The organism is Pseudoalteromonas sp. OF7H-1 (assembly GCF_022347825.1).
Lineage (GTDB): Bacteria > Pseudomonadota > Gammaproteobacteria > Enterobacterales > Alteromonadaceae > Pseudoalteromonas > Pseudoalteromonas maricaloris.
Genome location: NZ_JAKRFX010000004.1, coordinates 57,672 through 288,357 on the forward strand (window position 1 = coordinate 57,672; position 230,686 = coordinate 288,357).

The following is a 230,686-nucleotide window of genomic DNA, read 5'->3' on the forward strand; positions in this document are numbered from 1 at the left end:
ATAGGTAGAAGTGTAATGACGATAGAACATATAGTGGCGGCATCACCAAAATACCTTGCGACCCACTCAATTCCTACTCACCCTAGAGAACTAGTACAACACAGCTGCATTGCTTTGGGGGAAACGGATGCCGATGCTAAGTGGCGATTCAGAAAAGGCACACAAAAACACACAACCCCAGTTAACGGGCGCTATAAGGCAAATCACACTAGAGTAAGGTTAGATGCTGCGCTGCAAGGGCTTGGGATCACAAGCTTACCTATGTTTGTAGCTAAAGATGCGTTAGCGTCAGGGGAGTTGATACAGGTATTACCTGAATGGCAATTTGATACTCACTATTCAGGCGAGCTGTGGATGCTATATCCTGCAACTCGCCATATCCCCGCAAAGGTGAGTATTTTTGCTGACTTTATTGTACAGCGACTTACAAAGACTTGTTGATCTTTGCAGTGTCTAGGGCCTGTTGACCTTTGATTTTTGTTTCCCCTGAGTGGGGTTTGGTCGCGGCGCTCGACTTGCCGCTTAGTAATCTAAGCAAAAGTTGAGCAACAATGAACAAAGCACACTCAGGGAAACCCAAGGGCAGCGCTTGATTGGCATTTCTACTGCGTTATCGCCTGACTCACATAGAATAACTATGCTACGCAGGCTCTGCCTTGTATAAATACCATTCAAACTGCTGCAAAAACAAACTTGAAAGATAAACAGGCCCTAGTTCTAACTATTAGAGCGAAAAGCGATAACTTAATGTTGCGCTCGCTTGATATTGGCTCATTATTTCGTCGTCGAAGTGCCAGCTACAGGTATTTTGGGTTTCTGGATCGACATCGCAAGTGACTTTAGAGTTGTTGTTGAGGATAGTTGCAATCCATCGTGCTTCAGCACCAAGATGAAAACCTGCGCCAAGGTTATATTCAAAACCTGTGTATAACCCTGATGCAAAGAAAGTGTCAGAGTCGATAAAATTAGGGTCAACAAAGGTCGCACCAATTTGTAAGCCTAGATAAACATCTAAGTTGTCTGTGAGAGGGCGTACCACTGCACTTTGAAATAATAGATATTCCATTTCCACTTTATTTAGCGGATAAGCGGTAAGTTGGGTCTCAGTTTTTCCGTAGTAGAAGCCATAACGGCCTTCAGGTACATATTTATCGATACTTAATCCAAAGTGCGAATCGTCTTCTAATTCATACTTTTGGTGACGAGAAGTTTCGATATCACTGCTGTACGTTTTGCCACCATAAATAGAGACACCAAAGTCTCCAAAATCTGCAGCACTGGTTTTGCACGATGCTGCTAAAGCTAAAATAGTAGCCACTGTAACTAATTTCATATAGTTCATTTCCTTGAGTTGGAAGAGTTTTTTGATTTGGGCTCTAGTATATCAATGATGAAAGAAAATAATAATGAGGTGGGCCTATTTACTTGCATTTCTTTGGTTAGGTTTTTATTATTACTTCGCTTATTTTATTTGGAAAAGTACCTTGCAAGTATTCTTACGTTTACTTATCACAATGTTCGTGGTGGCTACACTAAGTGGTCAAAACGCGGCTGCCTCTATGGCAGCATGTGAAATGCATGGCGCTACCAGTCATGAAACAAGTCATCAAATGCTTCAAAGTAACGTGCAATCGGCAGAGCCTCATCATCATGAAATGATGGTTGAGATGGATTGCTGTGACCCTCAAAACACAACACAATGCAGCGATTGTACTTGTCCCACACATATGTGCTCCACAAATCTTGCAGCGTTTTCGCCAAGAGAGTGGGTAGCGCCTATTGTACTGAAAAACGATAAATTAAGTTTCACAAGTGGCCAGCTTAGCGACTATCCTCGCTCTCTTTATAAACCCCCGATACTTGCCTAACCGCAGGGCAGATCTGCCTTAATTTCAAAGTTTTGTACGATTAATCGTCTTTTTTGGCGTAATTTTCAACGAATTGATTGATACCTGTTGCACTAACGTAATTGGTATTGCATGCGAGGTTAGCATGAAAAAGTTTTATTTAGTGATGTCGCTATGGCTTATGAGCGCCATGGCATATGGTAAATCCAATATAGAATTGGAAGTCTTTAAATCCCCAACCTGCGGCTGTTGTGAGCTGTGGTTAAACCACTTAACTGCGCAAGGTATCGCGCACAAAGCCACCGATTTAAATTATCTTGGCTCACTTAAGAGTAAGTTTGGTATTAAGCAAAACTTTCAATCTTGTCACACCGGGGTTTCTAAAAATGGTTTTATTTTTGAAGGGCATGTTCCTGCCAAGTTTATTAAACAGTTTTTGCAAAACGAAATGTTAACTCAAGACATACAAAATATCGGCTTGAGTGTGCCGGCTATGCCACTTGGATCGCCTGGTATGGAAGTTGGCGAGCGTTTTATGCCCTATCAAGTATTGCTACTTAAAAAAGATGGGAGCTATGAGATTTTTGCTGAAATCGACAGCTATGAGGAGCAGTTCTAATGACAATTAAAGTTTCCCTGTTTATCACAACACTGATACTGCCACAGATAGCACAGGCCAATATTGCAACGTTAGAGCAAGCGATAGATGCCGCTATCAGTAACGATCCTTGGCTTAAATCTAGCCAATACAAGCGTTCTGCGATGCAATCTATGAGCCGCGAAGCGCTAAGCTATCCTGATCCTCAGGTGTCCATCGGTATGATGAATCTGCCTGTTGATAGTTGGGAGTTTAATCAAGAAGGGATGACTCAGCTTAAAGTTGGCGTGATGCAGATGTTACCGCGAGGAGATAGCCTCGAAATTAAGAGCCAGCAATTGGCACTTGACGCTAAAAAGCAACCGATTTTACAAGCGGATAGAAAAGCGCAAGTGCGCCGCGATGTTTCTCAGGTGTGGCTTGATATTGTGCAAGCCAAAAAGACGTTAGAACTGATTGAACGCGATAGTGTGTTGTTTGACCAAATGGTAGAAATAGCCAATGCTAGCTACTCCAATGCGCTGGGGGTAACACGCCAGCAAGATGTGATCCGTGCTCAACTTGAGGTGATGCAATTAGACGACAAGCGTTCCGCGGCTTATCAGCAGCTTAACACCGCTAAAGCAAAGCTTTCGCAATGGCTATTAAATGATGCATTCACTAATTCAAATGCACTGAGTGTCCTTGAACAAAACGAAGTGACACTGCCGTTGATCCGCTCAATTGCGCCAAAGTTGATGCAGCAACGTCCAGTTGATAGCCAAGCTGTAGTACAACATTTGACTCATCACCCGTTGGTTGTTGCAGCCGACGTTGATACATACCGCGCCAATCAAGGGGTAAAGTTAGCTGAGCAGGCATATAAACCACAGTTTTCCGTCAATGCGAGTTACGCATATCGGGATGATGCGCCGGATCAGATGTCTCGCACTGACTTTTTCAGCGTTGGTGTGTCATTCGACGTTCCGTTATTCACAGATGGAAAACAAGACCAACAAAAAGCGGCAGCGACCGCACAAGTTGAGGCGAGTAAAACCGATCGGTTGCTGGTGCTAAAGCAGCTGTTTTCAAACTTAAATGGAGAAATTCAAACTATCCAACGATTGCAAGAAAGGCAATCGCTATACGCAAAATCAATTGTGGCACAAAGCGCTGAACAAGCCGAAGCTGCATTGACCGCTTATACCAATGACGATGGCGACTTTTCCGAGGTAGTGAGGGCGCGCATCGCGAAACTGAATGCGCAGTTATCAGCGCTTTCCATTGATATTGCATTGTTAAAAGCGGTGGTACGCAGTAACTATTATTTGGCTCAAATTGAAGAGGGTGCAAGCCATGAATAACAACTTAAAAATGACGCTAGTTGCCGTCACGACATTAACGGCCGGCGTGCTAGTTGGGATTAACCTCTCTTCAAGTAACGAGTCTGCGGTGCCGAAAAACGCTGAGAAAGCGCCACTTTATTGGGTCGCGCCTATGGATCCGAACTATCGTCGTGATAAGCCAGGTAAGTCTCCGATGGGAATGGATCTTGTGCCTGTGTACGAAGAAGAGTCTGCGAACGAAAAATTTGGTGAGGGGGTTGTGGAGATAGCGCCTCACGTTGAAAACAACTTGGGCGTTCGCATTGCGTTGGCCATGCGTCAAGCGATGTCTCACCAAATCCGGACTGTTGGGTATGTTCAGTACAACGAAGATAGCTTAGTTCATATTCACCCCCGAGTTGAGGGTTGGGTTGAAAAGCTCTACGTGAAAGCAGCAGGAGATCCGGTGAAGCAAGGCGAACCTCTGTACACCTTGTATTCGCCGCAATTGGTCAATGCGCAAGAAGAATATCTTATTGCTAGAAAGCGTAATAATCAGGCGCTGATAAACGCAGCGCACGAAAGGCTCAAAGCATTGCACCTGAGTGATGACTTTATCAATACGCTTAAAAAAACGGGTGAAGTGCATCAAAGCATTACCTTTTATGCGCGTCAATCTGGGGTGTTGGATGGACTCCAGATCCGAGAAGGGTTTTACGTAAAGCCAGGCACAACGCTAATGAGTATCGCCAAACTAGACGAAATTTGGGTTGAAGCTGACGTATTTGAACGTGATGCTATGTTGGTCGCTCAGGGGCAAGCCGTTTCCATGAGGTTAGACTTTTTACCCGGCAGAACGTGGCGAGGGCAAGTCGATTACGTCTACCCCTCACTCAATGAAAAAACACGAACACTTAGAGTAAGGCTCAGGTTTGACAACAGTGATGCGCTGTTAAAGCCGAATATGTTTGCGCAAGTGAACATTCATGCCGACTCTCGTGACGACGTATTGCAAGTGCCGAGTGAATCTGTGATCCGCACCGCCAAACAAAACCGTGTTGTCGTTGAAGTTGCACCCGGTAGCTTTAAATCGGTTGCCGTTGAACTGGGTCAAATTGGTGATGAAAACATTGAAATCCTCAATGGCCTTAACGAAGGAGACAAGATAGTTACGTCAGCCCAATTCCTGATTGATTCTCAATCGAGCATTACTTCTGACTTTATGCGTATGGCGCCAGTTGCAGAGGCTAAGTCAGTTTGGATTGAAGGAGAAATTCAAAGCGTGAACTATGAAAGTCGAGTGGTGAATATCGATCATCAGCCCGTACCCGAGTGGGAATGGCCTGAAATGGTGATGGATTTTTCAGTGGCTGACAGTGTCGATGTTGAAGAATTAAACGCTGGACAGACTTTGCATTTTGAAGCCACTAAACAAGATGATGGCAGCGTATTACTGACAGGTATTCACATTATGTCTGAAGGCAGTATGACCGAAAATACACTGCCTACAGCAACAGTGGGTGGCGTGATAAACGCCATCAACCCTGACACCCGAGTGCTTAATATTTCTCGCGACGCCATTGAGAAATGGGACCGTCCCGCAACAACGATGGACTTTGTTGCAGCTGAGCACATTGATTTAAGCCAGCTTATGACAGGAATGAAGGTGACTTTCACCTTTGAAGTGGGTGACGAATTTGTGGTGACTGATATCAAACCTGCAGGTGAGATGTCGATGAATATGCATTCAGGCCACTAAGGAGCGTTCGCAATGATCCAAGCAATAATTCGCTGGTCAGTATACAACCGCTTTTTTGTGGTATTGCTGACACTTATGCTGATGGGGGCTGGGCTATTTACCCTTAAAAACACGCCTGTCGATGCCATTCCGGATTTGTCTGATGTACAAGTCATTGTCAAAACACCTTATCCAGGACAGGCACCACAAGTGGTGCAAGATCAGGTGACATTTCCGCTGACCACGGCAATGCTCTCCGTCCCGGGCGCAAAAACCGTACGTGGTTATTCTTTCTTTGGGGATTCCTATGTTTACGTTATTTTTGACGATAAAACGGATCTTTACTGGGCGCGCAGTCGTGTGCTCGAGTATCTAAGTCAAGTCGCACCACAATTACCTGATGCGGCAAAACCGCAGTTGGGCCCTGATGCCACTGGGGTGGGTTGGGTGTATCTTTATGCATTAGTCGATAAAACCGGCAAACACGATATTAGCCAACTACGCAGCCTACAAGATTGGTTTTTAAAGTTTGAGTTGCAATCGGTTGCCGGTGTGTCAGAAGTAGCGCCGATTGGCGGTATGGTGAAACAGTATCAAGTACAGGTTGATCCCAATAAACTGCGCGCTTACGGTATTCCGCTTACGCATGTGCAGCAGGCGTTGCAACGCGGTAACCAAGAATCTGGTGCTTCTGTGATTGAGATGGCTGAAGCCGAATATATGGTGACAAGTACGGGATATATTCAAAGCGTTAATGATATTGAAGCTATCCCACTTGGGCAAGCTGTCAAAGGCACGCCATTAACGATAGCAGATGTTGCGTCTGTCAATATTGGACCGCAAATGCGTCGTGGCATTGCCGAGCTTAACGGCGAAGGAGAAGTTGTTGGCGGTGTTGTAGTCATGCGCTTTGGAGAAAACGCGCAAAAAACCATCGACGGCGTAAAACAAAAGCTCGCGGAGCTACAACACGGCTTACCTGAAGGGGTGGAAGTGGTGACGGTTTACGATCGCTCCGAGCTTATCACCAAAGCCATTGATAATCTTTGGTCTAAACTGCTCGAAGAGCTGGTGGTTGTGGCCTTAGTGTGTGTAGTGTTCTTATTTCATATTCGCTCTTCCGTGGTTGCCGTGATCACTTTGCCACTTGGCATTCTGGTTGCTTTTATCGTGATGTATTTTCAAGGGGTGAACGCAAATATCATGTCCCTTGGTGGCATAGCCATAGCTATTGGGGCGATGACCGACGGTGCAATCGTGATGATTGAAAACATGCACAAACACATGGAAAAAACGCCACTCAATGATGAAAACCGCTGGGAAATCGTTGCTAAGTCGGCTTCTGAGGTGGGTCCTGCACTGTTCTTTAGTTTGTTGATTATTACCGTAAGCTTCTTACCTGTGTTTATTCTTGAGGCGCAGGAAGGACGTATGTTTGCACCACTGGCATACACTAAAACGTATGCGATGGCCGCATCGGCAGGGCTTGCCATTACGCTTATTCCTGTGCTGATGGGGTACTTTATTCGCGGTAAAGTTGTGCCCGAGCATAAAAACCCAATCAATCGAATGTTGGTTGGTGCGTATATACCCTTGTTGAAACAAGTATTACGCTTTCCCAAGCTGACGTTGTTAGCCGCTGCAGCTATTACTGTCGTTGGCTTTTATCCAATGGATAAAATCGGCAGTGAGTTTATTCCGCCTTTGGATGAAGGGGATTTAATGTACATGCCGACTACATATCCAAGTATTTCGATTGGTAAAGCCAGAGAGATCTTACAGCAAACCGACAAGTTGATAGCGACGGTGCCCGAGGTAAAAAATGTCTTTGGTAAAATCGGTCGCGCGGAAACCGCAACCGATCCTGCACCGTTGACGATGATTGAGACCTTTATTCAATTAAAACCTAAAGATCAGTGGCGTGAGGGAATGACCACTGAAAAGCTCAAAGCAGAGCTCGATAAGCTAGTGCAGTTTCCGGGCTTAACCAATGCTTGGGTGATGCCCATCAAAACGCGTATTGATATGCTCGCGACGGGGATTAAAACGCCTGTTGGGATTAAAGTCGCAGGTCCAGATTTAGATACTATCCAAAAGATTGGTCAAGATCTTGAACGTATTCTGAGTAAGGTAGAGGGTACAGCTTCGGTCTATTCAGAGCGGGTCGCTGGGGGGCGCTATATTAAGGTCGATATTCAACGTGATAAAGCCGCGCGATTTGGGCTCAATATTGCTGATGTCCAGCAAGTGGTCGCAACTGCAATTGGTGGAATGGATGTCACGCAAACCATTGAAGGACAAGAGCGCTATCCGGTTAGTTTGCGCTATCCGCAAGACTTACGCGATTCTCCCGAAACGCTGCGGAAGCTTCCTATAGTCACCGCCGAGGGATTAAATATTGCCCTAGGTGATGTGGCAACTATCTATATTGAAAACGGGCCACCGGGCATTAAAAGCGAGAACGCTCGCATTAATGGTTGGACGTTTATTGATTTAGATGGTGTCGATGTTGGCCGCTATGTGGCAGCAGCTAAACAAGTACTGAGCGAGCAGCTGGAGTTACCTGCAGGTTACTCCATCAGTTGGGCTGGTCAATACGAGTATATGGAGCGTGCTAAAGCTAAATTGACTTATGTGGTGCCGCTCACGCTTGGGATCATTATCGTTTTACTCTATTTGAACTTTAGAAGCTTTAGCGAAGTGGCAATCATCATGGCGACGTTACCTATGGCGATGATTGGTGGGCTGTGGTTACTATACCTTGAGGGGTTTAACTTTTCGGTCGCGGTAGGCGTTGGTTTTATAGCGCTTGCAGGTGTTGCGGTTGAAATAGGCGTGATCATGCTCGTGTATCTCAACCAAGCCATTAGGGAGCTTAAAGATAAACCGCAAGCATTAACAGTTGAGGCCATTAACAATGCCATTTTAGAAGGCGCGGGCAAGCGTATTCGTCCAGTCATGATGACGGTGGCAACGATTATTATAGGGTTATTGCCAATCCTTTACGGTTCGGGCACAGGTTCTGAGGTAATGAGCCGCATCGCCGCGCCTATGGTGGGCGGCATGGCAAGCGCGCTATTACTTACCTTAGTGGTGTTACCCGTAGTATATATGTTGATGATCCGTTGGCGTGAGAAAGTTAATTAATCGATAGCGGAAAAAGTTTGCCTCAAGCGCAGTAATATTAAGCGCTTGAATGGCAAACTTTGGTTTGGCAAAACCCGATTACATCGAAAAAAGTGGTTAAAAGACTCTTAGGACCCTAACTAACCCGAGATCAGGTTAATAACGCTTCCTTGGCGCACTTATTGCTGTACTAGAACAGTCAATGTAACAAGGAGCGAGTATGTACATTCAAAATTCACCCTATTCACAAATGTATGGTTCGAACGATCTTTATAGTCGAAAGAATAATAATGTTGTGAGTGATCAAGACATTTCTAATTCGGCGGCAAAAAACTCGGGAACACCTTCGTTTATGGAAGCCGCAAAGGCTGTACAAGAAAAAGCGTCGAACAACACCCAATCGACTTACCTTACCAAACATTTTGAGCAAGCTGAAAAGCTAGCCCATGAATCTTTGGTGAGTTCAAATCACAAAATAGGTAGCCGTGAATATAACATCGAGATGTATCGTGAAATGATGACGAACATTGTAGAGATGCCGATTGAAGTAGAAATTGCACCAGAAGAGATGAATCAAGCGCTGTTATTTAATCATCTGGGATTAGACTTTAAAGAGTATAAAACCGTTTCAGTGCGTTCAGAGTTGTTAACTATGCTTGAGCAAAAAGTTGAGCAAGACAGTACGCTAATTAGATCAGATAAAGCAAAATTAACTGCAATTATTACCGATACGCAAGATAGGCTAGAAGCTGCGCAAGCCGCGTTACTTGAAGGTGAAGATATTACTCAGCGACTGCAAGATAGCAAAAAAGCTATTTATCATGCTTACGAGCAGCTTAAGCTTGGTAAGGTAAGTCAACGAGATTTGCTTTCGGTTTTATAGTTGACATGAATGTTAATTAAGGCTTGTTGATTGTGCAGTAAAGCGCTGCATAACGACTGAGTCCAGCAAAAAGTTGGAATAAATATTTGTATAAATCTTAACTTGTAACAATAATGTGTTAATTGTTACGTAAAGTAGATTTTGAGTGTTTATATGGATATTACTGAATTAGATGAAAAGGCATTTGTTGACGTATTTAACCTGCCAGAAAAAATTACCATTAAGACTGCTAGCACCGCAGATATAGAGGAAATGGCGTTAGTGACCAAAGTGAGTTGGCAAGCGGCTTTCAGTGGTTTTTTACCAGAGCAAGTGCTAGCGGGGGGAACCGTCGAATTTTTCGCAACGATTTGGTCTGAGATCATTAAGAATTCTGCAAGCCAAACGGCTTTGCTCGTGACTGATGGTCGGAAAATATTAGGCTGCGGTGCGGCGGGTAATTACCGTCGAATGTATAATCCAGTTAGTCAAAAAGTATCGAGAATAAATGCGGGTGAACTATATCGCGGTTATATTTTGCCAAACCATCAAAATCGTGGATTGGGTCAAGCGCTGTTGAAGGCGCGTTTACTAAAACTTTACGAGCAAGGCTGCCAAAGCGCGTATACCTGGATTTATGAGCAGAACAAACAAGCGAGACGCTTTTACGAAAAGCATGGTGCGGTAAATCTAGACCAAGCTCAAGGGGTAACAATGAATCGCTTTATGTTCGAAGAGGTGTGTTATGGCATAGAAGTAAACCGTGTTTTTGATTTTAGCTAAGATTGAGTGAAAGAAAATTCTAAACACGATCCGGTCAAAAGCAATTACCACCAAAAAGTAGTGATCATTGCCTTCATCAATATCAACGCAAATCTGCAGGTGTAGGGTAGTCCGGATGCTCAACGTTTTTGGAGGCCCAAACTGCTGGGATTGCAGGCTCTCGCTTTTGTTTTATAAGCTCAACGAGTGTCTTTAAATCATAGGTGGGGTCACCATAAACGGCTAGCCAATTTTCAGGTATGTCTTCAGGAGCTGCGGCTTTAATAATATGCGCCATCCATTGTTTTCTAAGTTCAGCCCATTCTTTACTTTGATATTGGCTTTCTTCGATCCCTTCAAGCGGCCTAAGTTCCACGTAGATTGTTCTTCTTGGACCGTCGCTACGTTTAGGCTCAGAGCTATGTAAAATCATCATGTCTTGAACGAGAATATCTCCGGCCTTAGCCGGTTGTTGCACGACTCCCGGAATATTCCAGCCATACTTGCTAGAAAGCGAATAGATATCTACAAGTTCGTGTTGAGAATTTGGTACATAGCGTAAACAACCATCATCTACTTTTGCATCATCAAGATAGATCCCAACATTTAAGTATGCGAAGTTACGTGGGTGAGGTGCACCTTGATGCCAAGCAATGTGCGGGTGAGGATGTGGATATTTGTAGACTAAATCGCACTGCATAGGTACACAACCTATGCCGCAAAATTGATTGCTGATTGCCATCATCGTGGGGATCGCGAGTAGTTCAATTATCAACTCGGGAGCGTCAAACAGCAAATCGTTGTAACGGAATAATTTTGGTTCGGAAGACTCGCTTGATAAGTAGTATTGGCTACTTATTTTATCTTCACTAAGTTCTTGTTTTGCTGAAAGCTCTAGCGCTTCTGACAGCGCAACGAGACGTTTGAGCATCGAATCTGATAGGGCATTTGGTAATAAAACGAAACCATTATCTTTGTAAAAATCGAGATCACACTCGTCTATTTTTCTCATCTGTGCACTTCCTAGTTTTCAAATTTAGTTTGAACGTCGAATAACGAAGTTAGCGAACTTATTGAAAGTTGGGAGCAGAAGTCTCGCTAACAGATCCTGTTCTCGCTTAGTGTTTGTCTTAGTACAGGGTCACGTACTGAAAAACAAATTAGATCACTTGCAATTATTTTGGAGCTAAAGCAAAGTGTAGAGCAATTACAGGAAGTTACATCACATTGAACCCAGTTTATTTATTCTAAGTCAAAAAGTTGAAAGAGAAACTTCCATTGGCGTGGTCACCCATCCTCAAGTACAATTAGCGTTTTCGTTTGCAACACACCGGAACCTTCCAATGGAAATCAAAGTAAATTACCTCGACAATCTCAGAATTGATGCCAGATTTGACGACTTTTCTGTCATTGCGGATCAGCCAATTCGCTATAAAGGCGATGGTTCAGCACCAAGTCCATTTGACTACTTTTTAGCTTCTTCAGCGCTTTGTGCTGCTTACTTTGTGAAGGTGTATTGTAATGCGCGTGACATTCCAACGGATGGAATTCGTGTGGCGCAAAACAACATCGTTGATCCTGAAAACCGTTATAACCAAATTTTTAAAATACAGGTGGAGCTCCCAGAAAGTATTTCTGAAAAAGATCGCCAAGGTATTCTGCGCTCAATTGACCGCTGTACCGTTAAAAAAGTGATCCAAACAGGACCGGAATTCCAAGTGGAAGCGGTTGAAAGCCTTGAAGATGATTCTCAGGCTATGCTGATGGTTGATACCAGCGAAAGCGACAGCACTTTTATCCTAGGTAAAGATCTTCCGCTGGAACAGACTATCGCAAATATGACCAAGATCCTGTCGGATTTAGGCATGAAGATTGAAGTTGCGTCATGGCGTAATATCGTGCCACACGTCTGGTCTTTGCATATTCGTGATGCTGCTTCACCAATGTGTTTCACCAATGGTAAAGGCGCAACCAAAGAAAGCGCGCTATGCTCAGCACTTGGTGAGTTTATTGAGCGTTTAAACTGCAACTTCTTTTATAATGATCAGTTTTTTGGTGAAGAAATCGCAAATGCTGAATTTGTTCACTACCCGAACGAAAAGTGGTTTAAGCCTGAAGCTGGTGATGCGCTTCCTACTGAGATTTTAGACGACTACACTCGTGAAATTTACGACCCTGAAGGTGAACTACGCGGTTCACATCTAATCGACACAAATTCAGGTAATGTAGCGCGCGGTATTTGTTCTATTCCGTATACTCGCCATTCTGATGGTGAAACTGTGTATTTTCCGTCAAATCTAATAGAAAACTTATTCCTAAGTAACGGTATGAGTGCCGGTAATAACCTGTTTGAAGCGAAGGTACAGTGTTTATCTGAGATCTTTGAACGCGCGGTGAAAAAGCAAATCATCGAGCAGGAAATCGTGCTCCCTGACGTGCCAGAGTCTGTACTTGCTAAATATCCAGGTATTGTTGAAGGGATCAAAGGGCTTGAAGAGCAGGGGTTTCCTGTGGTGGTGAAAGATGCATCTCTTGGCGGTCAATTCCCAGTAATGTGCGTAACCCTGATGAATCCTAAAACAGGCGGTGTGTTTGCTTCTTTTGGAGCGCATCCAAGCTTCGAAGTGGCACTTGAGCGCAGTTTAACTGAGTTGTTACAAGGTCGTAGTTTTGAAGGCTTAAACGATGTACCAAAACCTACGTTTAACAGCATGGCGGTATCTGAGCCGGAGAACTTTGTTGAGCACTTTATCGATTCAACGGGAGTGATCTCTTGGCGCTTCTTTAGTGCGAAGCATGACTACGATTTTGTTGAGTGGGATTTTACAGGCACGAATGAAGAAGAGTGCGATAAGTTATTTGGCATTTTGGAAGGGTTAGGTAAAGAAGCCTATATTGCGGAATTTACAGACTTAGGGATCGCTTGTCGTATTTTGGTACCAGGTTTTTCTGAAGTTTATCCTGTTGAAGACCTGATTTGGGACAACACCAATAAAGCATTGCAATATCGCGAAGATATTCTCAACATCCATTCTCTAGATGACGAAGCATTAGCTAACTTGGTTGAGCGCTTAGAAGACAGCCAGCTTGATAACTATATCGATATTATCACCCTAATTGGTGTTGAGTTTGACGAAAATACGGTGTGGGGTCAGCTTACAATTCTTGAGCTTAAGATTTTAATCTATCTAGCGCTTGGCGATATCGAAGCGGCCATTGAACTAGTTGAAACCTTCTTGCAGTTTAATGACAACACGGTTGAGCGTGGCTTATTCTACCAAGCAATGCATGCCACGCTTGAAATTGCGTTGGATGAAGAGCTAGAAATAGAAGATTACATTCATAACTTTACCCGCATGTTCTCTAAAGACGTGATGGATGCGGTTATTGGCTCAATTAATGGTGATGTGAAATTCTATGGTTTAACGCCAACTAACATGAAGTTAGAAGGTCTAGACAAGCACCTGCGTCTTATTGAAAGCTATAAGAAGCTTCATGCAGCAAGAGGGAAATTCGCTTTATAATTGAATGTTGTAAATTAGGGCGCAAAGCGCGCTCTAATTTACACATGATTGCAGGCCTAAGTAAGCTTTTGAGTAAACAGCTCTATTCGGTTCTTTAACCAGCTTAAAATCTACCCAAGTCCAAGCTAATTCAAATTTTGACGATGACCATTGTTGTATCAGTGACGACTTCTGTTGAGTAATTAGTCCCGATGAAGCGAGTTTCTTACATAGTTTATTTGATAATTCGGCCTTATTCTCAAGGAATGAAAACTTGTTGTTGAGCTCATCAAAATATACGGGGGAGCTGACCAATGCGAAATGGTCAAACAGTGTATCTCCAACAGCTAAGTCAAAAAATAAGTAGGGGCTATCATTTATATCACGCCAAAACAGTAGCATCTTCTCGACTTCCTCTACATCTCCAGGAAAATGCACTTTTTCCAAGTATTTTATAACCTCATCCTGATGCATAGAAATATATAGTTTTGTTGTGGCTGGCTTACGTTGCTGCATAAATGAGATATGTATGATGTGACCCGAAAGCGGTAAGTGTTTGAATAGTCTAGATAGCGTCAAACTTGCTTCTGAGTGATACTGTTGGCACAGACCCATAGAAAATACATATGGTTTATAGTGGCTAAGCTGTGCATTTTTCTCTGCGAGTTGTTCCGGATAACCAGGCTCTAAACAGTAATGTACACCGGGAGCTGTGACGGTTTCTGGTTTGTTTACCAGAATATTATCAAATTCAAGCCATAAAAATGGAGTAAATGAGTCAAGAGATTTCAATTTAGCATAGGTGCTTCGTAAATTTTCTATTAAAGGAAGCCAACGATTATCGATAAAGTTTGTACGTTTTTTAGGGGATTGGTGATCGATAGCGCAGAGTAAATCCAATCGACTTAATTCATGGCTAGCTAGATCTCTTATTTCTAAATAGTAGGATGAAAACAGCTGAGGAAAAAGGCTTGCAATTTCTTGCAAGCCTTCAGTTGTTCTTTTACCTAACAATTCGTGGAGAGATTCATCTAACACTCTGTTAAGTATAGTATTCACCGTATTACCAAATAATATTTGCGTTATCAGCTAAATTTTGCGAGATAATGTTAAGAGAGAATAATTCACGTACAAATTTCTCCTCATTACCTTTTATATCTCCAAACTGAGAGATCAACGAAAGTAGTTCATCTTTAACGTCTGCAGAAAGCTCCGCTTTGGTGTTGTTATACTCTACGCTGAAGTTTGATATATAGTCACTTGGAGATTGAATAAATTCACTGTGAGACGTTTCTTCATATGCTATCGAACGTAAGAAATTAAGTAATGCTACGACTTCAACTCCCTCGGTGATAGAAGCTTTACTGCTTGTTTTCTCACCCTCGAAGTGAGAAAGGTAGTCACTGATAAAATCTTCGTTGTTTAGTGCAGCAGAAAAGTTGCTTTTGATAAGTTGATTTTCTTCAGGTTGTTTGCAAAGTTTACTATTACCGCCAATAGTCAAGCATTCTTCGGTGATATCTTTGTTGTCAACATAACCATTCAATGATTTTATAGGGTTGTCCTGACTATTTAATCTGAAGTCTAAATCAATATTTAATCTGTTTAGATAGTCTATGAATGCATTGTTAGCCATTTTACTTTTCCTTAGGGTTTAATGTTATTTCTTTCATTGGTATACCAGGTATTCCACTGTTTATTAAAGTGAAATCTTTGAATCTTTCTGTCCATTTTATTTTATTTTCATTGTAATAATAATTTAGATTGTTATGGCAGCTCGCGCAATCAGACCCTTTATTTCTGATACTTTCAGAGACGGTCCACTGTGACTTGGGAATTTCACATTTGCTATTCACCTGAGCTAGAAAAGGCTCAAAAACCACACTTCTAACATTTTTGTCAAAGCGCTGGTATGACCCCGCGTTATCAATATGTGGATATTGTGAGCCAATCAGTTGGTAATGTTGTAATACAGAGTTTTGTTTTTTTAGTTTAGAGCGATACTGATCATTATATGTTGCAGCTAGAGTGGGGATCGGTTCATCTCGAATAAGAGGTGTCGGTCTATTGGCTGTATATATATTGGAACAGCTATATTCGTCCTGAGCAATGAAGCTATATTGAATCGTTTTTGGGGTTTCACTTTCAAGCGTATCAACCTGCTCAAATGTCAACCAAGTCCAAGTCGGTTTATCACCTACTAATAGGTTTGAACTGGTACCGACACCGATGTGCATGGCAACGAGACCGAGTGTTTGTTTTACTGCAAAACCATGTAACTTAATGTTTTCCATGGTGATGTATCTCAGTTTATCATCTTTGTTTGTGAGTATGCGCCAACCCAGTTTTAACGCAATCTGAGGTTGTTTAGCGGATGTGTTACCTTGCCCACAACTGCCCCACCTAAATGCGAAACCCGCAAGGTCTTTGAGAGCAGGGTTGTTATCAATTTCGTTCAGGTTTTCTTTGGTATCCCATAGTGCTTCCATCCATTTATCATTTACACGCTTTTCAAAAAATACAGGGTTGTTATTTTTATCTCTCAGGCCTAGCATTTTGATTTCGTCGCCATCTAGCTTTAACGACATATCTAAGTCTAAACAACCAGAGTCACATTGCCAGCTATCTGCTGTGGTAATATTTTTTAGAGTATCTTTACTTTCAACAGAAACGGGCGTGTTGAATTCCTTTAAATAGCCATTTGTGTAGTTGACTTCAGCAAGTGTTGCGGTATTAATCCAGTCAGCCCAAGCGGGTAGTGAAAGCTTGCCGAATTGTTTTTGTTGGTTAATCGCAATAAAAGTTTGCCATGAGTATTCGTATAAATGCTCAGGTGTAAGCGTAAAATTGGCAATCGCATTGTTCGTGGCCAAATCACATGAAACGTCCGCAGGAAGCAAAGTTGTTGATGCACTCGCAGCCCCTGAACAACCCAATGCTAACAGTAAGCATGTTCTAGTTATCATTCTTAATTTCCTATTTTAAATACTTGTTGATATATCCAAGTGCCCCTTGCAATTCAGCGACTTCTTTAGCACTTTGTAATTGTTCTTTACGAGCGGATTCTGTAGTACACAGCATACTTTTAAGTCGATAAGCTTCAGGTAAGTAAAACGTATCAAGTTTTTCATTTGCAATATTGATAGCAATATCTAACTGTTCTAAAGCCTCTTGAGTATCTTCTGCAAGCAGTAAGCATTCACCATACATTGTTCGTAGCCAAGCAACATGACCGATAGAGTCCGTTAACAGGTATGCATCTAAACCAGAACGAACGAGGGGAAGACCTTCAGATACATTGTGATCAAGACACATCAGCCAGCCTTTTATTACATTACCAATGGATAACCAAAGCGCGAATCCATGCTTCTCAGAAAGTGAAAGGACCTTTTCAGCGTAATACTCGGCTAGGTCGAGTCTTCTGGATATTACTCCAATGTAGGCATGACGGGCGTAAACGTGAACTTGATATGCGGGAATATCATCTAATTCTGTCAGTCTATCAGCTTTAATTCGCTGTTGATCAGAACGTTCGTAATCACCCATGAGCCAAGAAACACCGGCATGAATTGGCAGTGAGGATATTGCACAGTCAAATGGAAATGGGTAGCTTTTGAAGTATTCGTGGTGTTCTTCATAGTTATAAAGTGCCAATGCCTGAGTAAAGGTCTTGTCAGCCAATAGCAGATCACCTTTAGCCCATTCGATCCCGCCTTTTAAATGAAGAGCTGCTATTTCCAATGCTGCAGAATTTTGCTGCTTAGCCATTTCAAGTAGTTGCTGTATCGTGTTCAATCCTTCGATATGCTCGGCTTTAACGACTTGAATTAATGCAATACTCCAAAAAGCTGAATACAGCTCTGGGGGGTTGTTGAGCTCGCTACACAGTGCTCGGGAACGGTCAATATGTGGTGTGATACTGCTGTTTGCATATCCCAATGTGGTAGCCAAGTGCAGTGCTAGCGCATTTCTTATTAGAATTTCTGTGAGCTTGTTTTCGTAACTGCCTGTACATTGCGTGAGAGTATTAAGTGCGCAGGTATAATGTTGTATTGCAGAATTTATATCTGCCAACTGTGTACTTTTTTCTGCAGCGAGTTTCCAAAGCACTGTTGCATCAGTGTATTCAAGCGCCTTTTCATGATGAGTTGCTCTTAATGTATAATCTTCACTTTTGTATGAGTTTAGTGTTTGAGCAACCACTGAATGTAACAAACGTATGCTGGTTTGATTAACACTTTCATAAGCCGCATCCCTCACCAGCGCATGCTTAAAAATATAGCTATCGTTATCAACGCGGCGTTGGTGCACGATAAGATCGTTTGCTATCAGCTCATTTAAGTCGTTTTGTATCTGGTTTTCGCTTAAAGAAGATGCCGCAACGAGTAAATCATATTCAAACTCTCGGCCAATTGTGGCTGCTAGTTGGGCTGTTTCTTTGGCGTGACTAAGGCTATCTAGTTTTTGTTGTAATGACTCTCTTAAACTCGTAGGTACTTGGTCAAGTTTATCTGGTGCGAGGAAGTCAATCTCTCCGCCTTTATCTCCAACTAATGCCTTTTGTTTAAGCATGTTGACGAGTTCTTCAATAAATAGCGGGATCCCGTCTGTGCGACTGGTAAGTAATTTGAGAACTCGCTCTGACACTCGGCGGCCATCAAACAAGTTAATGATAAAATCTTCAGTGGCCTTCTCGGTTAGTTTTTTCAGGCAAACATCCACTAAGGTAAGGTCTTTCAACTGAGTTGGCACCGCTTGTCTTGAAGTGCTTAGTAAAACATCACCTGAAGCTAGCGCACCGACAAAGTGATGTAAAAACTCTAAGGTGGTGCTATCTGCCCAATGAATGTCTTCAATAATGTAAAGTTTAAACTTACTGAGCCCGTGACGGTTTGACAGTAACAATGCGCAAAGCCCTTTAAACAACACTTGCTTCTGCTCATCGGGAGAAAGTGTAGAAGGCGTAATTTCATCATCAAGTGAGATATTGAGCCAAACTAGCAACACAGGGATAGCTTGCACTAAATCGAGCTTACTATCCACGTTTGATAATACATAACTAAACACGGTATTGGCTGAATGAGCGTCAAGCTGTTCGGTGTTAAAGAGGTACTTGACCAACGTTAAAATTGGATACAAAGCATTATTTTGATGCTCTGGTAAACACTGGGCGACTAAATGCTGATATTGCGGTGCATTAGCACGAATTTCTTGCAGCAGCCGAGATTTACCTATGCCAGCTTCACCATGAATATGGGCGATGCGTGTTGCACCTTCGACTTCGTTATTAATGAGTGAAAGTGTCTGTTCAAGCTCAAGGTGACGACCTACAAGTTCATGATGGTTCTTTGTACCACGCATAAAGCCAAATGCTTCGATGCGACGTTCTCCTTGCAAGTTATAAACCGGCGTTAGTTCAAATAACGGGCCTATTTGTACTTGACCGTACAGATTAAATTCTGAAAAAGCATCAAGGAGTGAGCGTGACTCTGCACTACATAAGACTTGGCGCTCGCCAGCTTCACGGGAGAGTGCTGCTGCAATGTTTGCGTGATGACCTTCAGGTACGGCATTGGCGTAGGTAATAAATACACCAGTATGAATACCAATGTGAGCGTTAAGGGCGACTCTGTGGGCTTCTTGCATTAGTGCGTTACGTTTGCCAAGTTCGCTTATCATTTCAAGTGCGGTACGGGCAGACAATCGCGCGTCGTTATCGCTGCTAACAGGGTAGCCAAAATAAAACAAGCTGGTATCGGCGAGGTTACCCACGTGATAAGCGCCGTAACGAGTCGCGATATCAATAAAGTGATTGCGTTGAGATTTATAAACGGTGTCGATGACATCGAAGTCTTTATCTTGATTGTCGAGTGCTTTAACACTTAACCTTACCGCAAGAACGGTGAGCTGTTTGCGCTCAGTAAGCGCCGTATATTCTTGAATGGCACGATGGTTAGGATCGTCATCACGGATCATTACTGTGGTTTCGTCGTAACCATGTTGAGCTTTAACATCATTTAGCACACCAACAAGGTTCGATACGTTCATTCGTGCCAGTTCAGAGAATGCCTCGGTTGCGGTGATCACGCGCTCCAACGCGCTTTTATTGAGTACGCGTCTGAGAAGCCCAGCAAGAGGGTGGCCAAGTAGTGCGCTTGGAATTGGAATATGTACATCGCTTAATTGCTTGTGATAAATCGAGGCGACACTTGTGCCAGTTACCGCAGGCACGCCGGTTAAACATTCTAAAAATACCAAACCCCAGACATAGAGATCCGATTTGGCCGAGGCTGGCTCACCACGTAATTGTTCTGGTGCGCTGTAAGAAGGTGTGCCTAATGTTTCTTGCGTAAGTGTGATCGTTTCAAAGTCATGCTGGCGAGTTTCTTGTGCCAGCGTACCAATACCAAAATCAAGTATTTTGGCATAAGTCTTTGCACCAGACTGGCTAAGCATAATATTGGTTGGCTTTATGTCTCTGTGGATAATGCCTTGTTGATGAGCGTGAATGAGCGCGTCTAACACTTGCAACATGATGTCGGTTGCATACACTGAATCAATTGCACCATTTTGACTTAGATAGTCCCGTAGTGTTTGCCCTTCCACATACTCGAATACCCCGAACATTAAATTTTCATTTAATTGTCCTTTATCTAATAATCGTACGATATTTGGGTGATTTAATTGACTACAAAGCAAGGTTTCGCGATTGAAACGTTCCGCATATCTGTGTTTTTTCGTCGCTTCCAGTTGTGGTTCTAACGCCAAAAATTTTAGTGCAACGATTTGCCCAGTGTTTATTTGGCGTGCTTTGAAAACTTTACCGAATCCACCTTCTCCAATTTTTTCAAGTAGTTGGTATTTGTCAGACTGGAAAACATCGACAATATGGCTATCCGAAAATTGTGTCAGAGACATATGATTACTAATTCTTATTTTTTGTTAATGGTATAGGGTAATTGGAATGTAAATACATGTCTACCATCAAGATTTCAATTATTTAAAAAAATCAAATAGGTATGCGTTTTTTTGAACAATGTAACAGATTTGAGCAAATCTATGGTTTTCAGAAGCAAGAATTTTTTGTGAAAACGCTATTACATCTTGCTGTAATGTTGTGTAATTCTTTATTCTTCATGTTTTTGGCATAATCAGTGTGTAGTAACAGAAGTGTTATGGTAACTACTTAATATTTCAGATTTTTAATTGTCTTTGGTTTTATTAAATGAGATGTGCAACGTACCGTTTTTTGTGTTCAACAGATCTTACTTCATTACTACTAAATCGAAGTGATGACCTATTTTTTACGATTTTTACATCGACATATCTTTGTAAGCCGAAGTTTTATCAAAAAATTAGCAGATTATTTGTGCTTGACTACACTCATTAGAGAAACAGTTAGGAGACACCGGCTGAGCGCTTAAAAAGCCTCAGTCAAGCCGACGTTTAAGGATCTGTGGAGCTAATAATATCTATGGAAAAGCAGCAGTTAGCAAACAATACAAAGGTAGATTTCATTGACCCTCAGGTTGATGATTTATTAAAGCACTCAATTAGAACTCAGCTTCAATCACTTTTAAAAGCAAAACTTACCGTATGTGAACGTCAAAAGCTGTTGCAAAAGAGCTTTGTTGACGCAATAACATTGGTGTTAACAGATCTTAATACTGTTACACACCAAGAGTTGGTCAGTGCTTTTGAGACAATGTACGATAACGCAGTGCAATCTATGGCGATGGCAGAATTAAGCCAAGAGGTGCTCACTCATCAGTATATTTCCGCGACAGGGTTGATTATGTCACCCTATAACTGTAAGCATACAATAAAGGATGTTTACCGGATCAAGGGATATGCTCGCGGACTCGACAAAGCGATTCAAGGTCAGTTAAAAAATAAACCCTCAATTAATGTACTGTACCCTGCCTGTGGTCCTTTCGCACCTTTGTTACTACCTTTACTTAGCTACTACAAAGAGACTCAAACCATCAAACCGAGCCAAATTCAAGTGGCGCTTGTTGATATTCAACCCGGTGCAATTTTAACACTTAAACAGCTCGTCAGTGACTTGCAGCTTGAAGAGTACGTATCGCTCATTGAAGAGGCTGATGCGACCGTATTTGAGCCCCAAAATGCCATTGATCTTTTAGTGTTAGAAGCGATGCAACATGGCTTTACCAAAGAGGGCCAATTAAGTATTGCCAAACATTTAGTGAAATACTTATCCCTAGACGGTTGGATGATCCCGCAAAATGTGTCGGTAAAAGGCATGATGGTTGTTGGGGAAACTGAGTTTAACCAACAATGGAAAACTCAAGAATATAGTCATTCAAGCAATGTAGGTAATGAGGCGCAACAAGATCGAGTGGAATTAGGCGAAATCCTTAAGATCAATAAGTCTACTTTGTTAGAGATGCAAGAGCTTGAACTTGAAGATGGCATTAAAGTGATCCCTGCGAATCAAATTGTACTACCTACGGGCATTGAAGATATGGGCAAACGTATTTTTGCGGTATATGCCCACATAGAGACATTCGCGCAAGAAGAGGTTGGCCAATATGATTCTGGGATCACACACCCAAGGCCGGATACGAGCGTTTATATAGACCTCAAACCCAAAGACATTGAGCACACTCACTTTGTTGCTAGTAGCGGGGATACGGTTCAGTTCTACTATCAATTGACTGGGTTACCGGGTTTTGTGCCGGTAAAAGTACAGGGGATTGTATAATGCAAAAGTATGCGGTGTTTACGGGGAGTTGTCAGAGTTTATCGGCGATCCAATACCTCCAACAAACCAATAAATTAGCATGTGTAGTTTTAGTGGACGCTGAGCCAAATCCGGATTTAATGCAATTGCAGCAGCTATTGCATCAAGCGCAGATCCCCACTTTAAAGTATAACCAGTATGACGATACGACCCTTCTCGCGGATTTAGACAGACTAGGCGTTAACCGCGGTGTAATTTACCTATTTAGACATATTATAAAACAAAAGTTGATCAGCTATTTTGATGGCAGCCTAGTCAATATTCATCCTAGTCCTCTACCTGAATATCGAGGGCCTTTTCCCCTTTATTGGCAAATTAGAAACGGTGAACAAGCCACTAAGCTTACGTTGCACCGTGTTACATCAGAAGTAGATAGCGGAGATATCGCTATCGATATTGACCTTGCTATTCATCCTTTCGATACGATTAGCATAGTAAATCAAAAAGTATCGCAAACTTTACCTCATTTACTCGACACATTTTGTCAATTGGTAGAGCAAGAAGCTATTACTTGGCGTGAGCAAGACACATGCTTTGAGCATTTTGCACCTATGATCGAACCGCAGCAGCTGACTATTAACTGGTGTAAACAGCCTACTTTAGAAGTAGTGAACATGTGCCGAGCTGGCAATGTAGATGTTGGCTGTGCCACCTTTCGTCTAAGAGAAGAGATGTTTCAAGTGTTACAAGCGAGTGAGGTTGAGTGTGATATCAAGGGTGTGCAAGCAGGTACTGTTATTCAACTAAGCCGAAGAGAAGGCTTAGTTATTAAAACGCTGGATGGTGCTGTGTGTTTGGACGTTATTGGTACACAGCAAGGACTCTTTAATGGTTATAGATTTGCTGTGCTTTTTGGGCTAGATGCAGGCTTTTCTTTGATCTAGCTAAGTTGGCTTCACAGTCAACAAGTTAATGATAAAAATAATATTAAAAATGGTGAGCAAAGTCGCATGAAAGGAAATAGAAGTTGGGCTGTTATCGTAATTCCATGTGTGCGGTGCTCTGGATAACACTTCAGATGCGAGATAACAAATGAAGATAAAGATAGAACTTACCAATAATTATGGCTATGACCTAGCTACATATCCATATAACGATGGCGCCTTGCCTAGCCCTGAATCGGCCCAAACCATCGGCAAGCTTGAAGGGAAAGGAGAGTTAATAGTAGAGCGTGGACAGTCAGCAATCTTAACAGTTCCAGGAATGGGGAGTCTGTTGGTGCAGTTTTTAGGTGAGCAGCGATTGTCTGAATACCACGATAAATTTTGCGAGCACCCAGATGAATTCGATCAGTGCGAACAAATGGTATTGGTTCGTTATAAAACTTCAGAATTATACTGGCGTTTTTCGTCCGATGTCGAAGAAGCCTTTGTCCAGCTTGGTGTAAATGATGTTGGAACTGTTTGTCTTGGCAAAACCTCTGTAGGTCATGTACGACAAATTGCTTTACCAGAATTGTTTATCCCACCTTCCTTTTCTGCTAACCCCTTGAGTACAGGAGAAGAAGAAACTGAGTGAGGAATGTAGTATTTATAACGTTACAAAAACCACAGAGAATTAGAGAAAAGTAATAAGTGGCACCTGAGTGTATTTATAGAAGTCCGACCGTCACGAATTAGTAAGTAAAAACTTAATAAGGACCAATAACATGTCTGCAGATTCATATATCGGAACCATGAAACCGTTTGGTGGCAGTTTTGCCATTCGTAACTGGGCAATTTGTTTGGGGCAATTAATGGCAGTTAGTCAAAACACAGCATTATTTTCCCTTCTCGGCGATTTATATGGTGGTGACGCTCGCACTACCTTTGGTATACCTGACTTAAGAGGTCGTAGCCCTGTAGGTATGGGGGTTATGCCAGGAGGTAGAGACTATAGACTAGGTCTGCGCTTTGGTTTAGAAAACATTGCGTTGAACTCGTTACAGTTGCCAAAACATACGCATGCTGCCGCGTTTGTGCCTACTGGTGGCGGTTCGTCAGTAACAGGCTCTTTACAGGCGGCAACCGACGAGGCCAATACATCAGCACCAGACCAAACAAGTTATTTGGCTAAAAGTACCGCGAACCCAATGTACTACAAGAAAACGGGTTTTGCACCAGACCCCACTTTAGTGGATATAGCGGGATTAAGTATTGATGGTGGCGGTTCTAGTGGAGGCTCTGTCGTAGTTAGTGATACTGGCGCTTCAGAGAGCTTTAGCATCATTAACCCGTTGCAAGTTGTGAACTGGCAGATTGTATTAGATGGTATCTACCCATCTCGTAGTTAGTTACTTAACTACACGGCAGGTTTGGCTATTAAATTGGCCGAATCTGCGCTTTGATTAATTACTAAAAGAGCGATTTGATTTGTTGGAAGTTAATCATCTCAGAAACACCAGAAAAACTTGGCGAGTTACAACAGAACAAATCAAAGAGTTTTTTGATTTACCACTGCTAAACGTACCGACGTATGTCAATTGGAGTGAAACATGAAGTTGAATAAAATTACCTGCATGTTGCAAGGTTTGGGTCTTGTTACCGCGGCATGCTCTAGTTTTGCTGTATACGCAGACGCCATAGATTATGTTAATCAATCAAGCTCATCGGGTTTGAGTGAAGTGAGCCTTACGGTTAACGCTATAGAGTATTTGTTTGATGCAGGGGTTCCTAATGCATATACTGCAGATAGCGGCATGGGGATTAGTAACGGTTTAGGCGCCTATTCAAGCAACCTAGTCAATGCTTCTCCAACCGCGACAGAGACTGGTTATGTTGTTTACAGCAGCAGTAACAGTAATAATTTTAGCCTAGACTCCTTTGTTATTTTGCGTAATACCTCGACGGGAGATAGTAGCACAATAACTCATCAGGTAACGATTGAAGGGTATGATGACAGTACTTCAAGCGCTTCTGTTACGGCCACAATTGATGTACCCGGAGGTGCGCTTAATACCACGTTTACAATGACTAAAGGCTCTGAGTATAGTGGCTCTGGGTGGGATTCAATCGACAGAGTGGTATTTAAGTTTCAAAATAAATCTTCGAGCAATTATGATACGAGATTTGCTTTTAATACGGTCAATGTTACCCCTATTACTAACTCTGCACCTACCGATATTTCACTCACTGCAACATCAATAGCGCAATCTGCAACTGGGGTGTCTGCAACAGTTGGGACAGCATCAACCACTGACGCAGATGGTGGAGATAGCCACACTTATAGCCTAGTAACTAACGGCGCCAGTGCTAACGGCAGCTGTACGTCAACGGGTGATGACGATAATGCCAGTTTTCAGTTTTCTAGCAGTACCTTACAGACTCAATCTTCGCTGTCAGCGGGGTCTTATAACATTTGTATCCAAACAAATGATGGTACGACAACCTTTCAAAAAACACAGAGCATTACAGTTACCGACGATGTGGCACCTAGCGCACCTTCCACACCAGATCTAGATGCAGCATCTGATACGGGTTCATCAAATACAGATAATACAACGAGTGATACCACCCCCACATTTAGTGGTACGGCTGAAAGTGGGTCAACAGTCACATTGTATAGCGATCAGGTAGACAGTGGAACTACTGCGATAGGTTCAGGCACTGCAACTGGTGGTAATTGGCAAATAACTACCAGTACACTGAGTGCGGGAACGCATGCTATCAGTGCAAAAGCAACCGACAGCAGTAACAATATCAGTAGTAGCTCTAGTTCCTTGAGTGTAAGCATTGACTCGACTGCGCCAGTTGTTAGCGAAGTAACCGCTGTGACTACGCCAGGTAACGATACAACGCCAAACTATACGTTTACCACCAATGAAACTGGCACACTTGCTGTTGGTGGAAGCTGTGGCACGTCTACATCAACAACAATTAGCAGTACAGGCAACAATACGATTACGTTAACGCAAACCGATAACAGCACGCCGCTTGTTGCTGGTACATACAGTAATTGTACGGTTACTGTAACGGATACTGCAGGTAATGCAAATACACCGTTGGCGATAAGCGCCTTTACAATTGATAACACAGCGCCTTCGTTTGATAGCGCAAATTCGACGCCAAATGATGACGCTACCGGTGTAGTAAGTAGCAATGACATTGTGATCGATTTTAGTGAAACTATCGTGTTGGGAACCGGTAGTATTACGATTCGTGACGTCAGCGGTAGTAGTGATTTTGAAGTTTTTGATGTAGCAACAGAAAGTGATGGTACCACCACCAGTCCTGGTGCGGGCCGCATCGGTATTACAAACGATAAAATTTATATAAATCCAACCAGTGATCTGACGGGCAACCGTAATTATTCAATTCGAGTTGATTCAACGGCGGTTGATGACACCGCAGGTAACAGTTTTGCGGGGATCAGTGACGATACGACATTTAATTTCTCAACGGCCAACACCGCTCCTGCAGTTGATTTAGATTCAACGAGTGGTAGTGACGATAGCAGTGTATCATTCTCTGAAGGTGGTGGTGCGGTAAACATTGCAGCGAATGCTGCTGTGACAGAAACTGATGGCGACACGATAACAACCATTACCGTAAGTCTCACGAACGATCAAGATGGTGCATCCGAAGGTTTGAATATTAGTGCATCTGCCCAAGATGCATTGACGGGAGTTTCGGGCTCTTCAGATATTACGTTACAAGATACAATTTCTATAACTGGTGCAACGGCCTCAGCGTCAGAAGTGCAAACCTTCCTACAGGCAATCACTTACAACAATACTTCCAGTACGCCCAACGAAACCGCAAGAACTGTCACTGTCGTGATAAATGATGGCACAGATAATAGTACCTCTCGCACAGCTACTATTTCCGTGAGTAATGTCACTGCAGCAAGCAGTACCGCAGCTAGTTTTGATACTACGAGCGGAACGAATTTATCTCCAGCAATTACCTTCACTAGTGACGATGAAACACTGTCTATTGCTGATACTAGCCACATTGCTGGTTCAACTGCGGATGGGGGCGCGGGAACTGATACCTTATTTGTAGTGACTGGCTCTAATTTAGCTAACTTTACGTCATTAACTAATTTCGAGACATTAACCCCTGATAATGACGGTTCTTTAACGCTTACTGAAACACAGCATGACGCATTTACTACCATTAATGGTTCAGGTACAAACCAGTTTACAATATCTAGTGCTGATGGAGATCAAACCCTAACCGGTGATAGCGATATTGAAACCTATGTGTTAGGTGCTGCAATGAACTTCACCATGGCAGTAGCATCACAGAATGTCACTGGTAGTAGTGACGACGATACAGTTAATGTTGCTGGGTTTACTGCTACAGGTACGCTTTCTGGTGGATCCGGCACCGATACGTTACAGGCTGACTCAGGCGCTAATATTAGCGGGGCATCACTAAGCGGCTTTGAATCATTAACTCTAAGCGATAATGCATCAGTCACTATGACTGAAGCACAACATGATAGTTTTACAACGGTGACCGCTGCGGGAACTGAGAGCGTCACTATCAGCGATAGTGCCGATGGTTTAACTGGTAATAGTGCGATTGAAACTTATATACTTTCAGCGGCTAACACCTTTACGCTCGGGGCTGCGGGGCAAAGCGTAACAGGAAGCAGTGGTAATGACACAATAAATGTCGGTACATATACTGCTACAGGTACTCTAGCTGGAGGCAGTGGTACAGATACGCTTTCAATCAGTAATGGCGGAAGTATCGCAGGGGCGACAGTGAGTGGTTTTGAGAACCTTTCTGTAGCCACTGATGGATCTGCCACGATATCAGTATCTCAGTTGTCGTCGTTTACAGGCACGGTGTCAGGCGATGGCACTAATTCTCTAACTATTTCTGGCGATGGTGATATTACAACGGTTTCTGCGCTTGAAAATTATACCTTATCCGATGATTCAACCAATTCAAGAACGGTGACCATTAGCAGTGCAAGTCATTCTGTTACTGGTACTTCAACTTCAGACGCAATTACCTTCGATTTAGGTTCACTTACCTACACAGGTACTATTACGGGCGAAAATACGACTGCAGATACGCTATCTTTGAGTTCTGGCGCAGATATAACAGGTGCAAGTATTAATGCAGTTAGTAATCTGACACTGGCTTCTGGCGCATCTGTTTCCATGACTGCAACTCAACATGAAAGCTTTACTGGTAATATTTCAGCGGCTGGAACAGAAACTATCAATATTTCTGGTGACGGGGATATCACGACTTTCTCTTCGGTTGAAGTTTATAGTGTTGGCGACGATTCTAGCAATACTAGGACTATTACCATCAGTAACGGTACCACAGATGTTTCAGCAACGTCGAACGATGATGCTGTAACGTTTAACATTGGTGGTAGTACCTATACTGGTGATTTAACAGGCGACTCTGACGTGGCCGACTTGGTTTTAGCATCAGATGGTGCGGACGTTACTGGAGGCGGGTTCTTTAATATAGGGAATCTCAGTCTATCAAGTGGTGCAACTGTCGCGATTGATGCTGCCAACCTGAGCGATTTTGCGACCGCTATTTCTGGCGCTGCGGGCAGTGAGACATTAAAACTCATGGATGGTGGAACATTTGATTTCTCAACCACCTCGGTTTCTGCCGTTGAAGGCATTGCAATTGGTACAAATAACGCAGCAACGATCACACTTACTGATAACTTTAATGCCGACGGTCAAACTGTGTCGGTTACAAATGCCAGCGGCAGTGCAATCACGTCAGACTTAGTCATAGACGCTTCTGCTTTTTCTAGTGATGTGCTAGAAATAACGGCAACAGATTTGAATGGTTCAGACACCATGACTGGTGGTAGTGGTGCGGATACTCTGCGTCCAGGTGGTGGTACAGATACCATGACGGGTAATGATGGCAATGACAATTTTGAGGGCGCAGCAAGCGATCTCAATGGTGATACGATTGCCGATCTTGCAGTCGGTGACACGATAACAATAACAGGGGTTACGGGGCTATCTACCAGCAACGTGCGGTTTAACGGTTCGAGTACACTAGAAGTTGATACTGATGCAACCGATTTTTCAGGCGTAGAAGTATCACTATCGCTTACAAACTCCCCTAGTAGTGATCTCGCATATACCGTAGCTGACTCTGGTAGTGACACATTGATCACATTTGAAGCTGCTAATGAAGAGCCAGTATTTACAAGCCTCAATGGTGGTAATACCTTTACTGAAAATGGCACTTCGATTGCTATAGATAGTGATGTAACCATTGCAGATACTGAACTTGACGCACTTAATAGTGGGAACGGTAACTATGATGGTGCGTCGCTAACAATCTCACGTTCAGGTGGTGCTAATAGTGAAGATGTCTTTAGTAACACAGGGCTACTAGGTACACTGACTCAGGGAGGCGCGCTGAGTTACAATAGTACAGAAGTCGGTACAGTTACCACTAACTCTGCAGGCACACTCGTACTCACTTTCAACAGCAGTGCTACTTCCGCGCTAGTTGATAATGTGTTGCAATCAATTGGCTACAGTAACAGCTCTGAGGATCCAAGCTCGTCAGTAACACTCAACTATACTTTTAATGATGGAACAGTAGACAGTACTGGTACAAATCAGGCCGCAGTTACTATTACTCCCGTAAATGATGCTCCTACCGATATTACATTGACAGCTACAAGCATAGATCAATCGAATACCGGCACTGCTGCGACCGTGGCGACAGCCAGTACCACAGATGTGGAAAGTGGCGATAGTCATACCTATAGCTTGGTTACGGCTGGCAGTAGCGATGGTGGTACATGTAGCGCAAATACGGGTAACGGCAGTTTCCAATTTTCAGGAGCTACGTTACAAACGCAAGCATCAACATCTCCGGGTGACTATGTTATTTGTATTCAAACGAGTGATGGAACCGCAAGTTATCAAGAGTCATTCACGATAACAGTCAACGATGACGTGGCCCCAAATGCGCCATCGACACCAGACTTGGATGCGGCTTCAGACTCTGGGGCTTCAAGCTCAGACAATATTACCAATGACACCACACCAACCTTCAGTGGTACTGCTGAGAGCGGGGCGACGGTTAAATTATATAGTGATCAGGTAGGCGGAGGTACCACGGTCATTGGTACTGGCACAGCAACGGGTGGTAATTGGCAAATTACAACGGATCCGTTGACTGCTGGGTTATCACATGCGATTTTTGCGACCGCTACGGATGCGAGCACGAACGTAAGTAGTAGCTCTAGTTCTTTAAGCGTAACGATCGATAATACAGCCCCTACCGCGCCAAGCACGCCAGATCTGACCGCTGGGAGTGATACCGGCTCCTCAAATGCAGATAACATTACTAATGATACAACGCCCACATTCACAGGAAGTGCATCTACGGGCGACACAGTGACACTCATTTCTGATCTTGATGGCGTTGTTGGTTCAGCCACAGCTGCGGGAGGTGCATGGACTATTACTCCTAGTTCGGCGATGACCAGTGGTACGCACGCAATCACAGCGCGATCAACGGACACCGCCGGTAATATTGCCAATAGCAATAGCTTATCAATGGTCATTGATACGAGTGTTTCAGTGCCTAGTATTACAACTCCAATTGAGGGAGATGGTCAAATTAATGCCGCTGAAGACAATGATGTCTTGATTGCTGGCTCTGGTGCCGATGCTAACGTGACTGTTAGCGTGAGTATTACTGACGGTTCAGCAACGCTGAGTCAAAATGTGACTTCCGATGGTAGCGGAAACTGGACTATCAGTGGCAGTGAGTTCAATGTTAGTGGATTTAGTAATGGCGAATTAACTGTATCGGCGACGCAAACAGATTCAGCAGGAAATATATCTGGTGCAGCAAGTACGACTGTTACACTCGATAATACAGCACCTTCTGCACCGACAATTACGACACCAATTGAAGGTGATGGCCGAGTAAATGCGGCGGAAGATAATGATGTGTTGATTGTAGGAACGGGCGCCGAGGCGGGTAATAGTGTAACTGTTACTATTCATGACGGTGCAAATAGTTTTAATCGAACGGTCACTGCGAACAGCTCAGGGGATTGGACTATAAGTGGCTCGGAATTTGATGTCAGTACGTTTAACAATGGCACATTGACGGTCTCAGCTACTCAAAGTGACGCAGCAGGTAATACCTCAAGTGCAGCTAGCACCACGATCACTTTGGATAACTCAGCACCTTCAGCACCTGCGATCACAACGCCTATAGAAGGCGATGATTTAATAAATGCGTCAGAAGATGATGATGTTTTGATAGTAGGAACGGGAGCGGAAGCTGGAAATAGCGTAGTTGTCACTATCAATGATGGTGCGAATAGTTTGGATCGTACTGTCACTGCTGATAGTTCCGGCGAATGGACAATAAGTGGCTCAGAATTTGATGTTAGCACGTTTAACAATGGCACGTTGACGGTAACGGCATCGCAAAGTGATGCTGCAGGCAATACCTCAAGCGCAGCGAGCACGACAGTCACGCTAGACAACTCCGCACCAAGTGGGATTTCAGCTGCGATTGACCAAGATTTAATCAATGCAGGTAATGAAACTGCATTTAGCTTCACATTAACGGGCTTGGAATCAGCGGGTAGTTTTACTTATGAAATCTCAGACGGTAGCAGTTCAGTAACTAGCTCAAGTGCAGTATCTATAACGGGTACTACCCACCAAGAGACTGGAATTAATGTCACCTCATTAAACGAAGGAACATTGACGTTATCTGTTACTGTAACTGATAACGCTGGGAATGAATCGAGTGCAGTAACTGACACAGTCACTAAAAAGTATAACGTTGCGCCGGTGCTTTCTGGTACACCGGCAACGAGCGTCAATGAAGATAGTGAATATGACTTCACGCCGACCTTGACTGACTCTGACACTGGCGATACTCATACCTTTAGCATTACGAATAAGCCAAGTTGGGCAACGTTTGATACGCAAACTGGTAAACTTTCAGGTACTCCAGATGACTCTCATGTTGGCACGACTTCTAATATTGAAATTTCGGTGAGCGATGGTACGGATAGCGATACACTCACCGCATTTAATATTGAAGTTGTTAATACCAATGATGCACCAACTGGGCAAAGTACTAGCTTCACTATAGATGAAGGCGCAACACTAACGCGGGACTTTAATAATGGTCTACTGTCGCTTGCGAGTGACGATGATCTTGATTCCAACGACAGTCTAACGATAGTGAAAGACACAGATCCGCAATACGGTACGTTAACTCTCAACACCGACGGTAGTTTTAGCTATGTTCATGGGGGGAGTGAAAATCATACCGATAGCTTCACCTATCATGTTGAAGACAGCGCTAATGCCAGCTCGCCGGTGTACACCGTAACAATCAATATGAATGCAATTGAAGATGCACCAACCGCTGTAAACGATACGCTGACTACGCTTGAAGATGCTTCTAACTCGGTGAATGTGCTTACCAATGATAGTGACCCTGAAAACAATATGGTTGCTTCATCGGTTACGATTAAAACTCAGCCGACTAAGGGGCAGTTAAGCGTTAATAATGGAGTAGTGACCTTTACACCAACTGCCAATGCCAATGGTTCGGATTCATTTACTTATACGGTTAAAGATTCGACTCAGGCTGAATCAAATGAGGCAACGGTTAGTATTACTATAACGCCGGTAAATGACTTACCAGTCGCGGCTAACTTTACACCGAATATCGATGAAGACACGCCAACATCTGCATTGGCGATTAGGACAAATGCAACGGATGTCGAAGATACCAACCCAACAGGGGCTATTGCACTTGAGTCTCAGCCAAGTAAAGGTCAAGCGGCAATAGACTTGAATAATGGCACCATTACTTATACGCCAAATGCCAATGAGACGGGGAGTGATAGCTTTACTTACTCGATTCTTGACAGTGAAGGTGGTAAGTCAAATATTGCCACGATTTCCGTTAATATTGGTGCTGTAAACGACCGACCTGTGGCAGGAAATGACACGGTAACAACAAACGAAGATACTGCAACGACATTGGCAATTCTTGCAAATGACTCTGATGTTGAGGATCAAGGTTTTGATGGTTCGGATGTTGCGCTTGAAGATAAAGGCGATGGTGCAGGCAACTACGATCTCGCTACCGTTACGGTTGGTTCTGATGGTGTGCTCGCTATCACACCAAAACAAGATCAAAATGGTACATTGACCTTCACTTACACCATCGAAGATAGTGAAGGGCTGCGTTCTGACCCTGCAACGGTTACCGTTAATATCACAGCCGTTAATGATGCGCCAGTTGCTGTTAACAACACGGCTCAATTACTTGAGGATGGCAACATAGAAATCAACGTATTGGGTAATGACACGGACGTAGATAGTCAGCTCAATGCCGCAAGTGTTGCAATTGTTAGCCAGCCTCAAGGCGGTTCGCTGCAAATACTAACGACAGGTAATATTGTTTATACGCCGAATGCTAATTTCTTCGGAAATGACAGCTTTACTTATACGGTACAAGATGCCGAAGGTTTAGTGTCGAATGCAGCGACAGTCAATATTACAGTGACATCAGTAAATGATGCGCCGGTTATTTCTGGAGTTCCAGCGACGTCTGTCAATGAAGATGTTGCATACAACTTTACTCCTTCGGCATCGGATACCGACGGTGATAGCTTAACATTCAGTGTGGCGAACCTGCCAGTATGGGCAAGTTTCAACGATACAACAGGCGCGATCACTGGCACGCCAAGTGAAGGACAAGACGGTACATATAGCGGCATCGTAATTACGGTGTCGGATGGCCAAGCTGAAGCATCTTTGCCTGCGTTTAGCATAGTGGTGAATGCTGTGAATGACGCACCAATTATCTCAGGTACACCATCAACTACTGTCAAACAAGACGAAGCATACAGCTTTACGCCGACAGCATCCGATGTGGATTCTCAAGCATTGACGTTCTCTGTGACCAACCTACCAGCTTGGGCAAGCTTCGATACTTCCTCAGGTAATTTAGCAGGTACGCCGACTAGAGATGATGTGGGCACTTACAGTAATATCATCGTCAGTGTCAGTGATGGTGCATTACAAGCAAGCTTACCGGCATTTGAGATTGACGTTGAGCCGGTTAACGCCGCGCCTGTAGCAAACAACATGCAAAGAACGGTACTTGAAGATGGCACGACAAGCTTCTCAGCAGAGGTGAACGATCCAGACGGTGATGCATTGACCATGGAGTTAGTGTCGCAGCCACAAAATGGGGTAGTTCAAATTCAAGGTACTGTGTTTAGCTATACACCATTGCCGAACTTTAATGGCTCTGATGTATTTACTTACACCGTGTCAGACGGTGAATTTAAGTCAAATACGGCTTCTGTTGCGATGACGGTAACGTCCGTAAATGATGCACCTATTGCTGTTGATGACAGCTTTGCCTTTGATGCTGTGGCTTCTAATCAGTATGTGCTTCCTGTATTAAGCAATGACAGTGACCCAGATGGCGGAACGCTCAGAATTATCGGCGCTAAAGCCTCAATTGGCTCTGCGTTCATAGCCAATAACACCTTGACTTACCAAGCTGTGCAAAACGCACAAGTACCAATAGTCGTTACTTATTTGATTGAAGATGATAGTAAAGCGAGGGCAAAGGCAAATGCTAGTATCACGATTAATGGTACGGGCACGGGCAATGCGCCATCCATTACTGCACCGAGTGACTTAACCGTGAACGCAACAGGCTTATTCACCAAAGTGGATCTTGGTACTGCGGTCGCATCAGATAGCTCAGGGAACCCACTACCGGTATCTTTAGTCAGAGGAATTCCTATCTTTGCGCCTGGTAAACACATCGTTTATTGGCAGGCAACGGATAGTCAAGGACAACAAGCCACTGCGAGTCAGAGTCTTAACGTCAACCCTCTGGTGTCACTGCAAAAAGATAGTCGAGTTGCAGAAGATCGCAGTCACTCCGTTAAGGTGTATCTAAATGGCCCTGCACCAAGTTACCCAGTAACCGTACCTTATACCGTTTCGGGCTCAGCGGATAGCAGTGATCATGACTTACAGTCGGGTGAAGTAGTAATAAACTCGGGCACGAGTGCTAACATCAGCTTTAATATATTTGCTGATGGTATAAGCGAAGATAACGAAACCATTGTGATCTCCCTGAGTGACTCAGTAAACAGAGGCGCGAAATCTACTTCAACAGTAACAATTGTTGAGCAGAATGTGGCACCAAGTTTATCGGCAGTTGTGCAGCAAAGTGGTGAAGAGCGTAGCTTAATTACCGCCTCTAATGAAGTGGTTACCATAGAAGCTTTAGTCGCTGATCCTAACCCGAATGATCTTGTGAGTGTGAGCTGGCAGCCGGATGCGGCGTTAGTCAATACATCGAATGATCCATTTATCTTTGAATTTAACCCTGCCAATGTCCCGGCGGGTATTTATAAAGTAAGGGTTACGGCTGAAGATAATGCGATACCAAGTCTGTCAACATCTCGCAATGTCTTTATAGAAGTTGTTGACTCTTTAGCACCGTTGACCGGAGAGGATAGTGACGGTGATTTAATTCCGGATGATCAAGAAGGCTATGCCGATGAGGATGAAGATGGTATTCCTGATTTCATGGATGCGATCACTGATTGTAATGTGGTGCAAGAACAAGCGTTAGAATCTAGCCAGTTCTTGGTTGAAGGTGACCCAGGTGTATGTTTGCGTAAAGGCGCCACTGTGCCACAAAATAATACGGGTGGTCTACAGCTGTTGGAAACAGAGCTGCCTTCAGATCCAAATGCCAATAATGCAGGTGGTTTGTTCGACTTTATTGCGACGGGGTTACCACAACCCGGTGATGTATATAGTATCGTTTTACCACAACGCAAACCTATTCCACTTAATGCGGTTTATCGCAAATTAATTGGCGGTGAGTGGCAAGACTTTGTGATTGGAGAAGGTAACGAGTTGCTCTCAACTCAAGGTGAGCCAGGTTTCTGTCCTCCTCCAGGAGCCAACGAATGGACCGCAGGCCTTAGCGATGGTGATTGGTGTGTGCAACTACGTATTGTTGATGGGGGTCCAAATGATGATGATGGTATTGCCAATGGCAGTATTGTCGACCCTGGTGGAATCGCAGTACCAATCTCAAATAACGCACAACCTGTCGCTAACGCTGATAGTGTGACAATTGTCTCTGGTCAAACAATTATAATTGATGTGCTCGAAAACGATACGGACAGTGACAATGATACACTTACCATAACGGGTGCGAGTGTCGATTTCGGTGTTGTTAGTATCGAAAATAATCAATTGAACTATACGCCACCAGCTGCATATATAGGCAATGCGACTATTCAATATAGTGTGACTGATGGACAGGGCGGATCAAGCAATAGTACTGCGACAGTTTCTATTATCGCCAATCAACCACCGCAAGTGTCGAATGACACCGCAACCTCAAATGGTGCGCAAATCATTATCGATGTACTTGCAAATGATAGTGACCCTGAAGGTGGAATGTTAAGCATTGTTTCTGCAACTGCAAGCCAAGGTACAGTGGCCATTAATATTGATGGTACGCTGAGTTACACACCAAAAGTTGGGTTTGAAGGTGTTGATACAATTAACTATGTTGTTAAAGATGAGTTTGGCGCTATGGCTGAGGGCCAGGTAAGCGTCACGGTATCAGTTAAACAAGTTACATCCATAACTAATAAGTCCTCAGGGACTATGGGAGGCATGTTGTTACTATTAATCAGCGCGCTGGTACTGCGCCGTAAAAAATCACTTTTACCCGCTTTTGCATTGGTGAGTACGAGTTGTTTATTAAGCACACAAGCACAGGCGAGCAATTGGCAAGTGGAGGCAACGCTCGGACAATCTACAGCAGATAGTGAAATTAACGCTTCAGACTTAAACATCGTCAACTTAGATGAAGACAGCAGTAGTTGGTCAATAGGGGCGTTTTATGAATTAGTCCCTAATTGGCAAGTAGGACTTCGCTACATTGACCTTGGTCAGGGAAGCGTAGAGTTTACAGGCTTGAGTACAGATCCTGAGCAAAGCCAAATGGCTTTGGCGCGAGTTGCCCCGGTTTTGCCTGAAGGTCCTGCATTACAATTCAACTACTCAAAATCATTTGCAGATAAGTTTGTTGGTAAAATGTTCTTGGGTGCGTTTAATTGGGATTACAAGATTAACAGCGTTCGGGATGGTCGATTTTCCACTCGTTACGAAGACAGCGGTACTAGCGGTTACATAGGCGGTGGTGTTCATTATCAACTCAGTGAAGCTTTGACATTAGGAGTAGATTTTAGCCACTATTTCATTTCTGCAAATGATGTAAACGACTTAGCACTGAATTTGAGCTATCGTTTTTAAGTTTAACTACAAGTTTTAGCATTAAAAAGGCCTCAACTACATGTTGAGGCCTTTTTATATTGGACGCCACCCGGTGCCAGTGTGTTTTATGATGGAGACATTTTGATGCGAGGCAAGCTTCTTCAATAACTTATTGGAAATCTTCATCTGCTTTTAATCGGAAAGTACAATTGGAAAGTACATATGAGGGATGGGATAAACATTAAAGAAAAAGCTCTCTTGCGAGAGCTTTGGGCTATGTTTACTCTTAATTAGTTTTTTAAAATAACTTTTAGAAGAGGGGGGAAAGTTATTGAAATTAACTAGTTAAGAGTAATTTGGAACTTTTCAGATTGTTTTTCCTGAATGGCATTTATTCGACTGCCGGATTTAAATTTGGTATCGATAGCGCCTTTTCGGGTACGGAACAATGTTACAGTCGTGTCGCATGGCTTTGTTTTATCCAGTGCGTCATCATCAAAGCCTGTTAATTCACTCAATAGAATTTTATATTGCCCACCAGACTCTAATATTTCAGATTCGAAGCTTATAAGGCTTGAGTCGCCAGTCGTCTTTGTACAAAACGATTTAAATTCGAGAAAAAGCTTGGTATTGATGTCGCTTTCCTCTCTCCACTCGACCAAAATGTCATCATTACGGTTAAATTGTTCAGAAACTGGAGCGTAAAGTTTTATTGGTGCAGGAAGTTTCACTCTAGAGGTTAATTTTTCATTCTCTTTATCACGAATGAACTCAAGTGTTAGCTCAGAATTTTTTGCAGTTGCTGTAAAGTAACCTTGATAATCGACATCGAATAGGTCGTGATCTTTTACCAATATCTTCCTTTCATTACCGAGTGTTGCTCTAACACTATCACCATCAGAAAGGATGACGTTCGCACCAGAACTACTATTTAAATTGAACTCAGTAACAACTCGGGAGCCTTCACCATTTGAAGTAACACGAATATCCGCCCAAATCCCTTCTGTTTTTACTACATCTGATTGTGTTGATTCAGTTGAACAACCAATTAGTGATGCTAAAGCAATGCAGCTCGATAAAACGCTGGCTCGTTTCACGAATATTTCCTTTTCTTCAATATGTGCAAAAAGAGTGTAGCGCTATTTTAATGTTTCTAGAATAGGGTTTAACAATTTATAACAATTTATAACAATTTGCTTTTTAAATGCATGAAGCACTACGTAAGTGGATATCTAAAAGAAATTATGTAAAGGAGACGTCCATGTCTCTAGTAAACGCCGATATACTATGTCGCAATTGTGTACGTAAAAAGGATGAGGCTGCAAATGATACGACTTAAATCAAATGAGTTGGCTTAATTCAGTATCGGGATGTAAAACAGCTCAGTTGCGTTAATAGTAACGACATAAACACATCATTTCTCTGTTACATTATTTGTACATATTATGGGTTCATTCAACTCATAATAAGGAAAGTGAACGTGAAAGACACCTGTAAACTTGTTGGTTTGATTTTGATTGGTATTACCACACTAAGTGTTAATGCCGGAGAGACAACACTTAAGTTATCAAAACCAAGCGGCCTGCCCTCACCGGTGGAGTCTGCTCGCTCAATAAATATTGGCTCAGTAGCCGACAATTTGTTTTCTGATCTGAGGAGCTTTGAGCTAGAAACTGAATCGGGTATGCGTCGTGATATTGCAGGCATGAGTAAAGTGAAAAGTATTTATGCGATAGACGTTGATGCCAAGCGAGTGTCAGTAACCTTTTCGGGAACAACTAACTACAAAGTAAAGTTGACGCTCAAGAATATAAACTTATATGCCAAGGTCAAATTTTCCGGCATTGATATCCTTTGCCCCAGCGTAACTGTGACGGCACGTTTAAATAACTTAGCTCCTACCGCAACATATAATTACTATACAGGGGCTTTGGAAGACCTTGCGATTAACTACAATCGAAAGGTTGATGCAAGTTGCTCAACGGGATTATTTTCCATACCAGGCGTAAGTATATTTGTTGATTACTTTGCAAGTGATTACGCAAAAGCGAAAGTTGATGATTTGATCAAAAGTAATTTAAGAAAGTTCAGTGAGCTAGAGCAGCCAGGGGCATTGTTTGGAATGCAGAAAGTTTTAGCGGATAGGCGCGTATCTGCAAATATCAGCAGTGCTGAACGAGCGTTAAATATCGATATTGAAGAGACTATCGCTAACTTGGTTACAGGTATGAATATTTATATTGATTTAAAGCGTGATGCAAATGGCTATGGCAAACATTTTGCTCAAATTGGAGTGTACCAGAGTACTCCGACTATAAATTCTTCTTGGGGAGGTAACTTCAGTGTTGCTGCCAACGGTGCGAATCGTATAAATAAATACGCGCTAACAAGCGGTAGCTGGCATAGCAGTGATTGGACTCCAGGTATTTTATATGATGGGCAGTTTATCGGCGCGATTGCGTTTAATCGAGTATATGGCGTTGCGAGCTATATGGGCCAGAAACAAGTCACAATAAGTAACTGCGGTAAGGCGTGTGAGTAGTTTATATATGTAGTAGCTAATGATAGAGCTAGGAAAGCTCTATCATTTTATAGACTTTCTACGAGAATTGTTTTTTGGTTTGCTACATAAATAAATCCAGTATTGTTGTCCAGAAACAGCAGTTGCTGAAATACGTTGATAGTCATCCACTTCGTACTCATCTGCATGAGCTAATTCAGCTTCAGTGATTAAAAATACAGTGCCCTCGACTTCATCCTCTACATTACCTGTCGCGATTAGAATGGGGTGAATATCTTTTTGGCTACTGATAATAACAGCAGGATCCGTTATTTTTACTTGGCCAACTTTAAATCCACAAAGTACCGCTTTTTCGCCTTCTAATCTTCTGCCGAACGTATCTAGTTGCACTTGCTCCTGTTGCAATGTGCCGTACGAAAATAATGCTTGCATCACTTAATTCTAATCCGTTTTTCTCCTGCGAGGTCTAAGTCTGAGCTGCGACATTTTCATGGTCAATCAAGATCTTGCGGTCTACCCATATCGGACTGACTATAATCGCATACGCCTTGTGGATAAATTTGTTTAAGTGTGGTGAGTTGTGTTGAGATATCTACATCCCCGTAAACCCCTTTGGCAAGCGCCTCTTCAATCGATATTTTATGACACTTAAAGATATCACCAGCCCAGTTTGCACCGGCTTGAATTCTGCTGGTAGAAAACATCGGATATCTGGCAGTACAGGTTCCTTGCTGATGATTATTCCAGATACCATTAAACACCGCTTTGCCGCTGTCGATGACTTGACCTTGTTCGTCGAAACACGTATCAGCAAGTGTCTTCGGTTTTGCGTCTGCAACGGATAAATTTGGCTGTGCTTTGAGGTTGAGTAACCACTCATCCATTTTTTCAAATGCGAGCTGAGTTGGATTAAACGCTTGATGTGCGACCCAAATCACTTGATTCTCTGGGTTTGAATCTGCGGCGGACATTCGCAATCGAGTATAAAATGAAGCCGACATATGATGCATATCTAGCTCATTCTCAAGATAATGTCTGGCGTCAATGATGGGAATATCAACTTTGCCAATAAATACCTGTCCAGAGCGATACGCTTTTTCCATCGCCGCAAGGCTGCCGCTGTGCCTTGGTGCTATACCATTATCATCTGGCGTGGTGATATTATGATTGCCCCAAAGAGTGAGCCAAATAGGTACTTTGTGGCCAAACGGTAATACAATTTCTTCTTGTTGCATTTGGTTTTGGGGCTTCCATCCGCCTATTTTTTTGTTGAGATCAATAAATTCAGCCATTGTGATCTGCTGAGCCTTTAATGCTTCGAGCCCGTATTGAACGCCTTCGTTATCCCAAGTGCTTAACCCTAAGCCTGATTGGTCTGTGCCAAATACGTTGGCCATGTCCTGCCAGTAACTCCAGTTTGTTCTCTCTACTACCTCATCCTCAAAAAAGGCTCTTAAAAACCCTTGCCTCGGGTTATTAATAAAAGTAGATAATCCAAAGTAGCCATTAATACATTCACTATTGCCATCAGGAAAGGAGGGCACAAATCCTGACATTAATTGGTTGAGTGGTTGCAAAAAACCAGCTCTTTGCGGAAAGTCGTTAATTGCATTCATGCCTTCAATATGACGGCGGCGGGTCCAATCACGCCATGCTTTTCTGTCATTAGCTCTAAAAGTAAAGTAGTTATTTAGTAAATCACAATCTAACGCGTAAGTGGTTTGGGTGATCATATCAGGGTAACTATAAAGTGGAATAAGGCCATCTAAGATCCCTTGGCTATTTTGTGCAATCAAATATTGTGCGAGTCCACCGCCGGAGCCGCCAATTCCGACCGTATAGAGCGGCTCTCCGTACAAACTCGTGAATTGCTTTTTCACCCGCCTTGCGGTGTCTTCGGCTAGTAACATGTTGTAGGTGTAGCTGGTTTTATTGCCACTAGAGCTTATGACTGCGTAGCCAAGCTTTAACTGCTCAAGCTGTCTATCTATCACACGCTCCGGTTTTTGCCTGCCTTGTCTAAAGCCAATCCCAGAACCACCATTAAATTGGTAGATAAGTCGGTTATTCCATTGAGACTTTGCCTGTCTATCACCCATTTCGTCAACTGTGATTGGCATTACTATGGTGTAAATGAAGCGATTAATGGTGCCTTGCTCTACGCGCAACAGTAAGTTTGTGTCTATCGTTTTATTTCCCTTGTCTAACGGCTTGATTTGATTGTCAGAGGTTATTTCAAAGTAGCGTAACCGCGTTTTTGCCATGCAATCTTTACTAAAACCAAGTACTTGGTTTGATTGCTCATCCATCACCGGCACGCCGAGTCCCGAGTGGTTGTCTATCTCTGGCTGACCAAGGCCTGAGTCCAGGGTCATACAGTAAAAAGGATATTGGTTAGGGCCAGAGTATAGGTTAGTGTCAGGACCAATACCTCCTATTGCAATCGGAAATACGAAGGTATCAACGGGTCTTGTAACTTTTGAAATATGCGGATAAAACTCAAGAATAGGGTTACTTTCGCTGCTTGCTATTTTTTCTACACTGTGTATTTCTTCTTGCTCACTTGTTAGCCAAAACAAATAACCACAAGCGCCAAGAACAATCAAAGATAAGAATGCGGTGAGCCAAGAAAATAAGGATTTCATATGAGCTCCTTCGAGTGCCAGGCAAATGGATAAACGGATATTATAAGTGTAGGACTAGATAATCACAGTGTAGTTATTTGTTTGTTATTTGAACATGAAATTATTGCATTAGAAGTTAAAGATCATCGCCTAAGTATTTAATCTCAATAGCTTTAATTGTTTTATCCGGAACTTTTTCTAAGAGCGCCTCAATACGCTTCGCCATCGCTTGGTTAGCGATGTTGTATCCCATAAATTGCTGCTCAGCATGAAAGGGACGTGGTAGAAAAGTGACTTCAAGTTGATGGCGGCGGATCATCTCTAAAGCCCACACTTTATCGACTAAAATGGCATCAACTCTGTTGTTGTTGAGTACGCTAAAAAACTTTTTGCCGTCGTCATGGTTTTGCTCATAAAACGAACGTCTGACAATGGCGGCGTTGATTTTTTTCAGCCCTTGTACGGCCGCTTCCGGGTAGCTGTAATCCTCTGAGATCATGACTCTTGGGGCGGTAAGTTGATAAAAGTCATCAGGGTTGCTGAAGCGGCCTTGTTTTACCGCAAGAGAGAGCAGCCAGGTGGTGAATGACACATCAATAATTGGAAAACCATCGGCCTCATCTACATGTAAGGTAAAATCAAATGTACCATCGGCAACGCCTGCTAAACAGCGACGATAAGGAAGTTCATGAAATGTCACTCGATAGGGAGTGCCAATAAGTGCTGATTTAATTATATCAACCTCTATGCCTCGAACTTGTTTTTGCTCATTAACAAAGCTATAAGGCCACCACCGTTCAAAGCAAATATGTACCGCACGACTATCCGTTTTTGCCAGCGCGTTGGTACCAAGTAGGGCGAGTAGCAATAAGAGAACAATGTGCATCGGTGCGTTTATCCTAAATTACCTTCTCTAAGCGTAATGATAGATTGGAAAAAGCGCAACAAAAGAACATATTATGGGCGTTTCATGTTTATACAAAAATCAATTCAATGTGGCTGCTATTAACATGCCTTTGCACACAGAAGTATCAGGATATTCACTATAATTTTTTATGTAATAAAAATGATTATCATATCAATTGTATTTTGTGTTGCTGAAAATAAAACATTCGCTATAATCTTAACCTCACCTTAATCCTCAATCTAATTGTAAAACGGAGTTTTACCTTGTTAAGTGTGTTTTTTGTCGCTCTTCTGAGCCTTGCAATTACGTTAATTTACTGCACAAACAAGCATCAGCGCTTGTTAAAGCGACCTCTGCCAAACAATGCCAGATCTGCTGGCTACATTCTTCTGGCAATTACATTCATTTTTACAATACAAATTTTTTCAGGTGCAGCGGTCGTATTTAGTTGGCTTATCGGTGTCATGGTGCTTACTGCGCTTATTCCCCTCACCATTTTAATACTTTTTAGGAAATCACAATGAGCCGGTTGTCACAAGCTGAAAAGGTTCAATCCGATTGGCTAGGTAAATCGCTGGCAGGCATTATTTTAGGCCTAGCGCTGAGTTTTGGTCTAGTTGGCCTTTTCGCTTGGCTTGGTAGCGACGGCCTAACCCAAACTATAAGTGTCGAGAAGCAGAGTTGGCGCACCCAGTTCAATATGTGGATGGTTTCACCGATTTGGCTGTTAATTTTAAGCTTTGTATTTATGTTTAAAAATTATAAGCAAGCAGTACTTTGGTTAGGTGGGGCGAATATCGTTGTGTATGTATTATTGTATTTTGTAAGAGGGATGGCATGAAGATCCGCGCTGATATTTTAAGGATTTACCAGAGCGTTCATACTTGGACGGGGATCACCACAGGATTGCTGCTGTTTATCGGATTCTTTGCCGGTGCTATTACGATGTTTGCGAGCAGTATCGATAAATGGGCGACTCCCCCATCTCATCAATTGTCGCAAGTAGAAACCACCCAGTACGATGAGTTGCTCCGACGTGCTTTTGTGCAATATCCAGAGTCACAAAATGGGATTAGAGTCAGTTTTGAGGAAGGACAATCTCCCATTACGTGGTACCAGCAAGGTAATGCGAGAGGGTTAAGCTTAGATAAGCAGCTATGGCATGGTACCTTGAATGAGTCCGGTGAGCTTGAAGCCCATACCAGCTATATCAATGAGCTGTCGTCATTGGTTGATTACCTTCACCGCAGCGCAGGTATTGCGGGTGAAATCGGTCACGACCAAGCTGGAGTTTATGTACTTGGAATAGCTGCAATCTTGTATTTCGTAGCATTGGTATCAGGGGTGATCTTCTTATTGCCAACCCTAGTGAAGAGCTTCTTTGCATTAAGAGACAAAAAAGGGGCTAGCCGTTTTTGGTTAGACACGCATAACTTAATTGGGATCACCAGCCTACCGTTTCACATTATTATCGCGATTACGGTGATTGTATTCGCATTTCATGATTTCTTATACGATGGTCTAGGTAAACTTTACGGTGATAAACCACTATTTGGGCGTGAAGCGCCGTCAGCGGTTGAGTTTAAAGTTGAGAACTTACCTAGCATTGAAGAAGTCATGGAAAAGGCACGTGCTTATGCACCTGAACATCAAATTAAAGAAATTACCCTCAGTCGCTTAAATAGCAAAGGACCTTCAGCTTCTATACAACTCGTAAGCGATGAGCACTTAATGCGCGGACCTAAAACTGACTTCGTGTTTATGAATCCTTATACGTTTGAGATTTCTACAAGCAGCGTCATGAACGGCGATCAAGGTATCTGGGGTGCAGTGGTTACCACGTTATTCGGTCTTCACTTTGGGAGTTACGGTGGTGAATTTGGACGCTGGGCTTATTTTATTATGGGGATTTTAGGTGCAGTGCTGTTTTATACCGGTAACTTATTGTGGCTTGAGAAGCGCCGTAAGCAAAAACAGCCAGAGCAATCAAAATCAAGCCGAGTGATGGGTAAATTGACTATTGGCGTGGCAATGGGCTCATTATTGGGGGTAGCCGCGGCGTTTGCCCTAACAAAATGGACTGCGTTGACCACAATGAACATCAATGTTGTGTATATGTGGGTCTATTATCTGTGTTTTGGGTTTACCTTGATTGCGGCATTTGTTATCGGTATGAGTAAAACGGCAATTTGGTCACAAAGGGCGATTGCCATTTTGTGTTTCTCGTTGCCACTGACTTCAGTCATTGCGTTTGTAATCCCAAGTCTTGGTATCTGGCCAGCGACAGCTTGGTCTTCTATTAGTTTGGAGTTAACCGCTATGATCCTAGGTGTTATTTTTTGGCGAATGGCAGATAAGACAAAGCATAGGGCTTACAATGGCGAAGCCAATAGCATTTGGTTTATTGGTCAGCATAAAACAGAATGTGAATTACAAACGCAGTCCGTATAAAAAACACGTAGAAAGGGGCTGGTAGCTCCTTTTTACTTACAAAGTGTCATCTATTTTTTCAAATCTGTTATCCTACTCGTTTTGCAATTCTCTACGGAAAAATTATGGAGCTTACAGCCTGGTTAAGTCTTGCTGCTATTTGTGCTTTTGGTGCGATGTCGCCAGGCCCAAGTTTAGCGGTTGTCTTGCGTTATAGCCTATTTCATAGTGCCAAACACGGCATTGTCGCAAGCCTTGCGCATGGTTTGGGAGTTGGAATTTATGCCAGCCTAGCAATCTTAGGGTTGTCAGGGCTTATTCATCAATTTCCGATTGTATACCAATTTTTGGTTTACGGTGGTGCAGCCTACTTGGCATGGATGGGGATAAAAATCTTAATGAGTAAGAGCCAAGGGTTAGCGGTATCACAGTCTCAAGCAGCAACGTCGTATGCCAAAGCTGCGCAGGATGGTTTTGCAATTGCGTTTTTGAATCCAAAGTTAGCTATTTTCTTCGTTGCGCTCTTTTCGCAGTTTATCGACCCAGAAAAGATGACTTTAACAGTAGGTTTTATCATGTGTATCACCGTGCTAACGATAGATGCGTTATGGTATTTTATTGTCTCAATTTTGAGTGCTTCAGCAAGAGATAAATTCGATTTAACGGCCAAGCGTGCTGTGATTGATAAAATACTGGGCTGTGCCTTTTTACTGCTCGCCATGCGAGTGATTTACCAATCCTTGTAGCTTGTTGCTCAACTTTTGCTTAGATTGCTAGGCGGCAAGTAGAGCACCGCGACCAAAATCCACTCAGAGGAACAAAAGTCAAACAGCAAAGGTCAACAGGCGCTAATCTAACCCCTTGCGCTGTATGTAGTTATGAAGAATAAATGCTTTGAGTTTTTCGTTATCGGTTTTATTCATTGCAAAGGATACGGCGAGCTCCAATGGGCTTGCCACTTTTATTGAGTGGACGTTTGCAAACAGTGGAATAGGGTCAGCGAGATATAATTTAGCGATCCGACTGATCACATTAATTTGGATTGCATTTGCTTGGTAGGGAAAAGTATTAATCAGTCCACCGGATTGGGATATGGAGACCATGTTAAACGGCATCATTTGAGGGGACAATCTAAATCTGACCGGCGTTGATGGGCAGGTACGCCAGCTTCGCGGTGCACTAGAGTTAGCGGCTTCCACGATATTAGGTGCTTCTAAGTTGTTGTCTAAAATCTCCATCAATGCCGATAGGTCGCTAAGTGGAAACTCGACCTGCTCGTTGGCATTTTTGGCAACGAGACTAAACTGAGAACTATTTGAAATACTCGCAAGTAACTTTTTAATCTCACTGTGAGTTTGCTGTTTTTGATCCCTAGCTTCCGGCAATAGCGAGCCTGCAACGCGATTATCGGCTAGGGTTCGGTTAATGAATTGTAATTCTTCCTTCGTCAATTTCATGATTAAGCACATCCATTGGGTGGTTGATATTTGTACAGCAAGGTTTATACCAAATTCCGCTTTCGTTGCTAATGCGGTGTTTCTTTTTTAAGTACGGGCTTTGCAATTTGTTCAGCAGTAGGCTTGTTGCCATTTAGCCTTCAAATAGGGCAACCTAACGTACCTAAGCGGCAATGAATTGCCCATGAAGCTGTATGAGTTATTAAAGAAAATGAAATATTTCCGTGTTCAGTGGCTATTGATATCAATTCATCGGCTGATTGTTGAAAATATTTATTTGGAATAATGCTTGCAAAGGTCTAGCACCGAGATTGTTTTTTAGACTTGCCTAATGCCAACGTTTTTAACTGGACATCAAGTATCGCTGATTGAGCCTACTTCACTGAACTTTTCACCTGTAGAGCGAGAGAAATTAGTTATCCCGAGCGCTCATAATCAGCTTACAGCAAATGACAACCACCATACTGCAGGTGGGGGTCGTGCTCACACCTTTAAACAAAACTTTATGAATGCCATGAGCAGTGGCTCGTCTAGCGAAACGTCGCAACATGACAAAAGTAAAGCGTTACTGCAGTTCCAATTTGCGGATCATGAAGTACTATTCGACCTTACAAGCATCGCCTCTCATGATGAGGCTGCTTACGAAAAGCTCCGAGCGTTGTTGGCTGATATGATGACAGGGCCTGTAAAGGTTGATATCAGTAGTAAAGAGCAAGCGCAGCAATTACTGTTTAAAAATTTAGAGTTAGATTTTTTAGCGTACAAGGAGCTCTCCGAGCGGCTGGAAATGTTAGCAAAGCTTGACCATGAAACTGAAAGTCAAAAAGCATTGGCGCAGCAAGATAGAGATCGCATTCGTGCGGTAATTGCAAGTTTACATGCACGCCTAGAGAAGGGCCAAGAGGCGTTACTTGGTGGAACAACATTAAAAGCGTTGGATGTAAATCGCAAAGATTTTGAGCTTGAATTAGATAGCCTATTTACCAGTGTTGGCTTTGATTCGGATATGCCTGTAACTGGCACGACTTGATTACCGTGATCATTATTGTTTGCTGGGATTTGCACTTTTTACCAGGTATAAAATGTAGTAGCCCATACCCGAATCCCACCGTTTAAAAAGAACGGGGCTAGACTTTACCTGACATGCGCTTTGTGGAACAAAAGATGGTCGTCAACGTTACTTTTGTTCCACAAAGCGCACGTTCCACTAACTCGTTTATGCCCCAAAACAAGCTAGAAAATTTTGCTCAAAGGGCTTACAACACCGTTTGCGCCTTGCTGTAAAACATGGGTATAAATCTGAGTGGTTTTAACGTCTGAATGGCCTAACTGAGCTTGTACTGTTCTAATACCTGCCTCACTTTGTAACAGGTGTGTAGCAAAAGAGTGGCGAAAAGTGTGGGGCGTTATAGGTTTTGTTATTTGTGCTTTTTTGGCTGCCTCTTTAACCGCTTTACGTACTCCTGTTTGATGAAAATGATGTCGGCGGATCTCCCCAGTTTCAGGATCAGCACTTAACTTATATGAGGGAAATAGATACTGCCAAGCAATTGACTTATTGGCGCTAGGATATTTTCTTGCTAGTGCGTTTGGCACCCAAACACCTGCATATCGTTCATTCTGGGAATCTAATTTTAAGTATTCATCAGCCTGAGCAATTTGATTTCTTAGCAAAGGTATAAGTTCTGTGGCGAGAGTAACCACCCGATGTTTATTCCCTTTTCCATTCCAGATCCGAATGCACTTGTAGTCAAAGTCAATGTCCTGAACTCGTAGTTGAACAGCTTCCATTACACGTAAGCCGCTACCATACATTAAGCCTGAAATTAAATAATATCGTTTACTTAAAAACGACATGAGACGTTTAACCTCCTCGGGGGTCATAACAATTGGCAACTTAGATTGGCGCTTGCTTCTGATAAACGTTAGATTGGGGCACAAATCCTGTTTAATTATTTGCTTATACAGAAAAGATAATGCATTTAACGCTGTCGCTTGTGTTTTAGGCGACACATTACGTTTAAGCACAAGGTAGTCGAGATATTCGACAACCTCGTTATCGCCCATTGAAGCTGGGTGACGCTTATCATGAAAATGAATATAGGAAGAAATCCACTTAAGATATGTATCAACTGTTCTGAGCGAATATTGCTTAGTCAGCATAAACTCTGCGATGTGGTTTAGAAATGGTGAACGAGTTCTCATTGAATTAGCTCTAAAAATAAACTGTATTTATATACAGTGTTGGCGTACTTCTCCTATAGTCAAGAAAACGACCCACTGGGTCGTTTTCATCCTTTTCATAATGATGAAAAATATATCTGTAGCAACAAGTTAGTTATTGTGATAAAACTGGTACAATGAGAAAAATGACCCATGACTCGGTAGATAAACGACCCATTGGGTCGATATTAAATTGTTATGGGGCTTTAGCTGCATTCAAAAAATTTAGGTGTTTATGGAAAAACAAGAAGTAGTAAACTTTATTTTAGAAAATAGTGAACTTGACATTTATTACCAATATTTAATTGGGCAAAACGTTTGGTATTTTCAAAATTTTAGTGATAACTCTGAAACTAGCTATGATGAATTTAAGAAGTTCATTTCAAGAAAGCTAGATGTTCCTTTCAACAACATTTCTATTGTAGGAAGTGCTAAAACAAAATTCAGTTTTTCACCAACAAAAAATTTTAAAGTATTCGGTGATGACTCTGATTTTGATTTAATCATAGTATCAAACAAAATGTTCCATAATATATGGAATGCATATCGTGAAGTCGCTTTAGAGCGCCATTTAGCTGGCTACCAATATAAATGCTCAAACGTTTTTAATGGGTTTGTCAGTTTAAAAGATACTGATCCTACTTACGGTAAAAGCGTTTTAGAGGAATGGCAAAGAAAAGTTTTGACTTTTAAAGCTGAATTGCAATTGAAGTTTAAAATTCAGCATGAAGTTAACTATAGAATTTACTCTGATTGGGAATCAGTTCAAGATTACCACATGAGAGGGATATCAAAATTGAAAGGTGGTTTAAATGAAACTAATTGAATCTATAGACATACAGCCTCAAACGGCTAAGTGGTTGTCTGATCTTGATCAAAAAGGGTTACTTGAGGTAGATAATTCATTCCAAAGAAATTATGTATGGACATTAAATAATCAAATAAAATTAATAGAATCTATTCTCATAGGCTACCCAGTTCCTGAAATATACCTATGGAATACTGGAACAGATGAAAATACCGGTGATACCAAATACTCAATAATTGATGGGCAGCAACGGTGTGGAGCAATATTTCAATATATATCTAATACTTATAAACTTAAAGCTAGTTCATTAGATAGCCAAGGAAGTAAATTTTCTGATATCCAAGACAGATTTTTTAAAGATTTAGATGTTGAAGATAAGAAGGCTATTTGGTCATACGTCTTCTCTGTACGTATTGTAAGAAACAACGTTCATAGAAATGACATTGTTAATATGTTCTTACGACTAAATAGCAATAACATGACCCTAAATCCCCAAGAGCTTCGAAATGCTGAATTTGAGGGGGAATTTATGAATGTCTCATCTCAACTAGCTGAGTTACCTTTCTGGGATCAAAATTTAATATTTGGTATTGCTGATAGAAGAAGAATGAGAGATGTTGCTTTCATTAGTACATTACTTGTATTCATGAAAGAAGGTATTCAAGAAGATATCGGCAATACAAATTTAAATAAAATATATGATTTATATAACAATGAATATCCATCAAAAGATGAAGATATTTCAAAGTTTCAATTGATAATATCTAATGTAGATAATCTTATTGATGGCAATAGTGAAAGAAGAAAAATACTCAAACGGCAAGTTCACTTTTATACCCTTTTTACAACTATTTTTGAGCTTACACTTGATGGTGGAACTTTAACGGTTGAACAAATGAATAATTATCGTAGCTTTATCGATAATTACGAAAATGATGAACTTTTAGAGCGTTATTTCTCTAACATACTTAGTGAAATATATAAATATAAATCACTTTCTAAAGAAGGTACTCGCCAGAAAAGTAATCGAATGGAACGCCATAACTGCCTTAAAAAAGTTTTTAATTATTCAGCCCCATAACAAGTTGCTTAAACGGACAAAAAACAGCTGGCTTTTGCTCGTTCCTCGTTAATTTTAGCCAGCTATTTTATTGCCGCTTAGCAAAGCGTTATGTGTGATGGGGCGGCGTAAATTGATTATGGAGGATTATAGTGATTAACTTTCTTATTGGTGTGATTCGGTTTCCACTCACACTGTTTTTTTCTAGCATTTATTTGGTGGCTGTTGTTGTGGGTTTGGTCGTCGAATCTGTTTCCGTCATTTTGGCTTTTCTGTTCTTAGCAATTTTTGCAGGGAAAAAGTACATCAAAAGTACATGGCTAGCGGAGTACCCTCACTCTACAAGAAATTTCTTTTCAATACTTAGGGATATTTTGAGGTGGGGGTTGTTATTGAAAAAAGAAGAAAGTGTGTCGTGTTCTGGAAATGAGGGCTTGTCTCAACCTGCGGAGGGAAAATCAAAGGGTTCTACTGGGGGAGGCAATTTATTTCTAACTTTTACGTCTATTTTTGTCGCCGTGCTCATAGCTTTCCTTGAAAGGGATAGTAAACGTAAGCCCGGGATTCAGACCTTTTTCTTAGTTGCAGGGCCAATTGAGGCATTAGCAATATACTTGTTTGTGTACGGTAATAACTCGATGTTTAACACTTTTCTTCCTTTTATTATTCCCTTTTTAGTTGTTCAGTATAAGGTTGGTAACTTGGGCTTGAAAAATAGTCAGTCTAATCAAGAAAATGATGTCTCAAAGTGAATCGGTTTCAAACACATAACAAAGCCATCCAACCGACTCCACAACGTCGCCCTTTTTTTGCTAAAAACACAGCAAAAACGGGCCACATTGCTCCGCAGTTGATGGCGGCGTTATGTGCAAGTATGAGTCTGTAGCATCGTCTAAATTAAGGATATCTCTAATGAAAGCACATGAAAGGGCCGCACAAATTTGGCCAGTATTGAGTTTTGCAGCAACGAACAGACAAGTGTTGACTTATGATATTGTCGGCAATCTAATTGGTGTACCAAGGTTTGCTCTTGCGCAATTATTAGAGCCAATTCAGTCATACTGTTTAATGCATAATCTACCTGCTTTGACTGTTCTCGTTGTTAACAAAAGTGGAGAGCCTGGTACTGGTTTTATAGCTGCCGCTGATGTTTCTAAAGAGCAACAAAAGGTGTTTAACTTTGATTGGCTTAAAGCCAAAACTCCTTCACCTGAAGAGTTAGGCGAAGCAGTTAAAGAACTACCTTCTTGTGGTATTCCTGAGGCTGCTAAGTATAGTGAAAGTTGCACATAACAAAGCAAATTAAAAGTGCGGACAAAAAACAGTTGGCTTTGCTCGTGCCTCACAAATTTTAGCCAACTATTTTTTGCCGTTTTTTTGCGGCGTTACATGGAGTAAGTCATGGCTTGGTTGCCAATGTATTTAGTAGAAGAAGATTTAAAGAGCTTGTCTGACTTCCTTCGTTACGAGAAAGATATTTCACTCATTAAGTCTGTTGGAGAGGGGCATTGGCAGGCATTTAGTGATTTTGAAATAAACGAACCGGGTCGTTACTGCCTTTTTCATTCGGAAGCAGGGCCGCTTCCCTTGCTAGCAAAAAATCACGACGAGGCTGATGGCGAGATAGCTAATCCATTTGAAGGGTGGCAAGAAGAGCGCGCAGGGGCGAACCCAAGACAGCCATATTTTGGTGCTGGTCATCCTGCAATATTTTGGCTCAATGCTCGACTTAAGGTTGAAGGCAAAGTAGGAATGTCCTCGTTCGAATGGATTGGAAATCATTACGCAAAAATAGGTCGTCCTGCACCAGACGCTGCAAAAAAGTGGTGGGGGCGACTGGGGCGATGGGTAAGAAAACAGTCTTTCAAAGTCCCGCGGTCTGGAGCTTTAGATGGTAATGGCAAGGAAATTTGGGCATTTAGTAGCGCAATGTTGGAGTTTGAATCGGGAGTAGACCGTGCAAACAATCCGTAAAATCCATGTAATAAACGGCTGCACCGGACAAATTTCCGCTGTCACCCTTTTTGCTTTGCAAAAAAGTCGCCATCAAAAATTTGCTCGGTGAGCCGGGCGTTAGAGAGCATTAAGAAAGGATATTTATGAGTCAAAATGAAAGTGTTAATTTCTTTATGCGTGTAGTTAAGGAAAGACATAAAGATTTAATCACTAATATTGATAAACTTTATATTTCATTAGTTTCAGAAAATAAAGAAGAAAAAGTAACAGCTAATGAAGTCGCATTAGATTCTGCAAACACGCTCTCTTCATTTTTATCTGAAAGTGATACTCCACATTGGTTAATAGATTTAAAGAGCAGATTAAATTGGTATGTAGCCAACCACGCAAAGCATAACAATGGTAATAAAGTTCTAATAGATAAATTGATTGAATTGAATCATCAAATTCATAACCATAAATGGACATTAGATCATGAACCAACAAATGATTCGTATAACTTCGATGAAATTTATGAGCGATTCAAGAGCGCTAGTAAACTTCCTGAACTCTTTGATATTTTAATTGATACCCTTGAAAAAATGATAGCTAGCGGTGAAATTGATAGCATTAAGACAGTAACAGGCTTACAATAATTATTAGCATTATTAAAACAGAATAAGTCTGGTTCATATTTTTCTGTTATGGCTAGCTGGGAGTTTTTAGGTGGTTTCATCAAAAATACAATGTGGGCAACGTTAGACTCTCTTCCCGTCGTCAAACAAATGAAAAAAGGATTTGAAAAAACAGTAGAAGATATGGACATTGAGTTAGATGAAGTACACAAGTCTATAGCTGAAGAAATGAGAGCAAAATACAATACAACTGTAAACTCACTTACGTATAAAAGGCAAAGTGAAAACTTGCTAGAAAATAAAAAAGAAAAGGTGTAGAACTCTCTAACAAGGTAATTATGGATGGGACGCTTAAAGCTTGGCTGGCGCTCATTCTTCGCTTAGTTTAGCCAGCTATTTTCCGCCGTTTATTAAGGTGTTAGCCGCTATTGCATTCTGCAGGTTTTCAATGAAAGTTGATTTAAGAAAGTCTCCGTTACAAATGTTTAGCCGCCAGTTAGTGAGGTTAAAGTACGTACAGCATATTCAAAATGATTTGAACATCGAAACAACACGCAAGTTTGACAGCAAAATTAGATATCTAAACCAAACTTACGTGTTTCATTTGGTTGCGTATTGGCAAGATTTTGTTGAGTCTCTCGTGCGTCGAAAATTTACGGACATCAAGTCCTATAGCGGGCCTTATCCTTTAGACGATTTACTTGCTCAGAATGTTGAAAATAAACTGAAAAGGTTTAACACTCCCAATACAAAAAATATTGACCAATTACTTAAAGATACTTTCGGATTAACGAAAGTTACGACTTGTTGGGATACTGAAGATTTTTCACGTGTTCAAGCAAAGGAAAGGCTTGATGGAATCTTATTATCTCGGCATCAAATTGCGCATAGAGGACTTACTTCAAGAGAATTAAGCTATGAATCGAACTTTGAAGACATGGAGTTCATTTTTGAGTTAGCTACTCTTCTTCAAAAAGCAGTTGATGATCATGCAGTTTAATAGTGTCGGCTAACAAATAGCTTGAAGGCGGATAAAATTGGAAACAATACAGACACCCAAAATTATCTATTCACCATAGTTACGGCAGTTTCGACTTAGAATTACAAAAAAGTGTTCATCACTCATATCAAAAGTGTTTCTAAAATAAGCGAGTTATTGGCGTTTACGTATTTCTCGACGTCAAAATCAGCTTATCGCGCACGGCATGGGAGAGGCTAGGTTAGCGCAGCTTGAGGCATTATTGCTAAAGCCTTTATTTGGTCCAGCCAGCAAACGTTCACAATTGCTAGGTTTGTGCGCCGTCGTTTTTTGAGTGTTTTACAATAAGTGGTCAGTACTCGCTCTCGGCCATTCTTCAATGAATTTCTAAGTTATCCAGTTGCTTTTGAACAGCTTGTGCCAGCGTATCACAATGGCTTTATCAGATATGCGCTTAGCCTTTTTATCATCAACATGCAAAAACAAACTTGATAGATAAACAGGCTCTTGTGCTAAATAGCCTAAAGCTAAGTAAATTTTACGCAAATTATACGGCAACGGAATTTCGACAAGGATAGAATAAAGACATAGCGCAAGTTGGAGTCACTATGTTTTCCGAGAATGGATTTATTGCCAAGAACGAGTATCTCGTTAGTTTTCTGGTTTTGCTGTTAACCAGCGCCTTTGCTGTTGCCTTAGACTCGCTGTTGCATTCGGCGATCAGTGTATTGTTGGTATTGCAGTTGGGGGTTGTTGTTGTTTCGCTCATCGCAAAACGTTGGATGGCGCTGGGAGTGGCGATTGTTAGCAGTCTAGTGTTCAACTTTTTTATCACGGAGCCCAGATACACGCTTCATATGAATAACACCGAGGACGTGGTCAATTTAGTGGTATTTATCGCGGTGGCATTAGCTACCAGCTATTTATCGAGCTATATCAAAGAGCAAAAGCAGCAGCTTTTAGTTGCGAATGTGCGCTCCAATATCTTGTTGTCGGTTTCTCATGATCTACGCACACCGCTCGCTGCGGTGATGGGCGCGCTCGAAACGTTAGAAACCTATCGTGATAAGTTAGACCAAGACGAGCAAAATGAGCTGTTGGGATCGGCACGGTCAGAAAGCCACCGTTTGTTTCGCTATATCGAAAATATTCTGCAAGCCACCAAGTTACAGCATCAAGGGGATGAGCTTTCGCTGTTGAAGCAACCTACGTCTATTGATGTCTTGATCGATAACGTGATTTTGCGGCTAGGCGCGCCATGCGTCTCGAGAATGCCACAGAATATGAGTCCAATTCTCACGATACAAGCTGCACTCATTGAACAAGCCCTGTTTAACTTAATTGAAAATGCAGTCACCTTTAGTCCCGATGGAGAGCGGGTTGAGATTTCCTTTGGAGAAACGCAGCAAGCGTTGTTGATATTTATTCAGGATAACGGCCCTGGGATCCCCGTTGCTCGGCAAAAAGAAGTCTTTACCGCCTTTAGTTCGTTTCGACAAAGCGCCAGCAAAGACGGTGGCAGTGGCTTAGGGTTGAGTGTGGCGAGAGGTATTATTCGTGCGCATGGCGGTGATATTCGCATTTTGCCCACGACGCAAGGCTGCACAATGGAAGTTAGTTTGCCAAAAGAGGAGGCGCATTGATGACTCACACCATTTTATTGATTGACGATGAAGAAGAGATCCGTCGTTTTATCCGCTTAGCATTAAAAGCTGAAGGGCTGAATTATGTGGAAGCCAGCACTGGAAAGGAAGCCATGTCGGTGTTAAAAGGTGAGCTGCCAGACTTAGTTATCTTAGATCTTGGGCTACCAGATTTTGATGGGTATAGCATTTTGAAGAAGATCCGAGAAACCAGCAAGCTACCTGTATTGATCTTAACTGCACGAGATCAAGAGGCCGAGAAGATTAAACTGCTGGAGGGCGGCGCAAACGACTACCTGACGAAGCCTTTTAGCATCAAAGAGCTGGTGGTGCGCGTCAAAGTGCTATTACGAGATTTAGTACCGAACAAACGCTTGCTTGCCATTGACTACGGCAAATTGATGATAGATTTACAAAAGCATCAAGTCATTATGGATAACGCACCATTAGCACTGTCGAAAAAGGAATTTGCACTACTTAGTATGCTTGCACAAAGAGCACAAGAGTTAGTCAGTCAGCAAACCTTATTAAAGCAAATTTGGGGCGAAAGCCATGTGGAAGATAGTCACTATTTACGGATTGTGGTCAGCCAGTTACGTAAGAAACTCAGTGACGATGCTGCTACACCAAAAATCATAGAAACTGAGCCCGGGGTTGGTTATCGGTTTTTACTTTTACCGCTCAATAAGCATTTCTCATAACGGGGTATATAGAGGTTGTTATGGCACAATTTGTAGTTATTGGTTTAGGTCGATTTGGTTTTGCGGCTTGTTTGGAATTAAAGCGGCTTGGAAACAAAGTGATAGGAGTAGATAGTCGCGAACGTGTGGTGAACCAAGTTGTTGAGCATATTGATTATGCCACCTCTTTGGATGCGACCGATGAAACGGCATTACGCCAACTAGATATTACGAGAAGCAAAGCGGTATTGGTCGCCATAGGTGAAAACCTAGAAGCGAGCATTTTATGTGTACTGTCGCTAAAGAACTTGGGCGTCGAGCAAATTTGGGTTAAGGCCAGCTCAGAAGCGCATCATACAATTTTATCTCGTTTAGGCGTAACACGTGTGATCCACCCTGAAGAAGAAATGGGGATCAAGGTTGCACAAACACTGAATTACCCTATGGTGAATCAATATATGCAGTTGGGGCATGGCTTTTATATGGTGGAAGTCATCGTGAATAAATTAAGCTGCGGACAGTCTTTGGCGACGCTATTAAAGCGTGCAAAGGGCGAAATCAAGGCTGTGTTAGTGCAGCGCGGCAAAGCGTGTTATACCAATCCGGCTGAGTCATTTTTGATCAACGAAGATGATAAAGTGATCCTCAACGGTCAGTTAAAAGCGTTAAATTCTATCGCGTTAAAACTGGGGGCGTAATGAAAACATGGAGTCCCCACTATTACCCCTATCCAAATAGCAAGCCCAAAGCCCACAAAAAGCCGCTGAGGTTAAGCCCCCCTGCAGTTCTGTTTATTGGGTTTTGCGGGCTGATAGCTTTAGGTACTATTTTGTTGTTGCTACCGATAGCACACACCCAAGACATCAAAGTGATGCAAGCGTTATTTACTGCAACTTCCGCGGTAACGGTGACAGGACTTGCGGTATTGAGTACGCCAAATGATTTTACGACCTTTGGCCATCTCGTTATTGCCAGTCTTATTCAAATCGGTGGACTGGGGTTTATGACCATTACGGTTGTGGTGCTGCGGGGGATGGGGCAGCAAATGGACATTAGCAAACAACTGATCGCAAAAGAAAGCTTTGGCATAGCTCGATTTGATCAGTTGGTTGATACAGCCAAATGCGTGTTAGTTTATGCACTGATCATCGAATCGATAGGGTTTACCATTTTGCTTGCCCATTGGTATCAAACGCTACCGCTTGGTGATGCGATAATGCAAAGCTTCTTCTACACTATTTCGGCTTTTAACAATGCCGGATTTGCATTGCATGATGACAGCCTAACCAGTTTTCGTGGTGATTGGGTCGTTAATCTTGTGATATCAGGGTTATTTGTGATTGGCGGACTTGGATTTGTGGTGTTGATGGATATAGTAAAAAGACGCCGTTGGAGCCGGTTTGGATCTGCCACTAAGTTAGTCTTGATAGCAACAGCGGTGTTAAATGTGCTGGCATTTAGCTTATTTTGGCTTTTTGAAGCAAATAACCCAGAGACCCTTGGAAATTTGCCGTTATCTGAGCAAGTGATCACTGCCTGGATGCAAGCGGTAACGCCACGGACAGCGGGCTTTAACAGTATCGACTTTGCGCTGGTGAATGACGAAAGTACCGTGCTGACCATTTGGTTAATGATAATAGGGGGCGGCTCTATGAGTACCGCCAGTGGTCTTAAAATAACCACGGTTGTGGTGCTATTAATGGCAACCTACGCTTATTTGAGACGCAGAGATCAAGTCGCTATCGGACACAGACAGATCTCGCCTGAAACGGTATTTAAGGCGCTTAGTCTCACCGTGGTGTACTTTTTTACCGTGATGCTCGCAACCCTTATTTTAACGATCACCGAGCAGGCAAATTTAACGGATATCACATTTGAAGCGGTGTCTGCATTAGGCACGGTTGGCTTATCTCGAGGGATCACTGGCTCATTGTCTGAACCCGGTGAAGCGGTAATCATCTTTTTAATGCTGATTGGACGCTTGGGGCCGTTAACCTTTCTATACTTGATCGCTCGCCCGAAACGGGAGAATTTAAAGTATGCAAAAGCGGAAATTCAGGTAGGATAAGCAAAAAAATAACGGAAATCATGATGAAGTATCCCAAACCGTTGAAAGCGGGCAGTAAAATTGCGATCACGGCATTCTCAGCGGGCGTACCTGCTACTATGCACGAGAGATTAGACAACGCTTTGGGTTATCTCGCGCAACAAGGTTTTGAACTCGTGGTTGGTGAATGCCTGCGAGATAACCACAACTACGTTAGCGCGGATGTCAAAACCCGTGCGAATGAGCTTATGGGATACTTACTCGATGACACAATAGACGCGATTATGCCGCCATGGGGCGGTGCAATTGCAATGGATTTACTGACATTGCTTGATTGGGAAAAGTTGGCGCATGCTCCGCCAAAATGGCTCATCGGTTTCTCTGATGTCAGCACTTTGCTGAGCGCAGTGACTTGCAAACTAGGCTGGGCAAGTGTGCATGCAACTAACCTTATGCAATTAAATGTCCATCAACAAGACGCATTAACGGTTGGACTTTTTAACCATTTGAGGCGCGCGCCTAATGACTCTTTTACGCAGTTTCCCTCGACACATTTTGAAGCTGAGCCACTCAATTTTGTTGATTTTCCCGATGCTGGATTTAACTTATCCGCGAGGACTCAATGGCGTATTTTGGCCAATGGCAATCATCGTCAGCAGTTTGCTGGTCGATTATTAGGCGGCTGTTTGGATATTCATATGTTATTGGCTGGTACGGAATATTTTGATCTGGACGCTTTTTTACAGGTATATCCCAATGAATCAATAATTTTATACTTTGAAAACGGCGAAATGCCGCCAGCGGCATACTATCGTGCGCTGCAAAGTATTAAATTACGAGGTTGGTTCTCGAAAGTCGCTGGAGTTTTGATTGGTCGAAATCCAGAGCCGCTGGCAAAAGATAGCGACTGGACGCACCTAGATGCATTGCAAAACGCCTTTACTGGTTGCGATTTCCCCGTGCTATACGATGTGGATATAGGCCATCAAGCGCCGAATTTAACGCTGATTAACGGCGCATATGCCGAAGTGACTGTTGGCGATACCTTTTCAATTACACAGACATTAATATGAATCTAGAATATAAAGTCGGCTCGATAGATGACCTCCTTGCGATAGAAAACCAAATTCCGGAGTTTGCCACGCCAAGAAAGGGTGAGGAAGTCGTAGACAAACTGCGAGATAAGCAACATTTATTGCTGGTGGTGTACGCGCAAGGCAAACCCGTTGGGTATAAGCTAGGTCACGAACTGCCAAACAACGAATTTTATAGCTGGTTAGGCGCGGTCATCCCCGAATATCGCGGCAAAGGTATTGCCAAGCAGTTGTTGGTGATGCAAGAAACTTGGTGTAAAGCGCAAGGCTATAGCGCCATTAGAGTAAAGTCGAGAAACCTATTCAAAAACATGCTATTGATGTTAATAAGCCGCGATTACCAGATTGTAAAATGTGAACAAATCAACGGCTCATCGGATTGCAAAATTCACTTTTATAAGCAATTACAAAAAGCCTAACCTTTGATATTAGGCTTTATTGTTATCAGATGAGCTGGTGGCGCTTTGTCTCCATATTCCTGCTAATATTGAGCCGCTGACATTATGCCAAATAGAAAATAGGGTACCTGCTACGGCCGCTGTAGGAGTAAAAAACTTCATGGCAAGCGCAACAGCAAGCCCCGAGTTTTGCATACCCACCTCAAAGGCCATGGTGCGACATACTTTTTCGTCAAAACCCAGCCGTTTCGGAATGAAATAGCCCAAAAGTAGCCCTGTAGTATTGTGCAGGATCACTGCAACCAGCATAACGAGCCCGATGCTTTCAAGTTTAGGTTGATTAAGAGCAACGATCACCGCAATGATAAAAACGATTGAAAGCATTGAAAGTAAAGGCAGTATCGGAGTTGTTTTGAAAATAGAGTGCGCTAGTGGTTTGGCAAACAAGGTATTGAAAGCAACGCCCACAGCCACTGGAAGTAGCACAATTTTTAGCAGGCTCGTCAACATATCAGAAAACTGAATATCAACCACCTGGCCTATCATCAATGTGGTTAGTAGTGGCGTTAAGAATACGCCGAGTAAAGTACTAATCGCGGTCATAGAAATCGATAACGCGACATCTCCTTTGGCGAGATAACACAAAACGTTACTTGCCGTGCCGCCAGCAACCGTGCCAACTAAAATCATACCAATTAATAGGTCAGTTTCTAAGCTCATTGTGGTTGCAATCAAGTAAGCAACACTCGGCATCACAGTAAATTGAAGTAGCACACTAACGCAAATGGCTTTTTTGTTGTCGAGCACGCGTAAAAAGTCTTTTGTAGTGAGGGTTAAGCCCATTGTCAGCATGATCAACATTAATAACGGAATAATACTGCCTTTAAACGCGCTAAATAGAGTCGGAAAAAGATAAGCGGTTACTGAGCAAATAATGGCCCAAAGAGGGAATAGTTGTACGATTCTTGTCATCATATTTTTACTTTATTTTTCTTTAGATATTAACGAAATTTTCGTCAAACACCTAACTCCAGAGATCTGGCTCATGGGCGTTAATGGTTATCTTAGGCAAAACAGCTTGTTACATTTTACTAATTTTATAGTTGGGCCCGTTTGAGGGAATTAGGTATAGTCGTTACTACGAAAATGATAAGTGGGAAATAGGAATAAAAAATGAAGGAAAGTATGCTCAGTACCAAAATGGTTAAAGGTTGGAGGTGTTAATCTTATTCCATGGAAACAAAACTGCTAAAGATAAAATTAAATTTGAATACTCGTCCTCAAGTGGATGAATTACTTGCTTATATGCAGGATAATATCGCGTTTCCGAGAGAAGAAATGCGACAGAAAGGCTACTTTTGGGATTCCGTATTTTTTGCCGAAGAAGGCGGAAGAGAGTATCTCTATATTGTAATAAAGTCTGAAGACTTTAGCTGTATTATGATGGATGAATCTGAGCTAATTTGTACACCTTTTCGTGAAGTGTATGAGCGCTTTAGGAAAGCATGTTGGTCAACAGAGCCATATCAAGATATCGAAGCGTTGGCGTGTTTCAATTCACAAATGGAGTTTGACTCTGTCGAACCCGGTAAATAAGTTAAAAAGGGTTATACTTTTGCACCGCTTTTACTATAGAGCAATGCCGCAAAAATAATGACACTGCCAATACCAAGGCGAACGAGGTCAGCTTCTCGGTTCCAAATCAGCAAATTGACAATGATCCCAGCTGGGATCAACACATTGTTCATTACCGCGAGTTCACCCACCGAGACGCGGGTCAGTCCCAAGTTCCAGACATAATACCCGACGCCTGAAGCAATCAAGCCTAAATAAATCAGTATTCCCCATTGTAGATTGGTACTTGGGAGTTGTTGGGGATTACCGAATAACATAAATCCAATGGCGAGCACGAGGGACGCACCAATAAAGAAAAAACCGAAACTTTGATGGTGTATCAGTTGGTAGTGGTTACTTAAGCGTTTGTAACTTACTTGGCCTATTGCAAAGCAAAGGTTTGCCCCTTGCACTAGTAGCAAGCCAAAAAGGTAGTCGCTAGTAAGCTCAGTAAATCTAATGGTGATTGCACCAATGATAGCTATGAGCGCAGACAGCAAAAAAGTGGCATTGAATGAGCGGTTTAGTAAGTCATTGAGTGCAGTAATATAGATGGGTGTCATCACTGTGAATAGCAACACTTCAGGTACGCTTAGGTATAAAAAAGAGTGATAGTAAAAGCCATACATCAGACCAATCTGTACTGCACCGATTGCCATCAGCTTGATTATCAACTCTTTATTCACTGAACTCAATCTCAAAAATGGAATAAACACAATTGCTGCTAGCAAGGTTCTAGATAAAGCGCTAAACCAAGCATCGACTTGGCCTGCCAAATAGACTCCAATCAAAGAGAACGAGAACGCCCAAAGTAAAGTAACAATCCAAAGTAATGGCATAGACAATTTGTTGTAGTTTTTAATCTCGCGATTGTATCACGAGCGTAGCAGAAATAGACCATTCGATAAAAGCGATGATAACAATCATTATAATGTGATTTTAATTTATGATTATTCACATAGAATGACCCGTGTATTCACACTTACATCCCTTCATTGTTTTACCCATGATGTGTTTGGCCGCCGCTGCGGCCTTTTTTTATTTAGTCTATTATTTCGATACTCGCTATAGCTTGTCCCTTCACCGTTTATATCAATTTCCATGAACTTGCTAGATTTAGTGCATTCTGAACCTCTTGTGAATTTTATGTTTTTTATGGGTTAAAACAATTGAATTTTTTATTTTTATTGTGTAGCTTTATTTTTAACCAAGGTTTCTTGGTTGTTAATATAACAAATATAAGGATAGCAAGATGAAACAAAAAATAACTAAGATACTTGCAGCTATTGCATTAGTTGGTACCTGCAGCGCTGGCGCAACTGAGTTGAATTGCGACCTACAAGTGAAAAGAGGTGGTAACGTCATTGGTAACGGACAAACCTGCTTTGGTATGGACTTCTCATTTGGCAACTCGACAACTGGTAAGTTTTACTTAACGAATATCAGCAAACCGATTAATAAAGTGATTTGGAATGGTGATGCTAGCTGTTCTGGTGGTGTTGAATGTGCACTCACGGTTTATGCGTATCAAACACATACAGCAACGGCGACTATCTTATACAAAGATGGCACATACGAAGAAACGAATGTATCACGTATCTCGTATGAAACTGGTCACTAAAAATTACTTAACTCATTCTTAATTAAAGGAAATAATAATGAAATCAACATTAATTGCTTCGGTATTGGTTGTACTAGGTGGTCTGTCTTTTAGTTCGCAAGCGGCAGATTTAAAATGCTCTTTGAACGTGAAATCAGGCGGTAATGTGTGGGGTAACAATACTAGCTTTTGTTCAGGAATTGATTTTTCTTTCGGTAATTCAACTTCTGGTAAATTCTATATCGCAAATGCCACTAAAGCGATTAGTAAAGTAATTTGGAATGGTGATGCGAGCTGCAGCGGTGGTACTACGTGTAACATGACCATTCGTGCTTATCGTCAGTACAATGCGACTGCAACTATTCTTTATACTGATGGTACATACGAGACGACAAACTCTGCTCATATTGACTATGAAACAGGGTTTTAAGCCTCGACTTTTATAATAAAATAGCGGGAAAGCCTTTTCCCGCTTTAGGTATTAACCTAACAAAGCCTCAGGGTTGAAGGAAGAAAACCGTTCAGACACATCTATACGCGTTGGCATAAAGGGCATGACACCTTTGTGTTCACAAGTAAACGCACCGCATTTCACAGCAAAGCTAAGTGCCTTTTTTACGGTTGGGAAGTTTTGCACTAGTGTATCTTTTGAGATCCCGTGTTGGCTGAGTTGAAATAGAAACCCTGCCATTAAGCTATCCCCAGCGCCGGTTGTATCAACCGCATCAATAGTAGGAGAGGCGACGGAATAAAAGTCTTTAGCTGTTAATACACTGCAAGGATTTGGCCCATCGCTTGAGATCACCGCTTGTACGCCGACACTAAGTAACCAATCTAAATAGCTAGCTTCTCTCATGTTCTTTTCTTCAGCGAGATATCTCAGCTCATCTTTACTCATTTTTAATATGTCGACATAGGGGTAGCAAGCCTCTATACGTTCGGATAAGCAAGATAAGTCCTGCCATAGATTCAAGCGCAGGTTAACATCAAATGAAATTAATTGATTATGAGCCGCAGCAGACTTTAATAACACCATGGTGGTACTTGTAACTTCTGCATCGGTAAGCGTGTTTGAGCAAAAATGAAATATCCCGTGATCTGGCCATTGCAAATGCTCAAAGTCTTTTGGGCGGATTGCGATATCAGCGGTATTGTCGCGGTAAAACGAAAAGCTTCGTTCTCCTTGAGCGTCTAGGTGGACGATGGCCAAGGCGGTTTGCGCTCCACTTATGGATACACAATATTCTGTTCCAACAGCATATAACGCCAAGGTTGATTTTAATTGCAGCGAAAAGGGATCTTCAGCGAAGCCTCCCACAAACCGAGCACTGCCACCAAGTTTAGCAAAGCCTACCGCCACATTCGCTGGAGCACCGCCAGCAATAGGGTTAAGGCTACCGTCGCCGGTAGGTAACAAATCGATAAGCATCTCGCCAAAACATGTTAATTGCATAACTACTACCCCCAATTAGAAACGGTACTTTAAAGTGACAGACGTAGTTCTGCCGTTAATACTGCGAGCGCGAATAATATTGTTAGTTGGAATTACGCCTTCCTCGGCTTCTGTTAATCCAGTGGTATCAAAGAGATTGTTTACGTTTAACGCGATATTGAAGCGTTCAGTCAGATCATAACTTGCAAACGCGTTGACCTGAGTGTAACCGTCAAATTTTAACTCGTTGTTGTCTTGTGCGTACGCGTCAGTGGTGCCGATTAGGCTTAAACCGATAGCACCTTGATCGAAGTTATATTTACCCAATAAGGAATAAACAAAGTCAGCTTGCCGTCTTGGCGTGTTACCCTCGACTTCGGGAGTGAGTGCATCTTTTGCGATTTCAGCATCGGTCCAAGTTAAGCTACCTCGTAAGTCGAAGGAGCCAATAAAATAGACACCTTCAAGTTCAATACCTTGTGCTTCGTATTGCCTGTCAAAGAACTTTTGGCTGGTTGCCTCAAAGTTTTGCTCTTCTGTTTCGGCGTAAAATAAAGTTGCAAATAGACGGCCTTGTTCAAACTTTTGTTTGATACCAAATTCATATTGTGTCACTTCATCCACAGCATCTTCATCAGCAACACTGCCATCAATATTCACTTTACCGAACAATAGTCTGTCTGCATTTGCACGACCGCCCTCACTGAATCTGCCGAATATGGCGCTGCTTGAGGTCATTTGGTAGTTTGCGCCGACAGAGTAGCTTGTGTAGCTCCAATCGTAATTAACTACATTGGGGTTAGCGAGATCGATGGCTGCAACTTGCTCCTCCGGCTTTGATATAGTGCCATCACGGTTGATATCTACACGAGATGTTACAGCACCTGCAAATGTACCTGTCGCTTTACCTGAATCATGACGCACACTCGCATCAACTGAAATATCGCCGAGCTTTGTTGAAAAGGCGATATATGGGGCACGAGTATCGTATTCAGTATCGTAGTTGCGCTGACAGCAATTTCCCCAATAGGGCGTACCATAGGCATATAATCCGTTTTCAGAATATGCTGTGCCATCCGCAGCGGCCACGTTGACAAGCGCTGCGTTATCTCCTTTAACCTCGAGCAAGTATGAATTCCATAACCAAGACATATTGATATTTTGCGATGACATGAAATAACCGAAGGTGAGTGACGTGTCAGTACCAAATGATTTGGTGAGCTTTAGGTCATTCATGATGTTGTCGAAATCATTCATTTCCACTTCGAAGGTATGAACGCGCATTAGTAGTGCTTGATTGAACGCTTGATCCGCTTTTGGTCCGTTGGCAAAGGTGAGTGTTGCACCGGTACCGGCTATGCTCTCTGCAATTGCTTGGCTATTAGCGACCTCAGCAGGGAAAGGCGACATAAATGAGCCTGAGATACTCGACTTTCTGGACCTGTTTTCGATTTGCCAGTCATTACCTAGTTTGAAATTTGCTTCAAAGCCGATACTATCAACAACAGGGTGCATTCCGTCTCGCATATCCCCTCGACGAATTTGATTGTTATCACCTAAGCCTTGCGTGGCGGTGAAATAAACAGAGTGGGGTGTATCTGACAGTACATCAAAGCCGCTGATGGAGTCGCCATTAGAATACATAGGCATAGGAAGGTAGCCTGCTGTCTTATCATCAAGGTGTTTTACATACAAACGAACGTAGCCACTTTCAAATTCCTTGGTGATATTGGCTTTGAGTTGGCCGCCTTTATTTGCGGTATAGCCGGTGTCACGTGGGCCTTCACCTTGGCGCACAAAGCCACCAATATGAAATTTTATGTCGTCAGTTAAATAACTCCCATACTCAAAATCAGTTCTAAACTCGTCATAATCTAAACCAAACGTGGTGGCAACACTGCCTGACTCATTTTCACCCGTTTTTGAAATCAAGTTAATAATGCCTCCGGGAGCGTCGCTGGCGGCAGTCGAAGCCGAGCCACCACGAATAGACTCGATTGACTCCACGGTATTATCAAGGCGCATAAAAATATCGGCGTTACCAAAAGCAATGTCACCAAACTGCAAAATAGGCAAGCCATCTTCTTGTAGCTGCAAAAATTTAGCACCACCGGATGCGACAGGAAGACCACGTACAGCGATATTTGCATTACCTTCACCACCGGTTGATTCTGACCTTACACCAGGAATTAGTTTGAATGCTTCAGCGGTAGTTCTGGGGGTTGCAACAGAGATTTGCTCCAGCCCTATGCTGCTAACAGAAACACTCGATTCCATAATGGTTGTTCGCTTTGGAACACCCGTTACGACTATTTTCTCGAAGCCTTCGGCAGGTTTTGTGTGTGCTTTTCCTTCAGCGGCCGCCGAGTGAGAGATTGCAAGCGTGAGTGCGCTGAGTGTAAATAGGGTGGTTTTGATTGTTGTCATCATTTGCCTCTTGTTATCGTTGTCAAACTCGTGCGGTCTATTAAAAATGAACTTAATCGATTAAGTTCATTTTTAGCACAATTTAATTTGGTTGCAATTAAAAATTAATCAATAATTCAAACAAAATTTTAATGCTTTGGTTTTTATGAATTTTAACCCGTGAAAAATTTGTGGTTGGAGGGGTTACACTCGCTGCAACTTAGCGTTTTTGCTCAATGGTAAGCGGGCAGGGTCCTTTAACCAGTTGTACAACATGGCCGCAAAGAGTAAAAATGCAAACCCAGTCGCAAGTACAAAGCCATAGCTAACATGGCCAAAGTAATCGCTCACCATGCCCATCAGAAGTGGTGCTAGCGCAGCAGAAAGCGCGGTGAAGAACAACATCACACCAGCAACAGAGCCATGCTGAGCTTTGTCAAAACAAGAGATCCCTTTTGAGTTTAATGTTGGGTAAATCATAGACATAAATAAACCACTTAGCGGGAGCGTATAGATAGCGGCATTAACACCATAAAGATAAGTTAAAAAATAGCATACAAATATAGCAAAGCTCAGCGTTAGCATTACGCTTTGCCAACGATACTTAGCGAGTAACCATACAGCCATAAAGCGACCTATTGCACGCAAAATAAAAAAGATGGTGAGCGCATAAGTTGCAAGCCAAGTTAAATCACCTTGGTAATCCTGTAATAAAGTGGGCATCCAGACATAAATTGCGACTTCAGTTGCAACGTAGAGTGCTATGGCGAGGGAAAAGCCAAGTGCATATTTGTTCTTGAGCATGGCTGCTGTATGAGATAGGCCTGCATTGTTTTGTGCATGAGCGGTATTAAACTTGGGAAACTCAGTGCTTAAAGTCACGATACTGAGTATTAAGCACAGCCCACCAGCAAGCACATAAAGATAGGTCCAACTCACCCCCTGTATCAATAGATAACTGACAATTGCAGGGCCAATTATCGCGCCGATGGCAAAGAAGCCTTCGACTTTATTCATGGTTTGAGTATGTTCTTGTGCGCCGTCAGAAATGTCACCTAGAAGGGCGAGGGCACCTGTTTTAAATAGGCCAATGGCTAATCCAATAACACATAAAAGCATTAAAAACATGGTGAAAGTTTCACCCAGTGCGAACAGAAAACATGCGGATGAAAATAGTATGAGGCCGATTAACACCGTGAGCTTACGGCCTATTTTATCTGCCAAAAACCCTAAACATAAGCCGCTAAAGGCAATTAAAATCATTGGCGCATAGTGAAAGGCGCTGGCCTGGGTCATGCTAAGTTGATATTCGCTGATCAGTGTTGGAATGATCACGCCAACGGCGTCTGATGTCATCGCAAACATCAAAAACATCATATAAGTTAACCAGCGCAACGTGTTGAGCTGAGTGTGATTCGACTTGCTGCTCATTGTTCACCTCTTGAAGGGCTTTGTTATGTAGCTGGTCTACTTCTTTACATAAGACTGAGTGTAATACTAATCTGCATTAAGCGAATTATTTTTAGTAGAACGCTACGATAAAACTTGATTATTGTTTGTTCATGATTAAAGATATAACTTAATCGATTAAGTCTCAACTTTTTTAATGAGTAAATTATGAAAAACCAAGTTCAGTTGATCACGTATGCTGATCGCCTGTCTGGCGGCGGCCTTGCACAATTAAATACGTTACTAACGGGCCCGTTAGCTGGACTATTTGGTGGTGTCCACATTTTGCCTTTTTACTATCCAATTGATGGTAGTGACGCAGGTTTTGACCCGATTGATCATGCCAAGGTCGACGAACGATTGGGTGATTGGCAACATATTAAGTTGATTGCCGAGCACTGTGAGGTAATGGCAGATCTTATCGTTAACCATGTATCAGGAGAGTCAGCAGAATTTGCAGATGTGTTGGCTCATGGACAAGAGTCACAGTTTTGGTCGATGTTTTTAAAAGAAGAAGATGTCTTTCCTAATGGCATCACGCAAGCACAAGCGCAAGCAATTTATCGTCCGAGGCCGGGAAGTTGCTTTTCTAAAAAGGCGTTAGCGAGTGGCGAAGTTGTGGATTTTTGGACCACTTTTACTGATAACCAAATTGATATTAATGTTGAGTCAGAAGCGGGGCGCGCTTATTTAGAAAAAGTCTTAACATTGTTTGCAGACAGTGGAGTGAAAATTATTCGACTAGATGCCGCAGGATATGCAATCAAACGCGCAAATACCAGCTGTTTTATGACTGATGAGGCCTTTGCTTTTATCAATCAATTATCTAAGCGCGCCAATGAGCTTGGTATGGAAACCATTGCCGAAATTCACAGTTATTACAAAACTCAAGTAGAGGTTGCCAGCAAAGTCGACCGTGTTTATGACTTTGCGCTCCCTCCGCTTATTTTACACAGTTTATTCAATAAAGATTTCTCGGCTTTAGCCAAGTGGTTGGACATTGCGCCACGTAATTGTCTAACCGTGCTGGATACTCATGACGGAATCGGCATTATTGACGCGGGGCCTGAAGGGGATAAACCAGGGTTACTCGATGCCAATCAAATTGATGCTTTGGTTGAGCAGATCCATAGCAACAGTAAAGGCCAAAGTCGCAAGGCAACCGGCGCTGCAGCGAGCAATGTCGACTTGTATCAAGTCAATTGCAGTTATTATGAAGCCTTAGGGAAGCATGATTTTTATTATTTGGTAGCAAGAGCAATTCAGTTCTTTTGCCCTGGAGTACCACAAGTTTATTACGGTGGTCTATTGGCGATGGAAAATGACATAGCACTCCTAGAAAAAAGTAATGTTGGACGCGATATCAACCGCCCTTATTTGGATGTCGCGATGGTGGAAGCCGCACTCGATAAACCTGTGGTGAAGGGTCTGCAAACACTAATTAAACTGCGTAATACTTGCTGCGCATTTGATGGCAATTTTGCATTAACATGCCAAGGCTCAAATCTGGTTATAACTTGGGAGGGCTATAATGCAAAAGCGGAGTTGCGAGTTGATCTCGCAAAAGATGAAGCCATGATTAAAACTTCTGAAAACGCCACAGAGCAGAGCTATAACATTCAATCGCTGCTTTCCTAACCATAGCTAGGAGCCAAAGTTGCGCGTAGAAAGCGCGCTTTAAGTACCTCAACATCGATTATCCTTGGTAGCGGCTCGCAATCTTAGGTGAGCTGCTATGTATAGATAAATACCAACAAAGCGTAATTGACATAGCGGGTTAACTATATAACAATAAAGTTATATAATTAATTTGTTATGCGATGATGAAGATACTTTTTCTTTGTTCTGGAAACTCAACGCGGTCAATTTTAGCACAGGCGCTAGCTAACTTTCATGGCGGTTCGGATGTTCATGCCTATAGTGCAGGCACTAAGCCAAGCACGGTGAATGCGACTACGCTTTCAATGCTACGCCGTTTAGGGATTAATACGGACAATCTGTACAGTAAACACCTCAATGAGTATAAGGACGAACACTTTGATGTGGTGGTAACTTTATGCTCTGAAGTGCAATCTGAATGCGAAGGTAAACTGCAAGGAGAACATGTCCTTGCGTGGGATATTGCGAGTCCAGCTGAGCGAAGTTGCAGTAGCGCTTATGAGCAAACCTTGTTTGACATCAATGAACAAGTTATTTCCCTACTACGCGAAGGTAAGTCACAACATACGCTACTTACACCCTTGCAATTTTATAAATCCCTAGCGGATGAGATCCGCTTAAAAACGCTTGCCATGTTGACGGTGGAAGGTGAGCTATGTGTTTGCGAGCTAATGGCGGCGCTTGAACAAGATAGCCAACCCAAGGTGTCACGGCATTTAGCGCAGCTGAAGAAGGCTGGAATTCTATGTGATCGCAAGCAAAAACAATGGGTATTTTATTCTATAAACCCAACGCTACCGCTATGGATGAAGGCGGTGATAAACGCCACGGTTATGCATCAACCAGATTATATAAAAGCTGAGTTAGTGAGGCTAAATGCGATGGGCGAACGGCCAACACGCATGGCAACTTGCTGTAACTAATAATTAGATTTGGAGTTCTTATGACGATTAAAGTAGGGATCAATGGTTTTGGTCGAATGGGGCGTTTGGCGCTTCGCGCTAGCTTTGACTGGCCTGAAATCGAGTTTGTACAAATTAACGATCCTGCGGGCAATGCAGAAACCCTAGCGCACTTGCTAGAGTTTGATTCTGTCCATGGTAAATGGCATCACAGTGTGTCTTTTCAAGGTGAACAGATCCAAGTAGGTGAAACTGTGTTGTCGGTGACTCAAAACAAAGAGATTGCGCAAACTGACTGGTCTCAATGTGACGTCGTGATCGAAGCATCCGGCAAAATGAAAACCAAAGCTTTACTGCAACAGTATTTAGATCAAGGCGTTAAGCGCGTTGTTGTTACGGCACCGGTAAAAGAAGAAGGGGTATTAAATATTGTGATGGGAGTGAATGACCATCTATACGACGACATTCCCCACCAAATCGTTACGGCCGCTTCTTGTACCACAAATTGCTTAGCGCCAGTCGTAAAAGTATTGCAACAAAACATTGGCATAAAGCACGGTTCGATGACGACTATTCATGACATCACCAACACGCAAACCATTTTGGATGCGCCACATAAGGATTTACGCCGCGCGCGGGCCTGTGGCATGAGTTTAATTCCGACAACAACAGGTTCAGCGACTGCTATTACCCATATCTTTCCAGAATTAAAAGGCAAGCTAAATGGTCACGCTGTTCGTGTTCCGTTGGCGAATGCTTCATTAACAGACTGCGTGTTCGAGGTCGAGCGGCCAACTACAGTGGAAGAGATTAACCACTGGATGGCGCAAGCTGCTGCTACTGAGCTTAACGGAATTTTAGGTTATGAATCAAGACCACTAGTTTCTATTGACTATAAAACGGATCCTCGCTCTAGTATCGTCGATGCGTTATCTACAATGGTAGTTAATGGTACTCAGGTTAAGTTGTACGTGTGGTATGACAACGAGTGGGGCTATGCAAATCGTACCGCGGAATTAGTACGTAAAGTGGGATTGTCGTTAGGCGAATAAGATATCATGCAGCTGCGTAATATACCTCAAGATATCAAGCAGTACCTCATTGTGACAGGCAACTATTGGGCGTTTACCTTAACGGATGGTGCGCTCAGAATGTTGGTGGTGCTTTACTTTCACCAATTGGGTTATAACCCGCTTGAAATTGCCATGCTATTTCTCTTCTATGAAATTTTTGGTGTTGTCACCAATTTAATTGGAGGGTGGCTTGGCGCACGCATTGGCTTAAACCGCACCATGAATATTGGGTTAGGCATACAAATAGTAGCATTATTGATGTTAGTAGTACCAACGCACTGGCTTACCGTGCCTTATGTTATGGCAGCACAGGCGCTCTCAGGTATTGCCAAAGATCTCAATAAAATGAGTGCCAAAAGTGCAATAAAGGCCATCGTAAAATCGGGTGAAGAAGGGACCTTGTTTAAGTGGGTGGCAATACTTACCGGCTCAAAGAATGCGCTAAAAGGCGTCGGATTTTTTCTTGGCGGGTTGTTGCTTACCTTACTTGGCTTTACCGGCGCGATGTGGTCGATGGCAATCATGTTGCTATTAGTGTGGTTGTTTAGCGTTATCAGCTTAAAAAGCGATTTAGGCAAGGCTAAAAGCAAACCCAAATTTAGCGATGTATTTTCAAAAAGCCGAGCAATTAATATGCTATCTGCCGCGCGATTGTTTTTATTTGCCGCACGGGATGTTTGGTTTGTGGTTGCGCTTCCTGTCTTTTTATCGCAGCAGTTCGGTTGGGATCATTGGTGGGTTGGTGGCTTTATGGCTACTTGGGTCATCGGTTATGGCATCGTGCAATCAACAACTCCTAGATTTATTAGTCGTGATACGTTTGCATCAACACCAAGTAAAGTCAGCGGATGGGCGTTGTATTTGGCAGCTATTCCGCTGTTGATTGCTATCTCACTTCAAGCGCAGCTCTGGACAAGCTTAGCCGTAGTAGGTGGACTTTTGCTCTTTGGTTTTGTGTTTGCTATCAATTCATCTCTTCACAGCTATCTTATTGTGAGTTTGGCCGATAGTGATGGAGTGTCACTTGATGTGGGCTTCTATTATATGGCGAACGCTATCGGGCGATTACTCGGTACTGTGCTATCAGGTTGGATCTTTTTGGAGTATGGTTTGGTGGCTTGTTTAGTGGTATCAAGTGTGATGTTGTTGTTGGCAGGGATCATTTCCTGCAGATTACCCAGGCGAGTCTAATTGATAGGGGGCAATTAACAGCTCTGCCCCATTTTTAAGGTATAGCCAAGCATAACTTTATCATCACTTTTATCTAAGAAGAGTTTGGCTGCTTCTCGGCCTTTTTCTTCACTATTTTGATGAATGGTAGTTAGGCTAGGGCTAAAGCGTAGCGCTTCATCAACGCCATCAAAACCAACGACTTTAAGCTCCTGTGGTATCTTTACACCAAGTTTTTTGGCTTCTCTTAACAGCGGTAGTGCAATTAAATCACTCATACACAGTACGGTATTAGGCCTTGGTGAGAGGTTAAGTAGTTCTTTTGCGGCGATATTTGCAAACCTTTCGCTGCTTTCAGGAATATTCCACACTCTGTCTTCACCAAGTGTTAATCCACGCTCTCCAATAGCTTTGAGATATCCGCTATAACGCTGATGTGCAATAGAGGTCTGTATGTCTGTTAGGTTTTGCTCGTATACACGGCATAGCAAATCAGTGTCTAATAATCTCAAACCAAAAATAGCAACATCACTATCGTCGTTCAGTGCTTTACTCGCTACATCAAAGGCGGCTTGTTGGTTGTCGATATTAATACTGGCATGCGCGGGCAAATCAAAGTCAACCGTCACAACCTGTTTGCTAACATTCGCAAGATGCTCAATTAACTTGGGATTACGCGGGCGGCCATAACAAATTAAGCCGTCGACGAAATCGACAATGTCTCCGACATTATCTGCGGTGCCTGAGAACAAGAGTAGGTTAATATGCTGAGCTTCTAAAACGCTTGCAACTCCTCGCATAAAGCTACTCGCAACGGGATCTGATACCATATATTCAACGCTATCGGGTAGTACCAGCGCGACAATGTTAAACGAGCCCTTACGCAGCGATTGGGCTGCCTTGTTAGGCCCAAAATAACCCAATTCATTACAGGCTTTTAAAATTTCTTCTCGTTTGGATTTAGAGAGTTGATCTGGTCTGTTAAAAGCATTCGATACCGTTGCATTTGACACGCCTAATTCCGCCGCAATGCTTTTGAGCGTCCATTTTTTTTTGTCGTTACTCATTGGCAGGACCCCTTAATACAGTCAGGCATATGGCAATGGTTTAGTCCATCTTAACTAGTAAACACCTTAAATAACAAGCAATAATAGATTATTGTCGCAATCTAGTTTAAAGAAAATAGTCAATGAGGTATGATGCGCCATACTTTTATTGCAAATTGTTCTCATAATCAATGACATTAGATAAACTTTCCAAAAATAACGCAGCGACCATCACTTCTCTTACCCATCCAGATACTGCGTTACTGAGTCGAATAATGGCACTTGGAATTATTCCTGGTGAGCAAATAGAAGTCATTAACGTCGCCCCACTTGGATGCCCGATGCAAGTGAAAATTGGTGACACCTTTGTGAGTGTGCGTAAGGCCGACGCACAGTTCGTTGAAATTGAAGTTTTATAAGTTATTAAGGGCTCACGTATGAAAATTGCGTTAGTGGGCAACCCGAACTGCGGGAAAACCACATTATTTAACCGCCTGACCGGCTCTAAACAAAAAGTAGGGAATTGGCCAGGGGTAACTGTCGAGAAAAAATTCGGCTATTTTGCTTTAGAAAACACAAACGTAGAATTGGTAGATTTGCCCGGGCTCTATAGCATGGAACAAATTGAGCCAAGCCAAGATGAGCAAATCGCGTGTGACTTCCTAAAGCAAAATGAAGCCGATGTCATCATTAACATCGTGGATGCCGCTAACTTACAGCGAAACCTCGTATTAACTTCCCAGCTGAAAGAATTAGGCAAGCCTATTCTTGTTGTTGCAAATATGGTTGATGTCGCAACACAGCGTGGGAGAACGTTAGATTTAAAAAGACTCTCTGAACAGTTAGGGTTACCTGTAGTGCCATTCCACGGTGCTAAAGGTACAGGGCAAGAAGCGTTGTTGGAACAACTCGCACAGATCACGCGTTTTCCAAAAGCACCTGTGACGGCAAACACCGAAAGTGCCGGCAGCGATCCCCTCGAAAAAGCGGTTGCTCGTCACCAAGTAGTGAAAAAATTGGCTGATGGCGTAAGTATCATTACGCCAAAACGTGCAGATACAACAGAAACGCTTGATAAAATCGTGCTCAACCGCTGGCTTGGCGTGCCTATTTTCTTAGCCATGATGTATTTAATGTTTACCATTGCGGTGAATGTTGGTGCTGTATTTATCGACTTTTTTGACATCGCCGTGGGCGCCTTACTCATCGATGGTGTAAAAATCTTGCTAGCAGATATTGGCGCACCTCAATGGCTGGGTGTGTTATTGGCTGATGGTTTTGGTGCGGGTATTCAATTAGTGGCGACCTTCATCCCTGTTATTGCGGTGCTGTATCTGTGCTTATCCATTTTGGAAGATAGTGGTTATCTTTCTCGGGCCGCGTTTGTTATTGACCGTTTGATGTCATCCATTGGTCTACCTGGCAATGCTTTTGTCCCTTTGATCGTTGGATTCGGCTGTAATGTGCCTGCGGTTATGGCGTCAAGAACGATGGGTCGAGAGTCCGATCGATTACTGACGATTATTATGGCGCCATTTATGTCCTGCGGCGCACGTTTGACGGTATATGCGTTATTTGCAGCGGCTTTCTTTCCAACGAACGGAGCCAATGTTGTTTTTGGTCTGTATTTGCTTGGCATATTGGTTGCGGTAGGTTCTGGCTTTTTATTTAGAAAGCAAGTATTCAAAACGCAAAAATTACCCTCATTTACCGAGATGCCAGCGTATCATATGCCAATTTGGCGCAATATATTCATTACCACTTGGCAGCGTCTGAGCGGCTTTATCAAACGTGCTGGCAAAACAATTGTTATGGTAGTTATTTTACTCAGTGCATTAAACTCGATTGGTACCGACGGTTCGTTTGGCAATGAGAATACAGATAAGTCACTTTTGGCGAAGGCTGCACAAGTGGTCACGCCAATCTTTGAGCCAATAGGGTTAAAAGAGGAAAACTGGCCTGCTACGGTTGGTGTTGTGACTGGTATGTTTGCCAAAGAAGCCATCGTCGGTACTTTAGATGCGCTTTATACCGGTGCCGAAGAAGAAGGTGGAGAGTTTTCATTGTTGGCTTCGTTAAAAGAAGCGTTGATGACCATAGTAGACAATAGTAAAGATCTTATCGCAAACCTTGGTGATCCATTAGGACTTAACGAATTAGAGTCAGGCGCTGAAAGTGGCACTGCGCTACTTACTGCAATGGCCGCGAAATTTAATGGTCAAATCGGTGCATTTAGTTATCTTGTCTTTATCTTACTTTACACCCCTTGTGTAGCGGTATTAGGTGCAATTAAACGTGAATCTGGCGGTAAGTGGATGTGGCTTGTTATTGGCTGGACGACCTCAATTGCTTATATCATGGCGACTTTAGTTTACCAAGCTAGTCAGTTAAGCACCTCGCCAACGAGTGCTTCGCTTTGGATTATAGCGATGTTGTTGTTTGGATTTGCGTGGTGGAAAGGGTTATCCAGACTGGGTAATAAACTTAACCAACCACCAACCTATCAAATAAACTTAGGTTAGTTATTCAAAAGCTTGGTTAATTACGGCGCTTAGAGCGCCGTTTTTTATGTTTTGATATCAAGCAAAAAAAAGCAGTGTTAACTGAGTCAACACTGCCAACAACTCTAAATCAATCAAGGGGAGTCTTCGTAAAAAGAGGTTACACCGCTTTATTGACGGAAGGGTGACGCAATAATGAAAGATTTATGACTGTGAAAATTTCACTTTGCTTCTTGCTAAAAATCGCTTAATTTTTAGCTCTATTCTTGCCGTTAACTGGGACAATAATGATAACCACTGATACTCCTCTAATTTTACGCCATCTTGATACTATCCATGCGCTGATCTCTAATTCTTATTGGGCAAAACAAATGCCTAAAGTATTGCTGGAAAAGGCCATTCAAAATAGCCTGAGCTTCATGTATTTGGACGATGAAGGTGAGTTTCAGGGTTTTTGTCGCGTGATAACTGACTATGCCACCTTTGCCTATCTTGCCGACGTGATAGTTGAGGAAAGTGCCAGAGGTAAAGGGGTAGGCAAAGCGATTGTTCAAGCCGTGGTTGAACATCCAGAGCTACAAGGCTTAAGGCGCTTTATGCTGGCAACTTTTGATGCGCATACTCTATATGAAAAATTCGGCTTTGCAGCGGTGCCAGATCCAAGTATTTTGATGCAGATCTGCCATCCTACAATATATTCGGATTTACAAGATTAATTGCTGGATTTTAGTCACTTATATTTTGTTTTTTAGAACGAAGACTGGATAAATGCACTTACCCTGAACATAATAAAGACGATAACAACAACAGGTGTCTTTATTATGTTACTGCTTGCGACTATCTATTTGGCTGCTGCGATATTGGCGGTGCCAATCGCTAAACGGCTAGGGCTTGGCTCTGTGCTTGGATATTTATTGGCAGGGATCCTAATTGGTCCTCATCTTCTTCATCTTGTGGGGGAGCAAACTGACGTCATGCACTTTGCCGAGTTTGGTGTGGTGATGATGCTATTCTTAGTCGGGCTTGAGTTACAACCCAAAAGGCTCTGGACGATGCGCCGCTCTATAGTTGGTCTCGGTGGCTTACAAGTGGTTATAACAACGGCTGTACTCTATTTCGCGATTGATTTAGCGCTTGGCTTTTTGTGGCAGCAATCATTAGCCATTGCGTTAATGTTGGCACTGTCTTCTACCGCCATTGCACTGCAAACCTTAAATGAAAAAGGCTTGATTAAACAATCTGGCGGTCAAAATGCGTTTTCAGTGTTGTTATTTCAAGATATAGCCGTGATCCCCATTCTCGCGATTATGCCGTTGTTAGCATTTAGTGATTTGGCTGTGAGTGATGGTCACGGCAATTTGTTACATGCTTTTCCGACTTATCTCCAAGTGATTATCTCTGTTTTTGTGATTTTGGCTATTATCGCTGCTGGGCATTATGTCGCCGCGCCGTTATTTAGGTATATTGCCAGCACTCGAATGCGCGAGCTATTTACCGTGGTGGCGCTATTTATCGTTATCGCAACCGCGTTATTGATGCAAAGCATTGGTTTATCCCCAGCGCTTGGAACATTTCTCGCGGGTGTTGTTCTCGCGGAAAGTGAATTTCGCCATGAATTAGAAGCCGATATTGAACCGTTTAAAGGGTTACTTCTTGGCCTCTTTTTCATGACAGTCGGCGCATCAATCGACTTTTCCTTATTGGCACAAAAATGGTTATTTATTTTAGCGTCAGTGGTGCTGTTAATGGGGTTAAAGGCGGTTATTTTATATTTGTTGGCAACGGCGTTTTCACTGCATAAGCGAGCGACATGGTTATTTACTGCAGCCCTGTGTCAAGGCGGAGAGTTCGCGTTTGTACTACTTTCTGTTACTGGCAGTTTAGCAATCTTAACTCCAGATCAAGTTGCGTTAGTCACACTGGTTGTTGCGGTATCTATGCTCGGATCGCCCCTTATTTTTATTCTTTACGACAAAATAGTTGAACGTCAGGCCAATACTACTCAAGAACAAGATAGCTTAGAGACGATGGAAGCGACACAAAACGTTATTGTGGTCGGCTACGGGCGTTTTGGCCAAGTGATAGGGCGCTTGCTCCATGCGCAGGGCTATCATTTATCGATCTTGGATCACAGCCCAAGCCAAATTGAATTACTCCGTCGCTTTGGCAATCAAGTATTTTATGGCGATGGTGCACGATTAGATTTGCTCGAAGCCGCAGGGGCTCACGAAGCGCAAATGCTGGTCGTAGCGATTGATGAACCAGATAAAACCCTCGAAATCGTCAGGTTGGCGCAGCAACACTTCCCTGATCTAAAGCTTGTAGTTCGTGCAACCGACCGTCGCCATGCCTACCAACTGATAAAATTGGGTGTCACTGCGTTTGAGCGAGAAACTTTTGTCTCTGCTGTGAAGCTAGGTGAGCAGGCGCTTAAGTTATTGGGCCATAGCGAAGAAGATGTCGCACGAGCGGGCTACCTCTTTACCAAACACGATGTTGAATCTATGCATATGCTTGCCGATGTGTGGGGAGACGATGAAAGCTATGGTATTGCGATTCGTCAGCGTATGGCTGACCTTAAACAGGTACTTCAGGCGGACGAAAAAGCGCAAGAAGATCTTAATACCTGCCATGGTGAAAATTGTGAAGATAAACCACCAGCCATTGAACAATAACGTATAAATATTAGGTTAAATCAGTATGTTGAGAGTGACACTAGAGCAATGGCGAATGTTTAGAGCCGTTGTTGAATATGGTGGCTTTAATCAAGCTGCTAAAGAAGTACATAAAAGCCAGTCAAGTATCCACACTGCGGTCCATAAAATTGAGGAAGGCCTTGGTGTTAAGCTTTTTAGAGTCGAAGGGCGAAGAACTCTGTTAACCGAAGCGGGTGAAATGATGCTGCGCCGTGCCAATTATCTCTTGGAAGAAGCGGCAAAAGTGGAAGCGGTAGGGCAGACGCTGGGTGAGGGAGTTGAGAGTCAACTGCGCATAGCGGTCGATGAAATTTTCCCACAGCAGTTACTCTATAAGGTGCTAGAAAATACATCTGCACAATATCCTTTATTGCGTGTCGAGTTGGTTGAGTCAGTATTGACTGGTGCATCTGAACTTTTACAAAATACTGACGTAGATATCGCTATTTCTCCGGTTACTTTACAAGGCGGGTTCAGTGAAGAGTTGTGCCAAATCGAGTTTGTTGCAGTGGCAAATCCCAATCACGCATTACATCAATTTGGTCGCGCGCTTACATTCGAAGACTTAAAATCCCATCGCCAAATCGTAGTGAGAGACTCTGCAATCTCACGTAAAAAAGATGAAGGTTGGTTGGGGGCGCATCAACGTTGGACAGTGAGCCATATGACAACCTCGATAGATATGATAGCGCAAGGCTTAGGATTTGCTTGGTTACCTATTCCGGCTATCAAAACGCAACTAGACTCTGGCGTCTTGAAACCACTACCACTAGCGCAACATAGTCAGCGTAAAGCACAGCTTCATCTTATTTTTAAAGATGGTGACAGGCTTGGACCCGCCGCGCGCGCTTTTATTGGTGAGTTAAGATATCAGTGTATGCAGCTAGAACATTCTATGGAATAGAATGATTGATGTTAAATTATCAAATTTTATTCGTTTCAAACAGGTAATAGACTAAGGTCATCAACATGCGTTTGGAGCGAAACATGCGATATATTCGAAAAGCACAAGATAGAGGTAAAGCAGATTTTGGCTGGTTGCAAAGCCAACATAGTTTCTCATTTGGTCGATATTATGATCCCGCCCACATGGGATTTGGTAATCTTAGGGTGATCAATGATGACACAGTACTTGGTGGTCATGGCTTTGATACTCATGGTCACCGAGATATGGAAATTATTTCCTATGTCATTGACGGTGAATTAGCACATCAAGATAGTATGGGTAATCAGTTTACCGTGGTGGCAGGTGAAGTTCAGAGAATGAGCGCAGGCAGTGGCATTCTTCATTCAGAATACAATGCTTCAAAGGCAGCGCCTGCACATTTTTTACAAATTTGGATAGAGCCAAAGCTTAAAGGCATAACGCCGAGTTATGAACAAATTCAAATTAAACAAAGTAGTGCACTTACGCCGATTGTTACGCCTACAGGCGCACAGGGTACTCTGAGTATCAATGCTGAAGCTGAAATACACCGCTTGCAGCTACATCAAGGTCAACAGATTGAGCTGAATGCGCACGCGCAAAAAGCCTATTTGCACATTGTTGGCGGTGAAGCGACGCTTGATGGTGAGGCATTTCAGCAAGGAGATGGTATCGGTCTGATTGCTGGTGACAACATGCAGGTTAAGGCAGTAACAGATGTTGAAGCGCTGTGGTTTTTATTACTTAACTAAGCAAATTGGTATTAAATTCAGCGCCTAGAATTAAAGGAATTTAAGAATGACTGAACCAATTCAACTTGCAGTAATTGCCCTGGTCGTTCTGCTAAGTGGTATTTCAAAGTCTGGCTTTGCAGGCGCCTTAGGGGCGTTTTCTGTTCCAATTTTGATGATGGTGTTGAACCCAAGGGATGCCATTGCGTTGATGCTTCCGCTACTTATCGTCGCGGATGTTTTTAGCCTGAAGAGCTATTGGCGCTTATGGAATGTGTCGGAATTAAAGCGGCTATTGCCAGGTACACTAGTCGGGATAGCCTTAGCAACGCTTTTTCTTCAAGGTGTCAGTGAGTTTTGGCTGACGGTTGTGATTGCAGCGATGAGTATAGTATTTGCGCTTAAAAGCTTACTGATTAAAAATACACCTGAAAGTGTTGGGCACTTAAGGTTACTGGCCGCGAGCACCTCTACCGCAGCTGGTATCTCCACGACCTTAATTCATGCTGGCGGCCCACCACTCATGGTGTATTTTAACGCTCGAAAATTGGAGCCAACGGCTTATATCGCGACGGTTGCGGTACTATTTGCGCTGATGAATGTGATTAAGTTGGCGACCTTCTCTGCAACTGGGTTGTTACAGTGGCAACATGTGCTGCTTGCTATTTGTTTTACACCTTTAGCGTTGCTAGGTAATAGACTCGGTGTGCACCTTGCGAAACGCTTACCTAAAAAGCAATTTTTGCTGATGATGAATGGACTATTGCTCATGCTTGGACTGGTCTTAATTGGTAAATTGTTGTGATGGTATAGGGTTACCAACATCCAGCAAAGTAAATGCCCACAACATGGTGTGGGCATAGGAAACTATAACTGCTCTTCCATCTCTTTTTGATACTCATCTGCAAGTTTCGACTTTTCACTTTTATCAAGTACCTTACCCGCACGCTGGAAAAACGCTTGCTCTTCGTCGGCCAAGTGATGCTCAACTTTGTCTTTGAGCTTTTTCAATTTAGTTAGCCAACTAGGGTCGGAAAACTCCGTATTATCCAGTGCCTCAATTAGCTCATCAATCTCATGATGCTCCGCGATACCATGGCGAGAGTCTTCGATCGTCATATCGCTGTCCATTAATGGGGCATAAAAGTACCTTTCTTCTGCGATGGCATGCGCCTCTAGCGCGTCCTTCAACTCTTTATAGTACTTTTCGCGGACCTTTGAATCACCAGACGTTTCTGCCAACATATTCAATAGGGCGCGTTGATGATCATGATCTTGCTTTATTGCATTAAAAATTTCCATGTAGATTACCTCTTATCTAGCTTAAAACGTCTGCTTTGGTGCTGTTTTTAAAAAACGACATGAGTTTGCTACGATGCGCCTCATTATTCGTTTTAATGATAAGCAGCCACTTGCCCTCTGCGATTTTATTCATCACCGCCTGATTAAACGCATCTTTGTCTGGACGCAAAGAAATAAGGCCTGAGGCAAATAGCCCTAAAAATAAGCCGGGGCTTAATAAAGCGATAAACGTTAAATAAGGATTAGCTTGAGTGAAAGCCGGTCCATAACTTACCAATAGCCCCGCGACGAGAAAGCCTAATATCACCCCCATGCTGCCAAGGTACAAATGCCAATTAAGCATGTTCTTGGCAAGGCGACTTTCGCTTTTAGGCTCAAGTTTTTTGTCAGCACCTTTGTCATACGGATTAACCAGTTGTAGATGCTCATGTTGAACAAGGTGGCTATTTAACAATTCATTTTGCAATTCTTCTGCGGCTGCTTTCCCTGTTAGAACGGCCCCAACTCTATGATCTGCGTAGGATAATATTTCAAAAGTATCCATTACTCCTCCTAATTTCGTTGCAGCTTGTAATTATTCAAACTGCAAGTGTTATACCGAGAGAGTAAGATTTCTAATATATTGAATTTTATTAATAATTTTAAACTCTAGATGTTGTGGAGTTGAACAAATGAAGCACAAACAAGAAAGAATTACCGAGTAGTTACTACATGTTTTGATACAACATAATGATTGTAAAGTTAGTTTAGGGAAGAAATTGGCATATTTACTCATATCGTATCAAAAAATTTACAAAGATGTGTTTTGTTACTTAATTCAAGATATTAAGCTTGAGTCTATTTTTTAAACAAGCGCATGAAAGCATTGCATAAATATTTAAAGTAAATTAAATATTATTAAAATGTTAACTTTGGGGTTTATTTATTTGATTTGCTGCCTAGTCTAATAAGGCGTGGCAAGTGCTAATAGGCTTGCCATGTCTTCTGCAGTTGAAGGAGAAAACAGTCACATTTCATCCAATGCTTCTTGTGAGGCAATGATGAAAAGGACAATAAAACAACAATACTAGGAGTGTAATTCGTGAAATTATCTACAGTAACTATGGCTACGGCGTGTGCGATTGCGTTTACTTCGCTCAGTGCTCAAGCTGCAACAAAACAATACCTAAACCAGCAAGCTGACATTAATACTATGCTTAAATCAGCTTCTCAAACTGTGTTGAGTACACAGCCAGAAGTGCTGATTGGCTTAGAAAATGCGAGCCAACTAAAGGAGCTTAAAAGCTTCAATAGTAAAAAAGGTGAAGTAACTAAGCGTTTTCAACAAATGTACCAAGGATTACCAGTGATTGGTGATTCGGTCATTTTAACGTTTGACGATGCCGGTGCGCTTAAAAAAGCTCACGGTGCGGCGGTTTATAACATCGCGGCTGACATCGGTTCGGTAAAACCCAAGCTAAATGCCAAAATGGCATTGAGTCAGTTTGAAAAACAGTCGCTTAGTGCAGACAAAAAGCTTAAAAAACATAATGAAAAATCTCGCCTAGCGATCTGGCTTGATGGCAATTCAACGGCACGTTTAGTGTATGAAGTCACTTTCGTTACTTATGGTGATGAGCCTAAGCGTCCATATTTGATCATTGATGCAAACACAGGCGAAGTGTTAGAAAGCTTCAACAACTTGCAGCATGCAAATGCGACAGGCCCAGGTGGTAACCAAAAGACCGGTCGTTACCAGTATGGTACTGATTATGGTCATCTAGACGTAGCGCAGTCGGGCAGTAATTGTACCATGACGAATGCGAACGTTAAGACAATTAACTTAAATCACGGTAGCAGCGGCTCGACTGCACATAGCTTTACGTGCCCAGAAAATACCGTTAAAGAAATTAACGGTGCATACTCACCGCTGAACGACGCCCATTATTTTGGCAATGTAGTATTTAATATGTACAACGATTGGCTTGGTGCGGCACCTTTGTCTTTCCAATTACAAATGCGTGTTCACTACAGCAGCAATTATGAAAATGCGTTTTGGGATGGCAGCGCGATGACGTTCGGTGATGGTGCGAATACATTCTATCCGTTGGTAAGTCTTGATGTATCTGCTCACGAAGTAAGTCATGGCTTCACTGAGCAAAACTCAGGTCTAGTATACCGTTATAAATCAGGTGGCTTGAACGAAGCGTTTTCTGATATGGCTGGTGAGGCTGCTGAATTTTATATGAAAGGCAGCAATGATTGGCTAGTTGGCCAAGACATCTTCAAAGGCAGTGGCGCATTGCGTTATATGAATGATCCAACACAAGACGGTCGCTCAATCGATCATCAGTCTAACTATACGTCTAGCATGGACGTTCACCACACTTCAGGGGTGTTCAACAAAGCCTTCTACAATCTGGCCACTACGGCAGGTTGGGATACAAAAAAAGCCTTTATCGTAATGGCAAAAGCTAACCAAATGTACTGGACTGCGAACACCGACTGGGATACTGCAGGTAACGGTGTAATGGATGCGGCATGTGACCTAGGTTATGAACCTGGTGATGTACAAGCAGCGTTAGCAGCGGTTGGCGTTAACTCTAACTTAAGCACGGGTAGTAGCTGTGATACTAATCCACCACCACCTCCTGGTGGCGATGAAGAGTTAACGAGCGGTCAGCCTCGTACTGGGATCAGTGGCGTGGCAAAAGAGCAAATGTTTTTTACCCTTGATGTGCCAGCTGATGCGACTAGCCTAAACTTCAGCACTTCTGGTGGTAGTGGTGATGCGGACCTTTATGTCAAGTATGGCTCTCGTCCGACGCTAAACACTTATGACTGCAATAGCACAACGTCTACAAGCAACGAAAGCTGCGATATTAATAACATTCAAGCTGGTAAGTACTACGTGATGGTCGAAGCGTGGAATCAGATTTCGGGCGTAACTTTGACTGGTACATATAGCTCAACAGGTGGAACTCAACCAATCGATCGCACTGAGTCTAATATCAATGTTGCATCTGGCAGTTGGACACGCTTCACACAAGATCTAAATGCTAGCTACAGCAACCTTGAAGTGAGCATTTCAGGTGGTTCAGGTGATGCGGATCTATATGTAAACTTTGGTTCTCAATCAACAACGTCGAGCTATCAGTGTCGTCCTTATAAAAACGGTAACAACGAGACTTGTACGATTGCAAACCCACAACAAGGTACTTGGTATATTGATTTACGTGGCTATAGCGCAGCAAGCGGTGTAACACTGAATATCAAAGCGAACTAAGTAACAGTTTATAGGGAGCGCAAGCTCCCTTTCTTTATTAATAAAAAAGTCATAAATTTACCTCATTTGAATAATCTTTTTATTTTGCTCAGCGCTTAAATCATGTTGTTATTCAAATGAGTTGAGGATACAACAATGAAATTAACTACACCTATGCTACTGAGCGTTGCCTGTTTGAGTGGCTTTTCTGAAGCGTCTGAAGAGGTTTGGGTGACGATGGATGCGAAGTCTAGTCAGCATTTCCAAGTCCATAATTCTATTCGCGGTACTCACTTCGAACAGCTTTCTTTACCAAACAGCGAAGTTAAAGCGTTAAAAGTACCTGCAAACTTACATTCACACCTGAGTGCATTTATGCACGACGAATATCATCGCTGTGGTGGTTTTGTCGCCCACGACTCTTTAGAGCAGGCGCAAAGCTATCTTGCACAGTTAGAAAGCATAAACCCAAGTGCGGCGCTGGTTAACTACAGCATTGATAACCCCACACGGGTTAACAGCTTAATCTCAAAAGTCAGTACAGTGAACTTGGACAGCAGCGTCAACTCACTAACCAATTTTTATAACCGCTATTATACCTCGCAAACGGGTGTTGATGCCGCTGCATGGGTCAAGCAAACATGGAGCGATATTGCAGCAAGTCGCTCAGATATTAGTGTTGAATATTTTAGCCACTCTTGGGCTCAGTCTTCAGTGATTGTCACCATTCCAGGTAGCGAACTGAGCGATGAAATCGTTATTATCGGCGGGCACCTTGATTCAATTAACCAATCTAACTCGAGTGGGCTTGCGCCGGGTGCGGATGATAATGCCTCTGGGATCGCTGTGCTTACTGAAGCGCTAAGCGCTATTGTTGAAGATGGTTATCAGCCTCAGCGGACAATCCAAATCATGGGCTTTGCGGCAGAAGAAGTTGGGCTTCGAGGTTCTAAAGCTATCGCGCAGTCGTACAGCTCTCAGGGAAAAAACGTAGTCGGTATGACACAATTTGATATGACTGGCCGCAATGGCAGTAGTGCGGATATTGTGATGATGACAGACTATACAAACAGCGCACAGAATCAGTTCTTAGGCCAATTAATTGAAACTTATTTGCCAAACCTAAGCTATGCCTATGACCAATGCGGTTATGGTTGTTCTGACCATGCATCTTGGTATCAGCAAGGGTTCCCAGCTTCTATGCCATTTGAATCAAGAATGTCTGAGATCAACAGAAAAATTCATACCACCAACGATACTGAATTTGATTCAACACATGCACAAAAATTTGCAAAACTCGCGCTGGCGTTTGTTGCTGAGCTTGGTAAAAATGCGGGTGATACACCTCCGCCACCGCCAAACAATGAGCTTGAAAATGGCGTGGCTAAAACGGGCATTTCTGGCGCTTCTAAAAGCCAACAGTTTTTCACCATGGAAGTCCCACAAGGTGCAACTAATTTAAGTTTTACCACCTCAGGTGGCACTGGTGACGCCGATCTCTACGTTCGCTATGGCTCCAAACCTACTTTGGATACTCATGACTGCAAGAGCACTAACTCGTCTAGTAACGAGCAATGCAATATTTCCGCTGTGCAAACTGGCACGTATTACGTGATGGTAGAGGCATGGAACGCGATTTCGGGGGTCAGTTTGGTAGGACAATACGATACCTCAAGTGGCAATACGCCTATTGACGAAACTATCAATAATATTTCTGTCGCCAGCGGACAGTGGCAGTATTTTAGTCAAGCACTAACCGCGGGATATCAAACCCTGACAATTACGACGTCGGGAGGCACGGGAGATGCGGATCTTTATGTTAATTTTGGCACGCAACCAAATACCAGCACCTACCAATGTCGGCCATACAAAAATGGCAATAATGAGGTATGTACAATCTCCAATCCTCAAGCAGGCACTTGGCATATCGGCCTGCAAGGTTACCAAGCCGCGAGCAATGTAACGCTAAATATTAGCGCGAATTAATACGCGTTTAAAATCAAGATCGGAGATAAAACCTTGTTTATCTCTGGTCTTAGCGCTTAGTGATACATTGATTTAAAGAGATTTGATTTAATTGATATTCTGCTTCTGATAGACTCAATGAGTTCAATTAGGAGTTGCGTGTGTCACATAAGTTCTCAGTTAAGATATTAATTTATCTTTTATTATTATTTTGTGGGCTGTGGGCAAGCTACTTGTTCAATGTGGCACAGGATGAGGAAAGTGTCCTTGGTCAGACTAAAACCAATCTAGAAAAGCTCAATAGTTATATCCAGACTGAATTTACTCGTTATCAAGCTATCCAAACGCAATTGAGCTTAAGCAATTTGGTGCAATCAGGCTTACAGCAAGCAACCGCTATAAACTCCAATGAACTGGACAGATATCTACAGGACATTCAAATATCCAGTGGTGCGTCAGACGTTTACCTGCTAGACCTCAGTGGAACTGTGATTGCAAGTAGCAACTGGTATTTGCCGCATAGCTATAAAGGCAGCAATTTTGCCTTTCGCCCCTATTTTTACGAAACAATCGAGGGCAATGAGCATGTCTCTTTTGCGCTCGGTTTACGTTCCAAAACCCGTGGCTTCTATTTTGCTAAATCTGTCTACAAAGATGGATCGCTCGTGGGCGTGGTGGTGATGAAGGTTAACGCCAGTAAATTTGAATCAGATAAAGCCCAGCTTGATACGGGAACTGATAGCCATTTCTTAATTGTGGATGACAATCATATTGTACTGGCATCTGATGTTGAGCAGTGGCGGTTAGCCTCGTTAGGGGAATTGTCCCCAACAAAGCGCAAAGAAATTGAATCCTCAAGGCAGTTTGAAAACGAATCTCTATTCCCTATTGATTGGCGCGTGCTTTCACCAACCAAAGTGAAAACTTCATCTCATGGTAGCGACGCGCTGATGCAAAAGAGGCCGCTTAACAAGCAATACACACTTTATTTGCTACATGAAGTTGCGCCTATCAAAGCGGCACAGTGGCCGCGGCTTGGGGTAACCGCACTGGTATTGATTTTACTCTTTGTTGTTGTCGAGTACACGTTGAGTAAACTGACAGGATACAGACAACTGCTTTTCAGTCAGCGGAGTTTAGAGGCTGAGGTTGCCAGCCGCAAGCAAGCGCTCGAGCAGGCGCAAGATGCACTTATTCGCGCTGCCAAGTTGGCAACCATAGGGCAGCTCAGTGCCAGTATTAACCATGAAATCAATCAACCACTTAGTGCCATGAGTGCGTATGTTGCCAGCGCCAAACGGTTGGCTCAAAAGGGAGAAGTGAGCAAAGTAGTCGAAAACATGGTCCTGATCCAATCTTTGATCACTCGAGTGCATAAAATTGTGGCTCAGCTAAAGTCATTTAGTCAGCATCATGATAATAAGATGCTGGTGGCCAACCTTAAACACTCAGTAGATAACGCCTTAGTTATAGTTGGGCCTGAACTCAAACGCTACGGTGTAGCAATTCAAAGTGAGGGGCTTGCGTGCAATATCTGGGTCGATCCATTTAAGTTTGAGCAAGTACTGGTGAATATTATTAGCAATGCCTGCCAAGCCATTGTTGAGCAAGATAATAAATGTATTTATATTCGCGCCGTGGAGCATGAAGGCAAGATCCAGCTGTCGATTATTGACTCGGGCGAAGGGATAAAACAGCACGCTTTATCTAACATATTTGAACCGTTTTACACCACTAAGTCAGGTAATGGCTTGGGCTTAGGGTTATCCATTTCAAAGCAGATCATTGAATCGTTTCATGGCAAACTCAGTGCCCATAATCATCCGCAAGGTGGTGCCGAGTTTTTAATTAGTTTACACACAAAGAATCCGCAACATGACTGAAGAGAAAACACTATTAATCATTGATGATGAACAAAGTATACGAGATGCACTAAAGCAACTATTTGAAATAGAAGGGTACTCTGTGCAGTGTTTCTCCAGTGCAACGCCTGCATTAAAAAAGCTTTCTCGTCAGTTTGGCGGTGTTGTGCTTTGTGACATCAATATGCCCGAGGTCAATGGTATTCAATTTTTAGAGCAGGTGATGCAGTTTGATTCTGAGTTACCTGTGGTATTTCTAACCGGCTTTGCGGATGTTGAAGTGGCGGTAAAAGCTATCCAAAAAGGGGCTTACGACTTTTTTGAAAAGCCTGTGTCAGAGCCGCTACTTGACTGCATAGAAAGGGCGCTTGATAAACGCCGGTTGGTGATGGAAAACCGAGAGCTAAAAGCGCAAGTTAAGAAAAAGTCTGCGCCGGGCGTGCGGATCTTAGGTGAGACAAAACAAATGCAGCAAATGCTGCATTTGCTTGATGCTGTGATTGATACCCCAGCTGACGTATTGATTGAAGGTGAAACCGGTACAGGAAAGGAATTGGTGGCACGATACTTACACGACCATAGCGAGCGCTCAAACCATAACTTCGTTGCTATCAATTGCGGTGCAATTCCTGAAGAGCTGATTGAAAGTGAATTATTTGGTGCCAAAAGTGGTGCATTTACGGGGGCTAAAGAGTCTCGCGAGGGAAAATTTTCTTTTGCCCAAGGTGGTACGGTTTTTTTGGATGAAATCGAAGCCATGTCTGCGGCTTTACAAGTGAAGCTGCTGCGCGTTTTAGAAGAAAGAAGTGTGACGCCTGTTGGCAGCAACACTGCGATAGCACTGGACATTAGAGTGGTTGCAGCGACCAAAGTGGATTTACAAACCTTAGTCGCACAAGGTAAATTCCGTTCGGATTTATTTTATCGACTTAACCTCGTCAAAGTGAAGATCCCATCACTTCGTTCCAGAAAAGCTGATATTCCGCTGTTATATAAACACTTTAGCTCCATTGCTGCTACTCGCTTCCATAAACCTATGCAGCCAATTAGCCCTGAATTAGAGGCACAGCTACTGGCGCAAGATTGGCCTGGAAACGTGCGAGAGCTGAGAAACCACGCCGAGCGCCATATTTTACTCGGTGGTGCGATGACTGCGAGTAACAACATGCAAAGCAATTTGTCTGATGAAACGTTGAGTTTGGCTGAGAAGGTGAGCTACTACGAACAATCGTTAATTGAAGAAGCGCTGGCACAAAGCCAAGGTAGTATAAAAGATGCGATGAATTTATTAAAAGTGCCGAGAAAAACCTTGTACGACAAGATGAGTAAGTATGGTTTAAATCGCACTATGTTCACCAACGACGATGGGTGAATTTAGTGACACAATATAGATTTAAGTGTGTGGAAATCCGCACATTTTAGCTGGTGTTAATCTTAGATTTTTATTTATCCATCTGATTTATATTAAAAAATAAACTCTGGTCTCAGAATTGCGTTGTCTTAAGCGACAATAATCAAAAAATGAGACAAGTTATGACAGCAAGTAAATCTTTAGTGGCCTTGGCAGTTGCCAGTGCAACGCTATCAGCCTCTGCGTTAGCCGCAGACTACAGCATTTATGGTAAAGCAGAAGTTCAAATTGCCAACACAGACAAAGGTGTGATGCGTTATACCAAAGAGGGCACACAAATTGACGCACCATTTTCAAGAATTGGTGTAAAAGGCACTCACGGCTTATCAAGCGATCTAAAACTCGTCTACAAATATGAAGTACAAGTTAAAGGTTTTGAACACGACGATACCACCGAGCCATTTTCAGCAAGAAACACCTATGTTGGCCTTGAAGGTAAATTTGGTACGGTTTTAGTGGGCAGAAACGACACGCGTTTTAAATTCAGTGAAGGTAAAATCGATCAATTTAACGAAACCCAAAGTGATATTGCCCAAGTGCTAGCAGGCCAAGACAGAGTTGGTGATTCAATTACCTATTCTTCACCTAAATGGAACGACTTTTCTTTTTCTCTGACCTACACACCTAAAGACGACGCGAGCAACGACGAAACTGGGTTTGCAGCTACCGCAATTTATGGTGACCGAGCATTAAAAAATAAAGATTACTATGTTGCTCTGAGTCATACCGACAGTATTGGTAATTTGGTTGCTACGCGTATCGCGTTGGCTTACAAGTGGCAAAAGCTACAACTTGGTGCCATCATCCAAGACAGTGAAAATCTAGCGAAAGACAAATCAGGTAATGGTTATGTGCTAAGCGCAAGTTACCAACTCGATGATAATTGGCGTCCGAAGCTACAGTTTGCCAAAGACTCAAGCGGATTACGCCACAGTGAAGATGCGACTCAGTGGACGCTAGGTACAGACTATATTTTTGATAAACAAACTAACTTGTATGTGATGGCAACGCAGCTCGACCTTGAAACACAAGACGATACTAGCATCGCTGTTGGCTTAAAATATAAGTTTTAAAGGTTCAAGATAATGACAGAAGAGAATAAAAAAACGATAAAAACGCAGCTGTTTCTGTGGCTTGGTCCCTTGGTAATGTTACTGATCTGTTTGGTTGAACCTCCATCGGGCATGTCGGTTGAGGCTTGGAGAACCGCAGGCTTAGCGTTTTGGCTAGCTTCTTGGTGGATAACCGAAGCTGTGCCTATTCCGGCGGCTTCGTTATTACCCTTGGTTATTTCGCCTCTAGTCGGGATTGCATCTATTAAAGCCGTCGCTGCACCGTTTGCGCATCCTTTGATTTATCTATTTCTGGGTGGATTTTTGCTCTCAATCGCCATGGAAAGGTGGGGGCTGCATAAACGCATCGCGCTGAATACCATGTTGTTCGCAGGCAATAAACCGAGTATACAGATCTTAGCGATGATGGGCGTGACAGCATTTTTATCTATGTGGATGTCAAACACGGCAACGGCGGTCATGATGTTACCGATTGCACTTTCGGTTATTCACTTGGTAAAAGAGCAGGGTGGAGATAGCCAAAGCTTTGCTAAAGCGCTATTACTTTCTATCGCTTATGGAGCCAGTATTGGAGGCATTGCAACTTTAATTGGTACGCCACCAAATGCGTTAATGGCTGCATACTTATCCGACAGTTATCAAATTGAGATTGGTTTTGCCACTTGGATGATGATTGGTGTGCCTTTGTCTTTGGTAATGCTGACATTTGCTTGGTTCTGGTTGACCAAAGTGACTTACAAGGTCGATAAAGAAGAAATTAATGTTGATACTAAGTCGTTATTTACTTCCCAATTAAAAGCACTCGGTGAAATGTCTCGTGCGGAGAAAGGGGTTTTTGCGGTATTTATTTTAGCGGCAGTATGCTGGATCTTTAGACCGCTAATTGGCGATGTTACGGGTCTTAAATTGTCAGATACTGGCATTGCAATTGCCGCTGCACTGTTACTATTTGTTCTTCCAGCCAAGTCGGGAAGTGACGAACGTATTTTAGATTGGGAAAGCGCAGCTAAGGTGCCTTGGGGTATTTTGCTATTATTTGGCGGTGGTTTATCACTAGCGGCACAGATCAAATCTTCAGGACTTGCCGATTACATCGCTAACTTACTTGCGGGCGCGGATGCCATGGGCTTAGTGCTTGGAGTACTAGTTGTTGCAGCACTTATTACGTTCTTAACGGAAATTACCAGCAATACCGCAACGGCTGCAGGCTTTTTACCTTTACTTGGTCCTGTCGCTGAATCAATCACGGGTTCACCTTTAGCTTGGGTTATTCCTGCTGCAATCGCGGCCAGTTGCGCCTTTATGATGCCTGTTGCAACACCACCAAATGCCATCGTATTTGGCTCGGGTGAGATCAAAATTAAAGACATGATCCGAGCAGGGTTTGTTTTGAATATAGTCGCGATAGGGTTAATTACAATTGTAACCTTGACTTTGGCAAGGAGCATACTAGGGTTTTAAAGTTGCCATTCTCCACAGGCTGTGTCCATCGAAAGGCAACTCGGTCATACGCAGCCTGCCTCTATAGTAAAACCTAGTTTTTTGAAGATAGACCCGTTGTTTTTTCCTTGCTATATTCAAATTAGACATTAGCAGGACCTGATAATGATTGAAGATAATACCAGCACCCTAATAGCCACATTTACCCAGTTAAAAAGTCGCTTTAACCAAGATCCTTACCCCGCGCTTGAAAAGCGTTTACGTCTATTAACTGAAATAAAATCACGTATGTTGCAGCGGCAAGATCAATTAGTCGAGGCGGCAGATCAGGATTTTGGTACTCGGAGTCGATTCGATACCGTGATTGCAGACATCATGCCTTGCATCAATTCGATTGATTATATCGCGAAGCACCTGCGCAAATGGAGCAAAGTGCAGCATCGTTCACCTGGTGCGCAGTGGCTACCATCTAAGGCAAAAATTGAGATTGTGCCAAAAGGAGTCGTGGGCGTGATAGCCCCATGGAATTATCCTATTCAGCTAGCGATTGTTCCCGTTATTACTGCCCTCGCTGCTGGAAACAAAGTCATGCTCAAGTTGAGCGAGTTCACTCCCAAGGTGAATGCGGTGATAAGAGCCATTTTTAAAGGATTGAACAATGAAGTGTGCGTCATTGAAGGTGGACCTGATATTGCCGCGACTTTTACTGAGCAGCCTTTTGATCACTTGCTATTTACAGGTTCAACAGCAGTTGGCAAAAAGGTGATGGCGGCTGCGGCTAAAAATCTCACACCGGTCACCTTAGAGTTAGGGGGGAAATCACCTGTTATAGTGCTTGATGACGCTGATATCAGCGCCGCTGCGATGAGTGTGTTAATGGGTAAGCTCTCTAATTCAGGTCAAATCTGTGTTGCACCAGATTATGTGTTAGTGCACGAAGAAAAATACGACGCATTTATTGCTGAGCTGAAACAGCACTACGAAAAAACATATAAAACAAAAGTAGGTGTAAAAAACCAAACTTCAATTATTAACGACAGACAATTTCAGCGCTTAAACGACATTATTATTGATGCCAAAAGTAAAGGCGCGGATGTGTGGCAAGCTGAGCCAGCACGCGACAATCGTCAGCTTCCTCTGCATATCATCACCCAGGTCAACAAAAGCATGAGGGTGATGCAAGAGGAGTTATTCGGAACGATTTTGCCTATCCTAAAAATTTCCAACTTAAATGATGCGATTAGCTATATTAGGGAGGACACCACACCGCTTGCGAGTTATTTGTTTACACAGTCTCAAGTTTCCATGAATAAAGTGTCAAAGGAGCTCGCAACGGGGACTTTAGCGATCAATGAAACCATAGTGCACGTGGTTGTTGAGTCTTTACCCTTTGGTGGCCTAGGTCACTCTGGTATGGGTCAATATCATGGGGAAGAGGGCTTTTATACCTTTAGCCATAAAAAGCCCATTCTCCAATCCAATAATACTAAATGGCGTAATAAGATGCTGCTTAGCCATTCGAAGCTGCTTACAAAGCCTTTAGAGTGGCTCTTTTTGAGGAAAAAGTAGCGTTAATGTGTTGAGCAAAGCGCCATTACATATAGAGATCCAATATACTTAAAGATAAGACTTAGCTTGAAATATCAGTGGTTATTTTTATGGGACTTCACTATATCAACAGATAAAAAAGCTGATGCTAGAGAGAGTGCTGGCTCAGCCCAATATTCAGGCTAACACGATACAGGATTACAGTTTCAGTCAGGAAGGAGTTCACATGAATACTAAGGTTAAGTTCACAGCTGGTCGTAATATCGCCATGAAGCTGCCGCCTCATCAGTACGACGCAACACTTCAGTTCTACAGAGATGTCATCGGCCTCAAAGAAATAACAGAGCATGCTCCATCCGTTGGTTTTGAGTTTGGCTCCAATAATCTCTGGCTCGACAGCGTACCTGGTATCAGCCAAGCCGAAACATGGCTCGAGATTGTTACCAATGATATTGCGGCAGCGTCAGAGCACCTCAAAGCTGCTGGCGTCGTACGCTGCGATGAAATCGAACCGTTACCTGAAGGATTTCAGGCATTCTGGGTGTCAAGCCCTGCATCGATTATCCACCTTGTTTGCAAAGACTCAGAGTCATGGGAGTAGTGACATCTAACACGTGTGAATTTTCACTGTGCAAACCAGCAAATCAATTTTAATTTGATAGCAGAGATCCTCATCTAACGTTGGAAGATTGATTGAGGTAGGCAAGAATGCAGAATCATAGTTAAAAAGTGATTGAAATTAAAGCAGTTAATGACGAGCTGACACAAAACTCGGGCAATTAATGTTCATTGTTTTCGCTATTTAACTCCTCACTGTTTTGCTGTGCTGCGATTTTTTCACGCTCTGCTTTTGAGATGTAGCGCGGTTTGTTGCTTTTGTGGAGTTTAGCATTAGCACGCTTGTCTTTTTTCTTTAAGGTTTCGTAAATTTTCTTTTTGCGATTCATTTTCACAGCTCATTATGGATGAAGTGCTAGTTTACCTTAGTGTTAGCGGGTTCAACAATGTAAAAAGATTGCCGCAGTTAACAATGAGCATGACTGTTACCTAGGTGTGACGATACTGACCCAATCTTAATAAGGAAAAATAACAAAGGCCTCGCAGGAGACCTCTATTGTTTAACACTTTTCTTAATCTAAGCTTAGATTATTTAGTACGTGTTTCTGCTACGTATTTACCGGCTTGAATTCGCTCGTAAATACTATTAGCGAGTTCTTTTGCTTGTTCGATTTGTGAAGGAGAAAGCTGTTTCTCGTCGAGCACTCGGCTCTTTGTCGCTTCAGCATAACCATTAAACTCCGCTAACGTATTCCATACGTACGAGCGTTCAATACTTTTCTCGACTCCTAAGCCCTGAAAATACATGAGTGCTAAATTAAACATGGCTAAGGTGTAGTTGTTTGCGGCGGCTTTTTCATACCAGTTAAGTGCGTGGCGGTAACTTTGCGGTACACCGTCACCGTTTGCATACATCAGCGCTACGTTAAATTGCGCAGCTGGCATGTTTTTGTTTGCCGCTCTGGTCATTAGCTCAACATATTTTGAGCGGTCCTTTTTAACGCCGCGACCTTCGTCATACATGACTGCTAGCGCAAACATTGCGTCGGCTTCACCAAGTTTAACGGCTTGTTGAAATAACTCTGCCGCTTTACGTGGATTTTTGACGACACCGTAGCCGCCTTCATACATTACACCGAGTTGATAAATGCCCGGGGCGTAGTTCATTTCAGCTAAATAATTGAATTCTTGTAGTGCTTCTTCGAACCTGCCAGCATTGAGTGCATCTATGCCTTCTTCCAATCCAGCTGTTGCCAAAGGTGCTTGGCTTAATAGTGCAATGGCGATACATGCTTTTGAAATCCTGCCTAACATCATAGACCTCCTTAAGGTAGCTATGCTAACTATGTTGTTAGTTATTCTAATGCCAGAAACACAGATTTACAAAATACAAATCTAAAATGGCAGATACTGCGTTAATATAAGGTCATAAAAACAAAAATTGAGGCAATGGGATGAAGAAATTAATAGCACTGGCGCTATGTTTACTGTGTTTGGCTGGATGTAGTCAAAGATTGGCCTATAACAACTTAGGATGGTTAGCGAGTTATTATATTTCCGATTATGTTGAGCTGACGGATGAGCAAGAGGAAAAGCTGGAGGCTGATGTAGAATCTTTGGTTGCTTGGCATCGACAGTCAGAGCTACCAAAATACAAATCTCATATCCAATCATTGTTGAAGCACTGGCAAACCATGACCGAGAGTGACGTGGTGCATATGGTGTATACCACAAGAAACTATTGGTATTCCGTCGTTGAAGCCGTATATTCCAAGTTAGAAACACACCTAAATTCGCTTAACCGTGAACAGCGAGAAATGCTGATAGCCAACATAGAAAAAGAAATGTTGGACGATGACTGGGAGGAAGGAGACCAATTTAACCGCTATGAGCGTTGGCTTGGTGATTTGAGTGATAAACAAAAGGAGCTTATTAACGAATATTATGAGCAAGGCGAGTTTGCGCGTCAGGTTTGGCGTGCACATGAACAAAGACGATTTAGCCAGTTTAAACAAGCCATGTTACTAAGCGGCACTGAGCAAGTTTCACTTGAGCTGTTGCAGCAAGCGATAGTTACTACGCCCACAGCACTGCCTGAGCGCATCCTAGATATTCAAGCAAGGCGAATAAAAGAGTATGCAAATCTTGCTGTTAAACTCAAAGACACCATGAGCGACAAACAAAAGAAGCACTTCAAAGAAGAGCTCGAAGAGTTACTTGAGCTCTTGGAATCCTTGTAGAGGGGCTCAGCCAAGTAGCTTAATTCTGGTTGGCTTGTTTGGTTTTGCATACTCCAAACGATTAATACGTTTGGTACTGTGGTAACCATCTAAACTGGAAATAGCAATACTATCGAGTGCCTCGATATCAATATAGCCGTCTTCGAGCAAAGCGCTTTCTTCAACGTGAAGCGACTCAATTTCGCCTATTACCAGCTCGGTGTCGTTGAGCTTGATGGTTTGATGATCTTTGAGTGTAAGCCCGTATTTTAGTCTGCTTTCCTTGACGAAAGGAGCTGGAAAAGCATTTAAATACTCGGCGGTTAATCCTGTTTGTTCAAATTCTGATTGGTGCTTTTCATATCTGGCTGAGGTTTGATGGGCTGCCATATAAATTTGAACATTGACTTGATTAATGGTGTATTTTTCAGTCGCTAAGATGTTTTCCAGTGTGTGCCTAGGTACGCTATGAGGCCTAAAAATCACACCTACGAGTGCCGGGTTGGCACCGAGGTGGAAAACGGAGCTGACGATAGACAAGTTTTCTTGACCTGTTTCATCAACTGTTCCAATTAAGTTAGCGCTTTTGAAACCCGACAGTGAATTTATCATCAATGCGCGATAACGCTCGTCTAAGGTTTTAATATCGTCACTTGAGAAGTATTTCATGATGTGTTCACCATTCTATTAATTTATTTTGCCAGTCAACATAGCTCACCGTGCCATCTGGGTGGCTATTTGCGATGATGCCGCTAAGTTGATGTGCCACAAATTCCGGCGTAAAGAGTTTTTCATCCGGGACATTGGCTTGAAAGGGTTTTGAAAGTGGCGTGTCAGTCGTGCCTGGATGGAACAAAATGAGCTTAATATTTTTTGCCCGACGCGCAAGCTCGACAGCCGCGGATTTAAACATCATATTAAGTGCAGCCTTTGAACTGCGATAGCTGTACCAGCCGCCCATCCGGTTGTCACTGATACTTCCAATCCGGGCAGAGAGTGCCGTAACTACGCATGGCTGCTTACCTTTTAAGGCTGGCAGTAAAGCTTGCAACCAAAGCATGGGGATCATGGTATTGATATTAAACAGCGCCATGCTGTATTCAAGATCAATGTCTTCAAGCTTTTTCTCTGGGAATGTATCAAACTCGTCATGGAGTAAGCCATTAAAAATGGTGACGCTTATAATCGTTAACTCTTGCTCGAGAATACGGCTCACAACTTGTTGAATTTGTGCTTTAGAATAATCACACTGAAAATGCAGGTTATTGGCATGTAGAGCCGTTTTAGCTTGCCTAGACACCGTGATCATTTTTACGTCGGGACTTTGTTCGGTTTGCGCTTGTATAAAGGCATCAGCGATCGCTGAACTTGCACCAATCACTATGATGGCGACGTTAGTCACGATTGCAATCTCCACTATTTTGTATACAGCACTGATTTGGGGCCAGAAGTTTAGAAATTTTCATTCTGTGCCTTGCAAAAAACAAGTAAACGCCGTCTGCAATTGTTCGGATGATGGGTAATCTCAGTAATTTTATCCAGCGATGTTTGCCAACTTGACCCCAAGCCGCTGCGGTAACATCTAGTCCTAAAATTAGCTTGCCTTGGCTATCATAACCGTGGAGTTTAGCCATAGCCGCTTCATGCTCTATCTCAGGAAACTCGGTAGAGAAGCGATTATCGTGAATGTTCACTAAGTCAATTTTATTGTGTTGGTCGAAACGTTTAAGTTCATTCATTTCCCCTACACACAGCGGACAGTTACCATCGTAAAATACAATCATTCGCTCACTCGAATAATACTTATCTTTGTCATGTTATTACGTTAACGTCTTGAAAATAGATCGTTCGCAAATCAATTTATTCTCGGTATAGTGGAGTTCGAGTATCTTTTCATCAAGGAGATTGTATGACTGAGCAATACGCAAGCCTACGTAGTAATGTGAGCCTTTTGGGGCAGATGTTAGGGCAAATTATTCAACAAGCGCAGGGTCAAGAGACGCTAGACAAAGTTGAAGAAATTAGGCACCTAGCAAAATCCTCGCGGAGCGGTAATGATTCAGATAGGCAAGCGCTGATTGACACCTTACGTAGCCTAAGCGATGAAGCGCTACTTCCTGTTGCTCGCTCATTTAATCATTTCTTAAACCTTGCGAATGTCGCAGAACAATTCCACACCATTTCAAAATCAGGCTCTCCAGACGGCGTGATGATCGAAGTCGATAAGGCGCTTGATGAATTGCAAAGTAAAGTCGATGCTGGCGCGCTGACACTCAATGAAGTAGCAGATGTAATAAGCAAACTAAAAATCGATTTGGTGCTAACCGCTCACCCAACGGAAGTAACACGCAGAACCATCATCAATAAACACGTTGAGTTGAGCGAATGTTTAAAAGTGCTTGAGGTGACCTCAGGTGAGGATCCTGTTTACGATGAGGTCATTGACCGCATTGAGCAGTTGATCTCACAAGCGTGGCACACAAGCGATATTAGAGAAAAGCGACCTACGCCATTGGATGAAGCAAAGTGGGGGTTCGCGGTTATCGAAAATAGTCTTTGGGAAGCCGTGCCTAAGTTTGTTCGGTATTTCAACGCCCAAGTGAAAACGCGATTAAACTTACAACTACCCGCCAATTTTAGTCCTATCCAGCTGACTTCTTGGATGGGGGGGGATAGAGACGGCAACCCGTTTGTTACTTCTCATGTAACGCAATCTGTGCTTGATCACGGCCGCTGGATGGCGCTTGACTTATATCGTCGTGATCTAGAAATCTTGGGGGCAGAACTTTCGATGAGTAATGCATCCGCAAGCTTTATAGCGCGAGCGGACGGCAGTAATGAACCTTATCGGCATGTGCTAAAGCAAGTACGCGCTGAGGTAGAAGAAACCATTGCAGCATTGGAATATAAAATCAAAGGCACGCCTTCTCATTATCAGGACAAGATTAAACAGGTCTCACAGATAAGAGAGCCACTAGAGGCGTGTTATCGCTCGTTGGTTGATTGTCGCATGGCTAATATTGCCGATGGTTTATTGTTGGATGTATTAAGACGAATTGACTGCTTTGGCGTGTCTTTATGTAAGTTAGATATTCGTCAAGATTCCGCCAGACATACCGAAGTGTTTTCTGAATTAACGCGCTATTTGGGTCTTGGCGATTATGCCCAGTGGCAAGAAGCAGACAAGCAAGCTTTCTTATTAACCGAACTAAGCTCGAGACGACCGTTACTGCCGCGTCATTGGCAACCTTCTTCCAATGTTCAAGAGGTGCTAGAGACATTTGCAACGATTGCGGATCAAGACCAAAATGCACTTGGCATTTACATTATCTCAATGGCGCAAAGTGCCTCAGATATTCTCGCCGTACATTTATTACTCCAAGAAAGCGGATGTAAATTCAACTTACCGGTAGCCCCGCTATTTGAAACGCTGGATGATTTAAATAACGCACAATCAGTGATCAGCGGGTTATTTGAGAACACTTGGTATAAAGGCACGATTGGTGCCAAGCAATATGTCATGATCGGCTATTCCGACTCTGCAAAAGACGCAGGAATGATGGCGGCAGGATGGGCGCAGTATGATGCAATGGAAAAGCTGGTTAACCTTGCTGAAGCGAAGGGCATCGAGCTGGTGCTTTTCCATGGCCGCGGAGGCACGATTGGTCGTGGAGGTGCGCCTGCAGCACAAGCGCTGAGATCTCAGCCTCCTGGGTCGCTAAAAAGTGGTTTGCGAGTAACCGAGCAAGGCGAAATGATCCGCTTTAAATTTGGTTTACCCAAAGTCGCGATGCAAAGTCTATCTATTTATACCAGTGCGATTTTACAAAGTAATTTGTTGCCGCCCCCAAGGCCCGAACCGAAATGGGTAGAGGTAATGGAGACGATTAGTGAAGCTTCCTGTAAAAAGTATCGCAGTATTGTTCGAGAGAATCCTGAGTTTGTTCCTTACTTTAGAATGGCAACGCCAGAACAAGAGTTGTCTAAATTACCGCTAGGCTCGAGGCCTTCTAAACGTAATCCAAACGGCGGAGTAGAGAGTTTGAGAGCTATTCCTTGGATTTTCGCATGGAGTCAAAATCGCTTGATGTTGCCTGCTTGGCTGGGGGCAAAAGAAGGTCTTGAAGCTGCCGTAGAAACGTTTGGTAAAGACATGCTGCAAGAAATGAGCGCAAAGTGGCCATTTTTTAGAACCCGTTTAGAAATGCTCGAAATGGTATTCTGTAAAGCTGATCTCTGGCTCAGCGAGATGTATGATGCAAGTTTAGTTAGTGATGACTATATAGGCCTAGGGGATGAATTAAGAGACAACTTGCAGCAAGCCATCGAGCTTATTCGCGGCCTTGCGCCAGAGTCATCGTTGTTGTCACAGCAACCTTGGATCAAAGAATCAATCGGGCTGAGAAATCCGTATACCGATCCTCTAAACTTGTTACAAATAGAACTGTTAAAGCGTGTGCGCGAAGAAACCAATCACGATTTGGAACTGGCACTTATGATCACGATGACAGGGATTGCGGCGGGAATGCGCAACACAGGTTAGTGCAACAATTTGAATAATCTATTTTTGTAAAATTTTACATTTATAAGCATAACAGCTACAAAACCAATCCCAATGGATTGGTTTTTTTATTTTGGTTGGTTTTTTATTAGTATATTTATTGACAGTAATTCTCATTGATTTAAAATGCGCGGCTGGTTTAACCAGTCGTTTTATTTGTTTTATTCAAGAATTGTCGGTTGATGGGTCTACGATACATGCACAAAATTTCTACTAGCGTCACATTTGATGAGTGTAATGATCTGATTATGATGAAGGTCAGAGGCATTGCGAATGCAAACGATGTGGTCTCGGCATACGAGAAAGCCAATCTATATGCAAAAAAGCATAATAGTAGCAAAGTATTAGTGGATGTGAGTGAACTTGAACACCGCTTTGCTGCGATTGATATTGTGAACATAATGCCAAAAGTTGCGCACAATATCGGTAATTTACACATCGCGCGCGTCGTTGGTTTTGAAGGTTATATGCATGACCTTTTTCTACAAAAAATTAAGCGTTTTAATATCAGCGCTGAAAACTTTGAGTGTTTTAAATCTGCAAGAGAATGGTTGAGTCGACTGTAACTCTTGCGTAAACTATCCTGCCATAGATAAACATGACAACAATATGGCAAAGATAGAACCATCAATAAAAAGTGCGTTAACGCAATACGCCATTGCCCATCGTGGAATATTTAGTTATTCCCAGCTAGCACAATATCAAAACCGTTTTCACTTATCTGGATCTGAGCTTGAGGCTGCTTTACTTGAAGTTGCAGCTGAGTTTGCTACGCCTCCTATTTCACAATTTTATGTTGGTGCCATTGCTTGGGATGATAAATCTCAACAAGCGTTTTTAGGCGCAAATTTAGAGTTCTCGCATCAGGCGCTTTCTTTGGTTGTTCATGCTGAGCAAGCGGCAATTAACAATGCGTGGTTAAATGGCGCAACTGAAATCTCTAAAATGACGATCAATGCCGCGCCCTGCGGATTTTGTCGCCAATTTATGAATGAGCTAAGCACCGCAAAGGAGCTTGAAATTTTATTGCCGACAGGGAAAACCTCGTTGTGTGATTTGCTGCCGACTTCGTTTGGTCCGGACGATCTGGGCAACAGTGAAAAACTCTTTTCTCAAGCGCAACATCTTGCTGCGAATGAAACATCGCCTGCATCAATCAGTGCGGAGCTTTATCGGCATTATCTGCGCGCTTATTGTCCTTACACACACAACCAAAGTGCAGTGGAAATTAAACTAGGCACTGGCGAGTGCTTTTATGGACGTTATGCTGAAAATGCGGCTTATAACCCAAGCTTATCGCCATTACAAAGTGCACTAAGTCAATTAGCGATGTCGGGTAAAGTATTATCTGAGGTCAATGTAGTAGGGATCACTCTGCTAGAAAAACAGGGCTGTGCTAACCAGTTGCAAGTAAGCTTAGCAGTTTTAAAAGCATACAATGCTGAGCATTTGCTTACACATATAGAGATTGAGTAATCACTCAATCTCTACGCTTAGCGCTATTATTTCGAAAGTAATAGTTCAGCAGCTTTTAATACTGCAGTGACGGCTTTCTTTTCAACGGCTTGATGGTCGACATTGGGGATTTCTTGGCGTGTTCTGTTTACCAAGACGCCCGCAAGACAAGCTGCCTTCAATCCAAGTGCTGCACACATGGTAAATAATGTCGCAGATTCCATCTCATAGTTCATCACATTAAGCTTTTGCCATTCTGCACACGAACCTTGATACGCCTTTCTGACGTAGCCTGAGTATGTGTCGTAACGTTCTTGCCCAGGGTAGAAAGTATCGCTAGAGGCAGTGATCCCAACGTGATGAGTAATGCCCAACGATTCACAGGCTTGTACCATCGCTGAAGTGGTGTGGAAATCAGAAACCGCAGGAAACTCGATAGGCGCAAAATGCTGGCTAGCGCCATCTAAACGCACTGATGCCGTGCTCACCAAAATATCACCTTCATTGATATGTGGTTGAATAGCGCCAGTCGTACCTATGCGTAAAAAGGTAGTGATACCAAGCTGTGCTAATTCTTCAACTGCGATTGACGTTGATGGGCCGCCTATACCTGTTGAACAAATTACCACAGGACTTTTATTTAAAAAGCCAAGGTAAATATGAAATTCGCGAGTTTGTGCTAAGCAGACTGGAGAATCGAGATATTCGGAAATGCGTTTTGAGCGCTCGGGATCACCCGGAACAATTGCCAGTGAAGCGCCTTGTAGGTCGGCTTTCGTAAGACCTAAGTGAAATACCTTTTCCATAGTAAACCTTAGTTATAATTAAAGCGTAATGTTTATAGTTAATGCCTATCAAGTACAGGACAGATGTCCTATTTAAGCGTGACGTGTTTAAATTATAGCAACCGAAGTAAGTAAATTATTTTTAAGTGGGGAAGTCGTATTAGTAGTACCGTTCTTGCGTGCTGCTACCGCTAATGAATCACTACATAAGGTACCTAAATCCATATAGGCAAGGCAAAAATTTTGCTATTTAGTTGTTCTTAATGAGAAATTTTTAACGAAGCTTATATTATATTTTGCCCTTCAAATTGGTTAGAGAATTAATACAGCTGGTATTATAGCTCGGGATAGCTTGCAGGATTGTCGATGTTCCACTAAACCTTAACATGAGAGCAACAATGAGGAATGGTTATGCCTGCTACACATTCTATAAATAAAGATAACGAATTTGCGCGTTGCTTTGAGTGCAACAAAGTCCCAACCATGGCGCCGTTTCACTGGCTCGCATTAGCGTTTAAAGATATTGCAAATGCGCCATTACTTAGCCTAGTGTATGGACTTATTTTTACCCTTATACCTGCTTTTATCATGTGGTTAGTGTACCAATCAGGTACTCACTTGGTAATTCTGCCTGCCGCTGTCGCCTTTGCGCTTATCGGGCCTGCTTTCGCTGCTGGCTTGTATGATGTAGCGTGGGAGTTGGAAAAGGGCCATAAACCAACATTATCACACAGCCTTAAGTCAATGTTCCGTAATCCGGCTGGCGAGTGGGGGTTTGCGGTGTTACTGATGGTCATTATGATTGTTTGGATGCGCCTAGCTGCACTTATCCATGCATTATATCCAAATGTTCCGAATCCAACGTTTGAACAACTTTCGGCATTTTTAGCACTCGGCTCTATAGTGGGAGGCATTTTATTGGTGTGTGTATTTGCGATCTCAGCGTTTACCCCGCAAATAATGATGGAGCGCCGAGTGGATATTATGACTGCTGTAATAAGCTCAATGCATGCGGTGAAGGAAAATGTCGGCGCTATGGTGGTGTGGTGTGGGATCTTAGTGCTTCTGGTGATGCTTGGGTTTGCAACTGGAACGGCTGGCTTTATCGTTATTATGCCACTACTTGCGTACGCGAGTTGGCATGGCTATATCGCTGTAATTAAAACAAAAGTGCCGCGTCACTACGAATAACTAAACACCCTCTATGAATAAACAACCGCAGCCTCAACGCGCATAGTTGGTACTGCGGTTGACTTCCTATTTGAACCTGTTATATGTGCTGCAACAACGACCTAACGAACAGTCAATGTCTTCCGAAAACGAAGTTAGAAATCGAGAAAACCTTTTGATTTATAAGTTTTTTTATTTTTAATTTATCGTTTTTACTCATTTCAAGCCAATCGTATTTTGTGTGTGAAGCAAAATATAAAGCGCAATAGGGAAGAATTTTCTGGGTCGCATGATTATGCATATAAGAGGGGATAGCGATGTCTGAGAGCAAAAAACAATTCCATAAAAAACTTGAGCACTGTTTATGCCCACCGGGTGATGGTGTGTTTACAGTAAACACAGCGAAAGAAAGAAAAGACGCGCTAAGACAAAAGCTATATGGACAAACAGAAGGTGTTGATACTTTATGGAAAGCGTCACTGGAAAAATTGGGCGAAAGTGAACATAAAGCGGCAATTCTTGGGATCAGTTCGGATTGTGGCGGTGGTATTTTACGCGGCGCTAACTGGGGTCCACTATTTTTGCGTTCGACATTAATTGAGCAACAGCCGCAAACGAGCGCGTTTGACCTTGGCGATGTGCGTGTTATTCCACATTTACTACACGACAAATATTTAAACGAGAGCACGATCAGTAATTGTCAAAAGGCACTTTATGCTGACCCAGAGAGTGAGTATTACGTCTCACCATTATCTATTACAGAAGATGTGTGTGATGGCTTTTACGAAAATTACCCAGATAAAGGCGTGTTTGGCATTGGTGGTGATCACTCAATCAGCTACCCGTTAACAAAAGCGTATCTTAAAGCAAAGCGTGCTCGTGGTGTAAAAACAGCGATTATCCATTTTGATGCTCACACGGATTTACTTGTTGAGCGCTTAGGTATCGATTTATGCTTTGGCTCTTGGTGTACGCATATCCTAGAGTTTTTACCTGCACCCCATCACTTAGTACAATTTGGGATCCGCTCGAGTGGCAAACCTAAGTCTCATTGGGAGTCTACATTCGGTGTTAAGCAGCATTGGGCTCATGAGATCAGAGAGCGTGGTGCACAAGCGATTGTAGATGAAGTTATTGCACAGCTAAAGGCTGACGGTGTTGAAGAGCTTTATGTTAGCTTTGACATTGACGCACTTGATGAAGAGTTTGCTTCTGCAACGGGTACTCCAGAGGCAGGCGGTATGACTCCAGACGAAGCGATGTTAATTCTACAAGCGCTGCGTGGTGAGTTTAAAATCACAGGTGCAGACATGATGGAAATTGCCCCATTTACCGATAGCTCTCTTGTTGGACAAACGAGCTCAGAAACCACGCTTAAAGAAGGTGCTAAGCTGAGTGCATTTTTGATTGATGCTATCAACAATAGCTAAAGTAATTATGTAGCTCTGTGATAGGCAGGGGCATCCTTGCCTATCACTCATTCACTTCGATAAGTTACCCATAACTCCCATCTACAAGAAGCCATTCTATCTCTTTAAAAATTGCTCAACCTTTAAGTTAAGACTATATTATTCAAGTAGCTATGGGGAGAGTTTCATGAAGGGTGCACGCTCTTTTGGTCTTTGTATTTTGCTGATGAGTTTCAGTGCGCTTGCCTACACGCTAAATATAGTCACTGAGAACTTTCCTGACTTCCAATACCTTAATGAAAAAGGAGAACTAATTGGGCGTTCAGCGGATAAAGTCAGGGCGGTGCTTGATGACTCTGGCATTGATTACACCATCAACGTACTTTCATGGCCTGCAGCCTATAATGCTGCATTAAGAAAAGAAGATACCTGTGTGTTTTCAACAGCCAGAAATACCATCCGCGAAAATGAGTTTACTTGGGTATTTCCCATTGACACTTTTACCACCTCTTTTTATGCGCTACGTGAAAGCAAAATCAAGCTGAATAAACTAGAAGATGCGCAAGCTTATCGAACAGCGGTGATCCGAGACAATTTTAGCCACCAATTTTTAATGGAACATGGTTTTCAAGAAGGGAAGCAGCTGATCCTGATTAATTCTTTTGATAAGGTTTTTGAGCTACTCAAGACGCGCAAAGACTTTGTTGATTTGGTGGTATTAAGTGATGCCCAGTTTAGGTTTCGAAGTGCAAAAGAGCAAACGGCTCAATTACTTGAGCCGGTATATACATTAGATCAGTTTAATACGTCTCTTTATCTAGCCTGTAATAAAAATGTTCCCAAGCACATTCTTGATAAGCTTCAGGAAACTTACAACGTGCTTTATGTAGCCAAATAAACTTAGAGAAAACGGGTTATTTTTTTATATCTGGCCACTGAAAGCCGTGGAAGGTATCTAGATACAGTTGCTCCACTTTGGTTCTTGCCCAAGGTGTGCGACGCAAAAACTTGAGACTAGATTTAACGCTTGGATTATCTTTGAAGCAGTTGATATCTACGGCGGCTGCCATTTCTTTCCAGCCTAGCTGCTGTTCAAGTTTTACAATAATTTCTTCTAACTTGATACCGTGAAGGGGGTTATTTGCTTGGGTTGTCATCTTCTACTTCTATATAACTTTAGATATTACGCCTAGTTTACCCTAATTTTATCCGAAATTTCAGGTCTAATTGGTGCACCAGACGCATCAGCCTTTACCCACACAAGTTTGCCATTGTCTTCGTTATACTTTTTCGTTGCACAGACAAACAGCATGTCAAACTGTAGCAATAGTGCGCCTTCGCTATATGACTTTCCTTCATACCAACAGACTTGCTTTGGTATTTCTCCATATAACCTCAAATCAGCGGGCGTTGTCGCCAAAACAGGCAGTGAGATCAAATTAACAGTGATTAAACAAATTAAAAACTTCATCAAATTTGGTTTTTTGAACTAGAGTGTTAGATGACTATAGAAGAATAAGGAAAAATGACAATGGCATTAGACCAAAAATTGTTGGATGAGTTGACCTTACTAGCTAGATTTCCAAGACATAGTTTGCATCAGGGGATAAAAATTCATAGCAGCGCGCCTGAAGGTATACAAGGTGCCGCGATGCGGCTATTTGAAAAAGGGGTCATTGACAGCCCCGATGGGGGTTATTTGACTGATCTTGGTCACGACCTTATTGGCCATTTTGATCATGTCTATAGCGCGTTGAAATAACAAACGTTCGTTTGATTGAAAGAGTGATATGCTTAGCATGTCACTCTTTTTAGTTGGCTTATCGTTTACTAGCCTTATTGTGCGTCTAATTGATTTTCAGGCGCCGCATCAGAAAACGCATCAAGCGTATTACAATATTCGTACACTCGACTGATCTTAGGAAATGCAGTCATATCAACTTTAAAACGCAGGGCATTAAACACTTGTGGTACTAAACAAACATCTGCGAGTGTGGGCTCCGTGCCAAAGCAAAATTGACCGTCACCTATCATAGGTTCGATCTTTTTAAAGCCTTCGATAACCCAATGGCGATACCACTCATTTTTTTGCTCATCAGATGCACCTAGCTCACTTGAGAGATATTTAAGCACACGCAGGTTATCGATAGGGTGGATATCACAGGCTATGGCGTAGCAAAAGTTTCTTACCTGCGCTTTTTGCCAAGGATCTTGTGGTAGCAATGCTTGGCCTGTTTGGGTTTCTTCTAGCCACTCCAATATTGCTAAAGATTGTGCAAGAACGCCATGCTCAGTTTCAAGAGCCGGTAGTAACCCTTGACCGTTTTTACTTAAATATGCCTCGCCGCTTTGCTCCGATTTAAGCAGGTTTACTGGGACTAACTCGTGGTCTAATCCTTTAAGATTTAAAGCAATACGCACACGATAGGCTGCAGATGAGCGAAAATAAGTATAGAGTTTCAACATAATCTTTATGCTCCTTTAAAGTACTTTTTAATGCCTTTCCAGCAATCAGCATAGTTAGGCTGACGCGCTTTGCCTTCTAAAGCATACTTAGTTGGAGAGATAATGTAACGTGACTCAAACATAAACGCGAGTGTGTTTTCATAGCGCTGTGGTGCAAGCTCTGCATTACTCGCCTTTTCAAATACATCCGCTTCTGGTCCATGTGGAGACATACAGTTGTGTAGACTCATGCCACCGGGCACAAAACCATGTTCTTTGGCGTCGTATACCCCTTCAATTAAGCCCATAAACTCACTCATGATATTACGGTGATAATAAGGCGGACGGAATGTATTTTCTGCCACCATCCAGCGCGGTGGGAAGATCACAAAGTCTACGTTTGCAACACCTGGTGTGCCTGATGGAGAAGTCAGTACAGTAAAGATTGACGGATCTGGATGATCAAAGCTTACGGTGTTCATTACGTTAAATCGTGCTAAATCATATTTGTATGGGGCGCTATTACCTGTCCATGCAACCACATCAAGCGGTGAGTGGCCAATCTCACAGCGGAACAAATTACCATTAAACTTTGCAACGAGTTCAAAATCACCTTCTTTGTCTTCAAAGGCGGCAACGGGGTATTGAAAGTCACGTTCGTTGGTATAGCCATTCGCACCAACGGGGCCTCGTTCAGGCAATATGTAAGGGTGTCCGTAGTTTTCACAAATATAACCACGCACCGTATCGCTTAAAAGCTCTACACTGAATTTGATACCTCGAGGGATAACGGCAATCTCACCTGGTTTAATTGCGAGTTTTCCACACTCAGTGTGTAAAATGAGTTCACCTTGCTGCGGGACGAATAACAACTCGCCATCCGCATTATAGAAATAACGACCTTCCATTGATGCGTTAGCAACGTAAACATGAATACCAATCCCGCTTTGGCCATTGGCACTGCCGTTAGCTGCCATCGTCACTAAGCCATCGATAAAATCTGTTTTTTCTTGTGGTATATCGATAGGGTTCCAGCGCAACATGGAAGGGGGGGTAATGGCTTCAGTTATTGGTGCCGTGCGCAATAGGCCATTATCCATCGCTTCATATTCACCTTGTAAAACAGAAGGGCGAATACGGTAGAACCAATTTCGACGATTATCAGCACGAGGTGCTGTAAAAGCGGTGGTGTTATATTGCTCTGCATAAAGATCGTATTTTACTTTTTGCGGTGAAAATTGACCAATAGGTAAAGCGCCCGGCAGTGCTTCACTTTCAAATTGATTACCAAATCCAGTTAAATATTGAAGTTCTTGGCTCATGTGTCTCGACTCCTTTGTGTTTTATAGTAAGATACTCTCATGTGAGAGTATTTTCAATATTTGTCAACTAGTCGCTCTGTAAAGTTATAGTGACAGTTGGGAGTGTGAAATAATGTCTAAAAATAATGAAAAACTGCTGAATATAAACGAATTTTTGCCGTATCAACTGGTTTCACTGTCAACAAAAGTGAGCAACGACTTTGCGCACGTCTATGAACAAAAGGGAGAATTAACGCAGCCACAATGGCGTGTGTTATCTCATGCAATACAGAAGAAGGGGAGTACCGCAAAGCATATTTGTGAACTGGCAAGCATGGATAAATCAACCGTTTCAAGAGCAATTAAGCAGTTACAAGACCGAGAGTTGATTGAGATGTTAGTGAGTCCAAGTGATAAACGTGCAAAAACTATTGCAGTGACAGAGCAAGGAAGAGTGCTTTATCAAACGTTAACGCCGCTTGCATTGGCATGGGAAACTGAGCTACTTAGTTGTTTTAGCGATGAGCAGAAAGAAAAGTTCGTACAACTACTGAAATTGTTACAGTCCGCAGTAGATGAAAAAGAGCTTGATCACTCGCTTAGAACAAGCTCTATATAGTAAAGTACCGCCGAATGTTATCTCGTACGGTTTTCTGTACATGATATTATAGTCATATAGATCATGTAGAGCATGGATATTTCAAATGCGCTGCTTTTTAGTGAATGATTGGATAGAGAGATGATTAAAAAATCAATAGCTATGCCTAACATCGTGACTACAAAGCCGATAAAAGCTTTACGTTTTAACATAATTTATCCCTTATCATATTGATAATCCCTTCATTTTAACATTTAGTATGGTTGCTTCTTCAGAAGCAATGACTTGTCCTGTATCTATTATATTTACTATCAGGAATTTATAAAGGTTAATTAATTGGAAAATAATCTTAAGCTGGATTAAATATAAAAAAGGCCAACTTTCGCTGGCCTTTGGGAGATTATCTAATTACGTGTTAGATATTAGAAGTTGTAGCGTACGCCAATCTTGATGCGGTAAGTTGAGTCTTCTGCTTCAAACTTATAGTCGCTAGTAATCGGTGCGCCGATGATGTACTTACCAGTCGCAGGGTCGATATCCATATTTAGCGTATTACGAGTGCCAAAGTCTTGCGTATAAACTTTACCAGCTGAAGAATCAATCAGGTTTAGTAAGTTGTTCACTACGAAGTAAACTTCACCTTTATGATCTTTGGTGAAACCTGGAAGTTCCTGAGAAACATACAGATCCATAGTCGTTGTCCAAGGCGATGTAGCTGCGCTACGGTCAACGAAGCCACCCGCATAGCCAGACAGACCTAAGCTCTCATAATGAGCAAGCACTTCTGCCTCAGTTGTACCTTCGTAACGAAGTACGTTTGCATCGTTTGCCGTTGGAACATAAGCTAGGTAGTTACCGCCGAACGTAGAGCCAAAGCCTGAAGGCTGAATTAGATCTTGATCGAAGAAGCGACCACCAGTTAGGTTTTGCCATCTTGTTAGGTGGCTGTATGCTGAACCTGAACGGCGTTCAAAGAATAGATTGAAATTCGTTTTATAGTTTTCAATGAACTCTGTTGAATAGCCAAGGTTTAGAACAAAACGGTGCTCAGTTTCATAAGAAGAAGTACCGATTTGTGTCTCTTGGTGATCCAAGAAGTGACCGTAGCGGTAGTTACTACGACCAGTCGATGAACTACCTGGGTTACCTTCAGTGATATCTTGGTGAGTATAAGACATATCAAACTTGAAGCCATTATCCCACGTTTTAGAAAGACCAGTACTTAGGATAATTGAACGACCGTTTTTATCTGCGTTCGTTAGCATAATCTCAAGTTCACTGGTATCGTAGAATGGTAATGCACCATCAGCAGTAGAACCTACTACATCGCCTTCTTGAAGAAGTGCAGCATTTACCCATTCAGCGGTATTTTCTTTATCTGTGAAGATTGCAGTCGTAGTCCACGCGAATCCGTCACCAAGGCCTGGGATGTCAAGTGTTACATCCGCATTTAGCATATAAGTCCACTGTGATGGAATGTCGAAGTTAGGATCGATAAAGTTCGAAACTGAACCACGATTCGCATTGTTAATACCTTCGATAGCTTCTGGCGGAATAGTATTTAGGATATTTGCTGGAGCAGTAACATCACTAGCAGAGAAGTTTTGACGACTGAAGCCATCGTTTGAGTAAGAGTTTGAGATCCAAACGTTAGGGTTACCACCTGCATAACGACCTACGCTACCACGGATAGTTACGTCTTCGTTCATGTAGTAAGTGAAACCTGCACGAGGCAACCAAATGTCAGCGCCATCTAGGTTATAAGTGTTATCAAAACCCGTTCTGTCCAATACGTCTTGGTTGAACGCTGGTTTGTCGTCAGAGCCTAAACGCTCGTAACGAAGACCAAAGCTAAACGCTAGTTCATCGCTGAAGTCCCAACGGTCGTTCACGTATAGTGCAAGGTCTTTACGTTTGAATGCCGCTGCAACTGCATCAGGGTTATTGCCGATACCGTTGCTATATGTGTATCTTGAAATTTGGCGTGCAGCAAAGTCTTCTAGGCTGTTAAATGTGATAACACCCTTAGAACCATCTAGATAAAGGTTTTCAACGTCTAGAATGTCATACTTGATACCGAACTCTAGTGTATGTTCGTCAAGTAGGTAAGTACCGTCAAACTTGAATGTTGTTAGGTCGTTTTCTAGTGAGTTTGAGTGGCGGCTAGCATCTGAACCAAAGCTGATGTCACCTGTAACACCATCACCATCTACGTCGATGTTGCTGATGCTGATATCACCTAAACCAAGTGCGCTATCAAGTGAAATCTGACCAGTTTCAACAGATTTGCTTGTGATACTGATTTGCGTTGAGAAATCATCTGTCCAGTCAGAGTATAGTGTTGAGCTGAAGTTATTTAGTTTTTCAGATTTATTGTACCAATAAGTGCTTAGGTGTAGATCATCAGCATCATCAGTCATGTTGTTTGTGCGGTTACCTTCATTGAACATGTAGATAAAGTTTGCACGATGATAGTCGTTGATGTTCCAATCTAGTTTGATGATGTATTTTTCATCTTCTAGTTGTGGTTGAGTGTCTGCACCACCGATGTTATCAACACCATATACTTCAGAAGCAATTTTGCGTACTTCTGCTAAGTCGTTTTGTGTGATTTTTGTCTCGTTAGCGCCAATACCAGAACCTGCAGGGCCCCACTCAATTGACTGAGGAGATTCATACTTTTCGTAAGCACCGAAGAAGAATAGTTTGTTTTCGATAAGAGGCGCACCGATTGAGAAGCCATAGTTCTCTTCTTCAAACTCTAGTGGAACTTCTTTACCATTGTTTTTTGGAGTACCTGCCCAGCTGTCAGTCATTTTCTCATAGAAAACGCTACCAGTGATTTCGTTAGTACCAGACTTAAATACCGCGTCAACGTTACCACCAGTAAAGCCGCTTGATTTAGCATTTGTTGGTGCTACTTGAACGGTTACTTGGTCAAGTGCGTCTAGAGGGAATGGGTTACGTTGTGTTGGGTAACCACCAGAGTTAAGACCGAAGTCATCGTTTAGTGGAATACCATCAACAGTAATAGAGTTTGTACGCGGGTTTGAGCCTGCGATTGTCATTGAGCTGTCGCTACCAGGTTGGATAACAACTAGCGGGTTATTTCTTACTACGTCTTTAATATCACGGTTGATACTAGGCGTGCTCTTGATTGCATCTGCACCGTAATAAGTGTCGTTTGCAGAGGAGTTAAATAGTACTGGAGTACCAGTAACTACGATAGACTCCATTTGCAATTCGCTTAGCTGCTGGTCGATCTTTTGTGCTTCGCCTAGTGATAGGTAAACGTTACGCAGCTCAGCGTCACGGAATTTGTTTGAGTCGATAGTGATGGTATATGGACCACCAACGCGAAGACCTGATGCGTTGTACGTACCAGTGTCATTCGTTGTAACAACGCGGCGTGTACCTGTCGGTTCGTGAACGATGATAATCTTAGTGTCTGCAGCTGGATTACCTTGAGGTCCTACAATCTGTCCTTTGATAGACGAAGATGTATCTGCCGCAACCGCCATGCCACTCATGCCTAAACTTGCAGCGATAGCAAGCGTAAGTGCATTTTTGCGAAGTTGGATTTTCATTATGTTGTTTCCCGTGTTAGTAGGTTATTTTAAACTAATGGTTAACTGTTATTTTATTTGCTGATTTCAATGATGAAACCAGCGGTTTAGAATTAGGATCATAAATTTGGTTTAATAGGCCAGCTAATCTAATGCCACCTTGTTGCAGCCTAAATTTAATTGTTGGCATATATTTATAAATGTAACCGTAACTTATTTCAGTTTCATTGCTGTTATAAACTTTTTCAGCAATATTATTTGACTCAAGCAACCAATCCGCTGGCGAGCTGTCTAAGTATTCAGCAATTATTTCATTATTTGTGGTTTGAATAAAACGTGTAAACTCGGTAAATGAAAGATTCTCATTTTCGATTAATTTGGTGTCCCAAGTGCTGTGTAAGTTTGAATCACTGCCAAAAAATTTTACTTTAATCATGTTACCGCCACGGTCTTTGCCGCGACCTGCGTGAAACGGTTGATGACTGTCACCTACAAGGTGAACCAGGAAACGGAATGCAAAACGCTTTTCATCAATTGATTTGGATTCTGATTTTAGCGTATTGATGGAATAGTAGATGCCATCTAGGATGTGTTTTACTTTTTCTTTGTCATTCAAATCGGCATGAACGTGCTCATGCATTGCTTTTGGGTTGTCGATGTTGATGTAATGCCACTTCGAAGATTGTTTACGCCAAAACGTGCCTGGATCCGAACGCATCTCATCAGCCCAAGTTGAAATTTCAGCCAGAGAGTCACCTTCTAATAAAGGTTGAATCGCAACGCGAGTCTGCTCGGTTAAATGTGCCTCAGCCAATTCGCCAATGATCCTATGACCATTTTGACCCCAGGCGTGTGCACTTGACGTCGTTATAGTCATCCCTACAGCGAAAAGTAATGACAAGCTTTTACGTAACATTTGTATCTCTTGTAGAAAAGGGAACAATCTTCCCAACCGAAAAGTGAGGCCAATTGTCCGTATTTTTCAACAAAATAAAAGGACTCAATAAGATTCATAATTTCTTGTCAATAAAGTAATAAATTCATCTGGTTACGAGTTATTGGTAAAATTACCTATTGCAATGAGTAAAGAAAATTGATCTAATAGCGGTCAAGAAAGGATAGGTTATTCCAATTAGTGATATATAGTAACATTTTGACTAGTAAATCAACAATTGTATCTTTGTTGTTTATAAGCGCATTATTGTGCTGGATTTTAGGGGCTCGGTTAATATCGGCAAAGCCTCTAACTCTTGATCCCGTCGTCCAGTATTCAAATACCTGCAAAACACGTTCAGTGTCTAATATCAACACGTTAAAAATACATGTTCCGATTAAAAGTCTCGCGTTAGACGTATTAGTTAGAGCGTGTGAAGATGAAGTGGTCACTAGGCAATATGGGCAAGTGAAAGTGTATTGGGGCGGAAGTCTCGCTGAGCAAATAGAGTTTCTTGCAAAGGGGATCGCTGATCTTATTTTAACGAAAGACAACATCATGTCGGCTTTGATGGCCGAATCAACGCATAGTTATAAGCCTGTTATCGGTTATCCGGCTTATTCCGCCTTTTTTATCTCAAACACAGAAAAACCTAAACTATCTAAATCGTATTTCTTAGATAAAAAAATAGGTTTGCTTGACTATCCAACAAGTCGCTCTGGTCACATATTACCAAAAAGTGCGTTTAAAGAGTTAGATATCGATATCAATGCGCTCGATATTACCTATTTAAGCTCGCATCAAGCGCTCCGCGATCGGTTGGCTGCTGGCGAAGTTGATATTATAGCTTCTTATTGGTCCGAAGAAGATGAGCAGCGGTTTTCGAAGAATTACATTACGCCAATTGCGAATAATGTTAGTGGCAGTAAATGGTATTTAAAAATGAACAACAATAACACTGACTTAGCTTGTGCAATGCAGGGAATTATTAACCAGGTGGCTCAATTAAGAACATCTAGTTACTTTGATAAGGTAGATAGATACTGGCAATGTGAAGCCTTACCTTATGGCTTTATCGGAGAAGAAGATGGAAGTTAGCCAGCGTAATATATCCGTTTTTATTGCTTTGGCACTGTTATTTAGCGGCATTTTCTACATTTCTCAAAGTATTGAAACTAAGCGGGTTTTGAAGCAACAAAAAGAAGCGGTTGCGCTTCGTGTTGCTATTGATATGAATCGTTTACCTGTCGCAGATCCTTTTTTACATTATGCAGGTAATGAAACTGAGTTAAGAGAATATATAAACTCACTCAATACAGTGTTAGACGCCCAAGATGCCCGTTTAACTGTTCTTGACATTAATACATCTGGAGCAGGACAGGGTGAAAAAAGCGAAGTACTAACATTATCAGCGCCACACAGAAACTTCTATGTCGCGGTCTCATTAGATGATACTAAACCTAAATCAGCCTATATTTTTCCACTGATTATGGCGTTTATCGGCGTTGCAGTGTTTAACTGGGTGAGAAGAAAAGGTATTGAGGCGAAGGTAAGCTCAAACCAAGCGCTAGAAAAGTTACCGGAATTTAAGCTTGTTATTGATTTGTATTCAAAAACAGTAACGACGAATAGAGACAAACTAGTAAGTGTCCAGCTTGCCAACAAACCATTATGCTTCTATTTAGCGCTTGTTGAGTTTTGCGATGTAAATCCCGATACTGTTCTCAATCAAAACAAAGAGATGCCGAAGGAGTTGTTGGATCTCGCTGATAAATACTTTTACCGTTTAGTTGAGCTTGGACATACCATTAGAAAACGGCCCAACTTTACTAATAGTTTAGAAAAAACATTAAGTGAAATTAGAGCTGCGCTAGATGAGGTATTAGACGCTTGTCCAGAAAAAAAGGTGTTGTTTTATCCGCCGAAAGCACATGGCGAAGGGTCTCGTTCTAAATTACATAGTTACGGACTGAGTGGAGTGAAAAAGTCAGATATTGATATTATTGGTAAATAGAATGAATGCATATAAAGCGGTGCATCACACCGCTTTATATGAGGTACCTTTTTATAAATCCACGGCCTTTATAGGGCTCTTCTTTTGGAAGTAATCTTTGAGGACCTGTGCATCAGTTAGGTCGGTAGCGGTATATTCTGGAAGATGATTAATCTTTGGATAACCGTCACCACCAGAAGCATTATAACTATTCACACTCATGCGGTAGGTCTTGCCGTCAGTCAATGGCTCGCCCGCTATGTGAACATTGGTTACCTTATCGTTCTTGATATCAAACGTAATATGGTGGAACTGTAAGTAAGCACCAGAGTCAGGTGGGAATTTGGCGACAATGTTTAAGTAGTTAATTAGGTCGTTGGCCTTCCAGTCTATATAAGTAATACGATTTTTAAATGGATGAACTTTCAGCACATCTTTGTAGCTGACATCACCTTGCTCTATGCTATCTCGGATCCCGCCGCCGCTGATAATGCCAAAGTCTGCTTCGACAGCTGCCATTTGCGCGTTAATGATAAGATCTGCGAGGTTGCTTTGCTTGAATCTCACTGTACTGCGACGGCCATCTAAGAAACTATCAACGTATCCCACAGCACCAGCTATTTGCGCTTGCCCCTTTTCTTGAAAAGGTGTTAAAAAAGCGAGCATTTGAGGATCTTCTTGAATAGTTTCACCAATCACATAGCCAGCTTTATTTTTTAAGTTTACTGGGATTAAGTTATAGCTAATCAAGGTTTTTGTATCACCATCAATCCTAAATACGGCTTTACCCACATACTTACCCCACTCATGTGCTTGCATAATCCAAACACCATTTTGATTATCAGGCTTACATGTTTTGCCAGGAGCAAAAGCTATGTCCTCGTTACCATTGTCGTCAACACAGACAGGTTCTTGAGAATGTCCACCGACTATCAAATCAAGCATACCTTTAGGAAGTCGGCGCGCAAGCGTTACATCACCGGGTGCATTGATACCATGATTGGCACCGTGATAGTGGCCCATATGTGTAACAGCAATCATTACATCTGGGTGGTATTTGGCTTTGATCTTAGGAACCCAGTTTTCTGTGGCTGCTAAAGGCTCAATAAAAGTAAGGCCATGAACATGTTTTGGATTGGCAATTTTAACAGTATCAATTGTCGTAAGTCCAAGGACAGCAATGGTCAATCCTGCACGCTCAATAATTGTGTAAGGCTCGTATGCTGGCATCTGATTTGTATTATCAAGAATATTTGCTGACAGTACTGGGAAGCTTGCCCACTCAATTTGTTTGGCTAGCACATCTCGAGTGTTATCAAATTCATGGTTACCAATTGCCATGGCATCGTAACCGAGTTTATTCATTCCTTTAAAATCAGGTTCGGCAAACTGTAAATCAGATTCTGGTACACCCGTGTTTATATCGCCTCCAGAAAGCAATATAACGGCATGTCCAGCTTTTTCGGCATCACTTTTTAATTGGTCAATTAAGGTTTTTCTGGCAGCCATACCATATTCACCTTTTTCATTTTGCCAAAAACGACCATGATTATCGTTGGTGTGTAATACGGTTAGGTATTCTGCTTGTTGCGACCGCTTAGGAGAAGAAAAATGGCATGCTGATAATAGCAAAGCCGTTGAAAGAATAAGTAAGTTGCGCATAATTTAGAAGCTATTTGATAAATTATGCGCGTATTCTAGATCATTATAATTATTTTAATAGTGCTAACACTCAAAATTGCTATATTTTCTGGTGTTTTGTGCCACCGCAGATACTCTTCTGTCCAGTTCAAACTTAGCTAACTCACATTTTGCATGGTCTGTTTCTATCATCCAGTTTAAAAAGCTCGCTGGCAGCGTGGAGTATGGCTCTCCAGCATGAAGTCCAAAATCGCAGATATCATTATCCTGTTTCATCTATGTGCCCCTGTTGTTCTTTTTGCCATCGCCATGCTAACAAATTGGCTCAGAGATTAAAGAACAATTAGCTAAAACGGATGGCATTTTTATTATTTTTAGTTATATAAGTGTTAAAAGTAATGTGATCCACTGCAACACAATGAAGGCACATCCTGCAAGGTAGAGGCGAAAACGCGTTCGAATATGATTACTACCGATATGAACATAGGCATGCGCAATACGACTAATTACAAACAGTAGGGCGAAGATGCTGAACCACAACGTAACAAGTTTCATTGCGAGTGCGGCAAGAGAAACCACAAAAAACAACACGGGAATTTCGAACTGATTAGTAAAATTTCTGGATGCCAGAATGACTTCTTCGGGCGCGTTGTCGAGCGCCATGGTTTTGAATTGATCAAACTGGATCTGTTTTTCTCGTGCAGCTTTAAATCGACGTTTACCCATAATGACCATGATGACTAAGGTCAGTAGAGTTTGTAAAAATAGCGCGGCGAGCAGTAAATAAATGGATGTCGGCATAGATTCCTCAGTTTACGAAGTGTTACAAAACAAAAAATTTCTATATTGCAAAAGCTTAGTCGAATGACGATGATAGTCTGGTTCCAAAAAGTAATTATCACAATAATGGATTGTTTTATGAAAAAGCTATTCGCAATTAGCACACTTACCTTAGCAGTTTTGACTGGATGTGGTACAACTTCTTCACTCAATCATTCAGACACGACTGAGAACCTTCTTTCAGAGCAACTGGTTGTAAGTCCTAATGATGATAGACAATATCAAACGTTAACCTTGGAAAATGGCATTGAAGTCATTTTGGTATCAGATCCTTCTGTATCGAAGTCAGCGGCAGCGCTGAGTGTTGGCGTTGGTCTACTACACGATCCTATGTCTCAGCAAGGGATGGCGCACTATCTTGAACATATGCTATTCCTTGGTACAGAAAAGTATCCAGATAGCAAAGGTTATTCTGAGTTCATGACCAAAAACGGTGGGGCACACAATGCTTACACTTGGTTGGATATTACTAATTATATGTTCAAAGTAAACAACGATGCCTATGATGAGGCGTTAGACAGATTCTCCGACTTCTTTAAATCTCCAAAGCTTTACCCTGAGTACACAGAAAAAGAAAAAAATGCAGTAAACGCAGAGTGGTCTATGCGTCGTGAAATGGACTTTTTTGGTCAATTTAAACTTGCACGAAACATGATGGGAGAGCATCCAGCTAATCGCTTTCTTATTGGTAACCTAGAAACGTTAGGTGATAAAGAAGGTAGCAAACTACATCAAGAGACCGTTGCTTTTTATGATAAGTACTACTCTGCGAATATCATGAAGTTAGCCATGATTTCTAACGAGCCGATTGAGCAGATGGTGGCCAAAGCGAAAAAGCATTTCACGACAATCATGAATAAAAACATCGAGAAGCCAGAGGTTAAGCAATCGCTTAACTTCGATAACGTTGGGCAGAAGTTGGTCCACTACAAACCAAATGAAGACGTAAAGACGCTACAGCTTGATTTCACTATCAAAAACAACGCAAGCGCGTTTGCGGTTAAACCGAACTATTTCATTACATACCTTCTAAGTAATGAAATGGCGGGTAGCCCAGCTCAAGTACTAAAAGATAAAGGCTTAATCTCATCGTTAAGTGCATTCGCGACACCAAATAGTTACGGCAACTATGGAACATTGCAGATTGATATTCAGTTAACCGATGAGGGCTTAAAGCAACGCGAGTTAATTACAGGTACGGTACTTGATTATATCGATATGATCCGTGATAAAGGCGTCGATAGCCGTTACTTCAAGGAAATCCAAACGTCGCTAAATAATCAATTTAGGTTTTTAGAAAAAGGCGATGAGTTTGGTTACGTCAGTAACCTTGCGGATAGCATGCAGCATTACCCAATGAACCACGCTATCAATGCGAGCTACTACTATGCGCAGTTTGATGCTGATGCTGTTAATGCCGTCTTGAAGCAATTAACACCTGAGCAAATGCGGGTATGGTATATTAGTAAAGATGAACCTACTGATGCAAAACTACACTTCTATGATGGTGAATATCAGATTGTAGACTTAAAGCGTAGCGATTTTGATAAATGGAAAGAAGAGGCAAATTTCGATTTAGCACTTCCTAGTGTAAATACCTTGCTACCTGAAAACTTCGCACTGAAAACATCTGCGGATGATGCGAAAAAGGGCGTTCAGAAGGTTATTGATGCTGATGGCGTAACGGTTTGGCATGCTGCGAGTGAGCGTTTCTACCAACAGCCTAAAGGTAGTCTGAAAATCTACGTTAATAACCCAAGTGCATTAAAAGACATCAAAACTGAGGTTGCACTGTCGATTTGGGCTGATTTATACCGCTTGGATAAAGCAAAGTTAATGACGGAAGCGAGCATAGCGGGTATGCATCTTGGGCTGACTCCTGCAAATGGGATAATGCTAGATATTTCAGGTTTTACAGATAAGCAAGCTTTATTAATAAAGGATGCGCTCTCTGGTGTTCGTGTAGAAACGAATAAACGGGCATTTGACCAAGCCATTGATCGTTACGTACGTGGCATTAAAAATCAAGAGAAAGAATTCCCATTCAGACAAGCTTTCGGTGTTTATCAAAAACTTATCCGTTCAGGAAGTTATGATGATTCTGCATTGATATCAGCAGCTAAATCTTTGACTCTGGCCGACTTAGATAAAGTGCAAAATCAAATTCTGACGAATAATCAAGTTCGTGTTTTTGCCTATGGCAACTACGATAAAACCGATTTGCAAACAGTAAAAGAGACACTCGACAATGCGCTGCCTAAACGCCAAAAAGTGACCAAGTACGCACGTGCTAAATATTGGCAACCAGAGCAAAAGCAGACACTTGTATGGCAGCAAGACATTGATGTTGCTGATGTTGCTGTAATCGATTTTGCAGTGCACCCAATCAAAGGCTATGCGCAAAAGGCGGCGGCGATGGTGCTTCAAGGGCACTTAAGGACGGCGGCGTTTGAACGTCTGAGAACCGAAGAGCAGTTAGCGTATGCGGTTGGCGCAACGAGTGTTGCTATTGACGAATATTCAGCGCTAGGCTTTTATATTCAAACACCAGTAAAAGATGCTAAAAGCATGCAAGCTCGTTTTGACGCGTATAAAGATGAATACGCTAAAGACTTAGCCGCGTTAGATGGGGCAACGTTTGAACAGTTAAAAAATGCAGTGTTAGTCTCATTAACCGAAGAGCCAAAAAACCTTTCTGAAGAACTACAACCATTAATAGGCGATTGGTTCAAAGAAAATATGGCGTTTGACTCCGAAGCTAAGTTAATCGCTGCAGTTAAAGCGGTCACATTAGAAGATATTAAAGCGTACTATCAGCAAACTGTAATGAACACCAATGCTGCTAGACTAAATATTCAATTACGCGGTGCTAAGTTCCAAGCTGAGCCGTTTGCAGATTTACCGAAGCAAACTAAGCTAGACTCAGTTGAGCAAATGTATAAAAACGTGAAATTCCAACAGTAACCAGTCGGTATTTCAGTAGTAATGAAAAGCTGGGCAAATTCGTTTCCCAGCTTTTTTATTCGCTTATGTAAATGCTAAAGTTCCTATGGAAGTTAATTATGATATTTTTGGAGGCAGAATGACGATAGCGACGGGAGAACGGATCTTTTTAAGGAAAGCAACTTTAAATGATGCCGGCTTCTTACTCAGGCTTTTGAATCAAAAAAGCTTTATCGATAACATCCGTGATAAAGGCATAAAAACGCAACAACAAGCTGAGGAGCATATCGAGCAAGCTTACCTTATTCCCTATCAAATTGGTAAGCCTGCAGCTTACATCGTTGTAGAAGCAAGCAGCAATACTAGTATTGGGTTGTGTGGCTTATATCAAAGGCCTTTTTTTAATATTCCAGACTTAGGTTATGCGCTTTTAGATGAGTTTACCAGAAAAGGCTATGCGTCTGAGGCCGTTAGGTTACTTATGGAATATGCTAAATTAGAACAAAGCTACATCAAGTTAGGTGCAATTACATTAGAAAGTAACCGCAACAGCATTAACCTACTTAGCAAAGTGGGATTTAGTCGTATTGGTAAAATAATAATTGATAATGACTTAACACCTGTAGTGGTGTTTGAGTGCCAACTATAAATGCAGGCTTATTTGTGCAGTTAGTTGGTTAAAGTTTTTTTGATGTGCAGATACAAGAGCACTAAAGCCATCCTGCTCAAGCGTTGCTTCAAATTGGAATGGTTGCACTTGAGTTAGTTGATAGCTCCCTTCTTTGTATTGGTAAAGATACCAAGTCCCACCCATCACAGCACCTTTTTCAAAGTGCCCTGCAAACTCGTTAATTTCTACAACGAGGCGTTGATGTTCTTGCGTGTTGCGATAAAACTTATCGCTTTTAATTGCAGTGGTTTTATTGGTTGCATTTAACGCGTTTACTAAATTCCAAGTCAGCATATCGGAAGGTGGCTGAGCCCAAAAATGAAAATTAGCGATATTTACTTTGTTCTCTGGTTGATATTGCACTAAAGCTTGCTGATCAAACAATTCAATCAACTGCACTTTATCAACCAAGAGAACATGATTGAGCTCAACTTGCTTTTCGTCAGCGACACTCTTTGCTTCTAACTGATAATAACTAACCGGCTGCGATGGATTCGTTATGCAGCCCGTTAAACAAAATAAAAGCAAAAATGTCGCTAAGCCAGTCTTCATTTATTTTTTCCTTGGGAGTGGATCTGTACCGCTCTCTTTATTGAAAATAAGCATATTCGGTTGCTCATTCAACCCTTTAGAAATAGGCTTTAAGCGATTTGACAAACTTTCAAGTTCTTCAAGGGTATCACTAAGTTGATCCATAACACCTGAACCTTTTTGGTACTGAGTCATGGTTTGCTCAAATTGCTTCAAGCTTGATGTGAGCTGGCTTAACGTATCTTTTAAGCTCGTTAAATTACCGCCAACCTTGTCTGTTATATTGTTATTATTGATAGACTCTACGAGTTGATTCATTTCCATTGCTAGTAACCTGTGTTGCTGAAGGGCACCTTCTAGTTCCTTAACAGTTGTTTCAAGAGGTAACCCATTTAACTTGTTCAGTAAGCTTGTGACCTGTTCAGAAAGTGCTGTAATACCGCTCGGAACGCTAGGTAATACTGGATAAATAGTCGTTTTGTTTGAACTAACGACTTCTGCACTTGGATAAAAGTCTAACTCTATATATACCGCACCTGTTAACAAATTGCCACTTTTTAGTGATGCTCTAAGGCCGCTGCTAATCCATTTGTCTATATTTTCTGACCAATATGTTTGTGCAAGCTGTGCATCTTCGTAAATGCGGCCGTACTCAATTTTAACCAATACAGGCACAGAAGTGTTATTTTGTTGAAAGTATAAAGGTCTATCGTCGCTAACACCAGTCGCAGGAACTTGTTCTATCGTGCCAATTCGCATACCTCTATATTCAATTGGTGCGCCAGCTCGAAGTCCTCGAATTGATTGCTCAAACTCAATGAGATAGTAATCAAAGTGATCAAAACGTTGCTCTAAAGCCATTGCAAAGTTTTTGTGTAAGGCGTAGGTTTTGTTTTCGAGCGCCGCAGTGCCGCTTGGCATAGTTGGTGGATAGTCAACAGAAATCCCGCCCTTGATCATCTTTGCTAGCGATCCTGTCGACACTTCAACGCCTTCCGTTGATAGTTTAAAATCAATGCCGGAACTAATCCAGAAAATAGCGTTGTCGGTGATAAGGGTATCGTATGGCGAATAGATAAAAATGCCGTACTCCATTTTTAAGCTTTCGACACTAAAATGTGCTGACTCAATTTGACCCACTTTGTAATTGCGGAAAAAAATACTGGAGCCAACGTCTAACACTTCAGCATCTGAAGCCACGAGTTGATAGCGTTTTCCTTGTACCTCTGAGCCGATTAGTGCAGGTTCATCCATTAAGGTGAAGATGCTCGAACGTGCTTTTGCTTCACCGGGAGAGAGCTCTATATATACGCCAGAGAGTAGCGTATTCATGCCCGAGATGCCGGATTCGTCAATTCGAGGTTTAACTACCCAAAACGATGAGTCTTCGGCCAATAAGTCACGGTAGGGCTGTAAAATCCGAACTTTTGCTACCACTGCATTTTGCGCTAATTCAAGCTTTAATGACTCGACTAATCCGACCTTAACACTTTTTACTCTCACTTCAGTTTTGCCGGCAATAATGCCATCTGCGTCAGTCATTTTTATAAAAATAGTGTGGCCTTTATTTGCCTGATGTTGATATAACATCCAGCCTGTGATGAGCAACGCGATAATTGGAATAATCCAAATCACTGAAAATTTTGGTTTGTCTTCTATATCAGCTTGAGTAGTCATTGATTATTTTTATCCCACAATAATCTTGGATCAAAACTATTAACGGCTGCGATTTGGCAAAGCACCATCAAAGTAAAAAATACGATACCAATTTCCGGTTCGACATTTAGCACCGTACCAAGTTGCACCAAAGACACTAAGATAATCACCACAAACACATCTATCATCGACCAGCGGCCAATGAATTCGAGCAAGCGATACACTTTTGTTGCTGTGATTGGGTCTTTGGGCTTTTTAACTCGTATTAGTAAGTAACTCAATAGTAACGCTTTTGCGATAGGAATACATATACTTGCGAGAAAAATAAGTGTTGCTACGGGATAAGAACCGGCTTCCCAAAGCACTTGAACACCTGAAAAAATCGTTGCAGGAGTATGGAGCCCAAGACTAATGGTATCCATGATGGGCAGAAAATTAGCAGGTACAAGTAGCACGACGCTGGTGAGCATCCAAGCTAAGCTTTTTTGCGTAGATTGAGACTTTCGGTATTTTAGTTTGGCGTAGCAACGCTGACACTTTTCACCTTCACCCAAAAAGCCACAAACCTTGCAACGTTTTAGCGTGGAAGATAAATTCTGTGGCTCCATAAGGTGACGATTACATTGAGTCTGATTACGCCACATGTACTCGTGATCGAAAAGTGAGAGTGCTTCAATAAAACACAAAACGAACAGAATATAGGCCCAAAACCCAAGGCCCATTTCCAATTCAGCGAAAGACATTAATTTAAAAGCGCTCACAAGCACGGCGACTAAAAATATATCTGTGAGATTAAGCGGTTTCAGTGCTGAAAGTAATTTGGCTAAATGGCGGGCATTGTGCGCATTGATGATTTGCCAATACTCGGTGTGTGCAAGTAGTAGCAACGAGCATACGGCAACAGGCATAACTAAAATAGTGAAGGCAAATAATCCAGCTAGAAAATAGCTGTAATGTTCAGCTAACAATATGAGCGCTTGCCAGAGGCTTACAACTTGAGTGATACCGTGTTGCGTATAGGAAATAAAGTTTGGAAATAAGCTTGCGAACAAAAATAGTAACGCAGAAAAGCTGAAGGCTTGTACTAATTGGTTTTGGTGTCCTTGTACATGACACAACACGCATCGACAGTTTGGGCACACCGCACGCTTTTGGGACTCGATAGAGTCTATTTCAACAAGCGTATCGCATTCAGGGCAAGCTGTAATCACACAAAAATCCGTTGATTTCCTTTTATGCTAGTTTGCTTGATGCGCCCAAATTTATCAATGTTAATCAAATACTGCGACGGTTTGGCGGCTTAGGGCTAGCAGCTTGCCATCTTGTGACCAAATTTTAGCATCTTCAATACCATAACCATTTTGGCTATGGTGGGTAACGGCTTCAAAGCCCAGCCAAGACTCTGAGTCGAGTGAAATATCACACAAAAACTCTATGTACCAAGACATACTGCTGGCGGGGCTTGGCGCTTTACACATCTGGAGTAAGGTTGGCGGCCATGAATCAGCAAGAGCCAGTGTATGTAGTTCATTTACCGATGTAGTTTGTGCTTTAAATCGCATCCAACCACCTAGATTTGAAGATGGTGCACCTGAAAATGGTAAAGCCCCTTGCAGGGCATTGAGCGCGACATGCTGGAAAAATGCAGGCATCACACCTTCTTGGTATGGAAGAACTGCCTTTGGATTAACATCTGAAAGAGTAGGGCTATCGACATTTGTAACTTGGATAGCGGATGCTCTATCCTTGCCAAAGCACCCGATAGCAATAAGACAGACTTCACCAGACTGGATCAGTTGAGTTTGCATTTGGGTTGCATTTTTGCCGCTACGCAAAATCGTTGTTGCAACGGTAAATGGTGCGCCTTCTAGCAGTGGTCCGACAAAATTTACGCTCACAGAGAGAAGTCGACGAGGCTCTGTCAGTTGGTGCTTCATGCTTTGCACCGCTATTGCTGCAGACAATCCGCCAAACGCAGTGCGGCCTTGACACCAACTTGCAGGAAACGTCATTTGTGTTTGCGCTTGCTGTAAATGCTCCGACTGAATAATTTCATCAAATGTCATGTTGTCATTTCTCATTATTTATTATGTTGCACTTAGCATAACTGGTCTAACCAGGTAATCAAGCGTCAAATACATCGTATTTTCGTCTTCACTTGTTTCAAAATAAGCAATTAAGGCTGCTTTTTTGACCGAAACGTTCGAAAAGTAAAAAAATTTCAATTTTTTTCATTTTTTTTTAGTTGTGACGCTTGAATTACAAATCGGTGACCTTATTTATCAAATCAACTAACTGAACAACGAATTTTGAAGTCGGAGATGATTCATGGGTAAAATTATTGGAATCGATTTAGGTACTACTAACTCTTGCGTAGCGGTACTTGATGGTGACAAGCCGCGCGTTATTGAAAATGCTGAGGGCGACCGCACAACTCCTTCTGTTATTGCATTTACAGATGATGGTGAAACACTAGTCGGTCAGCCAGCAAAACGCCAGGCAGTGACTAACCCTAAAAACACACTATACGCGATCAAGCGTCTAATTGGTCGTCGTTTTGAAGATGAAGAAGTACAGCGTGACCTTAGCATCATGCCTTTTAACATCGTAAAAGCGGACAACGGCGACGCTTGGGTTGAAGTACGCGGTGAGAAAAGAGCTGCACCTCAGATCTCAGCTGAAGTTCTTAAGAAAATGAAGAAAACAGCGGAAGACTTTCTTGGTGAGCCAGTAACAGAAGCTGTTATCACAGTTCCTGCATATTTCAACGATTCACAGCGTCAAGCAACTAAAGATGCTGGTCGTATCGCAGGTCTTGAAGTTAAGCGTATTATCAATGAGCCAACAGCAGCAGCACTTGCTTACGGTATGGATAAGAAGCAAGGCGACAACGTCGTTGCAGTATACGACTTAGGTGGTGGTACATTCGATATCTCAATCATCGAGATTGATGAAGTTGAAGGCGAGCACACGTTTGAAGTACTAGCAACTAACGGTGATACTCACCTAGGTGGTGAAGACTTTGATAACCGCGTTATCAACTACCTAGTTGCAGAATTTAAGAAAGACCAAGGCATCGACCTAAAAACTGACCCGCTAGCGATGCAGCGTGTTAAGGAAGCGGCTGAGAAAGCGAAGATTGAGCTGTCTTCAGCACAGCAAACTGAGGTAAATCTACCTTACGTTACTGCTGATGCAACAGGTCCTAAGCACATGAACGTTAAGCTAACTCGTGCAAAACTTGAGTCACTAGTTGAAGACTTAGTTGCGCAATCAATCGAGCCGCTAAAACGTGCACTTGCTGATGCAGACCTTTCTGTAAGCGACGTAAATGACATTATCCTAGTTGGTGGTCAAACACGTATGCCACTGGTACAGAAAACAGTAGCTGAATTCTTTGGCAAAGAGCCTCGTAAAGACGTAAACCCTGATGAAGCGGTAGCAGTTGGTGCTGCGGTTCAAGGTGGTGTACTTGCGGGTGACGTGAAAGACGTTCTACTACTTGACGTTTGTCCTCTGTCTCTAGGTATTGAGACTATGGGTCAAGTAATGACTGCGTTAATCGAGAAAAACACGACTATCCCTACTAAGAAGTCGCAAACGTTCTCAACAGCAGAAGACAATCAGTCTGCAGTAACAATTCACGTACTACAGGGTGAGCGTAAGCGTTCAAGTGATAACAAGTCTCTAGGTCAATTCAACCTAGAAGGTATTCGTCCAGCGCAGCGCGGTGTGCCACAAATTGAAGTTACTTTTGATGTGGATGCTGATGGTATCTTACATGTGTCTGCGAAAGACAAAGACACAGGTAAAGAGCAGAAGATCACAATCCAGGCTTCTTCAGGTCTAAGCGATGAAGAAGTAGAAAAAATGGTACGTGATGCGGAAGCAAACGCAGAAGAAGATAAAAAGTTTGAAGAGCTAGTTGGCGCTCGTAACCAAGCTGATGCACTTGTTCATGCTACACGCAAGCAAGTTGAAGAAGCAGGTGACGACCTTCCAGCTGATGACAAGACTGCAATTGAAGCTGCACTTGGCGAGCTAGAAACAGCAATCAAGGGCGATAGCAAAGACGAAATCGATGCTAAGACACAAGCACTAGCAGAGAAATCTCAGAAGCTTATGGAAATCGCTCAAGCAAAAGCGCAAGCTCAACAAGCAGGCGGTGATGCAGGTGCCCAACAAGGTTCAGCGAAAAAAGACGACGATGTAGTTGACGCTGAATTTGAAGAAGTTAAAGACGACAAGTAATTGTAGGTCTTGAGTGAGGGCGCGCTGGCTGTATGGCTTGTCGCGCCCTACGTGTTTATAAATTAGACTGTTGTCTGGCATTAATTTGCGAGCGACAGAACTCAGCAGAGTTTGCAACGACATAAGTTGCCAAGAAAGAGTAGTGTGATAAAAATGTCTAAACCTGACTATTATGAAGTATTAGGTGTTGCAAGAGACGCCAGTGAACGTGACATTAAAAAGGCGTATAAACGTCTTGCAATGAAATATCACCCAGATCGTACTGCAGGTAACACCGAACTCGAAGCAAAATTCAAAGAAGTAAAAGAAGCTTACGAGGTATTGACTGATAGTCAAAAACGCCAGATGTATGATCAATACGGCCATGCAGCTTTCGAACAAGGTGGTGGTGCTGGTCATGGTGGATTTGGCGGCGCTGGCGACTTCGGCGATATTTTTGGGGACGTATTCGGTGATATCTTTGGTGGCGGTGGTGGCCGTCGTCAATCAAGACAACAGCGTGGCGCGGATTTAAGATATAACTTAGAGTTAAGTCTTGAAGAAGCGGTACGTGGTAAGCAGGTTGATATCCAAGTACCAACTTGGGTGAGCTGTAAACCATGTGATGGTAGTGGTGCGAAAGCAGGTTCTAAGCCTAAAACTTGTACAACCTGTCATGGTGCAGGTCAAGTACAAATGCGCCAAGGCTTCTTTGCGGTACAGCAAACTTGTCCAACTTGTCAGGGCACAGGTCAGATCATTTCAGACCCGTGTAACAGCTGTCACGGACAAGGCCGTGTGGAGAAAACGAAGACACTTAACGTTAAGATCCCAGCAGGGGTTGATACGGGTGATAGAGTACGTTTGTCTGGCGAAGGTGAAGCGGGGGCACATGGTGCTCCAGCCGGCGACTTGTACGTACAAGTGAGTGTAAAAGAGCACCCAATCTTCGTACGTGACGGCAACAATTTGTACTGTGAAGTGCCAATTAGCTTCACAACGGCAGCACTCGGTGGTGAGATTGAAGTGCCGACGCTAGATGGCCGCGCAAAACTGAAGATCCCATCGGAAAGTCAAACAGGCAAAATGTTCCGTATGCGTGGTAAAGGCGTGAAATCTGTGCGTAGCGGTGCGGTAGGCGACTTAATTTGTAAAGTTGTCCTTGAGACGCCAGTAAACTTAAACGAGCGCCAAAAAGAGCTTCTGCAAGAGTTTGAAGAGTCTATGGGTGAAAACAACGGTAAGAACCGTCCTAAGGCACAAGGCTTTTTTGACGGCGTTAAGAAGTTCTTTGATGACTTAACTAAGTAACTTAAGCTTATTGAAAATGCCCGCTGCGATAGCGGGCATTTTTGTTTTGACGGATGATGGAGCTCATCGTAAGGCGATAGCATAAGCGTTTGTTTCTTGGTATAACAGAAATCAACATCTGCTTAAAAGGAGTTTGTAATGACACCGGCAATTAACCTACTTAAAAAGGCGAAAGTGGCGTTCCAAGTGCTGCAATTTGAGCATGACCCTAATGATCATGACTTTGCTAATGAAGCAGCGAAAAAGCTCAACCTAGACCGAGAAAAAGTATTTAAAACCCTGCTGATTGACGTTGATGGTAAATTGTATGTAGCTGTTTCTCCCGCCACGCAACAAGTGGATTTAAAAGCCTTTGCTAAAGCGTGTAAGGGGAAAAAAGCACAGCTTGCAGATCAACAAAACGCGCAAAAGGTAACTGGTTATTTAATTGGTGGTATAAGCCCGTTTGCGCAGAAAAAGCAGCTGCCCACGTTACTTCACGAGAGTGCTTTAGCATTTGAGCAAATTTATGTTAGTGCGGGTAAGCGGGGAGTTGAAGTCGTTGTTTCACCTGCTACGGTAGAGCAGCTATGCAAAGCAAAAATTGCACTGTTTTAATGGCAGTGCTCAGCGTAAAAACCATCTTGATTACAGATAAAATGCCAGTCTAGAACTGCTCAGGCTGTCAAAGCTTCTCGTTCACTCCTATTTTTCCCCTAAGAACAGTAATTTACTTTTCTCAACTTACAGCTGTAAGCCATTAATTTAGCAGTCATTTATATTAATCACTCGATAACTCAGTAAAAAAGCCGTTAAAAAATTAAGTAGAGTAATTGATCTAAACGAATTTTTATGCCGTAATGTAGGTATATCTATCTGGTCGGATGAGTTAATTATGAGCCTAAGAACGAATTTAAGAAAGATCCTCCCAAGCATTTCAATCACAGAACAAGAAGCATTAGATGCCGGTGATGTTTGGTTAGAAGGGTCAATTTATCAAGGTAAGCCTGACTTTTCGGCGCTTCGTGCTGTACCTGAAGCTAAGCTAAGTGCAGAAGAGCAAGCTTTTTTAGAAGGTCCAGTTAAAGAATTAATGGGTATGATCGATGACTCGGAAATTCAAAATGGCAAACACCTGCCAGAGCACGTGCTTGAATTTTTGAAAAGAGAGAGATTTTTCTCTTTGATCATTCCAAAAGAATACGGTGGTCTAGAGTTTAGTCCTTACGCAAACTCAACGATTGTAGGTACGATTGCGACTAAATCCTCTGCGGTAGCGGTAACGGTGATGGTTCCTAATTCACTAGGTCCGGGTGAGTTATTGCTTCATTATGGTACTAAAGAGCAGCAAGCGCACTACCTTCCTCGCCTAGCAAACGGTCGTGATATTCCGTGTTTCGCGCTAACAAGCCCTGAAGCTGGTTCCGATGCCGGTGGCATTCCGGACCAAGGTATTGTTAAAAAAGGCATGCATAACGGTGAAGAAGTACTCGGTCTTGAAGTAACATGGGACAAACGCTATATCACACTTGCGCCGATTGCGACGGTACTCGGTTTAGCCTTTAAAGTATTGGATCCAGAGGGATTACTAGGCGGTAAAAAAGAACTAGGGATCACCTGTGCGTTAATTCCACATGACCATCCAGGTGTGCAACTTGGTAACCGTCATGACCCGATGGGGATACGCTTCTATAACGGTACGACACGTGGTGAAAAAGTATTTATTCCAATGGACTTTATTATCGGTGGCCAGAAGAATATCGGTCGCGGTTGGCAGATGTTGGTAAGTTGCTTAGGTGCTGGACGTGGTATTTCTTTACCAGCGCTAGGTGTTTCAACTAGTCAAGTCGCATTGAAATCGGCATCAGAATATGCAGCGGTACGTGAGCAGTTTGGTCTTTCGATCGGCCAGTTTGAAGGTATTCAAGAAAAGCTTGCTGATATTGCAGGCAAAGCATACATGCAAGAGGCAATGCGGGTATTAACAACAGAAGGTTTAGGTATGGGTCTTAAGCCATCTGTAGTAACAGCAATTGCAAAATACCACATGACTGAAACTGGTCGTGACGTATTGGACTCTGCAATGGATATTCTTGCAGGTAAGGCTATTCAAAACGGTCCTCAGAATACCCTTGCAAGCGGTTATGTTGCCCAGCCAATAGCGATTACCGTAGAAGGTGCAAACATTCTAACGCGTAACTTGATGATCTTTGGTCAAGGTGTAATGCGCTGTCACCCATATTTGCAGTCGATGGTTGAATCTATTCACAGCGAAGAGAAAGACGCCGACAGTAAATTCCGTGGTATTTTGACAAAAACAGTTAGCTATAGTGTTGCCAACAGCTTACGTGCTTTCAAATACGGCCTTATGCCATTCACTGCTGATGCAAAATCACCATTACCTGAAGTGCGTGCGTATGAAAAAGCCGCGCATAGATTAGCAGCTAAGCTTGCGGTATACGCAGACTTTTCATTGCTCGTATTAGGTGGAAAACTGAAACAAGCAGAAATGCTGTCAGCACGCCTTGGTGATGTAATGAGTCACTTGTATGCAGCGATGGCTTCAATCAAATACTATGAGCAAAAAGTAGCGGTAGCAGAGCGTGAGCAAGCAGCACCTTATTTCCATTATGCTACAAGGCATGCACTTATCAGTGCTGAAGAAGCGCTACATAAATTCTTAGATAACTTCCCGGCAAGTGGTACTCGTAAATTTATGCGTGTGATCACGATGCAGTTTAGTGGCAAACAAATGCCTAAAATTAATGATGATATGATCAGAGAGTTGGCCGCCGCGGCGCAAATGGATACGCCAATCAAAGCGCAGCTTACTCATCTTGTGAAGCCTACCGCAGGTGATGGTCATGATATCAATGAGCAAGCATATAAAGCTAAGATGGGTTGCCTTGACCTGCTTGCCAAAGTTAAAAAGGCAGTTCGCAAGCGCGAGATCCAACCAGGTGTTCGTTTCGAGCAAACATTAGATAATGCACTCGTTAGTAACCTTATCAACGAAGAAGAGTACGCAAAACTGGTTGATTACAATCGCAAGCGTGAAAAAGCAATCCGAGTGGATGAGTTTGACTTCGATTTAAACTTGTTAGATGAACAAAGTGCGAAAGAAACAGTCAAGCAAGCTGTGAATGAGTAAGTTAAACAAATAACTTTTTTGTAAAAGTAAAAGCCCTTAATCAATTGGTTAAGGGCTTTTTCATGTTGGGTAAAGATAATAACACCAGCTATAATTATCAAGCACTGTAAAACGGTTTGCTTATTTATACCAATTTGTCTTAATACTAGCTCAATTTGAAGGAGCATATCTGACGTTAACAGCGTTAAAAATTTTTTATTTAGAATAACTAAATAGCAAAATTTTTGCCTTGTCTATATGGATGTAGGTACCTTGGCGGGAGCAGGATGCGGAAGCGGTGTTATCAACAAGATTTCTTCGTCTCAAAATAGATCACTTAATTAAGCAAATTGGTATTCGTAACAGTAAGTAAAGGGTTGTACTGTGTTTAAGTAACCTGAGTTATACAATAAAAAAGTTTGGCTATTTATTGAACTGCTTTCAGGTTAAATAACAAAAAGGTGTAACACAGTGAAAATAAGTATTCCGAACGATGTAATTTCTGCGCCTATGTCAACACAGCAAGAGCAACAATTATGGAGCGGTTGTGGTGATATGTTATTTATCAATCATGATGCTGGGAAGCTTGCAATTAAGCGCACTAAAGTGCCTAGTGACATTGCACATCGGCGAATTGCACAATCTTCAGTAGCGCTTGCGCGTAAAGCTAAGTCTTATCAAGTAGAACGTCACTTTTACAAGCATCATGCATGCGAGTTACTCTCACCCTGCAATACGCCTAGTTATTTAGGTGAAGGGGTAAGTGAAGGGATGGACTACATCGTCTTTAGAGACTTCTCAACTCAAGGTTTTTCGCAAACCGCTAATCCATCCGAGTCACAAATATTAGCAGTGATAGGGTGGTTAGCTAAATTCCATGCTCACTTTTTACAAAGCCCAGCAGAGCATGTGTGGGAACAAGGAAACTATTGGCACCTAGATACACGACCGGATGAGCTTGAGCGAATGCAGCACAGTAGCATTAAACAAGCGGCGCCACGATTACGAGATCGTATCAAAAATAGCCATTGGCATACTTGGATCCATGGCGACGCCAAGCTTGCTAACTTTGCCTTTAATGGCGACCAAGCGCTAGGATTCGATTTTCAGTATGTCGGAAAGGGTATTGGTGTGTCAGACTTAATGCTGTTTATTACATCGGTATTAGACGAAAAGGAACAGCTCCTGCATGCTGATGAGTATCTCAAGTTGTATTTAGATATGTTGAGAATAGAATTATTAGGCAAAGCAGCCTCTATTGATATCGCTCAGATCCTTTCTGAGTGGGAGTCGTTGTGGCCTGTGGTGTGGGCTGACTTTTATCGCTTTCTATTGGGTTGGAAACCGGACCATGTAAAAATCAATGATTACATGAAATTTCAAACGGAAATTGCATTACAACAGGGATAATAAATGGTCATAGCCTTATTCAGTGCGTTAAATTGGGCTGTATTTGATTTTTTACGAAAAAGGCTAGCGAGCCATTATTCAGCCGCGCAAATGTCGGTGATATTTAGTCTGCTAGTCTTACCTGCATACATTGGCTATTGGTTGGTTGTTGACAAACAGCTCCCAAGCTCTGCTTATATAGCGCCTGCGATAGCTAGCGGAATTTTGGCGGCAATTGGTAGCGTAAACTTTATTCAGGCGCTTTCGCTTGGGCGAATGGCGGTTATCCTGCCTCTGTTATCCATCACTCCAGCACTTGCAGGTGTATTTGCTTGGTTGCTACTAGGAGAACCTTTAACCACACTGCAGTCAATACTAATCGCTGCGATTGTTCTTGCTTCGTTTTTATTGCAAGGAGGCAGATTCTCTTTTCAAGAGCCTGGTGCAAAACAAGTTGCGATCACCTCTTTTTGCTGGGGGCTTTGCATCGTGTTCGATAAACAGGCTTTGCAATACAGCTCGCTCTCTTTTCATGCTGGGTTTCTAACCTTTATGGTATTTTTTGTTAATCTAATCTTGTTACGACCACAGTTTAAAAATCAAAATTTCCGCGCACATTGGTTGCTCTGGAGTATTTCTTCAGTGGTATTCGCTGTCGCTGTTATCTTTCAAATGCAGGCGTTAACCGAAATTCAGCCGGGGCTTGTTGAAGGATTGAAAAGAGCCATTGGTATAGTCAGCGCGAGTATGCTTGGAATGTGGTTTTTTAAAGAGGCAATTTCAACAAAAGAATGGCTTATGATCTCTGTTATTCTGTGTTGTAGTGCAATGTTAGCATTAAACAGTGGCGCTTAAGCGCCACTTAAAATTACTAATTGGTATTACTTACACTGCGCGACTTTAGTCCAAACGTTTGAGTAGATCTCTGGGCTTGCGCCTTGTGACCAGTACGTAGCACGGTATTCAAAGCCTTTGAATGAAACTCGGTCGCCGATGTAATAGAGTTTAGTTGCATTCCACTCTTGAATACCATTACATCCAGCTGGTGCATCGCTAACGGTAACTGCCAGTGTTTTAGAGGCTGTTTTGTTATTGGAAGCTGTCACAGTGAGTGTCACTTGATATGTGCCAGCACTCGCGTAGGTGTGTGATGGATTGGTTTGTGAGCTTGTTGCACCGTCACCAAATTCCCACTGATAACTACCTGCTGTTGATTGGTTGTTAAATGTCGCAGTGAGGCCGGATACGGTGAAGTTAAAGTTTGCATCGACCGCACCTGACGTATCACAACCATTATTTGTTAGATAATCAACCGCCGCTTTTGCTTGCACAATACCATAGCCGTAAGAAGTATCACGACCTGGCTGTCCTTTGTCTTTTGCTGTTGTATTCAACACTTGGCGAATTTGCTGAGCAGTACATTGTGGGAAGTGGCTCCACACTAGCGCTGCAACACCAGAAACATGCGGCGTTGCCATTGAAGTACCACTAATACTGCGATACGCGCCATTATTCCATGTTGAGTTTACACCAACGCCCGGGCCTGCAATTTCTACTTGGCTGTTGTATTGGGAGAAAGCGGCTTTTGACTCAGAGCTATCGACCGCTGCCACAGCTACAACTGCATTATACGATGCTGGATAGCTCAACGAGCTATTACCCGCGTTGCCAGCGGCTGCGATATGTAGCATGCCACGCTGATAACTTTGTTCAAACGCATTACGCTCTGCTGTAGAGCTGCCGCTACCACCTAAACTCATGCTGGTTACATTGGCGCCAGCCTGCTCACACTGTTCAATTGCTTTAATTAGATCGGAACCATATGCCCAGCGGCCTTGGTCATTAAACACTTTAACAATATGAAGACCTAGTTGGCCTGATGGATTTACCCCGACCACACCTGTACCATTACCACCTAAAGCGGCGATTGTGCCGGCAACGTGTGTTCCGTGGCCGTTACCATCGTTACTCCACACACCTGTGTCGTAGTTACCATAGCCGTCATTACCAGTAACGCCTGTACTAGGTAAGTCTTGATGACCTAGCGTATAACCTGTATCCATAATACAGACTTTACGGTTGCCGCTGTAGCCGTCAGATACTTGGTTAGCTTGCACCATGTTAATACCGTAAGGTGTGGTTTCAGCAAGTAAATCAATTGCTGAAGTTTCTACGCTTGGCAAATAGCGTTTAGGGTCAATTTCTACTTGCGCAACATTGCCGCTTGCTTGTAGTTGTTGCATTTGCGCAGAAGAAACTTCGGCAACATACGCATTAATGCTTGGCAATGTGTTGACTGCCGCTGTACCTAAGGTTGAGTAAGCAACTTCAGACAACGCCTGCGCTTTAAACTGTGCCGTTTCTGCTTGATTTAAGCGCACTGGCAGAACATTTGGTGTTGCACTGTCTTTTAACGTGACGATCACGCGCTGTGTATCTGCGTGAGCAACTGAAAGGCTTGCACAAACGCAGGCGCTAAGGGTCGAAAGCTTAAGAAGATTTACTACTGTATTACTGTTTTTCATATTTCACCTGTTTTACATGTTGTTTACGTTTGTTACTAAAACAGGTGTTGACATCGCTGTCAATGCGTAAAGATTAGACAGGTGTAAATTGCATTATCTTTCTGGGTTTTGTTTAATGAATTAATTAATTTTTCTTAAATTCTCAGTTTTTTATATTATTATTGTGATTGTTTTTATTAAGTGAGTGAGTTAGTTCCGTAATGGTAAATTGCGTTGGATCGTTAATGTAACGTAAAAAGTCCAGGTGTTCAGGAAAGTTTCCATGTATGGCATGATACAAAGGTAGGGAATCGTCATCCAACGATTCAAAAATAGACAAGGTCACGCTGTCTATCGGTGTGAAGTCTCTATGATATTGTGCTAGTCGAGCTAAGGTATAGGCCCCAAGTAACACATGTCCTCCAATCGACACGTTTAACTTAGGTGCAATATCTTCATCCCAATTAATCCCACCTATGACGATCTTACGGTTTAACTCTTGAGCTGCAAGTAATGCGCCATAAGCAATAGGATCATTGGCTGCCCAAACGGTTGTAATTGCGGAGTCTCGCTGTAACCACGCTTTAGTGAGGCGATAAGCTTCATTCTGAGACCATTGACAATTTGCCTCTGCGATTAATTCCAGCTCTTTATGCTGCTCAAGATAAGCGCGCATGCCTTTTTGTCGGTCTAATGCTGCAGTCGTCGCCACGTCACCTAGCAAAGCTAATACATGTTGCGAAGGATTGGAGGACCTAAGCGCTTTTCGCGCAAGTTGACGCATTAATTTAAAACCAGCTTGGAAATTGTCTGGCTCAATGGTGCCAATGATTTGGTACCCTGCCTTTAACAAAGCTACTTCCTCGGTTTTGGTCGGTCCATTGAGCAAGAAAATAATCTTAATGTTGGTGGCTTTGGTGTTTAACAAATAGGGAACGACACTCGACTTTTCGTTAACCAGCACAAGGTAATCAGCATCACTTTTCAAGGCTTGATCTACGAGCGATTTCATCAAAATATGGTTGCGCTGCGCATAACTAATTTTGAGGGAAATATTCATGTTATTAGCGGCCGCAGTCATCACGTTGCTGACGTTATACCAAAAGTCCCCTGTAGGATTCTTTGTTGCAAAGCCGGGGTTTACAAATTGAACGTTGAATCGTTGTGCAGATAGCACAGCCATCGGCGATAAGAGTAAAAAGATGAACAACAATTTTCGGATCATAAGTCTCTACATTTTTGATATTCAAAAAGTGTGCTGCTAAATACGCGACATCGTTAATTATGAGTATAGTTTACGCTAGAATCGTTGCGCTATCTGCCTGTTTTTTGCATGCTATTCGGAACCAGCTTTTTTTCATAGCATTGAATTTAGCTCATACGTTAATTGCTTTATACTAGCGCGCAAAGAGTAAGGGGACTTTGATGAGAAAAATCGTATTTATATTCGTGTTGTTGTTTTCGATATCTGGAGTTGCGCATGAGTCAAGCGAACTGAATAAAACCATGAAGGAAATGGGTCATATTTATAAGCAGGCTATGAAAGCGCAATCTGCTCAAGAAATGCAGGCGCACTTAACCGAGCTGACTACACTCGTAAATGAAAGTAAGCAATTTCAGTTTAAGCAAGCGGTGTCTGCCGAGTCAGTTGAGGGTTTGAATAAAGTACTCGAAACCATTACTAAAGCGAGCCGTGAAATAGACTCGGGAAGAGTTGAGAAAGCCCGTGAAATGCTTTTAAAAATTGATGAGCTGAGAAAGCAATACCACAAACTACACGAGCCGCCGAGCTTTTGGGAATTACTGTTTGGTAGTTAAGCTGAGATTCGAACAGTTAACTTATCTAAGCGCTGTGGTTATTTCTTGTTTTATCGCAGCGGCTTTGCTCATCTGTCTTGGCTTTAGTTGAGCATGACAAAATACTAGCGAGCCGTGGCTTGATCTTTCAGGCTCGCTCGTTAGTTCTCTATAAAATCCAAAAAGCGGTGAAATAGCGTTATCCTTTTCTGCACTTATTAAAAATTACGTAAAGATCTACTCAAAATAAGTTGCATTATTAATTGGAACGATCCAGTATGTTTGTTTTTAATCTGGGAAATTTCAATGAAAACCTCCTCATTAGCCAGTCTAATTTTACTTTCATTTTGTGGCTCCTCATTAGCAAGTGCCAATGCGCTCTACGACATCACCGAACGCGATGCATTCTCTGTAACGAGTGACGTAAAGGAGCAAATCCAAGGTGAGGGGATAGAGCAATTAGTTGATAGGTCGCTAAAAAGCAAATTCTTATCTAAGCAATCCAGCGCTGAGATTGTATTTGATCTGAAAGACGTAAAAGCGCTCAGACAATATAGTCTCACCTCAGCCCAAGATGCCCCCGCTCGAGACCCAAAGCATTGGACTGTAGCTGTATCTAGAGATGGTAAGGCATGGCAAGAGGCTGATAAGCGCAACAATATGGTATTTTCAAGGCGAGGTGAAACACTCGCTTTCGACCTACCCAAAACAACGGATGCGAGGTACGTGCGCTTTACTGTAGCACAAGAAGGCAAAACGCAGTGGGGCGACCGCTTTTTGCAAATCGCTGATCTGGCGCTCTATGTACAAACAAGTTTACCACTGGCAAATTTTACTGCAGATAAAACCGTCGCCAAGCTTAATGAGCCAATTTCTCTGCAGTCGATATCTGCAAACTCACCTACAGAGCTGAGTTGGAAGGTTGAGGGAAAAACGATGCTGCCAACCACAAAAAGTGTTGAAGTAGTTTATGACAAGCCAGGTAACTATGATGTTACTCTAATGACTAAAAATGCGCATGGCTCCGATCTTAAAACCCGTGCGAACTATTTAAAAATATACGATCCAAATCAACCATGGAAAGGCTTTGAGCCGCCAAAGGTCAAAGTGGTTATCGAAGATACTGAGTCGGCAGGGTCGAAACGCCTGCAAGCGCTATTTCCTGATATAGCCAGTACGGTAGATGACGTAACTCGCCAACTGGCCCCTAGGTTGTACAAACACTTTGCAGAGCTGCCAGAGTTTGAGCAAGTTACATTTAGGCTAAAGTGGATGGACACAATAGCGTATCGCTCTGGAGACGAAACAAACATGGAAATCGTGTTTAGTTCAAAGTACATCACCGAAAAACTCGCTGGGCAGCCAGATGAGCAAGTGGAATACGAACTCCTTGGTGTGCTCTGGCACGAACTTACCCATGGATATCAACTATTTCCAAAAGAGAGAAGTTATTCTGAGCCTGATGTACATGCATTTATTGAAGGAATGGCGGATCTCATTCGCATTCAAGCGGGATACCATAAAACCCGTTCGCCTAAGCCGTCAGATTCTTGGGTTGGTGGATACACAAACACTGGGTTCTTTCTCGCATGGCTCGCTGAGTCTCATCCTGATTTTGCCTATCGTTTTAATCAAACTGCGGTAGAAATAGAAAATTGGTCATTTGAAGATGCAATAAAATCAGTTACTGGAGAGTCCCTTGATAAGCTTTGGTCTCGTTATCAAAGTGGGCTAAATACCAAGAAATTGCAATGAACTAGCAAGAACTAGGTGATTACAATTTGTCGGTGTTGTGCTGTAAATGTACATAATTTGTTGACAGGTTTGTTTTATTGCTCATAATTGGAACGTTCCCTTTTTGATTTCTGCCTGATGCTTTGTTGGTTTTGCTAATGGTGAAATAAAATTTTTATAATAAATTGGAACGTTCCTTTTGAATTGTGGGGGTCTTATGACAACAATAATGTATAAACATAGCCTGATCGCCGCTGCTGTTCTTGCAGCGGTAGCAACTAACTCAGTAACAGCCGCAACAGATGAACAAGCAGAAGAAATAGAACGTGTTGAGGTGACAGGATCTCGTATTAAACGTATCGCCATTGAGGGTGTGACCAATGTCCAAAGTCTCTCTTCCGCTGATATGGTCAGAAGTGGTTTTAACACAGTTTATGACGCACTGAGTAGTATTTCCGCTGCTAGTGGTGCCGTTCTCGGTGAAGTAGAAACTGGCTCCTATACGCCTGGCGCCAAGGAGTTAAACCTGTTAGGTGTTGGACCTGAGTACACACTTATTCTAGTTAATGGCAAGCGCTTGGCCTATTACCCAATGCCTTACGGTGGCCAAACCAATTTTGTTAATCTCGATATGTTGCCAACGGCGATGGTTGAGCGCATCGATATTCAATCCGGCGGTGGCTCTGCAATCTACGGTTCAGACGCAATGGCTGGGGTAGTCAATATTATCACCAAAAAAGGTATGGACGAGCACGTCGTCGAAGCATTCTACGGCCAGGATACCTATGGTACGGGTGATAAAAAAGGCTTGTCGTTTGTTGGTGGTTTTGAGCAAGACGATTTTACGTTTGACTACTCACTGGAGTACAAGACGGAAGAGGCGCTAACTGGTGCCGACAGACCTTTTCATGACAGCGTTTGGGATAATCCAGACCCAACAAACAAGCGAGAGCTTAATCGTTCAATTACTGTATGGGCTGAGAATACCGAGTTCAAAAATCAATATTCAGCGCAGTACTGCAACACAGATGACAATCCACACCCAACTGCAGTTCAGCACTTTATTAGCCGCAATGATTACGGCCTAAGCTGTGGGTGGGATGAAACCGGTAACAATTTGCTCCGTAACCAAGTTGAAACCATGAGTTTGTATATCAACTCGGTGTACAGTATCAACGACGAACACAGTTTTTTTGTTAACGGATTTTATATCGATCAAGAAAAGAAAGGGGCACGAAATCCATTCTTCTTTGCTCATGCAGAGTCAATTCACGGATCCATGTTTTGGGATCCTGATATCAAAAATAAAGCTGGTGGCTATGGCGCTCCAGTTAAGTATATGTGGCGGATAGTGAATGATTCAGAATATACAAATGATGGCTTAGGTCGAGTATACGATGATAAATCTTATTCATTTAGTTTTGGTCTTGAAGGGGAGATAGCAGATTACTATTACTCCGTTGGCTTCAGCCGTTCACAATACGATTTCTCTGATAGGTACTTGCACCACACGGTTGAAGGAAATAACTGGCTAAAAGGACCAAAGTTGGGAGAGGTTGATGGCATGCCAATCTACCGTCCAAATTACCAAGCTTTTTTTGCGCCTCTGACCCAAGACAATATGTATAACATGGCTGATTGGGCAACCTACGATGGCTTATCGTTCAATGAAACCCTAACCGCAGATCTGTCCGGGGATTTATTTGAATTGCCAGCAGGATTTGTGTCTTTTGCGGCATATATTGAGCTGATGAAAGAAGGGACGAGAGCGACGCCCGATAGCAGAATACTAAATAAAGAGTTTGTTGGTCTGACTGGTGTTATCACCGATGGTGAACGTAACCGTTATGCTGCGGCGACAGAATTTATGATCCCTATTACTGAACAGATCTCTAGTGAAATAGCGCTGCGTTATGACCACTATGATGATATTTCTGATGTTGGTGGGGCATTCACTTATCAAGTCGGTTTTAAGTATTCTCCTACTGACGCGCTGATGCTAAGAAGTGCGTATGGCACAACGTTCCGTGGTCCTAGCATGAGCTCGGTATATCAAGGGTTTGCTGGTAACTTTGGACGAGGCTCGGACAGAGTGATTGCAGATGCTTGTCTACGTTTTCAAACCACAGGGGATCCCGCTCAATATAATGCTGATGCATTAACTATCAGCTGTGCAAACTTAGACACAACAAATAGCAATGAGCCAAAGCTAGATGCTGATTTTGAGACAATCTCGGCAGGGGATCCAACTTTAAAAGAAGAGTCTGGTCATTCATTAACCTTTGGTCTGGTGTATGAGTATTCCCCTGAGCTGTCATTCAATGTTGATGTTTATGACATTGTCTTAAAAGACAAAATTACTCGACTTGGGTCTGGCGAAATTCTTGATAATGTCTGGAAGTGTGAAAACGGCCTAATTGATCCGTCTTCTGCTAAATGCGCCAATATGCAAGACAGAGTACAGCGTTTTGATCAAGATGGTCTGGCAACCGACTGGTTAGGGAACACGAAAAAAGGGTTACCGTACACCGCAGCAATTATCAGAGAAGGTTATATAAACGCCGCGGAAAGGCAGCATGGCGGCGTCAACTTTGGTGTGAAGGGCACGTTTGAGTCAGAGCTTGGCGAGTTTATTTATAAGCTTGATTACAGCCATGTTTTAAAGAAAAAAGAAAAGCTCCGTCCCGAAGATCCGCTTGAAGATGTGCTAGACAGTCAAGATAACTATAACTTCAAAGATATGGCATCGTTTAACCTGACTTGGCAGTTGGAAAAGACCGCAATTTCATGGCAGGTAAATTATAAAGGAAAAAATTGGAACGGTGCTGATTTTGGTCAAAGAGAAAAGTTACCTGCATGGATAAAGCATAACCTAACCATTGGCCATTACATCAATGACAACACGCGAGTGATGTTTACGGTTCAAAACTTATTAAATGCGATGCCGCCTCAGGACGACTCGTTTAGAAGTTACCCATTCTATAAAGCGGGTAATTATGACACGAACGGGCGCGAGTTCTTACTAAAAGTTAACTACCAATTTTAATAATAAAGGGTAACGAAATGAGAAAATTAATGCTATCAGCGGTGGCAATGGCCGTCGCTGCAACACTAATAGGCTGTAATGATGGGTCTGAATTTGTTGAACGTGATAAGTCTGAACAAACTCAATCATCCGGGCTGCCAGACTCTGGCGCATTGCGTAATATCACCTTAGATACTGGGGTTGAGATAGAGGCTATTTTAGCGGATGGTGTACAAGCCTCGCCCGCAGGTGAAAGTGTCGACAAACTTATCGACGCTAACACGAGTACAAAATTCCTGGCTTTTGCGTCAAACGTCACTGTAGTGTTTAAAGCCGCGACAGAGATTGAACTTAGAGAATATAGCTTTACGTCAGCAAACGATGAAGCAAACCGAGATCCAAAACAGTGGGTCGTATATGGCTCAAATGATAAAGCTGAGTGGATTGAGCTGGACTCAAGAGCGGGAGAAGTATTCTCTGCTCGAGGACTGACTCGCAATTTTGAATTGGCCGAAAGCGGCGAAAAGTATCGCTACTTCAAATTTGATTTAGTACATGGTGGTACAGATAGCTATGGTGCTGATATTACGCAACTAGCGGAACTCGAAATCAAAACGGTATCGGATATTCCTATCGTCGCATTTAATGCGACAAACACGACTCCTGAAGTCTCTGAGTATATTGTTTTTAGAGATGAGTCGTTAGTTAATCCGACTCACTGGCAGTGGACGTTTGAAGGTGGTATTCCTGCGACAAGTACAGAGCAAAGCCCATTGGTTAAGTTTGAAGCTTTAGGGCCAAAAACCATTACACTAGTTGCGAGTAATGACAAAGGGGAAGCGACATTAGTTCAGCAAGATTTTATCCGTGTGTGGGATCCAGTCTCGCCATGGGCAGGGTTTCCAGAGCCTGCAATTGAAGTGAAAAAGGAACTACCAGAGCACCCAGGACAGCTGGCGCTTGAACGTGCGGTACCAGATCTAAATGCCCTTATTCATGAGATCTCTTTGAAGATTGCCAAACGCTTATTTAATAATGTAACCGAAATAAACGTTTTTGAGCACGTTACTTTTATCACTGGAGACTTTGACGCGCCTGCTTCAAAGGCTGGTGAAGGCAAATTTATGGAGCTTAGGTTTGATGTTAAGCACATCGCCAATCTAGAGGGTCTTGGAGATGAGGCTATCCGTAACGAAGTCATTGGCGTGCTGTGGCATGAGTTGACTCATGGCTACAATAATGTTCCGGCTGAAGGTGAATATCGTCCGGGCACGGATTATCATACCTACTTAGAAGCGCTGGCTAACTTTATTCGAATAGATGCTGGTTACTTAGAGCATAGACGCGGTGGAGTTCGCTGGATGGAACACTACAATGTTGATGCTTACGATCAAACAGCATTCTTCTTTGAATGGGTAGAAAACAGTCATCGTAATACAGATTTTATCCGCAAGTTTAATGCGGCTGCAAAAACGCTTGATGCGTGGAGTTTAGACACCGCTTTTAAATCCATATTTGGTGAACAACGTGGGATTGATGCGGTATTTGAAGAGTATCAAGTCTACCTTGCAAGCGTCGGTAAGTTACCACCAGTACCACTTGGCTATCAGAACTTTGCACCCACTAGCACTCAGGTAACAACAAACGGAACTGCACTTGTGCCTTTTAATGAGGGGGCAGATAAGCTTAATGATAGAAATATTACCTCTAAATTTAATGTGGTATTGGAAGCGCCTGCTTGGCTTGCACAATATGCGCCTGACTTGTTGCCGATAAAACAGGTTGATAAGGCCCAGGTTAACTATGTGTTTGACAGCGCTAAAACAGCAAAATACTACTCATTAGCGACAGCGGGAGACAACCCTCATCGCTTTCCTAATGCGTGGCAGCTACAGGGCTCAAATGACGGTACGAATTGGATTACGCTAGATACTCAACAGTTCAACAAACTACCTAATACGATGGAATACTATAGCTTTGCTATCGAGAGTCCAAATGCGTATACCCAGTATCGTTTGGAACTTGAGCATACCCGTGAAGGCGTTGGAATTGGCGGCGCTAGCGGACGCCTAATTCAACTAGGCGAATTCTCATTGTGGGAAGCAAAAGAATAGCTTTTTAGTTAAAAGGTGGGCAATGCCCACCTTTAAAACGTACTTAACCTGAGGTTTGGATAAGGAATGTTCCAACTCATTGTTGCTAAAGCACAACTTAGTTTTCTCCTTGTCTAGCCAGAGAGTTTTAGGGAAAACACCGCTTCCGCGTCCTGCTCTCACTAAGGTACCTACATCCTGTAGGCAAGGCGAATGTACGCACCAATAGCTGGCTATTGGAAGTGAATTCAACACAGTTAGCGCTAAAACTGGCTGCTAGAAAGGCATTAATTATCCGCAGCTCAGGTTACTTATTTTGACCTTTAACGTTTCTTCTTCTTTTTACCTTGAACCGCTTTAAATCGCGGATTAGATTTACAAATTACGTAAACCCGACCGCGTCTTTTTACGACTTGGCACCCCGGTCTATTTTTAGCGCTTTTGAGTGAGCTCAGTACTTTCATCTGGTTTATCCTTTTTTAGTCGCAAGGTTTTTAAAGCGACGGTTAAATTGTGCAACTCGACCATCACTTGCCACCAACTTCTGTTTACCTGTGTAGAAAGGGTGAGACGCACTAGAGACGTCAATTGGGAAGTAAGGGTAAGTCTTACCATCTAGTTCAACGGTTCTGTCGGATTTTATGGTTGAACCGACAATAAAGTACTTATCAACCGATGTATCATGGAAGGCAACAAGTTGATAATCAGGGTGGATATTGGGTTTCACGACAACGACTCCTAAATAATGTGTTGTTATATTGTATCAATATAAATCAAATAAAAACTATTCTCAACAACTAATTTGTCGTTGCCGCTATTTAGTGCGATACGCTTAATTTGTCGACGCATGCGGAACTAAACTGAATGCATCTTGAGCAGTTGATTCAAAGGGGCTTACTTTCCTTAAAATTGCCTGATATAACTAGTTCTAGATAGTTTCTCAAGTAGTCATATTGGTGTTGACACCTAACCGGAATAGTAGCGAATAGACTTTTTTGGAATATAGCTATCGATATAAGCCTGTTGGTTTGATAGATATGAGATAAAAGAGTGAGATCCAATTGAGGCTGGCTTAACGGTTAATAACCTTCACTAAATGAGAGAGGCCTAGCAAATAATTAAAACCTAGTACGTTCGCGAAGGTACTTTGTTCGCCAACGCAATACAGATATAGAGCATTTATTATGGATAAACATGCTGAGTTAGATAACTCAATTTTAGCTAAGCTTCACAGCAGCGATGACAGCGCGTTACAGCAAGAATTAGATACACTTTCTTGTACACATAGTGACATAGTGACACTACTGGCACAGTATCAAACGCTCAGTGAGCAAGATGATGAACTGTTCGATGCTTGGTACGACAGCTTATGTAAAGATCAGTTAAAGGTCTTAAAAGCATTTGAGATAATTCGTGCGCACATAGAACAGCAAATATAAATACGCATAGATTGTCTGGCGAAACGGTTGTGCGCCAGACGGCAAATTATTTGATTGATAAGTCGTACTTACTAATCAATTGGTCAATGTATCGAGTGCGTAGCGACTCTGTTTGCTCAGCTTGAGTATTGGCCGCTAGTGCTTTGTTCAGTAGCTTCATGGCGCTGTGTACTTGACTACGTTGCTCTGGGGCAATGCTGCTGGCGGTTCTTGCTTCTGTGATGTCGTCGATAATCGCGCGGCCTAGGTCAATATAAAGCGCTTCCTCTACGAGACCATTTTGGCTGATCACTCCATACTTGCCACATAAAAACTGTTGCCAAACTTGTTGTACATGCTCTGTAAGGTCATCACTAAAGCTTGGATCTTCGGTGTAAAAGCCTTTTTCAATACATTTCGCAAGTGCTTCACAGTAACGCTGTTGAAATAACTCAAATGCACTACTTGATTGATCTACTTTATGTTTAAGTAAAAGTTGCCCCCAATTGAGTAGGCCTCTGGCATAAAAATCAGTATATTCTTCACATTCGTACAGGCCAAAGTACGAACTGCACTTAATTTGATTTTGAATACTATAACTCGGATTTGGGAATAGGCTCATTTGTTGCCATTCTAAGAGCTGTTCTTCAGGTATCTTTAAGCTGCTGCTCAGCTCCAAAGTGGTATAAAAGTGCGTATTTAGAAAATGTGTCAGTCCCATAAAATTAAACTGGATAAATATACAGTGCTTTTGATTTTGCTGGATCTTTACGCAAATAACAAGCACTAAAGTTAAATTTCATTAGATTTAACCGATTTACTCAGGTTTATGGGTCGGATCTCAGTCAGATTTATGGTAAAAATGGCTGTCAACTGGAAGAGTAATAGAAAGACCATGCATCAGATCCAATCAATAAAAAAAGCAAGCTTAATTACCGCTATTAAAACCCCTTACACAATGGCGGGTGAAATTGACTTAGATACTTACGACAAGCTAGTCGAAGCGCAAATTGCAGGCGGTGTCGATGGTATTGTTGTCGGTGGCACTACAGGTGAAGGCCAACTGATGAATTGGGAAGAGCACTTAATGCTCATTGCCCATTCTGCGAATAAGTTTGGCGATAAATTGCTCATTGTTGGTAATACCGGCAGCAATAACACCAGAGAAGCAAAAAAAGCGACTGAATATGGGTTTGCATCAGGTATGCACTGTGCACTACAAATAAACCCGTATTATGGTAAAACCTCAATTGCGGGTGTGAAGGCTCACCTGAAAGAAGTATTAGAAATCGGCCCTGGTTTTATTTACAACGTGCCTGGCAGAACGGGACAAGACATTACGCCTGATATCATTGAGCCGTTGGCCAGCCACAAGCATTTTGTTGGTATGAAAGAATGTGCGGGTGATGAACGTATCGCGCACTATGAAGCGAAAGGCATTGCGTGTTGGTCAGGTAACGATGATCAAGCCCACGATAGCCGCCATAACAGCCAATCTCACGGCGTTATTTCTGTTGCTTCAAACATCATTCCGGGCTTATTCAGACAGTTGATGGATACGCCTAACCAAGCGCTTAATCAGTCATTGCAACCGTTAATGAACTGGCTCTTCTGCGAACCAAATCCAATTGCTATCAATTCGGCTTTGATTATGACTGGCGCAGTCAAACCGGTATTTAGATTACCTTATGTGCCACTGTCGCAAGCACAGCAAAAAGAGGGGATTGAACTCCTTTCGCAGTTAAAAGAAAGTGACTTTGTTGGCTCGACACCAAAATTAATTGACGAAACCTTGCTTAAGTTTTGTTAAAAGTCGGTTTGTCATTTATAATCTGCGACCGTTTTTGACTCGGTCGTAGGTTATTATGGCAACGTTTTCTTCATTTAGTTTCGCACAGCCTCTTTTAGATGCGCTGCAAGACATCAATTTTCATACATTAACGCCAATTCAACAGGCGGCTATCCCAGCTGTCCGTCAAGGTAGTGATGTGCTCGCAACAGCGCAAACTGGAACAGGGAAAACCGCAGCTTTTGCATTGCCTATCATCCAAAAACTGCTTGAGGCTAAAGCGCAGTCGACGCCAAGAGCGTTGATTTTGGCGCCAACGCGTGAGCTTGCCGAGCAGATCGCCAACAACTGTGCGACATTTGCAAAGTACACAGACTTAAAAGTGCAGGCACTGTTTGGCGGGGTTAACGCCAATGGCCAAGCTGAGCGCTTAAAGCAGGGCGTGGATATTTTAGTGGCAACCCCTGGACGCTTGTTAGATCACATCCGCTTAGGTAATGTCACGTTAAGTAACGTTAAACACTTAGTGTTAGATGAAGCTGACCGCATGTTAGATATGGGTTTTATCACCGACATGCAAAAAATCATTGAGCTGGTGGATAAGCAAAAGCAGCTATTGTTGTTTTCTGCAACTTTCCCGTCGGCAATGAAGCAGTTCGCGAAACAAGTGTTAGATAACCCTAAGTTAATCCAAGCGACGCCAGAAAATAGTACAGCCGACACGGTTCGCCACGTTGTTTATCCAGTTAAAGAAGAACGTAAGCGCGAGTTACTATCTGAGCTGATCGGGACCAAAAATTGGCAACAAGTGCTAGTGTTCGTCAATATGAAAGAAACCGCAGACAAGCTAGTTGAAGAGCTAAAGCTTGATGGTATAGATGCAAACGTATGTCATGGCGACAAAACTCAAGGTGCTCGTCGTCGCGCTTTAAGAGAGTTCACTGAAGGCAAAGTACGCGTTATGGTTGCAACCGAAGTCGCAGCTCGCGGATTGGATATCGTTGGCCTGCCACGCGTGGTTAACTACGATGTGCCTTATCTTGCCGAAGATTATGTTCACCGTATCGGAAGAACTGGTCGTGCAGGTCAGTTTGGTTATGCGATCACCTTTGTAAGCCGTGAAGAAGAGTCAGATCTAATTCATATTGAACAGTTAATCGAGCAGCAAATTTCACGCTATTATCTGCCTGGCTACGAAGTGGCAAATCGTGAAAGACTGGTTGAAACTATCCAGAAGAAACCAGCGCATCAACGTCGTAAGGCGCGGGTGAATAAGCCTTCGAATCAAGCAAGTGCAGAAGCAAGATTAAAAAACCGCTCTCGTATTGCAAATGTACGTAAGCAGCAAAAGAAGAAGTAAAATTGTTTTTTGCTATATTTACAACGCCAGCTAGCACGCTGGCGTTGTTGTTTTTAGCCAATGTGGCGTACAATAGCGAAAAATAATTATAAAAATACGGCTTGTGCTTCAGTCATTTCACATTGTTCCAGTTAATCTAATCCAACTCGTCTCTCTTGGGGCTTATCTCCTTGCAATGTTAATTTTTGCCAATCAACCACGCGCACGAATGCTCGTCATTTATTTGTTATTTCAATGTGTGCTGATGGCAACCAACTTTGCTGAAGAAGCGTTAGGAGTTAGAAGTTATTTACTTATCACGCCTGTATTTACCCTAGCTACTGGGCCTTTAGTCTATTTTCTGTTTAAAAATTTACTGCATGCCAATCAACATAAGCAAGAGCGAAGGTTAGTCCATTTCTTACCTGTTTTGCTGGCGCTTCCATTTACTGAATACACCCAGCTCGTGATTGCGCTTGGTACTGTAAGTCAGTTGATTTATTTTGCTTTTACGGTGCAACTTGTTGGCCTTTACCAGCAAGCATCCGCGGAGATCAGAGCGGACGTCAACACGCGCGATTTACAGTGGATAAGAACAACGGTTGTCTTGTTTGTGATCTTTGCTCTGGTGGATTTGGTTAGACTCAATATGCAAACATACAATGACATCAGCACTAAAGCACTCTGGTATTTTATTGACTTAGTTTGGTTACTTGCAATTAATCTTTACCTAGTTGTCAAAGTACACAATCAACCACACCTCGAAGATTCCATAACCCAAGCCCAAGAAATAACGTTCAATGAGGTGGATAAACAGTCAGAAGATCCAACCGAGATATTCAATGCAATTCATAACACGATTATGCTGCACTATTTATATCGCCAGCCACGCCTGACTATTCACGATGTTGCTGAGGTTATTGGACTTGGGGTAAAGGATATCTCTTGGGCCATCAATACTTGCGGTGGTTACAACTTTAATGAGTATATCAATAGCCTGCGGGTCGATGAGGTAAAACAGCAATTACAGCGCGAAAAGCAAGCAACGCCCAACTTGTTAGTGCTCGCAATGAATGCTGGGTTTAACTCAAAATCCTCGTTTAACAGTGTTTTTAAAAAGCAAACGGGTTACACTCCAAGTCAATTTTCAAAATTAATATAAGTAGATTAAACAATTGCTTAGACTGAATTCTGAGTGTCTTTTAAAAGTCGTAGAAGTACAAAATCCTGATGTTGCACGCCATATAAAGTCGTTATAGGTAATCTGGAGTTAAATCGATAACAAGGATAAAGATGATGTATTCACGTTTTCTCACTCATGTGGCCACTTGCCTGACTTTTAGTAGTTTGTTTATCGCGCAGCCTGCAAAGGCTGAACCTATTCGGGCGCTGACATCAACGAGCGAACAAGCGCATGTTGCACAGCAACTAAATGTTAAATCCCCAGTGGATTACCTAAATACACGGATCAACGCACTAGCGTTAGTACGTAGCAAAAATTGGCAACAGGCGTTACTACAACTGCAAAAGCTTACTAAGTTGTATCAAGATGACGGAGACACTTGGTATCTATTGGGATTAACGCAAATACAATTAGCGCAGTATGAGCAAGCTATCATTTCACTAAAAAAGGCGTTGTCACTGGGCGTAAACCTAACCAATGTACCTACCGGTTCGCGCCCCTCAAATGACATTATGATAAAGATTGCAGGCGCGTATGCCGCGCTAAGTAAAGTGGATGAAGCTAATAAGTGGCTGAGCAAGTCTTTGTCAGCGCGGTACGACGAACGCAGTAGCTTAGCAAATAAAAGTGTTTTCGATTCCATCAAAGATAATCTAAAATTTCAGCGCCTTACAGGTAACTATAAAGACACTTCGCTCACTCGAGATCAACAGTGGAATGCGGATTTAGATTTCTTGCTCTCGGAAATTAAGCGGTTGCATGTTAACGAGCAGGCAAGTAACAACTCGGATTTAATTACGTTAGCAAATAATTTGCGCTCAGATATACCCAAGTTAACTGATCAGCAAATTGTCTTCGGTATGATGCAAATGATAGGCAGGCTTGGTAACGGGCATAACTTTATCGTACCGACCTTCGGAGAAAAAGGGAATTTCACTCGTTTGCCAGTGCAGTTTTATGCCTTTAGCGATGGTCTGTATATTGTTGACGCCGAAGCTGAGTTTAGTGATTTAATCGGCTATAAAGTCACGGCCTTTGGACAAACACCAACCGCAGAAGCAATGGCGAAAGTTGCCGAGATTAATCCGCGAGATAATGAAATGCAGCAGCTTTGGCTTGCGCCTTATTATCTCGCCATGCCCGAAGTACTCGCTGGACTAGAGTTGAGCGATGCGTCAAATGAGGTGTCTATCACGTTGGAAAATGCACAGAGCGCGCAAAAGACCATTCGCCTTAGTGGTCGAACATTTGAATTTCACGGCTTTCCGACTTTGCCAGAAAATCATCAAAAAAGCCCACAATATCTGCAAAACGTCACTAAACCTTATTGGTACGAAGTGGATAAAAGCAATGGGATTTTGTACGTACAGTTTAATGCCGTTGCACAGATGAAAACGCAGTCGCTAGCGCAATTTAGTGCTGAGTTGATAGAGAAAATAAAACACGGTGAAGTAAGCCACTTGGTGCTGGATTTACGACACAATAGTGGTGGCAATGGCTCCATCTTACCACCATTACTAAAGGCACTTATTTATTTTGAAGCGGCAAAGCCAGAAGGCAAGTTATTTGTAGTGATGGGACGTAATACCTTTTCAGCAGCGCAAAACCTCTTAACCAATATTGATAGCTTTACCAATGCTATATTGGTTGGAGAGCCAAGTGGTTCTCGACCAAATCATATTGGTGAAGCTGGAAGGTTCCGTTTACCGTTCAGTGGGGTGTTTGGACTCGTTTCGTCGCAGTTTCATCAAACTTCTCGCTCAGAAGACCACCGTATTTGGATTGCACCACATATGCCGGTATTGCCAGACTCTACGAGCTACTTCAATGGTGTCGATCCCGCCATGAAAGCCATTTATAGTGTATTGGATAAAAACGTCGATGGTTTAGTTAAGTAAGCCGCGCGTTAGTTGAGCGCATTTTTTAGGTAAAATCATAAAATGGAAGTGGCATAAATGATAATTGCAGCAGTGTTGTTTTTGATTGGGTGGTTTTCTTTGCGATTGCCGCTTTGCTGTATTTCTCTGTTTAAGAGTATGTGCTGACTATCTTAAAAGTAAGCTAGCAAAAAGAGGGACATGTGGTGCTATCAATTCCTGAACCATTATGCTAGCTTTGTTAGTGAAATCAACTAAATGGAATAATAATAATGAGAATTGGTAAGGCTGTTCAGTGCTTGTTCGCTGTGACGTTAGCGGCTTTCTTTTCGGGATCAGCAATGGCAGAGTCCGAAGAAAAGACAAAACAAGAATATGAACAACAAACAAAAACCTTGATGTCAAAAGTGCTTGATGAAAAGAGAACTTTTACCATTCAACTACCCAAAAGTTATCACACCAACCCCAATAAAAAATACCCTGTTATTTATCGCCTTGATGGTAAAGGCAACCTTCCGTTGATGACCGCTGTACTTGAGCGTTTGCAAGGAGCAAACGTTTCTGCGGCACCTGAAGTTATTATTGTTGCGATTGAAAATACAGACAGGTTAAGAGACCTTTATCCAACTAAGAATAAAGAGCCGGCAGGGCCTATGGATATTGGCGGAGGGGCTCCCAAGTTTTTAGAATTTATCGAGACTGAGCTTATTCCTTATGTGAACCAGACCTATCGCACTCATGATTTTAAAGTTATTGCAGGTGCTTCTGCAGCGGGGACTTTTGCTCTTTATGCTTTGCAGGCAAAGCCCGAGCTATTTCAAGCGCATATTGCTTATAGTCCAGCGGTATGGTGGAACTTTGGCGCGACAGCAAAGAGTACTAAAGCGTTTATTTCCAAAACGAAGCAGTTAGATAACTTTCTATATATCACAATTGGTGAGGAAGGCGGCGTGATGCGCGAAAGATACGACGATATGGCGAACTTTCTAGCAGCAAATCAACCACATGATTTGCGCTTTTTCAGTGAGGCCTACAACAATGTTCCTCATGGACTTGTGTCTGCTGCTGGTATTTTTAGCGCGTATCAAAAGCTGTTTTTGCCAACCCGAATGCCTGCGCGTGCTTATACTGGTGAATTGAGCTCTATTACTAAGTATTATCAACAACTGTCTGCTCAATATGGCGAGGCTTTTGAGCCACAGGAAGCCGTGATCAGAGAGCTTGGCTATTACCACGTAAGCATGGGTAACGTGAAAGAAGCAATTAAGTTGTTTAAGTTTGGCGTTTCACGCTATCCAAATAATGCAGATGCCTACAACGGCTTAGCATATGGCTATGAAACCGACAAACAATACCAAGCATCTTTAGAGCAAGTAAACAAAGCGCTGGCATTATCAACGAAGGGTGATGGTGGCTACGATGTCTTTGTTGCTCGTAAAGAGCGGCTAACTAAATTACTTGGTGAATGATAATCAAAATGCGTAAATAGGCCACTTAGGTAATCCATGTGGTCTATTTTTTGAGTATTTATTGCCACTTAAAAATAGTGGCGAATACGCTTTATTTTTTCGCCGCTAAACTCAAACAGTGTCATAAGCTTTTGCTTATTTTCTTTTTCATCCGTGTTACCTTGCTGATCAACGCAAGGATGTAGATACTCAACGGTCACCGCATTAAGTCCTTCAATGATGTTTGTGACTTCGATATCGCATTTTCCGTATTGGCCTAGATAGCTGAGTAGGCCTTTTTTGTATTCTTCTTTTGACAACACGGCATTAAAACGAGGGTGCTCGAATGAGGCGTCTGGCGTTAAAAGCGTAAGTAGGTGAGTAACATCAGACTCTTTTGAATATTGGTGTTCAACGGCTTTTTGTGCCTCGAAGTAAGCGTTAACCTTGTTGCTCAGTGCTTCTGCGGAGCAAAGACTTGAAACCAGCATGAGGGGCAGCAGTGCATATCGAACTTTCATTATGATTTTCCTTAATTTATAGTTTTTTTACTCTGTATTAAATGCAACGTTTCGACTGGGAAATGCAAGTTTAGAAAATGGCCATGCCGTTTTTAACCAATGAGTAATTGTTTGATAGAGTAGGTTATCCAACGTGGTATCTTCTGCTCCTATCCAAAGATAGACATCACAATCACAATCAAAATCTGAAGATTGCGGCGGATCGATATAGACACAACCGATATACTTTTCACTGTGTCTGGTGTAAATCGCATAAGTAAATGCCGCTCGCGACATAAATTCTTTCTTGTGGGTGGCTAAACTCGCAATGTTTTCCTCAAAAGTCATAGAAGCTTTCGGCCAGTCTGAATTCGGACCAAATATGCCTTGCAAACGTGCTTGATTAGCCATCACCAGCGCATAATCTACTGTCGCAATTAGTCATTGAGTACGGTAAAAGAAAAATGCGCTGTGCTAACCCTTGTTGGTGGCATAAAAGAGTCAGGAATAAAGAGCTGAGCTTGTTTTTGTTGATTAGTCACTGTCACCAGTACTCTCTGACAAGGGAGACTTTTTTATCCGTGAATTCAAATAGAGCAAACTTTACATGGCCCTTAGTCCAGTTGCCGGCTTGATCTGTTTTACCGTATGAGTATTCTACGGCGGCATGGCGCTTGCCGTAGATGATGTTCAGGATTTTTGCCTGCGTATTAGGTGTATCGTCAAAAGAACCCAGCTCTAATTGTTTGATGAATGCTTTACGCCATTTAGTTTTATCGAAGTCTGCATCATATTCTTCATGTTCATATTTTACGTTGTCATGTAATTGAGACAGTAGCGCGTCGATATCTTTGACTGTTGAACCTTTAATAAAAACCGTAACAAGACTGTCGAGATAATTCTGTGTTTGAGTTTGCATGCACGTGTTGTTGCACAGTGCTTCTGTTGTTAGTGAAGGGAATGAGATAAAAAGAAAAAGAGCAATGATTGTGGCTTTTTTCATGAAAACATCCTTTTTTATTATTATTTGCAACAGGTTAGCACTCGGTTGTAATTTATACAATGACAAAAATTGTAAGCTCAGCAGGCGCTAAGAGACCAACTTTGCATTTCTGTCACTCGACTAATACAGCGAGCGAATGCAAATGCCAGTTGTTCTCCTTGGTAAATTTGCTCAATCGGCGCATCTGCCAAAAAAACAACCAGTACTTTGGCTTCGTAACACTCATCGATAAGCGCAATCAGTCGTCTGGCCTCATCGTCGCCAATCCTAGGTTGCATTGAGTTATTTGGGCGGATATAGCCTTCCTCAGTTCCTTGTGCTACATCTTTATTCTCTGGAGTAACACCCAGTAGCGGTAACTCAGAGATAAAAATACAGCTAAATTGCTGTGCAAGCTCAATATAGTCATTGGTAGCGCGAGGGCTTGAGCAGATCTCCATAAAATCAAAACATGCTACACTTTCATTTGCGCCAAGCACGTTAATTAGACGATGATTAATTTCAAGGGCGCCCGGTTTGAATATGCCACCGGCATTAGTAAAGGCGTCCCAAAATGCTTGTTTATTGTTGACGAAGTAGTGGTTTGCCGTTGTACCTTTGCTAAATCGATGATCTGTCTCACCACATACAGATATGACATCGCAGTGACTTATAAGCAGTGCTATCGTTGGTTCAAAGCGGTCTCTATGTAATCCATCTTTGTATAACTCGGTTGGGTGACAATTAGAGGTTGCAACTAAGGTCACGCCAGCTTCAAAAAGGGCTTCAAATAATCTCGCCATAATGATGGCATCGCCGATATCGGTGACAAAAAATTCATCAAAGCACAGCACAGAAGTGTGCTCTGCCCAGTTTTGGGCGATCCGCTTTAAAGGATCTCTCACACCTTGTATTTGATTGAGTTCTTTATGCACCTGTTGCATAAAGTGATGAAAGTGTAGGCGAGTTTTATTTGCGACGTCAGTGAATTCATAAAACCAATCCATCAGCATGGTCTTGCCACGACCAACTGGGCCATAAAAATAGATGCCTTTATTCGAGTGACCGCAAGCGAGTGATTGAGAAAGGGCATCTAAGGCTGAAATTGCAGCTTGCTGCGCTGCATCAGGAGTAAGATTTCCACATTCGATTTGTGCTTGATAATGGCTAGAGATTGACATAGACACTGCAAATAGGAATAGTTAATCCGAATAATATCATAAAGCTAGAACTCATGGATGCACTAACAAGATTAAAACAAGCGGTAGACGCCTATTATCCACTTTCTCAAGAAACCTGGTCCGCTATTGCTGCGATCACCAGCATCAAACTACTCGCGAAAGATGAGTGGCTTTACAAAGAAGGAGAGTATCTGACTACTTTTGCATTTCTACATCAAGGGTTAGTTAGATTAGTTAACACCAATGCTGCTGGGCAGGAATATAATAAGCGTTTTTTTGTGGCGGGGGAATTTCCTGGTGTAATGCATGCTTTGCACCGTGCTGAACCCGCTAATCAGGGGATCCAAGCCTTAGAACCGACTGAGGTTGTGCTAATTAATTTTAAGAAATTTAGAGCACTGCTGATGGATAATTCGGAATTAATGCGATTTCAAATACTGTATCTTGAAAAGAATTGGTTGTTAGAAAAGGATAAGCGAGAGCTTTATATGGTGCAGTTAGATGCCACGGAGCGCTATCTTGCATTTTTAAAAGAGCAGCCAGAGCTTGCTGAGCGTGTACCGCAATACCATTTAGCGTCACACCTTGGGATCACTCCTACACAGTTAAGCCGAATAAGAAAATCGTTAAAAAATTCAGGTTCGTTTACATAGGTAAATGAGCCAAGCTCTTCACCTTGTTAAAGTTGCCTCACACATAATGGAGAGCAACTTATGAATACATCACAACTAGAATCGTTATTGAATTGGCGTTACGCCGTCCGCAAATTTTCTGAGCAAACCATTGCGCAAGACAAAGTCGATAAGTTAATCGAACTAACGGGGTTGAGTGCTTCAGCATTTGGCTTACAGCCTTATAAGATTATTCAAATATCCAAGCAATCGATAAAAAAAGCATTACTACCGCATTCGTATGGACAACAAAAAGTGCTTGATAATAGTCATCTATTAGTTTTTGCTGCTGATATGTCATCTATTGATAGTCAAGTAGAGCGCTACATTCAAGACTTTAAGGCGAATCGAAATCTTGATGAGCTTATCTATGCACAGATGGAATTGGGTATGAAAGACGCGCTACACACTATGGACTGTGCGTCTCAATATAGCTGGTGTTCTGAGCAGGCTCACTTGGCCCTCGGTACATTACTGTTGGTAGCCGCCAGTATGGAAATTGATGTTTGCCCGATGACCGGTATCGATAAGGTTGCCTACGATGACGTGTTGGGTCTTTCATCCTTAAACTTACGCACGGTATTAATTGCGCCAATTGGCATTCGTGATAGTACGGATGTGAACGCGAATACAAGCAAAGTAAGGAAATCTAGAGACTTGCTGCATATTGAGGTGTGACGATGATTTTTGCCATATTAGCTGTTTTCGCAGGGGGGGCAATCGCGGTGCAGGCAAGCATGAATGCACAGCTTGGCGGTTTATTAAAAAGTCCGATATTGGCAGCAGGAGTGGCGTTTACTGTCAGCGCCTTCTATGCCTTTATTGCCTTTCGGGTATCTGATAACGTGCTGCCAGCAACCTCAGAACTAAAAGCGGTGCCTTGGTACTTGTGGTGTTTAGGTGGGGTGCTAAGTGCAACAGGGGTGGGACTCTGTTATTTTTTAATTCCTAAAATGGGTATAGGTAACCTAATGGCTTATTACTTGTGTGGTCAAATGGTGGTAGCTATGGTGATCGGTCAGCTTGGTCTCTTTGGTGTACCTTATACGCCTATTAACCTGCAAAAAGTCGTGGGCGTGATCGCTGTGCTGACCGGTATTGTACTTATTAACGTTAATCGTTCAGGCTAAAACTCAGCCATTTCTAAGGCTTTGCTAATCGCTGGTGTTGCCGCAATTTGGCGATAATAGCGGCGTAAATTCTTAAGCGAAGGCGTTTTTTCTAAAAATGTCTTCGCACGTTCACAAAGCATAAATAAATAGCTGTCGCACAGCGTAAATTGATTTGCAAACAGGTAATGATTGTCTGCAAGTAAGGTATCAATAATACCAAACCCTTCTTCTAATCGGCCTTGCTGCGAGCGAATAAGGTCGTCATACATCAAAGCACTTTGGGTGTGTCGTTCGGGGTAGGTATACATCAATAAGTCGCTGTGAATAGAAGCGCTCATAAAATGCATCCATTGCAGGCACTGTGATTTTAGTTTTAGCTCAGTTGGGATAAGTTGCTTGTCAATGTGCTTTTCAGCAAGATACTGAGAAATTGCAGCGCTTTCAAATAAGGTAAAGTCGTCATCAACGAGGGCTGGTACTTGTCCGGCAGGGCTTAGTGTTAAGTATTGTGCACTACGGTTGGCGTTTTTTTTGATATCCACCAGTTCAAGTTGATAAGGCTCACCAATGAGTTCTAATAAAATATGAGGCGCAAGGCTCGCACTTTGTGGATAGTAAAAGAGTGTATACATAATTCACCTAATGTTAGGTCACGTGTATCACTCAGGAACAGGGCATAAAATAACAGTGATCACGTGAAGTTAGTTTAATACCAATGTAATAATTGCAAGGTTATTGGTATCCAAAATCGGCTCCTTCTTCGCTGTCTCCTATTCAACCTTAGGTGAGGGTTGAGGTTTTCACAAATAAAAATGCCAGCAAATGCTGGCATTTAGATAATTTTAAAGTATTAGCTACGGATTGTAGTAGATAGGAGAGTTAGGTCCAACTGGTAGACCAAAGCCAAATACCCACACGTAGAATAGTGCTACCCAGCCGATAAAGAAGAACATACTGTACGGCAACATTGTTGCCACTAGTGTACCTATACCCATATCTTTTTTGTATTTCGTCGCAACCGCTAATATTAAACCAAAGTAACTCATCATCGGAGTGATAAGGTTAGTAACTGAATCTCCAATACGGTACGCTGCTTGAATGGTTTCTGGTGCATAGCCGATAAGCATTAGCATTGGAACAAATATCGGTGCAGTGACAGCCCATTGAGCTGATGATGAACCAAGGCTTAGGTTCACGAGTGCACACATGAATATAAACAGTACGAATACTTCAGGGCCAGTTAGGTTTAGCGCCTGTAACAGTGCTGCGCCATTTATCGCAAGAATAGTACCTAGGTTTGTCCACTTAAAGAATGCAACAAACTGAGCGGCAAAGAATACCAACACGATATACATGCCCATCGAGCTCATGCTTTTACTCATTGCATCAATAATGTCGCGGTCATTTTTCATGGTGCCAACCACACGGCCGTACACAAAACCCGGAATAGCAAAGGTTACAAAGATAAATACCACGATCCCTTTTAAAAATGGTGAGCCTGCCACTTCGCCTGTTACCGGATGACGTAAAATGCCATCTTCAGGCACTATGGTTAAGGCAAGTAGAATGCTTACTACGAGTAGTGATACGCCCGCCCATTTGAGGCCTGATTTTTCTTTTGCAGAAAGTTTCTCGATATTGTTTTCACTTAAATCAACGCTGGCTTCTTTAGGGTCGTATTTCCCTAAACGTGGCTCTACGATTTTCTCAGTGACTAAGGTTCCCACGATGGCTATTAGGAATACTGAAATCATCATGAAGTACCAGTTCGCTTCAGGTCCTACTTGGTAAGTTGGGTCAATCATCTGCGCAGCTGGCGTCGTAATACCAGCTAATAGCGGATCTATGGTGCCAAGTAACAGGTTTGCGCTGTAGCCACCAGATACGCCAGCAAATGCAGCGGCTAAGCCGGCAAGTGGGTGTCTACCAAGGCTATGGAAAATCATTGCGGCAAGCGGAATAAGTACAACGTAGCCAAGTTCTGATGCGGTATTAGACAAGATAGCAGCAAATACAATCATAAAGGTAACAAGGCGTTTTGAAGCGCCCATTACCATGCCGCGCATTGCAGCTGATAGCATGCCAGAGTGTTCTGCAACACTAACCCCTAGTAATGCAACAAGTACAGTGCCAAGTGGTGCAAAGCCAGTAAAGTTAGTCACAAGACCTGTCACAATGCGTTGCAAACCCTCAGCACTCATTAAGCTTACGACTTCAATGACACCGTCGGGGTCGCGACCCGCGGAGCCTTCTGGGCGAGGATCGATGGCAGATAGCCCCATCCAATCGGCAATACCACTAAATAACACGATGGCGATACAAAACATTGCAAACAAAGTAATAGGGTGGGGAAGCATATTCCCTAAGAACTCAACAGTTGCCAAGAAGCGATTAAATAATCCCCCTTTTTGCCCCTGTTGGTCCTGACTATCAGCTTGCGTCTCTACAGCATTTGACATAGCTAAATTCTCAGTTCCAAAAAATGGCGCAACCTTAGCATTTTTTTTACATGAGGTCATGCTTAAGCGGCTATTTGTCCTCTTTCTGGGTTGAAAGGCGGAACATTGTGCAAAAACAAATCAGTTAGAATAGTTTTAACTGATTTTTATCAGAACTTGCTTGTTTTTTGCGCCCACGACTTGAGCGGCGCCTTGAAGCGTGAGTGTGACGCACTCTGCCTGTTTCATTTTTATCTAGATGTTGTTTATAAAATGCAGAGATTTTTTCACGGGCAATTTTTGCTGCGTCATCGGGTAATATGGCTGGCCGCTGATATTGATCTTCTTTTAAACCAGTATAAAACCAAGGTGTATGCAAATAATGTGTAGGAACATGATTCAGCTCAGGAATGTAGCGGCGAATGAATTGGCCTTCAGGATCATATTTTTGTCCCTGAGTTATGGGGTTATAGATACGAAACGGATTTATCCCAGTAGTGCCTGACTGCATTTGTACCTGAGGATAGTGGATCCCAGGCTCATAATCGACAAAAAGAGTGGCAAGTCTTGCGGCAGGCCTTTGCCAATCAAGCCATAGGTGATAGCTTGAAAACGCCATCAACATGGCGCGCATGCGAAAGTTTATCCAGCCTGTGGTGATAAGCATTCGCATACAGGCATCAATAAAGGGGACGCCCGTGTTACCGTGAGCCCAAAGTTCAAAGCGTTGCGGATCAAACTCACTCGCACGCATATCAATTAAGGACGCATGCACAGCACGCTCTGCATAAAGCGGCTCTGATTCGAGCTTTTGCACAAAGTGGCTATGCCAGTAAAGCCGTGATAAAAAACCGCTCTTATTGCGTTTTGAGTCAACGTTTAATGCAAGAGTTTGTTGTAAAACATCCCTGAGGCTTAGCACGCCATAGGCCAAATACGGACTGAGTCTGGAGCTACTGTTTACAGCTTTTACCGGGCTTGAGATACCAAATAAATAGTTGTCTATCCTATAATTAAAAAAGCTATTCAAGGTTTGCTGCGCGGCTTTGAGTCCACCTAATTGTGGCTTTGGCGCTGAGTTGCTGTCATTACCAGGATAGTCATTTAAAAGTGCAATGCCACTATGTTGTTGCAGCAGTGAATTGATTTTTGAAGGAGTTGGTAGACAGTCGCTTTGCAGCCAGTCTTCGGCTTGCTGTTGCCACTTATCACGATTCACTTTTCCCCTGAATACGGCTTGTTGGCGATATTCTTCATACGTTACGTGTCTTTCTTTGCACCAGGCAATAACACGCAAATCGCGCGCAAATGTCCATGCATTCCCCGTTTCTTGATGGCAATAAAGGGTTGCTATCGCGATGTGTTGATGGATCTTTTCAAGTATTTCAATGATATCGCCCTGGCGAATCGTCAGCGTGCCACCTAAAAGCTGCAGCTGCTCAGCAAGGCTTAACAGCGACTCTTTTACAAATTGAAATTGTCTTTCGCTGGTATCGGGGAGTTGCCAATATTCGGGCTCAACAACATACAAGATCAGGGTTGGTCTGCCGTTATTACACGCTTCGTAAAGTGGTTTATGGTCGAACACTCTTAAGTCACGTTTGAGCCAAACGAGATTAATCATCTAACACCCCCTTAAACAATAAAGGGTAACGGCGTAGGCGTTTTCCTATGTAGTCGTCGGCGAGGATCTGCTGGCATATTCGCTCTACGTCATCGTCCACTGCAAACACCCAATCAAAGCGTTCGATGGCGAGCAAAAAGCCACGTTTTAAATAGCGTTGCTGGCGAAATTCATCGCAGTTCTGTTTGATTATCTTGAGTTTATTTGGATTTTCCCTGAGCGCTTCGACGACCTTACTTACATATGCGCGGGTTTGTTTGCTTTCAGGGTGGGGACGTCTAACGCGACGTCCTCGGTTGGTATTTGGATATAAGCTACTCATTCGCCTCTTTAAAAATGTAATCTAGCTTCTTAATGAAATCGTCTTTGTGCTTATCTTGTTCATAATCCAAGTGATAAGTATTATGAAACCCAGAGCGCAGTAACACGCCACTGCCTTGCAGGTATATGGTGTAACCATCTGGATCTGAATAGGCCACTATGCCCTCATAGCGTTTACCTTCTTCGGTTACTTCACCGTGCTTTTGAATATGCTCGAACACCGTTAACAAGAATTTGCTATCTAATTCATTTTTCATTGTTCACCTCGATACTTGGAATACGCTTTCACTGTGATAGCCGATCACTTAACTAACGCTGAAATTGCCTTAAATTGCTCATTCTTGGCCGATTTTAGCCACTGAAATAAAATAGACTCTAAAGCCAAAAAGCGTGCGCCATCTGCCTGCATCTGCATTAGCGCCCAATCTGTGTGTTTTGGATTACGTGAGCAAATACCATCGGCAACTATCACCACGTTGAAATTGTCCGCAAGCAGGTCATTGACGGTTTGTTGTACACAGATATGACTTTCGAGGCCAACCACGACGATGGTGTCGCGTTTATATTCTTGAATAGCTTGCTTGCAAGATTCAACATGGTAAGCACTAAACGCGGTTTTTTCGATAACCGGAAGATTAAATTCAAGTAAACTCGGTGCTGTATGGCCAAGCCCTTTGGGATATTGCTCAAAAATCAGTGCAGGAACAGACAAATGTTCTGCAGCTTGTAGCAGGGTGGTTACTTGGCGCTCAATATCGCCAAATACCTCAATATGAGGACGAAATTTTTCTTGAATATCGATCACTAAGATCATGCTGTCCGAAGGTATCAAATTCATCATCTTCTCCTTAGAGATTACGTTGCAAGGCGAGCACGCGCTTCGCTATTACGTTATTTATTCGTTACAATGGTATACCCACTTAAAAAGTAAACGGTTTTGGCGTGAAAGTACATTTTCTTGGCACTTCTTCAAGTAGCCCATCTAAACAACGTAATATGTCGGCAGCGGCAGTAAGCTTTGAAAATACCAAAGCCTGGGTACTAATTGACTGCGCCGAAGCGACCCAGCATGCGCTGCTGCACAGTGAGTTAACCCTATATCATCTCGAAGCGATTTGTATTACCCACCTTCATGGGGATCATTGCTATGGATTACCCGGACTCATTTCATCCATGGCATTAAACTCTCGCAAAGCGCCGCTAAAATTAATTGCGCCGAGGGCCGTTATTCAGTTTGTGCAAAGCTGTTTTACACTGACAGAGGTGAGACTAAGTTTTGACTTAATCACCATCGCCTTTGAAGAAATAAACGATAAGCTACCGCTTGAAAGTTGCGATATCGAAACCATAGCGCTACAACACAGAGTGCCCAGTGCTGGCTATAAGCTCACGGAAAAGTGCATTCCTCGCAAGTTAAAAATAGATAAACTTCAGCAAGATGGCATTGCGTCTGGCGGCCACTACAACCTGTTGCAAAAGGGCCAGGACGTAGAATACCAAGGCCGACTTTTAACCTCGGATGACTACAGTTTTTATAGTTGGCAACCTCGAGTTGCAATAATTTGTGGTGATAACGAAAAGCCCGGCTTGCTATCGCAGATGATAAAAGGGGTCGATTTGCTTGTTCATGAAGCTACCTTTACCGCTGCAGATCTTCATAAAGTGGGATTTCATACAGGACATAGCGATGCCAAGCGCATCGCTCAGTTTGCACAATTACATCAAGTGCCCATGCTCGCGCTCACTCACTTTAGCGTGCGCTATCATGGTGAGGGCATGCTGCAGCCTCTTATTGAAGAGGCCAAGTTGCACTTTAGCAATGCACTCATCATCGCAGAGGATGGTCTGATTGTAGACATTCCAAAGCAAAAGCAAGTTGAGTGCGCAACTGCTTAGCTCTGGGATTGCTCGCAAAACCAATGCCAATCGGCTACGACTTGCGCGCTGTAATGACTGGCCGATTTGACCAATTCATCGATGAGACTAGGCAAAATGGCTACGGCATCTTCTTGAAATTGTAAGGATCGTCTATCTGCTCGCATATGTGAAAGGGCAAGTGCTTTACCGCATGCTTCTGCATATTGGCTAAAGCCCGACTTAGTCGCTGCACGCTTACCAATGGTGATGTCTTCTGGGTCTATACCAACGCGAGCATGATGGCGCGAGCGTACCAGCCAATGGCTGCCTTGCCACAATGCATTATCTAAAATGAGATCGGTACGGCGCTGCATTTTTCTTTGACTGTTGACGGTTAAGTGTGCGGGATCTAAGCGATTCACTGGGCTTAAATTTACAAAGTAAGCCAGAGGCGAAGCGAGTTGCTGTTGTTTTACCTCCACAATGTGACATAGCGGCAAAATATCTTTAGTGGGCTTTTGTACGTTTGGGCCAACCAACAAGTAATATCTGCTCAGATGCAATGAGCCTGTGCCTTGGTCGATACGCTCAACACAATCTAAAATTTCGTCATCAACATAGGGCGCAAAGTGATGAATAAGGTTTTCTTTTAAATCGGAGTCAAGTTGCTTAAACTTCAGTTTGTCTTCGCGAAAACGCAGCGGCTTAATGCTAAGGTCGATTTCCTTTGCGAGCGTGCTTTTTATCGTAAACGCGGCACCACCCGCCATTCTTTGTAACCCTTTTTGCCATCGTTTATGCAGTATATGATTATTATCAAATTCGGTTAAGCCTGTGTTGCTATCGACCTTATGTTCCAGCGACAACTGACAGGCTTTTAGGTAGCTGTGTAAAAAGTCCAATTGTGCTTGGGCAACCAGCTCTTTACTGACCAAAGGTTTACTTCGGTCTTTAATATCCTGAGCTTGCTCTTGAATACGCCCACCTTCTAGTTGGGTAAGCGGTAAACTCACTAAAAAGCGAAACAGGTCCCACACAGCGTGTCCGACGCAGGCATCATCGAAGTCATTAGGTTCAAAAATTAGGGTATCGCCGTGGCTGCCTTCTTCACTATGAAAGCCAAAATTGCCCGTATGACAATCGCCCATTACGTAGGTGAGTGGCAGGCTGGTGGCCGCTTCAGGTAACTGTAGTTGTTGCTCCAGTAAGTCCTTATACATAAGCGCGGCACTACCACGGAAGAACCGAAATGGACTGAGTCTCATTTTGTCGAATTTACTGCACTCATTGCTTACGTGAATGCCTTCCCGCTCATTAAAGTAAGATGCAAGATAGTCGTGACGATTCATGGATTAGTCCTCCCTTTGAACAATACCCAATTGAGATTCTGCCAGTTTTACAACGGCTTTATCGATAGGTGGGGGACTAATATCAACCCCCTTGCTTAACGCTTCGACAATGGTTTTCATCACTTGTACGCGGGCATACCATTTATGTTCCGCGAGGATCAAATGCCAATCCGCTAAATTTGTATCGGTTTTAGCAAACATATCATCAATTGCTTGCTCATAATCTTGTCGCTTTTGGCGGTTGCGAATATCTTCTTTCGTTAGTTTCCAGCGCTTATACGGATTATTTAAACGCTCTGTAAAGCGTTTGAGTTGTTCGTCTTCGCTAATGTGTAAAAATAGCTTAACAATGCGGACGTTATCATCTGTCAGCAGACGCTCAAATTCATTGATTTCTTGATAGGCGCGGTGCCACTCTTGCTCATTAGCAAATGCTTCAACCCGTTCTACCAACACTCGGCCGTAGTATGAACGGTCAAAAATAGTCATAGTGCCCCGAGGTGGTAGCTTAGTTTGAAAGCGATACAGGTAATGCCGGCCTTGTTCCTCCGGTGTTGGTTTTGCGATTGGGTAGACCTTAACGCCGCGCGGATCGAGCTTTTCTGTCATGCGGCGAATCGCGCCTCCTTTACCAGCCGCATCCCAGCCTTCAAACACTAAAATAGCGCGCTTTCCTTGATGAAAATAGGCTTGTTGCACATGTAATAGTTGGGTTTGCCAGTACTTTAACTCGCTTTTGTAGTGTTTTTTTGAATCAATAGCAGGATGTGTTATGGGTGGCTTAACACTTAGCCCGCGATTTAGCGCCTTTATTTCTGATACATAACTGGTCATGCTAACTCCTTTAATCGCCTTTGGTTAAGTTGGCCCTGTTGTTGTCAAAGCGCTGTTCAACGCGAAAATATTACCGCACCAACTAACTTTTGAGCGTGTTAGAGTAACCTAGATTAAACTCTACAGGGACTTTTTGACAATGATATGTCATACCACTTTATCTTACACTTCCTTAATTTGAGGGAGCTAATCAGGCGCTAACGGCGTTAAAAATTTCTCATCATTTAGAACAGGTAAATAACCTGAGCTTCGGATAATTAATGCCTTTCTAGCAGCCAGTTTTAGCGCTAACTGCGTTGAATTCACTTCCAATAGCAAGCTATTGGTGCGTAAATTCGCCTAATTACCCCTAAAACTCTCTGGCTAGACAAGGAAATAATTTAATATTATTTTAAAAACAATTAGTTAGTTCATTTCTTATCCAAACCTCAGGTTAAATAGCAAAATTTTTCCTTGATTGAATAACTGACTCCATCAGTATAAAATCTACCCCGAATACTATCTCGCGCTCATTGATGAGTAGCAAAGTGCATTGATGAGGAACAACCGGAATAAACAAGGAAGGATTGGCATGAAGCCTTTTGACAAGTGGCCTGCGCTTGTGCAAGACGCACAGCAAGGTACATTCGATGATTCACTTTTTCAGTCAGATTCAGACGTAAAAAATTCGGCACAACCAACCAAGTTGCCGATGGCTAAAGTGCCCACCATCATTCTTAAAGCACTTAACCCCCATCACACTGACTATATTCGTATTGACCCAAAAGAAGCTCGTTACTGGCATGGTGGACTTCATCACCATGACGATAGACAACTACTTGTTATTTCAAATAACCAAGCACAACGTCTCAAAACGGTTTCTCAAGGCAATATAAAGGAGATCTTTGCGTTTATTAAAAAGTCAGCGCTTGAGGCTAAAGTGGAAGGTCAGTTCAGTTCTAGTGGCAGTAAAGGCTTCTCGGGTGGGGCGGGAGAGTTAAGCCAAAACGGTGCACATTTAGGTGCTGCAGCTAAATATGCTGCTACAAGCGATTACTCAAAAAATGATGGTGTGGGCTTCAATAGCAGCCAAGGAGCAGGTACAACGCGACCGTCAATGGGTAAGAGTAACGCTGGCATTAAAAAAACACCCACTAAGCTAGAAAGTACAGCACAACCCATAGATACTATTGCGCCATCTGTCATTATTGGTCAACCTAATCCAAAGCAAATCGTAAAACTAGAGCAAAACCAAGCCACTAAAAGACGTTTTGCAAATCATGTATTAGGGCCGGGAGAAACTGCCGCGAGTGTTGTCGAGCAGTATACTGGCACACCAAATGAAAGCCGTATATATGGCTTCAATCACCCTCAGTTTACTATAAAAAATCCTCCCAAAGCGGGTGATAAAGTCAGGGTGAATACCGGCTTTGACGTACTAGTGAAAGGACAATTTTATAACAGCAACAGCGTTAACTTAATCTGGAAAGGGCCAACGTCAGGTTCAAAATCAGCCATATTGGAGCAAGTTAATGGCAACTACATACCAGACAGAGGTTATGATTGGGAGTTGGCGCTACCGCTTGTGGCGGGGGAATACACATTAACCGCTGAAGCCGGAGGTGCGACGCACTCCGTGAGTTTTTCGGTTGAAGAATCCGAAGACCAACTGGAAATTATTGATTTTATATATATTCCAGAAGATAACAGCTTTATAGCGGTCACCCAGTCACTTGCCGATATTTTAGAGCAAGAAATGGAAGTACTTAACCCTCCCATGGAGCAGTTAAAGCAAGCGCTGGCTGGACAACAAGACCTCTCGAAACAAGATGATAAAGTAATTGACGCAAAAAAGGCGTTAAACGAGACCCTAAAACCACTTGTTTCAGGCCCTACCGCTAATAAGATTACCGAAGTCATTGGCTTTAAAGGCCGAAAGTATACCTATGTGCGTAGTGATAAAATGGCAAACCACTTTAGACGCTATAAAATTGATACGGACATTCGAAACGGTCGTCGTTTTAGCGATGCGAATGGCAACTTAGACCGTAAGAAACTGAACAAAGCGCTTAAAAATGATTTGAGCAAGCTAAAGGTCAATTTTAAGTATGATAAGAAGCTCGTCGACACGTATACAACCATATGGGGCGAATGGGCTAGGGAGCTTAATAAAGATCTAAATATAAAAAGGTTTGAAAAAAGCGACTATTTTGATGCCAGTGCAGAGGCGCGATTAATGCGCTATACCCATGGTGCAGGCATTGCGGCAAACTTTAGCCCAAAGGATGGTGTCTTTTCATTTCAAGCTGATGGCAAAGTCGATTTTGCAGTTGGTGAAGCAAAAGCAGCAATGAGTGGTTACTACCCTAATAAAAATGGGTATGAATTTAAGTTTATGATGCCACTTAAAAATACGACCAAAGAGCGTGAGATAAACTTAGGCGCGATCCGATTAAATGCGACCATTGCCCTTTTTGGCTATGCAGGAGCGAAATTACAAGCGGCGGCAAATGTAGGCTGCACAGTAAAGCAAGGTAAAATGATGCTTGAGGGATTAACCCCTGAACAAGTAAAAGCACTTAGCCGCGCCGATCGCAAGTTTGAACCTGTAAAAGGCGAGCTCAGTGCATTTGCTGGGGTATCCGCAGGCTGTGAGTTAACAGGTGCTTTGCAATGGGATAACCCAGAAAAATCCGGTAAATCTAGCTTTTGTGATTTAGCTAAATTAGGTGGAAAGGCAGAAGGCGCATTTGGCGCCGGTGCACATGCCGGGTGTTTTATTGGTTATGAAGACGGAAGGTTTATACTTCGCGCGAAATTGGGACTTATCTGGGGCGTAGGTGCTGGCGGAGAGTTAGTCTGTGAGATAGGTGTCGATGAAATCGTCACGCTTGCCCAATTTGTTTATCACCAGCTTAAAAATAATGATTATGATTATCTCGAGTTTATACAGCCATTGGCATTTAACGTGCTTTATAAAGCAGTAGCCATGCATATAGCAACAGGTAAAGATATTACTGAGTTTGTTGGTGGAACTGCTAAAGACATAGATGAATGGTGGCGAACTAAAGTAATAATTCATGAACAAGCCAAGGCTATCATGCAAAGAGTTGAACAAGCACCCGAAATGTTGAAGTTTACGGTACCTGAGTCCAAGGGGGCATTTCTAAACTTATTAGCGAACCCTAACCTCGCTAGCCTTATCGACTCAGATACCTACAGCTGGCAGGGCTTAAATGAGCAGCGCGAAAATACGATTATTATCATACTCAAGCATATACTTTGCACAGAGGAATTAGACGAAGTGTTGCAGCATATGGGTAAAGGAGGAACTAAGTGTAGCCAAGAAGAGGGCTTATCTCAGCTTAATAGTATTTTAGAAGGTGCTCAGCAGCGAGAGTTTGATGCATGGCGACGCAAACTACCAAGCCGAGCTCGCTCCGGTTCGGTTGCTGTCGCGATGCTTAATATCAGTCCATTTGTAGCACTGGCATAACAGCGTATGAGCAACCAAAGTTAGCTACTTTGGTTGCTCATTTAAAGGCATAGACTGATTGAGCACGCAGCGAAATCCAGTTGCCCTGTATGCCTTTTTTAGTTTCTCAGATTCTTGCCGTGTATATACATTACTGCCGCGGGGAGACTCTAAAAACATCCCGCCACGCATGACCTTTTTTGTGCCTTCTTTTGGCCCTTTAGGATCCTGTTCTGGGGAGTGTTGATAGTAATCCTCAGCCCACCAGTCATTGACCCATTCAATCATATTGCCGCTTAAGTCATAAAACCCCAATGGGTTAGGTGGATAGGTGCCACTAATATGCGGTTCAGGCTCTTCGGCGAGAGAGTAATTTACACCGAGTTCAAGCATACCAGTATTGGTGGCAAACAAAATGTTTTCACCACGGTTTCGTGCTGCAAATTCCCACTGTGCTTCGGTTGGTAAATCAATTGGGAGTTGTGTGAGTTTTGCCAGCCATAAGCAATAGTTCTTGGCATCATACCAGTTCACCCCCGCAGAGAATTCAGGTGCACGCCAAATTTCGTCTTTATCCCATTTTGTCCACATGGTTCTTGGTAGGTCGTTTACCGCGGTATATAAATCAAAATCGCCATAGCTTACCTCATAAGCGCCCATCGAATAGCTGGTAAGGGTCACCTTATGAGCGGGTTTATTATCGCGGGCTATGGTCCAAGGTAAGTTATTTGGACCACCGCCATCGCCCATCATAAAGCTGCCGCCTTCGACAAACACCATTTGGGCTTTAGTGCGCTCAATCAGTGCTTGCACTTGTTTGTCTTGCTCGCCAGTAAGCGCGTCTATTTGTTGGCCAAGGTCTTCGCACCCAGTCATTACCACACACAGTACTGCGAGGCTGGGAACGGCTGTGTATTTATTGGTGATAATATTGCGGCGGTTAATGTTGGCAAAGTGGGGGAGTGAATGTATCCGTTTATTTTCCATATGGTGACTTTCCGTATGTTACTTATTTATCCTTAGTGCAGCTCAAGCATACCAAGCGTACAGGCGAAATCAAAATTGCCACAGCATAAAGTTAGTAGTTTGAATAAACGCTGACTTTTACGGTGATAAATGCGATGGCAATGAGCTAGTTAATTGATTGAACAGGAATTGGCTTCGCTTGATTTAGAGCACAACGAAAACCTTTAGCACGATACGCTTCATCAAGCTCATCTGACTCTTGCCGTGTATATACATTACTACCGCGAGGAGACTCTAAAAATCTTCCTCCTCGCATAACCTTTTTTGTGCCTTCTTTTGGCCCTTTAGGATCCAGTTCTGGTGAGTGTTGATAGTAATCCTCAGCCCACCAGTCATTGACCCACTCAATCATATTGCCGCTTAAGTCATAAAACCCTAATGGGTTAGGAGGATAGGTTCCACTAATATGCGGTTCAGGCTCTTCGGCGAGAGAGTAATTTACACCGAGTTCAAGCATACCAGTGTTGGTGGCAAACAAAATATTTTTACCACGGTTTCGTGCTGCAAACTCCCATTGTGCCTCAGTGGGTAAATCAATTGGGAGCTGTGTGAGTTTTGCCAGCCATGAACAATAGTTTTTTGCGTCATACCAACTCACTCCCGCAGGGAATTCAGGGGCGCGCCAGAATTCATCTTTATCCCATTTTGTCCACATGGTTTTTGGTAGGTCGTTTACCGCGGTGTATAAATCAAAATCGCCATAGCTTACCTCATAAGCGCCCATCGAATAGCTGGTAAGGGTCACCTTATGAGCGGGTTTATTGTCGCGGGCTATGGTCCAAGGCAAGTTATTTGGACCACCGCCATCGCCCATCATAAAGCTGCCGCTTTCAACAAATACCATTTGGGCTTTAGTGCGCTTAATAAGTGCTTGTACTTGTTTGTCTTGTTCGCCAGTAAGCACGTCTATTTGTTGGCTTAGGTCGTCACACCCGCTTATGACCAAGCATAGTAATGTCGCTAAAGGGGGTAATATCTGGTGATCAATCTTGTCCATAAGTGTGCTATCCATAAGGTATTTGCATACACATTTATCATAACTTGTTTAGCTGTATTGAAACATAGCCAATGTGGCAGTAAGACCAATGTATAAATATTAAAATGACAATATAACGCTTGTAATTTATATTGCTTGGGCACTACAACCCTTGAAAGAATGAATGCTGTTCAAGGTGTTGGCGGCTTTTGAATTTATAAGCAAGATTATGCCCAAAAAGAGTATGCTATGAAATCTGCAATATTGGTAATTGATGTACAGAACCTTTTATTCGACCCAGAGCCCAAACCGTATGCAAGTGAAGAGGTGTTAAGCCGAATTAACTTAGTGACAGATTGGGCTCGAAAGCAAGGCATGCCAGTTATCTATATTCAACATGAGCAAAACGGTACTGCGATTGAGTATGGTAGTGAAGGTTGGCAATTACAATCAGTACTTCAAGTTGACGCCAATGATCAGTTCGTGCGTAAAACCACCCCAGACTCATTTTTAAACACAAATCTGTCTAACATACTTGAAGAACATGGAGCTCAACATATTTATGTTTGTGGTTATGCTACAGAATTTTGTGTTGATACAACGAGTCGGCGAGCCGCGGGTTTGGGTTATGCAGTTACATTAGTGGCGGATGCCCATACCACACATTGCAAAAAGCACATGTCAGGTGAACAAATAAGAATACATCATAATGCCACACTGCCAAGTATCTCCAGTTTTGGAGTGAAAATATCCGCGGTGTCTACTACCAAAATTATTGCTTTAGGTGACTGATACAGTCTAGTTTTGTTGAGGGATTACCATTTCCTGTCACTGTTTTCACTTACTCGTCCTAATAACCGGCTGTTAAGGGTTATACATGTTATTACACAAGTGTGAAGCAAACCGGAAACGGTCCTCCTATAAGTTTTAATCTAAGCCTTTGAACCAAAGGACTATTCAATCCACATCCATGCAATTAAAGGCGGGGTAGTCGCGTTTTTAAATGTGATATTGATTATGATATCGTCTTGCGTGTTCTCGTATTTCGCTGCAAATATCAGCATTGGATCCTGACCTCTTCGAAGAGACGCTAACAAGGTTTTAGATTTTAAGCGGCCAAGCTGCGGCGCGATTTCGCGGTATGCCCGCAAAAATCCCTCCTCAGAAACCTTTTTGGCTAAGTCGGTGGTTATTACAGATAAATATGCTTGATAGTTTCCTCTCTCATGCGCTTTCAAAGCGCTGTCGACAACAGGCATAAGAAGGCGAAGTGCCTCTTCTTCTGTTGAACCAAACGTTCCAAAATAATTCATAACTATTATCCTTGTCTAATCCTACTGGTTTTTCACCAACAGGTAATGAATATAAGCAATATTTTTAAGTGTCTCAAACACTGTAAAAGTCTAATTACCTATTTCAATTGTGGAGTTAATACTTTTATACTAGGGTCTGTTGTTCTTTGCTGCTGCAAAAACAAACTTGAAAGATAAGCAGGCCCTAACTTACGAGTAAGCAACGTTATTTAATAAGGAGATAGTAATGAATGCTTATAATATCGAAATATTGAAACAATCCATTGACGATAAAACACGCTTTGATGGCTGGGTATTTGGTTTGCCCCCCGGAATTAAAGCCAATCAATGGCCGCTTGATCCACATACCGGTTATCCGCTAAAGCACAGCTTTACACTAAAATTGCCAGAGGGCTATCACACTGATAAGAATGCGTATGCGGTGAGCTTTTTTGCAATTGCGGTTGAGCATAATGATGGCGGACCTGAATATATTGAAGGGTTAGAAGAGGCATTATTTGCTGAGCAGTCGCCAGATGAACCGCTATTCAAACCCTTTTGGCAGGTGATGCAAACGGTTCATCCGAGCTGTAAGTTTGCAGCGGATACGCTAGATTGTTATTACGCAACGCTCCTGCTTAGTGAAGCTGAGTTTTACGGCGAGCTCTGTTCACCACCAACTATTATTGAACGACATTTTGAAGATGATGTTTGCGTCCCTGAATGGTTAGTCGAGGGTGGGGCGAGTTGCTTTTGGAAAATGAACTATTCCCAGTACCTCAGTTTGCCAGCTGAAGAGTACCAAATATATCGCGAGCTTGGTGGAATTCCCCCAGAAACAGTGAGTTTTAACCGTGCAATTACGCTTGTTGCCAACCCTAGTGATCCTAATGCGGGTAAGACGCCCAGCGAATATGAAGATACAGGTTATATTGACCCGTACGAAGGCGACCCTAAGTGGTTAGAGAGTGTTTCGCCAAACCATTTAGGCGGGACGAGTTTAAACGGTCAAGGGATCCCAGATTTTCTTACACCTTACTACATCGAATTCGAAGAGATCTTAGGTGGGCATAACTTTGGCGGAGGGATAGGTATGCTTGATTTGGTAAACCGCGAGTTTGATTGGAGTTGTGGCTAATATTAACTAATACCAATTTATCTTAATACTTGCTCAATTTGAAGGAGTAAATCTGACGCTAACGGCGTTAAAAATTTCTTATTTAGAACAACTAAATAACCTGAGCTGCGGATAATTAATGCCTTTCTAGCAGCCAGTTTTAGCGCTAACTGCGTTGATTTCACTTCCAATAGCCAGCTATTGGTGCGTAAATTCGCCTTGTTTTCCCTAAAACTCTCTGGCTAGACAAGGAAAAAACTAAGTTGTTCTTTAAAAGCAATGGGTTGGAACATTTCTTATCCAAATCTCAGGTTAAATAGCAAAAGTTTTGCCTAGTTATCGACAAGATTTTCTCGCCTCAAAATAGCTCACTTAATTAAGCAAATTGGTATAAAAAAGCAGCCATAAAGGCTGCTTTACAATTTGGGCAGAGTGCTTAGGCAAGCACTGATTTTAAACGCGATTATCTTGCGTTAGTACTTTCAAAGATTTTGTCAGCAGAAGCTGCAACAAAACCAGTATAGATCTCGCCGTCAGGCTTGGCATAACGCAGAGCAAACTCATAGAAGCAGCTTGGAATGCTAAATTCACCGTCGTTAAACTGCACGTTTTGGTGATCAGCAAGCGTTGAAGATTGTTCTAGTAACACTTCCGGAGAGCCTTTGATCTCACCACCTGATGTGTTTAGTTCAAAACCGTTGTCTTTGAGCGCTTGGTTTACAGCTTCAATTGTGGTGAAGTTCTTCAGGTAGTTGATGCTTACCGTGAAATGGTTTGCACGGTAGCCCCATGCAGACATCCATGCGGCATACTCGCTCTCAGCCAGTAGTTTTTTGTATGTCTCGTGAGAAACGCGCCAGTGGGTGCCAGAATACAGAAAGTTTTCAGCTGTTACTGCTGCCTCGTCTATTTGCTCAACCATGTCTTTAACGATAGCTTGTAGTTCTTCTGAACACTTTTCAACGAGCAGCTCAGAGATAAACACCTTTGGCTTAGTTGGATCTTGGTGTTCATAGTGCTTGGCATAAAGCTTTTTCGCTTCAAAATGGTATTCGCCACACTCGGTGTAACCTACTGCTTTAAAATGTGCAGCGAGCTTTTCTAGACCTACTTTTTCAATATTAAAGGTACGCAATGCGATGTGGTCATTGATCACGTCGTCTTTTTGCGTTGAGCCGAGAAGTTCATGAACTTTAACTGCAGAAGGTGTTACTTCTAGGTAGTTGTCCCACAGGTGTTCAAATAGTGTATCTACGTTGTTGTGCATAATGGTTTCCTAATTTTTTGTCTTGGTGACAGCTTGTTAAACTTTATACCAATTGGTATCAGCACGACATTGAAATCTATAGTTTAAATGCGTTTATCAGTTCACCTTGAGTGACATCAAGCGCATTGGCCACCTCCGTGGTCAGCTGAATTTTTTCTTCTGCTTCGCACAGATAAGCCTGATCGGTAAACGTGGCTTTAAACGCGTCTAATCGACCATTTGAAATAGCAAGACTAGGGAGCTTGTCAGGTAGCGAAGCGACTATTTCAACCTCACCTTTAAACGACTCTCTAACCGTTCTAATGTTGTCTAGTTTGGCTTCTACCGTTGGACCCGCGTCGAACAAGTCAACATAGCCACGGTGTTCAAACCCTTCTTTTTGCAATAAACGCAAAGCAGGCTTGGTTTTCTCGTGCACTTTACCTATCACAGCTTGTGCTTCTGGACTTAGTAGGTTTGCATAGATGGGATACTTGGGCATAAGTTCACAAATAAAAACTTTGTCCCCGAGACCGACCAAGTGATCTGCTTGCGGAAATTCAATGCTAAAAAAGTGCTCTTGCAGCCACTGCCAAAATGGCGAATGGCCATGTTCGTCACTTACACCACGCATTTCTGCAATAACGGTATCGCTAAAACGCTCAGCATGTTCCGCCATAAATAAGAAACGGCTTCTTGAAAGAAAGCGACCAGCTAACCCTTGGCGATGACCTTCACGTAAAAATAGCGTGCAGATCTCAGAGCTTCCGGTGTAGTCGTTACACATCGATAGAATATCAACGGTATTATAGACACCCAAAGTTCTTGAGTGATGTACTGTTTTGCCAAGATGATAGTGATATAAAGGCACAGACATACCGACCGCTGCTTCAATCGCAGTGGTGCCTATAATTTCGCCCGTTTGTGTGTCTTCAAGAACGAATAAATAGCCTTCGTCGTATGGTTTTGATACTGACTTCGCAAAGCTTTCAACCGAGCGGTTAATTTTATTAGACAACAATTCGTCATCTACTGGCAGTGAGGTAAACCCATGGCCAGATTCAACCGCAATGGTTTTTAGCGCGTCGAAGTCAGTTTTTTGTATTGGTCTTAATACTAACATGAGAAAGAGGAGACCGAGGTCCCCAGCTCCTTAGCCGTTTACTACTGCAGCAACCGCTTGTTCAAAGCGTGCTAGACCTTCTTGGATCTCTTCATCAGTGATCACAAGAGAAGGCGTAAAACGAACTACGTTAGTGCCAGCAACTAACGACATTAAACCGTGCTCTGCACTTGCTACCAGGAAGTCGCGTGCACGGCCTTCAAATTTATCATTGAGTACTGCACCAAGAAGAAGACCTTTACCGCGCACTTCAGAAAATACATTGTATTTGTCGTTAATAGCATTTAGGCCATCTCTGAATAGTTGTTCTTTGGTTTTTACGCCAGCTAACACCGATTCTGTATTTACTGTGTCAAATGCAGCTTCCGCTACCGCGCAGGCTAGTGGATTACCACCATAAGTTGAGCCATGGGTGCCTACTTTAAGGTGAGCTGCAATTTCAGTGGTAGTAAGCATCGCGCCAATCGGGAAACCGCCACCTAGTGCTTTTGCGCTAGTTAGGATATCAGGTGTTACACCCAGTCCTTGATAAGCATATAGATCACCAGTTCGGCCAACACCCGTTTGTACTTCATCAAAAATAAGTAGCGCGTTGTGCTTATCACATAGTTCGCGCACAGCTTGGACAAACTCAGCATTTGGAGAAATGATCCCGCCTTCACCTTGAAGCGGTTCCATCATGACTGCGCAAGTGTTGTCTGAGATTGTTTTTTCAAATGCAGCTAAATCGTTATAGTCGATATGAGTGATATCAGCAGGTTTTGGACCAAAACCATCAGAATAGGCTGCTTGACCACCAACCGTTACCGTGAAGAAAGTACGACCATGGAAGCCTTTGTTGAATGCGATAATTTGCGTTTTTTCTGCACCAAATTTATCCAGTGCCCAACGACGCGCAAGTTTAAGTGCCGCTTCGTTTGCTTCAGCGCCTGAGTTTGCGAAATAGACTTTTTCTGCGAACGTTGCATCAGTTAACTTTTTGGCAAGGCGAAGCGCAGGCTCGTTGGTCATCACATTTGATAAGTGCCAAATTTTTTCGCCTTGCTCTTTAAGTGCAGAGACGAGCGCAGGGTGACAATGGCCTAGACAGTTTACGGCGATACCGCCTGCAAAATCGATGAACTCTTTACCTGTCTGATCCCATACGCGAGAGCCTTGGCCTTTAACAGGAATAACGGCTGACGGGTTGTAGTTTGGAACCATGACTTCATCGAATAATTCGCGATTTGCTTGCATGACGCTTTCTCCTAAATTGTTATCATTGTGCGGTATTACTGTCGGGCAGAAGCTGATTACTTGTTGTTCTGCTCACAGCCAACTTGCTATTTCTTCATTATTACGCGCTTTTGTAATAATTTGCAGTGCAATAATTCACATATTTGCTATCATTTATGTCAAATTAACATGGTTAAATTGCAAAATGATTAGTTCACAAGATGAAAAGCTCATTGCACTGTTGCGTAACAATGCACGAGAGAGCATCTCTGAGTTGGCACGTAAGTTAGACCTATCCAGAACCACAGTACAAAATCGTATCGCAAAATTAGAGCAAAATGGCGTAATTAAAGGCTATCGCGTAGAGTTCGCGGAGCAGTATATGGACGATTTAGTATCGGCACACGTTTCTATTAAAGTAAAACAAAAACTCACGACAAAGGCGAATTTAGCATTGCAGCAGTTGCCAAATGTTTCTGCGCTTTATGCCATTAGTGGGGAATATGACTTGATTGCTATTGTTGAAGCACAGAGTTTGGAGCAGTTGAGTCATCTGCTGGATGAAATCGGTAATTTAGAGGGGATTGAGCGTACCAACTCGTCGGTTATCCTAGAAACCAAATTTAAGCGATAAATAACCTTACCTAGTCTGGATAAATACTGTGGGCGTTCATCACGATCCGCCAAGCACCCACTTTTAGCATAATAGGTTGCCTAGCGTGGAAGGTGCAGTATATAGCTCTCTTTTTTCGCTTAACTATTAACAGCAGCTACCCAACTTGCTCTGGTAACCAAATGCTGGTGCCGGTGGCTGCGATATGATTCACATTGCCATTTAGCACTTTGCTACCTACATTATTTGAGCTTTCAGGCCGGCTAACTAAATACCCCTGTACACAGCTAATTCCTAAGTTTTTAACTAGTTCAAATTGTTCGGTTTGTTCAACGCCCTCGGCAACAATCTTTAATTCTAACTGTTGTCCAAGTTCGCTGATGGAATTGAGGATCTTACGATACTTAGGGTTGCTATTGGCTTGAGTGATAAACAGTTTATCGATTTTTATTACATCTATAGGTAAATCGGCGAGGGTGCTTAGTGAGCTAAAACCTGTGCCAAAGTCGTCAATCGCGACACTTATTCCTGCATCTCGGCATTGTTGTAATTGTGAAATCGTTTCATTGCTGGCCTTTATAAGAGTGGACTCCGTGATCTCCAACATCAAAGCGGTGGCTGGTAAGCCGGTTTTTTCTAGGGCAGCATTTACCCATTCAAAGACCCTTCTGTGTTTTAACTGTATTCCAGAAACATTAACCGAGATTTTTACCTTTTTCATCCCTGCATTATGCCATGCACACATTTGCCTACACGACTCAAGTAGGATCCAATCACCAAGCTCTAAAATTAAATTTGACTCTTCTGCAATTGGAATAAATTCGGCTGGTGGAATTTGTCCTTCTATTGGGTGGTTCCAACGAATAAGCGCCTCAAAATAGTCGATAGCACAATCTTCAACATGCACTATTGGTTGGAATGACAGATAAAAGCTTTGCGCAGAGATAGCGAGTCGTAACTCTTCTAGGAGGTAGTGATAACGTCGCATTTTCGACCCCATTTCGGGGGAATAAACTTTAAAAATTCCACGACCATCCGTTTTTGCTCTATACATGGCAACATCAGCCATCTGCAATAACGAGTTCGGAGTTGCTGCACTATCTGGGTATACCGCGATACCGATACTTGCTCCAATTTTGACAAGCTTATTGCCAAGCAAGAAATCACGCTCTATATCACTAAGAATGGACTGGGCGATTTCTGTGCACAAACTTGGATTGTTTAATTTGGGAATAAATAGCGAAAATTCATCGCCGCCGAGTCTTGAAAGGTTTTGTTCAAGGCTATGAATAGGGTGGCGATCTTCTAAACCATATTGGCGAACCACTTTTGAGAGCCGAGCAGCAACTTGGATCAGAATTTCGTCGCCAAAACTGTGGCCAAATGAATCATTAACTTGTTTAAAGCCGTCCAAATCAATAAATAGCAGGCCACATTTTTGTTGCGCCAACTCAGCTTGCTTTAACTTTGCCTCAATATGGTCAATATATGCATGTCTATCTATAAGCTTTGTGAGCTTGTCTTGAAAAATTTGAGACTCTGAATGGCGTTTTACGCGAGCAAGATGGCTAGACAAGTCGTGGATCGCGTGGCTGAGCTTGGCTAGAGAGGACTTATGATGTAGTGGCGCACTATCAACCTCTAGACGTGTCAATATTCCTCCAACGTCCTTATTCACCTCGCTAATATCTTCATCTTGATTACGGTAGCGGCGCTCTGATTTAAAAAGATACGCAACAATCGCGAGTAAAGTTGCAATTGAAATGAGAGTGATTGGAGAAGTAAATACGGCATACCAGACTGTATTTACATCCAGATATTTGGGTATTCCGAGTGTTGACTCTACCGCAACATAAGTGTGGTTTCCGTTTGCTGCAAAGTTCAAACCGTGCAGTAGTGGGGAATACCAAGGTGATACCATTGATACTGTAAGTTGCTCATTTAACGGGGTTGTAGCGATCAGCTCAAGCACGTGGGCCTTAAAAGACAGATGCAGCAATATGACAACAAATAATGTGCCCAGAAGTAGGGTACTTGTTAGTCTTATCGCGTTTGGCATGAATAGGCTTTCCTTAGTAATTCAGACTCTTGCATATTACGGAGTAATTGAATGCAGATGCGATCTTCATCGCAAAAAATGTAAACTGAAATTATAGTTGCTAACCTAGTTTTTTACACACTTTAGCATTCAGTTGCAAACTTCATCGTGCAAAAGTACTAAAAATTTCACTTTGCAGACTGCTTTATATGAGCGGGATCAATTATTAGTTAAATTCACTTTACATGATAACCATTCTTAACTAGCTTTCTTGTTGACTCTTAATGTGATTGGCTCAGTGATTGCAAGGAACTCATAGCAAACTGAAATCACTGCTTATCTGATTTAGATTGCGCCAAAGCGGTGCAAAATTGCACCAAATTTGTACTGTCATACAAACTCAATATTTGTTTGCTGTACTTAGGGCTGTTGATTTTTAAAGCGAACGGTGAGTTGCCAGCTAATTAAATTTTAATTTTGCAATTTAATTTCACTTAAATCTCAAGATGCTCGACATAAATCGTACACAGTTACCAGTCGTTTGCAGTATTAGCGTACGTCACTGTGAAATAAGGACTCACAAAAGGTAAACGGGGGTTATATGCTCACTAAACGGTTTTTCAAAACAAAAGACGAAGCAGAAATTACATTTTCATTTTCACACCCAGAAGCGAAAACGGTGGAACTTGCTGGTGATTTTAATGATTGGCAACCTGAGCCGATGAAATTCATCAAAAAAGACAGTGCGTTTAAGCTCAAACACCGTTTACCAACCGACAAAGATTACCACTTCAGATATTTGATTGATGGTGAAGTCTGGGACAACGATCATCAAGCAGATGATTATGTGCCCAACGGCTTTGGAGAAGACAACAGTGTTGTGTCCACAGCGAGAGCGTAACATTATAAATGGACAACATTGCTCAGCTTCTTTATCTCTATGGTATTGGTTATGAATACCATAAATACACGGGTGATCATGTGGTATTTGATCACCAAACTCGCCTACAGGCATTGCAGGAGTGCGGTGTTGATGTCAGCAATCTAGATGAAATAAATACGCTCAACTTTGAGTTGGATATTGCTAAGTGGTTAACGCCAGTTGAAGCCATTACTTTGGTTTGCAAAGAGATGCCAACTATTACGATAAGAGTGGATGCTGGCCTGCAAATTAACGAATTAACTGTGTCGATCCCTACATTGGGTTATTGCTGTGTTTGCGATCCAAACAATCAAGTAGCGATTGGGGATTACCGCTATCAAGATACACGTTATGTTCAACTTAAAGTGCCAATAAACGCGATTGAAGTCGGTTATCATAGCGCTGAGGTAATATTAAATGGTGCGCGGTTTGAGACAGAACTTTGGGTGACGCCTAGACAGTGCTATGACCCGATTGAACAACATAAAAAGCTCCTTGGATTGTCTATTCAGCTATATTCGTTAAAGCCTGCTGGCAGCAAGCTAAGTGCGGATTTTTATGAGCTAAAGCAATTAGTTGAGGCTAGCGCAGCTGAAGGGGTTGACTACATTTTGTTAAACCCACTGCATTTGTTGTTTGTTGATGAACCAGAAAAAGCCAGCCCGTACAGCCCAAATGACCGCCGCCTACTGCACCCTTTTTACATTTCTATCGAGCTTTTTTGTGAACAATTTGGCTTAGATGTGAGTGTGTTCGCCGGCTATTTAAACGTCTCAAAGAGTAACTTGAACGCGACATACCTTGATATGACCCACTGTATGGAAAGTAAGCTTAACGCGTTACGTTTTGCGTGGCAGTTATTGTGTGAACAAACTGGAGCGTGGCGTGCAGACTTTACTCGATTTTGCCAGGCTAAGCAGCAAGAGCTTAAGGCATTTGAGGACGATGACTTCGCTAAATTTTTGCAATGGCTTGCGTTTGAACAATTAACGCAATGCCAGTCTTCGGCACTGAATGCCGGTATGGCTGTAGGTTTAATCAATGATTTAGCCGTTGGTTGTGCTGACGGCTCCAGTGAATACAACAGCAATAAAAATTTGTATGCCGAACATGCTCGCGTGGGCGCGCCTCCAGACCCTTGGGCAGAGCTCGGTCAAAACTGGGGATTACCAGCGTTAAATCCCGTTAAGTTAAAAGCGCAGCGCTTTGCATTTTTTAAACAGCTGATCCAAGCGAACATCACCGGTGTTGGGGCATTAAGAATTGACCATGTGATGGGCCTAAGAAGGTTGTGGTGGTGCTTTTATCAAGATCAGCAGCAAACAGGTTGCTATGTATATTATCCATTTGAGTACCTTTTAGCGATCCTTAAAATTGAGTCTGTCAAACATCAAGTAATGATCATTGGTGAAGACTTAGGGGTTGTTCCAATCGAAATCAAAGAAGCAATGTCTGAGTCTCATATATACAGCAATATTCTTTTTTACTTCGAGAAGGATTATCACGGTCAGTTTTTAGCACCTACGCACTATAAGCACAATGCGTTACTCATGGTTGCTAACCATGACGTCCCGCCATTTTTTGGCTGGTGGAGCCATGATGACCTTAGGTTGAAACGCGAATATCAGTTATTGAGCGAACCCCAACTAACAAAAGCGGATGAAGAGCGAACATCCGAGCGAGAGAAGCTTTGTCATTGGCTTAGTCGCTATGGTGAGGTAAGTGTCAGCCTTGCGAGCGAAGCCCGTGATGTGTATCAGTCGCTTATCAATGTGCTCGCCAAGTCGCCTGCAAAAATGCTGACAATTCAGTTTGATGACCTCGACGAACAGAAGTTACCAGTGAACATTCCTGGTACTGACCAAGAGTATCCAAACTGGAGAAGGCGACTTAATCAGACATCAGCGGAAATTATTGCAAGTTCTCGGCCGCTGATCCGAGATGCGGTAACCAGCAGGAAAGAATAGATGAATACAAGAGCAAAAATAGAAGACGCCCAAGTAGATGACTACATCAGTCAATTAGCCGCTTTGGAAGCCGGTAAGTGTCGCGACCCATTTGCCTTTTTAGGGCTACACCAGCTAGATGCGAAGCGCTCAGTCGTGCGCTGTTTTATTCCTGGTGCGACAGAAGTTAAGGTGCTTACCAACAATAGCAGCTATGCGCTTGAACGGTTTCGCAAAAGTGCGCTATTTACATTAGATTTTAAAGCGGATGACATCAGCAAAGATTACCAGCTTGAAGTGCACTACCCAGAGCAAACCGTCACTGCGAGGGATGTATATAGTTTTGATAGTTGCTTGGCTGATGATGCTTTGTACTTATTCAATGAAGGAACACAAGCCCAAGCTTATTTGCATTTAGGAGCACATCAAGTAGAAATAGAGGGTGCAGTTGGGTTTCGATTTGGTGTTTGGGCGCCAAATGCGTTGTCTGTTTCTGTGATAGGTGAGTTTAACCATTGGCAGGCCGTGCAGCATCCAATGCGATTACATCCAGCCAGTGGTGTATGGGAGCTTTTTATTCCGGCTCTGGAGGTTGACTGCTGCTATAAATTTGCAATCACCACATTTGAGGGGGAGCGCATAGAAAAGGCCGACCCCTTTGCATTTAAAATGGAACAAGCTCCGGGCACGGCGAGTATAACTCAGGCTCGACCAGCCGCCTTCGCGTTGAGCCAAGCTGATCATGATAAAAAGGCGCTGCGTAATAAAATCAATGCACCCATTAGTATTTATGAGGTGCATTTGGGCTCTTGGAAACGCCGAGAGGAAGAAGGTAATCGCTATCTTACGTATCGAGAGTTAGCGGACGACCTTATCCCCTATGTAAAGGCACTGGGGTTTACTCATTTGCAACTGATGCCTATTAGTGAATATCCTTTTGATGGCTCCTGGGGTTACCAACCAGTGGGGTTATTCTCGCCAACCAGTCGCTTTGGTGGCGTGGAGGATTTTGCTTACTTCGTTGAGTGCTGTCATCGTGAAGAGCTCGGATTACTTATCGACTGGGTACCGGGACATTTCCCATCAGATCCTCATGGTTTACATAAATTTGATGGTACGCATTTATTTGAACATGCTGATAAGCGGCAAGGATTTCACCCAGATTGGAACACCTATATTTTTAACTACGACCGCGCTGAAGTAAAAAGCTTTTTGTTGTCGAATGCGATGTACTGGATAAAAGAATACACCATCGATGGATTACGAGTTGATGCCGTGGCATCGATGCTTTACTTGGATTACAGCCGTAAACAAGGGGAATGGGTGCCAAATCAATATGGCGGCCGTGAAAACCTAGGCGCAATAGAATGCCTCAAATCAGTCAATACCAAATGTTATGGCGTTGACGAAGGTATTATGATGGTCGCTGAAGAATCCACTGCTTGGCCCGGTGTTACCCGTAGTGTTGAACACGATGGTTTGGGTTTTGGTTATAAGTGGAATATGGGGTGGATGAATGACACGCTAAACTATATGTCCAAAGACCCAATTCATCGCAAGTACCATCACCATGAAATGACCTTTTCGATGGTGTATGCCTATTCTGAAAATTACATCTTGCCATTAAGTCACGATGAAGTGGTACATGGCAAAGGTGCGCTACTGAGCAAAATGCCAGGAGACGATTGGCAGCAATTCGCTAATTTACGTGCCTACTATGGCTTTATGTTTGCCCACCCAGGTAAAAAGTTGCTGTTTATGGGCGCCGAACTTGCCCCCCGAGAGGAGTGGGATCATAACCAACAACTCAACTGGAAGTTGCTTGAAAGTGAAGCGCATCAAGGCGTGTATAAGTGTGTCAAAGCGCTCAATACGACCTATAAATCAACGCCGCAATTATTCGAGTGCGATAACAAATCAACAGGATTTAATTGGATTGATGGTGGGAATGCGGAGCAAAGCATATTTAGTTTTGTACGCTATGGACGAGATGGTGTTACACCGCTGGTGGTGATCGCGAACTTTACGCCACAAACCCATTTTCAATTCCGCTTAGGCGTGCCGTCAGCGGGTGTGTATCAAGTTGTCTTAAACACGGATGACAAAGCATTTTGGGGGAGCGGCGTTGGAGTCGTTGCACATAAACAACAACTCATTGAATCGAAAAACATAGCAAGCCATGGCCTTGAGCAAAGTATCGATATAACCGTTCCGCCTTTGGCAACAGTGTATTTGCAGCTGATCTCTGGTGGCACATGCTAACCAGTTATCGCGGCGATCATCAATTATTGGGTGCAACGGCCAGTGATAAAGGCGTTAACTTTTGTGTTTATGCACCGAAAGCAAAACGCGTAACCCTGTGTCTGTTCGACAAAAGCGGCCATAGCGAAGTGAATCGGATAGGGATGTTTCGGCATGAGGGCGGAAATTGGTCACTGTTTATCGAGGGAGCACAAGTCGGAGACTTATATGGCTATCGGGTAGACGGGGAGTATAGTGCGGAAAAAGGGCTACTTTTCAATGCCAATAAGTTACTCTTAGACCCATATTGCCGCGACTTTTTCGGTGAGTTTACTTGGAGTGAACGGCATTTTTGCCATTTGCCAGTAGGCCATATAAACCCATCTGATAACGCCTGTGATATGCCAAAGAGTAAAGTGACGGCGATTGAGAAGTATCAAGGGAAGCGACCCAAGACTCCGTGGAGTAAAACGGTGATCTATGAATGCCATGTTAAAGGGGCAACTGTTAGGCACCCAGACATTCCAAGTAAACACCAAGGAAAATATTTAGGGATTGCTGAACAAACCTTTATTGAACACCTCAAGCATATTGGTGTTACTGCGATTGAGCTGCTACCTGTGCATGCGTTTATCAATGAGCAATTTCTTACGACCAAAGGACTAAAAAATTACTGGGGATATAACAGCCTCAACTTTTTTACGCCACACAAAAGTTATCTCGTTAACGGCGACATCAACGAATTTAAGGTAATGGTAGAGCGGCTCCATCAAGCCGGTATTGAGGTTATTTTGGATGTGGTGTTTAACCATACTGCGGAAGGTGGCTTGGATGGCCCGACAATAAGCTTTAAAGGGTTTGATAACCTGACTTATTACAGCACCTTGCCGAGTAAGCCCAATGTCTACATTAATGACACGGGTTGTGGAAACACAATGAATATCTCGAACCCTGTGGTATTAAGACTTGTCTTGGACAGCTTGCGCTATTGGGTGGAATACATGGGGGTGGACGGTTTTCGCTTTGATTTGGCGACGATCCTTGCTCGTCAAGCCTCGGGATTTTCAAATCAACATGCATTTTTGCAAGCGATCCATCAAGACCCAGTGCTTAGCAAAGTAAAACTGATTGCCGAGCCTTGGGATATTGGTCCTGGTGGGTATCAACTTGGACAATTTCCTTCTCCGTGGCGTGAGTGGAATGATAAATATCGAGATACCGTTAGGCGCTTCTGGCGTGGTGATGAGGGAGTATTGCCAGAGCTTGCGATGCGTATTCATGGCTCCAGTGACCTATTTGAACATAACTTACGGGGCCCTTTGAACTCCATAAATTTTCTTACCAGTCATGACGGCTTCTCATTGTTTGATTGGACGGCTTACGAGCATAAACACAATGAAGCAAACGGTGAGGCAAATAGAGACGGCCACAGTGAAAACTTTTCATTTAATTGTGGGGTAGAAGGGTTCAGTGCAGACCCTCAAATCAATGAATTGCGTCTCAGTATGCAGAAAAATGCATTACTCACTTTGTTTTTGTCCAAAGGGATCCCGATGATTTGCGCGGGAACCGAAATGGCACATACGCAAAGTGGCAACAATAATGCTTACTGCCAAGACAACTGCACTAGCTGGCTGGCATGGAAAAACCACCAGCAACACCATACTTTAACTTTTTTTATCCAAGATTTACTTGCGCTTCGTAAGCAATTTGCTGCGTTTTCTCACTCATTTTATGTCCATGACAGTGACAGTCGTTTTGCGGTGAATTGGTTTAATGAACAAGCAAAGCCGTTATCGCCTGAACAATGGCGAGAGCCGAGCCGCAAATGGTTGAGTTACACCATTACCGATCAGCAGTTAGGGCAAAGCTTATTGATAATTCTGAACGCCAGTGAAAGTGCATTGCAAATAAAGCTGCCATTTAGTGCATTTTCATCTCATTGGCAGCAAGCAATCACCACTGCGGTTGAGCCGCATCGACCAGAGTTAGATTCTTATTTACAGGTTCCAGCTAAGTCAGCATGGATATTTACATCAATCAAAGGGGATGAAAAGCATGGCTAATAAAAGTGCGCCAGTATGCGTGGTAAAACATTGGCAAGATGCACCAAAGATAGATGAAAACACCTTGAGTGATGATTTGACTCGTCACTTTTACTACACCTTAGGTCGCGACAAAGTAGGAGAGTCGCGACTGTATTTGTACCATGCATTAGCCTTGACTATTCGTGACCGATTAGTCGCCCGTTGCCGGGCAACCAAAGAGCACATTAAGAGTAAAAAGACGCGTAAAGCAGCCTATCTCTCGTTGGAATTTTTAATGGGTAGAGCACTGTCTAATGCGGTGTTAAATCTAGACTTAGAAGAACAAGTTCAAGCGGCATTACAAGAATACTGTACTGAGCTTGAAGAGGTCGCGCAGGCTGAACATGATGCAGGTCTTGGTAATGGTGGTTTAGGCCGTCTTGCAGCTTGTTTTTTGGATAGTTGTGCTTCATTAGCCCTTCCTGTTGTTGGTTACGGTTTGCGTTACGAATTTGGGATGTTTAACCAAACCTGTGAACAGGGTCACCAAGTAGAACAGCCAGATAACTGGCTCCGTGAAGGTCATCCATGGGAGCTTGCCGCACCAGAACAAGCCCGCAGAGTTAAGTTTTTTGGTCATGTTGAAGTACATACCGACAAAAATGGTAGGCAGCATCGTGAGTGGCTTGATACGCAAGATATTCTCGCCGTGCCTTACGACGTTCCTGTGCCTGGATATCGTAATGAGGTGGTAAACACATTAAGACTATGGAAATCAGAGGCAACCGATGAGTTTGACCTCAACGAATTTAATGCCGGTAGTTATTCAGAAGCGGTGGCTAAAAAGAATCTCGCTGAGCAGATAACGATGGTGCTGTACCCCAATGATGCCAGTGAAAATGGTAAAGAGTTGAGATTAAGGCAGCAGTACTTTTTATCCAGCGCGAGCTTGCAAGACGTGATCGCAACGTGGGTTGAGCAATACGGCGATGATTTTAGTGATTTTGCGGATTATCACGTATTCCAACTCAATGATACCCATCCAAGTATTGCCGTAGCTGAACTAATGCGTATTTTATTAGACGATTACGAGCTGGAGTGGGATGCCGCGTGGAAGATAACGACATCAACCATGGCATATACCAACCATACTTTATTGCCTGAAGCATTAGAGCGCTGGTCTGTGAGTTTATTTGAGCGCTTGTTACCAAGGTTGCTAGAAATTATCTATGAGATCAATGCCCGCTTTTTGTCGGAAGTTGCACTGAAATGGCCCGGTGATATCGAAAAGCAGCGCGCGCTGTCACTTATTGAGGAGTCTAGCCATCCTCAAATTCGCATGGCGTATCTTGCGATCGTAGGCAGTTATTCTGTCAATGGTGTTGCTGCGCTTCATACCGAGCTATTAAAAGCTGGCTTGTTTAACGATTTTTATCAACTGTGCCCAGAGAAGTTTAATAATAAAACGAATGGGGTGACGCCAAGACGCTGGTTATCGCACTGTAATCCAGAACTGGCGCAATTGATTAGCGATAAAATAGGCGACGGCTGGCAAGCTGATTTTTCTAAAATTAGTGAACTACGTCGTTTTTACGATAACCACGCCTTCCAAAAGCAGTGGTTAACAGTCAAACAAAACAACAAACAACGTCTTGCTGAGCTAATTGCCCATGAATGTCAGGTAGAGTTTGATCCAACTATGATGTTTGATGTTCAAGTCAAGCGTATTCATGAATACAAGCGTCAGCTACTTAACGTATTGCACGTTATCCATCTTTACGATCGGATCTGTCGTGGTGATGTGGCAGAGCTCGTTCCTCGTTGCGTACTGTTTGGAGGTAAGGCTGCACCCGGTTATTACATGGCGAAGAAGATCATTAAATTAATCAATAATGTTGCCAATGTTATCAACAATGACCCCGCGGCGAGGCCCTATCTTCGAGTGGCTTTCATGCCCAATTACAATGTCTCAAAAATGGAAGTGATTTGTCCTGCAACAGACTTATCAGAGCAAATTTCAACCGCAGGAAAAGAAGCGTCTGGCACAGGCAACATGAAGTTTATGATGAATGGTGCAATCACCATAGGCACCTTAGATGGTGCCAATATTGAAATACGAGAATGCGTTGGTGCAGACAACTTTTACTTATTTGGTGTAACTGCTGAACAAGCACAGCAAGTGCGCCAAAATTATCAGCCCCTTAAGATAATAGAAAGCAACAATGACCTTAAACGTGTTATGGCTTTGCTCGAAAGTGGGCACTTTAACCTATTTGAGCCTAATATCTTTGATGACGTAATTAACTCAATTAAGAGTAGTACCGATCCTTGGTTAGTGGCACAAGATTTTCCTTCCTATGTTGAGAGCCAGGAGCATGCGGCTCAAGCATACAAAGACAAGGAACATTGGCTGCGCATGAGTATTCTCAATACCGCAGCAAGTGGAAAATTTTCTAGCGATAGAACAATTCAAGATTACAGCGATGATATTTGGCGCTTGAGCCCAATGCAGTAGTCACCGCAAAAAGTTATGGAGAGAAGAAATAATGCCTAATTATGCGAATCGTTATATTAGTACCCTCACTCGAGAAACATATGCTTTAATACTTGCGGGTGGAAGAGGTTCGCGCCTTCACGAGCTCACCAATTGGCGAGCGAAACCCGCTGTTTATTTTGGCGGCAAACATCGAATTATCGATTTTCCACTGTCTAACTGCATTAACTCAGGGATCCGTCGGGTTGGCATTGCCACGCAGTATAAGTCGCACTCGCTTATTCGCCATGTTAATCGCGCATGGGGACACTTTAAAAAGGAGCTGGGAGAATCTGTAGAGATATTGCCAGCATCACAGCGATATGGTGATGAATGGTACTGCGGCACAGCAGACGCAGTTTTCCAGAATATGGATATTATTCGTCATGAGCTTCCCAAGTACGTTATGATCTTATCGGGTGATCATGTCTACAGAATGGATTACGGTGGCTTGCTTGCAAAGCACGTTGAGACAGGTGCAGATATGACCGTATGTTGTATTGAAGTGCCCTGTGAAGAAGCAGCAAAAACGTTTGGTGTCATGACGGTAGATGAAAGCAACCGTGTGCGTCGCTTTGATGAAAAACCGGTAGATCCGACGTCAATCCCTGGAAAGCCAGGTGTATGTTTGGCGTCTATGGGGAACTATGTGTTTAACACTGAGTTTTTATTCGAGCAATTGAAAAAGGATGCCGAACGAGAAGGGTCGGGTCGTGACTTTGGTCATGATATTATCCCATCAATCATAGAAGAGCATAATGTGTATGCGTATCCATTTTGCGACCCATCACATGAAGGGCAGCCATATTGGCGAGATGTAGGGACGCTTGATTCATTCTGGGAAGCAAATATGGAATTGGTTTCTCCTGAACCACAACTTGATCTCTATGATCCTCATTGGCCAATTTGGACTTATCAGGAACAGTTACCACCAGCTAAATTTATATTTGATGATGATGATAGACGCGGTATGGCCGTAGACTCAACGGTTTCTGGTGGCTGTATTATTTCTGGTTCTAAGGTTAAGCGTTCATTGCTGTTTTCCAATGTGCATGTTCACTCGTATTGTGAAATTGAAGGAGCCGTTGTGTTGCCTGGTGCTAAAATCGGGCGTAACTGCAAAATCAAAAACGCAATCATTGACCGTAGTTGTCAAATACCAGAGGGGATGACAATTGGTTACGATACTGACTTAGACAAAGAGAATGGCTTTAGAGTGTCGAATAAGGGGATCGTATTGGTGACCCGAGATATGCTCGCAGAGCTTGCGGAAAAAAATAATAAATGATCCATGTAGAGGTACTATGCATGTAATTTTAGTGGCAGCCGAAAATGATCGGTTGCCAAATTGTAAGGTAGGGGGCGTCGCAGATGTAATACGTGACGTGCCTTATGCATTGGCGCAGCTTGGCATTAAAGTATCGGTGGTGACACCTGACTATGGCCAAGCTGCTTTAAATCGAAACTTAGTCGCTGATATTGCCGTCCCTTTTCGTCAACACCTAGAAACGGCGACTCTTTGGTCTGTTGAAGAAAGTGACAATGTCACTCAGTATGTCATTTCACACTCATTGTTTAGTGAGCATCACGGCGCTATTTACTGTAATGATCCTCACCAGCCCTTTGCCACGGATGCAAATCGATTTGCGTTTTTTAGTGCGGCAGTTGCTGAACTTATTGAACATGAGTTGATAGCAGAGGTAGATGTTGTACACCTACATGACTGGCATGCTGCTGTCGTTGCGGTACTTCGTCAGTTTAGTCCAAGATTCAAACGCTTAAAGACGCTGAGGACAGTCTATACTGTGCATAACCTTGCACTTCAAGGGATCCGGCCTTTTAATCATGACTTTTCCAGCCTTGAGTCTTGGTTTCCGACACTCACCTATGATGGGCTCAGTATTTGCGATCCTAAATACCCTCACTGCTTTAACCCAATGCGAGCGGCTATTAATCTTTCAGACAAAGTGCATGTTGTTTCTCCTAATTACGCCAAAGAAGTGATGATCCCAAGCCATCCTGAGCTTGGTTTTTTTGGTGGCGAAGGGTTAGAAAGCGACATGCAGCATGCGTCTCATGAAGGACGGTTAGCTGGTATTTTAAACGGTTGTGTGTATGATGAGTCAGGTGACGAAGAGAATCTAACTTTTGCTGACTATTTGGCGCTTGCTGAGCAGCATGTGTTTCAATGGATGGCAAAATCAAGCCAAGTATTATCTCGGTTTTACATTGCTCATCAACGCATACTCGCTTGGCGCGGTGAAGCCTTTAGTGGCAAGCTAATTACAAGTGTCGGTCGTCTCACCGATCAAAAAGCACTTATTTTAAGACAGCCTACCCAATCAGGCATTGTGCTCGATGACATTGCAAAAATAGCCAAGCACCAAGGAGCACGTATTGTGATTGTTGGCTCTGGTGACCCCAGTCTTGAGCAGCTATTTACCGAAGTAATGGCACGCCATAACAATGTCTTGTTTTTAAATGGTTATGGTAAAGCACTCGGCGAACAGCTGTACCCGTTAGGTGATTTGTTTTTAATGCCAAGCTCCTTTGAGCCTTGTGGTATCAGCCAAATGCTTGCGATGCGCGCTGGACAACCTTGTATCGTACATAAAGTGGGTGGACTATATGATACGGTAAAACACAATGAAACAGGCTATTGCTTTGAAGGAGAAACACTCGCTGAGCAAGGTAGTCAGTTTATTGCGATTTTTGAATTAGCGCTTGCTGATCTGATGAACGATAGCGAAAAATATCAACAACTCAGGCTGCAAGCTCGTATGCAGCGCTTTGACTGGTCTGATGTTGCACAAAAATACTGCGAACAATTATATAGATAGCGAAAATGTAGATAAAAAAATTTTCGCATCTGTGTTAAGTATTTAGCAATTGGCTCAGTTGCTAAACAAAAAACTAGGTCAAAGGTATCAAAAGATAGCTTTGGCCTTTCTTTTTTATCATTTTGCATTATCTTTTAAGCTATTATTTTGATTCTTAATAGCTTAGGTTGATTTTCTTTATCATCATAAAGGGTTAAAATCTAAAAATTGCTAAACCAAAAGTGCGATTGTTCACTTTAGGTACGAAGGAGTTTTTGTTTGAAGGTTTTTGTGGCCCGCCAAGCCATATTTAATCGTAAAAAACAAGTTGTTGCATACGAATTGTTGTTTCGCGATGGTGTAAAAAATAGCTTTCCAAATATTGCAGATGATGCAGCGACAGCCAAGCTGATAATGAATAATCAACTTAACCTCGGCATGCGATATCTCACTTCGGGAAAGAAAGCGCTAATTAATATTGGTCCAGACTCGTTACGTCAGGAGCTGTGTGAGTTTCTCCCAGCAAATGATGTGATTTTGGAACTATTGGAGACTATTCCGCCAACAAAACAAAATTATGAGCGGATAAGAGGCTTATTTCACAGCAACTTTAGACTCGCGTTGGACGATTTTGAGTACTCAAAAGAATGGGAACCTTTCTTAAAGCTCGTAAGGTTGATTAAGTTCGACGTCATGGAACATCCGCTGGACACCATAGTGCCAGTGATTGACATGATCAAAGAGCGAAAGAACATCAAACTACTTGCGGAAAAAGTCGAAACCGAAGAAGAATTCGAGCAAGCTAAAAAGATGGGATTTCAGTTCTTTCAAGGCTACTTCTTTGCAAAACCAAAGATGATTGAGCAAAAAGACATTACTATTAATTATGTGATTGTCATGCTCATTTATGAAGAAGCACTTAAACCGAATATGAGTATTACGCGATTAGCCGAATTGTTTGCTCAGGACACTGCGCTTGCGTACAAACTGCTAAGGCTAATTAATTCCGGCGTATTTCCAATCAAAAGTCGTATCGAATCTTTAAAGCAAGCCTTGGTATATTTAGGAAACGAGCGTGTAAAAAAGTTTGTAAACTTAATTATGACAGCCCACGTAGCCGAGGGAAAACCGACAGAATTAACACGCCTTTCTATCGTTCGTTCGCGATTTTGTGAGCTTATCGCACAGCAAATTTCGCCAGGACTTGCCAATATGAGTTTTATGACGGGTTTATTTTCTCTGCTTGATGCCATTCTAGACAGGCCAATGGAGCAGGTTGTAAACAAACTCCCTTTTCCTGAGCAACTCCATGATGCTTTGATAGGCAAACCCAACACGCTATATTATATTTTAAATATCGTTAGAGCCTATGAGTCTGGAAGCTGGTGGACACTGCAGGATGCGTGCAGTTATCTAAACTACAAAGACGAAAATCTTCCCGATTTTCATGCTGCTGCGATAAACTGGGCTGATATGTATAAAAACCGTGTATATTGATGAATAGAATTATTGCGATGGATGCGATCCGCGGATTCGCGCTGCTTGGCTTGCTTTCCATGAATATGGTACATATGGCCAATTTTGAGTTGGGCTATGTACCAGCCCAAACAGCCCACTATCTTGATCCGTTCTTAGCAATGGTTAATAGTATTTTCTTTGATGGTCGATTCAGAACCTTATTTGCAATGTTATTTGGAGCGGCATTATGTATTCAGGTAGCAAAGACGGATGATCAGAGCATTGCAATGCATCGACTAACATGGTTAATGATCTTTGGTGTATTACACGGCGTGTTGATTTGGCCTGGAGATATTTTATTCAATTATGCGTTGAGTGGATTGGTTGCACTTAAATTTATTGATGCGAGCGACCAAAAGTTAAACCGCTATGTAATAGGATTCATTTTAGTCCCTTCTATTGCTATCAGCTTATTGCTGTTAATTGATCCAGAACCACAAATAAATAGAACTTCTGAAGTCTACCTCGAGTTTTTGCAGCAAATTCCAGAAAACTACCTAGAACTGCTCACCCTTAATGGTCTTTACTTTATCATTATCAGTTTACTTATCCCGGTTATTACTTTGTGGTATACCGCGGGGTTAATGCTACTCGGTATGCGTTTATATCGAAGTGGAATGTTTGATTTAGAGCGTACTGAACCTGTTCATAAAATTAACTTGTTTGCCGTGATAGCCATTATTTTGTCATTTGTCGGCTTTGTTCTTGAACGTAAGCTAGGCGTGGAGTTTTTTGAAGGAATAGATTGGATCCTTGCAGTACCCGTTGCGTTGTTTTATGTCGTCGTAATCAAGGCTGCAATGCGAGGTACAAAACATCAACTTTGGAGTCTCCAATGTGTTGGGCGTCTCGCGCTTTCGCTTTATCTTCTCCAGTCAATGGTGTTTGTAAGCTATTTTTACTTTATAAACCCGAGCGCTATCAGCATTTGGGAGCGGGTGGATTATTTCGCGGCATTTGTAATTGCGTCTATAATTCAATTAGCCCTTGCGGTGGTATATTGTAAGCTGTTTAAGCAAGGTCCATTTGAGAAGTTATTGAAGGTACTAGTGCTACGAAGAGCCCGCTATGATTAAAAAAGTACTTATTGGGTTAGTGCTATGGATGGTGTGTTTTAGTGTTAATGCTAAACAGTCTTTAAATGTACTGTTTGTTAATCCTTCTGTGCCTGGTGAACCATTTTGGCAGCGCGTCCAAGGCATTACAGAAGCGGCAGCGGATCAATTCGATATAAGATTAGATGTGATCTATGGAGAAGGAAACCGAATTATACAGCTCGCTGAGCTTAAAAAATATTTGAGTTATCGTGCTACTCCCGATTATGTAATCCTCATTAATTATCCTGGTGGTGCCGAAGAAAGCCTAAAGCTTTTAGAAAAATATGGGATCAATCATATTACTTTAGAAGAAACGATTTCTGGCCCTGAAAGGCTCGCGATAGGCAATCCAAAAGAACACTATAAGTATTGGCTTGGGGAAGTGCATCATGATAATGACCAAGCTGGTTACGATCTGGCAAAGAAACTATACCAACAAGCTAAAACTAACGGTCATGAGACAATTTATCCTATTGCTATCAATGGTCACTATGGCACAGAGTCAGATATTAGAAGCAACGGTGCAAAGCGCTTTTTTGATGAAGTTGGCGTGGTGGTTCAGCAAACTGTCTACGCTGGGTGGTCAAAAGAGCAAGCGCTTGATAAGACTAAGAAATTGTTGCACCGCTATCCAAAAACAAACCTTATTTGGTGTGCGTCAGATTTGATGGCGATGGGAGCTATCACCGCAGCTGCATCAAGCACCTCACAAATAGTGTTTGGCGGATTTGATTGGTTGTCGGATACTTTTGAGCTTATTGAACATCATGAGATGCAAGCATCCGTTGGCGGGCACTTTATGATGGGGGCTTGGGCGTTGATTTCGGTGTACGATCATTATTATGGACACCCCTTTTGGAGGGATAACACTGAACTTGCGTTTGACTTAAGCGTAATCACCAAGGAAAATCTAGCGGACTATTACTGGATAAAGTCAGCGAAAAACTGGCAATCTATTGATTACAAGGCAATGAGCCTTAGAGGAAAACCTAAAGAGCAGTATCATTTTTCTCCTGAGCTATTAAGAAAAAGTTTGCAAAAGTAGAAATGCAGTAGTGTAAAGCGGTTGAAGCGATTACAATACGGGTTTTTACTCAAAGTGGTTGTATCGTGACAGAGCAAAAGCGCCTCAATAAATACATCAGTGAAACTGGATTCTGCAGTCGTCGAGAAGCTGATGACTTAATCGCCTCAGGCCGTGTCAAAGTAAATGGAATTCTACCAGAAATGGGCACTAAAGTGTCTGATGCTGACACTATCATCATTGATGGTAAGCCTCTGAAAGCAAAGCCAAAGGCTGTATTTATTGCTTATAATAAACCTGTTGGTGTAACTTGTACCACCGAGCGTAAAATCAGAAGTAATATTGTCAGTGCAATTAACTATCCTGAGCGTATTTTCCCTATTGGTCGCTTAGACCGTCCATCCGAAGGATTAATTTTCTTGACCAACCAAGGCGATATGGTCAATAAAATCCTTCGCGCCGGCAATAACCATGAAAAAGAGTATGAGGTTGTGGTCGATAGGCCTATTGATGAGCGATTTGTAAAACGTATGTCCTCAGGTGTTCCAATCCTTGGCACTGTCACAAAGCCTTGTAAAGTTCGTAAAACCGGGGCTAAGTCATTTACCATTGTATTGACGCAAGGCTTAAATCGTCAAATTCGCAGAATGTGTGAATATCTAGGATTTGAAGTAACACACCTTAAACGTATTCGGATAATGAATATCGATCTAACTGGTCTTAGCTCTGGTAAGTGGCGTCACCTTAACGAAAACGAAATGCGAGCGATCAATCACGCAACAGAATCATCGAGTAAAACACAAGAGGCATCAGCGGGTGCTGGTGCGGGAAAACAGCATGATAAGCCTAGAAGTGAAGTTAGTGAGGTTGGTCGTCCAAAGCAAGATAGGCGAGCGCATAACAGCAAAGATCGAACAGATGAACTCGACAAGCAAAATAGCGTTAAGCCTAAGCCAAAAACGCGAAATGGTGAACAAAATCACAGTCACAACAAACGCAAGTCAAGCCCAAAACACAATACTAAGCCTGCAAAAAGGGTCAAAGGTACTTTGTCCTTAAATAAGAATAAGTGACCTGAAGTTCGGATAATTAAGCAAAGAGTAGGGCAATGTAAAGCCCCTTGACAGATTAATTAGAATGGGCAAAACGAAATAAATAAGGGCTATAGAAATAGCCCTTATTACATTTACTCAAACTGTTACTTTTCATCATCAGGTAGAGTAACGTTCAATTCTAATACTGCTAAATCATCCTCGTTTTGTTCAAACTGGACGTTGACGGCATCCGAATCTACTTTTACGTATTTGCGAATAACATCGAGGATGTCTTGCTTAAGTTGTGGTAAGTAGTCAGGTGTACCACGCTTTGAGCGTTCGTGCGCAACGATGATTTGCAGTCGCTCTTTCGCTAATGATGCGCTATTTTTTTTCTCAGAACGAAAATAATCTAGTAATGACACCTTACCCTCCAAAGATCCGTTTGAAGATACCTTTCTTCTCAACTTGTAAGAAACGGAAATCAACGACTTCACCTAATAAGCGGTTAATTGCATCGCTATATGCTTGGCCTGCATCAGACTCTTGGTCTAAGATAACCGGTTGCCCTGAGTTAGACGCATTAAGTACTGCTTTTGATTCAGGTATTACACCTAGTAAGTCGATCGCTAGAATTTCTTTAACATCGTCTACCGACAACATTTCACCGCTATCTACACGCTCTGGGTTATAACGTGTAAGCAATAGGTGTTCCTTAACCGGCTCTAGGCCCATTTCAGCGCGCTTCGACTTGCTTTGTAGAATACCTAAAATACGGTCTGAGTCACGAACGGATGAAACTTCAGGGTTAGTTGCTACCACGGCTTCATCAGCGAAGTACAATGCCATCATTGCGCCTGCTTCAATACCCGCTGGTGAGTCGCAAATGATGAAATCAAATTCTTCTTTCATTTCATTTAGCACACGCTCAACCCCTTCTCGAGTGAGGGCGTCTTTATCACGAGTCTGAGAAGCTGGAAGAATATAAAGTTTTTCAACGCGCTTATCTTTAATCAATGCTTGATTTAGATTTGCTTCACCGTTGATAACGTTGACAAAATCATAAACAACGCGACGCTCGCATCCCATGATTAAGTCGAGGTTTCTAAGACCAATATCAAAATCGACAATGGCTGTTTTATAACCCTTTAGCGCTAAGCCAGTACCAATTGCTGCACTTGACGTTGTCTTACCAACACCGCCTTTACCTGAAGTTACGACAATAATTTTTGCCATCTGATTTATCCTTTGACCAAAGCTGTAATTTTTAATGATTCGTCTTGTTGTGTTATTTGAGCAGCTTGACCCCAGTGTTCACCTTGCAGCGAATCACTGATCCAATAACTCCCGTTTATAGACACCAGCTCAGCTTCTAAGCGCTGACAGAATATACTCGTGTCTTCTTGGCCTTGCGCACCTGCGATTGCACGACCACGTAAAGTACCGTAAATGTGCACGTTACCATCGGCGATAACTTCTGCACCATGACTTACAGCACCTAGCACGATCAGATCACGGTCTTTAGCATAAATTTGCTGACCACTACGTACCGTTCCGTTCACAATTTGAGCAGGAAGATAAACTTGTTTTTCTACTACTTCTGCTGCTTGAGATTGTGATGGGGTACTCGGTTGCACATCCCTTGAATAGTTTAGTACAGAAAACCCGGCTTCTTTGGCTAAGTCGTGCTGACTTTGAGTACCGCTACACACACCCACTGGATTGAGCTGTAAATCGACCAGTGTTTGCTTTAACTCTTTGAATTCTACAGTTTGCTCCTGAACATCAGCTAAATTAACCACAATTGGTGCACCTTGAAAAAATTTAGGCGCTTGCGAAATTTTGCTATCAAGATCTTGCCTTAACTTGGTCAGATCTAAAGAAAACAACTGCAGCACAGAGAGTGTAAATAGATTTCCTTTTAGTTCGAATGTTTGATTTGCCATATGTACTCAAATTTCTGTTACAACCGCCGCTAAAGCCTTATCTAGCTGACTTTAGCGCGTAGTAAAACTTTCCACAACTTACTAATAGCATGGTATAGTGACCGCCCATGATTAGCAAGAATTTATAGGCTTATAATGCTCACTGCCATATACAAAAGTCCAAAAAAAGCGGATACCTATCTTTTTGTAACTAAAAGAGATGATTTTTCCAATGTCCCTGCACCGTTAATGGAAACTTTCGGCACTCCTATCTATGTCATGATTATTGACCTTGCGAGAAGAACAAAATTGGGAATTGCTGATCTTGAAACGGTTAAGCAAAAATTAACTGACGATGGGTTTTACTTGCAACTTCCACCGCATACAGAAAGCTTGCTTGATGAATTTAGAAAGCAAAACGGAGTAACAGATTCGTGATAAAAAAAATTTCCCTACTAGTAGCCTCAGTTTGCTTGTCCACATCAGTCTTTGCTAACACTCAAGCGAAGTTTGATGAATACCTCAAAAACTTAAAACAAGAAGCGATTGACAAGGGCTATACACAACAATTAGTTGACGAGGCTTTTGCAACAGCAGTATTTAAGGAAAAGGTGATTAAGGCTGATAAATCCCAGCCAGAAATTGTCGAAACACTAGAAACTTATTTACCCAAGCGCGTCCCTGAATGGAAAATCCAACAGGCCCGCAAACTCTACAAAGAACACCAAGAATCTTTAGAAAAAATAGCAAAAGAATATGGCGTACAGGCACGGTTTATTGTTGCCCTGTGGGGCCTTGAAAGCAACTTTGGTCGTATTCAAGGCGGCTATCCAGTCATTAGTGCGTTAGTGACGCTTGCTTTTGATGGTCGTCGAGAAGCTTTGTATAAAAGACAGTTGTGGGCTGCGCTGGATATTTTAAGAGATGGTCACATCGGTCTGGATGATTTCAAAGGATCGTGGGCAGGAGCAATGGGTCAAACTCAGTTTATGCCAACTTCATTTACGTCTTATGCTGTTGATTATAATAAAGATGGTCGCAAGGACATTTGGACGACGCAAGAGGATGCTTTTGCGTCAATAGCCAATTACCTGAAAAGTGTGGGCTGGAACGATGATCTTACTTGGGGTCGCCAAGTTAAGCTACCTGAAGGTTTTGACAATAGCTACATTTTAAAGCGTGGTACTAAAACGCACAGCGAATGGTTAAAGGAGTGGAGTAAATCAGAGCGTTCATTGCAGGAGTGGCAAGCGCTTGGTCTTCGCAGAATGGACGGCACTGACTTGCCACAAGTGAATATCACAGCAGCATTAGTGATGCCAGATGACGCTAATGGCCGCATGTATCTAGCTTATGATAATTACAAGGCCTTGATGAACTGGAATAGATCTTATTATTTTGCCTCAAGTGTTGGGTATTTATCTGACCGTATAGGCTATCCAAAAATTTAGCCTAGAAAATTTGATTTAGCCCGTTCTAGCAACGGGCTTTTTTATGCCTTTTTATTGGGGGATATAGCTTGGTAAACAGGAAGACATATAGCTGAGGCGAGTATTATTCTTAATGCAATAAAAAAGGCAGCGTCCAACTCGCTGCCTTTTGGTTGGGCTAATGTATGCAAGTGTCAATAGTAGGACAAAGGTTGAACCTTGCCCCAAAAGACTCGGTACGAAAATAACGTATATGCAATTAAGGTCGGCACCACAATGACTACGCCATATAATAAGAAAGTAAGAGCTGACGCGTCAGCGACCGCTTCGAAGATGGTTAGCTTGCCAGGCACTACAAATGGGTAAAAGCTATAAACTAAGCCGAAGAAGCAAAGCACAAAGATAAATGCTGAAATCAGGAACGGTAACCAAGCTCCATTATCTGGTGACTTTGGTAGTTTCTGTAACACAAGTTCTAAAATTACAAAGAGCGACAAGCAAATAATCGGGGCTGGTAATACGACTAAGGCCATCGGGAGGTCAAACCAACGCTCATAGATCCACTCATTAATCGCTGGGTTGATGATAGAAACGAGCAACACCCCAACAAAGGCTACTCTCGCAAATTTTTTGCACCAGCTAATCGCATCTTGCTGCAATTGCCCTTCACACTTCATAATTAGCCATGCTGAACCAATCAAGCCATACGCGCAGACAACGCCAATTCCACTAAAGACCGCAAATGCATGGGCAAGAGGGGTATTTTCAAAGCCTATGACATAAAGCCCCAGCATATACCCTTGCGCGAACGAGGTGAGTAGCGACCCAAATTTAAATACTTTGTCCCACCGCCTTTGGCGTTTAACTCTCGCTTTTGCTCTGAAATCAAAAGCAACACCACGCATAATTAAGCCAAAGAGTAAAAACACAACAGGAATGTAGAGCGCCTGCAAGATCATACTATGGGCTTGAGGAAATGCGATAAATGCAAGGCCTACAGCTAAAACTAACCACGTTTCATTAGCATCCCAAAATGGACCGATAGAGGCTATCATAGTGTCTGCGGTTTCTTTATCGTCCAGCGGGATCATCATGCCAACGCCAAGGTCGTAACCATCTAATATTGCATAAACAAGCACAGCGAGTGCCATCAAACCGGCATAGATGAGAGATAGATATTCCGGATTAAACACGAGTCACCTCCTCAGCAAATTCCTTCATGTCGTACTCTTCCACTTCTACAGACTTGCTAGCAGTGTGGAACAAAGTGCGAATATAAGCGTACAGTAAGATTGCATATATCGTCAGATAGCCAATGAGTGTAAATAAGACGTTTTCTGAGGCAATTGTTGTGACTGCATCTTCAACTCTTAAGATACCACTGACGATATAAGGTTGGCGGCCAATTTCTGTGACATACCAGCCTGCGAGGGTAGCCACCCAGCCTGAGAAAGTCATCGCAACAAGCGTTTTCAGTTGCCACTTAGGTAACTCGCCCTTTTTCCATAATGTAAAACGAGTGACAAACGCAACTAAGATCATCAGCATGCCCATCCCAACCATGATTCTAAAACCGAAAAAGACGGGCTTAACAGGTGGGTGTTCACCTTTAAATTCATTAAGCCCTTTAATTTCACCGTTAACGTCGTGGGTAAGAATAAAACTTGCCATGTTAGGAATACCGAGCGCAAAGTCGTTGCGTCTTTCTTCCTCATTCGGAATTGCGAATAATAATAGTGGTGCCCCTTTCTCTGTTTCCCAAACCCCTTCCATTGCTGCAATTTTTTGTGGTTGATGTTTTAGCGTATTTAGGCCATGCAAATCGCCGACGAAAGCCTGCAATGGAGTAAGCAGCGCCGCAACTGTTAATGCAACGGTTAGTGCTTTCTTGGGGGCATGTTTTTCATCGTTTTTCAGCATCCGATACGCACTGACACCAGCTATCAAAAATGAAGCCGTCAGCGCACTAGCTAATAACATATGGAAGAAGCGATAACCGAATGAAGGATTGAAAATAACTTCAAACCAGTCCGTGGGATATACGATACCGTCCCTAAGTTCAAAGCCTGTCGGGGTTTGCATCCAACTATTCAAAGACAGGATCCAAAATGCGGAAAGCGTTGTACCTATGGCGACGATAAAAGTGGCTAAAGTATGTACTTTAGGTGGTACGCGCTTCATGCCAAACAACATGATCCCTAAAAATGTTGCTTCCATAAAAAATGCGGTCAATACTTCATAACCGAGCAAGGGACCTGCAATATTGCCGACTTTCTCCATAAAGCCGGGCCAGTTTGTACCAAACTGGAACGACATGGTAATGCCGCTTACGACACCGAGAGCAAAGGTCAATGCAAAAATTTTGACCCAAAAGCGATAAGCTCTTAACCAAACCGGGTGTTCAGTTAGGTCATACTTGAGTTTAAAAAACGCCAGAAACCAAGCTAACGCGATGGTTATCGTGGGAAAGAGAATATGAAAACTAATATTTGCTGCGAATTGTATTCGCGACAACAACAACGTATCAAGCATGACGCACCTCGCACTTTAAGACTTACGTAATAATTTATCCTTTAAATCTATTACTTTACTCACAGAAGAACCGAGCTTCATCAACGATTGCAATTGCTCTGGTGATAGGCGTTGAAGTTCCGCTGACCACTTAGTGACGGTTTCAAGTAGGTCATGAATGGATTGCATTTGCTGCTGTGCATACACTTCTTCAGGTGAGTTGGCGCTATCTAGGATTTGGTCACGAAGTAGAGTGAGTGTTGGGTCGATTTCCCTTTTTCTTCTCTCTTCAAATACGCGGTTAGCGAGATCCCAAATAGAGCCGTTTGGAGAGTAGTATTCTTTACGGTCGCCGGGAATATGATGCACCTTAACTAGTTGCCAAGATTGCAATTCTTTTATTCCCATACTCACGTTACCGCGTGAAATTTTTAACGCATCGGCGATTTCGTTCGCTGTTAATGGTTTTTCATTAATAACCAACAAACCAACCATTTGTCCTATAGTTCTGTTGAAACCCCAACGGCTTCCCATTTCGCCGCAATGAAGTACAAAATTTTCTATTTTTGGTGATAAGTTCATTGTTCTAAACTTTCAGTAATTATTGAAACTTTAATATAAAGGTCACTTTGACTTAGATCAAGCATTAATTAAGCTCAACTACAACATAGTGAAAGTTAACCTTCCCCGAATATCTATAATTGCCATCCACTGACCGCAAATCAATATAAATTTCAAATCATTGTGATTTAATGCGGCCGCAATCACACGGATTATGCTGCACAGCCTCTTACTTTTGCAGCGGTACTCACATGACACGGGAATTTATACATGCTAAGAATCCTCCTTTTCACCTTATCTATCTTTAGTTGCACTGCCTTTGCTGAGCGCGCGACAACCATATTGATCTCCATCGATGGATTTAGATGGGACTACATTGAAAAACACGATGCAAAGAATATTGCAAATCTTGCGAAGCAGGGCGTCCGAGCGACTAAGCTATGGCCTCAATATCCGACTAAGACATTTCCAAATCACCTGTCTATTGTTACGGGTTTAAAACCAATCAATCATGGTATCGTCGATAATTACTTTTGCGATAAGAAGCGTGATGAGTGTTATAAGATGGGGATGGGTAAAATGGATAGCTCTTGGATAAGTGGTATTCCCTTATGGAATCTTGTAAAAATGCATGGATATAAATCTGCCGCTTATTTTTGGCCAGAATCAGACGCTAGAATCAATGGTATGACGCCTGACTATTACTATCATTATTCAAAGAAAGCCGATTACAAGAATCGTCTTAATGAAATACACAATTGGCTAAAATTACCAAAAAGCGAAAAACCATTGTTTGTCGCTAGCTACTTTTCTCTAGTGGATTCTATGGGTCATGGATACGGACCAGACCATGAAAAAACGAGAGAAGCAGTACAATTTGTTGATGGCTTAATCGGAGATTTTGTCGCTGCTTTGAAAAAGGACAAAATTAAAGTGAACCTAGTACTCGTTTCTGATCATGGTATGGCAAGTATAGAGCCAGACAAAGCTGTGATCCTCGAAGAGCTAGATATACCTAAAGAATGGACTATCAAAAACAGTGGAACGAGGGTGTCGCTTTATGCGCTAGGCGAAGAAAAACTTGAAGCAAAAGCACTTATACAGCAGTTACGTGAAAAAGCGGAGGGTCGTTATGAGGTGTTGAGTAGTGAGCGAAAACAGCAACTTAATGGCGGTGAGTCCTCTCGTATCGGTGACATTATCCTGCAAGCAAAAGCACCTATTGTCTTTATGCAGAAAGGCAAGCAAGGCTATTATGGTACACATGGGTATGAGGTAACACCTGATATGGCCGCATTTTTTGTCGCAAGTGGCCCCGCCTTTAAATCGGGTGTAACGATAGAACAAGCTAGCAATTTAGAAGTTTACCCAACACTTACACACATTATGGGGCTTAAGCCACTTAATGAGCTTGATAGTAGGGGAGAAAATCTATTAAAGCTGGTTAGGCAGTAAAACAAACTATTTATGATGTTCAGGGCTAATGCGTAACTTAGCTCTGAACTAGGTGAGTAGAGTAAGTTACTTTTTATTGGAAGATTTCATCAACCGTTTTGCTAAAGCAAATACAATATAGACAAGAACCAAGGAATTAAGGACAAGCAATGCATCTTTATCAGATACGAACATCCATATCGCCGCAAGCGCAAGGCAAGCAAGTGTAAAGTGGCCAACTAGTGGATTGGTAGTCTTTTTCTTCATTAAGAACTTCGCTGTATTTATGTTCAGATTATTTTACACCTGATAGCTGAGACAATACCAATAATCCGTTCAAAAAACTAAATATTTTTAACCATGTGGTTATAATACGGGCACACAGAATGTGGACGTTCTAATTCGTTATTGGTCTGACCAGAGTTTGATATAGATTAACTGTTTCACTCAAACGAATAGCTAAAATGTCATGGAAGTACATTAAAGAGAATTTTTAGTGGTACAAATAAATAAAGCAAAACATTGGTTAGACCTTAAAAAGCTGATACTCATTCTTGCCACATTATGCGTATTTACATCGTTACTAAACGCGTTGTTTTCGAGCTACCAAGTGCAAAAACAGGTGATGGTAAAAGATACGCTAGAGGCAAATCGTGCCTATGCAACTAAGTTAGCAGATGTTACCGATCTCTTCTTGCAATCAGTATTGATGCAACTAAAAGCGTCGAGCGAAACCATTGCGACGCAGCTAGATAACCCTGAGGTGGTTAATAAAGAGTTGAGTCAAATGCTTACAAGGACACATAGTTTTGACTCTATCGTGTTAGTAAACGCAAAAGGTGAAATTATCGGTGCCCAACCAAGTTCACTTGGTGTGATAGGAGCTACACTCAAAAATGAAGTCGAAACTTTGCCACTTCGTGAAAAAGTCCCTTTTATTGTAGGTCCATTTGTTTCGCCGGCTGGGAATTTGATGGTGAGCCCAACTCATCCAATGTTTGACCAAGAAGGAATATTCGTAGGTTTTATCGCAGCTGGGATTTATCTTAAAGGTGACAATATCTTAGGCCGATTATTAGCAAACCATCATCACCAAGACAAAACCTATATTTATGTTACCGGCCCCAACGGTAAACTCATTTATCATCATGATGATCATCGTATTGGGCAAGACGTCACCAAAAATGAGGTCGTTGAATCATTACTCAGCAAAACTTCAGGTTCCGCCCAAATCGTCAATACCCAAGGGGTAGCAATGCTAGCTGGGTATGCTTCCGTAGCGACGAGTGGTTGGGGGGTCGTGGCACAACGCCCATTAGAGGTCACGATGTCACAATTATCGAACACCATGCGGCACGTACTCAAAACTACCATTCCATTTACTGTATTTTTGTTAATTTGTGTGCTTGGACTCGGAACCTTAATTGCTAAGCCATTATGGCGATTAGCTAAGTTATCAGAGCAAGTGGAAGATGGCAGAAACATCGATTTTCCACATGTATCCACATGGTATTATGAAGCCGCGTGGCTTTATCAGGCAATGCACAGTAGTGTTAAGAACTTAGGAGCACAGATCCAGCGCTTTGACGATGAAAGAAAGCAAGATCAGCTGACTCATTTATTCAATAGACGAGGAATGGAAAAGTGGCTAGAGAATGCCTATGAGCAGCAAACTCCGTTTAGCATTATTGCGCTTGATATCGATCACTTCAAACACGTGAATGATACTTACGGCCACGATGTTGGTGATGTGGTAATCAGAAAACTCGCAGAGCTGATGCGCACTAATGCACGTGAACAAGATCACCTATGTCGTAGTGGTGGAGAAGAGTTTTTGATGTTTCTACCGCATGTAGATATAGACAAAGCAGATAGGATCGCTGAGCGTCTGCGCGCATGTACCGCTGAAACTGAGTTTGGCGAGGCGGGACATATCACGATTTCTCTTGGGATCTCTCATTGGCCGCTGTGCTCTGAGGATTTGCATCACGCACTTAAACTAGCGGACCGTAGTTTATATCAAGCTAAGGCTAACGGTAGAAACCGCGTAGAGCATGCCGTTATAGCTAATCATAATGTAGCATAATTGGAAATTCGATATTAAAAAGTGAAATCTGCTCCGAATATCGGTAAGATGCGTTGCAATTTTTACCGTTACCTAATTTGGAGCTGTACTTTCCATGGCAAAAACATTGAAAGTTCCTCATACACTAGTCTTATTGCTAGGTATGATGTTAATTGCATTGCTGTCGACCTGGATTATTCCACAAGGCTTTTTTGATACTGCAACCACTGACACTGGCAGACAAGTTGTACTTGCTGGCACCTACCACATTGCAGAAGAATCAGTTCAACTAACTCCTTGGGATCTGTTAAAAGCTATTCCTCGCGCTTTTGCTGCTGCGCAAGACGTTATCTTCTTTGTGATGATAGTGGGTGGTGTACTCGCAATTGCACGTGCAACAGGCACTGTTGATGCATTGATCGGTCGCTTACTTGAGAAAAATGGCGATAAACCACAAAAGCTGATTTTTATGGTGGTGTTTTGTTTTGCAATCGCTTCAAGTGCGATAGGTACTGCAGGTGAATACATTCCGTTTGTGCTGATTCTAGTTGCGCTCTGTAAGGCAATGAAGCTGGATGCCATGACTGCCGTTGGCATGATCATCGCAGGCTACGGTATTGGATACGGTGTGTCAGCATTCAACCCATTTACGGTATTAATTGCCCAGCAAATTGCTGAAGTACCAGTCTATTCGGGTATATGGTTAAGATTTGCTATTTTTGTTCCATTTGTACTGATTGGCTTTCATCATGTATGGAGTTACACAAAAAAGGTACAACAAAATCCTGAGCACTCGATGATGAAAGATGTGCCTTGCCCACTGGCAGGTCAGGCTGCGCCAAGCTATCCGCAGCTTAACGGTCGTCATAGAACTATTTTGCTTACTTTTATTGTGACGCTTGTTTGTGCAGTTTGGGGAATTGCCACTCAGGGGTGGTATTTATACGAGCTAGGTGGTTTATTTATCGCATGGGGTGTCGTGATTTCAATTCTTGGTAAACTTTCAGCAGACGAAGCTGCAAACCGTTTTATTGAGGGGGTTTCAGACTTGGTCACTACTGCTGTGCTTATTGGCGTAGCTCGTGGTATTGCCCTTATTCTTGAAGATGGTCAAATCCTTCACACGATTGTGCATGGACTTTCAACTCCTCTTTCTTATGTCGCTGCAGAAGTTTCGGCCGTTGGTATGTTACTTATCCAAACGCTTTTAAACATGTTCATTCCGTCGGGCTCAGGTCAGGCATATGTGACTATGCCACTGATGGTGCCGGTAGGCGACTTAGTTGGTGTACCAAGACAGGTTGCGGTACTTGCGTATCAGTTTGGTGACGGCTTCTCAAATATGATAGTGCCAACAAATGCGGTATTAATGGGGATACTCGGCATGGCTGGCGTCCCTTACACACATTGGTTTAGATTCTGTATGCCGTTGATGGCTAAACTCATGGTCGCTGCGGCAACTGTACTGGTACTCGCTGTGATGTTTGGTTATGGTTTGGACGTACAACCGCAACTGTAGATAAACAAATTTTCTTCTTAGATAGCGCCAATCGGCGCTATCTTGCCTTCACTAGACTCAATTTCTCATCACAAAGCAAATTTATTGATCTGTATTTATATTCTATGTAGTTTATTAAGCTATTATTATTTATTAAACAAAAATCTTGGTCGGGAATGAGCCATACAGACTTCTATGAATTTAACGTTTAGCCATTTTTACAATTTAACATCCACTAATCAGCGATATCAATTTGCATTGAAACAGTTGTATGAACGATTTGATGCGGATCATTGTTTTGTGGGTAAATTTATCGATAACGATAAGCGTGTAAAGACCGTGATGTACCTCGCGGATGGTGAAGAAGTCGATAATATTATTTATGACCTTGAAGGGACACCTTGTTTTGATGCTAAAGCAAGCAATGATGTATGTTGCGTCACAAGTGGTTTACAGCAACTTTATGAAGAGGATGAGATCCTTCGCGTTTTAAGCATAGAGGGTTATCTTGGTTTAACTTTGCGAGCATTAGATCATACACCCATAGGAATAATGGTCTGTTTGTTTAATAAAGAAAAACAAGTCAGCCTAGAAGAAAAACTATGGTTTCAAGAATTAGGACACCTGATCTCAACGGAGCTTAGCCATAATTTAGAATTGACCAAACAAGGAATTTTGCTCAAACAACTTGCAAAAGGCGAGCAAATAGCAGACTTATGCACTTGGACGTGGCAACTTAAACAGAACAAACACTACTTTTCCTCTCATCTTAATCATCTACTTAAGACAAAAACTGATTCTCTATCTCTATCATTATTACTCGATAAACTCACAATAGAAGATAGTGAACGACTGCGGATAGCTTTAGAGAAAGTCAAACTAGGTGGAACTCGGCATGTTGATTTACAAGTTTCGTTGACCTCTCGCACCGAACACTACGGGTTATTAAGAATTATTGGTCAAGTAGAGTCTGATGAGCAGCATAGCGATGAACTTGTATTCACTGCGACTATTCAAGATATTAGCTATATTTCATCGCTAAATAAACAGCTCGAACTCACTAATGTTGTGTTCGAGCATGCTACAGAAGCCATTATGATCACCAACAATGAAAATAAAATCATTATGGTAAATCGTGCATTTGAGCGACTAACGGGTTATACCGGCTACGAATTATTAGGCCAAGACCCCGCGGTGCTGTCATCTGGTAAGCAAGATAAATCATTCTATGAAGCAATGTGGGCGTCGTTGAGTACGGTTGGTCACTGGAAAGGAGAGATCCACAACCGTCGCAAAAACGGTCAGATTTATCCAGAGGAATTAACACTGAGCGTGGTGAAGGATGAGCAAGGTAAAGTCGCTAACTACGTCGGCATCTTTAGAGATATTACTGAATGGAAGCGTAATGAATCTCAACTTACCTTCTACGCTAATCATGAACCATTAACCGCGCTATTAAATCGCCGTAGTTTTATGCAGCGCTTAGAAGAACAAATATCGGGCTCAAGAAGTAACAATACAAGTTGCTCACTGCTTTTTATTGGCTTGGATAGGTTTAAAGAAGTCAACGATGTTTTTGGTCCGGAGATTGGCGATAAGGTACTTATTTCTGTAGCTAAACGATTGAAAAATGCGGTTCGCCAAAATGATATTATCGCAAGGTACGGTGGTGACGAGTTTGCGTTACTACTTACGCGCAGCGATGTAGAAAGCGCGCTAAAGATTGCTCAAAAGCTCTCACAGAAACTCTCTCAGCCCTATGTATTTAATGAAATTACCATAGAAGTCACTTGCTCTACAGGCATTGCACAGCTTGAAGCTGGCTCTCGGATCACCGCAGCAAATTTACTCAGAAACGCAGCGCATGCACTTAATAGCGTGAAAAAGACCGAGCGCGGACAGGTAGCATTACACAATGCAGCAATTCAAAATGCCTATTTAAATAAAATAAAGCTTAAAGACAAGTTAAAGCAGGCACTGAAAGAAGGAGCGCTTACTGTTTATTATCAACCGATCGTTAATGCTGATACCAACCACATCACAAAGTTTGAAGCCCTAGTACGTTGGTTTGATGATGAATACGGAATGGTATCACCAAGTACTTTCATTCCTATCGCCGAAGAATTTGGTCTTATTCATTTAGTTGGACAGTTTGTACTTGAGCGTAGTTGTCAAGACTTAGCAAAAATCCACCAAGCTGGTTTTACAGAGGTTGGGATCTCTATTAATCGCTCTGTTAGTGAGTTTAAAGCCAGTATTAATCAGGTGAAGCTAATCACCTCTGCCATTGAAAAAGCCAAGATCCCGTATGAAGCAATTACCATTGAAGTTACCGAATCGCTTGCTACAAATCGCTATACTTGGAAAACGCTTAATCAACTAAGAGAGCATGGGATAAAGGTTTCACTTGACGATTTTTGTACTGGCTATTCATCATTAAGTAACTTGATAGAAAATCAAGTGGATTACCTAAAAATAGACAAGAGCTTTGTCGACAGCTTAATGTCTGATTACAACAAACAAGTAATGATAGACTGCCTCATTAAGCTCAGTGATAAGTTGGGAATTGGTGTGATAGCCGAAGGGGTAGAGCAGTTTACTCAACTCGAAAAGTTACGAGAGCTTGGTTGTCATCACATTCAAGGATTCTTTTACAGCCCCGCAAAACCAATAGATGCCTGCCTTGAGTTACTCACAACAGACGCTTTTGCTGAACAAACACAAAGTGCATTAGAAAAATAAAGGTGTGATATTTTGATATCACACCTCAGAAATAGCAGATTGCTTCTGCGTCTTTATTACAACAGTGGTTTTATCAGCGCTGTGATCGCTTTAATGTGATCATCACGGTCGTTTAGCGCAGGAATATAACGATACTTTTCGCCGCCAGCAGACTCAAATACCTCACGGTTTTCAACTTCTAACTCTTCGAGTGTTTCTAAGCAGTCGGCACTAAAAGCTGGGCTTAAAATTGCGACGTTTTTAATACCTTGACTCGGAAAACTCTCAAGTGTTTTGTCCGTATAAGGTTGCAACCATTCTGCTTTACCAAAACGACTTTGGAAGGTGGTCATCACTTTTTCTTTATCAAGATTAAGTTTTTCAACGACTAAGCGAGTCGTTTGTTGGCAAAAACAATGATACGGATCGCCTCTATCTAAAAATAACTTTGGTGTTCCATGATAAGAAAAAACCAATTTATCTGGCTCTCCATTCGCCTCAAGATCTTCTCTAATTGAATTAGCTAAAGATTCAATATAAAGCGGATGTTTGTGATAGCCATTAATAAAATGCAGCTCTGGTACCCAGCGCCAACCTCTTAGCACCTTTGAGATCTGATCAAAGGTTGAACCTGTTGTCGCGCTGGAGTATTGAGGATATAGCGGCACAATGATAATTCGTGTGATGCCTTTTTCTCTTAACTTCTCAAGCCCTGATTCAATTGACGGGTTGCCATAACGCATGGCAAGCTCAACTTCGATGCCTTCAAAACCTTCACTGCGTAATTGCTTCTCTATTTTATCAGTTTGCGCTCGACTAATGGTTATCAAAGGTGAGCCTTCATCAGTCCAAATTGACTGATAGGCGTGTGCAGATTTTTTAGGACGAACGCGTAAAATTATGCCATGCAAAATCATTAACCAAATTAGTCTTGGAATTTCGACAATACGGGGATCGGAAAGAAACTCAGCGAGATAAACTCTAAGTGCTTTAGCCGTTGGTGCATCTGGGCTACCTAAATTTGTAATAAGAATACCCGTTTTGGAATTAAATCGGCCTTCATGGGGGTTATCTGTTATGGCTGAAAAGCGAGACACCTAACGCTCCTTAGATTATCATTTTAATAGGATTATTTTACAAGAAAGGCTATACGGGAGTAAGCCTAATTTCGATCTAAACTGGCATAAATCAATTTGCGCCTAAAATTAACTCACACTATAGTTGTAATTATCGTTAATTAATCCCTTCTCTATTGCTATTCATGGATTGAGGGCGTATTTTCCTGCAAATCTTTAAGGGAAAATCAATTTTTTGTTAGTTTTGGACATGTCTAATGAGAACCAACCACCCAGTAACCCAAAGAGAAAAAACCTTTTCTCGCGATGTAAAACTCATCTCCGTCACTGATCTGAAAGGTAATATTGTTGACTGCAATCAAGCGTTTATTGATGTTAGTGGATTTTCCCGTGATGAGTTAGTTGGCCAACCTCATAATATAGTACGACATCCAGATATGCCACCTGTGGCGTTTCAAACCATGTGGACGCAGCTTAAAACAGGTAAGCCATGGATGGGGATCGTAAAAAACCGCTGCAAAAATGGCGATCACTATTGGGTTGATGCCTATGTAACCCCAATAACAGAAAATGGCAAAATCATTGGCTATGAGTCGGTTAGAAGCTGCCCAGACAGGGCTACGGTTGAACGGGCAAGTCAACTTTATACAAACGTAAATACTAATAAAGGAAGCAGTTTCAGTCTTCCCAAATTACGTGTCGTTTGGCCAGTATTTAACATCGTCTCGTCACTGGCACTTTGGTATTTTGCTTCTGAGTCTGCAGGATTTTTTTGGTTGATGGCAAATATGCTGGCATATTCAGCCTATGCAACTTGGCGCGATAAAGAACAGCTGAGAAGACTAGAATTTGAGTTGGCGCACAGTTTTTGCGATGAGATATCTGAGCAAGTTTATTCGACTTGGGATGGTACTATGGCATCAATCCAAGTCCGCTTAAAGAGCGAAAGGGCACACCTAGATACAATTCTTACGCGTGTTGAACATGCGGCGCAAAACGTATCAAAAGGAGCGCATACGGCGAGTAAAGAAGCGCGAGCAACTTATGCCGATTTACAAAAGCAGCAAACTGAGACTGAGCTTGTTGCCACTGCCATGAATGAAATGACAACAACCATCAACGATGTCTCTAACAGCGTGCAATTGAGTGCTAAAGATGCTCAGAACTCCCTTGATTTGACTTCTCAAACAGAACAGATCGCTAATAAAACCAAAATTGCTTTTGGTGATTTAAGTAATACCATTGCCGATATCCGCAATTCTGTTGAAGGCGTCTCTAAGCAAACTGATAAAATTGCTGCAGCCGCACAGATTATCGAACAAATCGCTGAGCAAACTAATTTGCTAGCACTAAATGCAGCAATTGAAGCTGCGCGAGCTGGTGAACAAGGTAGGGGCTTCGCAGTAGTTGCTGATGAAGTTAGACATCTAGCACAGCGTACTCAAGAGTCGACTAAAGAGATCCATGCAATTATTGAAGAGCTAACCAGCAGCACACAAGCGTCAGTAAATATTGCTCAGCAAGGCCAAGAAGAATCGCTCCATGGTATTGAACAGCTGAATCAAAGCACCGATATGCTACAACAAATCACCCAAGCTGTTATCCAGATTAGTGATATGTCGATGCAAATTGCAACTTCTGTTGAGCAACAAGCGACCGTGTCTGATGACATTAATCAGCAAGTCGTAAACATTGCACAGCTTGCAAACAACAGCCTAGATAGCGCGGACAAAGTGCATCAAGAGAGTAAAGACCTAGAATCGACTGCTAAAGAAATGCACGAGTTGATTGTTCGTTTTAAGCGTAAGTGAGTTTTAGCATAGTGCACTTATTCATTGAAGATTCAAAAGGACATTCTCGAATGTCCTTTTTCTTATATTTAAATCTTTCGTTTTAAGCCCGATTTGGCGCGTTCTTTAATATTGGTTTGAATATAAATTTGATCGGTTGTCGCGATTTTGGCATGACCTAAATCTTCAGATAGATGTTTTAGCGGGCGGTGTTGCGCATCATGTGTTGCACCTGTATGTCTTAGCCAGTGTGAAGTTGCGGCTTCGAGTTGCTCTGACTCTTCCGTAAAACCATCTTCTTTTAGTTTAGCCACTGCTAAGTCAAAACTTTGCTGAACAATACGGCGTAATTGACGAACGTTCATACCGCCTTGGCCCCTTAGTTTATGAACAATGGGGTAGGGCTCATCAACGCGAGGCAGGGCGCTTAATCCTCGGTACTGCCGATAACGCTTTAAATAGCTGATAAAGTCTTCGCTAAGCGTTACATCCCTTAGCTTATTGCCTTTACCCATAATTCTTAGGTACCAAAAATCATCTTGATCCTGCCAAAAATGGCTCATTACCGGTGACCAATGAGGGCGATCTGACAGCTCTGAAATACGTAAATACAAACCCTTTAAACAAGCTAATACAAAGAGATTCCGTTCAAGGTCTGGTTGCTGTTCACTTAAATCACGAGTTACACCAAAAACATATTCCCATTGCAAATCACTCAGCGTATCAGGAAGATTGATTTGCGATTGAACAACTAAATAAGGGCTATTTTTTTTAACCACCGGAACAAAATTAGCGAACGACTTTTCTTCTAAAATAGCAAACTTGTAAAACACATTCAGCGCGGTAAACATCGCGGCCAACGTTTGCTGGCTAGCGCCGTTTTCTTTGAGAACAAATGGCCGCCAATTTTCGTTAACCTGACGGATTCCTTGATTTTGCTTATAACGCCACTGTACAGAAGTTTGCGTCCATGCTTTATCTGGCTCTACCACAAAATCTACATACGCTTCGATGTCTTCGCGTTTTAGCTCAAACACTGACTTCTCAGCAACCAGCCACGACCATAAATAAAAGCGCTCAAGCTCATTACGAAAACGGTTAAAAGTTGCTTCAGACTTACGACCGTAAACATACAAAAACTGAAATAAGAACTGCAACTCGTTATGTACCGGTAGTGATTTACCATGACTAGCCAAGAACTTTGTCAGTTCAGGATACTCATGCGCAAGCGTATCATCTTCAAGGTGGGCGATTTGATACCTTAGCTGCTTTAAGGTATCAACTAGTGGTAAAATCATGTAAGTCCGATATTGGTTAGTATTGGACATATTATAGTAATTCAGATACGTATTGTGCAATACTGTATAAATAATCCTATAATTTATATTATGTTAAATAGCGTAAACTCCCGCAAAATGACGGATGTTTGTTCAACCCAAATACTATATCAAAGCCCTGTTTTTATAAGTTTTCTCTGTTTTCCTATCTATTATCTTCCAAAGTGGCAAGATTTTCGAATTTGTCGCGACGGATACTTGTGGAGACCAAGAGGCCTTAAGTACGAAACAGAGTACACAACCTATTATCGGCCAGAGCGGGACTGGCTTTATGCAGACGCTGCTGTCATTGATGCAATTAAAGAAGATACTTGAAAAATCACCACTAATTTCTTTCGTCGCATTACAACAGCAACTTTAGTATTCATATCATCAGTCATGCTGTTGTCCAGAGCACAATTAAAGTTGCATCTCCATAAGCTAGTAACGTTTTTAGCCGTTGTAGTAATCATTAGCAAAAAGCATCGTCTACTATGAGTTGGTATTATAAAATAAAAAATTAGCTCTTAACTAAGTGTTTACAGTTGGTGCTCTACAGATCAACAATAGTAGAGAGAAGATCTTTAAAGATTAAGCTCACAGTACTTTTGTAGTTGAAGATATTTTAGCTGCAAATAAGATGGTAGATGTGGCCTTGCAAATTATGTTTTCATGCGAGATCTGCATACCGTAGCGTGGCCTTCTAACACTTAAACAATCCATGTCATTGTTGTAGGAGAAATTCTCTAGATACGACTCAATAACGTATTGGTTGAAACTGTTGATGAAGGGACGCATTTTATGACTAAAAGGAAATCTCTATGTTTAAAAAGATACTACTTCCAATCGCTGCAACTATGTTTTGTATTAGTGCGGCTAACGCCCTAACTCCACTAGAAGACCGTGCTCGAGTTTCTAGGATGAATGCCGATCTGCTGTTGCCTGATGGTTCTACATTAAATGTAGACGTGTCATTCGATTGTGGTAGCGACTATAAAAATACGGCGCTTATGGTGATGAGTGATTCTGGAGCTCAGCTATTAGCGGCAGCCTACACACATTTATATGGTGTTGAAGCCGGCGAAGCGGTAATGCATTCTTGGAATAATAAAAAGAATGAATCTGATCCTCGTAAACCCACCTATTTGTTTGTACTTGCAGAGCGTGAAAAGCAATTTGATTGGGAAAAATCACAAGATGACAATCAAAAACTTAACAAAGGCTTAAAGAGTGTTACAATGGAGCGTAATATAGTTGATAAAACGGCATCTGGAGAAACTAAGATCGATTTGCCTATCGTCGTAGCGGGTTGTGGTGTAAGAGATCACAATGCGTACGAGGTCAACTAGGAAGTAAGGCCAGCTCTTGTGGTTGGCCGCATTTAATAAATGGATTGTCTCATGCGTATCTTCGTATTTTTATTTCTTACTGCCCTTTCATTGCAGTTGCAAGCGTTCCAATTTGAACATCTAAATGGCGTCGTTCATGACTCAAACGATAATTTTTATTTGTCCTCGCACAATGGAGTATATAGATACGATGGTCGTCATTTTCTTCCTTTAAGTAAAGCAGCTGGATTACCAAGCGGTTTAGTTCGTGATATTAAACTGAAACATAAGACTTTGTTTTCTTTGTACTCTAATGGTGACGTTTGGGTCACGAATCTAACAAGTCTAGAATCGAAAAAAATAGCGTCTGTGGAAGCGACAAAACTAGCATTAACAAATTCATCGCTTTTCACTTTAGGAAAATATGATGTTAAAAGGATTGATCTAGATTCTGGAGTAGTTAGTACAATATACAGCAGTTCAAGCCGAGTTTTAGACATTGACGCGTTTGCAAATTTGGCCTACCTAATGACCAGAGATGGCGTGTTTATAGTACAAGATGGTGTAATTAAAACCGTTGAAGCACTAAGCATTGATAACGGAAATTTAGCGGCAACACCGCATGGTGTTGTCTACTTTGTTAATAATAGGTTGAGTTACTTCTCTACCCTACAGCAGCAGCTTATCTCAAATATGGAAATACACAATGCTGATAATATAGTATTTGCTGCCCCCTATTTTATCTATTTTACAGATAACGATAGTGTCAATGAAATCACACTCTCAGACCTAAACATTACGAGAACCGGTATCAATACTAAGAAGAAAAACTACAGCAAGTTACATGTAGATGGTAAAAATCGGGTGTGGGGTTTAGGTCTAAACACATTCGAGCCTATTGAAGTTGGTCTTAAGTCTTCTGAATTGTCTTTAGGGTCTAAATACAACGTACTTGAGGGCGTTGCTGGAGAATTGTGGGTTGGCACTACAAAAGGCATTTTTCAAAAAGCCGACAGAAATCATTTTGAGCCATTAACTTGGTTAAATAATCAAATATCTGCACAGGCATTTGAGGTCACGGCCTTTCAACTATTCAATCGCGGTCTCGCGATAGGAACCAATGTGGGTACATATTTTGTGGATTTAGCGAGTAAGAAGGTAACAAAAGTCCATGATGATTATGTGCTAAATTTTTCAGTGATCGATAATAATTTACATATCGCGACAAATGGTTATGGGGTTGTAGAAGTTGATTCACACTTAGAATTGATAGTAGATAAAAAGCTTAGACAATTGCTTCCTAGTTTAGAAGTTTTAGACATTAATCATAGTGGGAACTATATCTATGCAAGCACCAAACAAGGTTTGTTGATTGTTGATACACAAGACTGGACGCGTAGTCTATTTGAAGATGGTGTAGTTGTCACTGATAGCTATGTTACAGAGGAAGGCCTATTTGCAGCGACTTATGGAAAAGGTGTCTGGTTTAAACCCAATAGTGGAGTTTGGCAAAAGTTAAGTTCACCAAATTTTGTTAAGGAGTTTGTGGAGTTTAATGACAATTTGTATTTAGCGACCAACAATGGTGTCCACATTATAGAAAGGGGGGCGGATCATACAAAATTGGTACCTGGAACAAAAGCGCACTCTTTTACGATAGGAAGTCTTAAGGTTCTGGGCGATAAGCTTTATGCTGCTAGTTCAGATTTTATATTTGAGCTCACAACGGCACCTTCAGTCGATCTTTACGCTCCAAAGGTAACAAGTGTCACTCTGGATGGTAAAACCTATTTGGAGTTTTCTGAACTGGTTAGTCAGCATTCAGCTATTGAAATAACGATTAGTGACTACAATTTTGTAGATCAGCATGTCAACTCGTTTGAAGCAAACATAAACGATACTGGATGGCAAAAATTGTTAGCTGCAGGAATGCAACTTAGCAATCTAAAGCCAGGGGGATACGATATTTTATTTAGGGTTGAGAATAAGGGACGCTACGGTGACGTTACGGCGCTGACTTTTAACGTGGCTGCGCCGTGGTATTCAACACCTTTAGCTATTTCAATGTATGCTACTTTGATCTTTATCCTAGTAATTGCGATTTCTGTGTATATATATATTTGGGTGCAGAGTTTTCATAAAGTTTTCAGGAATAATCAACGCCAATACCAAAAAGAAGACTTGAGTGATGCTGTCCTTAAAGTTGCCGAGGCTAAAGAGTTGTGTAGCGGTGGTGACATTACGATTTCAGAAGGTTTAGACAAACTCGACCAAGCACTTTTGAAGCTCGAACCATTGGCACGAGGTCATGCGGCACTTGGCAAAGAAAAACTGAGCGTTGCTATCAGTATGTTGCAGGCTCATTGTTCATATATGAGTGATATGAATCTCGATTTCAATATTTCCATTGGTGAGACACAACTTAAAAAACAGTTGGAAAAGGACATTTACAGCGTAACCTACCATTGTGTTGATAATTCGCTTAAACATTCAAAAGCAACACAACTCAGCCTGTCCATTAGCAAACAACAAGATCAAATTCATGTCATGATTTCTGATAATGGTAAGGGAATGGCGCTTTATTCACGACTTCATTTCGGATTAGGGATATATACCATAAAACAAATTGCGAAAAGTTATAAAGCCAAGTTGAGTATTAAAAGCTCAAAAAAAGGAACTGTTATTCACTTTGTGTTTCCTCTTTTAGAAATTGGCAGGCCGAGTAAAGAAGAAATTCAAAAAGAGGTTTTAGAGAGAATGCAGGATTAGACACGCTAACCAGTCTATTTATCTTACAGATTTTATATGTCTTGGAAGTATCAAAGCGGCTTCGCTAAGGTCTTTACAAACTTAATCTTCTAATATAAAACAATCAACTACTTTGGCTATAAACAAAAAAAGCGAGAGTTTCCCCTCGCCTTGCTTATTTCGCCTTGCTTATTGCTGTTTTAGACCTATTCGCAGTAATTAGCTACATACGTTAAGTCGTTGATGTGCTCTGGGCCATCCATAACAAAGGTCGCTTGTGCCGTATTTGGATCTAGTGTGTAGATCTTCGCATCTTCACCTGAGTTACGACCAGACACGTATAATGTGCCATCTGAGTTTACTGCTAAACCTGATGCCCAATTTACACCATGCTCGCCAACAAGATCTAAAGTCATGTCGCCTTTATCTAGCGTGTAAAGTGCTTTACCCGTTAGTACGTAAATCACGTTTGTATCTGCTGAATATGCGATATCACCATGTGAGAAGTCATCATCTGCATAGCTTAGTTTACCAAGCACTGTTTTTGCGCCTGTTTGCATGTCAAACTCATAAAGATAAGTTTTGCTGCTTGCGAGTAATTTAGTACCGTCTGGCGTTACTGCTGAACGGTATAATGGCCATGAAACCGCATTAGCAGCTAGAGTCTGCTCTGCACTATCTAATGAAACTTTCCAAAGTGATGACGCCTTAGTTGCACTGTCGTTTTGTTCCATAAAGTAAAGCGCGCCATTGTGCGCAGCAATATTTGAGGCTGTGTTAGCGATGCCGTCAACGTATTCATAGGTACCATTTACCATGTCGAATTTATAAACGTAGCTATTGCTGTCTTCACCAAAGTTATTTATGCCATACACGCCTACTTTACAGGTTACTGGCGGCTCTGGAGGTGTAACTTCCTCCTCTTCTGTCACGACGATGTTGTCTAATAACGCACCATATGAGTCAGAAGTGCCTAAACCCTGAAAACGTAACTGCGTCGAACTACCTGTCGCTTCAACCGTATACTCGTACTTTGTCCAGCCACGGGTCGTTGCATTCATCGTTACTAGTGTATTATCGCCAAACCATGCACGTGCGCGATTAGTTGAATTATTGTTTACTACTCGAGGTGAGTAATAAAAACTCACTTTATACTTTTTACCAGCCATTGTTGGGATATTCTGGTAGATTGTATAATTTGCAGTCGAGTCAAGCTCTAGGTATTGATTGCCATCTTGAGGTACGATAATACCAAGGCTTTGCTTTTGAATTTCGAATTTGGCACCTTCTCTGCTCCAACCTTGGAGATTATCAAATAACGCCCAATCACCAGAAATATTGCCTGATGTTTCAAACGAGCCGTTAACGACTAAATTGTCGGCAGCACTTGCTGTACCAATAACTGACATTAACGCTAAGGTTGCAAAGTTAAGTTTCATAGCCACTCCAATAAAATAGAGTTAATGTAAATTTTTTGTTTACATTAACATCACTCAATATACTACCATTGTCGTATTTTTTTGGTTGGCGGTCAATGAATAACCGAAAAACCAGATTTTATGATGTTTTACTTCTCGAAATAGATTTTTGAACTACTACTTTAGTATTGTTTTTTTTGCGTGGAAAATAGATGTCGAAACCTATCCGTCATTTTGACTGAAGTTTAAGGCTACGTATAACAAAGTTATTAAAGCTAGTGGTTAATGGTACATCTAAGAGTGTTTGTTTGGTTGCAGTAATGAAAGTCTAAGTAGTAGTTATCCTCGGAAGGTGTCTGGCCAAGCGCTATCGTATTATAAAGCAATTCCGCTCCTTTTCGGCCCATTTCATAGGGGTTTTGGCCAATGTTGATTGTTGAAAGTCCCTTTTCCAAAGCTTTAAGTTGCATCTCTTCTGTATCTGCGGAAATGATCACTGCATTGTTATTTTTGATCTTCTCTTTGTATGGCAATACGCGTTCAATATAATTAGAGTGAAATTGGGCGAAGCCTGCTACAGCAATAAAAATCGGGGGGGCTTCATAACTTAGCAAGGTCAATAGTTGGCTTATCGCATCTTCTCGTTTACCCATAGTATAAAGTGGGCATCGTTCGTACTCTTGCCACCCCTGTTTGAGATCATTTTCTGTTTTTGTAAGATTGTCTATTGTATGTGTAGAAAGAGCATATCTAACGCCTTTAATTCTTTTATCTAAATTAGGTGTTGAGTGATGACCTGTTTGAATACAAAACGATTGAAGCGCCGCCTTTTTATAAGGCTTGGCGGCTTCTCCTAGTGCAACACCAAATGCAAAGTTATCGGTTCCTACATAGGCGAGACGGTAATCTTTATGCTCTGTTAAAAGGTCAGAGTCAAAAGTGATCACTGGGATCTTCAATTGCTTCGCCTTTTTGAGTGAACGGGACACGAGATAGTGTGAATCGGTAGTTGATATTAATAACCCATCTACCTTTTCATTCAATAGTTCGTTAATAATAAGGCTTTGCGTTCTAAAATCTTGATAGTCGTCTGCACCATCGTAGATACATTCTACATTTGGATGTTGTTTCGCAAAGTCTACACACCCTTTATACGATTGTTCATAAAAGGTGTCATTTTTAGTTTTGCCTACAACCGCAATGGTTATTTTCGCTTGTGTACTTTGACTCACTATCGCAAACAATATTAGTCCAAATACCAAGGCACAACGGGAGAATAGATTTTCCTTTAACTTCATGTTTAGAGTGAAATAATTTTCTTAAACTACTGCAAGCATAACGTAGATTCTTAGTAACGCAAATGAGGACAACATTCCATCTGACGCTCACTAGTGCATCGCAGCATTTTTCAATACAAATTGATGAGCATCCATATAGCTTTTAATAGCACTTTGCGCAATTCGTATCGTCGCTGGTACATCAGTACTACCTTTATGAATACAAAATACTTCCACTTTTTCCAGCTCGAATTCGGGATCTACTCGCTCCAGGTTATGATTATTAAATGCGATGATTTCTGGCACTAACCCGATACCCAAACCGCTTTCAATGAGCCCTATTGTATCGCTAACGGAATTGGTTTTGTGATGTGCTTTGAATGAAAGCGGTTTAACGATATTTTGTGTTGTATGGATAAATTCATAATTTGTGACTTTACCTTCCCAAGAGTTTGCAATGTAAGGAGCGGTGGTGTCGTTAAATTCACTGTCCTTTGCTTTATACAGAACGTCTCTAAATGAACCAATATATTGCTGTGATTGCTCCACATCTGTGCTTTTTCCCACTCTAACAGCAAGATCTATCCCCCGCTCCACTAGATTGAGAGGGCGATCTTCATTAATTAAATTCAAGCGGATCTTAGGATGCGTTTTAATCAGCTTACATAGTGCAGGTGCAACGATGGTTTGCATCAAAGCATAGGATGTTGTCACTGTTAACTGTCCTGCAAGTACTGATTGCTTAGATCTTGCTTTTTCCCAAGCTAATTCTGATAAATGGCTGATTTCAAGGCAATACGCATAGAAGTCTTTACCAACGTTGGTCAATGATTGGCTTCGTGTGTTTCTGTATAATAGTGGTGTTCCTATCTCTTCTTCTAGTTTCTTGAGATGTTGGCTGATCACTGATTTAGACAAAGATAACTTCTCCGCGGCTTTGGTCAGTGATCCTGACTCTACCACCCCCTTAAATATCATCATTCTTCTTAGTTTGTTCATTTTGACTTCTCTTTTCACGTTACTTTATAAGATAAAGACCGCCACACCTAAATAAAATTACATAAATATTACATAAATTAAACATGTATTTTTAATAGTTATAAATGAAATGTACTTTATGGTCTATACCAAATTCAGCGTCACTTTCCCAACCTAGCTAAAAGTGGTTATTGATAATTCCCTTAATCGTTTTAGATTTAATCTTGTTTGAATTTTTAAGTCATTTAGATAACTTTAAGTGGTTGTCCTAACGGGCAGTTAATTTAATTTTTCTGACTAAGATCAGATGGCTGATAATAGATTGAATTTATTTTTTCAACAAAGAATGTGCGTCTCATTTACAGCGGTAGAAACATTGAGTTCGATTTTATGAAACAATTTAATTGAGATTGAATTTTGAGCTAAAGTAGCTGTAAAAATAAACTGTTGGCTATCTGTCTGTAACAAAACCCTCTACATCTATAGCTATGGATGGCTAGGTTGTAGCTCGTTTTTGTTAACTTTCATTTACTTAACTTGTTGTTTTGTAGATTGTATGCCATGTTATTTAGTGTTATTGGAAATGCAACTAAACCCCTCAATTTGTTAGAAAGTGTAGAAGTTCTTCCATTCTCATTGTCCCTATATCAATAATATTAAAAGTACATTTGGTTAACATTTTAACTACATGCACTTTTATCTTCAGTTGCATCTTTAGAGACCAAAAGAGGTCTAGTGCAACTTAACAGTTAGAACACCGATTGATTAAGGAATATGAAAGATGAAATCAATTAAGTTAAAGAAAAGCGCAATCGCTATCGTAACATCACTACAGCTATTTGGGCTTAGTCAGCTTGCTACGGCGAATACCAACGTCCCAGAAATTTCACCAATTATGTACGATACACTTCAAGGCGATATCGAAGGTTCACCGCTGTTTATAGATGTTGGGTCGAATGACTTCCTACTTACTCAGGAGCAATGGCATACAATTCAAGTTTTTGCTGAGTCAGCTGTTAGTTTACCTAATAACGAAGCTGCCTTTAGAAGTGCGACGCGATATCCAGTAGATACGCCTCTAAATAACGACTACATTGCACTGATGACAACCTTTGAATCAATCAATGCGTCGGGTCAGAATTGGAATCATAAGCTTTATCCTAGCATCATTGATCTTGCGACAAAATTAGCGAATTACTCCGATACCCATGTATTGCTAATTCAACCATTTATTGACGAACTAACAAAGCTACATAACGCGTCGCTAAGCGGAGATTTGCAAGCTGCTGAGCAAAGCAGACAAGTAGCGATTTCATTTCTAAACACCTTCATGAATTTTGTTGATGGTAATCTAACAAAAACCCAAATAGTGGTAGATCAACTTGTTTCCTTTCAAGGAGATTTAACTACACACTCTGGACAATTAAATACACTAGAAGGCACTTTTGAGGACATTTTAAACAAAGACCAGCCAGCTAATATACGTGACCGAATTAGCACATTACAACGACGACTTAACGATCTGAATGATGAAAAGAGTGATTTAAAAACTGGTATTGGCTTAAGTAGTCTTGGCGGCATACTTGGGCTAATCATTGGCGGTAGTATCCAAGGTGCTCAGTTAGAGGAAGTAAAGAGCGAGATTAATAAAGTAGAATCTCAAATTGAGACGGCGAATAAGGAACTCGCTCACGCGATGAGTCTAGCGGCCTCTTATCAAATTGCCAAAGGTCAAGTGGAAGGCATGAACGAAAAAATTGAAACTGCGCTGATTAATGTACGCAAAGTTCAAGTGCACTGGCAGTCTTTGTATGGAGATATGAAGTCTCTTCGAGATGTATTGACTCAATTAGACAGTGAAAATGCTTTACGTAATGCCAACGTGATTGTTGCAGGGATCGTTTCTTCACCTCTTGCTAGCAATGCCAGCAACTCATGGAAAGACATTGCAGACAAAGCAAGGACGTTTCTACAAAACGCCTACCTGCCTACATCACAGCAGTAAACATCAATAAGTTTGAATTTTTAGCATCATAAATCAACAGCTATTGAGCGATCTACTCTCATAGAGCGCTCAATAGGTTGGTGTTTTATGTTGCAACAAGGAGTTACTATGAAACCAACTTTACTCAGCCTGTTGATTGGCTGCGCTTTTTCGAGCCAAGCTGCGACTTGGAATGAGCTATATAATCTTGAGCTAAGTCAAAACCTACCGAGCGTTACGACTTCAAATCAACAACAGATAGACACACAAAATTATTTGGTCTCGGCCTTACATGTAAATTTGAATGACGTGCTTTCCAGTGCAAGAGATCATAATACTATCGTCATTGCGGCTGACACGGTAGAAATCGACCGAAACATGATTTTCGATGCACCAAACAAACGAATTTTTATCGTTGCACGTAAAATAATGGGTAATGGTACGGTGAGTATCAATTTAGACACCCAAAGTGCTCAAGCATCAACATTGGTATTTATGGCTGATAAAGTTGAGGCCAATATCAATATAATCACAGCTCATTCGCCAAGTGATGGTGAAATTGAACGCTTTAGTATTGCACCGGATTCGTTTGGTACGCTATATCAGGTAATACAAGGCAATAAGTTTGCAACGCCTGTTTCGCCAGCGTTAACGTCACTTATCTCTGTGCATAAAGAGTACTTTTTAGATGCATTTGAAAAGTCATTCGATATGGC

The 230,686-nt window shown here is 42.3% G+C and carries 188 protein-coding genes and 1 pseudogene (2 of these 189 only partly in view); 114 read left to right on the forward strand and 75 right to left on the reverse strand.

The genetic code is table 11. The features are described from left to right. On the forward strand, positions 1-441 hold the 3' end of the coding sequence (locus MHN30_RS06345) for a LysR family transcriptional regulator (protein ID WP_130165383.1). 477 nt of this gene lie to the left of the window's left edge; 441 of the gene's 918 nt are visible here — the last part of the coding sequence; the start codon falls outside the window, past its left edge; its stop codon occupies positions 439-441. 283 nt (positions 442-724) lie between these two features. On the opposite strand, the gene MHN30_RS06350 is transcribed toward MHN30_RS06345, so the two are convergent. Beyond that, on the reverse strand, positions 725-1,333 hold the full coding sequence (locus MHN30_RS06350; protein WP_130165384.1) for an outer membrane beta-barrel protein: 609 nt from the start codon (positions 1,331-1,333) through the stop codon (positions 725-727). A gap of 73 nt (positions 1,334-1,406) precedes the next feature. Here MHN30_RS06350 and MHN30_RS06355 point away from each other — a divergent pair, with 73 nt between their 5' ends. From MHN30_RS06355 to MHN30_RS06385, 7 genes are all read left to right on the forward strand, one after another. After that, positions 1,407-1,868: a hypothetical protein gene (locus tag MHN30_RS06355; protein WP_239358949.1), complete on the forward strand. Its 462-nt coding sequence runs from the start codon at positions 1,407-1,409 to the stop codon at positions 1,866-1,868. Positions 1,869-1,992: 124 nt separating this feature from the next. Further along, positions 1,993-2,466 (forward strand): DUF411 domain-containing protein, encoded by a 474-nt coding sequence (locus MHN30_RS06360; RefSeq protein WP_239358950.1) that lies wholly within the window; start codon positions 1,993-1,995, stop codon positions 2,464-2,466. Then, positions 2,466-3,788, forward strand: a complete 1,323-nt coding sequence (locus tag MHN30_RS06365; protein WP_239358951.1) for a TolC family protein — start codon at positions 2,466-2,468, stop codon at positions 3,786-3,788. The genes MHN30_RS06360 and MHN30_RS06365 overlap by 1 nt, the downstream gene beginning before the upstream one ends. Then, complete coding sequence (locus MHN30_RS06370; RefSeq protein ID WP_239358953.1) at positions 3,781-5,508, forward strand: efflux RND transporter periplasmic adaptor subunit; 1,728 nt, start codon at positions 3,781-3,783, stop codon at positions 5,506-5,508. Before MHN30_RS06365 ends, MHN30_RS06370 begins: the two co-directional genes overlap by 8 nt. Positions 5,509-5,520: 12 nt before the next feature. Continuing rightward, positions 5,521-8,634: a CusA/CzcA family heavy metal efflux RND transporter gene (locus tag MHN30_RS06375; protein ID WP_239358955.1), complete on the forward strand. Its 3,114-nt coding sequence runs from the start codon at positions 5,521-5,523 to the stop codon at positions 8,632-8,634. A 199-nt stretch (positions 8,635-8,833) separates the two neighbouring features. Next, positions 8,834-9,496: a hypothetical protein gene (locus MHN30_RS06380; protein WP_239358957.1), complete on the forward strand. Its 663-nt coding sequence runs from the start codon at positions 8,834-8,836 to the stop codon at positions 9,494-9,496. 153 nt (positions 9,497-9,649) lie between these two features. Continuing rightward, positions 9,650-10,258: a GNAT family N-acetyltransferase gene (locus MHN30_RS06385; RefSeq protein WP_239358959.1), complete on the forward strand. Its 609-nt coding sequence runs from the start codon at positions 9,650-9,652 to the stop codon at positions 10,256-10,258. A gap of 82 nt (positions 10,259-10,340) precedes the next feature. Here the strand turns inward: MHN30_RS06385 and MHN30_RS06390 are convergent, their stop codons facing one another. Beyond that, a complete protein-coding gene (locus MHN30_RS06390; RefSeq protein WP_239358961.1) occupies positions 10,341-11,249 on the reverse strand; it encodes a phytanoyl-CoA dioxygenase family protein in 909 nt (302 codons plus the stop codon). Positions 11,250-11,580: 331 nt separating this feature from the next. Here MHN30_RS06390 and MHN30_RS06395 point away from each other — a divergent pair, with 331 nt between their 5' ends. Further along, positions 11,581-13,761 carry an OsmC domain/YcaO domain-containing protein gene (locus tag MHN30_RS06395; RefSeq protein ID WP_239358963.1) on the forward strand — a complete coding sequence of 727 codons (2,181 nt, stop codon included), beginning with the start codon at positions 11,581-11,583 and terminating at the stop codon, positions 13,759-13,761. Positions 13,762-13,794: 33 nt separating this feature from the next. On the opposite strand, the gene MHN30_RS06400 is transcribed toward MHN30_RS06395, so the two are convergent. The 4 genes from MHN30_RS06400 to MHN30_RS06415 are packed head-to-tail and all read right to left on the reverse strand — an operon-like array spanning position 13,795 to position 20,658. Continuing rightward, positions 13,795-14,799 carry a hypothetical protein gene (locus tag MHN30_RS06400; protein ID WP_239358965.1) on the reverse strand — a complete coding sequence of 335 codons (1,005 nt, stop codon included), beginning with the start codon at positions 14,797-14,799 and terminating at the stop codon, positions 13,795-13,797. Positions 14,800-14,803: 4 nt separating this feature from the next. After that, on the reverse strand, positions 14,804-15,376 hold the full coding sequence (locus tag MHN30_RS06405; protein WP_045988179.1) for a hypothetical protein: 573 nt from the start codon (positions 15,374-15,376) through the stop codon (positions 14,804-14,806). Position 15,377: 1 nt separating this feature from the next. Next, positions 15,378-16,706 carry a hypothetical protein gene (locus tag MHN30_RS06410; RefSeq protein WP_239358967.1) on the reverse strand — a complete coding sequence of 443 codons (1,329 nt, stop codon included), beginning with the start codon at positions 16,704-16,706 and terminating at the stop codon, positions 15,378-15,380. Positions 16,707-16,716: 10 nt separating this feature from the next. Beyond that, complete coding sequence (locus MHN30_RS06415; RefSeq protein WP_239358969.1) at positions 16,717-20,658, reverse strand: TOMM system kinase/cyclase fusion protein; 3,942 nt, start codon at positions 20,656-20,658, stop codon at positions 16,717-16,719. A 556-nt stretch (positions 20,659-21,214) separates the two neighbouring features. On the opposite strand from MHN30_RS06415, the gene MHN30_RS06420 reads away from it, so the two are divergent. The 5 genes from MHN30_RS06420 (at position 21,215) to MHN30_RS06440 (ending at position 37,808) form a co-directional block, all read left to right on the forward strand. Then, positions 21,215-22,468: a hypothetical protein gene (locus MHN30_RS06420; RefSeq protein ID WP_239358971.1), complete on the forward strand. Its 1,254-nt coding sequence runs from the start codon at positions 21,215-21,217 to the stop codon at positions 22,466-22,468. After that, a complete protein-coding gene (locus MHN30_RS06425; RefSeq protein WP_239358973.1) occupies positions 22,468-23,391 on the forward strand; it encodes a formyltransferase family protein in 924 nt (307 codons plus the stop codon). The genes MHN30_RS06420 and MHN30_RS06425 overlap by 1 nt, the downstream gene beginning before the upstream one ends. A gap of 148 nt (positions 23,392-23,539) precedes the next feature. Then, on the forward strand, positions 23,540-24,025 hold the full coding sequence (locus MHN30_RS06430) for a hypothetical protein (RefSeq protein WP_239358975.1): 486 nt from the start codon (positions 23,540-23,542) through the stop codon (positions 24,023-24,025). A 130-nt stretch (positions 24,026-24,155) separates the two neighbouring features. Beyond that, positions 24,156-24,779 (forward strand): tail fiber protein, encoded by a 624-nt coding sequence (locus MHN30_RS06435; RefSeq protein ID WP_239358977.1) that lies wholly within the window; start codon positions 24,156-24,158, stop codon positions 24,777-24,779. Between the two features lie 201 nt (positions 24,780-24,980). Next, positions 24,981-37,808: an Ig-like domain-containing protein gene (locus MHN30_RS06440; RefSeq protein WP_239358978.1), complete on the forward strand. Its 12,828-nt coding sequence runs from the start codon at positions 24,981-24,983 to the stop codon at positions 37,806-37,808. Between the two features lie 302 nt (positions 37,809-38,110). Here MHN30_RS06440 and MHN30_RS06445 read toward each other — a convergent pair whose 3' ends face one another. Continuing rightward, positions 38,111-38,866: a hypothetical protein gene (locus MHN30_RS06445; protein ID WP_130165401.1), complete on the reverse strand. Its 756-nt coding sequence runs from the start codon at positions 38,864-38,866 to the stop codon at positions 38,111-38,113. A 383-nt stretch (positions 38,867-39,249) separates the two neighbouring features. Between MHN30_RS06445 and MHN30_RS06450 the strand changes: the two genes are divergently transcribed. Further along, complete coding sequence (locus MHN30_RS06450) at positions 39,250-40,311, forward strand: hypothetical protein (RefSeq protein ID WP_239358979.1); 1,062 nt, start codon at positions 39,250-39,252, stop codon at positions 40,309-40,311. 42 nt (positions 40,312-40,353) lie between these two features. Here the strand turns inward: MHN30_RS06450 and MHN30_RS06455 are convergent, their stop codons facing one another. The 3 genes from MHN30_RS06455 to MHN30_RS06465 all read right to left on the reverse strand — a co-directional run bounded on the left by MHN30_RS06455 (position 40,354) and on the right by MHN30_RS06465 (position 43,800). Continuing rightward, a complete protein-coding gene (locus tag MHN30_RS06455) occupies positions 40,354-40,725 on the reverse strand; it encodes a gamma-glutamylcyclotransferase family protein (protein WP_239358980.1) in 372 nt (123 codons plus the stop codon). A gap of 59 nt (positions 40,726-40,784) precedes the next feature. Beyond that, positions 40,785-42,935, reverse strand: coding sequence for a DUF6351 family protein (locus MHN30_RS06460; RefSeq protein ID WP_239358981.1), 2,151 nt, complete (start codon positions 42,933-42,935; stop codon positions 40,785-40,787). 115 nt (positions 42,936-43,050) lie between these two features. Next, entirely contained in the window at positions 43,051-43,800 is a 750-nt protein-coding gene (locus MHN30_RS06465; RefSeq protein WP_239358982.1) for a transporter substrate-binding domain-containing protein, read from the reverse strand. A gap of 541 nt (positions 43,801-44,341) precedes the next feature. Between MHN30_RS06465 and MHN30_RS06470 the strand changes: the two genes are divergently transcribed. The 3 genes from MHN30_RS06470 to MHN30_RS06480 all read left to right on the forward strand — a co-directional run bounded on the left by MHN30_RS06470 (position 44,342) and on the right by MHN30_RS06480 (position 46,997). Beyond that, positions 44,342-44,662: a hypothetical protein gene (locus tag MHN30_RS06470; protein ID WP_239358983.1), complete on the forward strand. Its 321-nt coding sequence runs from the start codon at positions 44,342-44,344 to the stop codon at positions 44,660-44,662. Continuing rightward, entirely contained in the window at positions 44,659-46,272 is a 1,614-nt protein-coding gene (locus tag MHN30_RS06475; RefSeq protein WP_239358984.1) for a PepSY domain-containing protein, read from the forward strand. Before MHN30_RS06470 ends, MHN30_RS06475 begins: the two co-directional genes overlap by 4 nt. Positions 46,273-46,376: 104 nt before the next feature. Next, positions 46,377-46,997 carry a LysE family translocator gene (locus tag MHN30_RS06480; protein WP_039494952.1) on the forward strand — a complete coding sequence of 207 codons (621 nt, stop codon included), beginning with the start codon at positions 46,377-46,379 and terminating at the stop codon, positions 46,995-46,997. 102 nt (positions 46,998-47,099) lie between these two features. On the opposite strand, the gene MHN30_RS06485 is transcribed toward MHN30_RS06480, so the two are convergent. Further along, positions 47,100-47,708 (reverse strand): hypothetical protein, encoded by a 609-nt coding sequence (locus tag MHN30_RS06485; protein ID WP_239358985.1) that lies wholly within the window; start codon positions 47,706-47,708, stop codon positions 47,100-47,102. A gap of 331 nt (positions 47,709-48,039) precedes the next feature. On the opposite strand from MHN30_RS06485, the gene MHN30_RS06490 reads away from it, so the two are divergent. Continuing rightward, positions 48,040-48,738, forward strand: coding sequence for a hypothetical protein (locus MHN30_RS06490; RefSeq protein ID WP_239358986.1), 699 nt, complete (start codon positions 48,040-48,042; stop codon positions 48,736-48,738). A 203-nt stretch (positions 48,739-48,941) separates the two neighbouring features. On the opposite strand, the gene MHN30_RS06495 is transcribed toward MHN30_RS06490, so the two are convergent. Then, a complete protein-coding gene (locus tag MHN30_RS06495; protein WP_239358987.1) occupies positions 48,942-49,913 on the reverse strand; it encodes an integron integrase in 972 nt (323 codons plus the stop codon). A gap of 253 nt (positions 49,914-50,166) precedes the next feature. On the opposite strand from MHN30_RS06495, the gene MHN30_RS06500 reads away from it, so the two are divergent. The 8 genes from MHN30_RS06500 (at position 50,167) to MHN30_RS06535 (ending at position 55,369) form a co-directional block, all read left to right on the forward strand. Then, on the forward strand, positions 50,167-50,757 hold the full coding sequence (locus tag MHN30_RS06500; RefSeq protein ID WP_239358989.1) for a hypothetical protein: 591 nt from the start codon (positions 50,167-50,169) through the stop codon (positions 50,755-50,757). Then, complete coding sequence (locus MHN30_RS06505) at positions 50,744-51,820, forward strand: DUF262 domain-containing protein (protein WP_239358991.1); 1,077 nt, start codon at positions 50,744-50,746, stop codon at positions 51,818-51,820. The genes MHN30_RS06500 and MHN30_RS06505 overlap by 14 nt, the downstream gene beginning before the upstream one ends. A gap of 131 nt (positions 51,821-51,951) precedes the next feature. Continuing rightward, entirely contained in the window at positions 51,952-52,551 is a 600-nt protein-coding gene (locus tag MHN30_RS06510) for a hypothetical protein (RefSeq protein WP_239358993.1), read from the forward strand. Positions 52,552-52,711: 160 nt separating this feature from the next. Further along, the gene (locus MHN30_RS06515) at positions 52,712-53,092 is read left to right on the forward strand and encodes a hypothetical protein (RefSeq protein ID WP_239358995.1); all 381 of its coding nucleotides are present in this window, start codon (positions 52,712-52,714) and stop codon (positions 53,090-53,092) included. Between the two features lie 108 nt (positions 53,093-53,200). After that, positions 53,201-53,773, forward strand: coding sequence for a hypothetical protein (locus MHN30_RS06520; RefSeq protein ID WP_239358997.1), 573 nt, complete (start codon positions 53,201-53,203; stop codon positions 53,771-53,773). Positions 53,774-53,898: 125 nt separating this feature from the next. Continuing rightward, positions 53,899-54,390 carry a hypothetical protein gene (locus MHN30_RS06525; RefSeq protein ID WP_239358999.1) on the forward strand — a complete coding sequence of 164 codons (492 nt, stop codon included), beginning with the start codon at positions 53,899-53,901 and terminating at the stop codon, positions 54,388-54,390. A gap of 48 nt (positions 54,391-54,438) precedes the next feature. Next, complete coding sequence (locus tag MHN30_RS06530) at positions 54,439-54,687, forward strand: hypothetical protein (RefSeq protein WP_239359001.1); 249 nt, start codon at positions 54,439-54,441, stop codon at positions 54,685-54,687. Between the two features lie 130 nt (positions 54,688-54,817). Continuing rightward, positions 54,818-55,369 carry a HEPN domain-containing protein gene (locus MHN30_RS06535; protein WP_119232315.1) on the forward strand — a complete coding sequence of 184 codons (552 nt, stop codon included), beginning with the start codon at positions 54,818-54,820 and terminating at the stop codon, positions 55,367-55,369. Positions 55,370-55,738: 369 nt separating this feature from the next. On the opposite strand, the pseudogene MHN30_RS06540 reads toward MHN30_RS06535, so the two are convergent. Next, positions 55,739-55,840 (reverse strand): annotated as a pseudogene (locus tag MHN30_RS06540) (transposase); the annotation flags it as partial. A gap of 116 nt (positions 55,841-55,956) precedes the next feature. Here MHN30_RS06540 and MHN30_RS06545 point away from each other — a divergent pair. The 6 genes from MHN30_RS06545 to MHN30_RS06570 are packed head-to-tail and all read left to right on the forward strand — an operon-like array spanning position 55,957 to position 61,231. After that, positions 55,957-56,991, forward strand: a complete 1,035-nt coding sequence (locus MHN30_RS06545; protein ID WP_099028562.1) for an ATP-binding protein — start codon at positions 55,957-55,959, stop codon at positions 56,989-56,991. Further along, a complete protein-coding gene (locus tag MHN30_RS06550) occupies positions 56,991-57,692 on the forward strand; it encodes a response regulator transcription factor (RefSeq protein ID WP_010373790.1) in 702 nt (233 codons plus the stop codon). The genes MHN30_RS06545 and MHN30_RS06550 overlap by 1 nt, the downstream gene beginning before the upstream one ends. A 20-nt stretch (positions 57,693-57,712) precedes the next feature. Further along, positions 57,713-58,369 (forward strand): TrkA family potassium uptake protein, encoded by a 657-nt coding sequence (locus MHN30_RS06555; protein WP_039494977.1) that lies wholly within the window; start codon positions 57,713-57,715, stop codon positions 58,367-58,369. Further along, positions 58,369-59,739 carry a TrkH family potassium uptake protein gene (locus MHN30_RS06560; protein ID WP_188249449.1) on the forward strand — a complete coding sequence of 457 codons (1,371 nt, stop codon included), beginning with the start codon at positions 58,369-58,371 and terminating at the stop codon, positions 59,737-59,739. The genes MHN30_RS06555 and MHN30_RS06560 overlap by 1 nt, the downstream gene beginning before the upstream one ends. Before the next feature lie 20 nt (positions 59,740-59,759). Continuing rightward, complete coding sequence (locus tag MHN30_RS06565) at positions 59,760-60,791, forward strand: S66 peptidase family protein (RefSeq protein ID WP_239359003.1); 1,032 nt, start codon at positions 59,760-59,762, stop codon at positions 60,789-60,791. Next, positions 60,788-61,231: a GNAT family N-acetyltransferase gene (locus MHN30_RS06570; protein WP_130165417.1), complete on the forward strand. Its 444-nt coding sequence runs from the start codon at positions 60,788-60,790 to the stop codon at positions 61,229-61,231. Before MHN30_RS06565 ends, MHN30_RS06570 begins: the two co-directional genes overlap by 4 nt. A gap of 9 nt (positions 61,232-61,240) precedes the next feature. Here MHN30_RS06570 and MHN30_RS06575 read toward each other — a convergent pair whose 3' ends face one another. After that, a complete protein-coding gene (locus tag MHN30_RS06575) occupies positions 61,241-62,185 on the reverse strand; it encodes a bile acid:sodium symporter family protein (protein ID WP_239359005.1) in 945 nt (314 codons plus the stop codon). 258 nt (positions 62,186-62,443) lie between these two features. On the opposite strand from MHN30_RS06575, the gene MHN30_RS06580 reads away from it, so the two are divergent. After that, the gene (locus tag MHN30_RS06580) at positions 62,444-62,806 is read left to right on the forward strand and encodes a DUF6176 family protein (protein WP_099028567.1); all 363 of its coding nucleotides are present in this window, start codon (positions 62,444-62,446) and stop codon (positions 62,804-62,806) included. 11 nt (positions 62,807-62,817) lie between these two features. Here the strand turns inward: MHN30_RS06580 and MHN30_RS06585 are convergent, their stop codons facing one another. Next, positions 62,818-63,663: an EamA family transporter gene (locus tag MHN30_RS06585; RefSeq protein ID WP_130165419.1), complete on the reverse strand. Its 846-nt coding sequence runs from the start codon at positions 63,661-63,663 to the stop codon at positions 62,818-62,820. A 413-nt stretch (positions 63,664-64,076) separates the two neighbouring features. Between MHN30_RS06585 and MHN30_RS06590 the strand changes: the two genes are divergently transcribed. Together MHN30_RS06590 and MHN30_RS06595 are read left to right on the forward strand one after the other, a co-directional pair. After that, positions 64,077-64,445 (forward strand): hypothetical protein, encoded by a 369-nt coding sequence (locus MHN30_RS06590; protein WP_099028569.1) that lies wholly within the window; start codon positions 64,077-64,079, stop codon positions 64,443-64,445. Positions 64,446-64,482: 37 nt separating this feature from the next. Next, complete coding sequence (locus MHN30_RS06595) at positions 64,483-64,854, forward strand: hypothetical protein (RefSeq protein WP_039494990.1); 372 nt, start codon at positions 64,483-64,485, stop codon at positions 64,852-64,854. A 51-nt stretch (positions 64,855-64,905) separates the two neighbouring features. Here the strand turns inward: MHN30_RS06595 and MHN30_RS06600 are convergent, their stop codons facing one another. The 3 genes from MHN30_RS06600 to MHN30_RS06610 form a co-directional block, all read right to left on the reverse strand. Continuing rightward, a complete protein-coding gene (locus MHN30_RS06600; RefSeq protein WP_239359006.1) occupies positions 64,906-65,877 on the reverse strand; it encodes a carbohydrate kinase in 972 nt (323 codons plus the stop codon). A gap of 15 nt (positions 65,878-65,892) precedes the next feature. Continuing rightward, a complete protein-coding gene (locus MHN30_RS06605; protein WP_239359164.1) occupies positions 65,893-68,283 on the reverse strand; it encodes a TonB-dependent receptor in 2,391 nt (796 codons plus the stop codon). Positions 68,284-68,466: 183 nt separating this feature from the next. Then, positions 68,467-69,693: an MFS transporter gene (locus MHN30_RS06610; protein ID WP_222245092.1), complete on the reverse strand. Its 1,227-nt coding sequence runs from the start codon at positions 69,691-69,693 to the stop codon at positions 68,467-68,469. A 186-nt stretch (positions 69,694-69,879) separates the two neighbouring features. On the opposite strand from MHN30_RS06610, the gene gtfA reads away from it, so the two are divergent. The 4 genes from gtfA (at position 69,880) to arsJ (ending at position 74,536) form a co-directional block, all read left to right on the forward strand. Further along, positions 69,880-71,349 (forward strand): sucrose phosphorylase, encoded by a 1,470-nt coding sequence (gene gtfA / locus MHN30_RS06615; RefSeq protein ID WP_130165422.1) that lies wholly within the window; start codon positions 69,880-69,882, stop codon positions 71,347-71,349. 182 nt (positions 71,350-71,531) lie between these two features. After that, entirely contained in the window at positions 71,532-72,293 is a 762-nt protein-coding gene (locus MHN30_RS06620; RefSeq protein ID WP_239359007.1) for a metalloregulator ArsR/SmtB family transcription factor, read from the forward strand. Between the two features lie 20 nt (positions 72,294-72,313). Next, positions 72,314-73,324 carry an ArsJ-associated glyceraldehyde-3-phosphate dehydrogenase gene (locus MHN30_RS06625; RefSeq protein ID WP_130127369.1) on the forward strand — a complete coding sequence of 337 codons (1,011 nt, stop codon included), beginning with the start codon at positions 72,314-72,316 and terminating at the stop codon, positions 73,322-73,324. Between the two features lie 6 nt (positions 73,325-73,330). Then, positions 73,331-74,536: an organoarsenical effux MFS transporter ArsJ gene (arsJ, locus tag MHN30_RS06630; RefSeq protein ID WP_130165424.1), complete on the forward strand. Its 1,206-nt coding sequence runs from the start codon at positions 73,331-73,333 to the stop codon at positions 74,534-74,536. A 14-nt stretch (positions 74,537-74,550) separates the two neighbouring features. On the opposite strand, the gene MHN30_RS06635 is transcribed toward arsJ, so the two are convergent. Then, positions 74,551-75,582, reverse strand: a complete 1,032-nt coding sequence (locus MHN30_RS06635) for a LacI family DNA-binding transcriptional regulator (RefSeq protein WP_239359008.1) — start codon at positions 75,580-75,582, stop codon at positions 74,551-74,553. Between the two features lie 170 nt (positions 75,583-75,752). Here MHN30_RS06635 and MHN30_RS06640 point away from each other — a divergent pair, with 170 nt between their 5' ends. From MHN30_RS06640 to MHN30_RS06670, 7 genes are all read left to right on the forward strand, one after another. After that, entirely contained in the window at positions 75,753-75,980 is a 228-nt protein-coding gene (locus MHN30_RS06640) for a FeoA family protein (protein WP_039495007.1), read from the forward strand. 18 nt (positions 75,981-75,998) lie between these two features. Next, positions 75,999-78,083, forward strand: a complete 2,085-nt coding sequence (feoB, locus tag MHN30_RS06645; RefSeq protein WP_239359009.1) for a ferrous iron transport protein B — start codon at positions 75,999-76,001, stop codon at positions 78,081-78,083. A gap of 266 nt (positions 78,084-78,349) precedes the next feature. Further along, complete coding sequence (locus MHN30_RS06650; RefSeq protein ID WP_039495011.1) at positions 78,350-78,778, forward strand: GNAT family N-acetyltransferase; 429 nt, start codon at positions 78,350-78,352, stop codon at positions 78,776-78,778. Positions 78,779-78,883: 105 nt separating this feature from the next. After that, positions 78,884-80,737 (forward strand): monovalent cation:proton antiporter-2 (CPA2) family protein, encoded by a 1,854-nt coding sequence (locus MHN30_RS06655; RefSeq protein WP_069019362.1) that lies wholly within the window; start codon positions 78,884-78,886, stop codon positions 80,735-80,737. Positions 80,738-80,762: 25 nt separating this feature from the next. Continuing rightward, positions 80,763-81,662 (forward strand): LysR family transcriptional regulator, encoded by a 900-nt coding sequence (locus tag MHN30_RS06660; RefSeq protein ID WP_239359010.1) that lies wholly within the window; start codon positions 80,763-80,765, stop codon positions 81,660-81,662. Between the two features lie 83 nt (positions 81,663-81,745). Continuing rightward, positions 81,746-82,435 (forward strand): pirin-like bicupin family protein, encoded by a 690-nt coding sequence (locus MHN30_RS06665; RefSeq protein WP_130165429.1) that lies wholly within the window; start codon positions 81,746-81,748, stop codon positions 82,433-82,435. Between the two features lie 46 nt (positions 82,436-82,481). Beyond that, positions 82,482-83,219: a sulfite exporter TauE/SafE family protein gene (locus MHN30_RS06670; RefSeq protein WP_239359011.1), complete on the forward strand. Its 738-nt coding sequence runs from the start codon at positions 82,482-82,484 to the stop codon at positions 83,217-83,219. A 62-nt stretch (positions 83,220-83,281) separates the two neighbouring features. Here MHN30_RS06670 and MHN30_RS06675 read toward each other — a convergent pair whose 3' ends face one another. Both MHN30_RS06675 and MHN30_RS06680 read right to left on the reverse strand, forming a co-directional pair. Next, positions 83,282-83,716, reverse strand: a complete 435-nt coding sequence (locus MHN30_RS06675) for a hemerythrin domain-containing protein (protein WP_239359012.1) — start codon at positions 83,714-83,716, stop codon at positions 83,282-83,284. A gap of 16 nt (positions 83,717-83,732) precedes the next feature. Beyond that, positions 83,733-84,260, reverse strand: a complete 528-nt coding sequence (locus tag MHN30_RS06680; protein WP_239359014.1) for a hypothetical protein — start codon at positions 84,258-84,260, stop codon at positions 83,733-83,735. A gap of 537 nt (positions 84,261-84,797) precedes the next feature. Between MHN30_RS06680 and MHN30_RS06685 the strand changes: the two genes are divergently transcribed. From MHN30_RS06685 to MHN30_RS06720, 8 genes are all read left to right on the forward strand, one after another. Continuing rightward, positions 84,798-86,981, forward strand: a complete 2,184-nt coding sequence (locus tag MHN30_RS06685) for a pre-peptidase C-terminal domain-containing protein (protein ID WP_239359025.1) — start codon at positions 84,798-84,800, stop codon at positions 86,979-86,981. 135 nt (positions 86,982-87,116) lie between these two features. Beyond that, a complete protein-coding gene (locus MHN30_RS06690; protein WP_239359026.1) occupies positions 87,117-88,946 on the forward strand; it encodes a M28 family metallopeptidase in 1,830 nt (609 codons plus the stop codon). Between the two features lie 140 nt (positions 88,947-89,086). Continuing rightward, positions 89,087-90,808: an ATP-binding protein gene (locus tag MHN30_RS06695; protein ID WP_239359027.1), complete on the forward strand. Its 1,722-nt coding sequence runs from the start codon at positions 89,087-89,089 to the stop codon at positions 90,806-90,808. Further along, positions 90,801-92,159, forward strand: coding sequence for a sigma-54 dependent transcriptional regulator (locus MHN30_RS06700; RefSeq protein ID WP_222245047.1), 1,359 nt, complete (start codon positions 90,801-90,803; stop codon positions 92,157-92,159). The genes MHN30_RS06695 and MHN30_RS06700 overlap by 8 nt, the downstream gene beginning before the upstream one ends. A gap of 161 nt (positions 92,160-92,320) precedes the next feature. Next, a complete protein-coding gene (locus tag MHN30_RS06705) occupies positions 92,321-93,271 on the forward strand; it encodes a porin (RefSeq protein ID WP_102057986.1) in 951 nt (316 codons plus the stop codon). 12 nt (positions 93,272-93,283) lie between these two features. Continuing rightward, on the forward strand, positions 93,284-94,732 hold the full coding sequence (locus MHN30_RS06710) for an SLC13 family permease (RefSeq protein WP_239359028.1): 1,449 nt from the start codon (positions 93,284-93,286) through the stop codon (positions 94,730-94,732). 144 nt (positions 94,733-94,876) lie between these two features. Next, the gene (locus tag MHN30_RS06715) at positions 94,877-96,280 is read left to right on the forward strand and encodes a coniferyl aldehyde dehydrogenase (protein ID WP_239359029.1); all 1,404 of its coding nucleotides are present in this window, start codon (positions 94,877-94,879) and stop codon (positions 96,278-96,280) included. Positions 96,281-96,485: 205 nt separating this feature from the next. After that, complete coding sequence (locus tag MHN30_RS06720) at positions 96,486-96,860, forward strand: glyoxalase/bleomycin resistance/dioxygenase family protein (protein ID WP_069019316.1); 375 nt, start codon at positions 96,486-96,488, stop codon at positions 96,858-96,860. A gap of 178 nt (positions 96,861-97,038) precedes the next feature. Here the strand turns inward: MHN30_RS06720 and MHN30_RS06725 are convergent, their stop codons facing one another. Both MHN30_RS06725 and MHN30_RS06730 read right to left on the reverse strand, forming a co-directional pair. Continuing rightward, the gene (locus tag MHN30_RS06725) at positions 97,039-97,206 is read right to left on the reverse strand and encodes a DUF2986 domain-containing protein (protein WP_069019315.1); all 168 of its coding nucleotides are present in this window, start codon (positions 97,204-97,206) and stop codon (positions 97,039-97,041) included. A 199-nt stretch (positions 97,207-97,405) separates the two neighbouring features. Beyond that, positions 97,406-98,131 (reverse strand): tetratricopeptide repeat protein, encoded by a 726-nt coding sequence (locus tag MHN30_RS06730; protein ID WP_045989895.1) that lies wholly within the window; start codon positions 98,129-98,131, stop codon positions 97,406-97,408. Positions 98,132-98,271: 140 nt separating this feature from the next. Here MHN30_RS06730 and MHN30_RS06735 point away from each other — a divergent pair, with 140 nt between their 5' ends. Beyond that, entirely contained in the window at positions 98,272-99,057 is a 786-nt protein-coding gene (locus tag MHN30_RS06735; RefSeq protein ID WP_239359030.1) for a DUF6279 family lipoprotein, read from the forward strand. A gap of 6 nt (positions 99,058-99,063) precedes the next feature. Here the strand turns inward: MHN30_RS06735 and MHN30_RS06740 are convergent, their stop codons facing one another. Genes MHN30_RS06740 through MHN30_RS06750 form a run of 3 tightly spaced genes read right to left on the reverse strand, consistent with a single transcriptional unit; the run spans position 99,064 to position 100,820 of the window. Continuing rightward, positions 99,064-99,705, reverse strand: coding sequence for a flavin reductase (locus MHN30_RS06740; protein WP_239359031.1), 642 nt, complete (start codon positions 99,703-99,705; stop codon positions 99,064-99,066). A 7-nt stretch (positions 99,706-99,712) separates the two neighbouring features. Then, complete coding sequence (locus tag MHN30_RS06745) at positions 99,713-100,438, reverse strand: SDR family NAD(P)-dependent oxidoreductase (RefSeq protein ID WP_239359032.1); 726 nt, start codon at positions 100,436-100,438, stop codon at positions 99,713-99,715. Next, entirely contained in the window at positions 100,431-100,820 is a 390-nt protein-coding gene (locus MHN30_RS06750) for a DUF393 domain-containing protein (protein WP_239359033.1), read from the reverse strand. The genes MHN30_RS06745 and MHN30_RS06750 overlap by 8 nt, the downstream gene beginning before the upstream one ends. A gap of 125 nt (positions 100,821-100,945) precedes the next feature. On the opposite strand from MHN30_RS06750, the gene ppc reads away from it, so the two are divergent. From ppc to cdd, 3 genes are all read left to right on the forward strand, one after another. After that, positions 100,946-103,579, forward strand: coding sequence for a phosphoenolpyruvate carboxylase (gene ppc, locus MHN30_RS06755; protein WP_239359035.1), 2,634 nt, complete (start codon positions 100,946-100,948; stop codon positions 103,577-103,579). Positions 103,580-103,845: 266 nt separating this feature from the next. Continuing rightward, a complete protein-coding gene (locus tag MHN30_RS06760) occupies positions 103,846-104,163 on the forward strand; it encodes a hypothetical protein (protein ID WP_232288019.1) in 318 nt (105 codons plus the stop codon). 43 nt (positions 104,164-104,206) lie between these two features. Then, positions 104,207-105,073, forward strand: coding sequence for a cytidine deaminase (gene cdd / locus MHN30_RS06765; RefSeq protein ID WP_239359037.1), 867 nt, complete (start codon positions 104,207-104,209; stop codon positions 105,071-105,073). Positions 105,074-105,099: 26 nt separating this feature from the next. Here the strand turns inward: cdd and udp are convergent, their stop codons facing one another. Continuing rightward, the gene (gene udp / locus MHN30_RS06770) at positions 105,100-105,858 is read right to left on the reverse strand and encodes a uridine phosphorylase (protein ID WP_010373142.1); all 759 of its coding nucleotides are present in this window, start codon (positions 105,856-105,858) and stop codon (positions 105,100-105,102) included. 390 nt (positions 105,859-106,248) lie between these two features. Between udp and MHN30_RS06775 the strand changes: the two genes are divergently transcribed. From MHN30_RS06775 to MHN30_RS06785, 3 genes are all read left to right on the forward strand, one after another. Beyond that, complete coding sequence (locus MHN30_RS06775) at positions 106,249-107,028, forward strand: DUF2189 domain-containing protein (protein WP_010373139.1); 780 nt, start codon at positions 106,249-106,251, stop codon at positions 107,026-107,028. A gap of 296 nt (positions 107,029-107,324) precedes the next feature. After that, positions 107,325-108,437: an arginase family protein gene (locus MHN30_RS06780; protein WP_045990324.1), complete on the forward strand. Its 1,113-nt coding sequence runs from the start codon at positions 107,325-107,327 to the stop codon at positions 108,435-108,437. 166 nt (positions 108,438-108,603) lie between these two features. Next, the gene (locus tag MHN30_RS06785; RefSeq protein WP_130165444.1) at positions 108,604-109,314 is read left to right on the forward strand and encodes a transporter substrate-binding domain-containing protein; all 711 of its coding nucleotides are present in this window, start codon (positions 108,604-108,606) and stop codon (positions 109,312-109,314) included. 16 nt (positions 109,315-109,330) lie between these two features. Here the strand turns inward: MHN30_RS06785 and MHN30_RS06790 are convergent, their stop codons facing one another. Continuing rightward, the gene (locus MHN30_RS06790; RefSeq protein WP_017216709.1) at positions 109,331-109,573 is read right to left on the reverse strand and encodes a VF530 family protein; all 243 of its coding nucleotides are present in this window, start codon (positions 109,571-109,573) and stop codon (positions 109,331-109,333) included. 32 nt (positions 109,574-109,605) lie between these two features. After that, positions 109,606-109,887: a DUF1496 domain-containing protein gene (locus MHN30_RS06795; RefSeq protein WP_010605335.1), complete on the reverse strand. Its 282-nt coding sequence runs from the start codon at positions 109,885-109,887 to the stop codon at positions 109,606-109,608. A 60-nt stretch (positions 109,888-109,947) separates the two neighbouring features. Between MHN30_RS06795 and MHN30_RS06800 the strand changes: the two genes are divergently transcribed. After that, positions 109,948-110,178 (forward strand): TIGR02647 family protein, encoded by a 231-nt coding sequence (locus MHN30_RS06800; RefSeq protein ID WP_010373121.1) that lies wholly within the window; start codon positions 109,948-109,950, stop codon positions 110,176-110,178. 74 nt (positions 110,179-110,252) lie between these two features. On the opposite strand, the gene maiA is transcribed toward MHN30_RS06800, so the two are convergent. Beyond that, positions 110,253-110,879, reverse strand: coding sequence for a maleylacetoacetate isomerase (gene maiA / locus MHN30_RS06805; protein WP_205992122.1), 627 nt, complete (start codon positions 110,877-110,879; stop codon positions 110,253-110,255). An 8-nt stretch (positions 110,880-110,887) separates the two neighbouring features. Continuing rightward, the gene (hmgA, locus tag MHN30_RS06810) at positions 110,888-112,183 is read right to left on the reverse strand and encodes a homogentisate 1,2-dioxygenase (RefSeq protein WP_130165447.1); all 1,296 of its coding nucleotides are present in this window, start codon (positions 112,181-112,183) and stop codon (positions 110,888-110,890) included. A 112-nt stretch (positions 112,184-112,295) separates the two neighbouring features. On the opposite strand from hmgA, the gene MHN30_RS06815 reads away from it, so the two are divergent. Continuing rightward, positions 112,296-112,781, forward strand: a complete 486-nt coding sequence (locus MHN30_RS06815) for a MarR family winged helix-turn-helix transcriptional regulator (protein ID WP_130165448.1) — start codon at positions 112,296-112,298, stop codon at positions 112,779-112,781. 401 nt (positions 112,782-113,182) lie between these two features. Here the strand turns inward: MHN30_RS06815 and MHN30_RS06820 are convergent, their stop codons facing one another. Then, positions 113,183-116,347 carry a TonB-dependent receptor gene (locus MHN30_RS06820; RefSeq protein ID WP_069019303.1) on the reverse strand — a complete coding sequence of 1,055 codons (3,165 nt, stop codon included), beginning with the start codon at positions 116,345-116,347 and terminating at the stop codon, positions 113,183-113,185. Between the two features lie 34 nt (positions 116,348-116,381). After that, positions 116,382-117,242, reverse strand: coding sequence for a S1/P1 nuclease (locus tag MHN30_RS06825; RefSeq protein WP_039495059.1), 861 nt, complete (start codon positions 117,240-117,242; stop codon positions 116,382-116,384). A 378-nt stretch (positions 117,243-117,620) separates the two neighbouring features. Here MHN30_RS06825 and MHN30_RS06830 point away from each other — a divergent pair, with 378 nt between their 5' ends. Then, on the forward strand, positions 117,621-118,358 hold the full coding sequence (locus MHN30_RS06830; protein ID WP_239359039.1) for a PhnD/SsuA/transferrin family substrate-binding protein: 738 nt from the start codon (positions 117,621-117,623) through the stop codon (positions 118,356-118,358). After that, positions 118,348-119,274: a hypothetical protein gene (locus MHN30_RS06835; protein WP_045990333.1), complete on the forward strand. Its 927-nt coding sequence runs from the start codon at positions 118,348-118,350 to the stop codon at positions 119,272-119,274. The genes MHN30_RS06830 and MHN30_RS06835 overlap by 11 nt, the downstream gene beginning before the upstream one ends. A 51-nt stretch (positions 119,275-119,325) precedes the next feature. Here the strand turns inward: MHN30_RS06835 and ushA are convergent, their stop codons facing one another. The 3 genes from ushA to MHN30_RS06850 all read right to left on the reverse strand — a co-directional run bounded on the left by ushA (position 119,326) and on the right by MHN30_RS06850 (position 121,695). Beyond that, on the reverse strand, positions 119,326-120,915 hold the full coding sequence (ushA, locus tag MHN30_RS06840; protein WP_130165449.1) for a bifunctional UDP-sugar hydrolase/5'-nucleotidase UshA: 1,590 nt from the start codon (positions 120,913-120,915) through the stop codon (positions 119,326-119,328). A 63-nt stretch (positions 120,916-120,978) separates the two neighbouring features. Further along, complete coding sequence (locus MHN30_RS06845; RefSeq protein WP_039495063.1) at positions 120,979-121,170, reverse strand: hypothetical protein; 192 nt, start codon at positions 121,168-121,170, stop codon at positions 120,979-120,981. 102 nt (positions 121,171-121,272) lie between these two features. After that, entirely contained in the window at positions 121,273-121,695 is a 423-nt protein-coding gene (locus tag MHN30_RS06850; protein WP_069019300.1) for an MAPEG family protein, read from the reverse strand. Between the two features lie 117 nt (positions 121,696-121,812). Here MHN30_RS06850 and MHN30_RS06855 point away from each other — a divergent pair, with 117 nt between their 5' ends. Further along, positions 121,813-124,698, forward strand: coding sequence for an insulinase family protein (locus tag MHN30_RS06855; protein WP_130165450.1), 2,886 nt, complete (start codon positions 121,813-121,815; stop codon positions 124,696-124,698). Between the two features lie 118 nt (positions 124,699-124,816). Further along, a complete protein-coding gene (locus MHN30_RS06860; protein WP_130165451.1) occupies positions 124,817-125,326 on the forward strand; it encodes a GNAT family N-acetyltransferase in 510 nt (169 codons plus the stop codon). On the opposite strand, the gene MHN30_RS06865 is transcribed toward MHN30_RS06860, so the two are convergent. The 4 genes from MHN30_RS06865 to MHN30_RS06880 are packed head-to-tail and all read right to left on the reverse strand — an operon-like array spanning position 125,321 to position 129,600. Further along, positions 125,321-125,899 carry an ABC-type transport auxiliary lipoprotein family protein gene (locus MHN30_RS06865; protein WP_130165452.1) on the reverse strand — a complete coding sequence of 193 codons (579 nt, stop codon included), beginning with the start codon at positions 125,897-125,899 and terminating at the stop codon, positions 125,321-125,323. The two genes, MHN30_RS06860 and MHN30_RS06865, sit on opposite strands and share 6 nt — an antisense overlap. After that, complete coding sequence (gene pqiB / locus MHN30_RS06870) at positions 125,900-127,555, reverse strand: intermembrane transport protein PqiB (RefSeq protein ID WP_239359041.1); 1,656 nt, start codon at positions 127,553-127,555, stop codon at positions 125,900-125,902. Beyond that, entirely contained in the window at positions 127,552-128,745 is a 1,194-nt protein-coding gene (locus MHN30_RS06875; RefSeq protein ID WP_239359043.1) for a PqiA/YebS family transporter subunit, read from the reverse strand. The genes pqiB and MHN30_RS06875 overlap by 4 nt, the downstream gene beginning before the upstream one ends. Before the next feature lie 60 nt (positions 128,746-128,805). Next, the gene (locus MHN30_RS06880; protein ID WP_239359045.1) at positions 128,806-129,600 is read right to left on the reverse strand and encodes a thioesterase family protein; all 795 of its coding nucleotides are present in this window, start codon (positions 129,598-129,600) and stop codon (positions 128,806-128,808) included. Between the two features lie 262 nt (positions 129,601-129,862). Between MHN30_RS06880 and dnaK the strand changes: the two genes are divergently transcribed. From dnaK to MHN30_RS06910, 6 genes are all read left to right on the forward strand, one after another. Beyond that, a complete protein-coding gene (gene dnaK / locus MHN30_RS06885) occupies positions 129,863-131,785 on the forward strand; it encodes a molecular chaperone DnaK (protein WP_010373090.1) in 1,923 nt (640 codons plus the stop codon). 153 nt (positions 131,786-131,938) lie between these two features. Then, a complete protein-coding gene (gene dnaJ, locus MHN30_RS06890) occupies positions 131,939-133,075 on the forward strand; it encodes a molecular chaperone DnaJ (RefSeq protein WP_045990341.1) in 1,137 nt (378 codons plus the stop codon). Between the two features lie 138 nt (positions 133,076-133,213). Further along, positions 133,214-133,672: a Cys-tRNA(Pro) deacylase gene (gene ybaK, locus MHN30_RS06895; protein WP_130165456.1), complete on the forward strand. Its 459-nt coding sequence runs from the start codon at positions 133,214-133,216 to the stop codon at positions 133,670-133,672. 277 nt (positions 133,673-133,949) lie between these two features. Beyond that, a complete protein-coding gene (locus tag MHN30_RS06900) occupies positions 133,950-136,205 on the forward strand; it encodes an acyl-CoA dehydrogenase (protein WP_130165457.1) in 2,256 nt (751 codons plus the stop codon). Between the two features lie 450 nt (positions 136,206-136,655). Next, on the forward strand, positions 136,656-137,594 hold the full coding sequence (locus MHN30_RS06905; protein WP_130165458.1) for a phosphotransferase: 939 nt from the start codon (positions 136,656-136,658) through the stop codon (positions 137,592-137,594). Positions 137,595-137,597: 3 nt separating this feature from the next. After that, positions 137,598-138,428, forward strand: a complete 831-nt coding sequence (locus MHN30_RS06910; protein ID WP_130165459.1) for an EamA family transporter — start codon at positions 137,598-137,600, stop codon at positions 138,426-138,428. Positions 138,429-138,454: 26 nt separating this feature from the next. Here MHN30_RS06910 and MHN30_RS06915 read toward each other — a convergent pair whose 3' ends face one another. Next, entirely contained in the window at positions 138,455-140,098 is a 1,644-nt protein-coding gene (locus MHN30_RS06915; RefSeq protein ID WP_239359047.1) for a S8 family serine peptidase, read from the reverse strand. A gap of 142 nt (positions 140,099-140,240) precedes the next feature. After that, positions 140,241-141,302 (reverse strand): ABC transporter substrate-binding protein, encoded by a 1,062-nt coding sequence (locus MHN30_RS06920; protein WP_239359049.1) that lies wholly within the window; start codon positions 141,300-141,302, stop codon positions 140,241-140,243. Positions 141,303-141,502: 200 nt separating this feature from the next. Here MHN30_RS06920 and MHN30_RS06925 point away from each other — a divergent pair, with 200 nt between their 5' ends. The 4 genes from MHN30_RS06925 (at position 141,503) to MHN30_RS06940 (ending at position 148,747) form a co-directional block, all read left to right on the forward strand. Next, positions 141,503-141,895: a cytochrome b562 gene (locus MHN30_RS06925; RefSeq protein WP_239359051.1), complete on the forward strand. Its 393-nt coding sequence runs from the start codon at positions 141,503-141,505 to the stop codon at positions 141,893-141,895. 285 nt (positions 141,896-142,180) lie between these two features. Next, entirely contained in the window at positions 142,181-143,629 is a 1,449-nt protein-coding gene (locus MHN30_RS06930; protein ID WP_239359053.1) for a basic secretory protein-like protein, read from the forward strand. Positions 143,630-143,825: 196 nt separating this feature from the next. After that, complete coding sequence (locus MHN30_RS06935; RefSeq protein ID WP_239359055.1) at positions 143,826-146,654, forward strand: TonB-dependent receptor; 2,829 nt, start codon at positions 143,826-143,828, stop codon at positions 146,652-146,654. Between the two features lie 17 nt (positions 146,655-146,671). Next, a complete protein-coding gene (locus tag MHN30_RS06940) occupies positions 146,672-148,747 on the forward strand; it encodes a basic secretory protein-like protein (RefSeq protein ID WP_239359056.1) in 2,076 nt (691 codons plus the stop codon). A 302-nt stretch (positions 148,748-149,049) separates the two neighbouring features. Here MHN30_RS06940 and ykgO read toward each other — a convergent pair whose 3' ends face one another. Both ykgO and MHN30_RS06950 read right to left on the reverse strand, forming a co-directional pair. Next, positions 149,050-149,190, reverse strand: coding sequence for a type B 50S ribosomal protein L36 (gene ykgO / locus MHN30_RS06945; RefSeq protein WP_010373066.1), 141 nt, complete (start codon positions 149,188-149,190; stop codon positions 149,050-149,052). Positions 149,191-149,195: 5 nt separating this feature from the next. After that, on the reverse strand, positions 149,196-149,453 hold the full coding sequence (locus MHN30_RS06950; RefSeq protein WP_010373063.1) for a type B 50S ribosomal protein L31: 258 nt from the start codon (positions 149,451-149,453) through the stop codon (positions 149,196-149,198). Between the two features lie 457 nt (positions 149,454-149,910). Between MHN30_RS06950 and MHN30_RS06955 the strand changes: the two genes are divergently transcribed. Then, positions 149,911-150,165, forward strand: a complete 255-nt coding sequence (locus MHN30_RS06955; protein ID WP_010373062.1) for a hypothetical protein — start codon at positions 149,911-149,913, stop codon at positions 150,163-150,165. Between the two features lie 46 nt (positions 150,166-150,211). Here the strand turns inward: MHN30_RS06955 and MHN30_RS06960 are convergent, their stop codons facing one another. Then, the gene (locus MHN30_RS06960) at positions 150,212-150,865 is read right to left on the reverse strand and encodes a DUF6058 family natural product biosynthesis protein (RefSeq protein ID WP_017216736.1); all 654 of its coding nucleotides are present in this window, start codon (positions 150,863-150,865) and stop codon (positions 150,212-150,214) included. 174 nt (positions 150,866-151,039) lie between these two features. Between MHN30_RS06960 and MHN30_RS06965 the strand changes: the two genes are divergently transcribed. From MHN30_RS06965 to MHN30_RS06985, 5 genes are all read left to right on the forward strand, one after another. Beyond that, positions 151,040-151,954 carry a dihydrodipicolinate synthase family protein gene (locus MHN30_RS06965; RefSeq protein WP_045989326.1) on the forward strand — a complete coding sequence of 305 codons (915 nt, stop codon included), beginning with the start codon at positions 151,040-151,042 and terminating at the stop codon, positions 151,952-151,954. Between the two features lie 55 nt (positions 151,955-152,009). After that, entirely contained in the window at positions 152,010-153,293 is a 1,284-nt protein-coding gene (locus MHN30_RS06970) for a DEAD/DEAH box helicase (RefSeq protein WP_045989325.1), read from the forward strand. A 244-nt stretch (positions 153,294-153,537) separates the two neighbouring features. Beyond that, a complete protein-coding gene (locus tag MHN30_RS06975; protein WP_130165464.1) occupies positions 153,538-154,434 on the forward strand; it encodes a helix-turn-helix domain-containing protein in 897 nt (298 codons plus the stop codon). A 131-nt stretch (positions 154,435-154,565) separates the two neighbouring features. Continuing rightward, on the forward strand, positions 154,566-156,353 hold the full coding sequence (locus MHN30_RS06980) for a hypothetical protein (RefSeq protein WP_239359057.1): 1,788 nt from the start codon (positions 154,566-154,568) through the stop codon (positions 156,351-156,353). Between the two features lie 251 nt (positions 156,354-156,604). After that, positions 156,605-157,801 carry an alpha/beta hydrolase-fold protein gene (locus tag MHN30_RS06985; RefSeq protein WP_239359058.1) on the forward strand — a complete coding sequence of 399 codons (1,197 nt, stop codon included), beginning with the start codon at positions 156,605-156,607 and terminating at the stop codon, positions 157,799-157,801. Between the two features lie 68 nt (positions 157,802-157,869). On the opposite strand, the gene MHN30_RS06990 is transcribed toward MHN30_RS06985, so the two are convergent. The 4 genes from MHN30_RS06990 to zapE form a co-directional block, all read right to left on the reverse strand. Further along, positions 157,870-158,301: a nuclear transport factor 2 family protein gene (locus tag MHN30_RS06990; protein ID WP_211857115.1), complete on the reverse strand. Its 432-nt coding sequence runs from the start codon at positions 158,299-158,301 to the stop codon at positions 157,870-157,872. A gap of 27 nt (positions 158,302-158,328) precedes the next feature. After that, positions 158,329-158,691, reverse strand: coding sequence for a hypothetical protein (locus MHN30_RS06995; protein WP_239359059.1), 363 nt, complete (start codon positions 158,689-158,691; stop codon positions 158,329-158,331). A 133-nt stretch (positions 158,692-158,824) separates the two neighbouring features. Then, positions 158,825-159,283 (reverse strand): hypothetical protein, encoded by a 459-nt coding sequence (locus MHN30_RS07000; protein WP_130165467.1) that lies wholly within the window; start codon positions 159,281-159,283, stop codon positions 158,825-158,827. Positions 159,284-159,360: 77 nt separating this feature from the next. Next, complete coding sequence (gene zapE / locus MHN30_RS07005) at positions 159,361-160,443, reverse strand: cell division protein ZapE (RefSeq protein WP_130165468.1); 1,083 nt, start codon at positions 160,441-160,443, stop codon at positions 159,361-159,363. A 53-nt stretch (positions 160,444-160,496) separates the two neighbouring features. On the opposite strand from zapE, the gene MHN30_RS07010 reads away from it, so the two are divergent. The 3 genes from MHN30_RS07010 to MHN30_RS07020 are packed head-to-tail and all read left to right on the forward strand — an operon-like array spanning position 160,497 to position 162,244. After that, positions 160,497-161,096: a Crp/Fnr family transcriptional regulator gene (locus tag MHN30_RS07010; protein ID WP_130165469.1), complete on the forward strand. Its 600-nt coding sequence runs from the start codon at positions 160,497-160,499 to the stop codon at positions 161,094-161,096. Positions 161,097-161,156: 60 nt separating this feature from the next. After that, positions 161,157-161,792 carry a nitroreductase family protein gene (locus MHN30_RS07015; protein ID WP_130165470.1) on the forward strand — a complete coding sequence of 212 codons (636 nt, stop codon included), beginning with the start codon at positions 161,157-161,159 and terminating at the stop codon, positions 161,790-161,792. Positions 161,793-161,794: 2 nt separating this feature from the next. Then, positions 161,795-162,244, forward strand: coding sequence for a DMT family transporter (locus tag MHN30_RS07020; RefSeq protein ID WP_017216748.1), 450 nt, complete (start codon positions 161,795-161,797; stop codon positions 162,242-162,244). Here the strand turns inward: MHN30_RS07020 and MHN30_RS07025 are convergent. The 6 genes from MHN30_RS07025 to MHN30_RS07050 all read right to left on the reverse strand — a co-directional run bounded on the left by MHN30_RS07025 (position 162,241) and on the right by MHN30_RS07050 (position 167,450). Beyond that, a complete protein-coding gene (locus MHN30_RS07025) occupies positions 162,241-162,858 on the reverse strand; it encodes a glutathione S-transferase family protein (protein WP_099028636.1) in 618 nt (205 codons plus the stop codon). The genes MHN30_RS07020 and MHN30_RS07025 overlap by 4 nt on opposite strands. Positions 162,859-163,080: 222 nt before the next feature. Further along, positions 163,081-164,685 (reverse strand): AbgT family transporter, encoded by a 1,605-nt coding sequence (locus tag MHN30_RS07030; protein ID WP_175401246.1) that lies wholly within the window; start codon positions 164,683-164,685, stop codon positions 163,081-163,083. 124 nt (positions 164,686-164,809) lie between these two features. Beyond that, entirely contained in the window at positions 164,810-166,288 is a 1,479-nt protein-coding gene (locus MHN30_RS07035) for a deoxyribodipyrimidine photo-lyase (protein ID WP_239359060.1), read from the reverse strand. Further along, positions 166,281-166,610, reverse strand: coding sequence for a hypothetical protein (locus MHN30_RS07040; protein WP_130165472.1), 330 nt, complete (start codon positions 166,608-166,610; stop codon positions 166,281-166,283). The genes MHN30_RS07035 and MHN30_RS07040 overlap by 8 nt, the downstream gene beginning before the upstream one ends. Beyond that, the gene (locus tag MHN30_RS07045) at positions 166,603-166,866 is read right to left on the reverse strand and encodes a DUF3081 family protein (protein WP_010373027.1); all 264 of its coding nucleotides are present in this window, start codon (positions 166,864-166,866) and stop codon (positions 166,603-166,605) included. The genes MHN30_RS07040 and MHN30_RS07045 overlap by 8 nt, the downstream gene beginning before the upstream one ends. A 44-nt stretch (positions 166,867-166,910) precedes the next feature. Continuing rightward, on the reverse strand, positions 166,911-167,450 hold the full coding sequence (locus MHN30_RS07050; protein ID WP_223193527.1) for an isochorismatase family protein: 540 nt from the start codon (positions 167,448-167,450) through the stop codon (positions 166,911-166,913). Between the two features lie 101 nt (positions 167,451-167,551). Here MHN30_RS07050 and MHN30_RS07055 point away from each other — a divergent pair, with 101 nt between their 5' ends. Next, positions 167,552-168,505, forward strand: a complete 954-nt coding sequence (locus MHN30_RS07055; protein WP_239359061.1) for a ribonuclease Z — start codon at positions 167,552-167,554, stop codon at positions 168,503-168,505. Here MHN30_RS07055 and MHN30_RS07060 read toward each other — a convergent pair. Continuing rightward, complete coding sequence (locus tag MHN30_RS07060) at positions 168,502-169,815, reverse strand: DUF2252 family protein (RefSeq protein WP_239359062.1); 1,314 nt, start codon at positions 169,813-169,815, stop codon at positions 168,502-168,504. The two genes, MHN30_RS07055 and MHN30_RS07060, sit on opposite strands and share 4 nt — an antisense overlap. A gap of 3 nt (positions 169,816-169,818) precedes the next feature. Beyond that, positions 169,819-170,649: a polyphosphate kinase gene (locus MHN30_RS07065; protein WP_130165474.1), complete on the reverse strand. Its 831-nt coding sequence runs from the start codon at positions 170,647-170,649 to the stop codon at positions 169,819-169,821. 571 nt (positions 170,650-171,220) lie between these two features. On the opposite strand from MHN30_RS07065, the gene MHN30_RS07070 reads away from it, so the two are divergent. Then, positions 171,221-174,124, forward strand: coding sequence for a hypothetical protein (locus MHN30_RS07070; RefSeq protein ID WP_130165475.1), 2,904 nt, complete (start codon positions 171,221-171,223; stop codon positions 174,122-174,124). 24 nt (positions 174,125-174,148) lie between these two features. On the opposite strand, the gene MHN30_RS07075 is transcribed toward MHN30_RS07070, so the two are convergent. Further along, a complete protein-coding gene (locus tag MHN30_RS07075) occupies positions 174,149-175,090 on the reverse strand; it encodes an SUMF1/EgtB/PvdO family nonheme iron enzyme (protein WP_130165476.1) in 942 nt (313 codons plus the stop codon). A gap of 145 nt (positions 175,091-175,235) precedes the next feature. Beyond that, complete coding sequence (locus MHN30_RS07080; protein WP_239359063.1) at positions 175,236-176,126, reverse strand: SUMF1/EgtB/PvdO family nonheme iron enzyme; 891 nt, start codon at positions 176,124-176,126, stop codon at positions 175,236-175,238. Between the two features lie 228 nt (positions 176,127-176,354). Here MHN30_RS07080 and MHN30_RS07085 point away from each other — a divergent pair, with 228 nt between their 5' ends. Then, positions 176,355-176,897, forward strand: a complete 543-nt coding sequence (locus MHN30_RS07085; RefSeq protein WP_039495139.1) for a cysteine hydrolase family protein — start codon at positions 176,355-176,357, stop codon at positions 176,895-176,897. A 161-nt stretch (positions 176,898-177,058) separates the two neighbouring features. Here the strand turns inward: MHN30_RS07085 and MHN30_RS07090 are convergent, their stop codons facing one another. Then, the gene (locus tag MHN30_RS07090; protein ID WP_039495141.1) at positions 177,059-177,418 is read right to left on the reverse strand and encodes a hypothetical protein; all 360 of its coding nucleotides are present in this window, start codon (positions 177,416-177,418) and stop codon (positions 177,059-177,061) included. 226 nt (positions 177,419-177,644) lie between these two features. Here MHN30_RS07090 and MHN30_RS07095 point away from each other — a divergent pair, with 226 nt between their 5' ends. Beyond that, entirely contained in the window at positions 177,645-178,535 is an 891-nt protein-coding gene (locus tag MHN30_RS07095; protein WP_239359065.1) for a hypothetical protein, read from the forward strand. 442 nt (positions 178,536-178,977) lie between these two features. Here MHN30_RS07095 and MHN30_RS07100 read toward each other — a convergent pair whose 3' ends face one another. The 3 genes from MHN30_RS07100 to MHN30_RS07110 all read right to left on the reverse strand — a co-directional run bounded on the left by MHN30_RS07100 (position 178,978) and on the right by MHN30_RS07110 (position 182,119). Continuing rightward, positions 178,978-179,781, reverse strand: coding sequence for a DUF1338 domain-containing protein (locus MHN30_RS07100; protein ID WP_130127403.1), 804 nt, complete (start codon positions 179,779-179,781; stop codon positions 178,978-178,980). Between the two features lie 76 nt (positions 179,782-179,857). After that, on the reverse strand, positions 179,858-180,883 hold the full coding sequence (gene astA / locus MHN30_RS07105) for an arginine N-succinyltransferase (RefSeq protein WP_130165482.1): 1,026 nt from the start codon (positions 180,881-180,883) through the stop codon (positions 179,858-179,860). 30 nt (positions 180,884-180,913) lie between these two features. Next, positions 180,914-182,119: an aspartate aminotransferase family protein gene (locus MHN30_RS07110; RefSeq protein ID WP_130165483.1), complete on the reverse strand. Its 1,206-nt coding sequence runs from the start codon at positions 182,117-182,119 to the stop codon at positions 180,914-180,916. Positions 182,120-182,303: 184 nt separating this feature from the next. Here MHN30_RS07110 and MHN30_RS07115 point away from each other — a divergent pair, with 184 nt between their 5' ends. After that, positions 182,304-182,732 (forward strand): Lrp/AsnC family transcriptional regulator, encoded by a 429-nt coding sequence (locus MHN30_RS07115; protein ID WP_010372995.1) that lies wholly within the window; start codon positions 182,304-182,306, stop codon positions 182,730-182,732. A 136-nt stretch (positions 182,733-182,868) separates the two neighbouring features. Here the strand turns inward: MHN30_RS07115 and MHN30_RS07120 are convergent, their stop codons facing one another. Then, entirely contained in the window at positions 182,869-184,770 is a 1,902-nt protein-coding gene (locus MHN30_RS07120; protein ID WP_239359067.1) for an EAL domain-containing protein, read from the reverse strand. Between the two features lie 580 nt (positions 184,771-185,350). Here MHN30_RS07120 and MHN30_RS07125 point away from each other — a divergent pair. The 11 genes from MHN30_RS07125 to rluF all read left to right on the forward strand — a co-directional run bounded on the left by MHN30_RS07125 (position 185,351) and on the right by rluF (position 201,949). Further along, positions 185,351-185,650, forward strand: coding sequence for an isoamylase early set domain-containing protein (locus tag MHN30_RS07125; protein ID WP_010372991.1), 300 nt, complete (start codon positions 185,351-185,353; stop codon positions 185,648-185,650). Positions 185,651-185,658: 8 nt separating this feature from the next. After that, complete coding sequence (malQ, locus tag MHN30_RS07130; RefSeq protein WP_130165485.1) at positions 185,659-187,638, forward strand: 4-alpha-glucanotransferase; 1,980 nt, start codon at positions 185,659-185,661, stop codon at positions 187,636-187,638. After that, on the forward strand, positions 187,639-189,879 hold the full coding sequence (gene glgB, locus MHN30_RS07135) for a 1,4-alpha-glucan branching protein GlgB (protein ID WP_130165486.1): 2,241 nt from the start codon (positions 187,639-187,641) through the stop codon (positions 189,877-189,879). It abuts the gene before it with no gap. After that, on the forward strand, positions 189,873-191,924 hold the full coding sequence (glgX, locus tag MHN30_RS07140; protein WP_130165487.1) for a glycogen debranching protein GlgX: 2,052 nt from the start codon (positions 189,873-189,875) through the stop codon (positions 191,922-191,924). The genes glgB and glgX overlap by 7 nt, the downstream gene beginning before the upstream one ends. Further along, a complete protein-coding gene (locus tag MHN30_RS07145; protein ID WP_039495153.1) occupies positions 191,917-194,400 on the forward strand; it encodes a glycogen/starch/alpha-glucan phosphorylase in 2,484 nt (827 codons plus the stop codon). The genes glgX and MHN30_RS07145 overlap by 8 nt, the downstream gene beginning before the upstream one ends. Positions 194,401-194,431: 31 nt before the next feature. Then, complete coding sequence (glgC, locus tag MHN30_RS07150; RefSeq protein WP_010372983.1) at positions 194,432-195,706, forward strand: glucose-1-phosphate adenylyltransferase; 1,275 nt, start codon at positions 194,432-194,434, stop codon at positions 195,704-195,706. A gap of 16 nt (positions 195,707-195,722) precedes the next feature. Beyond that, complete coding sequence (locus MHN30_RS07155; protein ID WP_039495157.1) at positions 195,723-197,258, forward strand: glycogen/starch synthase; 1,536 nt, start codon at positions 195,723-195,725, stop codon at positions 197,256-197,258. Positions 197,259-197,516: 258 nt separating this feature from the next. Continuing rightward, positions 197,517-198,734: an HDOD domain-containing protein gene (locus MHN30_RS07160; RefSeq protein WP_010372977.1), complete on the forward strand. Its 1,218-nt coding sequence runs from the start codon at positions 197,517-197,519 to the stop codon at positions 198,732-198,734. Further along, positions 198,734-199,831 (forward strand): DUF418 domain-containing protein, encoded by a 1,098-nt coding sequence (locus MHN30_RS07165; RefSeq protein WP_239359069.1) that lies wholly within the window; start codon positions 198,734-198,736, stop codon positions 199,829-199,831. The genes MHN30_RS07160 and MHN30_RS07165 overlap by 1 nt, the downstream gene beginning before the upstream one ends. Further along, positions 199,824-200,897 carry an ABC transporter substrate-binding protein gene (locus MHN30_RS07170; protein ID WP_239359070.1) on the forward strand — a complete coding sequence of 358 codons (1,074 nt, stop codon included), beginning with the start codon at positions 199,824-199,826 and terminating at the stop codon, positions 200,895-200,897. The genes MHN30_RS07165 and MHN30_RS07170 overlap by 8 nt, the downstream gene beginning before the upstream one ends. Before the next feature lie 65 nt (positions 200,898-200,962). After that, positions 200,963-201,949, forward strand: coding sequence for a 23S rRNA pseudouridine(2604) synthase RluF (gene rluF, locus MHN30_RS07175; RefSeq protein WP_130165490.1), 987 nt, complete (start codon positions 200,963-200,965; stop codon positions 201,947-201,949). 125 nt (positions 201,950-202,074) lie between these two features. On the opposite strand, the gene minE is transcribed toward rluF, so the two are convergent. The 3 genes from minE to minC are packed head-to-tail and all read right to left on the reverse strand — an operon-like array spanning position 202,075 to position 203,856. Continuing rightward, entirely contained in the window at positions 202,075-202,335 is a 261-nt protein-coding gene (gene minE / locus MHN30_RS07180; protein ID WP_010372964.1) for a cell division topological specificity factor MinE, read from the reverse strand. Between the two features lies 1 nt (position 202,336). Next, the gene (minD, locus tag MHN30_RS07185) at positions 202,337-203,146 is read right to left on the reverse strand and encodes a septum site-determining protein MinD (protein ID WP_010372960.1); all 810 of its coding nucleotides are present in this window, start codon (positions 203,144-203,146) and stop codon (positions 202,337-202,339) included. Positions 203,147-203,151: 5 nt separating this feature from the next. Then, positions 203,152-203,856 (reverse strand): septum site-determining protein MinC, encoded by a 705-nt coding sequence (gene minC / locus MHN30_RS07190; RefSeq protein ID WP_010372958.1) that lies wholly within the window; start codon positions 203,854-203,856, stop codon positions 203,152-203,154. A 135-nt stretch (positions 203,857-203,991) separates the two neighbouring features. Between minC and MHN30_RS07195 the strand changes: the two genes are divergently transcribed. After that, complete coding sequence (locus MHN30_RS07195) at positions 203,992-204,273, forward strand: YcgL domain-containing protein (protein ID WP_010372955.1); 282 nt, start codon at positions 203,992-203,994, stop codon at positions 204,271-204,273. Then, a complete protein-coding gene (locus tag MHN30_RS07200) occupies positions 204,270-205,286 on the forward strand; it encodes a lytic murein transglycosylase (RefSeq protein WP_069019253.1) in 1,017 nt (338 codons plus the stop codon). The genes MHN30_RS07195 and MHN30_RS07200 overlap by 4 nt, the downstream gene beginning before the upstream one ends. A 173-nt stretch (positions 205,287-205,459) precedes the next feature. On the opposite strand, the gene MHN30_RS07205 is transcribed toward MHN30_RS07200, so the two are convergent. Genes MHN30_RS07205 through MHN30_RS07215 form a run of 3 tightly spaced genes read right to left on the reverse strand, consistent with a single transcriptional unit; the run spans position 205,460 to position 208,358 of the window. Continuing rightward, complete coding sequence (locus tag MHN30_RS07205) at positions 205,460-206,458, reverse strand: cytochrome d ubiquinol oxidase subunit II (protein WP_010372949.1); 999 nt, start codon at positions 206,456-206,458, stop codon at positions 205,460-205,462. Next, positions 206,451-207,797 (reverse strand): cytochrome ubiquinol oxidase subunit I, encoded by a 1,347-nt coding sequence (locus MHN30_RS07210; RefSeq protein WP_130165491.1) that lies wholly within the window; start codon positions 207,795-207,797, stop codon positions 206,451-206,453. Before MHN30_RS07210 ends, MHN30_RS07205 begins: the two co-directional genes overlap by 8 nt. A gap of 15 nt (positions 207,798-207,812) precedes the next feature. Further along, positions 207,813-208,358: a MarR family transcriptional regulator gene (locus MHN30_RS07215; protein ID WP_010605404.1), complete on the reverse strand. Its 546-nt coding sequence runs from the start codon at positions 208,356-208,358 to the stop codon at positions 207,813-207,815. Positions 208,359-208,607: 249 nt separating this feature from the next. Here MHN30_RS07215 and MHN30_RS07220 point away from each other — a divergent pair, with 249 nt between their 5' ends. The 4 genes from MHN30_RS07220 (at position 208,608) to MHN30_RS07235 (ending at position 216,076) form a co-directional block, all read left to right on the forward strand. Next, a complete protein-coding gene (locus tag MHN30_RS07220) occupies positions 208,608-209,792 on the forward strand; it encodes an ectonucleotide pyrophosphatase/phosphodiesterase (protein WP_130165492.1) in 1,185 nt (394 codons plus the stop codon). A gap of 475 nt (positions 209,793-210,267) precedes the next feature. Then, entirely contained in the window at positions 210,268-211,857 is a 1,590-nt protein-coding gene (locus MHN30_RS07225) for a sensor domain-containing diguanylate cyclase (RefSeq protein WP_239359071.1), read from the forward strand. Between the two features lie 94 nt (positions 211,858-211,951). After that, positions 211,952-213,355, forward strand: a complete 1,404-nt coding sequence (locus MHN30_RS07230) for a TIGR00366 family protein (RefSeq protein ID WP_017216779.1) — start codon at positions 211,952-211,954, stop codon at positions 213,353-213,355. 174 nt (positions 213,356-213,529) lie between these two features. After that, a complete protein-coding gene (locus MHN30_RS07235; RefSeq protein ID WP_069019250.1) occupies positions 213,530-216,076 on the forward strand; it encodes a GGDEF domain-containing phosphodiesterase in 2,547 nt (848 codons plus the stop codon). A 56-nt stretch (positions 216,077-216,132) separates the two neighbouring features. Here the strand turns inward: MHN30_RS07235 and hemH are convergent, their stop codons facing one another. Continuing rightward, positions 216,133-217,152, reverse strand: a complete 1,020-nt coding sequence (gene hemH / locus MHN30_RS07240) for a ferrochelatase (protein WP_069019249.1) — start codon at positions 217,150-217,152, stop codon at positions 216,133-216,135. 236 nt (positions 217,153-217,388) lie between these two features. Between hemH and MHN30_RS07245 the strand changes: the two genes are divergently transcribed. Further along, positions 217,389-218,942 (forward strand): PAS domain-containing methyl-accepting chemotaxis protein, encoded by a 1,554-nt coding sequence (locus MHN30_RS07245; RefSeq protein WP_130165494.1) that lies wholly within the window; start codon positions 217,389-217,391, stop codon positions 218,940-218,942. Between the two features lie 68 nt (positions 218,943-219,010). On the opposite strand, the gene MHN30_RS07250 is transcribed toward MHN30_RS07245, so the two are convergent. Then, on the reverse strand, positions 219,011-220,219 hold the full coding sequence (locus MHN30_RS07250; RefSeq protein WP_239359072.1) for a site-specific integrase: 1,209 nt from the start codon (positions 220,217-220,219) through the stop codon (positions 219,011-219,013). A gap of 839 nt (positions 220,220-221,058) precedes the next feature. Here MHN30_RS07250 and MHN30_RS07255 point away from each other — a divergent pair. Next, on the forward strand, positions 221,059-221,586 hold the full coding sequence (locus MHN30_RS07255; protein ID WP_130165498.1) for a hypothetical protein: 528 nt from the start codon (positions 221,059-221,061) through the stop codon (positions 221,584-221,586). 51 nt (positions 221,587-221,637) lie between these two features. Next, positions 221,638-224,334 (forward strand): ATP-binding protein, encoded by a 2,697-nt coding sequence (locus tag MHN30_RS07260; protein WP_239359074.1) that lies wholly within the window; start codon positions 221,638-221,640, stop codon positions 224,332-224,334. A 185-nt stretch (positions 224,335-224,519) separates the two neighbouring features. On the opposite strand, the gene MHN30_RS07265 is transcribed toward MHN30_RS07260, so the two are convergent. The 3 genes from MHN30_RS07265 to MHN30_RS07275 form a co-directional block, all read right to left on the reverse strand. Then, positions 224,520-225,752: a DUF642 domain-containing protein gene (locus MHN30_RS07265; RefSeq protein WP_239359076.1), complete on the reverse strand. Its 1,233-nt coding sequence runs from the start codon at positions 225,750-225,752 to the stop codon at positions 224,520-224,522. Between the two features lie 254 nt (positions 225,753-226,006). Continuing rightward, positions 226,007-226,963, reverse strand: coding sequence for a substrate-binding domain-containing protein (locus tag MHN30_RS07270; protein ID WP_239359080.1), 957 nt, complete (start codon positions 226,961-226,963; stop codon positions 226,007-226,009). Positions 226,964-227,119: 156 nt separating this feature from the next. Next, positions 227,120-228,007: a LysR family transcriptional regulator gene (locus MHN30_RS07275; protein WP_130165501.1), complete on the reverse strand. Its 888-nt coding sequence runs from the start codon at positions 228,005-228,007 to the stop codon at positions 227,120-227,122. Positions 228,008-228,767: 760 nt separating this feature from the next. Here MHN30_RS07275 and MHN30_RS07280 point away from each other — a divergent pair. Beyond that, positions 228,768-229,991 (forward strand): alpha-xenorhabdolysin family binary toxin subunit A, encoded by a 1,224-nt coding sequence (locus MHN30_RS07280; RefSeq protein WP_239359081.1) that lies wholly within the window; start codon positions 228,768-228,770, stop codon positions 229,989-229,991. Between the two features lie 108 nt (positions 229,992-230,099). Further along, on the forward strand, positions 230,100-230,686 hold the start of the coding sequence (locus MHN30_RS07285) for a hypothetical protein (RefSeq protein WP_239359082.1). The gene runs 1,762 nt beyond the window's last position; 587 of the gene's 2,349 nt are visible here — the first part of the coding sequence; its start codon is at positions 230,100-230,102; its stop codon lies beyond the right edge, outside the window.

Coding starts and splice junctions, on each gene's coding strand:
- MHN30_RS06350 (WP_130165384.1), bottom strand. CDS start 1,333: ATGAAATTAGTTACAGTGGCTACTATTTTAGCTTTAGCAGCATCGTGC.
- MHN30_RS06355 (WP_239358949.1), top strand. CDS start 1,407: ATGAGGTGGGCCTATTTACTTGCATTTCTTTGGTTAGGTTTTTATTAT.
- MHN30_RS06360 (WP_239358950.1), top strand. CDS start 1,993: ATGAAAAAGTTTTATTTAGTGATGTCGCTATGGCTTATGAGCGCCATG.
- MHN30_RS06365 (WP_239358951.1), top strand. CDS start 2,466: ATGACAATTAAAGTTTCCCTGTTTATCACAACACTGATACTGCCACAG.
- MHN30_RS06370 (WP_239358953.1), top strand. CDS start 3,781: ATGAATAACAACTTAAAAATGACGCTAGTTGCCGTCACGACATTAACG.
- MHN30_RS06375 (WP_239358955.1), top strand. CDS start 5,521: ATGATCCAAGCAATAATTCGCTGGTCAGTATACAACCGCTTTTTTGTG.
- MHN30_RS06380 (WP_239358957.1), top strand. CDS start 8,834: ATGTACATTCAAAATTCACCCTATTCACAAATGTATGGTTCGAACGAT.
- MHN30_RS06385 (WP_239358959.1), top strand. CDS start 9,650: ATGGATATTACTGAATTAGATGAAAAGGCATTTGTTGACGTATTTAAC.
- MHN30_RS06390 (WP_239358961.1), bottom strand. CDS start 11,249: ATGAGAAAAATAGACGAGTGTGATCTCGATTTTTACAAAGATAATGGT.
- MHN30_RS06395 (WP_239358963.1), top strand. CDS start 11,581: ATGGAAATCAAAGTAAATTACCTCGACAATCTCAGAATTGATGCCAGA.
- MHN30_RS06405 (WP_045988179.1), bottom strand. CDS start 15,376: ATGGCTAACAATGCATTCATAGACTATCTAAACAGATTAAATATTGAT.
- MHN30_RS06410 (WP_239358967.1), bottom strand. CDS start 16,706: ATGATAACTAGAACATGCTTACTGTTAGCATTGGGTTGTTCAGGGGCT.
- MHN30_RS06415 (WP_239358969.1), bottom strand. CDS start 20,658: ATGTCTCTGACACAATTTTCGGATAGCCATATTGTCGATGTTTTCCAG.
- MHN30_RS06420 (WP_239358971.1), top strand. CDS start 21,215: ATGGAAAAGCAGCAGTTAGCAAACAATACAAAGGTAGATTTCATTGAC.
- MHN30_RS06425 (WP_239358973.1), top strand. CDS start 22,468: ATGCAAAAGTATGCGGTGTTTACGGGGAGTTGTCAGAGTTTATCGGCG.
- MHN30_RS06430 (WP_239358975.1), top strand. CDS start 23,540: ATGAAGATAAAGATAGAACTTACCAATAATTATGGCTATGACCTAGCT.
- MHN30_RS06435 (WP_239358977.1), top strand. CDS start 24,156: ATGTCTGCAGATTCATATATCGGAACCATGAAACCGTTTGGTGGCAGT.
- MHN30_RS06440 (WP_239358978.1), top strand. CDS start 24,981: ATGAAGTTGAATAAAATTACCTGCATGTTGCAAGGTTTGGGTCTTGTT.
- MHN30_RS06460 (WP_239358981.1), bottom strand. CDS start 42,935: ATGAAATCCTTATTTTCTTGGCTCACCGCATTCTTATCTTTGATTGTT.
- MHN30_RS06465 (WP_239358982.1), bottom strand. CDS start 43,800: ATGCACATTGTTCTCTTATTGCTACTCGCCCTACTTGGTACCAACGCG.
- MHN30_RS06470 (WP_239358983.1), top strand. CDS start 44,342: ATGAGCCGGTTGTCACAAGCTGAAAAGGTTCAATCCGATTGGCTAGGT.
- MHN30_RS06475 (WP_239358984.1), top strand. CDS start 44,659: ATGAAGATCCGCGCTGATATTTTAAGGATTTACCAGAGCGTTCATACT.
- MHN30_RS06480 (WP_039494952.1), top strand. CDS start 46,377: ATGGAGCTTACAGCCTGGTTAAGTCTTGCTGCTATTTGTGCTTTTGGT.
- MHN30_RS06485 (WP_239358985.1), bottom strand. CDS start 47,708: ATGAAATTGACGAAGGAAGAATTACAATTCATTAACCGAACCCTAGCC.
- MHN30_RS06490 (WP_239358986.1), top strand. CDS start 48,040: ATGCCAACGTTTTTAACTGGACATCAAGTATCGCTGATTGAGCCTACT.
- MHN30_RS06495 (WP_239358987.1), bottom strand. CDS start 49,913: ATGAGAACTCGTTCACCATTTCTAAACCACATCGCAGAGTTTATGCTG.
- MHN30_RS06500 (WP_239358989.1), top strand. CDS start 50,167: ATGGAAAAACAAGAAGTAGTAAACTTTATTTTAGAAAATAGTGAACTT.
- MHN30_RS06505 (WP_239358991.1), top strand. CDS start 50,744: ATGAAACTAATTGAATCTATAGACATACAGCCTCAAACGGCTAAGTGG.
- MHN30_RS06515 (WP_239358995.1), top strand. CDS start 52,712: ATGAAAGCACATGAAAGGGCCGCACAAATTTGGCCAGTATTGAGTTTT.
- MHN30_RS06520 (WP_239358997.1), top strand. CDS start 53,201: ATGGCTTGGTTGCCAATGTATTTAGTAGAAGAAGATTTAAAGAGCTTG.
- MHN30_RS06525 (WP_239358999.1), top strand. CDS start 53,899: ATGAGTCAAAATGAAAGTGTTAATTTCTTTATGCGTGTAGTTAAGGAA.
- MHN30_RS06530 (WP_239359001.1), top strand. CDS start 54,439: ATGGCTAGCTGGGAGTTTTTAGGTGGTTTCATCAAAAATACAATGTGG.
- MHN30_RS06535 (WP_119232315.1), top strand. CDS start 54,818: ATGAAAGTTGATTTAAGAAAGTCTCCGTTACAAATGTTTAGCCGCCAG.
- MHN30_RS06545 (WP_099028562.1), top strand. CDS start 55,957: ATGTTTTCCGAGAATGGATTTATTGCCAAGAACGAGTATCTCGTTAGT.
- MHN30_RS06550 (WP_010373790.1), top strand. CDS start 56,991: ATGACTCACACCATTTTATTGATTGACGATGAAGAAGAGATCCGTCGT.
- MHN30_RS06555 (WP_039494977.1), top strand. CDS start 57,713: ATGGCACAATTTGTAGTTATTGGTTTAGGTCGATTTGGTTTTGCGGCT.
- MHN30_RS06560 (WP_188249449.1), top strand. CDS start 58,369: ATGAAAACATGGAGTCCCCACTATTACCCCTATCCAAATAGCAAGCCC.
- MHN30_RS06565 (WP_239359003.1), top strand. CDS start 59,760: ATGATGAAGTATCCCAAACCGTTGAAAGCGGGCAGTAAAATTGCGATC.
- MHN30_RS06570 (WP_130165417.1), top strand. CDS start 60,788: ATGAATCTAGAATATAAAGTCGGCTCGATAGATGACCTCCTTGCGATA.
- MHN30_RS06575 (WP_239359005.1), bottom strand. CDS start 62,185: ATGATGACAAGAATCGTACAACTATTCCCTCTTTGGGCCATTATTTGC.
- MHN30_RS06580 (WP_099028567.1), top strand. CDS start 62,444: ATGGAAACAAAACTGCTAAAGATAAAATTAAATTTGAATACTCGTCCT.
- MHN30_RS06585 (WP_130165419.1), bottom strand. CDS start 63,663: ATGCCATTACTTTGGATTGTTACTTTACTTTGGGCGTTCTCGTTCTCT.
- MHN30_RS06590 (WP_099028569.1), top strand. CDS start 64,077: ATGAAACAAAAAATAACTAAGATACTTGCAGCTATTGCATTAGTTGGT.
- MHN30_RS06595 (WP_039494990.1), top strand. CDS start 64,483: ATGAAATCAACATTAATTGCTTCGGTATTGGTTGTACTAGGTGGTCTG.
- MHN30_RS06600 (WP_239359006.1), bottom strand. CDS start 65,877: ATGCAATTAACATGTTTTGGCGAGATGCTTATCGATTTGTTACCTACC.
- MHN30_RS06605 (WP_239359164.1), bottom strand. CDS start 68,283: ATGACAACAATCAAAACCACCCTATTTACACTCAGCGCACTCACGCTT.
- MHN30_RS06610 (WP_222245092.1), bottom strand. CDS start 69,693: ATGAGCAGCAAGTCGAATCACACTCAGCTCAACACGTTGCGCTGGTTA.
- gtfA (WP_130165422.1), top strand. CDS start 69,880: ATGAAAAACCAAGTTCAGTTGATCACGTATGCTGATCGCCTGTCTGGC.
- MHN30_RS06620 (WP_239359007.1), top strand. CDS start 71,532: ATGATGAAGATACTTTTTCTTTGTTCTGGAAACTCAACGCGGTCAATT.
- MHN30_RS06625 (WP_130127369.1), top strand. CDS start 72,314: ATGACGATTAAAGTAGGGATCAATGGTTTTGGTCGAATGGGGCGTTTG.
- arsJ (WP_130165424.1), top strand. CDS start 73,331: ATGCAGCTGCGTAATATACCTCAAGATATCAAGCAGTACCTCATTGTG.
- MHN30_RS06635 (WP_239359008.1), bottom strand. CDS start 75,582: ATGAGTAACGACAAAAAAAAATGGACGCTCAAAAGCATTGCGGCGGAA.
- MHN30_RS06640 (WP_039495007.1), top strand. CDS start 75,753: ATGACATTAGATAAACTTTCCAAAAATAACGCAGCGACCATCACTTCT.
- feoB (WP_239359009.1), top strand. CDS start 75,999: ATGAAAATTGCGTTAGTGGGCAACCCGAACTGCGGGAAAACCACATTA.
- MHN30_RS06650 (WP_039495011.1), top strand. CDS start 78,350: ATGATAACCACTGATACTCCTCTAATTTTACGCCATCTTGATACTATC.
- MHN30_RS06655 (WP_069019362.1), top strand. CDS start 78,884: ATGTTACTGCTTGCGACTATCTATTTGGCTGCTGCGATATTGGCGGTG.
- MHN30_RS06660 (WP_239359010.1), top strand. CDS start 80,763: ATGTTGAGAGTGACACTAGAGCAATGGCGAATGTTTAGAGCCGTTGTT.
- MHN30_RS06665 (WP_130165429.1), top strand. CDS start 81,746: ATGCGATATATTCGAAAAGCACAAGATAGAGGTAAAGCAGATTTTGGC.
- MHN30_RS06670 (WP_239359011.1), top strand. CDS start 82,482: ATGACTGAACCAATTCAACTTGCAGTAATTGCCCTGGTCGTTCTGCTA.
- MHN30_RS06675 (WP_239359012.1), bottom strand. CDS start 83,716: ATGGAAATTTTTAATGCAATAAAGCAAGATCATGATCATCAACGCGCC.
- MHN30_RS06680 (WP_239359014.1), bottom strand. CDS start 84,260: ATGGATACTTTTGAAATATTATCCTACGCAGATCATAGAGTTGGGGCC.
- MHN30_RS06690 (WP_239359026.1), top strand. CDS start 87,117: ATGAAATTAACTACACCTATGCTACTGAGCGTTGCCTGTTTGAGTGGC.
- MHN30_RS06700 (WP_222245047.1), top strand. CDS start 90,801: ATGACTGAAGAGAAAACACTATTAATCATTGATGATGAACAAAGTATA.
- MHN30_RS06705 (WP_102057986.1), top strand. CDS start 92,321: ATGACAGCAAGTAAATCTTTAGTGGCCTTGGCAGTTGCCAGTGCAACG.
- MHN30_RS06710 (WP_239359028.1), top strand. CDS start 93,284: ATGACAGAAGAGAATAAAAAAACGATAAAAACGCAGCTGTTTCTGTGG.
- MHN30_RS06715 (WP_239359029.1), top strand. CDS start 94,877: ATGATTGAAGATAATACCAGCACCCTAATAGCCACATTTACCCAGTTA.
- MHN30_RS06720 (WP_069019316.1), top strand. CDS start 96,486: ATGAATACTAAGGTTAAGTTCACAGCTGGTCGTAATATCGCCATGAAG.
- MHN30_RS06725 (WP_069019315.1), bottom strand. CDS start 97,206: ATGAATCGCAAAAAGAAAATTTACGAAACCTTAAAGAAAAAAGACAAG.
- MHN30_RS06730 (WP_045989895.1), bottom strand. CDS start 98,131: ATGTTAGGCAGGATTTCAAAAGCATGTATCGCCATTGCACTATTAAGC.
- MHN30_RS06735 (WP_239359030.1), top strand. CDS start 98,272: ATGAAGAAATTAATAGCACTGGCGCTATGTTTACTGTGTTTGGCTGGA.
- MHN30_RS06740 (WP_239359031.1), bottom strand. CDS start 99,705: ATGAAATACTTCTCAAGTGACGATATTAAAACCTTAGACGAGCGTTAT.
- MHN30_RS06750 (WP_239359033.1), bottom strand. CDS start 100,820: ATGATTGTATTTTACGATGGTAACTGTCCGCTGTGTGTAGGGGAAATG.
- ppc (WP_239359035.1), top strand. CDS start 100,946: ATGACTGAGCAATACGCAAGCCTACGTAGTAATGTGAGCCTTTTGGGG.
- MHN30_RS06760 (WP_232288019.1), top strand. CDS start 103,846: ATGATGAAGGTCAGAGGCATTGCGAATGCAAACGATGTGGTCTCGGCA.
- cdd (WP_239359037.1), top strand. CDS start 104,207: ATGGCAAAGATAGAACCATCAATAAAAAGTGCGTTAACGCAATACGCC.
- udp (WP_010373142.1), bottom strand. CDS start 105,858: ATGGAAAAGGTATTTCACTTAGGTCTTACGAAAGCCGACCTACAAGGC.
- MHN30_RS06775 (WP_010373139.1), top strand. CDS start 106,249: ATGCCTGCTACACATTCTATAAATAAAGATAACGAATTTGCGCGTTGC.
- MHN30_RS06780 (WP_045990324.1), top strand. CDS start 107,325: ATGTCTGAGAGCAAAAAACAATTCCATAAAAAACTTGAGCACTGTTTA.
- MHN30_RS06785 (WP_130165444.1), top strand. CDS start 108,604: ATGAAGGGTGCACGCTCTTTTGGTCTTTGTATTTTGCTGATGAGTTTC.
- MHN30_RS06790 (WP_017216709.1), bottom strand. CDS start 109,573: ATGACAACCCAAGCAAATAACCCCCTTCACGGTATCAAGTTAGAAGAA.
- MHN30_RS06795 (WP_010605335.1), bottom strand. CDS start 109,887: ATGAAGTTTTTAATTTGTTTAATCACTGTTAATTTGATCTCACTGCCT.
- MHN30_RS06800 (WP_010373121.1), top strand. CDS start 109,948: ATGGCATTAGACCAAAAATTGTTGGATGAGTTGACCTTACTAGCTAGA.
- hmgA (WP_130165447.1), bottom strand. CDS start 112,183: ATGAGCCAAGAACTTCAATATTTAACTGGATTTGGTAATCAATTTGAA.
- MHN30_RS06815 (WP_130165448.1), top strand. CDS start 112,296: ATGTCTAAAAATAATGAAAAACTGCTGAATATAAACGAATTTTTGCCG.
- MHN30_RS06820 (WP_069019303.1), bottom strand. CDS start 116,347: ATGAAAATCCAACTTCGCAAAAATGCACTTACGCTTGCTATCGCTGCA.
- MHN30_RS06825 (WP_039495059.1), bottom strand. CDS start 117,242: ATGTTACGTAAAAGCTTGTCATTACTTTTCGCTGTAGGGATGACTATA.
- MHN30_RS06835 (WP_045990333.1), top strand. CDS start 118,348: ATGGAAGTTAGCCAGCGTAATATATCCGTTTTTATTGCTTTGGCACTG.
- ushA (WP_130165449.1), bottom strand. CDS start 120,915: ATGCGCAACTTACTTATTCTTTCAACGGCTTTGCTATTATCAGCATGC.
- MHN30_RS06845 (WP_039495063.1), bottom strand. CDS start 121,170: ATGAAACAGGATAATGATATCTGCGATTTTGGACTTCATGCTGGAGAG.
- MHN30_RS06850 (WP_069019300.1), bottom strand. CDS start 121,695: ATGCCGACATCCATTTATTTACTGCTCGCCGCGCTATTTTTACAAACT.
- MHN30_RS06855 (WP_130165450.1), top strand. CDS start 121,813: ATGAAAAAGCTATTCGCAATTAGCACACTTACCTTAGCAGTTTTGACT.
- MHN30_RS06860 (WP_130165451.1), top strand. CDS start 124,817: ATGACGATAGCGACGGGAGAACGGATCTTTTTAAGGAAAGCAACTTTA.
- MHN30_RS06865 (WP_130165452.1), bottom strand. CDS start 125,899: ATGAAGACTGGCTTAGCGACATTTTTGCTTTTATTTTGTTTAACGGGC.
- pqiB (WP_239359041.1), bottom strand. CDS start 127,555: ATGACTACTCAAGCTGATATAGAAGACAAACCAAAATTTTCAGTGATT.
- MHN30_RS06880 (WP_239359045.1), bottom strand. CDS start 129,600: ATGACATTTGATGAAATTATTCAGTCGGAGCATTTACAGCAAGCGCAA.
- dnaK (WP_010373090.1), top strand. CDS start 129,863: ATGGGTAAAATTATTGGAATCGATTTAGGTACTACTAACTCTTGCGTA.
- dnaJ (WP_045990341.1), top strand. CDS start 131,939: ATGTCTAAACCTGACTATTATGAAGTATTAGGTGTTGCAAGAGACGCC.
- ybaK (WP_130165456.1), top strand. CDS start 133,214: ATGACACCGGCAATTAACCTACTTAAAAAGGCGAAAGTGGCGTTCCAA.
- MHN30_RS06900 (WP_130165457.1), top strand. CDS start 133,950: ATGAGCCTAAGAACGAATTTAAGAAAGATCCTCCCAAGCATTTCAATC.
- MHN30_RS06910 (WP_130165459.1), top strand. CDS start 137,598: ATGGTCATAGCCTTATTCAGTGCGTTAAATTGGGCTGTATTTGATTTT.
- MHN30_RS06915 (WP_239359047.1), bottom strand. CDS start 140,098: ATGAAAAACAGTAATACAGTAGTAAATCTTCTTAAGCTTTCGACCCTT.
- MHN30_RS06920 (WP_239359049.1), bottom strand. CDS start 141,302: ATGATCCGAAAATTGTTGTTCATCTTTTTACTCTTATCGCCGATGGCT.
- MHN30_RS06925 (WP_239359051.1), top strand. CDS start 141,503: ATGAGAAAAATCGTATTTATATTCGTGTTGTTGTTTTCGATATCTGGA.
- MHN30_RS06930 (WP_239359053.1), top strand. CDS start 142,181: ATGAAAACCTCCTCATTAGCCAGTCTAATTTTACTTTCATTTTGTGGC.
- MHN30_RS06935 (WP_239359055.1), top strand. CDS start 143,826: ATGACAACAATAATGTATAAACATAGCCTGATCGCCGCTGCTGTTCTT.
- MHN30_RS06940 (WP_239359056.1), top strand. CDS start 146,672: ATGAGAAAATTAATGCTATCAGCGGTGGCAATGGCCGTCGCTGCAACA.
- ykgO (WP_010373066.1), bottom strand. CDS start 149,190: ATGAAAGTACTGAGCTCACTCAAAAGCGCTAAAAATAGACCGGGGTGC.
- MHN30_RS06955 (WP_010373062.1), top strand. CDS start 149,911: ATGGATAAACATGCTGAGTTAGATAACTCAATTTTAGCTAAGCTTCAC.
- MHN30_RS06960 (WP_017216736.1), bottom strand. CDS start 150,865: ATGGGACTGACACATTTTCTAAATACGCACTTTTATACCACTTTGGAG.
- MHN30_RS06965 (WP_045989326.1), top strand. CDS start 151,040: ATGCATCAGATCCAATCAATAAAAAAAGCAAGCTTAATTACCGCTATT.
- MHN30_RS06970 (WP_045989325.1), top strand. CDS start 152,010: ATGGCAACGTTTTCTTCATTTAGTTTCGCACAGCCTCTTTTAGATGCG.
- MHN30_RS06975 (WP_130165464.1), top strand. CDS start 153,538: ATGGCAACCAACTTTGCTGAAGAAGCGTTAGGAGTTAGAAGTTATTTA.
- MHN30_RS06980 (WP_239359057.1), top strand. CDS start 154,566: ATGATGTATTCACGTTTTCTCACTCATGTGGCCACTTGCCTGACTTTT.
- MHN30_RS06985 (WP_239359058.1), top strand. CDS start 156,605: ATGAGAATTGGTAAGGCTGTTCAGTGCTTGTTCGCTGTGACGTTAGCG.
- MHN30_RS06990 (WP_211857115.1), bottom strand. CDS start 158,301: ATGAAAGTTCGATATGCACTGCTGCCCCTCATGCTGGTTTCAAGTCTT.
- MHN30_RS06995 (WP_239359059.1), bottom strand. CDS start 158,691: ATGGCTAATCAAGCACGTTTGCAAGGCATATTTGGTCCGAATTCAGAC.
- MHN30_RS07000 (WP_130165467.1), bottom strand. CDS start 159,283: ATGAAAAAAGCCACAATCATTGCTCTTTTTCTTTTTATCTCATTCCCT.
- zapE (WP_130165468.1), bottom strand. CDS start 160,443: ATGTCAATCTCTAGCCATTATCAAGCACAAATCGAATGTGGAAATCTT.
- MHN30_RS07010 (WP_130165469.1), top strand. CDS start 160,497: ATGGATGCACTAACAAGATTAAAACAAGCGGTAGACGCCTATTATCCA.
- MHN30_RS07015 (WP_130165470.1), top strand. CDS start 161,157: ATGAATACATCACAACTAGAATCGTTATTGAATTGGCGTTACGCCGTC.
- MHN30_RS07020 (WP_017216748.1), top strand. CDS start 161,795: ATGATTTTTGCCATATTAGCTGTTTTCGCAGGGGGGGCAATCGCGGTG.
- MHN30_RS07025 (WP_099028636.1), bottom strand. CDS start 162,858: ATGTATACACTCTTTTACTATCCACAAAGTGCGAGCCTTGCGCCTCAT.
- MHN30_RS07030 (WP_175401246.1), bottom strand. CDS start 164,685: ATGTCAAATGCTGTAGAGACGCAAGCTGATAGTCAGGACCAACAGGGG.
- MHN30_RS07035 (WP_239359060.1), bottom strand. CDS start 166,288: ATGATTAATCTCGTTTGGCTCAAACGTGACTTAAGAGTGTTCGACCAT.
- MHN30_RS07040 (WP_130165472.1), bottom strand. CDS start 166,610: ATGAGTAGCTTATATCCAAATACCAACCGAGGACGTCGCGTTAGACGT.
- MHN30_RS07045 (WP_010373027.1), bottom strand. CDS start 166,866: ATGAAAAATGAATTAGATAGCAAATTCTTGTTAACGGTGTTCGAGCAT.
- MHN30_RS07050 (WP_223193527.1), bottom strand. CDS start 167,450: ATGATGAATTTGATACCTTCGGACAGCATGATCTTAGTGATCGATATT.
- MHN30_RS07060 (WP_239359062.1), bottom strand. CDS start 169,815: ATGAATCGTCACGACTATCTTGCATCTTACTTTAATGAGCGGGAAGGC.
- MHN30_RS07065 (WP_130165474.1), bottom strand. CDS start 170,649: ATGACCAGTTATGTATCAGAAATAAAGGCGCTAAATCGCGGGCTAAGT.
- MHN30_RS07070 (WP_130165475.1), top strand. CDS start 171,221: ATGAAGCCTTTTGACAAGTGGCCTGCGCTTGTGCAAGACGCACAGCAA.
- MHN30_RS07075 (WP_130165476.1), bottom strand. CDS start 175,090: ATGGAAAATAAACGGATACATTCACTCCCCCACTTTGCCAACATTAAC.
- MHN30_RS07080 (WP_239359063.1), bottom strand. CDS start 176,126: ATGGACAAGATTGATCACCAGATATTACCCCCTTTAGCGACATTACTA.
- MHN30_RS07085 (WP_039495139.1), top strand. CDS start 176,355: ATGAAATCTGCAATATTGGTAATTGATGTACAGAACCTTTTATTCGAC.
- MHN30_RS07090 (WP_039495141.1), bottom strand. CDS start 177,418: ATGAATTATTTTGGAACGTTTGGTTCAACAGAAGAAGAGGCACTTCGC.
- MHN30_RS07095 (WP_239359065.1), top strand. CDS start 177,645: ATGAATGCTTATAATATCGAAATATTGAAACAATCCATTGACGATAAA.
- MHN30_RS07100 (WP_130127403.1), bottom strand. CDS start 179,781: ATGCACAACAACGTAGATACACTATTTGAACACCTGTGGGACAACTAC.
- astA (WP_130165482.1), bottom strand. CDS start 180,883: ATGTTAGTATTAAGACCAATACAAAAAACTGACTTCGACGCGCTAAAA.
- MHN30_RS07110 (WP_130165483.1), bottom strand. CDS start 182,119: ATGCAAGCAAATCGCGAATTATTCGATGAAGTCATGGTTCCAAACTAC.
- MHN30_RS07115 (WP_010372995.1), top strand. CDS start 182,304: ATGATTAGTTCACAAGATGAAAAGCTCATTGCACTGTTGCGTAACAAT.
- MHN30_RS07120 (WP_239359067.1), bottom strand. CDS start 184,770: ATGCCAAACGCGATAAGACTAACAAGTACCCTACTTCTGGGCACATTA.
- MHN30_RS07125 (WP_010372991.1), top strand. CDS start 185,351: ATGCTCACTAAACGGTTTTTCAAAACAAAAGACGAAGCAGAAATTACA.
- malQ (WP_130165485.1), top strand. CDS start 185,659: ATGGACAACATTGCTCAGCTTCTTTATCTCTATGGTATTGGTTATGAA.
- glgB (WP_130165486.1), top strand. CDS start 187,639: ATGAATACAAGAGCAAAAATAGAAGACGCCCAAGTAGATGACTACATC.
- glgX (WP_130165487.1), top strand. CDS start 189,873: ATGCTAACCAGTTATCGCGGCGATCATCAATTATTGGGTGCAACGGCC.
- MHN30_RS07145 (WP_039495153.1), top strand. CDS start 191,917: ATGGCTAATAAAAGTGCGCCAGTATGCGTGGTAAAACATTGGCAAGAT.
- glgC (WP_010372983.1), top strand. CDS start 194,432: ATGCCTAATTATGCGAATCGTTATATTAGTACCCTCACTCGAGAAACA.
- MHN30_RS07155 (WP_039495157.1), top strand. CDS start 195,723: ATGCATGTAATTTTAGTGGCAGCCGAAAATGATCGGTTGCCAAATTGT.
- MHN30_RS07165 (WP_239359069.1), top strand. CDS start 198,734: ATGAATAGAATTATTGCGATGGATGCGATCCGCGGATTCGCGCTGCTT.
- MHN30_RS07170 (WP_239359070.1), top strand. CDS start 199,824: ATGATTAAAAAAGTACTTATTGGGTTAGTGCTATGGATGGTGTGTTTT.
- minD (WP_010372960.1), bottom strand. CDS start 203,146: ATGGCAAAAATTATTGTCGTAACTTCAGGTAAAGGCGGTGTTGGTAAG.
- minC (WP_010372958.1), bottom strand. CDS start 203,856: ATGGCAAATCAAACATTCGAACTAAAAGGAAATCTATTTACACTCTCT.
- MHN30_RS07195 (WP_010372955.1), top strand. CDS start 203,992: ATGCTCACTGCCATATACAAAAGTCCAAAAAAAGCGGATACCTATCTT.
- MHN30_RS07210 (WP_130165491.1), bottom strand. CDS start 207,797: ATGCTTGATACGTTGTTGTTGTCGCGAATACAATTCGCAGCAAATATT.
- MHN30_RS07215 (WP_010605404.1), bottom strand. CDS start 208,358: ATGAACTTATCACCAAAAATAGAAAATTTTGTACTTCATTGCGGCGAA.
- MHN30_RS07220 (WP_130165492.1), top strand. CDS start 208,608: ATGCTAAGAATCCTCCTTTTCACCTTATCTATCTTTAGTTGCACTGCC.
- MHN30_RS07230 (WP_017216779.1), top strand. CDS start 211,952: ATGGCAAAAACATTGAAAGTTCCTCATACACTAGTCTTATTGCTAGGT.
- MHN30_RS07235 (WP_069019250.1), top strand. CDS start 213,530: ATGAATTTAACGTTTAGCCATTTTTACAATTTAACATCCACTAATCAG.
- MHN30_RS07245 (WP_130165494.1), top strand. CDS start 217,389: ATGAGAACCAACCACCCAGTAACCCAAAGAGAAAAAACCTTTTCTCGC.
- MHN30_RS07250 (WP_239359072.1), bottom strand. CDS start 220,219: ATGATTTTACCACTAGTTGATACCTTAAAGCAGCTAAGGTATCAAATC.
- MHN30_RS07255 (WP_130165498.1), top strand. CDS start 221,059: ATGTTTAAAAAGATACTACTTCCAATCGCTGCAACTATGTTTTGTATT.
- MHN30_RS07260 (WP_239359074.1), top strand. CDS start 221,638: ATGCGTATCTTCGTATTTTTATTTCTTACTGCCCTTTCATTGCAGTTG.
- MHN30_RS07265 (WP_239359076.1), bottom strand. CDS start 225,752: ATGAAACTTAACTTTGCAACCTTAGCGTTAATGTCAGTTATTGGTACA.
- MHN30_RS07275 (WP_130165501.1), bottom strand. CDS start 228,007: ATGAACAAACTAAGAAGAATGATGATATTTAAGGGGGTGGTAGAGTCA.
- MHN30_RS07280 (WP_239359081.1), top strand. CDS start 228,768: ATGAAATCAATTAAGTTAAAGAAAAGCGCAATCGCTATCGTAACATCA.